The 221,825-nt window shown below is 65.8% G+C and carries 222 protein-coding genes and 2 tRNA genes (2 of these 224 cut by a window edge); 128 read left to right on the plus strand and 96 right to left on the minus strand.

Annotated features, from left to right (window positions below):
• The 12 genes in view from AC3WMA_RS13465 to AC3WMA_RS13520 are tightly spaced (at most 38 nt apart) and all read left to right on the plus strand, a layout consistent with a single transcriptional unit that may run on beyond the window.
• A protein-coding gene (locus AC3WMA_RS13465) for a hypothetical protein (RefSeq protein ID WP_492285857.1) crosses the window boundary here: on the plus strand, positions 1-278 show its 3' portion. The gene continues 115 nt to the left of window position 1, outside the view; the window shows 278 of its 393 coding nt (coding positions 116-393); the start codon falls outside the window, past its left edge; it ends in the stop codon at positions 276-278.
• Positions 279-281: 3 nt separating this feature from the next.
• Complete coding sequence (locus tag AC3WMA_RS13470; protein WP_492285858.1) at positions 282-452, plus strand: hypothetical protein; 171 nt, start codon at positions 282-284, stop codon at positions 450-452.
• Position 453: 1 nt separating this feature from the next.
• The gene (locus tag AC3WMA_RS13475; RefSeq protein ID WP_492285859.1) at positions 454-720 is read left to right on the plus strand and encodes a hypothetical protein; all 267 of its coding nucleotides are present in this window, start codon (positions 454-456) and stop codon (positions 718-720) included.
• A 3-nt stretch (positions 721-723) separates the two neighbouring features.
• On the plus strand, positions 724-1,098 hold the full coding sequence (locus AC3WMA_RS13480) for a hypothetical protein (RefSeq protein ID WP_492285860.1): 375 nt from the start codon (positions 724-726) through the stop codon (positions 1,096-1,098).
• Between the two features lie 3 nt (positions 1,099-1,101).
• Positions 1,102-1,338, plus strand: coding sequence for a hypothetical protein (locus AC3WMA_RS13485; RefSeq protein ID WP_492285861.1), 237 nt, complete (start codon positions 1,102-1,104; stop codon positions 1,336-1,338).
• 9 nt (positions 1,339-1,347) lie between these two features.
• On the plus strand, positions 1,348-1,575 hold the full coding sequence (locus AC3WMA_RS13490) for a hypothetical protein (RefSeq protein WP_492285862.1): 228 nt from the start codon (positions 1,348-1,350) through the stop codon (positions 1,573-1,575).
• Between the two features lie 35 nt (positions 1,576-1,610).
• Positions 1,611-2,033 (plus strand): hypothetical protein, encoded by a 423-nt coding sequence (locus AC3WMA_RS13495; protein WP_492285863.1) that lies wholly within the window; start codon positions 1,611-1,613, stop codon positions 2,031-2,033.
• 38 nt (positions 2,034-2,071) lie between these two features.
• Complete coding sequence (locus AC3WMA_RS13500) at positions 2,072-2,677, plus strand: hypothetical protein (protein WP_492285864.1); 606 nt, start codon at positions 2,072-2,074, stop codon at positions 2,675-2,677.
• Positions 2,674-2,847: a hypothetical protein gene (locus tag AC3WMA_RS13505; RefSeq protein WP_492285865.1), complete on the plus strand. Its 174-nt coding sequence runs from the start codon at positions 2,674-2,676 to the stop codon at positions 2,845-2,847. The genes AC3WMA_RS13500 and AC3WMA_RS13505 overlap by 4 nt, the downstream gene beginning before the upstream one ends.
• Positions 2,844-3,185 carry a hypothetical protein gene (locus AC3WMA_RS13510; protein ID WP_492285866.1) on the plus strand — a complete coding sequence of 114 codons (342 nt, stop codon included), beginning with the start codon at positions 2,844-2,846 and terminating at the stop codon, positions 3,183-3,185. The genes AC3WMA_RS13505 and AC3WMA_RS13510 overlap by 4 nt, the downstream gene beginning before the upstream one ends.
• Positions 3,182-3,661 carry a hypothetical protein gene (locus AC3WMA_RS13515; protein WP_492285867.1) on the plus strand — a complete coding sequence of 160 codons (480 nt, stop codon included), beginning with the start codon at positions 3,182-3,184 and terminating at the stop codon, positions 3,659-3,661. Before AC3WMA_RS13510 ends, AC3WMA_RS13515 begins: the two co-directional genes overlap by 4 nt.
• Positions 3,658-3,951 (plus strand): hypothetical protein, encoded by a 294-nt coding sequence (locus AC3WMA_RS13520; RefSeq protein ID WP_492285868.1) that lies wholly within the window; start codon positions 3,658-3,660, stop codon positions 3,949-3,951. Before AC3WMA_RS13515 ends, AC3WMA_RS13520 begins: the two co-directional genes overlap by 4 nt.
• 130 nt (positions 3,952-4,081) lie before the next feature.
• Here the strand turns inward: AC3WMA_RS13520 and AC3WMA_RS13525 are convergent.
• Positions 4,082-4,157: transfer RNA gene (locus AC3WMA_RS13525), tRNA-Ala, on the minus strand.
• A 119-nt stretch (positions 4,158-4,276) separates the two neighbouring features.
• Here AC3WMA_RS13525 and AC3WMA_RS13530 point away from each other — a divergent pair.
• Together AC3WMA_RS13530 and AC3WMA_RS13535 are read left to right on the plus strand one after the other, a co-directional pair.
• Entirely contained in the window at positions 4,277-4,567 is a 291-nt protein-coding gene (locus tag AC3WMA_RS13530; RefSeq protein WP_257733630.1) for a YggT family protein, read from the plus strand.
• Between the two features lie 109 nt (positions 4,568-4,676).
• Entirely contained in the window at positions 4,677-6,272 is a 1,596-nt protein-coding gene (locus AC3WMA_RS13535) for a gamma-glutamyltransferase (protein WP_492285869.1), read from the plus strand.
• Positions 6,273-6,389: 117 nt separating this feature from the next.
• Here AC3WMA_RS13535 and AC3WMA_RS13540 read toward each other — a convergent pair whose 3' ends face one another.
• Positions 6,390-7,973, minus strand: a complete 1,584-nt coding sequence (locus tag AC3WMA_RS13540) for an ABC transporter substrate-binding protein (RefSeq protein WP_492285870.1) — start codon at positions 7,971-7,973, stop codon at positions 6,390-6,392.
• A gap of 44 nt (positions 7,974-8,017) precedes the next feature.
• A complete protein-coding gene (locus tag AC3WMA_RS13545) occupies positions 8,018-9,511 on the minus strand; it encodes an amidase (protein ID WP_492285871.1) in 1,494 nt (497 codons plus the stop codon).
• Positions 9,512-9,761: 250 nt separating this feature from the next.
• Between AC3WMA_RS13545 and AC3WMA_RS13550 the strand changes: the two genes are divergently transcribed.
• Entirely contained in the window at positions 9,762-10,460 is a 699-nt protein-coding gene (locus tag AC3WMA_RS13550) for a carbonic anhydrase (protein ID WP_492285872.1), read from the plus strand.
• Between the two features lie 149 nt (positions 10,461-10,609).
• Here AC3WMA_RS13550 and AC3WMA_RS13555 read toward each other — a convergent pair whose 3' ends face one another.
• Together AC3WMA_RS13555 and AC3WMA_RS13560 are read right to left on the minus strand one after the other, a co-directional pair.
• On the minus strand, positions 10,610-11,539 hold the full coding sequence (locus AC3WMA_RS13555) for a site-specific tyrosine recombinase XerD (RefSeq protein WP_492285873.1): 930 nt from the start codon (positions 11,537-11,539) through the stop codon (positions 10,610-10,612).
• Between the two features lie 256 nt (positions 11,540-11,795).
• Positions 11,796-11,948 carry a histidine kinase gene (locus AC3WMA_RS13560; RefSeq protein WP_492285874.1) on the minus strand — a complete coding sequence of 51 codons (153 nt, stop codon included), beginning with the start codon at positions 11,946-11,948 and terminating at the stop codon, positions 11,796-11,798.
• A 176-nt stretch (positions 11,949-12,124) separates the two neighbouring features.
• On the opposite strand from AC3WMA_RS13560, the gene AC3WMA_RS13565 reads away from it, so the two are divergent.
• Positions 12,125-12,724, plus strand: a complete 600-nt coding sequence (locus AC3WMA_RS13565) for a shikimate kinase (protein WP_492285875.1) — start codon at positions 12,125-12,127, stop codon at positions 12,722-12,724.
• Positions 12,721-13,866, plus strand: coding sequence for a 3-dehydroquinate synthase (gene aroB, locus AC3WMA_RS13570; protein ID WP_492285876.1), 1,146 nt, complete (start codon positions 12,721-12,723; stop codon positions 13,864-13,866). Before AC3WMA_RS13565 ends, aroB begins: the two co-directional genes overlap by 4 nt.
• A gap of 6 nt (positions 13,867-13,872) precedes the next feature.
• Here aroB and AC3WMA_RS13575 read toward each other — a convergent pair whose 3' ends face one another.
• The 11 genes from AC3WMA_RS13575 to AC3WMA_RS13625 all read right to left on the minus strand — a co-directional run bounded on the left by AC3WMA_RS13575 (position 13,873) and on the right by AC3WMA_RS13625 (position 24,243).
• Positions 13,873-14,208, minus strand: coding sequence for a DUF1330 domain-containing protein (locus AC3WMA_RS13575; RefSeq protein ID WP_492285877.1), 336 nt, complete (start codon positions 14,206-14,208; stop codon positions 13,873-13,875).
• Between the two features lie 101 nt (positions 14,209-14,309).
• Entirely contained in the window at positions 14,310-15,419 is a 1,110-nt protein-coding gene (locus AC3WMA_RS13580; RefSeq protein ID WP_492285878.1) for a calcium:cation antiporter, read from the minus strand.
• Positions 15,420-15,541: 122 nt separating this feature from the next.
• The gene (locus AC3WMA_RS13585) at positions 15,542-17,353 is read right to left on the minus strand and encodes a glucan ABC transporter ATP-binding protein/ permease (RefSeq protein WP_492285879.1); all 1,812 of its coding nucleotides are present in this window, start codon (positions 17,351-17,353) and stop codon (positions 15,542-15,544) included.
• 86 nt (positions 17,354-17,439) lie between these two features.
• Complete coding sequence (locus tag AC3WMA_RS13590) at positions 17,440-17,727, minus strand: hypothetical protein (protein ID WP_492285880.1); 288 nt, start codon at positions 17,725-17,727, stop codon at positions 17,440-17,442.
• Between the two features lie 5 nt (positions 17,728-17,732).
• Positions 17,733-18,743: a WD40 repeat domain-containing protein gene (locus AC3WMA_RS13595; protein WP_492285881.1), complete on the minus strand. Its 1,011-nt coding sequence runs from the start codon at positions 18,741-18,743 to the stop codon at positions 17,733-17,735.
• 14 nt (positions 18,744-18,757) lie between these two features.
• On the minus strand, positions 18,758-19,720 hold the full coding sequence (locus tag AC3WMA_RS13600; protein ID WP_142114002.1) for a CobW family GTP-binding protein: 963 nt from the start codon (positions 19,718-19,720) through the stop codon (positions 18,758-18,760).
• Between the two features lie 43 nt (positions 19,721-19,763).
• Complete coding sequence (locus AC3WMA_RS13605) at positions 19,764-20,717, minus strand: metal ABC transporter substrate-binding protein (protein ID WP_492285882.1); 954 nt, start codon at positions 20,715-20,717, stop codon at positions 19,764-19,766.
• Positions 20,718-20,751: 34 nt separating this feature from the next.
• Entirely contained in the window at positions 20,752-21,627 is an 876-nt protein-coding gene (locus AC3WMA_RS13610) for a metal ABC transporter permease (RefSeq protein ID WP_492285883.1), read from the minus strand.
• A 22-nt stretch (positions 21,628-21,649) separates the two neighbouring features.
• The gene (gene aztA / locus AC3WMA_RS13615) at positions 21,650-22,384 is read right to left on the minus strand and encodes a zinc ABC transporter ATP-binding protein AztA (RefSeq protein WP_492285884.1); all 735 of its coding nucleotides are present in this window, start codon (positions 22,382-22,384) and stop codon (positions 21,650-21,652) included.
• Between the two features lie 10 nt (positions 22,385-22,394).
• Entirely contained in the window at positions 22,395-22,544 is a 150-nt protein-coding gene (locus AC3WMA_RS13620; RefSeq protein ID WP_492285885.1) for a hypothetical protein, read from the minus strand.
• 64 nt (positions 22,545-22,608) lie between these two features.
• A complete protein-coding gene (locus tag AC3WMA_RS13625) occupies positions 22,609-24,243 on the minus strand; it encodes an OpgD/OpgG family glucan biosynthesis protein (protein WP_492286105.1) in 1,635 nt (544 codons plus the stop codon).
• Positions 24,244-24,464: 221 nt separating this feature from the next.
• On the opposite strand from AC3WMA_RS13625, the gene AC3WMA_RS13630 reads away from it, so the two are divergent.
• The 3 genes from AC3WMA_RS13630 to AC3WMA_RS13640 all read left to right on the plus strand — a co-directional run bounded on the left by AC3WMA_RS13630 (position 24,465) and on the right by AC3WMA_RS13640 (position 28,209).
• A complete protein-coding gene (locus AC3WMA_RS13630) occupies positions 24,465-25,433 on the plus strand; it encodes a TAXI family TRAP transporter solute-binding subunit (protein WP_492285886.1) in 969 nt (322 codons plus the stop codon).
• Positions 25,434-25,531: 98 nt separating this feature from the next.
• Positions 25,532-27,844, plus strand: coding sequence for a TRAP transporter permease (locus AC3WMA_RS13635; RefSeq protein WP_492285887.1), 2,313 nt, complete (start codon positions 25,532-25,534; stop codon positions 27,842-27,844).
• Positions 27,841-28,209: a DUF1850 domain-containing protein gene (locus AC3WMA_RS13640; protein WP_492285888.1), complete on the plus strand. Its 369-nt coding sequence runs from the start codon at positions 27,841-27,843 to the stop codon at positions 28,207-28,209. Before AC3WMA_RS13635 ends, AC3WMA_RS13640 begins: the two co-directional genes overlap by 4 nt.
• 112 nt (positions 28,210-28,321) lie before the next feature.
• Here AC3WMA_RS13640 and AC3WMA_RS13645 read toward each other — a convergent pair whose 3' ends face one another.
• On the minus strand, positions 28,322-28,561 hold the full coding sequence (locus tag AC3WMA_RS13645) for a hypothetical protein (protein WP_377842721.1): 240 nt from the start codon (positions 28,559-28,561) through the stop codon (positions 28,322-28,324).
• Positions 28,562-28,694: 133 nt separating this feature from the next.
• Here AC3WMA_RS13645 and AC3WMA_RS13650 point away from each other — a divergent pair, with 133 nt between their 5' ends.
• Genes AC3WMA_RS13650 through AC3WMA_RS13670 form a run of 5 tightly spaced genes read left to right on the plus strand, consistent with a single transcriptional unit; the run spans position 28,695 to position 33,155 of the window.
• Positions 28,695-30,284, plus strand: coding sequence for a gamma-glutamyltransferase family protein (locus AC3WMA_RS13650; protein ID WP_492285889.1), 1,590 nt, complete (start codon positions 28,695-28,697; stop codon positions 30,282-30,284).
• A gap of 6 nt (positions 30,285-30,290) precedes the next feature.
• On the plus strand, positions 30,291-31,487 hold the full coding sequence (locus tag AC3WMA_RS13655) for an amidase (RefSeq protein WP_492285890.1): 1,197 nt from the start codon (positions 30,291-30,293) through the stop codon (positions 31,485-31,487).
• A gap of 12 nt (positions 31,488-31,499) precedes the next feature.
• A complete protein-coding gene (gene nthA, locus AC3WMA_RS13660; RefSeq protein ID WP_492285891.1) occupies positions 31,500-32,129 on the plus strand; it encodes a nitrile hydratase subunit alpha in 630 nt (209 codons plus the stop codon).
• A complete protein-coding gene (nthB, locus tag AC3WMA_RS13665; RefSeq protein WP_492285892.1) occupies positions 32,126-32,785 on the plus strand; it encodes a nitrile hydratase subunit beta in 660 nt (219 codons plus the stop codon). Before nthA ends, nthB begins: the two co-directional genes overlap by 4 nt.
• The gene (locus AC3WMA_RS13670; RefSeq protein ID WP_492285893.1) at positions 32,772-33,155 is read left to right on the plus strand and encodes a nitrile hydratase accessory protein; all 384 of its coding nucleotides are present in this window, start codon (positions 32,772-32,774) and stop codon (positions 33,153-33,155) included. The genes nthB and AC3WMA_RS13670 overlap by 14 nt, the downstream gene beginning before the upstream one ends.
• Positions 33,156-33,303: 148 nt before the next feature.
• On the opposite strand, the gene AC3WMA_RS13675 is transcribed toward AC3WMA_RS13670, so the two are convergent.
• Positions 33,304-34,326: a nickel/cobalt transporter gene (locus tag AC3WMA_RS13675; protein WP_492285894.1), complete on the minus strand. Its 1,023-nt coding sequence runs from the start codon at positions 34,324-34,326 to the stop codon at positions 33,304-33,306.
• Positions 34,317-34,961, minus strand: coding sequence for a DUF1007 family protein (locus AC3WMA_RS13680; RefSeq protein ID WP_492285895.1), 645 nt, complete (start codon positions 34,959-34,961; stop codon positions 34,317-34,319). Before AC3WMA_RS13680 ends, AC3WMA_RS13675 begins: the two co-directional genes overlap by 10 nt.
• Before the next feature lie 310 nt (positions 34,962-35,271).
• Between AC3WMA_RS13680 and AC3WMA_RS13685 the strand changes: the two genes are divergently transcribed.
• From AC3WMA_RS13685 to AC3WMA_RS13700, 4 genes are all read left to right on the plus strand, one after another.
• A complete protein-coding gene (locus tag AC3WMA_RS13685; protein ID WP_492285896.1) occupies positions 35,272-38,829 on the plus strand; it encodes an indolepyruvate ferredoxin oxidoreductase family protein in 3,558 nt (1,185 codons plus the stop codon).
• 166 nt (positions 38,830-38,995) lie between these two features.
• A complete protein-coding gene (locus AC3WMA_RS13690) occupies positions 38,996-39,670 on the plus strand; it encodes a Crp/Fnr family transcriptional regulator (protein ID WP_454654673.1) in 675 nt (224 codons plus the stop codon).
• A 78-nt stretch (positions 39,671-39,748) separates the two neighbouring features.
• Positions 39,749-39,955: a hypothetical protein gene (locus AC3WMA_RS13695; RefSeq protein WP_492285897.1), complete on the plus strand. Its 207-nt coding sequence runs from the start codon at positions 39,749-39,751 to the stop codon at positions 39,953-39,955.
• 81 nt (positions 39,956-40,036) lie between these two features.
• A complete protein-coding gene (locus AC3WMA_RS13700; protein ID WP_492285898.1) occupies positions 40,037-40,342 on the plus strand; it encodes a hypothetical protein in 306 nt (101 codons plus the stop codon).
• A gap of 91 nt (positions 40,343-40,433) precedes the next feature.
• Here AC3WMA_RS13700 and AC3WMA_RS13705 read toward each other — a convergent pair whose 3' ends face one another.
• Positions 40,434-40,832, minus strand: a complete 399-nt coding sequence (locus tag AC3WMA_RS13705) for a VOC family protein (RefSeq protein WP_492285899.1) — start codon at positions 40,830-40,832, stop codon at positions 40,434-40,436.
• A 271-nt stretch (positions 40,833-41,103) separates the two neighbouring features.
• Here AC3WMA_RS13705 and AC3WMA_RS13710 point away from each other — a divergent pair, with 271 nt between their 5' ends.
• From AC3WMA_RS13710 to AC3WMA_RS13740, 7 genes are all read left to right on the plus strand, one after another.
• Positions 41,104-43,086, plus strand: a complete 1,983-nt coding sequence (locus AC3WMA_RS13710) for an AMP-dependent synthetase/ligase (RefSeq protein ID WP_492286106.1) — start codon at positions 41,104-41,106, stop codon at positions 43,084-43,086.
• A gap of 11 nt (positions 43,087-43,097) precedes the next feature.
• Positions 43,098-43,898: an ABC transporter ATP-binding protein gene (locus AC3WMA_RS13715; protein WP_492286107.1), complete on the plus strand. Its 801-nt coding sequence runs from the start codon at positions 43,098-43,100 to the stop codon at positions 43,896-43,898.
• Positions 43,899-44,070: 172 nt separating this feature from the next.
• Complete coding sequence (locus AC3WMA_RS13720; protein ID WP_336810493.1) at positions 44,071-44,985, plus strand: branched-chain amino acid ABC transporter permease; 915 nt, start codon at positions 44,071-44,073, stop codon at positions 44,983-44,985.
• A gap of 13 nt (positions 44,986-44,998) precedes the next feature.
• Entirely contained in the window at positions 44,999-46,078 is a 1,080-nt protein-coding gene (locus AC3WMA_RS13725; RefSeq protein ID WP_492285900.1) for a branched-chain amino acid ABC transporter permease, read from the plus strand.
• 104 nt (positions 46,079-46,182) lie between these two features.
• Positions 46,183-47,511 carry an ABC transporter substrate-binding protein gene (locus tag AC3WMA_RS13730; protein ID WP_492285901.1) on the plus strand — a complete coding sequence of 443 codons (1,329 nt, stop codon included), beginning with the start codon at positions 46,183-46,185 and terminating at the stop codon, positions 47,509-47,511.
• 69 nt (positions 47,512-47,580) lie between these two features.
• Entirely contained in the window at positions 47,581-48,426 is an 846-nt protein-coding gene (locus AC3WMA_RS13735) for an ABC transporter ATP-binding protein (RefSeq protein ID WP_492285902.1), read from the plus strand.
• Positions 48,427-48,470: 44 nt separating this feature from the next.
• Entirely contained in the window at positions 48,471-49,703 is a 1,233-nt protein-coding gene (locus AC3WMA_RS13740; RefSeq protein WP_492285903.1) for a phenylacetate--CoA ligase family protein, read from the plus strand.
• Between the two features lie 115 nt (positions 49,704-49,818).
• Here the strand turns inward: AC3WMA_RS13740 and ung are convergent, their stop codons facing one another.
• Positions 49,819-50,517, minus strand: a complete 699-nt coding sequence (ung, locus tag AC3WMA_RS13745) for a uracil-DNA glycosylase (protein ID WP_492285904.1) — start codon at positions 50,515-50,517, stop codon at positions 49,819-49,821.
• The gene (locus AC3WMA_RS13750) at positions 50,514-52,034 is read right to left on the minus strand and encodes a bifunctional metallophosphatase/5'-nucleotidase (protein WP_492285905.1); all 1,521 of its coding nucleotides are present in this window, start codon (positions 52,032-52,034) and stop codon (positions 50,514-50,516) included. Before AC3WMA_RS13750 ends, ung begins: the two co-directional genes overlap by 4 nt.
• 182 nt (positions 52,035-52,216) lie before the next feature.
• Here AC3WMA_RS13750 and hemH point away from each other — a divergent pair, with 182 nt between their 5' ends.
• The gene (gene hemH / locus AC3WMA_RS13755; protein WP_492285906.1) at positions 52,217-53,281 is read left to right on the plus strand and encodes a ferrochelatase; all 1,065 of its coding nucleotides are present in this window, start codon (positions 52,217-52,219) and stop codon (positions 53,279-53,281) included.
• 1 nt (position 53,282) lies between these two features.
• On the opposite strand, the gene AC3WMA_RS13760 is transcribed toward hemH, so the two are convergent.
• Entirely contained in the window at positions 53,283-53,963 is a 681-nt protein-coding gene (locus AC3WMA_RS13760) for an alpha/beta fold hydrolase (protein ID WP_492285907.1), read from the minus strand.
• A 255-nt stretch (positions 53,964-54,218) separates the two neighbouring features.
• On the opposite strand from AC3WMA_RS13760, the gene AC3WMA_RS13765 reads away from it, so the two are divergent.
• Positions 54,219-54,713, plus strand: coding sequence for a MarR family winged helix-turn-helix transcriptional regulator (locus AC3WMA_RS13765; RefSeq protein ID WP_492285908.1), 495 nt, complete (start codon positions 54,219-54,221; stop codon positions 54,711-54,713).
• 80 nt (positions 54,714-54,793) lie between these two features.
• Here the strand turns inward: AC3WMA_RS13765 and AC3WMA_RS13770 are convergent, their stop codons facing one another.
• On the minus strand, positions 54,794-55,507 hold the full coding sequence (locus AC3WMA_RS13770; RefSeq protein WP_492285909.1) for an orotate phosphoribosyltransferase: 714 nt from the start codon (positions 55,505-55,507) through the stop codon (positions 54,794-54,796).
• A gap of 377 nt (positions 55,508-55,884) precedes the next feature.
• Here AC3WMA_RS13770 and AC3WMA_RS13775 point away from each other — a divergent pair, with 377 nt between their 5' ends.
• From AC3WMA_RS13775 to AC3WMA_RS13805, 7 genes are all read left to right on the plus strand, one after another.
• A complete protein-coding gene (locus AC3WMA_RS13775) occupies positions 55,885-57,120 on the plus strand; it encodes an MFS transporter (protein ID WP_492285910.1) in 1,236 nt (411 codons plus the stop codon).
• A gap of 372 nt (positions 57,121-57,492) precedes the next feature.
• On the plus strand, positions 57,493-57,912 hold the full coding sequence (locus tag AC3WMA_RS13780; RefSeq protein WP_492285911.1) for an SxtJ family membrane protein: 420 nt from the start codon (positions 57,493-57,495) through the stop codon (positions 57,910-57,912).
• Positions 57,913-57,929: 17 nt separating this feature from the next.
• Positions 57,930-58,079: a DUF5989 family protein gene (locus tag AC3WMA_RS13785; RefSeq protein ID WP_492285912.1), complete on the plus strand. Its 150-nt coding sequence runs from the start codon at positions 57,930-57,932 to the stop codon at positions 58,077-58,079.
• Between the two features lie 8 nt (positions 58,080-58,087).
• Positions 58,088-59,920: a carbamoyltransferase family protein gene (locus AC3WMA_RS13790; protein WP_492285913.1), complete on the plus strand. Its 1,833-nt coding sequence runs from the start codon at positions 58,088-58,090 to the stop codon at positions 59,918-59,920.
• 5 nt (positions 59,921-59,925) lie between these two features.
• Positions 59,926-61,041, plus strand: a complete 1,116-nt coding sequence (locus AC3WMA_RS13795) for an SGNH/GDSL hydrolase family protein (RefSeq protein WP_492285914.1) — start codon at positions 59,926-59,928, stop codon at positions 61,039-61,041.
• A 630-nt stretch (positions 61,042-61,671) separates the two neighbouring features.
• Positions 61,672-62,382 carry a hypothetical protein gene (locus tag AC3WMA_RS13800; RefSeq protein WP_492285915.1) on the plus strand — a complete coding sequence of 237 codons (711 nt, stop codon included), beginning with the start codon at positions 61,672-61,674 and terminating at the stop codon, positions 62,380-62,382.
• A 126-nt stretch (positions 62,383-62,508) separates the two neighbouring features.
• Positions 62,509-62,877: a hypothetical protein gene (locus AC3WMA_RS13805; protein ID WP_492285916.1), complete on the plus strand. Its 369-nt coding sequence runs from the start codon at positions 62,509-62,511 to the stop codon at positions 62,875-62,877.
• Positions 62,878-62,975: 98 nt separating this feature from the next.
• On the opposite strand, the gene AC3WMA_RS13810 is transcribed toward AC3WMA_RS13805, so the two are convergent.
• From AC3WMA_RS13810 to AC3WMA_RS13825, 4 genes are all read right to left on the minus strand, one after another.
• Positions 62,976-63,134: a hypothetical protein gene (locus AC3WMA_RS13810; protein WP_492285917.1), complete on the minus strand. Its 159-nt coding sequence runs from the start codon at positions 63,132-63,134 to the stop codon at positions 62,976-62,978.
• 26 nt (positions 63,135-63,160) lie between these two features.
• A complete protein-coding gene (locus AC3WMA_RS13815) occupies positions 63,161-63,460 on the minus strand; it encodes a DUF982 domain-containing protein (RefSeq protein ID WP_492285918.1) in 300 nt (99 codons plus the stop codon).
• Positions 63,461-63,479: 19 nt separating this feature from the next.
• Positions 63,480-64,016: a PAS domain-containing protein gene (locus AC3WMA_RS13820; protein ID WP_492285919.1), complete on the minus strand. Its 537-nt coding sequence runs from the start codon at positions 64,014-64,016 to the stop codon at positions 63,480-63,482.
• A 287-nt stretch (positions 64,017-64,303) separates the two neighbouring features.
• A complete protein-coding gene (locus AC3WMA_RS13825; RefSeq protein ID WP_492285920.1) occupies positions 64,304-65,770 on the minus strand; it encodes a GNAT family N-acetyltransferase in 1,467 nt (488 codons plus the stop codon).
• Between the two features lie 133 nt (positions 65,771-65,903).
• On the opposite strand from AC3WMA_RS13825, the gene AC3WMA_RS13830 reads away from it, so the two are divergent.
• Positions 65,904-66,893: a LysR family transcriptional regulator gene (locus AC3WMA_RS13830; protein ID WP_492285921.1), complete on the plus strand. Its 990-nt coding sequence runs from the start codon at positions 65,904-65,906 to the stop codon at positions 66,891-66,893.
• Positions 66,894-67,101: 208 nt separating this feature from the next.
• On the opposite strand, the gene AC3WMA_RS13835 is transcribed toward AC3WMA_RS13830, so the two are convergent.
• A complete protein-coding gene (locus AC3WMA_RS13835; RefSeq protein WP_492285922.1) occupies positions 67,102-67,521 on the minus strand; it encodes a helix-turn-helix domain-containing protein in 420 nt (139 codons plus the stop codon).
• 343 nt (positions 67,522-67,864) lie between these two features.
• On the opposite strand from AC3WMA_RS13835, the gene AC3WMA_RS13840 reads away from it, so the two are divergent.
• Positions 67,865-68,191 carry a hypothetical protein gene (locus AC3WMA_RS13840; protein ID WP_492285923.1) on the plus strand — a complete coding sequence of 109 codons (327 nt, stop codon included), beginning with the start codon at positions 67,865-67,867 and terminating at the stop codon, positions 68,189-68,191.
• Positions 68,192-68,209: 18 nt separating this feature from the next.
• Complete coding sequence (locus tag AC3WMA_RS13845) at positions 68,210-68,521, plus strand: hypothetical protein (RefSeq protein ID WP_492285924.1); 312 nt, start codon at positions 68,210-68,212, stop codon at positions 68,519-68,521.
• Positions 68,522-69,308: 787 nt separating this feature from the next.
• On the opposite strand, the gene AC3WMA_RS13850 is transcribed toward AC3WMA_RS13845, so the two are convergent.
• The 5 genes from AC3WMA_RS13850 to AC3WMA_RS13870 all read right to left on the minus strand — a co-directional run bounded on the left by AC3WMA_RS13850 (position 69,309) and on the right by AC3WMA_RS13870 (position 72,842).
• A complete protein-coding gene (locus AC3WMA_RS13850) occupies positions 69,309-70,289 on the minus strand; it encodes a PAS domain-containing protein (protein ID WP_492285925.1) in 981 nt (326 codons plus the stop codon).
• Between the two features lie 680 nt (positions 70,290-70,969).
• Positions 70,970-71,578 (minus strand): peptidase S14, encoded by a 609-nt coding sequence (locus tag AC3WMA_RS13855; protein WP_492285926.1) that lies wholly within the window; start codon positions 71,576-71,578, stop codon positions 70,970-70,972.
• A 72-nt stretch (positions 71,579-71,650) separates the two neighbouring features.
• On the minus strand, positions 71,651-71,866 hold the full coding sequence (locus AC3WMA_RS13860) for a hypothetical protein (RefSeq protein ID WP_492285927.1): 216 nt from the start codon (positions 71,864-71,866) through the stop codon (positions 71,651-71,653).
• A 105-nt stretch (positions 71,867-71,971) separates the two neighbouring features.
• Complete coding sequence (locus AC3WMA_RS13865) at positions 71,972-72,508, minus strand: hypothetical protein (protein WP_492285928.1); 537 nt, start codon at positions 72,506-72,508, stop codon at positions 71,972-71,974.
• Positions 72,509-72,542: 34 nt separating this feature from the next.
• Entirely contained in the window at positions 72,543-72,842 is a 300-nt protein-coding gene (locus tag AC3WMA_RS13870; protein ID WP_257735723.1) for a PepSY domain-containing protein, read from the minus strand.
• Positions 72,843-73,094: 252 nt separating this feature from the next.
• On the opposite strand from AC3WMA_RS13870, the gene ku (AC3WMA_RS13875) reads away from it, so the two are divergent.
• Positions 73,095-73,949, plus strand: a complete 855-nt coding sequence (ku, locus tag AC3WMA_RS13875) for a non-homologous end joining protein Ku (RefSeq protein ID WP_492285929.1) — start codon at positions 73,095-73,097, stop codon at positions 73,947-73,949.
• Here ku (AC3WMA_RS13875) and ku (AC3WMA_RS13880) read toward each other — a convergent pair whose 3' ends face one another.
• The 3 genes from ku (AC3WMA_RS13880) to AC3WMA_RS13890 all read right to left on the minus strand — a co-directional run bounded on the left by ku (AC3WMA_RS13880) (position 73,950) and on the right by AC3WMA_RS13890 (position 77,742).
• On the minus strand, positions 73,950-74,735 hold the full coding sequence (gene ku, locus AC3WMA_RS13880; protein ID WP_492285930.1) for a non-homologous end joining protein Ku: 786 nt from the start codon (positions 74,733-74,735) through the stop codon (positions 73,950-73,952). It abuts the gene before it with no gap.
• A gap of 67 nt (positions 74,736-74,802) precedes the next feature.
• Positions 74,803-77,421, minus strand: a complete 2,619-nt coding sequence (ligD, locus tag AC3WMA_RS13885) for a DNA ligase D (protein ID WP_492285931.1) — start codon at positions 77,419-77,421, stop codon at positions 74,803-74,805.
• Between the two features lie 45 nt (positions 77,422-77,466).
• Positions 77,467-77,742: a hypothetical protein gene (locus AC3WMA_RS13890; protein ID WP_492285932.1), complete on the minus strand. Its 276-nt coding sequence runs from the start codon at positions 77,740-77,742 to the stop codon at positions 77,467-77,469.
• A gap of 693 nt (positions 77,743-78,435) precedes the next feature.
• Between AC3WMA_RS13890 and AC3WMA_RS13895 the strand changes: the two genes are divergently transcribed.
• The 5 genes from AC3WMA_RS13895 (at position 78,436) to AC3WMA_RS13915 (ending at position 81,225) form a co-directional block, all read left to right on the plus strand.
• Positions 78,436-78,786, plus strand: a complete 351-nt coding sequence (locus AC3WMA_RS13895) for a hypothetical protein (protein WP_492285933.1) — start codon at positions 78,436-78,438, stop codon at positions 78,784-78,786.
• 67 nt (positions 78,787-78,853) lie between these two features.
• Positions 78,854-79,093, plus strand: coding sequence for a hypothetical protein (locus AC3WMA_RS13900; RefSeq protein WP_492285934.1), 240 nt, complete (start codon positions 78,854-78,856; stop codon positions 79,091-79,093).
• 417 nt (positions 79,094-79,510) lie between these two features.
• Complete coding sequence (locus AC3WMA_RS13905; protein WP_492285935.1) at positions 79,511-79,756, plus strand: hypothetical protein; 246 nt, start codon at positions 79,511-79,513, stop codon at positions 79,754-79,756.
• Between the two features lie 149 nt (positions 79,757-79,905).
• Positions 79,906-80,466: a type 1 glutamine amidotransferase domain-containing protein gene (locus AC3WMA_RS13910; protein WP_492285936.1), complete on the plus strand. Its 561-nt coding sequence runs from the start codon at positions 79,906-79,908 to the stop codon at positions 80,464-80,466.
• 216 nt (positions 80,467-80,682) lie between these two features.
• On the plus strand, positions 80,683-81,225 hold the full coding sequence (locus tag AC3WMA_RS13915; RefSeq protein WP_492285937.1) for a lipocalin family protein: 543 nt from the start codon (positions 80,683-80,685) through the stop codon (positions 81,223-81,225).
• A gap of 99 nt (positions 81,226-81,324) precedes the next feature.
• On the opposite strand, the gene AC3WMA_RS13920 is transcribed toward AC3WMA_RS13915, so the two are convergent.
• The gene (locus AC3WMA_RS13920; RefSeq protein WP_492285938.1) at positions 81,325-81,843 is read right to left on the minus strand and encodes a cupin domain-containing protein; all 519 of its coding nucleotides are present in this window, start codon (positions 81,841-81,843) and stop codon (positions 81,325-81,327) included.
• A 573-nt stretch (positions 81,844-82,416) separates the two neighbouring features.
• Here AC3WMA_RS13920 and AC3WMA_RS13925 point away from each other — a divergent pair.
• From AC3WMA_RS13925 to AC3WMA_RS13960, 8 genes are all read left to right on the plus strand, one after another.
• Complete coding sequence (locus AC3WMA_RS13925) at positions 82,417-83,364, plus strand: T6SS effector amidase Tae4 family protein (protein WP_492285939.1); 948 nt, start codon at positions 82,417-82,419, stop codon at positions 83,362-83,364.
• Between the two features lie 211 nt (positions 83,365-83,575).
• Positions 83,576-84,205 carry a hypothetical protein gene (locus AC3WMA_RS13930; RefSeq protein ID WP_492285940.1) on the plus strand — a complete coding sequence of 210 codons (630 nt, stop codon included), beginning with the start codon at positions 83,576-83,578 and terminating at the stop codon, positions 84,203-84,205.
• A 93-nt stretch (positions 84,206-84,298) separates the two neighbouring features.
• Positions 84,299-84,469: a helix-turn-helix transcriptional regulator gene (locus AC3WMA_RS13935; protein WP_492286108.1), complete on the plus strand. Its 171-nt coding sequence runs from the start codon at positions 84,299-84,301 to the stop codon at positions 84,467-84,469.
• A 198-nt stretch (positions 84,470-84,667) separates the two neighbouring features.
• Complete coding sequence (locus tag AC3WMA_RS13940) at positions 84,668-85,237, plus strand: DNA-primase RepB domain-containing protein (RefSeq protein WP_492285941.1); 570 nt, start codon at positions 84,668-84,670, stop codon at positions 85,235-85,237.
• A 3-nt stretch (positions 85,238-85,240) separates the two neighbouring features.
• Positions 85,241-86,854 (plus strand): virulence-associated E family protein, encoded by a 1,614-nt coding sequence (locus tag AC3WMA_RS13945; protein ID WP_492285942.1) that lies wholly within the window; start codon positions 85,241-85,243, stop codon positions 86,852-86,854.
• A gap of 337 nt (positions 86,855-87,191) precedes the next feature.
• Entirely contained in the window at positions 87,192-88,433 is a 1,242-nt protein-coding gene (locus AC3WMA_RS13950) for a site-specific integrase (protein ID WP_492285943.1), read from the plus strand.
• A gap of 221 nt (positions 88,434-88,654) precedes the next feature.
• Positions 88,655-88,834 carry a hypothetical protein gene (locus AC3WMA_RS13955; protein ID WP_492285944.1) on the plus strand — a complete coding sequence of 60 codons (180 nt, stop codon included), beginning with the start codon at positions 88,655-88,657 and terminating at the stop codon, positions 88,832-88,834.
• A complete protein-coding gene (locus tag AC3WMA_RS13960; protein ID WP_492285945.1) occupies positions 88,834-89,061 on the plus strand; it encodes a helix-turn-helix domain-containing protein in 228 nt (75 codons plus the stop codon). Before AC3WMA_RS13955 ends, AC3WMA_RS13960 begins: the two co-directional genes overlap by 1 nt.
• A gap of 257 nt (positions 89,062-89,318) precedes the next feature.
• Here the strand turns inward: AC3WMA_RS13960 and AC3WMA_RS13965 are convergent, their stop codons facing one another.
• Both AC3WMA_RS13965 and AC3WMA_RS13970 read right to left on the minus strand, forming a co-directional pair.
• Entirely contained in the window at positions 89,319-89,696 is a 378-nt protein-coding gene (locus tag AC3WMA_RS13965) for a hypothetical protein (RefSeq protein ID WP_492285946.1), read from the minus strand.
• Positions 89,697-89,750: 54 nt separating this feature from the next.
• Positions 89,751-90,503, minus strand: coding sequence for a hypothetical protein (locus AC3WMA_RS13970; RefSeq protein ID WP_492285947.1), 753 nt, complete (start codon positions 90,501-90,503; stop codon positions 89,751-89,753).
• Between the two features lie 77 nt (positions 90,504-90,580).
• On the opposite strand from AC3WMA_RS13970, the gene AC3WMA_RS13975 reads away from it, so the two are divergent.
• Positions 90,581-90,838: a helix-turn-helix domain-containing protein gene (locus AC3WMA_RS13975; protein ID WP_492285948.1), complete on the plus strand. Its 258-nt coding sequence runs from the start codon at positions 90,581-90,583 to the stop codon at positions 90,836-90,838.
• A gap of 77 nt (positions 90,839-90,915) precedes the next feature.
• Here the strand turns inward: AC3WMA_RS13975 and AC3WMA_RS13980 are convergent, their stop codons facing one another.
• The 5 genes from AC3WMA_RS13980 to AC3WMA_RS14000 form a co-directional block, all read right to left on the minus strand.
• Positions 90,916-91,539: a hypothetical protein gene (locus tag AC3WMA_RS13980; protein WP_492285949.1), complete on the minus strand. Its 624-nt coding sequence runs from the start codon at positions 91,537-91,539 to the stop codon at positions 90,916-90,918.
• Positions 91,540-91,584: 45 nt separating this feature from the next.
• On the minus strand, positions 91,585-91,818 hold the full coding sequence (locus AC3WMA_RS13985) for a hypothetical protein (protein WP_492285950.1): 234 nt from the start codon (positions 91,816-91,818) through the stop codon (positions 91,585-91,587).
• Positions 91,819-91,935: 117 nt separating this feature from the next.
• The gene (locus tag AC3WMA_RS13990) at positions 91,936-92,145 is read right to left on the minus strand and encodes a cold-shock protein (RefSeq protein WP_149134220.1); all 210 of its coding nucleotides are present in this window, start codon (positions 92,143-92,145) and stop codon (positions 91,936-91,938) included.
• 391 nt (positions 92,146-92,536) lie between these two features.
• A complete protein-coding gene (locus AC3WMA_RS13995; RefSeq protein WP_492285951.1) occupies positions 92,537-92,956 on the minus strand; it encodes a DUF982 domain-containing protein in 420 nt (139 codons plus the stop codon).
• Between the two features lie 48 nt (positions 92,957-93,004).
• Positions 93,005-93,274 (minus strand): usg protein, encoded by a 270-nt coding sequence (locus tag AC3WMA_RS14000; protein ID WP_492285952.1) that lies wholly within the window; start codon positions 93,272-93,274, stop codon positions 93,005-93,007.
• A 261-nt stretch (positions 93,275-93,535) separates the two neighbouring features.
• Here AC3WMA_RS14000 and groES point away from each other — a divergent pair, with 261 nt between their 5' ends.
• From groES to AC3WMA_RS14035, 7 genes are all read left to right on the plus strand, one after another.
• Positions 93,536-93,850 carry a co-chaperone GroES gene (gene groES / locus AC3WMA_RS14005; protein ID WP_492285953.1) on the plus strand — a complete coding sequence of 105 codons (315 nt, stop codon included), beginning with the start codon at positions 93,536-93,538 and terminating at the stop codon, positions 93,848-93,850.
• A gap of 58 nt (positions 93,851-93,908) precedes the next feature.
• Complete coding sequence (gene groL, locus AC3WMA_RS14010; protein ID WP_492285954.1) at positions 93,909-95,534, plus strand: chaperonin GroEL; 1,626 nt, start codon at positions 93,909-93,911, stop codon at positions 95,532-95,534.
• A gap of 88 nt (positions 95,535-95,622) precedes the next feature.
• Positions 95,623-95,823: a hypothetical protein gene (locus tag AC3WMA_RS14015; RefSeq protein ID WP_173044629.1), complete on the plus strand. Its 201-nt coding sequence runs from the start codon at positions 95,623-95,625 to the stop codon at positions 95,821-95,823.
• Between the two features lie 51 nt (positions 95,824-95,874).
• Complete coding sequence (locus AC3WMA_RS14020; RefSeq protein ID WP_492285955.1) at positions 95,875-96,141, plus strand: hypothetical protein; 267 nt, start codon at positions 95,875-95,877, stop codon at positions 96,139-96,141.
• Positions 96,142-96,256: 115 nt separating this feature from the next.
• A complete protein-coding gene (gene htpG / locus AC3WMA_RS14025) occupies positions 96,257-98,140 on the plus strand; it encodes a molecular chaperone HtpG (RefSeq protein ID WP_492285956.1) in 1,884 nt (627 codons plus the stop codon).
• Between the two features lie 506 nt (positions 98,141-98,646).
• A complete protein-coding gene (locus AC3WMA_RS14030; RefSeq protein WP_492285957.1) occupies positions 98,647-98,811 on the plus strand; it encodes a DUF2256 domain-containing protein in 165 nt (54 codons plus the stop codon).
• Positions 98,808-100,373: a cryptochrome/photolyase family protein gene (locus AC3WMA_RS14035; protein ID WP_492285958.1), complete on the plus strand. Its 1,566-nt coding sequence runs from the start codon at positions 98,808-98,810 to the stop codon at positions 100,371-100,373. The genes AC3WMA_RS14030 and AC3WMA_RS14035 overlap by 4 nt, the downstream gene beginning before the upstream one ends.
• Before the next feature lie 24 nt (positions 100,374-100,397).
• On the opposite strand, the gene AC3WMA_RS14040 is transcribed toward AC3WMA_RS14035, so the two are convergent.
• The 3 genes from AC3WMA_RS14040 to AC3WMA_RS14050 form a co-directional block, all read right to left on the minus strand.
• On the minus strand, positions 100,398-101,114 hold the full coding sequence (locus AC3WMA_RS14040) for an SDR family NAD(P)-dependent oxidoreductase (RefSeq protein WP_492285959.1): 717 nt from the start codon (positions 101,112-101,114) through the stop codon (positions 100,398-100,400).
• Between the two features lie 37 nt (positions 101,115-101,151).
• Positions 101,152-101,667 (minus strand): 2'-5' RNA ligase family protein, encoded by a 516-nt coding sequence (locus AC3WMA_RS14045; RefSeq protein ID WP_492285960.1) that lies wholly within the window; start codon positions 101,665-101,667, stop codon positions 101,152-101,154.
• A 528-nt stretch (positions 101,668-102,195) separates the two neighbouring features.
• Positions 102,196-102,270, minus strand: a tRNA-Gly gene (locus tag AC3WMA_RS14050).
• A gap of 235 nt (positions 102,271-102,505) precedes the next feature.
• Between AC3WMA_RS14050 and AC3WMA_RS14055 the strand changes: the two genes are divergently transcribed.
• The 4 genes from AC3WMA_RS14055 to AC3WMA_RS14070 all read left to right on the plus strand — a co-directional run bounded on the left by AC3WMA_RS14055 (position 102,506) and on the right by AC3WMA_RS14070 (position 106,096).
• Positions 102,506-103,030, plus strand: a complete 525-nt coding sequence (locus AC3WMA_RS14055; RefSeq protein ID WP_492285961.1) for a prolyl-tRNA synthetase associated domain-containing protein — start codon at positions 102,506-102,508, stop codon at positions 103,028-103,030.
• A gap of 81 nt (positions 103,031-103,111) precedes the next feature.
• A complete protein-coding gene (gene trxA / locus AC3WMA_RS14060; RefSeq protein ID WP_492285962.1) occupies positions 103,112-104,011 on the plus strand; it encodes a thioredoxin in 900 nt (299 codons plus the stop codon).
• Positions 104,012-104,033: 22 nt separating this feature from the next.
• On the plus strand, positions 104,034-104,705 hold the full coding sequence (locus AC3WMA_RS14065) for an LON peptidase substrate-binding domain-containing protein (RefSeq protein ID WP_492285963.1): 672 nt from the start codon (positions 104,034-104,036) through the stop codon (positions 104,703-104,705).
• Positions 104,702-106,096, plus strand: a complete 1,395-nt coding sequence (locus tag AC3WMA_RS14070; protein WP_492285964.1) for an MFS transporter — start codon at positions 104,702-104,704, stop codon at positions 106,094-106,096. The genes AC3WMA_RS14065 and AC3WMA_RS14070 overlap by 4 nt, the downstream gene beginning before the upstream one ends.
• Before the next feature lie 195 nt (positions 106,097-106,291).
• Here AC3WMA_RS14070 and AC3WMA_RS14075 read toward each other — a convergent pair whose 3' ends face one another.
• The 3 genes from AC3WMA_RS14075 to AC3WMA_RS14085 all read right to left on the minus strand — a co-directional run bounded on the left by AC3WMA_RS14075 (position 106,292) and on the right by AC3WMA_RS14085 (position 109,889).
• Positions 106,292-107,725, minus strand: coding sequence for a homospermidine synthase (locus AC3WMA_RS14075; protein ID WP_492285965.1), 1,434 nt, complete (start codon positions 107,723-107,725; stop codon positions 106,292-106,294).
• A 152-nt stretch (positions 107,726-107,877) separates the two neighbouring features.
• Entirely contained in the window at positions 107,878-108,414 is a 537-nt protein-coding gene (locus tag AC3WMA_RS14080) for a GNAT family N-acetyltransferase (protein ID WP_492285966.1), read from the minus strand.
• A gap of 329 nt (positions 108,415-108,743) precedes the next feature.
• Positions 108,744-109,889: a type III PLP-dependent enzyme gene (locus AC3WMA_RS14085; RefSeq protein WP_492285967.1), complete on the minus strand. Its 1,146-nt coding sequence runs from the start codon at positions 109,887-109,889 to the stop codon at positions 108,744-108,746.
• Between the two features lie 723 nt (positions 109,890-110,612).
• On the opposite strand from AC3WMA_RS14085, the gene AC3WMA_RS14090 reads away from it, so the two are divergent.
• Both AC3WMA_RS14090 and AC3WMA_RS14095 read left to right on the plus strand, forming a co-directional pair.
• On the plus strand, positions 110,613-112,232 hold the full coding sequence (locus AC3WMA_RS14090) for an OpgD/OpgG family glucan biosynthesis protein (protein ID WP_492285968.1): 1,620 nt from the start codon (positions 110,613-110,615) through the stop codon (positions 112,230-112,232).
• A gap of 18 nt (positions 112,233-112,250) precedes the next feature.
• Positions 112,251-112,523 (plus strand): GNAT family N-acetyltransferase, encoded by a 273-nt coding sequence (locus AC3WMA_RS14095; RefSeq protein WP_492285969.1) that lies wholly within the window; start codon positions 112,251-112,253, stop codon positions 112,521-112,523.
• A 9-nt stretch (positions 112,524-112,532) separates the two neighbouring features.
• On the opposite strand, the gene AC3WMA_RS14100 is transcribed toward AC3WMA_RS14095, so the two are convergent.
• Complete coding sequence (locus AC3WMA_RS14100; protein ID WP_257733573.1) at positions 112,533-112,988, minus strand: Fur family transcriptional regulator; 456 nt, start codon at positions 112,986-112,988, stop codon at positions 112,533-112,535.
• A gap of 154 nt (positions 112,989-113,142) precedes the next feature.
• Positions 113,143-114,135, minus strand: coding sequence for an LLM class flavin-dependent oxidoreductase (locus AC3WMA_RS14105; protein ID WP_492285970.1), 993 nt, complete (start codon positions 114,133-114,135; stop codon positions 113,143-113,145).
• A 190-nt stretch (positions 114,136-114,325) separates the two neighbouring features.
• Here AC3WMA_RS14105 and AC3WMA_RS14110 point away from each other — a divergent pair, with 190 nt between their 5' ends.
• On the plus strand, positions 114,326-114,511 hold the full coding sequence (locus tag AC3WMA_RS14110) for a hypothetical protein (protein WP_492285971.1): 186 nt from the start codon (positions 114,326-114,328) through the stop codon (positions 114,509-114,511).
• Positions 114,512-114,515: 4 nt separating this feature from the next.
• Here the strand turns inward: AC3WMA_RS14110 and serA are convergent, their stop codons facing one another.
• The 5 genes from serA to secA all read right to left on the minus strand — a co-directional run bounded on the left by serA (position 114,516) and on the right by secA (position 121,107).
• Complete coding sequence (gene serA, locus AC3WMA_RS14115) at positions 114,516-115,775, minus strand: phosphoglycerate dehydrogenase (protein WP_492285972.1); 1,260 nt, start codon at positions 115,773-115,775, stop codon at positions 114,516-114,518.
• A gap of 119 nt (positions 115,776-115,894) precedes the next feature.
• Complete coding sequence (locus AC3WMA_RS14120) at positions 115,895-116,341, minus strand: NfeD family protein (RefSeq protein ID WP_492285973.1); 447 nt, start codon at positions 116,339-116,341, stop codon at positions 115,895-115,897.
• A gap of 12 nt (positions 116,342-116,353) precedes the next feature.
• Positions 116,354-117,337: an SPFH domain-containing protein gene (locus tag AC3WMA_RS14125; protein WP_492285974.1), complete on the minus strand. Its 984-nt coding sequence runs from the start codon at positions 117,335-117,337 to the stop codon at positions 116,354-116,356.
• Between the two features lie 130 nt (positions 117,338-117,467).
• Positions 117,468-117,983, minus strand: coding sequence for an invasion associated locus B family protein (locus AC3WMA_RS14130; RefSeq protein WP_492285975.1), 516 nt, complete (start codon positions 117,981-117,983; stop codon positions 117,468-117,470).
• A gap of 349 nt (positions 117,984-118,332) precedes the next feature.
• On the minus strand, positions 118,333-121,107 hold the full coding sequence (gene secA / locus AC3WMA_RS14135; protein ID WP_492285976.1) for a preprotein translocase subunit SecA: 2,775 nt from the start codon (positions 121,105-121,107) through the stop codon (positions 118,333-118,335).
• Between the two features lie 360 nt (positions 121,108-121,467).
• On the opposite strand from secA, the gene AC3WMA_RS14140 reads away from it, so the two are divergent.
• The 5 genes from AC3WMA_RS14140 (at position 121,468) to mutT (ending at position 125,625) form a co-directional block, all read left to right on the plus strand.
• Positions 121,468-122,307, plus strand: coding sequence for a peptidylprolyl isomerase (locus AC3WMA_RS14140; protein ID WP_492285977.1), 840 nt, complete (start codon positions 121,468-121,470; stop codon positions 122,305-122,307).
• Positions 122,308-122,540: 233 nt separating this feature from the next.
• Complete coding sequence (argJ, locus tag AC3WMA_RS14145; RefSeq protein WP_492285978.1) at positions 122,541-123,791, plus strand: bifunctional glutamate N-acetyltransferase/amino-acid acetyltransferase ArgJ; 1,251 nt, start codon at positions 122,541-122,543, stop codon at positions 123,789-123,791.
• Positions 123,772-124,701, plus strand: a complete 930-nt coding sequence (locus tag AC3WMA_RS14150; protein ID WP_492285979.1) for a DMT family transporter — start codon at positions 123,772-123,774, stop codon at positions 124,699-124,701. The genes argJ and AC3WMA_RS14150 overlap by 20 nt, the downstream gene beginning before the upstream one ends.
• Positions 124,698-125,213: a carboxypeptidase regulatory-like domain-containing protein gene (locus AC3WMA_RS14155; protein WP_492285980.1), complete on the plus strand. Its 516-nt coding sequence runs from the start codon at positions 124,698-124,700 to the stop codon at positions 125,211-125,213. Before AC3WMA_RS14150 ends, AC3WMA_RS14155 begins: the two co-directional genes overlap by 4 nt.
• Before the next feature lie 7 nt (positions 125,214-125,220).
• A complete protein-coding gene (gene mutT, locus AC3WMA_RS14160; protein WP_377842824.1) occupies positions 125,221-125,625 on the plus strand; it encodes an 8-oxo-dGTP diphosphatase MutT in 405 nt (134 codons plus the stop codon).
• 2 nt (positions 125,626-125,627) lie between these two features.
• Here mutT and AC3WMA_RS14165 read toward each other — a convergent pair whose 3' ends face one another.
• The 6 genes from AC3WMA_RS14165 to AC3WMA_RS14190 all read right to left on the minus strand — a co-directional run bounded on the left by AC3WMA_RS14165 (position 125,628) and on the right by AC3WMA_RS14190 (position 133,514).
• Positions 125,628-126,338 (minus strand): DUF930 domain-containing protein, encoded by a 711-nt coding sequence (locus tag AC3WMA_RS14165; protein ID WP_492285981.1) that lies wholly within the window; start codon positions 126,336-126,338, stop codon positions 125,628-125,630.
• A 98-nt stretch (positions 126,339-126,436) separates the two neighbouring features.
• Complete coding sequence (locus AC3WMA_RS14170; RefSeq protein WP_492285982.1) at positions 126,437-127,636, minus strand: winged helix-turn-helix domain-containing protein; 1,200 nt, start codon at positions 127,634-127,636, stop codon at positions 126,437-126,439.
• Between the two features lie 113 nt (positions 127,637-127,749).
• Positions 127,750-128,898 carry a hypothetical protein gene (locus AC3WMA_RS14175; RefSeq protein ID WP_492285983.1) on the minus strand — a complete coding sequence of 383 codons (1,149 nt, stop codon included), beginning with the start codon at positions 128,896-128,898 and terminating at the stop codon, positions 127,750-127,752.
• 157 nt (positions 128,899-129,055) lie between these two features.
• A complete protein-coding gene (locus AC3WMA_RS14180) occupies positions 129,056-129,580 on the minus strand; it encodes a CAP domain-containing protein (protein ID WP_492285984.1) in 525 nt (174 codons plus the stop codon).
• 4 nt (positions 129,581-129,584) lie between these two features.
• The gene (locus AC3WMA_RS14185) at positions 129,585-132,206 is read right to left on the minus strand and encodes a DUF3772 domain-containing protein (RefSeq protein WP_492285985.1); all 2,622 of its coding nucleotides are present in this window, start codon (positions 132,204-132,206) and stop codon (positions 129,585-129,587) included.
• 213 nt (positions 132,207-132,419) lie between these two features.
• Entirely contained in the window at positions 132,420-133,514 is a 1,095-nt protein-coding gene (locus tag AC3WMA_RS14190; RefSeq protein WP_492285986.1) for an ROK family protein, read from the minus strand.
• A 158-nt stretch (positions 133,515-133,672) separates the two neighbouring features.
• On the opposite strand from AC3WMA_RS14190, the gene AC3WMA_RS14195 reads away from it, so the two are divergent.
• A complete protein-coding gene (locus tag AC3WMA_RS14195) occupies positions 133,673-134,170 on the plus strand; it encodes a DUF2938 domain-containing protein (protein WP_492285987.1) in 498 nt (165 codons plus the stop codon).
• 105 nt (positions 134,171-134,275) lie between these two features.
• Here the strand turns inward: AC3WMA_RS14195 and AC3WMA_RS14200 are convergent, their stop codons facing one another.
• Genes AC3WMA_RS14200 through gloB form a run of 3 tightly spaced genes read right to left on the minus strand, consistent with a single transcriptional unit; the run spans position 134,276 to position 136,264 of the window.
• Complete coding sequence (locus tag AC3WMA_RS14200) at positions 134,276-135,034, minus strand: GNAT family N-acetyltransferase (protein ID WP_492285988.1); 759 nt, start codon at positions 135,032-135,034, stop codon at positions 134,276-134,278.
• Between the two features lies 1 nt (position 135,035).
• A complete protein-coding gene (locus AC3WMA_RS14205) occupies positions 135,036-135,491 on the minus strand; it encodes a cupin domain-containing protein (RefSeq protein WP_492286109.1) in 456 nt (151 codons plus the stop codon).
• 8 nt (positions 135,492-135,499) lie between these two features.
• Positions 135,500-136,264: a hydroxyacylglutathione hydrolase gene (gene gloB / locus AC3WMA_RS14210; RefSeq protein WP_492286110.1), complete on the minus strand. Its 765-nt coding sequence runs from the start codon at positions 136,262-136,264 to the stop codon at positions 135,500-135,502.
• Positions 136,265-136,403: 139 nt separating this feature from the next.
• Between gloB and AC3WMA_RS14215 the strand changes: the two genes are divergently transcribed.
• From AC3WMA_RS14215 to AC3WMA_RS14230, 4 genes are all read left to right on the plus strand, one after another.
• Positions 136,404-137,171 carry a class I SAM-dependent methyltransferase gene (locus tag AC3WMA_RS14215; protein ID WP_336810257.1) on the plus strand — a complete coding sequence of 256 codons (768 nt, stop codon included), beginning with the start codon at positions 136,404-136,406 and terminating at the stop codon, positions 137,169-137,171.
• Between the two features lie 103 nt (positions 137,172-137,274).
• On the plus strand, positions 137,275-138,228 hold the full coding sequence (locus tag AC3WMA_RS14220; RefSeq protein ID WP_492285989.1) for an acetyl-CoA carboxylase carboxyltransferase subunit alpha: 954 nt from the start codon (positions 137,275-137,277) through the stop codon (positions 138,226-138,228).
• Positions 138,229-138,427: 199 nt separating this feature from the next.
• On the plus strand, positions 138,428-139,849 hold the full coding sequence (locus AC3WMA_RS14225; protein ID WP_492285990.1) for a L,D-transpeptidase family protein: 1,422 nt from the start codon (positions 138,428-138,430) through the stop codon (positions 139,847-139,849).
• Positions 139,850-140,062: 213 nt separating this feature from the next.
• Positions 140,063-140,968 carry a TorF family putative porin gene (locus AC3WMA_RS14230; protein WP_492285991.1) on the plus strand — a complete coding sequence of 302 codons (906 nt, stop codon included), beginning with the start codon at positions 140,063-140,065 and terminating at the stop codon, positions 140,966-140,968.
• 71 nt (positions 140,969-141,039) lie between these two features.
• Here the strand turns inward: AC3WMA_RS14230 and AC3WMA_RS14235 are convergent, their stop codons facing one another.
• The 4 genes from AC3WMA_RS14235 to AC3WMA_RS14250 are packed head-to-tail and all read right to left on the minus strand — an operon-like array spanning position 141,040 to position 148,143.
• Entirely contained in the window at positions 141,040-141,711 is a 672-nt protein-coding gene (locus AC3WMA_RS14235) for an AroM family protein (protein WP_492285992.1), read from the minus strand.
• A 59-nt stretch (positions 141,712-141,770) separates the two neighbouring features.
• Complete coding sequence (locus AC3WMA_RS14240) at positions 141,771-143,441, minus strand: OPT/YSL family transporter (RefSeq protein ID WP_492285993.1); 1,671 nt, start codon at positions 143,439-143,441, stop codon at positions 141,771-141,773.
• Positions 143,442-143,495: 54 nt separating this feature from the next.
• Positions 143,496-147,344, minus strand: coding sequence for a hydantoinase B/oxoprolinase family protein (locus AC3WMA_RS14245; protein ID WP_492285994.1), 3,849 nt, complete (start codon positions 147,342-147,344; stop codon positions 143,496-143,498).
• A gap of 25 nt (positions 147,345-147,369) precedes the next feature.
• Positions 147,370-148,143, minus strand: coding sequence for an IclR family transcriptional regulator (locus AC3WMA_RS14250; protein ID WP_492285995.1), 774 nt, complete (start codon positions 148,141-148,143; stop codon positions 147,370-147,372).
• A gap of 215 nt (positions 148,144-148,358) precedes the next feature.
• Here AC3WMA_RS14250 and AC3WMA_RS14255 point away from each other — a divergent pair, with 215 nt between their 5' ends.
• Positions 148,359-149,327, plus strand: coding sequence for a hypothetical protein (locus AC3WMA_RS14255; RefSeq protein WP_492285996.1), 969 nt, complete (start codon positions 148,359-148,361; stop codon positions 149,325-149,327).
• Between the two features lie 27 nt (positions 149,328-149,354).
• Positions 149,355-150,392, plus strand: a complete 1,038-nt coding sequence (locus AC3WMA_RS14260; RefSeq protein WP_492285997.1) for a DmpA family aminopeptidase — start codon at positions 149,355-149,357, stop codon at positions 150,390-150,392.
• Positions 150,393-150,407: 15 nt separating this feature from the next.
• Here the strand turns inward: AC3WMA_RS14260 and AC3WMA_RS14265 are convergent, their stop codons facing one another.
• Complete coding sequence (locus AC3WMA_RS14265) at positions 150,408-151,673, minus strand: aminopeptidase (protein ID WP_492285998.1); 1,266 nt, start codon at positions 151,671-151,673, stop codon at positions 150,408-150,410.
• A gap of 148 nt (positions 151,674-151,821) precedes the next feature.
• The gene (locus tag AC3WMA_RS14270) at positions 151,822-152,709 is read right to left on the minus strand and encodes a GntR family transcriptional regulator (protein WP_492285999.1); all 888 of its coding nucleotides are present in this window, start codon (positions 152,707-152,709) and stop codon (positions 151,822-151,824) included.
• 84 nt (positions 152,710-152,793) lie between these two features.
• On the opposite strand from AC3WMA_RS14270, the gene AC3WMA_RS14275 reads away from it, so the two are divergent.
• The 3 genes from AC3WMA_RS14275 (at position 152,794) to AC3WMA_RS14285 (ending at position 157,165) form a co-directional block, all read left to right on the plus strand.
• Positions 152,794-153,936: a C45 family autoproteolytic acyltransferase/hydrolase gene (locus AC3WMA_RS14275; protein WP_492286000.1), complete on the plus strand. Its 1,143-nt coding sequence runs from the start codon at positions 152,794-152,796 to the stop codon at positions 153,934-153,936.
• 45 nt (positions 153,937-153,981) lie between these two features.
• Positions 153,982-155,538 (plus strand): ABC transporter substrate-binding protein, encoded by a 1,557-nt coding sequence (locus tag AC3WMA_RS14280; protein WP_492286001.1) that lies wholly within the window; start codon positions 153,982-153,984, stop codon positions 155,536-155,538.
• Between the two features lie 85 nt (positions 155,539-155,623).
• Complete coding sequence (locus AC3WMA_RS14285; protein WP_492286002.1) at positions 155,624-157,165, plus strand: ABC transporter substrate-binding protein; 1,542 nt, start codon at positions 155,624-155,626, stop codon at positions 157,163-157,165.
• A gap of 12 nt (positions 157,166-157,177) precedes the next feature.
• On the opposite strand, the gene AC3WMA_RS14290 is transcribed toward AC3WMA_RS14285, so the two are convergent.
• The gene (locus tag AC3WMA_RS14290; RefSeq protein ID WP_492286003.1) at positions 157,178-157,843 is read right to left on the minus strand and encodes a GntR family transcriptional regulator; all 666 of its coding nucleotides are present in this window, start codon (positions 157,841-157,843) and stop codon (positions 157,178-157,180) included.
• 170 nt (positions 157,844-158,013) lie between these two features.
• On the opposite strand from AC3WMA_RS14290, the gene AC3WMA_RS14295 reads away from it, so the two are divergent.
• The 5 genes from AC3WMA_RS14295 (at position 158,014) to AC3WMA_RS14315 (ending at position 164,002) form a co-directional block, all read left to right on the plus strand.
• The gene (locus AC3WMA_RS14295; RefSeq protein ID WP_492286004.1) at positions 158,014-158,898 is read left to right on the plus strand and encodes an alpha/beta hydrolase family protein; all 885 of its coding nucleotides are present in this window, start codon (positions 158,014-158,016) and stop codon (positions 158,896-158,898) included.
• Between the two features lie 29 nt (positions 158,899-158,927).
• A complete protein-coding gene (locus AC3WMA_RS14300) occupies positions 158,928-160,469 on the plus strand; it encodes an ABC transporter substrate-binding protein (protein WP_492286005.1) in 1,542 nt (513 codons plus the stop codon).
• 64 nt (positions 160,470-160,533) lie between these two features.
• Positions 160,534-161,478, plus strand: coding sequence for an ABC transporter permease (locus AC3WMA_RS14305; RefSeq protein WP_492286006.1), 945 nt, complete (start codon positions 160,534-160,536; stop codon positions 161,476-161,478).
• A 50-nt stretch (positions 161,479-161,528) separates the two neighbouring features.
• Complete coding sequence (locus AC3WMA_RS14310) at positions 161,529-162,347, plus strand: ABC transporter permease (RefSeq protein WP_492286007.1); 819 nt, start codon at positions 161,529-161,531, stop codon at positions 162,345-162,347.
• The gene (locus AC3WMA_RS14315) at positions 162,344-164,002 is read left to right on the plus strand and encodes an ABC transporter ATP-binding protein (RefSeq protein WP_492286008.1); all 1,659 of its coding nucleotides are present in this window, start codon (positions 162,344-162,346) and stop codon (positions 164,000-164,002) included. The genes AC3WMA_RS14310 and AC3WMA_RS14315 overlap by 4 nt, the downstream gene beginning before the upstream one ends.
• A 110-nt stretch (positions 164,003-164,112) precedes the next feature.
• Here the strand turns inward: AC3WMA_RS14315 and AC3WMA_RS14320 are convergent, their stop codons facing one another.
• The 3 genes from AC3WMA_RS14320 to AC3WMA_RS14330 are packed head-to-tail and all read right to left on the minus strand — an operon-like array spanning position 164,113 to position 167,122.
• Positions 164,113-165,306 carry an extracellular solute-binding protein gene (locus AC3WMA_RS14320; protein ID WP_492286009.1) on the minus strand — a complete coding sequence of 398 codons (1,194 nt, stop codon included), beginning with the start codon at positions 165,304-165,306 and terminating at the stop codon, positions 164,113-164,115.
• 32 nt (positions 165,307-165,338) lie between these two features.
• On the minus strand, positions 165,339-166,373 hold the full coding sequence (locus tag AC3WMA_RS14325; RefSeq protein WP_492286010.1) for an N-acetylglucosamine-6-phosphate deacetylase: 1,035 nt from the start codon (positions 166,371-166,373) through the stop codon (positions 165,339-165,341).
• Between the two features lie 2 nt (positions 166,374-166,375).
• On the minus strand, positions 166,376-167,122 hold the full coding sequence (locus AC3WMA_RS14330) for a glucosamine-6-phosphate deaminase (RefSeq protein ID WP_492286011.1): 747 nt from the start codon (positions 167,120-167,122) through the stop codon (positions 166,376-166,378).
• A 116-nt stretch (positions 167,123-167,238) separates the two neighbouring features.
• On the opposite strand from AC3WMA_RS14330, the gene AC3WMA_RS14335 reads away from it, so the two are divergent.
• From AC3WMA_RS14335 to AC3WMA_RS14380, 10 genes are all read left to right on the plus strand, one after another.
• Positions 167,239-168,423 (plus strand): ROK family protein, encoded by a 1,185-nt coding sequence (locus AC3WMA_RS14335; RefSeq protein ID WP_492286012.1) that lies wholly within the window; start codon positions 167,239-167,241, stop codon positions 168,421-168,423.
• A gap of 150 nt (positions 168,424-168,573) precedes the next feature.
• Positions 168,574-169,746 carry an extracellular solute-binding protein gene (locus tag AC3WMA_RS14340; RefSeq protein WP_492286111.1) on the plus strand — a complete coding sequence of 391 codons (1,173 nt, stop codon included), beginning with the start codon at positions 168,574-168,576 and terminating at the stop codon, positions 169,744-169,746.
• Positions 169,747-169,748: 2 nt separating this feature from the next.
• Positions 169,749-170,771, plus strand: a complete 1,023-nt coding sequence (locus tag AC3WMA_RS14345; protein ID WP_492286013.1) for a Gfo/Idh/MocA family protein — start codon at positions 169,749-169,751, stop codon at positions 170,769-170,771.
• A gap of 13 nt (positions 170,772-170,784) precedes the next feature.
• Positions 170,785-171,795: a Gfo/Idh/MocA family protein gene (locus AC3WMA_RS14350; RefSeq protein ID WP_492286014.1), complete on the plus strand. Its 1,011-nt coding sequence runs from the start codon at positions 170,785-170,787 to the stop codon at positions 171,793-171,795.
• A 118-nt stretch (positions 171,796-171,913) separates the two neighbouring features.
• On the plus strand, positions 171,914-173,431 hold the full coding sequence (locus AC3WMA_RS14355; protein ID WP_492286015.1) for a xylulokinase: 1,518 nt from the start codon (positions 171,914-171,916) through the stop codon (positions 173,429-173,431).
• Between the two features lie 69 nt (positions 173,432-173,500).
• Positions 173,501-174,457 carry an ABC transporter permease gene (locus AC3WMA_RS14360; RefSeq protein WP_492286016.1) on the plus strand — a complete coding sequence of 319 codons (957 nt, stop codon included), beginning with the start codon at positions 173,501-173,503 and terminating at the stop codon, positions 174,455-174,457.
• Between the two features lie 38 nt (positions 174,458-174,495).
• Complete coding sequence (locus tag AC3WMA_RS14365) at positions 174,496-175,440, plus strand: sugar ABC transporter substrate-binding protein (RefSeq protein ID WP_492286017.1); 945 nt, start codon at positions 174,496-174,498, stop codon at positions 175,438-175,440.
• 140 nt (positions 175,441-175,580) lie between these two features.
• Positions 175,581-176,345: an ATP-binding cassette domain-containing protein gene (locus AC3WMA_RS14370; protein WP_492286018.1), complete on the plus strand. Its 765-nt coding sequence runs from the start codon at positions 175,581-175,583 to the stop codon at positions 176,343-176,345.
• A 1-nt stretch (position 176,346) separates the two neighbouring features.
• Positions 176,347-177,276, plus strand: a complete 930-nt coding sequence (locus tag AC3WMA_RS14375) for a nucleoside hydrolase (protein ID WP_492286019.1) — start codon at positions 176,347-176,349, stop codon at positions 177,274-177,276.
• Positions 177,277-177,287: 11 nt separating this feature from the next.
• The gene (locus AC3WMA_RS14380) at positions 177,288-177,809 is read left to right on the plus strand and encodes a hypothetical protein (RefSeq protein ID WP_492286020.1); all 522 of its coding nucleotides are present in this window, start codon (positions 177,288-177,290) and stop codon (positions 177,807-177,809) included.
• A gap of 4 nt (positions 177,810-177,813) precedes the next feature.
• Here the strand turns inward: AC3WMA_RS14380 and AC3WMA_RS14385 are convergent, their stop codons facing one another.
• Together AC3WMA_RS14385 and AC3WMA_RS14390 are read right to left on the minus strand one after the other, a co-directional pair.
• Positions 177,814-178,170 (minus strand): hypothetical protein, encoded by a 357-nt coding sequence (locus AC3WMA_RS14385; protein ID WP_492286021.1) that lies wholly within the window; start codon positions 178,168-178,170, stop codon positions 177,814-177,816.
• Positions 178,160-179,179 (minus strand): sugar-binding transcriptional regulator, encoded by a 1,020-nt coding sequence (locus AC3WMA_RS14390; RefSeq protein ID WP_492286022.1) that lies wholly within the window; start codon positions 179,177-179,179, stop codon positions 178,160-178,162. The genes AC3WMA_RS14385 and AC3WMA_RS14390 overlap by 11 nt, the downstream gene beginning before the upstream one ends.
• Before the next feature lie 156 nt (positions 179,180-179,335).
• Here AC3WMA_RS14390 and AC3WMA_RS14395 point away from each other — a divergent pair, with 156 nt between their 5' ends.
• The 9 genes from AC3WMA_RS14395 to surE all read left to right on the plus strand — a co-directional run bounded on the left by AC3WMA_RS14395 (position 179,336) and on the right by surE (position 189,891).
• Positions 179,336-180,697: an NAD(P)H-dependent oxidoreductase gene (locus AC3WMA_RS14395; protein WP_492286023.1), complete on the plus strand. Its 1,362-nt coding sequence runs from the start codon at positions 179,336-179,338 to the stop codon at positions 180,695-180,697.
• Positions 180,694-181,710 carry a thiamine pyrophosphate-dependent dehydrogenase E1 component subunit alpha gene (locus AC3WMA_RS14400; protein ID WP_492286024.1) on the plus strand — a complete coding sequence of 339 codons (1,017 nt, stop codon included), beginning with the start codon at positions 180,694-180,696 and terminating at the stop codon, positions 181,708-181,710. The genes AC3WMA_RS14395 and AC3WMA_RS14400 overlap by 4 nt, the downstream gene beginning before the upstream one ends.
• 13 nt (positions 181,711-181,723) lie before the next feature.
• On the plus strand, positions 181,724-182,722 hold the full coding sequence (locus AC3WMA_RS14405; protein ID WP_492286025.1) for an alpha-ketoacid dehydrogenase subunit beta: 999 nt from the start codon (positions 181,724-181,726) through the stop codon (positions 182,720-182,722).
• Positions 182,722-183,957, plus strand: a complete 1,236-nt coding sequence (locus AC3WMA_RS14410) for a dihydrolipoamide acetyltransferase family protein (protein WP_492286026.1) — start codon at positions 182,722-182,724, stop codon at positions 183,955-183,957. Before AC3WMA_RS14405 ends, AC3WMA_RS14410 begins: the two co-directional genes overlap by 1 nt.
• A 131-nt stretch (positions 183,958-184,088) precedes the next feature.
• Complete coding sequence (locus tag AC3WMA_RS14415) at positions 184,089-185,096, plus strand: ABC transporter substrate-binding protein (protein WP_492286027.1); 1,008 nt, start codon at positions 184,089-184,091, stop codon at positions 185,094-185,096.
• Between the two features lie 17 nt (positions 185,097-185,113).
• On the plus strand, positions 185,114-186,826 hold the full coding sequence (locus tag AC3WMA_RS14420; protein WP_492286028.1) for an ABC transporter permease: 1,713 nt from the start codon (positions 185,114-185,116) through the stop codon (positions 186,824-186,826).
• A complete protein-coding gene (locus tag AC3WMA_RS14425) occupies positions 186,814-187,905 on the plus strand; it encodes an ABC transporter ATP-binding protein (protein WP_492286029.1) in 1,092 nt (363 codons plus the stop codon). Before AC3WMA_RS14420 ends, AC3WMA_RS14425 begins: the two co-directional genes overlap by 13 nt.
• Positions 187,906-187,915: 10 nt before the next feature.
• Complete coding sequence (locus AC3WMA_RS14430) at positions 187,916-189,061, plus strand: MBL fold metallo-hydrolase (RefSeq protein WP_492286030.1); 1,146 nt, start codon at positions 187,916-187,918, stop codon at positions 189,059-189,061.
• A 65-nt stretch (positions 189,062-189,126) separates the two neighbouring features.
• Entirely contained in the window at positions 189,127-189,891 is a 765-nt protein-coding gene (gene surE / locus AC3WMA_RS14435) for a 5'/3'-nucleotidase SurE (RefSeq protein WP_492286031.1), read from the plus strand.
• A 140-nt stretch (positions 189,892-190,031) separates the two neighbouring features.
• On the opposite strand, the gene AC3WMA_RS14440 is transcribed toward surE, so the two are convergent.
• Complete coding sequence (locus tag AC3WMA_RS14440; protein WP_492286032.1) at positions 190,032-191,852, minus strand: ABC transporter ATP-binding protein; 1,821 nt, start codon at positions 191,850-191,852, stop codon at positions 190,032-190,034.
• Positions 191,853-191,972: 120 nt separating this feature from the next.
• Between AC3WMA_RS14440 and AC3WMA_RS14445 the strand changes: the two genes are divergently transcribed.
• On the plus strand, positions 191,973-193,109 hold the full coding sequence (locus tag AC3WMA_RS14445) for a DSD1 family PLP-dependent enzyme (RefSeq protein ID WP_492286033.1): 1,137 nt from the start codon (positions 191,973-191,975) through the stop codon (positions 193,107-193,109).
• A 219-nt stretch (positions 193,110-193,328) separates the two neighbouring features.
• Here AC3WMA_RS14445 and obgE read toward each other — a convergent pair whose 3' ends face one another.
• Positions 193,329-194,372 (minus strand): GTPase ObgE, encoded by a 1,044-nt coding sequence (gene obgE, locus AC3WMA_RS14450; protein WP_492286034.1) that lies wholly within the window; start codon positions 194,370-194,372, stop codon positions 193,329-193,331.
• A gap of 44 nt (positions 194,373-194,416) precedes the next feature.
• Positions 194,417-195,283 (minus strand): LysR family transcriptional regulator, encoded by an 867-nt coding sequence (locus tag AC3WMA_RS14455; protein WP_257733507.1) that lies wholly within the window; start codon positions 195,281-195,283, stop codon positions 194,417-194,419.
• Positions 195,284-195,449: 166 nt separating this feature from the next.
• Between AC3WMA_RS14455 and AC3WMA_RS14460 the strand changes: the two genes are divergently transcribed.
• Positions 195,450-196,352 (plus strand): DMT family transporter, encoded by a 903-nt coding sequence (locus AC3WMA_RS14460; RefSeq protein ID WP_492286035.1) that lies wholly within the window; start codon positions 195,450-195,452, stop codon positions 196,350-196,352.
• Positions 196,353-196,361: 9 nt separating this feature from the next.
• Here AC3WMA_RS14460 and AC3WMA_RS14465 read toward each other — a convergent pair whose 3' ends face one another.
• On the minus strand, positions 196,362-196,922 hold the full coding sequence (locus AC3WMA_RS14465) for a dihydrofolate reductase family protein (protein WP_492286036.1): 561 nt from the start codon (positions 196,920-196,922) through the stop codon (positions 196,362-196,364).
• Between the two features lie 100 nt (positions 196,923-197,022).
• Between AC3WMA_RS14465 and AC3WMA_RS14470 the strand changes: the two genes are divergently transcribed.
• From AC3WMA_RS14470 to AC3WMA_RS14480, 3 genes are all read left to right on the plus strand, one after another.
• Positions 197,023-197,526, plus strand: a complete 504-nt coding sequence (locus AC3WMA_RS14470; protein WP_492286037.1) for a winged helix-turn-helix transcriptional regulator — start codon at positions 197,023-197,025, stop codon at positions 197,524-197,526.
• 68 nt (positions 197,527-197,594) lie between these two features.
• On the plus strand, positions 197,595-198,728 hold the full coding sequence (locus tag AC3WMA_RS14475; RefSeq protein ID WP_492286038.1) for a hypothetical protein: 1,134 nt from the start codon (positions 197,595-197,597) through the stop codon (positions 198,726-198,728).
• Positions 198,725-199,396 (plus strand): hypothetical protein, encoded by a 672-nt coding sequence (locus AC3WMA_RS14480; RefSeq protein ID WP_492286039.1) that lies wholly within the window; start codon positions 198,725-198,727, stop codon positions 199,394-199,396. The genes AC3WMA_RS14475 and AC3WMA_RS14480 overlap by 4 nt, the downstream gene beginning before the upstream one ends.
• A 4-nt stretch (positions 199,397-199,400) precedes the next feature.
• Here AC3WMA_RS14480 and AC3WMA_RS14485 read toward each other — a convergent pair whose 3' ends face one another.
• The 3 genes from AC3WMA_RS14485 to AC3WMA_RS14495 all read right to left on the minus strand — a co-directional run bounded on the left by AC3WMA_RS14485 (position 199,401) and on the right by AC3WMA_RS14495 (position 204,520).
• The gene (locus tag AC3WMA_RS14485) at positions 199,401-202,622 is read right to left on the minus strand and encodes an efflux RND transporter permease subunit (RefSeq protein ID WP_492286040.1); all 3,222 of its coding nucleotides are present in this window, start codon (positions 202,620-202,622) and stop codon (positions 199,401-199,403) included.
• Positions 202,623-202,634: 12 nt separating this feature from the next.
• Positions 202,635-203,816, minus strand: a complete 1,182-nt coding sequence (locus tag AC3WMA_RS14490) for an efflux RND transporter periplasmic adaptor subunit (protein ID WP_492286041.1) — start codon at positions 203,814-203,816, stop codon at positions 202,635-202,637.
• A 65-nt stretch (positions 203,817-203,881) separates the two neighbouring features.
• Positions 203,882-204,520: a TetR/AcrR family transcriptional regulator gene (locus tag AC3WMA_RS14495; protein WP_492286042.1), complete on the minus strand. Its 639-nt coding sequence runs from the start codon at positions 204,518-204,520 to the stop codon at positions 203,882-203,884.
• Positions 204,521-204,767: 247 nt separating this feature from the next.
• On the opposite strand from AC3WMA_RS14495, the gene AC3WMA_RS14500 reads away from it, so the two are divergent.
• A complete protein-coding gene (locus AC3WMA_RS14500; RefSeq protein ID WP_492286043.1) occupies positions 204,768-205,571 on the plus strand; it encodes a glutamine amidotransferase in 804 nt (267 codons plus the stop codon).
• Entirely contained in the window at positions 205,568-206,809 is a 1,242-nt protein-coding gene (locus tag AC3WMA_RS14505) for an NAD(P)/FAD-dependent oxidoreductase (protein ID WP_492286044.1), read from the plus strand. Before AC3WMA_RS14500 ends, AC3WMA_RS14505 begins: the two co-directional genes overlap by 4 nt.
• A 190-nt stretch (positions 206,810-206,999) precedes the next feature.
• On the opposite strand, the gene AC3WMA_RS14510 is transcribed toward AC3WMA_RS14505, so the two are convergent.
• The 6 genes from AC3WMA_RS14510 to AC3WMA_RS14535 form a co-directional block, all read right to left on the minus strand.
• Positions 207,000-207,785 (minus strand): succinate dehydrogenase iron-sulfur subunit, encoded by a 786-nt coding sequence (locus AC3WMA_RS14510; protein ID WP_336810200.1) that lies wholly within the window; start codon positions 207,783-207,785, stop codon positions 207,000-207,002.
• 9 nt (positions 207,786-207,794) lie between these two features.
• Positions 207,795-209,627, minus strand: a complete 1,833-nt coding sequence (gene sdhA, locus AC3WMA_RS14515) for a succinate dehydrogenase flavoprotein subunit (RefSeq protein WP_492286045.1) — start codon at positions 209,625-209,627, stop codon at positions 207,795-207,797.
• A 4-nt stretch (positions 209,628-209,631) separates the two neighbouring features.
• The gene (sdhD, locus tag AC3WMA_RS14520; protein ID WP_492286046.1) at positions 209,632-210,024 is read right to left on the minus strand and encodes a succinate dehydrogenase, hydrophobic membrane anchor protein; all 393 of its coding nucleotides are present in this window, start codon (positions 210,022-210,024) and stop codon (positions 209,632-209,634) included.
• 11 nt (positions 210,025-210,035) lie between these two features.
• Positions 210,036-210,434 (minus strand): succinate dehydrogenase, cytochrome b556 subunit, encoded by a 399-nt coding sequence (gene sdhC, locus AC3WMA_RS14525; RefSeq protein WP_492286112.1) that lies wholly within the window; start codon positions 210,432-210,434, stop codon positions 210,036-210,038.
• Between the two features lie 154 nt (positions 210,435-210,588).
• Positions 210,589-211,650 carry a MaoC family dehydratase gene (locus AC3WMA_RS14530; protein WP_492286047.1) on the minus strand — a complete coding sequence of 354 codons (1,062 nt, stop codon included), beginning with the start codon at positions 211,648-211,650 and terminating at the stop codon, positions 210,589-210,591.
• Between the two features lie 165 nt (positions 211,651-211,815).
• A complete protein-coding gene (locus AC3WMA_RS14535; protein ID WP_492286048.1) occupies positions 211,816-213,528 on the minus strand; it encodes a serine/threonine dehydratase in 1,713 nt (570 codons plus the stop codon).
• A gap of 167 nt (positions 213,529-213,695) precedes the next feature.
• On the opposite strand from AC3WMA_RS14535, the gene AC3WMA_RS14540 reads away from it, so the two are divergent.
• Complete coding sequence (locus tag AC3WMA_RS14540) at positions 213,696-214,571, plus strand: HpcH/HpaI aldolase/citrate lyase family protein (protein ID WP_492286049.1); 876 nt, start codon at positions 213,696-213,698, stop codon at positions 214,569-214,571.
• 202 nt (positions 214,572-214,773) lie between these two features.
• On the opposite strand, the gene ppa is transcribed toward AC3WMA_RS14540, so the two are convergent.
• Entirely contained in the window at positions 214,774-215,313 is a 540-nt protein-coding gene (ppa, locus tag AC3WMA_RS14545) for an inorganic diphosphatase (protein ID WP_265056912.1), read from the minus strand.
• A gap of 152 nt (positions 215,314-215,465) precedes the next feature.
• Here ppa and AC3WMA_RS14550 point away from each other — a divergent pair, with 152 nt between their 5' ends.
• Complete coding sequence (locus tag AC3WMA_RS14550) at positions 215,466-216,188, plus strand: fused DSP-PTPase phosphatase/NAD kinase-like protein (RefSeq protein WP_492286050.1); 723 nt, start codon at positions 215,466-215,468, stop codon at positions 216,186-216,188.
• A 4-nt stretch (positions 216,189-216,192) separates the two neighbouring features.
• Here AC3WMA_RS14550 and AC3WMA_RS14555 read toward each other — a convergent pair whose 3' ends face one another.
• The 3 genes from AC3WMA_RS14555 to hmuQ form a co-directional block, all read right to left on the minus strand.
• A complete protein-coding gene (locus tag AC3WMA_RS14555; RefSeq protein WP_492286051.1) occupies positions 216,193-217,560 on the minus strand; it encodes a hypothetical protein in 1,368 nt (455 codons plus the stop codon).
• 232 nt (positions 217,561-217,792) lie between these two features.
• On the minus strand, positions 217,793-218,314 hold the full coding sequence (gene hutX, locus AC3WMA_RS14560) for a heme utilization cystosolic carrier protein HutX (RefSeq protein WP_492286052.1): 522 nt from the start codon (positions 218,312-218,314) through the stop codon (positions 217,793-217,795).
• Between the two features lie 12 nt (positions 218,315-218,326).
• Positions 218,327-218,674, minus strand: coding sequence for a heme-degrading protein HmuQ (gene hmuQ / locus AC3WMA_RS14565; protein WP_492286113.1), 348 nt, complete (start codon positions 218,672-218,674; stop codon positions 218,327-218,329).
• 366 nt (positions 218,675-219,040) lie between these two features.
• On the opposite strand from hmuQ, the gene AC3WMA_RS14570 reads away from it, so the two are divergent.
• The 3 genes in view from AC3WMA_RS14570 to AC3WMA_RS14580 are tightly spaced (at most 23 nt apart) and all read left to right on the plus strand, a layout consistent with a single transcriptional unit that may run on beyond the window.
• Positions 219,041-219,991: a heme/hemin ABC transporter substrate-binding protein gene (locus tag AC3WMA_RS14570; protein ID WP_492286053.1), complete on the plus strand. Its 951-nt coding sequence runs from the start codon at positions 219,041-219,043 to the stop codon at positions 219,989-219,991.
• Between the two features lie 23 nt (positions 219,992-220,014).
• Positions 220,015-221,094 carry a FecCD family ABC transporter permease gene (locus tag AC3WMA_RS14575; protein ID WP_492286054.1) on the plus strand — a complete coding sequence of 360 codons (1,080 nt, stop codon included), beginning with the start codon at positions 220,015-220,017 and terminating at the stop codon, positions 221,092-221,094.
• Positions 221,087-221,825, plus strand: the 5' portion of a protein-coding gene (locus tag AC3WMA_RS14580) for a heme ABC transporter ATP-binding protein (protein ID WP_492286055.1). 86 nt of this gene lie beyond the right edge of the window; 739 of the gene's 825 nt are visible here — the first part of the coding sequence; the start codon lies at positions 221,087-221,089; its stop codon lies beyond the right edge, outside the window. The genes AC3WMA_RS14575 and AC3WMA_RS14580 overlap by 8 nt, the downstream gene beginning before the upstream one ends.

Genomic DNA, 221,825 nt, shown 5'->3' on the forward strand with positions numbered 1-221,825 from the left:
CTGCTTCCGAGATCAACCGCACCTTGTCGCAGTCGCTGACGAAGGCTTGGGCCGAGGCGAAGCGCGAAGCCGCCATGCTGAGCGAAGCCGCCATCCGCGAGGTTGAGGCCCGCGCTGCCCTCGCCCAGCGCGCTCGCGAAGCTGCCGCCCTTGCCGCTCAATTCCACAACGACCCCGAGGCCATCCGCTTCGAGATCGAGCGCGAGCATTACCGCCAGCATTTCCAGCCCGCCCGCATCGACGCGCTTCGCGGCGCCCTTGCCAGCATCGGAGGTTGAGACATGAACCGCGATCAAGTCGCATGGGCCGCTCGTCATGACTGGTTCGTCTCTGCCAGCGCCAGCGGTGCCGTGACGGTCGTTGAGCGCGCCTCGCTCAATGGCCACCCGCTGCCCGATGAGTTCCTGACCTTCACCGACTTTCGCGAATTGCGCGCCTGGGCGGGGTACTGACATGGCCGAGCATCACGAGCTTTTGCCGCCGGCCTCGCTCCGCATTCGGACGCGCCTCGCGGACACCCGGTGCGGGTTCTGCGGCAGCCGGGAGCACCCCGACCAGACCGGCCGCGTCATCCCGATTGCGCACCCCAAGCGCGCCATCTGCGAACTGTGCATCGACTACGCCGACGAGCAGACCGAGGCCGCGCGCCTCGCGCGTCGCGCGCCGAAAGCCAAACGCGGCAAGTTCCGCCGCATTAATCGCCACCGCATCGGAGCCTGAGCCATGGCGGATACCCTCTCCCCCGCTTTCTCGGATGAGCACAGCCATCTTGCGGCAGTGCCCCATGAAGACCTGCGCCATCTCTTCAATGCGCTGCGCGTCGCCACTGCCGTCATCGACGGGTTGGCCTTTCAACCGTGGTTCATGGCTGGCGACGACCACACCCCGGCGGGCGAAGCGCTTTTCAAATATGCCCGCAGTATGGGCGTTCTCGGGGATCAGATTGCCCGCCATGTCAGGCTCTCGGCTCCGAAATCCGACGACGAGCGCCGCCAACGTCTGCACCTGCTTTTGCAGGATGAAGCGACCCTCTTCGAAACCGAGGACATGGACGCGGCGGAACAGGCTCTTGAACTGATCGACGCCGGAAAGGAATGAGCGATGAGCCCCCTTTCCGACTTCAACCGCTCCATCGGCCTCTCGCTCGACTTCCTGCGCTTCGCGCTCGATGACGAGCGCCGCCTTCCTGCCCCGAACGGATGGCTGGACCTGTCTGTCATCGAACTTTGCCGCGCCCTAGCCGCCGCCAACGCCATGGGCTGCCCCGCCCGCAAGCGCCTCTGCTTTCGCAACCTGTCCAAGCTCCGCGCGCGTCGCGCGCGAGGCATAGCCGCCTGAGAGGGAGCCATGACCGCAGAACCGAATGGCTATAGCCGAGACTGCGCCGATACCGATGCGAGCAATATCGTCCAACTGCTCGACATCGCATGCGAAGAAATCTCGGGTCTGACACGAGACGGCATGACTGCCGATCAGAAAACGGTGCTGGCCCGCATCGAAGCGGTTTCCTACGTCACCCGCGAACTGGCTGAGCGTCTTTCAGAAGGCGTCTTCGGCGCGACCAAGCCGGCCTGAGCCCGCCACCCTTTCAAATCATCGGAGAAGATCCAATGTCGAGCGCCACCGCTCAGGCAGCCGCCGAAGGCTTGCCCAAATTCGAAGCCGCCGAGGTCGCATCCTCTATCTTCAATGCCGTCCGGCTTGCGAAGCTTTCTATGAAAGACCTGCTTGAGCTTTCGAGAACGCTTGATGCGGCATGCGAGCTTGTCTCGCTCAGCCACGTCTCGCATCCCGAACGCCTCAACCCAGCCTGTTCCATGCTTGAGGATTTGGGCGGCATTCTTGTTTGCGCGCTCCATGACATTCGCGAGGCCGCCCAAGCGCGCCGCCCCGAAGGTCACCACGATACGATATGGCAGGCCCTTATCGCTTTGCGGCACGCCGCGCTCGTTTCTGACGACCTTGCCGATATCGCGGCCCTGAGCGCCCAGGCAGCCGCCGCTGAACGCGAGTTCCTGACCACCCGCCGCTGAACCCGCAACCCCTCCCTTTCTAGAGGAGTGCCCTAGCTATGCCCGAAAAACCTGTTCTCCCGCCCGCCGCGCCTCGCGATGACATGCTCGTCATGGCCTCGGGTTGGGTCTGCCGCCTCGCCAACGAACACGCCGAACGGGCGAGGGGCGATGACGGCAAAGCCGCGTTGAACTCCGAACTGGAGGCGGAGGCCGTCGACTTCCTGGCCCGCACCCGCGCCACCACATTGGCAGGGCTGGCGGCAAAGGCCGTCGCAGCGACCCGCCGCAACGATCCGCTGACGGGCAACCTTTCGCCTGACGAACGGATTGTGTTCTCCCTGCTTCGCGACCTGCTGGCGCTGGGCAAGCAGCCCACGACATCAGACGACCCCGCCCTAGCCTGCGCCCGCGACTACTTTGAAGCGTGGGACCGCGTAAACGCCAACGCCCCCGAGCCCGGCACGCCCGAGCATGACGCGCTGGTAGCGGCATGGGATGAGGCCTCCGGCCGCTGCTATCGAACCAAGCCCGGCACTATCGCCGGATGCCTCGCGCTGGTCGAAGTTCTCATCAGCCGCGAAGCCGGATGCGCCCTCAACGAAGAAACACGCGTGGCAGTGGATACGCTGCGCGACGGGCTGGCGGGGCTCGTAAGCGCATGAGCCCGATCCGCATCAACAGCCGGCGCGGCAAGGGGAAGCCCGCACGCTCCTACAGCGTCAAGCCCGTCTCCCTTCCGACGTTCTCATTCTATGGCCATCTGCCGGTCGTCTATGTCGATGGCGAGCTGGTCATAGGGCGCCGCGTCATTCCGCTGGAGCCGCGCCGATGACGACGCAGCCCGATCCCGTCTTCGCGGCAATCGAAGACTTCCGGCCATATGGCGAAGCGCTCAAGGCGGCATGTAACCCGCCCAATGACGAGGCTTATGACGTAGCCGCCCGTCCCGCCTATGACCGATTGCGAGCCATCTACGAGATGCAGCCGCAAACCCCGGCCGGATTGCTCGCCATCATGAAATTGATGGTCGAATGGGATGGCGACCATCTCCGCCTCACCGAGGAGGCTAGGCGCTCGCGCAGCGGGCCGGACAACGAACTGGACGATGCGGAGTGGGGCCTGATCGCCGTCTTCCGCCATGCCCAGGCGATGCTGGAGACGATGACATGAGCATGATCGACTTTCAGGCGCACGCCGCAGCGATAGCCAGCCGGGATATTGGCCCGCTCATTCATGGCGAGCTGGACGGGTTGCTGGCCAACCTTTCGCAGGACGAGCGGCGGGACGTTCGCGACATGCTCGACCTGATCGCGCATAAGCTCGCGGGCAGCTCCAGTACCGGACGAGGGATGCGGCGCCGGCTAGATGCCATCGTGGCCAATCTCATCGCCGTGGCTGATTCCCTCGATGGGGAATGCGATGAGGAGCCCAGCCTGGGCGCTTCTGAATGCGGGCGCTATGCGGACGGCATGACGAACTGGAGTGGCCATGAGCGCGGGCACTCTGATGAGTGCGAGGCCGTGTCCGAGGATGAGGGCGCCCAATGCGACGACGAAGGCCAGCCGGACGATAACGGTATTGCTGACGCGGACGGACGGGCCGAGCAATACAGCGGCTCTTATCGCTGGACAGAGAGATGCGAATGAAAGCCCGCGACATCACAGACGCTATCGCGAACGATGACCGCCAGACGATGCGCCAAGGCTTCCGGGCTCTGGTCGATCCGAGCGAAGACATGGTTGAAGCCTCATCGCCTGGATTGCTGGTCGTCGCCCTCAATCGGCTCTGCGCTGCGCTGGCGGAGGATGACGCCACGATGCCGAACGAGACTTGCGCCGCGCTCGACCTGCCTGCCGGCGCTTCATACAGTGAGGGAGCCGCCCAGGCGAAGCGAGACGGCGCGAGGTTGGCGCGGCATCTCATGGCGGCCGGCTAGGTGCGACAAATTATCGTGTCAGCCTGTTTCAGCCTGAACCGATATTCGCCATAAGTTGGGGAAAGAGTTGGGGAAAGCCCCTATCGCCTTGGGAGAAAGGCAACGATTTCAACGCGGTAGCGTCGGGCCTTGGTGGAGCTGAGGGGATTCGAACCCCTGACCTCTGCAGTGCGATTGCAGCGCTCTCCCATCTGAGCTACAGCCCCAAGGCGCTGGCCTTCTAGGCTGTGCGTCGCGTGGATGTCAATCACTTCCGCCATCTGTTTTTGGCAAGTGCGAGGGATATTCCGCGTCACCTTTCCGGACAGGCGCTAAAGGAAGATCGATGCGTGCCGTTCTCGACGTGGTTCTGCTCGCGCTGCAGATCTATGTATGGATTCTGATCGCCTCAGCGGTGCTGAGCTGGCTGATCGCCTTCAATGTCATCAACACGCGCAACCAGTTCGTCTCCACCGTCTGGGATGCGCTCTATCGCGTCACCGAACCCGTGCTGCGGCCGATTCGCGAACGCCTGCCCAATCTCGGCGGCCTCGACATCTCGCCGATCATCCTGCTGCTGATCATCTATTTCATCCAGAGCGTGATCGTCCGCTACATCTACCCGAACGTATTTTAGCGATCCCGCGCCCTGCACAGGGCGCGGCCCGCGCACCGCCACGACGCATTCGACGCCGTGGCGGACGGCATGCAGTATGGCCGCCTCGCCAACGCCTAGAGGTTTCCGCATGGCCGCTGCCGCCCTTCCCTATCGCAGCCAGAACTGGGCTCTGACCAAACCTGCCGCGCGCGGGAAGCACGGCATCGTCGTCTCGCAGAGCCGCGAGGCGGCGGAAGCCGGAACGGCGATCCTCGAACAGGGCGGCAATGCCGCCGACGCTGCAGTCGCTGCCTGCTTCGCGCTCGCCGCGGTCGAGCCCTGGAACAGTGGGCTCGGCGGCATCGGCTTCGCGGTGGTGCTGAAGGCCGGCGAGACTCGCGCGCAGGTCGTCGATTTCGGGCCCGTCGCGCCGCGCCGCGCCGACCCCGCCGATTATCCCCTGACCGGCGAGATGAAGAAGGATCTCTTCACCTGGCCGGAGGTGGTCGACGACCGCAACATCCATGGCCCCCTTTCCTTCGTCACGCCCTCCTCCGTCGCGGGCTATGCCAAGCTCAAGGAAGCCTTCGGCTCGAAGCTGCCCTTGGCCGATATCCTTGCGCCGGCCATTGCGCTTGCCCGGCGAGGCCTCCCGGCCGACTGGTACACGACGCTGAAGGTCGCCTCCTCGGCCTCGGTCCTGCGTCTTTATGCCGAAAGCGCGCGGATATACCTGCCAGGCGGGCTGCCGCCGGTGCCGCCCTATCAGGGCATTCCGGGCTTCATGAAGCTCGGCCAGCTCGGCGATACGATCGAACGGCTGGCCAAAGCCGGGCTCGACGATTTCTACCGCGGCGACGTCGCGAACCGAATCGTGGCGGATATCGCTGCATCCGGCGGCGTGGTCGACGCTCAAGACCTCGCCGGCTGCAAAGCTGAACTCCGCGATGCGCCCACTATCGACTGGCGCGGCAGCCATCTCATCCACACGGCCGGCGGGCTCACGGCCGCACCGACGCTGGAACGCGTCGTCGCCGGCATGGCCGATGCACCGCTCGACGGCGGCGGCCCCTCGGCCGCCTGGTTCGCGCAGCTGTCGCGCGTGATGCGCGAGGCTTACAAGGAGAGGCTAGACGGCCTCGGCGCCGCCATCACGGCCAAGGAACCGGGCGATACATGCACGACCCACCTCACCGTGGTCGATGGCGAGGGCAATCTCGTCACCGTCACCACGACGCTGCTCTCCTCGATGGGCAGCCGCGTCGTGCTGCCTTCGACCGGCGTGCTGATGAACAACGGCATGATGTGGTTCGATCCGCGCCCCGGCAGCGCCAATGCGATCGCGCCCGGCGCCCGTCCGCTGTGCAACATGTGCCCGGTCGTGGTCACGCCCAGGGATGGCGGCTGGCCGCGCCAGGCGATGGGCTCCTCCGGCGGACGCCGCATCCTCGCCAGCATCTACCAGACGTTGGCCTGGCAGCTCGATTTCGGCATGGGCACGGAGGCGACCGCGCATCAGCCGCGCATCGACGTCTCCGGCCCGGATTCGGCCAGCGCCGACCTGCGCCTGCCGGCCGAAACGCTTGCCGCGCTGGAAGCGGCGGGGCCGACCGCGATCGTCGAGCACAGCGTGCTGCCGATCAACTTCGCCTGCCCGAACTTCGTCCGCGTCGACAAGAGCGGCGCGGAAGGGTCGAGCGACGCCGCCTCGCCCTGGTCGGCGGCCGTGGCTGCGACGCGCTGATCAAACGCGAACGGCCCGGCTTGCGGCCGGGCCGTCATTCTCGGGCGAAGCGTAGCGCAGACCCGAGAATCTCTGGCAGGAGATGCTCGGGTCAAGCCCGAGCATGACGCCCGGTGATCAACCCCGCTTGAGACCCCACGGATAAGGCGCCGAGCCGGCGAGCATCCCGGTCATATCCTTGCGATAGGCGGTGCGGCTGACGAACTGGCCGAGCGGGATGGTCGCGACCTCCTCCAGCGCCAGCCGGGCCAGTGCCTTGGCGCTCTTGCGCTGGGCGGCCTCGTCGGGAGCGTAGAGCCATTCCTCGGCCAGGCCCTCGGCGGCATCGCTCTTCCACCAGCCGAACCAGCCCTTGTCGCCCTGCCCGCGCACGAGCGTCGACATAGCCGGGTTGCCCCAGCTCGTCGCCGAACCGGTGGTGTGGAAGATGCTCCAGCCGCCCTTCTCTGTCGCTTCGCGGCTGCCGCGGCGCTGCACGACGGTGCCCCAGTCGCTCGCCGCCATCTCGACATTCATGCCGAGCTGCTTGAGCAGTTCGAAAGTCACCTCGCCGAGCGGGCCGATATCGGGGAAGTCGGTCGGGTTGATGATGACGACCTTCTCGCCATTGTAGCCGGATGCTTTGAGGGCCGCCTTCGCCTTCTCCAGGCTCTGCGGCATCAGGTCCTCCTGCTCGCCGTCGTAATAGGGCGTGCCGCGCCACCACAGGCTGCGGCAGGTCTGCCAGAGCGTGGTGTCGTCGCCCTGGGCGGCGCGCATATAGTCTTCCTGCTTCACCGCCATGCGCACCGCCGCGCGCACCTTCGGATTGTTGAACGGCGCCTGCAGGTGGTTGAGGCGGATGATCGCGCCGCGCCCGGCCTTGTCGATGACCTCCTGCTTGATGTCCTTGTTGCTGGCCAGCATCGGCTGCAGGTCGGTGAGCGGGCGCTCCCACCAGTCGACCTCGCCACGCGTCAGCGCTGCCGCGGCCGTCGCCGGATCGGGCAGGACGTTCCATTCGATCCGCTGGAAATGCGCGACCTTGCCGCCGGCATTGCGGCTGGGCGGCTCGGCGCGCGGCTTGTAGCCCTCGAACTTCTCGTAGACGACCTTGCTGCCGGAGACATAGCCCGACGCCACGAACTTGTAGGGGCCCGAGCCGATCATCTCGGTCACCTGCGTGTTGGCGTCGGTCTTGGCCAGGCGCTCCGGCATGATGACCGGCGGCTGGTCGGATTTCGCCAGGCAGTCCAGCATCATCGGGAAGGGACGCTTGAGCTTGATCTCCACCGTGCGGTCGTCCGGCGCAGCCCATTCCTCGACCGCCCGGCCGAGCAGCTGGCCATAGGGGTCTCGCTGCGTCCAGCGCTTCAGGCTCGCCGCGCAATCGACCGCCTTGACCGGCGTACCGTCATGGAAACTCAGGCCCTCGCGCAGCCTGATGCGCCAGGTCTTGCCGTCGGCCGAGACCTCGTGCCCCTCTGCCATCTGCGGCTGCGGCTTCAGGTTCTCGTCCGCCCCGTAGAGCATGTCGAAGACGTAGTAACCGTGGTTGTTGGTGACGGTTGCCGTGGTCCAGACCGGGTCCAGCGAGGACAGATTGGCCTGCGGCACGAACTTCATCAGCGTTGTGCTGGCTTGCGCCGCGGCCAGCCGCGGCAGGGCCGGACCAGCCAGGCCGAGCGCGGCCGTCCCCATCAGAAAATCACGACGCTTCATCTGGACTCTCCCCATTATGATTGATTTGGAATGCGCGTCCGGGCTCAGGCGAAGCCCATGAAGTTCGGGCTCTCGCTGAGCGGTCGCGCCTTGGCGAGCCGGGCGAGGTCCGGCACCGGGCGCGCCGTCAGCGGATCGCCCGCGAGCGCCGCTTCAAGCGCCGCCGCCACCGCCAGCACCTTGGCGTCGCCGCCACGCGGCCCGACGATCTGCAAGCCGAAGGGCATGCCGTTGCGGTCGAGTCCGACCGGCAGCGAGATCGCGGGATGGCCGACGATGGTGACGGCATAGGCGGCCGCCAGCCAGTGGAAATAGGTCCGGGTCGGCTTGCCGTCGATCTCGGACGGGAACAGCTCGGTCCAGGGCCGCGGGCTCAGCGTCACCGCCGGCGAGAGGATGACGTCGTAATCCCCGAAAAAACGCTGCCAGTTCTGGTAGATCACCGTCTGCTGCTTCATCGCGCGGGTGACGTCGAGCGCGGAATAGCCCAGCCCCTCCTCGACATTGGCGCGCACATTCGGCCCGACCATGTCCGGCGTGTCGCGGACCTTGTCGAGATGGGCGGCGAGGAAGTTGCTCGCGCGCAGTATCTCGAAGACCTCGTCCGTGCCCTCGCAATCCGGCGTCGTCTCCTCGGCGGCGTGGAAGAGATGGCTGAAGGCCTTGGTCTTGTCGAAGAACGTGTCACGGATCAGGCGCTCGGTCGGCGCGAAGCCGAAATCAGGCGTCAGCGCGACCTTGAGCGAGGCGAGATCGATGGCATCCGGGCGGGCGAAATCCTCCGGCCGCCGCACGGTCTTGCAATGGATCGTCGTCGCGAGCGGGTCGGAGCCGGCATCGGAGACCATGGTCGAGAGCAGCAGGCAGAGATCCGGCAGGTTGCGCGCCATCGGGCCGAGCACCGGCAGCGGCGACCAGCCGAGCTGGCGCTTCTCGCTCGGCACCAGTCCGGGCGTCGGGCGGAAGCCGACGATACCGTTGAAGGCGGCCGGGTTGCGCAGGGAGCCGCCGGTATCGGAGCCGGTCGCCAGCGGCACCATGTTGGTCGCCAGCACCACGCCCGAGCCGCCCGACGAGCCGGCCGCGCTCTTCGAGGGATCGAACGGATTGCCGGTCGCGCCATACACGGCATTGCGGGTATTGGCGCCAGCGCCCCATTCCGGCGTGTTGGTCTTGCCGGCGATGATCGCGCCGGCCTTGCGCACGCAGGAGACGATGAGTTGGTCCTCTTTCGGCACGAAATCGCGATAGAGCGCGCTGCCATAGGTGGTGCGCAGGCCGGCCGTGTTCTCGAGGTCCTTGATGCCGATCGGCAGGCCGTGCAGGGCGCCCAGCGCATCGCCGCGCGCCGTCGCCTCGTCAGCCGCAAGCGCATCCTGGCGCGCCTTGTCGTCGTCGCGCGCGACCATCGCGTTCACCGCCGGGTCGATCGCATCCATGCGGCGGATGCAGCTGTCGAGCAATTCGCGGGCGGACAGCTTCTTGGCGCCGATGAGGGCGCGCGCAGCAACGGCGCTGAGATCGCAAGGTTCGGTCAAGGCAGGTCACTCCGGTGCGCTCAGCCCCGCGCAAGCGCCATGCCGCGCGGGGCAACCCTCGCAGACTAGGCGACGAGTCCGAGATGTCCATGACCCAACGGCGCATGCGGCCCCTTCCCCCCGCGCGGGTTCGTGAACGCTCCGCCGGCCCTTCAAAAGGCGCCTGGGCGAAGGCCGGCAGACGGGCTGAGCGATACCGCACCGCAACATCGACTTGACGAAGCCGCCGGTTTCCTGTTCGAGAGAGGCCATGGACAAGCCTGCTGAGCCATTCCCGCAGCGCCTGACGGAAGGCTATCGCTCCTTCCTCGACGATCGTTTCATCCGAGAGCAGAGCCGCTACGAAGAGCTCGGCGAGCACGGCCAGACGCCGCAGATCATGCTGATCGGCTGCTGCGACTCGCGTGTTTCGCCGGAAGTGATCTTCGATGCGAGGCCCGGCGAGATGTTCGTCGCGCGCAACATCGCCAATCTCGTGCCGCCCTTCCAGCCGGACGACCAGCTCCACGGCACCTCGGCGGCGCTCGAATACGCCATCCAGGCGCTGAAGGTGAAGCATATCGTCGTGCTCGGCCATGGCCGCTGCGGCGGCATCCGCGCCTTCGCCGACGACAGCCAGCAGGCGCTCTCGCCGGGCGACTTCATCGGCAAGTGGATCACCCTGATCTCGCCCGCCGCCGAGCGCACCGGCGGACGCGGCCGCAACGAGAGCTTCGAGGACTATCTGCAGCGTCTGGAACTGGCCTCGATCCAGCAGTCGCTTGCGAACCTGCGCACCTTCCCTTGCGTGCAGATTCTCGAGAGCAAGGGCCGCCTGCACCTGCACGGCGCCTATTTCGCCGTCGCCACCGGCGTGCTGATGATCCTCGACAACGCGACCGGCCAGTTCATCCCCGCCGTCGGCGAGATGCCCAAGCGCGTCCAGCAGATCCGCTGCTCCGAGGCGTGATCTCCGCACGTCATCCCGTGCGCGCTGCGGCGTGAAGCGCTGCGGCGCAGACACGGGATCGTCTCCCGGAAAAGCACCTTCTCGTTATGCGATCCCGCATCTGCGCAGCAGCACTGCGTGCCGCGGCGCGTGCGGGATGACATCCCGCCTCACTCCCCGTCCGCGAGGGGGTGAAGATCGCGCACCATGCTCTTCAGGCGCTCGTCGAGGACATGAGTGTAGATCTGCGTCGTCGCGATATCGGCATGGCCCAGCAGTTCCTGCACCACCCTGAGGTCGGCGCCGTTCTGCAGCAAATGGCTGGCAAAGGCATGGCGCAGGACGTGCGGACTCAAGGCCGCCGCCGAAAGCCCGGCCGCCCCGGCCAGTGACTTGAGGTCCCTGGCGAAGACCTGCCGCGTCAGGTGCCCGCTCTCGCCCTCCGACGGGAAGAGCCAGCGCCCATCCGCCGCTTCGGCTTCCTTCAGCGCCTCCAGCCAATCCCGCGCCGCGCCGCGTGCCGCATCGTTCAGCGGCACCAGCCGCTCCTTTTCGCCCTTGCCGCGCACGATCAGGAAGCGCTCGCGCGTCGTCGCCGCCGATAAGGGCAGCGCGATCAGCTCGGACACACGCAGGCCCGTGGCATAGAGCATCTCGACGAGGCAGCGCATGCGCAGGGCCTTGAGGCGGGCTGCCTTCGATATCCCCTCCTGCTCGCAGGCGGACCGCGCCGTCTCGAGCAGGCGGTCGACATCCCCGACCGTCACCACCTTGGGCAAGGGTCGTCCGAGCCTTGGCCCTGAAATCGCAGCCGAAGGATCGGTACCCGCCAGCCCCTCCGTATAGAGGAAGCGGTGGAACTGGCGCACGGCCGAAAGCCGCCGCGCCGCCGAAGACGCCTTGAGCCCGCGCGCCGCCAGATCGGCGAGCCATCCCCGGATATTCTCCGCCGTGGCATCGCCCGGCGCCTTGCCGCCGAGGAATTCGATGTAATCCGCGATGTCGCGTTCATAGGCGTCGAGCGTGTTGCGCGCCGCGCCGCGCTCGGCCGCCAGCATGTCGAGAAAGGCGTTGAGCCGCTGGCGCCCCAGCCGGCTCATTGAGGGCCTCTAACAAAACTGGGAGAGGTCTCGACGCCGGCAATTCGTCCGCTCCGCCAGGAGCGGGGTGAAGCCGATACCGTTGGTATCGGCAAGCGCCGCGACGCCGCGGGCGGTCGAATTCCCGGCGCCGAAGGTGGGCTTTGGAGGGCCGCCTGCGGCGTCGGAGCGACTTGCCGATATCCAAGGATATCGGCTGCGCGCTCCTCCTGGCATGCGGCTCCTCCAAAGCCCATCGAGACCCCTCCCAGTTTTGTTAGAGGCCCTTAGGCTGCAATTTTGAAGGGGGAACGATCTCGATCATCTCGCGCTGGACCGGCTGGACGAAGGTGACGAGCGCGATCATGCCCCCGAAGATCAGCCCGGCGATGATCCCTATGAAAGCCAGGAAACGGAACAGCGTCGGCACGTCGGGCGGACTCTCGCAATCGCTTGGGTGCGCACGATCCCGGCACCGGGCTTGACTATCCCTGATCGCAACCGGCTCGCGCAAGGGCAGGCGAGCCACAGCCTCGTGCAAACCGCGTGACAGGGGCATGACGCAGCTGCCGGCCGGTGCTACAGCCGTGCCGAGGACACATTACCATGACCGCCGCCGCTTCCGTCGCCACGCCCGATATGACCGATCTCCGCGCCGCCCTCGGCCAGCGTGCGATCGTGCTTGTCGGCATGATGGGCTCCGGCAAGAGCTCGGTCGGCCGCCGGCTGGCCGGGCGCCTCGGCCTGCCCTTCGTCGATGCCGATACCGAGATCGAGACGGCCGCGCATATGACGATCCCCGAGATCTTCGCGCAGCGCGGCGAGGCCGAGTTCCGCGAGGGCGAGCGCCGGGTCATCAGCCGCGTGCTGACCACGCGCGCCCCGCTGGTGTTGGCGACCGGCGGCGGCGCCTTCATGAATGCCGAGACGCGCGAGCGCGTGAAGGAACTCGGCATCGCGGTCTGGCTCAAAGCCGAACCTGACGTTCTCATGCGCCGCGTCCGCAAGCGCTCGAACCGGCCGCTGCTCCAGACCGCCGATCCCGAAGCGACCTTGCGCCGGATGCTGACCGAGCGCGAGCCGGTCTATGCACTGGCCGACATCACCATCCTGTCGAGCGACGAGCCTCATGAAGTCGTGGTCGGCGAAACCATCGCCGCATTGGACGACTATCTGCGGCTGGCAGCCGGAGCGACAGCATCATGACCGCCGCCACGCCCGAGAAGACCGGCGCCCGCATCGTCGTCCCCGTGGCGCTCGAAGGCCGCGGCTACGACATCCATATCGGCCGCCACCAGCTCTGCGAGGCCGCGGCCCTGATCGCCGCCTTCGCGCCGGGCGCCAAGGCGGCTCTCGTCACCGACGAGAGCGTGGCTGCCCTGCATGGTGCCGCCTTCGAGACCTGCCTGCAGCAGGAAGGCATCACGGCGACCCGCATCACCATCCCGCCGGGCGAGGCCTCGAAGTCCTATGCCCAGTTCGTCACGCTCTGCGATGCGCTGCTGGCCGCCAGGATCGAGCGCAATGACCTCGTGATCGCCTTCGGCGGCGGCGTCGTCGGCGACCTCACCGGCTTCGCGGCGGCCGTCCTGCGGCGCGGCGTGCGCTTCGTGCAGGTGCCGACCACCTTGCTCGCCCAGGTCGATTCCTCCGTCGGCGGCAAGACCGGCATCAACTCGCCTCATGGCAAGAACCTGATCGGGGCCTTCCACCAGCCGGCTTTGGTCATCGCCGATACCGCGCTCTTGGACACGCTGAGCGAGCGCGAGTTCAAGGCCGGCTATGCCGAGGTCGTGAAGTACGGGCTGATCGACGACCCCGATTTCTTCGACTGGTGCGAGGCGAACTGGAGCCGCGTCATCGCCGGCGGGCCGGAGCGCGACCATGCCGTCGCCGTCTCCTGCCGCGCCAAGGCCGCGATCGTCGCCCGCGACGAACGCGAGGAAGGCGACCGCGCCCTGCTCAATCTCGGCCATACCTTCGCCCATGCGCTGGAACGGCTGACGAATTACGAGTCCGCCCGCCTCGTCCATGGCGAGGCCGTGGCGATTGGCCTGGCACTCGCTTTCCGCTTCTCGCAGCGCCTCGGGCTATGCTCGGGCCAGGATGCCGGCCGCGTATCGCGCCATCTCGACCATGTCGGCTTGCCCAGCCGCTTGCGGCAGGTGCCGGGCGGTGCCGGCAGCGCCGAGGAGATCGTCAACGCCATGGCGCAGGACAAGAAGGTCAAGCGTGGCGTGCTGACCTTCATCCTCGCCCGCGGCATCGGCAAGAGCTTCATCGCGCAGGGCGTCGCGGCCGATGAAGTGCGCGCCTTCATCGAGGCGGAACTCGCCTCGAAGGACTGAAGCCGGTCAGACGAGCCCGGCCTTCGCCAGGAAATCGGTCGCGCGGTAGCCCGGCTCGACGCCGTGGACCAGCATCGCCGTGCCGCGCGAATTCTCGGTCCTGAGCGGCAGGATCGCGCGGTATTCCGGCGAATCGTACCAGGCGCGAGCCCGGTCCATGTCCGGAAAGGCGATGAGCACGAGATCGCCCGGCCACGGCCCCTCGACGATCTCCGGCGTCATGCCATGGATCAGGAAGCGGCCGCCATGGGGGTCGAGCGTCGCGTCGATGCGGGCGATGTAGTCGACGATCTCCGGCCCGAGCCGGACATCCTGCAGATGGGCGATGGCATAGGCGGTCATGGTTCTCTCCTGCAGATCGCGGCCGGAAGGCCGTTCGTTGCGGAGGACCATGACGCGTGAAGCGAATGGGGTCGATTACCACAGGGGTAATCGCGCTGCGATTACGGACTGAAGACCAGCACGAGGAAGACGAAGAACACGGCGAGATGCACCGCCCCTTCCAGCATGGTCGTGCGCGTGCCGGTGAAGGTCAGGGTCGAGAGCAGCAGCGTCATCGCCGCGATCACCATATTGGTCGCCGACAGGCCGAGCACGACCGGCTGGCCGGTGAAGACGCCGATCAGCAGCACGGCCGGCACGGTCATGCCCAGCGTCGAGGTCGCCGCGCCCAGGCAGAGATTCACGGCGCGCTGCAGCTGGTTCGAGGTGATCGCCCGGAGCGCCGCGATGCATTCCGGCGTGAAGACGACCATCGCGATCAGGATGCCGCCGAGCGCGGCCGGCGCACCGAGCTTGGCGATGCCGAAATCGAGCACCGCCGCCAGGCTCTTCGAGAGGATGACGATCGGCAGGATATTGGCGAGCAAGAGCCCGATACGCGGCAGCACCTCGCCCGCCGCCGAAGGTGAAACCGGCTCGCCATCCGCGTCGACGGCAATGACCGGCTTACCGTCCTCGTCCGGCTCGCGAAAGAACATGCTGTGCCGACCGGTCTGCAGCGCGAGGAAAGCGCCGTAGAGCGCCACCGTGAAGATCGAGAAGGCGATGGCCTGGAACGAGGTCAGCGTGCCGTCCGGCGTCGATGTCGTGAAATTGGGCAGGAAGAGTGGGATCACCGTCAGCGGAATGATCACGGCCAGATAGGACGACGCGCCCTTGAGGTTGTAGCGCTGCTGGAAATGCCGGAGGCCCCCGATCAGCAGGCCGATGCCGACGACGCCGTTGAGCACGATCATCAACACAGCGAACATCGTGTCGCGGCCGAGCGTCGGTGCGCCCTTCGCACCAAGCATGACGGCGCCGACCAGCGCCACCTCGATGATGACGATCGAGAGCGTCAGGATCAGCGTGCCATAGGGCTCGCCCAGCCTTTCGGCCAGCTCCTCGGCTTCATGCACCACGCCGAAGGACGACCAGATGATGACGCCGAGCAGCCAGAGGAAGACGAAAAGCGACGGCAATGGCGCGCCGAGCTGGCCGAGCAAGGTGTCGCCGAACAGAAGGAAGGCGGCAACCGAGGCCCAGGCACAGGCAAGGCGGAGGATCATCATCGTTCGTCGTCACTCGGGATCGCGGGCGGGAAAGGCTCCAGTCCAATAAGCGGGAAAGGCGACATCGGCGCAACGCCTGATCGCGCCTGCGACCCCCGAAACGGCTCGAAAAACGCCGCTCGTCAGCCCGGCAGGATCTTTTGCGCGAGCGGGCTCGGCGTGTCCTCGGCGTGGGCCGACTTGTCGCTGACGAGATACTGCGCCCGCGCCAGCGCCGCGAAGCGTCCGCCCTTGGCGACGAGCTCATCGAAAGTGCCCATTTCCTCGACCTGCCCCTGCTCGAAGACCAGGATGCGGTCGGCATTGCGGATCGTCGCGAGACGGTGCGCGATGACGAAGGTGGTGCGGCCCTTCATCACCTCTTCCAGCGCCTTCTGCAGCTTGACCTCGGTCGCGGCGTCGAGCGCGGATGTCGCCTCGTCGAGGATCAGCACCGGCGGGTTCTTGAGCAGCGCGCGGGCGATCGAGAAGCGCTGGCGCTCGCCGCCGGAGAGCGTGCGGCCGCGCTCGCCGACCAGCGTGTCGAGACCGTCGGCCTGGCGCGCCATCACCTCGGCGGCCTGGGCGCGTTCCAGCGCCTGCATCATCTCGGCATCGGTGGCGTCCGGCTTGCCGACCAGCAGGTTCTCGCGGATCGAGCGGGCGAACAGCATCGGCTCCTGGAAGACGACGCCGATATTGCGCCGGAGCGAGAGCAGCGAGATCTCGCGGATATCCATGCCATCGACGGTGATCCGGCCCGATTGCGGATCGAAGGCGCGGTGCAGCAGCCCCAGCGTCGTCGACTTGCCCGAACCGGTCGAGCCGACGACGGCGATCGTCTCTCCGGGCTTCACCGCGAAGGAAACGTCGCGCACCGCCGCGCGCTTGCCGTCATAGGAGAAGGAGACGTCCTCGAAGGCGACCGCGCCTTCGAGCCGGCCGGGGTCCTTGGCGCCGGGCTGGTCGCGCACGCTCGGCAGCGTGTCGAGCACCTCGAAGAACTCCCGCATCTTCGGCGCCTGCATGAAGATGAAGTTCACGAAGCCGACGATCTGCTCGAGGCGCCCGACCAGCATGGTGGCGAAGCCCATGAAGGTGACGATTTCGCCGACCGTGGTCTGGCCATGCATCAGCAGCCAGGTGCCGACGATGAAGATCAGCAGCACGGTCAGCGTCGCAGAGGCGCGCGTCGCGACATTGGCCACCGCCCACCAGGACAGGACCGGCAATTGCGCCGCCAGCACATTGGCGATGGTGGTGCGCAGGCCGCGCACCTCGGCCTCGATGCGGGTGAAGCTCTGGATCACCGGCACGTTGCCGAGCGCGTCCGAGGCCCGCTCCGCCAGGTTGGAGTGATAGGCCTCGACATTGCTCTGCAAGCGGTCGGTCTTGCGCAGCACATAGGCCGTCAGCGAGCCGAACAGCACCACCAGCGCGACCAGCAACAACCCGAGCTGCCAGTTCTTCCAGATCGTGAAGGGCAGGAGCACGAACAGCGCCACGGCAGAGGCGCAATGCTCGCGGAAGAAGGACAGCCACAGCCCCCACATCGCATTGGTGCCGTCGAGCATCACCTTGAGCACACGGCCGGAATGGGTCTGCGTGTGATAGGCCAGCGGCAAGGTGAGCGCATGTTCGAAATAGCGCGCCATCACCATCAGGCGCGCGCGATGGGCCAGTCGGTCGGCATGCAGCGCGACGAAGACGCCGAGCGCGATATTGGTCAGGCCGAAGCCGACCCAGGCGACGATCAGCAGGTTGATGCTGGCCCAGGTCAGCGCGCCGCCCGAGGCCTGGATCGTGGTCAGACGGTCGATTAGCGCGCCGAACAGCATCGGCTCGGCAAAGGCGACCGCCGCCAGCACGATATTGGCCAGCGCCAGGATGACGCCCAGCCGCCTTTCCGGACCGAGTTCGCCGAGGACGCGGGCATAGAGCGAGAGCAGAGACATCGCGTGGAGCTTTAGCGAAACCGGCGCTGGCGGCAAGCGGTCATCCAACTCGTCGCTCAGGCGTCCCTGCCGAACGGTATGAAGCCCTAAGTGCGGAGCGCCTCCGCCAAGGCGTCCGCCGTCACCTCGGCCATCGCCATCTGCAATTTGTAAGCGCGGGTCTTCTCGCCCGGCTTCATCACCAGGATCACCGTCTCATTGCCCGGGCAGGCAGGGTCCGCACAGATGATCTCGTTGACGGCGATCGCCGCCGTCTCGGGCAGGCCGAGCAATTCCCGGACCTCCCCCTTCAGTCGTTCGGCCAGCGCCTTGGCTTCGGCCTTCGCATCGCCGCCCTTGCGGGTCTCAGGCTTGCCGAAGAGACCGAAGCGCATGCCGCTCAGCTCGGCAGGACGAGCACGCCGGCCGCGCCGTCCTCGGCGCCGAAGGCGAGCCGCTTGCCGGCCTTGTCCCAGGCGAAGGCGCTGATCCCGCTGTCGCGCAGAGCCGGCCGCACCAGCAGTTCGGAGCCGTCGGTCAGCCGGACCATCAGGATGCAGCCATCGTCATAGCCGATCGCCAGCACCAGCGCGCCCGGATGGAAGGCGACGCGAGTGACGCGAGCATGGCGCACGCCGCACTCGCGCGGCGCCTTGCCTTGGGGCCCATCACCCTGGAACGGCCAGACGATCGCGCCGTCCGCCCCGCTCGACGCCAGCCAGAGCCCATCATGCGACCAGGACAGCGAGCGCGGCTTGGCTGGATAGCCGGTCATCCGCATATGGCCGGGCTTGTCGCCGAGTTTCCAGCCATGCAGCGCGTTCTCCTGCATGGATGAGACGACGAAGCGCCCATCCGGCGACCAAGCGACATCGATATGCGAGCCCTTCCACTCCAGGAATTCCGGCTTCGCCTCGGTGTTCGGATACCAGAGCGAGACGCCGTTCATCTGGGCGATGGCCACGCGGTAGCCCTTCGGCGCGAAGACGAGGCCCTGCGGCGTGCTCGCCGCCTCCAGCGTGCGGATGCGGCCCTTCTCGTCGCGGGCCTGCACGGTCTTGCCGGTGTTCCAGGCGAGATTCCCTGATGGAGACAACGTGATCGCGTCGATCCAGCGGCGCCTCTGGTCCTTCGCGATCTCTTCAGGCTCGCCCTCGAACCGCGTTGCGACGACGCGTCCGTCATCGCCGCCGGAGATCAGGCGCTCACCGTCGCCGGTGGCGCAGAGAATGCCGCCGGCATGGGCCTCGACGCTGTCGACGAGGGCGCCGTCGCGCCAGCGCAGCACGCGCCCGTCGGCCAGCGCGAGTACGAGCCCCTGCTTCAGCCAGTGGGCCGCGACGACATGCGTCTCCGCAGCGATCGGGGTGACATGCTCGCGCAGCGAGACGGGTGGGGTCATCGTCGTCATGACGCGGCTTTAACTCAGGCCGCGCAGGCTTCAAACCCCTTGCGCAATTCGTTCTCGTTGAGATCGCGCCCGATGAAGACGAGGCGGCTCTCGCGGGTCTCGCCATCCTTCCAGTCGCGCTGCAGGTCGCCGTCCAGGATCATGTGCACGCCCTGGAAGACGAAGCGGCGCGGCTCGTTCTTGAAGGCCAGGATGCCCTTGGAGCGCAGGATGTTCGGCCCCTGGATCTGGGTGAGGTCATTGATCCACGGCATGAACTTCTCGGGATCGACGTCGCCCGGCACGGTCAGCGAGATCGAGCGCACATCCTCGGCATGGTGATGGTGATGCCCGGCTTCGAGGAAATCGGGCTCGATATCGAGAATACGGTCGAGATCGAAGGCGTTGCGGTCGAGCAGGGCTGCAATATCGACATTGGCGCGCTCGGCCTTGTGCAGCTTGGCATAGGGGTTGATCGCGCGGATCGCAGCCTCGACATCGGCGAGCTCTTCCGCCGTCACGAGATCGGTCTTGTTGAGCACGATGACATCGGCGAAGGCGATCTGGTTCTTGGCCTCCGGCGCATCCTTCAAACGATCCTTCAGCCACTTGGCGTCGGTCACGGTGACGACCGCATCGAGGCGGGTGGCGTCGCCGACATCCTGATCGACGAAGAAGGTCTGCGCGACCGGCGCGGGATCGGCGAGACCGGTGGTCTCGACGATGATCGCGTCGAACTTGCCCTTGCGCTTCATCAGCCCGTCGAGGATGCGGATCAGGTCGCCGCGCACGGTGCAGCAGATGCAGCCGTTATTCATCTCGAAGATTTCCTCGTCGGCACCGACGATGAGGTCGCCATCGATACCGGCCTCGCCGAACTCGTTGACGATCACGGCGAATTTCTTGCCGTGGTCCTCGGTCAGGATGCGGTTGAGGAGCGTGGTCTTGCCGGCGCCCAGATAGCCGGTGAGCACCGTGACGGGGATTTTCTCGGACATGGCTTGACCTGAATGACTGCGACGCGAGGAGGACACCGCCCGGTCAGGCCGGGCCGGCAGTCAGCGCCTTTTCGATCTCGCTTATATTGTGCTTCATCATCCGGATGTAAGTCCCCGCCGGCCCGCTCTCGGCCGAGAGCGCATCCGAATAGAGCCGGCCCCCGACCTTGGCGCCGCTTTCGCGCGCGATCTGCTCGACGAGGCGCGGATTGGTGACGTTCTCGAGGAAGACGGCCGGGATTTTCTGCGTCTTCACCTGCCGGATGATGCGGGCGACATCCCTGGCGGAGGCCTCGGCCTCGGTCGAGACGCCCTGCGGCGCCACGAATGCGATGCCATAGGCCTTCACGAAATAGCCGAAGGCGTCATGGGTGGTGATGGCCTTGCGTCGTTCTGCAGGAATACGCGCGATGGCGGCCTTCACCTCGCCTTCGAGCTTGTCGAGCTCGGCGAGATAGGCCGTGGCATTGGCCTCGTAACTCGCCTTGCCGGCCGGGTCGGCCGCGCTGAGCGCATCCCTGATATTCGCGACATAGAGCTTCGCATTGGCGACGCTCTGCCAGGCATGCGGATCGTCATGGCCATGGGCATGCGCATGGCCGCCCTTGCTCTTGTCGTCATGGTCGTCATCGGCTTCGAGCGGGGTGATGCCCTTCGTCGCCTCGGCCATCGTCGCCTTGGTACCCGAGGATTTCATGAGACGCGGCAGCCAGCCCTCGAAATGCAGGCCGTTGACGAGGACGAGCTTCGCCGCGGCCATCGCCTTCGCATCGGCCGGCGTCGGCGAATAGACATGAGCGTCGCCGTCAGGACCGACCAACGTAGTGACACTGACGCGGTCGCCGCCGACCTGCCGGGCGAAATCGCCAAGGATCGAGAAGCTCGCCACGACCGGCAGTTTCGCTTGTGCGCTGTCTTGGGCAAAGGCACCGAACGGCGCGGCGACTGCGGCAAGCCCGAGAGCGAGGCCGACGACGAGGGCGCGACGGTTGGGCATGGGCGACTCCAAGAAATGAAACGATATAACGTTTCTATCTCTGGAGATGGGCGCGAGGCAAGAGGCGGCGCGCAAGCCCGTCCTGCGAGCCGAACAGGAGCGAGCCGATATAGATCGCTCCTGCGGCGAGAATAATCGACGGCCCTGCCGGCAGGCTCGACCCCGCCGCATAGGACACGACCAGCCCGGCATAGCCGGAAACCATGCCGAAACCGGCCGCGAGAAGCAGCAGCCGCGTGATATCCGCCGTCCAGAAGCGCGCGGCGGCAGCCGGCAGCATCATCATGCCGACGGCGAGCAACGTCCCCAGCGCATGGAACCCGGCCACCAGATTGAGCACGACCAGCGCGAGGAAAGTGAGGTGAACGAACCCGCCGGAGCGGCTGACCGAGCGCAGGAAGCCGGGATCGACGCATTCCAGCACCAAAGGCCGGTAGAGCGCCGCCAGCGACAGCAGCGATACGGTCGCCACGCCGGCGAGCAGGACCAGGACCTGATCGTCGAGTGCCAGCACATTGCCGAAAAGCACGTGCAGGAGGTCGATCGCCGAGCCCCTGAGCGAGACGATGGTCACGCCAAGCGCCAGCGAGATCAGGTAGAAGGCGGCCAGCGAAGCGTCCTCCTTGAGCACGGTCGCCCGCGCCACGGCGCCGGCCGCCAGCGCCACCGCGAAGCCGGCCGCGAGACCGCCGATGGTCATCGCCGGCAGCGAGAAGCCGGCGACGAGATAACCCAGCGCCGCGCCGGGCAGGATCGCATGCGCCATGGCGTCGCCGGTCAGGCTCATCCGCCGGAGCATCAGGAAGACGCCGATCGGCGCGCCCGAAACGGACAGCGCCACAACGCCGACAAGCGCGCGCCGCATGAAGTCGAATTCGGCGAAGGGGCCGATGAGGAGGTCGTACAGCATCGGCTTGGCCTGCTTGGACGGATCAGGCGGCGTCGCGCTGGCAGGGAACGGCGTGGCTGTCGAAAGCCTCGACCATGCGCCGCGCCTTCAGCAGGTTCTCGGGCGTCAGCACGGCCGCGGTCTCGCCCCAGGCCACGGCCTCGCGCGCCAGCAGCAAAGTCTGCGGGAAAGCCTGCCGCACCGTCTCGATATCGTGCAGCACGGCGACCACGGTACGGCTCTCGCCATGCCAGCGTCGGACCAGGTCGAGCAGGTCCGCCGTCGTGCGCGCATCGATCGCGGTGAAGGGCTCGTCGAGCAGGATCACGTCGGCATCCTGCAGGAGCAGCCGCGCGAACAGCGCTCGCTGCATCTGTCCCCCGGACAACGTGCCGATCGGCCGGCTCTCGAAACCGGTGAGGCCCACGGCCGCGATGGCATGCTCGATCTTGTGGGCAGCGCCCGCACCGATGCGGCCGAAGATGCCGGCCCGGTTCCACAGCCCCATGGCGACGAGATCGTAGACATGGATCGGGAAGGAGCGGTCGAGATCGGCCGATTGCGGGAGATAGGCGAGCCGCTTGCCCTTGGCGAGCGCAACGCCACCGGACAGCGGCGCCAGCGCCCCGGCGATACCCTTGAGGAGGGTCGACTTGCCGGCGCCGTTCGGCCCGACGATGGCCGTCAGGCTCCCGGCCGCGATATCGCCGGAGAGGTGATGGACCGCCGGATGGCGATCATATCCCAGCGTCAGGTCGGTCAGGCGGATGGCGGACATCAACGCAAACTCACAGGATCACAGCCAGCGTCGCCAGCCAGAGCAGCGCGACGACGGCAGCGGCCAATCCCACGCGCGTCCCCGCCGACAGACGCAGCAGCGACCACCCCGGAGCTTCCGAGGCAGCGCGATGCGTAGGGTGGGCGTGCGCGTGAGCCATGGGAAATGATATAATATTACGTGCACGCTGGAGCAAGCATGATTCCGCGCCGCGCCCCCAGCCCTCAGAACGGCTGGTATTGATAGAGCCAGGTCTCGGTCAGCACGGTATCGCCCGCCTTGAGATAGCAGCGCATCTCCACTGGCTCGCTGCCACCCACGGAGAGGTCGAACTGCGCGCGCCAATGGCCGGGCACGTCGTCCGGCACCGCTTCCGTCAGGATATAGGAAAAGCTGCCGCGCGAGGTCGAGAGCACGACCTCCGGTTTCACGCCGAAAGGGATCGCCTCCAGCGCAGGCCCCAGGAACTCGACCATGAACTTGCGCACGCCCCGCGGCCGCGCCGTCCCCGGCTGGCCGCCATTGCCCAGGCGCGTCGCGACGACACGTCCAAGCTTCGTCGGGAAGGGCTCGTCGGCGAGCCAGTGCAGCGTGTAGCGGAACTGATAGGCATTGCCGGCCTTGGCAGGGCCTTCGGGCACCCACATCGCGACGATATTGTCGTGGATCTCATCATCGGTCGGGATTTCGATGAGCTGCACCGCCCCCCGGCCCCATTGCCCGTCGGTCTCGACCCAGAGGCTCGGACGGCGCTCGTAATGCACGCCGTCGAGATAATGCCCGGCCTCGCGATCCCGCTGCATCAGGCCGAAGCCGCGTGGATCGCTGTCGACGAAAGACGAGGCCATGGTGTGCGGGGGATTGTTGAGGGGGCGCCAGGCGCGCTCGCCCGGCCCGGTCCAGAGCGCGAGCCCGTCGGAATCATGCACCTCCGGACGCCAGTCGATCGCCGTCTGCTTCGCGGTCTCGGAATACCAGAACATCGAGGTCAGCGGCGCGATGCCGAGCCGCGAGACATCCTTGCGCAGATGCAGCGCGGTCTCGATCTCCATCGTGACGCCCTTGCCGCGATGCATGCGGAAGCGATAGGCGCCGGCCAGGCTCGGCCCCGACAGCAGGGCATAGATCACGACATATTCGGCGCCCGCCTGTGGCGTTTCCAGCCAGATATGGGTGAAGTCGGGGAATTCCTCGGTCTTGCCGGAGACCGCCGGGTCGATCGCGACGCCGCGCGCCGACAGGCCGTACTGGTAGAGTTCGCCGATGGCGCGGAAATAGGAGGCGCCGAGGAAGGCGACCCAGTCGTTCGTCTTCCAGTCGAGCGCCTCGCCATCGCGGCCGGGATGGCCGCTGCGGCTTTCCTGCAGGCGGAAGCCGGCGAAGCCCGCCCCGGCCGGCAGGTCGCGCGCCGGCGAATTCGCCGGCATCTCGAAATAGTCGGCATCGTAGACGATCTCGCGGGCCTTCCCGCCCTCGACGACATGCATCCTGACCGGCTTCTGGAAGAAGCGGCCGAGATGGAAGAACGTCACCGGCCAGGGCGAGGGTCCCTCCGCCCAGAGCGCTGCGTCCGGCTTGAACCGGATCCTGCCATGGGCGTCGTAGTCGATCCGCTGTATCACGTCGGGTCGCGGGCTCGGCGGGGCCTCATAGGGCTTGGCCGCCATCTCCTTCGCCCGCGCCTTCAGCGCCTCGAAGGTGAAATCCCTGCTATCGCCAAGCTTGAGCCCCTGTTGCGCCAGCGCCTCCGGCGCGAAGCCGAGCGCCGCCAGCGTGGCTGTCGCACCCGCACCTGCGAGAAGAGTCCGTCGGTCGAGGCGAAGCCCCTGGCTGCTACCCTGCTCGGCGCGGTCCTGCATGTCGTTCCTGGTCACTCGTTGCTCGGAGGCACGGCCGCCCGCCATGACGAGGCGCCCGCGCGAAACCGGAGATAGGCAGCCAATCATGGCGAAACCAGTCCGGCCCTTCGGCTAAAGGCGGACTGCCACCTGTTGTCGAACGCTTCCCCTTTGCGGTTCAGCATGCTCTAAAAAACGCGACAACTGGCCGCATGAGCCGGAGCGACCTTCAGGGAGATGACATGAAAACACTGTTCCGCAACCGCCGCCTCGCCGGCCTTGCCGCCGCAGCCCTTATCGCCACGGCCCCCGCCACGGCTCGGGCCCAGGAGTTCGTCAACGTCCTCACCGGCGGCACGTCGGGCGTCTATTATCCGCTCGGCGTCGCGCTCTCGAAGATCTATGGCGAGAAGATTCCGAATGTTCGCCCGACCGTGCAGGCCACCAAGGCCTCGGTCGAGAACCTCCAGCTCCTGCAGCAGGGCAAGGGCGAGATAGCCTTCACGCTCGGCGATTCGCTCGACGCAGCCTGGAAGGGCGACGAGGAAGCCGGTTTCAAGGCGCCGCTGAAGAAGCTGCGCGGCATCACCGCGATCTATCCGAACTACATCCAGATCGTCGCCTCGAAGGATAGCGGCATCAAGACGCTGGCGGACCTGAAGGGCAAGCGCCTATCGGTCGGCGCGCCGAAATCCGGCACCGAACTCAATGCGCGCGCCATCCTCGCCGCCGCCGGCATGTCCTACAAGGATCTCGGCAAGATCGAGTATCTGCCCTTCGCCGAGTCGGTCGAATTGATGAAGAACCGCCAGCTCGACGCGACCCTGCAATCGGCGGGTCTCGGCGTCGCCTCGCTGCGCGACCTCGCGACCTCCGTCGAGATCACCGTGGTCGAGGTGCCCGCCGCCGTCGTCGACAAGGCCGGCCCGCCCTTCGTCAAGGTCTCGATCCCCGCCAATACCTATACCGGGCAGACCGCCGCCGTGCCGGCCGCCGCCGTGGTCAACTATCTCGTGACCCATGAGGGCATGAAGGAGGAGACCGTCTACCAGATGACCAAGGCGGTCTATGACAACCTGGCCGATCTCGGCGCCGCCCACGCTGCCGCCCGCTCGATCAAGCTGGAAAACGCGCTGGAAGGCATGCCCCTGCCGCTGCATCCGGGCGCCGCGCGCTACTTCAAGGAAAAGGGCCTGAAGGTCGGTTCCTGAACCGCACCTTCCCACCGCAATGACGGGCGAGGCCGGCCTGACCGGTCTCGCCCTTTTCCATGCCGGGGGCGCCGGCATGAGCCCAGGGGCACAGCAGCATGAGCCGCGACGAAACCAGACCGCTTGCAGAGCAGGATCTCACGGGAGCGCCCGCGCCGGCGGCTGCGCCCTATGATCCCGAGCACGGCCTGCCGGCCACCTTCGGAACCGGCTGGAAGGGCCGGCTGCTGTTCTGGCTGGCTGTCACCTTCTCGGCCTTCCAGGTCGTCACCGCCTTCGGCATCCCGCTCGATTTCCGGCTGATCGGCTCCGTCGCCTGGCTGACGCCGATCACGCTGATCCGCGTCGCCTTCGTGCTCTGGCTCGCCTGGATCGTGCTCGGGCTCGTGCGCGGGCGTCCGATGCTCGAAGCCGCCATCGCCTTTCTTGCGCTTCTCGGCGCCTTCGAGCTGGTCTCGCTCTATACCGGCACGCTGCCCAACCAGGTGTTGCGCACCGTCCATGTCGGCTTCCTCGCGCTGATCGCCTGCGGGCTGCTCGCCAATGCCGACGAGACGGCGCCGCCGGCCCGCGCCTTCTGGTGGGCGGTCGGCATCATCGGCTTCGCCGTCGGTCTCTACCACTGGTGGAACTACATGGAGCTCGTGAACCGCGCCGGCGAACTCACCGACGCCGACATGGTCGTCGGCATCGCCGCGCTCGCGGTCCTGTTCCTGCTGGTCTGGCGCGCCATGGGCATCGCCCTGCCGCTCGTCGCCGGCACCTTCCTGGCCTATTGCCTGTTCGGCCGTTACCTCCCGGCACCGTTCGACCACCGCGGCTACAGCCTCGAACAGGTCATCGAGCAAATGGCCTTCGGCACCGAGGGCCTCTACGCCACGCCGACGGCGGTCTCGGCCACCTTCATCTTCCTTTTCATCCTGTTCGGCGCCTTCATGGAGCGTGCCGGCGTCATCGATTTCTTCAACGATATCTCGATGGCGGTGTTCGGCGGCAAGCAGGGCGGACCGGGCAAGGTCTGCGTCGCTTCGTCGGCGCTGATGGGAACGGTCTCGGGGTCCGGCGTCGCCAATGTCGTGGCCTCCGGCCAGTTCACGATTCCCCTGATGAAGCGCTCGGGCTTCAACGGCGCCTTCGCCGGCGGCGTCGAGGCGACCTCCTCGATGGGCGGCCAGATCATGCCGCCGGTCATGGGCGCCGTCGCCTTCATCATGGCCGAGACCATCGACGTGCCCTATTCCAAGATCGTCGAGGCCGCGATCATCCCAGCCTTCCTCTATTTCGCCGCCTGCTACTGGGCGGTGCATCTGGAGGCCGGCAAGCTCGGGCTCACCGGCATGCCGAAATCGGAACTGCCGAGCGCCCGCGCCGAACTGCGCAAGAGCTGGTACCTGATCGCGCCGCTCCTGGTGCTGGTCTATCTCCTGTTCGCAGGCTTCACGCCGCTCTTCGCCGGCGCGATCGGCCTAGCCCTCACCGTCGCCCTCATCCTCGCGCTGGCGATTTCGGCCGGCCTTGCCACGCCCGCGCTGCGCGTCGTCTTCTGGGTCGGTTTCGCGCTGATCTCGGCCGCGTCGATGGCGATCAGCGTCGCGACCGTGCTCGGCGTCGTCCTGCTGCTCGTCATCTGGAACGTGCTCCGCGGCCGCTCTGGGCGCGAGGTTCTGACCGCCTGCATCGAAGCGCTCGCCGACGGCGCGCGCCAGGCCCTGCCGGTCGGCCTCGCCTGCGCGCTGGTCGGCATCGTCATCGGCACCATGACGCTGACCGGGATCGGAACGATCTTCGGCTCCTGGCTGATCGGCATCGGCAAGGAGAGCATGTTCCTCGCACTCGTCCTGACGATGATCTTCAGCCTGATCCTCGGCATGGGCATCCCGACCATCCCGAACTACATCATCACCTCCTCGCTCGCCGCGCCGATTCTGCTGCAGCTCGACGTGCCGCTGATCGTCAGCCACATGTTCGTCTTCTATTTCGGCATCATGGCCGACCTGACCCCGCCGGTGGCGCTGGCCGCCTTCGCGGCGGCGCCGATGGCCAAGGTCTCCGGCATGAAGATCGGCGTGCAGGCGGTGAAGATCGCGCTGCCCGGTTTCGTCGTGCCCTATATGGCGGTCTACGATCCCACGCTGATGCTGCAGCCAGTCGCGGGCCTGACCGGTGCCGGCTACTGGCTCGCCGTCGTCTACATCGTCGTCAAGGCGACGCTCGCCATGCTGCTCTGGGGCATGGCCTTCGTCGGCCAGTTCATGCGCGCCCTGTCGATGTGGGAGCGGATTCTGGCGGCGGTCGGTGCCGGCTTCCTCGTCGCCGCCGTTCCGCTGACCGACGAGATCGGCTTCGCCATCGCGGCCGTGATGATCGGCCAGCATCTCTGGCGCATCCGCACGGCGAAGATCGCCGCATGAGCCTGTGCCTCGCGGCCGGCGCGCTCGTGGTAGTGCTCGGCCGGGGCGAGATCACGCTGGGCTGGCGCCATTCGGTGCAGAAGACGCTCTGGGAAGAGGTCTGGCGAGAGACGCCCGCCGGGCTCGAAATCGTCGAGGCGCGGATCGAAGGCTCGGGCGCCGGCATGGACCCGCCTGACGGCGCGAAGCTCGTCGACGGCTTCTGGCGCTGGCGCCCGGCTCTGCCGCTGCTGAAGGAAGTAGTGATGCGCCGCTCCGGCGCGACGGCCGACTGGCGCATCTGCACGGCATCGGGCTGCCGCGCGATGGGAGACTATCTCCCGGCGGATGCCGACCCGGTCACGTTGAAGATCTGCGGTAAGTAGCGCCGTCATTCTCGGGCGGAGCGAAGCGCAGACCCGAGAATCTCTTGAAAGCGAGGCGCGGGAGCCTCTTTCGGCATGAGATGGCCGGGTCAAGCCCGACCATGACGCTTGATCAATCGACCTCGGTCAGGTGCTCGATCTTGAGCATGCGGCGCATCAGGTTGACCAGGCCGTACCCGGCAAAGACCGAGAAGATCGCCATCATGATGTATTCGAAGATGGTGCCGAGTTCGAACAAGCCGGCCAAGGCCCAGCCGGCCGCCAGCGCCACGCCGAACAGCTCGACGGCGATCAGGATCCCGAACGAGGAGACCATGATCAGGTTGCGCCAGTTCATATGCCGTCCGGCCATGCTGTCCTTCCTTCACGCGCGGGCCGCCTTGCGCGGCCATGCGCCCCACGCACCTAGCGGAGCTTGCCGCCCCATGCAACAAATTCGCGCCCATCGCGCAGATGGGCACGATCTCCGCGCTTGAAAAGTCCTGATGCTCGATACGCCCGTCTTCGCTTCCGCCGCCGTCGCGGCCCCTCATCGCCTCGCCTCCGAGGCGGGCCGCGCCATCCTTGCCGAAGGCGGCAACGCCATCGAGGCGATGGTCGCGATGGCCGCGACGATCGCCGTGGTCTATCCGCATATGAACGGCATCGGCGGCGACGGCTTCTGGCTGGTGCATGAGCCCGGTGGAAAGATGCACGGCATCGAGGCTTGCGGCCCGGCCGGCGCGCTCGCGACGATCGAGCGCTATCGCGGCAAGGGCTATGACGCCCTCCCTTCGCGCGGGCCGGAAGCGGCGCTGACCGTCGCCGGTGCCGTCGGTGGCTGGCAGCTCGCCCTCGATCTCGCGCGCTCGCTCGGCGGGCGCATGCCGCTCGATGAATTGCTGCTGGACGCGATCGGCCATTGCCGCGAGGGCTATGCGGTCTCGGATTCCGAGCTCGGCAACAAGCCGAACGAGCTGGAGGCGCTGAAGGCTGCGCCCGGCTTCCTCTCCAGCTTCTGGATCGACGGCGCACCGCCCAAGCCGGGCGCACGCCGCAGGCCGGAGGCGCTCGGCGCCGCCCTGCAGCAGCTCGCCGATGCCGGGCTCGACGATTTCTACCGCGGCGATGTCGCCCGCGAGATCGCCGCCGATCTCGAGCGCATCGGCGCCCCCGTCACCCGCACCGACCTCGAACGCTATCACGCGCGATCCGTCGCGCCGCTCACGCTGAAGCTTCCCGGCCTCAGCGTCGCCAACCTGCCGCCGCCGACGCAAGGGCTGGCCTCGCTGCTGATCCTCGGCATCTTCGAGCGGTTGGGCGAGGCGAGGCTCGACTCGTTCGAACACCATCACGGGTTGATCGAGGCGACGAAGCGCGCCTTTGCCATCCGCGACCGCTATGTCACCGACCCCGCCGAGCTCGATCACCCGCCTGCCGATTTCCTGACCGACGCCGCCCTGATGCGCGAGGCGGCGGCCATCGATATGAAGCGGGCTGCGAAGCTGCCTCTGCGCCATGGCGACGGCGACACGATCTGGATGGGTGCGATCGACGGCAAAGGCCTCGCGGTCTCCTATATCCAGTCGATCTACTGGGAATACGGCTCCGGCTGCGTGTTGCCCGCCACCGGCATCCACTGGCAGAACCGCGGCGTCTCGTTCTCGCTCGACAAGAACGCGGCCAACCCGCTGAGGCCCGGCCGCAAGCCCTTCCACACGCTGAACCCGGCCTTGGCCCGCTTCAATGACGGGCGCGTCCTGCCCTATGGCTCGATGGGCGGCGACGGCCAGCCCCAGTTCCAGGCACAGATCCTGACACGCTACCGCGCCGGCCAGAATCTCGCCACGGCGGTCGATGCGCCGCGCTGGCTCTTCGGCAAGACCTGGGGCGCGGGCTCGATCAGCCTCAAGTTCGAAAGCCGCTTCGACCCGTCGCTGCTGGAGCGGCTCGATGCCGCCGGCCACCCGGTCGAGGAAAGCGGCATCGCCTATTCCGAGGGCTTCGGCCATGCCGGCATGCTGGTGAAGCACGCGAAAGGCCATGTCGAGGCCGTGCACGATCCGCGTTCCGACGGCGATTCCAGGGGGATCTGACGCCAGATGACTTTCGACGATCCGTTCCGCTGCTTCCTTCCCTATCCCGACGCGTTCGTGAAACATGCGGTCGCCGGCCCGCTCGCCGGTTTGACGCTGGCGGTGAAGGACCTCTTCGATATCAAGGGCTACCCGACCGGGGCGGGCTCGCCGCTGGTGCTGGCGCAATCCGGCATCAAGACCAAGACCGCGCCGATCGTGAAGGATCTGCTCCAGGCCGGCGCCCGCTTCGTCGGAAAGACCCATACCGATGAGCTCGCCTTCTCGCTCAACGGCCAGAACGCGCATTTCGGCTCGCCGATCAATCCGGCTGCGCCCGAGCGTATCACCGGCGGTTCCTCCTGCGGCTCGATGGCCGCAGTCGCCGGTCGCCTCGCCGATATCGCATTGGGCTCCGACACCGGCGGCTCGGTGCGCGCGCCGGCAAGCTATGGCGGCCTCTTCGGCATCCGGCCGAGCCATGGCCGCCTCTCCCTGAAGCGTGCCTGGCCGCTGGCGGAAAGCCTGGACACGCCCGGCTGGTTCGCCCGCGACGGCGACATCTTCGCCCGCGTCGCCAATGTCCTGTTCGGCCCGGACAAGACGGAGCTGCCGGAAGCGCCGCGCCTCCTAATGGCCGACGTCATGTTCGCCCAGGCCGTGCCCGAGGCGGAGACGATCCTGCGCAATGTCGTGCAGCGCACGGTCCCCACGCTCGGCCAGCCCGAAGGTGTCAAGCTCGTCCGCGATCTCGATGCGCTCTACTGGGCCTTCCGCTGGATCCAGGGCCGCGAGGCCTGGCTGTCGGACGGCCCGATGATCGAGCGCTTCAACCCGCCGCTCGGTCCGGGCGTGAAGGAGCGCTTCGCCTTCTCGAAGGCCGTGACCGACGCAGAGTACGCGAAGGGCGAAACCACCCGCAAATCCTTCCGCACCCAGCTTTCGCGCCTGCTCGGCCAGAACGGGGTGCTGATCCTGCCGACCATGCCGGACGTCGCCCCGCTGATCGCGGCCAAGGAATCCGAGCTGGAGGATTTCCGCAACCGGGCGCTGCGCCTGCTCTGCCTCGCCGGCCTGTCGGGCTTCCCGCAGGTCACGATTCCCGTCGCGCAGCGCGAGGGCGCCCCGCTCGGCCTGTCGCTGATCGGCCCGAAGGGCTCCGACCGCTCGCTCGTCGCCTTCGCGGTGCGTTACGAGCGCGCCGCCCGCATCCAGATCGCCTGAGAGGAGACCGCCATGAGCGGACATCACCACCCCGATCAAGATCATCATCACGACAACCATTTCACCGCGATCGAGGCGCGGGTGAAGGCGCTGGAAACGCTGATGGTCGAGAAGGGCTATGTCGATCCGGCCGCGCTCGACGCGATCATCGACACCTACGAGACCAGGATCGGCCCGCGCGACGGCGCCCGCATCGTCGCCAAGGCCTGGACCGATCCGGCCTTCGCCGAACGGCTCAAGGCGGACGGTACGGCGGCGGCGGCCGAGCTCGGCTATGGCGGCCGCGGCGGCGAGCATATCGTCGCCTGCTTCAACACGCCCGAGCAGCACAACCTCATCGTCTGCACGCTGTGCTCCTGCTATCCGTGGCCGGTGCTGGGGCTGCCGCCGGTCTGGTACAAATCCCCGCCCTATCGCGCCAAGGCGGTGATCGACCCGCGCGGCACCATCGCGGATTTCGGCGTGACGCTGCCGGAGAGCCAGCGCGTCCGTGTCTGGGATTCGACCGCCGAGACCCGCTTCATCGTCATCCCGATGCGGCCCGCCGGCACCGAGGGCTGGAGCGAGGAGAAGCTCGCCAGCATCGTCTCACGCGATTCGATGATCGGCACCGGTCTGCCCCGCGCGGAGGACGCGGCATGAACAGCGCCCACGATCTCGGCGGCCAGATGGCCTTCGGCCCGGTCGTTCCCGAGCCGAACGAGCCGGTCTTCCATGGCGACTGGGAGAAACGCGTGCTCGCGATCAATGTCGCGGCCGGCGCCATGGGCGCCTGGAGCATCGACGAGATCCGCCATGCCCGCGAGAGCCTGCCGCCGGCGCAATATCTCTCCTCGACCTATTACGAGATCTGGCTCGCTGCGCTCGACAAGGTGCTGGTCAAGCACGGCTTCCTAAGCGCCGATGAACTCGCCAGCGGCAAACCGGCACCCGAACGCCGCGAGCCCAAGCGCGTGCTCAAGGGCGAAGAGGTCGCGGGCATCCTGCGCCGCGGCTTCCCCTATGAGCGCGAGGCCAAGGCCCCGGCCCGCTTTGCCGTCGGCGACAAGGTCCGCACCATCGTGATGCACCCGCAGCACCACACCCGCCTGCCGCGCTATGCCCGCGGCAAGGCCGGCGTGGTCGAGCGCATCGTCGGCTGCCATGTCTTCCCGGATACGGGCGCGCAAGGGCAACCGGAGACAGCGCAATGGCTCTACACGGTGGTCTTCGACGGACGTGAGCTCTGGGGCCGCGACGCCGATCCGACCTCCACGGTTAGCATCGAGGCCTGGGAGAGCTATCTTGAGCCGGCCTGAGACCGATCTCGCGGCAGCGCTCGCCGCCGACACGCCGATTCCGCGCGATGCCGAGGGGCCGATCTTCGCCGAGCCCTGGCAGGCTCAGGCCTTCGCTTTGGTCGTCGAGCTCCAGAACAAGGGCGTCTTCACCGCCGATGAATGGGCGCAGGCACTCGGCGCTGAAATCCGCGAGGCGCTGGCGGCCGGCGGCTGCCGCGACGGCTCGGATTATTACGAGCGCTGGTGCGAGGCGCTGGAGCACCTGTTGATCGCGAAGGGGCTGACCTCCCATGACGGCGTCGACGCGCTGGCCGCCTCCTGGGCCCGCGCCGCCGAGGCGACGCCGCATGGCAAGCCGATCCTGCTGGAGAACGATCCGCTGCGTTAGCAGGCAGGAGCGCCAGAACCTCCGCCGTCATCCCGGGCTTGCCCCGGGATCCATCGTAAGGCTCCACGCTCTACGATGGATCCCGGATCTACGCGACTACGTCGCTTGTCCGGGATGACGGCGAGGCTCTGTACCGAACCGAACCGCTTCAGCTCCCCATCCCGCCGATCCAGAGGCCGGTGAACAGTGCCGCGCCCAGCACGGCGACGAAGGCGGCGGCCAGCAATTCGAGCCCAGCGATCAATCGCGCCGAGCGCAGGCTGCCGCCACCGGCGAATTTCAGCGCCGCGAACTTGAAGAACACCGCGAAGGCCGCCAGCGCCCCTGTCGTGAGCGCCGTGCCGAGCGCCATGGCGAAGGTCGCGGCGATGCCGGCCCAGAACAGCCCCTGCGCATTGGCGAAGACGAGGATGATCAGCGCCCCCGCGCAGGGCCGCGCGCCGGCCGCAACGACGACGCCGGCCATGTCGCGCCAGCCGGAAAGCCGCGAGACCTGCTCGGCATCGGGCATATGGACATGGTCGCAAGCGGCGGGATCATGCGCCCCGCCCGCTCCCAGCCTGATCAGTGCGCCCGCCTTCCGCCAGAGCATCAGCAACCCGACCAGCGCGACCAGCAGGAAGCTGCCCTGCTCGATCGCGGTGGTCGCCGCATTCATCTGCATCGCGGTCACCCGCAGGAGCAGCGTCGCCACCGTCACGATCGCGATCGCGACCAGCGCCTGCAGGAGCGCTGCCGCGAAGCTCAGGCCCAGTCCACGCTTCAGGCTGCGGTTGTCGGCGACGATATAGCCGGAGATCACCGCCTTGCCATGGCCGGGCCCGGCCGCATGGAAGACGCCATAGCCGAAAGAAAGCCCAAGCAGACCCCAGAGCGCACCGGGCGCAGTCGCAATCGCCTTCAATGTCGCCGTCAACTCACGATAGAAGCTCGACTGCCAGGCAAGCAGAACCGCGCCGAAGCCGGTCGTGGACGGCAGAGCCTCGCGCGGCAGCGCCGTGCCGAAAGGATTGCGCGGCGGTGGCGGAGGCGGCGGGCTCACGCTCGCGATCAGTATGGCCAGCAGCGCAACCACGCCCCCGACCAGCAGCAGCGCCAGCGCGCAAGCAATCAGGCGCCGCGATAGCGCGGCTTCGGCCGGACGTGCTGTCTCGGCGGATGTCACGGACATGCCACCAGCGCCCGCGTCACGATCTCGAGCCCGCTGACATCGGGCGTCGCGGTGATATCGGCCTCGGCGAGCCGCTTCTGCGTGGCATCATCGAGCTTTGGTGGGCGGTTGACCCGCACGACGCAGCCCTGCGGCGCGCCCCTGGTCACCACCGCATCGGGCTCGTCCACGATGGAGAAGGCGACGAAATAGGTGGGGTCGCCGATCTCGATGCCGAAGGAGCGCGCCTTGGCCGGTGTCTTCAGCGGCAGCGTGAAGACCAGCGTCAGCACCTTGTTGTCATAGGACATGACCTGCTCGCCCGGCGTACCGAATTCCTGCTTGCGGCCGTTCAGCTTGGCCGCCGTGAAGAACTCGACATCCGGCAGCGATTCGACATTGATCTTGGCGAGCTCGGCAAGCTCGTCCGAGGTCAGCTTGCCGTCGCCGTTCTTGTCGAGGCCTTGCGTGATATAGGCCGAATAGGCCTCGTCGAAGCTCCAGCGGTTGCGGATCGCCTGCACCGAGCCGTCGGCCGCGAAGACGATCTCGGCCTTGGCCGCGACGAAGACATGCGGATGCGCGGCGGCCGGCACAGCCGCGATGGCCGCCAGCAGGAGCCCCGACAGGGCCGTGAGATGCGCGCGTCGCGTCAAAGGCGAACCCTCCGTGGTCCCGCTTGCGTGGATCATGGTTAAGCGATCGTCAACGGGCGCTTCGCGGCGCCGGATCGCCGTGACAGACTTCCCCGGCAAACAGGGCCAAATCGCGGCGCCTCCCGCGTAGCGCGCACCGGCCGTTCCCGCAAATCTCTGGACCCGGCCCCGAAAATTGGAATGATACCAGATCAATTGACCGCCTCCGGTCGATATGTCAGCCTTACTGACATATTCGCCGCGAAGACGGCAGAACATGAGGCCGGGATTACCGGCCCGTCGGCGGGAACGATGATCCGGGAGGCCGAACATGGCCGAGACACCACGGAAATCCGGCACCGAGGCGGGAGCGCTGCCGCAGATCGGATTGCGCGAGGTCGCGCTCGACGACAAATACGATCTCGAGAAGCGCGAAGTCTTCCTCACCGGCACGCAAGCCGTGGCCCGCATGCTGCTGATGCAGCGCGAGCGTGACCGGCAGGCCGGGCTCGACACCGCCGGCTTCGTCTCCGGCTATCGCGGCTCCCCGCTCGGCGGGCTCGACCAGCAGTTGATGCGGGCCGCGAAGCCCCTCAGGGCCGCGAACATCGTTTTCCAGCCGGGCCTGAACGAGGACCTCGCCGCCACCGCGATCTGGGGCACGCAGCAAGCGGGGCTCAGCGGCGAAGGCAAGCATGATGGTGTCTTCGCGCTCTGGTACGGCAAGGGGCCCGGCGTCGACCGCTCCGGCGACGTCTTCCGCCACGGCAACATGGCTGGCACCGATCCGAAGGGCGGCGTGATCTGCCTGATGGGCGACGATCACACGGCGGAATCCTCGACCAACGCCCATCAGACCGAGTTCGTGCTGGTCGACCGGATGATGCCGATCCTCAACCCGGCCGGCGTGCAGGAGATCATCGATTACGGCCTGCACGGTATCGCGCTGTCGCGCTTCGCCTCGGTCTGGGTCGGCATCAAATGCGTCAAGGATAACATCGAATCGACGGCCTCCATCGACGGTTCGCTCGACCGCGTCACCATCGTCGCTCCGACCGATTACACCCCGCCGCCCGGCGGCCTCGCCATCCGCCGCGAGCTCGATTTCGTCGAGCAGGAACGCCGGATGCATCTCTACAAGCGCGATGCGATGCTGGCCTATCTGCGCGCCAACAGGCTGAACCGCATCGTCACCCAGGGCGGCAAGAAGCCGCGCATCGGCATCGCCACCGTCGGCAAATCCTATCTCGACGTGCAGCAGGCGCTCGCCGATCTCGGCATCGACGAGGTCCGCGCCAATGACCTCGGCATCCGCCTGTTCAAGCTCGCCTGCCCCTGGCCGATCGACCCGGCCGAGCTGAAGGCCTTCGCCAAAGGCCTGGACCTCGTCATGGTGGTCGAGGAGAAGCGTTCGCTGATTGAGGTGCAGGTCCGCGAGGAGCTCTACGGCGCCAAGCACCAGCCGATGGTCATCGGCAAGAAGGACGAGAACGGCGACTGGCTCTTCCCCGTTCATGGCGCGCTCGACCCCAACGATATCGCGATCGCGCTGGGTGGCCGCCTGCTGCAATACCGCGACGATCCCGCGCTGCGCGCTCGGCTGGAGGAGATCGCCGCGGCGCAGGGCCGGCTCGCCGAAGCGCAGGAGATTGCCAGGCGCACGCCCTATTTCTGTTCGGGCTGCCCGCATAATTCCTCCACCGTCGTGCCCGAGGGCTCACGCGCTTATGCCGGCATCGGCTGCCATTACATGGTGCAGTGGATGGACCGCGACACCGCCGGCTTCACCCAGATGGGCGGCGAAGGCGCCAACTGGGTCGGCGAGGCGCCGTTCTCGAAGCGCGGCCATGTCTTCCAGAATCTCGGCGACGGCACCTATACCCATTCCGGCTCGCTCGCGATCCGCTGGGCCGTCGCGAGCGGCGTCACCCTCACCTACAAGCTGCTCTATAACGACGCTGTCGCGATGACCGGCGGCCAGCAGGCCGAGGGCCATCTCACGCCCGACCAGATGGCCCGGCAGGTCGCAGCCGAGGGCGTGCAGCGCATCGCCGTCGTCAGCGACGATCCCGGCAAATATCCGCCGGGCACGCAATGGCCGGCCGGCACGACGCTGCACCATCGCGACGAGCTCGACGCCGTCCAGCGCGAATTGGCCGCGACCTCCGGCGTCTCGCTCCTGCTCTACGACCAGACCTGCGCCACCGAGAAGCGCAGGCGGCGCAAGCGCGGCGCCTATCCCGACCCGGACAAGCGCGTGATCGTCAACGAGCTGGTCTGCGAGGGCTGCGGCGATTGCGGCGTGCAGTCGAACTGCGTCTCGGTCCAGCCGCTGGAGACCGAATTCGGCCGCAAGCGCCAGATCGACCAGTCGAACTGCAACAAGGACTTTTCCTGCGTGAAGGGCTTCTGCCCGTCCTTCGTCACGGTCCATGGCGCAAAGCCCAAGAAAGCCGACCCGCTCCGGCTCGATGCCTCGGCGCTCGGCGAAGCCGAACTGCCCGAACCGATCGTGCCGGCGCTGGACCGCAGCTTCGCGGTGATCGTCACTGGCGTCGGCGGCACCGGCGTCGTCACCATCGGCGCCATCCTCGGCATGGCCGCGCATCTCGAAGGCAAGGGCTGCGGCATGATCGACATGGCCGGCCTCGCCCAGAAGGGTGGCGCAGTCTTCAGCCATGTGAAGCTCGCGCCCCATCCGGACGATATCCACGCCATCCGCGTCACCGCCGGTCAAGCCGATCTTGTGCTCGGCTGCGACCTCACCGTCACCGGCTCGAAGAAGGTGCTCGGCGCGATCCGGCCCGAGCGCGCCGCCGTCATCGTCAACACCGCCGAGAGCCTGCCGGGCGACTTCACCCGCAATGCCGATTTTTTCTTGCCGACCGAGCGCCTGAAGCGCGCCATCCTCTCGGCCGCCGGCCGCGAGCAGACGCATTTCATCGATGCGACCGCCGCTGCCGTCGCCTTTCTCGGCAATGCCATCGCCGCCAACATGTTCATGCTCGGCCATGCCTGGCAGCTCGGCGCGGTGCCGTTGTCACGCGAGGCCCTGCTCAAGGCGATCGAGCTCAATGGCGAGGCCGTCGCCATGAACAAGCAAGCCTTCGATCTCGGCCGCCGCGCCGCGCATGATCCCGAAGCCCTCGCCGGCCTCCTCTCGCAAAGCAAGGCCGCGACGCCCGCCCGCCAGCTCTCGCAGACGCTGGAAGAGATCATCGAGCGCCGCGTCGCCTTCCTCACCGCCTATCAGAATGCCGCCTATGCGGCGCGCTATCGCCATCTCGTCGCCCGCGCCCAGACGCGGGAAGCGGCGGTGATGCCCGGCCAGACGGCGCTCAGCGAGGCCGTTGCCCGCAACCTCTTCAAGCTGATGGCCTATAAGGACGAATACGAGGTCGCCCGGCTCTACAGCGACGGCGCCTTCCGCAAGCAGGTCGCCGCGACCTTCGAGGCGGAAGCCGGCGACGGCAAGCCCTTGCGCTACGAGTTCCACCTCGCCCCGCCACTGCTGGCACGGCGCGATCCGAATACAGGTCTACCGCGCAAGATGAGCTTCGGTCCCTGGATGATGGGCGCCTTCTCCGTGCTGGCGAAGCTCAAGGGCCTGCGCGGCACCGCCTTCGACATTTTCGGATACACCGAGGAGCGCCGCACCGAGCGCCGGCTGATCGCGGATTACGAGGCGCTGTTGAATGAGCTGCTGACCCGTCTCGCGCCGGAGAACCACGCGCTCTGCGTGGCGCTGGCCGCGCTCCCGGAAAAGATCCGCGGCTTCGGCCATGTCAAGGAGCGGCATCTGAAAGCGGCAAAGGCCGAGGAGGCGATGCTGCTGGCGCAGTTGCGCGAGGGGCCGCCTGCCAGCGCTTTGCCGCAGGCTGCGGAATAGCCGGCAGCGCTCCGCACCGTCATGCTCGGGCTTGACCCGAGCATCTCGTGAGAAGAAGGCTCAGGAGCCTCTTCCTGAAGGAGATTCTCGGGTCTACGCTCCGCTTCGCCCGAGAATGACGCCACGCCTCCCGAAGCCTGCTTCTGCAACCCGGACAACCGCCACCTTGATCACCCCCGAGGAACTGCGCGCCATCGCCTCCTGGTCCCACGACCTGTCCGAGGCCGAGTTCGAGGAGGCGCGGCGTGGTATCTCCTTCAAGAGCTACGGCAAGGGTGCCTCGATCTGCCATGTCGGCGACCGGCTCGAGGCTTGGACCGGCGTGGCCGAGGGGCTGGTCAAGATGGCGACGACCTCGAAGACCGGGAAATCCGCGACCCTCGCCGGCCTGCGCGCCGGCGCCTGGTTCGGCGAGGGCACGGTGATCAAGGCCGAGGCGCGCCGCTACGAGCTGGTAGCGCTGCGCGAGTCGCGGATTGCCCTGATGCGGCGCTCGACTTTCCTCTGGCTGTTCGAGCATTCGGCGGCCTTCAACCGCTTCCTCGTGCACCAGTTCAACGAGCGCCTCGCGCAGTTCATCTCGCTGGCCGAGACCGAGCGCACGCTCGATTCCACCGGCCGCCTCGCCCGTAACCTCGCCTGGCTGTTCAACCCGATCCTCTATCCCGATCTCGGCCGCACGCTGGCGATCTCGCAGGAGGAGCTTGGCATGCTCGCCGGCATCTCCCGCCAGATGGCCAATCAGGGCCTTGCGAAGCTCGCCGATCTCGGCCTGATCGAGCTCGGCCATGGCAGCGTCACTATCCGCGACCTCGACCGGCTCGCCCGCTACGAAGGTTGAAAATTGTTGCAGGGCACCAAATCGCGTTTCGCGCGTTCCTTCTCCCGAACAGCCACGGCTGAGAAAGGAACCGCCCCTATGTTTGGCCTCCTCGACCTCATGACGAAACGGGTCAACGACCAGATCGCCGAATACGCTGCAGCCCAGTCCGACATCGCCCGCCGCCTCTGGGGCAATTGGCTCGATCCGTTCCACGCCTGCAAGCCTGTGAAAGTCCGCGCCACCCGCGGGAATCCCGGCTGGGCGTCGGAGCATTCGCCCGCGCAGCAGCGCCGTCATATCTGAACGGCAGCCAACACCGGCATTCAGGTAACATTGCGCCGGGACTTGCTTTGATGAAGCACGTCGAAAGAGAAGGAGACGACCATGCGTGGAATTCTTGTAGCCGCTGGCCTTGCTCTCGCTGCGATCGCCGCAACACCCGCCGCAGCCGCGCCCGTGACGCTCCCGCAGGCCGACGCTCTCGATCGCCTGCCCGCCGAATACACCCGCCACAACCGCGAACACCGCATGTGGGAAATCGAGCGCAACATGGAGCGGCAGGACCGGTATGGCCGTCATCGCTACGGCCGCGACTATGACCGTGGCTACGGTTATGGCCGTCGCCACGGTGGCCCGCCGCCCTGGGCACCGGCTCATGGCTATCGGCGCCATCACTACGAGCGCTTCTGACGAGCGCCCGCCACGGTTCAGCGGCCCATCATCCCCCGGATGGTGGGCCGTTCTACCTCTCCGATGGAGATTTCAGTCACGGCAGCGACGGCTAAACCGGCTCGTTGAACACCGCCTCGATCGCATAGCCGTCCGGATCGACCACGAAGGCCGCGTAGTAATGCGGCCCGTAATGCGCGCGCAGGCCAGGCGCGCCGTTGTCGCGCCCGCCATGTCGAAGCGCAGCCTCGTGGAAGCGATCGACCGCCCCGCTATCCGGCGCGGCAAAGGCGAGATGGAAGCCCGGCCCCGGCGGCGTCTGCCCCTCAGGCCTGTGCTTCAGCGCGAGCTTGTCGCCCCCGCCCGGCACACCGTAGCCGACCGCCTGCCCGGCTTCGCCCGGTCGCAGATCCTGCCAGACCCTGACATAACCGAGCGGCGCCAGCACCGCGTCGTAGAAGGCGCAGGCACGCGCGATATCGGCAACACCGAAAGACAGATGATGAAGCATGAGTCGGTCCGCCATCGCCGCGGACACGGCTCCGCCCGCCGATTCATTCTGCCGAATTCGTGAGGAAGATCAGGACTGAAGCAGAAAAGCCGCGCAACACAACTGCGTGAAAAGCAAACTTCGGCGGGACAATAGTCACCAAAAGGCGAATTGTCTGTCAAGCGGGTCCTTGCAAGGATGATGGCCGCCTGCAAGTCTTGCATGAGAACGAGGCCGGAAACCGGCCCGCGGAAGTCGCCACGACGCATGGCGGCTCGACAGGGAGAACGCAATCGTGGCAAGCGGCACCGCCGGCCAGGCGGATACCTTTCCGAAATTGCTGTTGCGCAACGCGAAGGAGCGCGCCTCGCGCGTCGCCTTCCGCCACAAGGATCTCGGCATCTGGCAGTCCTGGAACTGGGCGGAGGTCGCGGAGCATGTCCGCAACTTCGCCAAGGGCTTGGCAGATCTCGGCCTGAAGCGTGGCGAGAAGGTCGCGATCATCGGCCAGAACCGTCCGCGGCTCTACTGGTCGATGTGCGCGGCGCAATGGATCGGCGCGATTCCGGTCCCGGTCTATGCCGATGGCGTCGCCGAGGAGATGGCCTATGTCCTCGACCATGCCGAGGCGGTTTTCGCAGTGGTGCAGGACCAGGAGCAGGTCGACAAGCTGCTCTCGATCACTGAGCGCCTGCCCCACCTCCGGCACATGCTCTATGACGAGCCGCGCGGCCTGCGTGACTACGACCACGGCAAGCTCCACGCCATCGAGACCGTGATCGCTGACGGCGCCAAGGCGCTGAAGGACCCGCAGGCGCAAGCCGCGCTTGCCCGCGAGATGGAACAGGGCCAGGGCTCCGATCTCGGCATCATCCTCTACACCTCCGGCACCACCGGGCGGCCCAAGGGCGTGATGCTCAGCCATTACAACGTGCTGATCGCCGCCGAGATCGGCTGCGGCTTCGACGGCCTCAACGAGACCGACGAGGTCATCGCCTATCTGCCGATCGCCTGGGTCGGCGACCACGTCTTTTCCTACGCGCAGGCGATGCTGGCCGGCTTCTGCGTCAACTGCCCGGAAAGCCCGGACACGGTGATCGACGATCGCCGCGAGGTCGGCACGACCTACGCCTTCGCCCCGCCGCGCGTCTTCGAGAACATGCTGACCGTGACCATGGTGCGCATGGAGGATGCAGGCCGCCTGAAGCGGAAGATGTTCCACTACTTCCTGGATGTCGCGAAGCGCTATGGCGAGCAGATCCTGAACGGCGAGAGCGTGCCGCTGAAGGGCCGCCTGCTCTACAAGCTCGGCGATTGGCTGGTCTATGGCCCGCTGCGCAACCGCTTCGGCCTGACCAATATCAAGGTCGGCTACACCGCCGGCGAGGCGATCGGCCCCGAGCTTTTCCGCTTCTATCGCTCGATCGGCGTCAACCTGAAGCAGCTCTACGGCCAGACCGAGGCCGGCGTCTACATCACCATGCAGCCCAACGGCGAGATCAAGGCCGACACGGTCGGCAAGCCGGCGCCGATGGTCGAGATCCGCATCGACGACAATGGCGAGGTGCTCTACCGCTCGCCCTCGATCTTCGGTGGCTATTACAAGGACCCGGACAAGACCGCCGAGACCATGACCGCCGACGGCTATGTCCGCTCCGGCGATGCCGGCTTCTTCGACGAAGGCGGCCATCTCAAGATCATCGACCGCGCCAAGGATGTCGGCAAGCTCGCGAATGGCGAGCTGTTCCCGCCGAAATACATCGAGAACAAACTCAAGTTCTATCCGAACATCAAGGAAGCCGTCGCCTTCGGCCAGGGCCGCGACCATGCCACCGTCGCGCTCAATATCGACCTCATCGCCGTCGGCAACTGGGCCGAGCGCAACAACGTGGTCTACGCGTCCTATCAGGAGCTCGCCGGCCACGATCTCGTCTACGACATGATCGCGAAGCATGTCGACGAGGTGAACCGCTCGCTCGCCTCCGAACCGATGATGGGCGGCGCCCAGATCAAGCGCTTCCTGATCCTGCACAAGGAACTCGACGCCGACGACGGCGAGCTCACCCGCACCCAGAAGGTCCGGCGCGGCTTCATCGCCGAGCGCTACGCCCCGCTGGTCACCGCGCTCTATGACGGCTCGGACGCTGCCGACATCTCGACCGAAGTGACTTTCGAGGACGGCCGCAAGGGCGTGATCTCGGCCCGCGTCAAGGTGCGCGACGCCAAGATCTACCCGACCGGGCAGGAGGCGCCGTCGCCGGCGAAGGCGGCATGAACGCGGAGCCGATGAACGTGACGGGCACTCCCATCCGCGCCAAGGGCGAGGTTCTGCTCTCGGTCGAGAACATCTCGCTGCGCTTCGGCGGCGTGAAGGCGATCACCGATGTCTCCTTCGACATCCGCAAGGGCGAGATTCGCGCCATCATCGGGCCGAACGGCGCCGGCAAGACCTCGATGCTCAACTGCATCAACGGTTTCTACCAGCCGCAGGAAGGCCAGATCGTCTTCAAGGGTGAGCGCCGCGCCAAGATGCGCCCGCACCGCGCCGCTGCCGGCGGCATCGCCCGCACCTTCCAGAACGTCGCGCTGTTCAAGGGCATGTCGACGCTCGACAACATCATGACCGGCCGCACGCTCAAGATGAAGAAGGGCTTCTTCTGGCAGGCGCTGCGCCATGGCCCGGCGATGCAGGAGGAGATCGCGCATCGCCGCGTCGTCGAGGACATCATCGACTTCCTGCAGATCGAGCACATCCGCAAACTGCCGGTCGGCAAATTGCCCTACGGCCTGCAGAAGCGCGTCGAGCTTGGCCGCGCGCTCGCCATGGAGCCGGAGCTGCTCCTGCTCGACGAGCCGATGGCCGGCATGAACCTCGAGGAGAAGGAGGACATGTGCCGCTTCATCCTCGACGTGAACAACCAGTTCGGCACGACGATCGCCCTGATCGAGCACGACATGGGCGTGGTCATGGACCTGTCCGATCGCGTCGTCGTGCTCGAATACGGCCGCAAGATCGCCGACGGCACGCCTGAAGAGGTCAAGGCCGACCAGCGCGTCATCGATGCCTATCTCGGCGTGGCGCATTGAGGAGCGTGGAGACATGAGCGACATCGCCACCCGCCCCGCCCCGAACCTTCTGGCCAACCCGTTGGTCAAGGCCGGGCTGATCCTCGCGGCCATCGTCGCCGCGCTTGCGATCGGCGTCCGGCTCGACACCTCCAACACGCTCTATGCGATCTTCGTCGACCCGTTCCAGCAGATGGTGCAGGCGCCCGACCTGCTGGTGCAGACGGTCTGGGAAGGGCTCGTCTCCGGCGTGCTCTATGCCCTGATCGCGCTTGGCTTCGTGCTGATCTTCAAGGCCTCGGGCGTGTTCAATTTCGCCCAGGGCATCATGGTGGTGTTCGCGGCGCTGACGCTGGTCGGCCTCTATGAGAAGGGCGTCCCGGCCTTCCTCGCGGTCATCCTGACGCTCGGCGTGATGTTCGCGCTCGCCGTCACCATCGAGCGCGTGGTGCTGCGCCCGCTGGTGAACCAGCCCGACATCATCCTGTTCATGGCGACCTTCGGCATCACCTATTTCCTGATCGGGTTCGGTGAATCGCTCTTCGGCGGCAATCCCAAGCAGATGATCGCCGAGCAGCTCTATCTGCCCAAGGGCGCGGTCGACCTGCAGATTCTCGGCGGGCTGGTCTCGCTGCAGAAGATCGACATCGCCGCCGCCCTCATCGCCTCGCTGATGATCGCCGCGCTCGCCGCCTTCTTCCAGTACACCCGCATCGGAAGGGCTCTGCGAGCAGTGGCCGACAGCCACAAGGCGGCGCTCTCGGTCGGCATCTCGCTGAACCAGATCTGGGTCATCGTCTGGTTCACCGCCGGCATCGTCGCCCTGATCACCGGCATCATGTGGGGCGCCCGCTCGGACGTCTCCTTCGCGCTGGAGATCGTGGCGCTCAAGGCCCTGCCGGTGCTGATCCTCGGCGGCTTCACCTCGATCCCCGGCGCCATTGTCGGCGGCCTGATCATCGGCATCGGCGAGAAGCTCGGCGAGTTCTACTGGGGCCCGCTGATCGGTGGCGGCATCGAGAGCTGGCTCGCCTATTTCATCGCGCTGGGCTTCCTGCTGTTCCGGCCGCAGGGCCTGTTCGGCGACAAGATCATCGAACGTATCTGAGGAGCCGGACGACATGCTCTACCGCGAGGCCGGTCAATACAAATCCACCTATTCAGCCGACATGGCGGTCTTCCCCCTGAAGGAGGACCGGATCGGCATCGCCGTGATCCTGGCGATCGCTCTCGTCGCCATCCCCTTCCTGGGCAGCGACTTCTTCATCGCCTCGGTGATGATCCCCTTCCTGGTCTTCTCGCTGGCGGCGATCGGGCTCAATATCCTCACCGGCTATACCGGGTTGATCTCGCTCGGCACCGCCGCTTTCATGGGGGTCGGCGCCTATAGCTGCTACAAGCTGACCACCTTCTTTCCGGGCGTGAACATCATCGTCCTGATCCTCGTCTCGGGGCTGTTCTCGGCCGGCATCGGCGTGCTTTTCGGCCTGCCCTCTTTGCGCATCAAGGGCTTCTACCTTGCGGTCGCCACGCTCGCCGCGCAGTTCTTCCTGCAATGGGCCTTCGTGCGCGTGCCGTGGTTGTTCAATTACAACGCCTCCGGCGCGATCGAGGTGCCGCAGCGCACGCTGTTCAACATCCCGCTGACGGGCGCGGCCGCGACGCCGGAGACGCGCTATTTCGTCTGCCTCGGTCTCGTCGTGGTGCTGACCTGGTTCGCCTCCAACATCGTCCACGGCAAGCTCGGCCGCTCCTGGATGGCGGTGCGCGACATGGACATCGCCGCCGAGCTGATGGGCATCAAGCTGCTCAACGCCAAGCTCGCCGCTTTCGCCGTCTCCTCCTATTTCTGCGGCGTTGCCGGCGCGATGATGATCTTCCTCTGGTACGGCGGCGGCGAGGCGGCCGACGTGTTCTCGATCCGCCTGTCCTTCAACATCCTGTTCATGGTCATCATCGGCGGCCTCGGCTCCCTGATCGGCTCCTTCTTCGGCGCGGCCTTCCTCTCGATCCTGCCGACGGCGCTGAAATTCGGCCTGCCGGCGCTCGGCGTCCCGATTGCCGGCGCCGCTGCCGAGCACGTCACCTTCATGCTGGTCGGCGCGCTGATCATCACCTTCCTGATCGTCGAGCCGCACGGCCTTGCCAGGCTCTGGCAGATCGGGAAGCAGAAATTGCGGACGTGGCCCTTCCCCTATTGAGGCTGGGGGAGAGACCCAAGAAACGACCGGCGACAATGAAGCGCCGGCGGATAAAGACCGATCCGACAGCAGTCTGGTCGGGAGGAAACGAACGGAGGAAGTCCATGAAGACCAGCAATCTGTTGAAGGGTGCCGCGCTCGGAGCCCTGTTCGCCGCCGGCGCGCTCGCCCCGGCGATGGCGCAGGACAGCGTCTACTTCGCCAACAATGCCTATCGCACCGGCCCGTTCTCGGGCTCGGGCATCCCGATCGGCGACGGCATGCGCGACTACATCACGATGATCAACGAGCGCGACGGCGGCGTGAACGGCGTCAAGGTCATCTACGAGGAATGCGAGACCGGCTACGACACCAAGAAGTCGATCGAGTGCTACGAGCAGGCCAAGTCGAAGAACACCATCGTCTACTCGCCCTGGTCGACGGGCGCGACGCTCGCCGCGATCCCGCGCGCCCATGTCGACAAGATCCCGATCCTGTCGATGGCCTACGGCCTGTCTTCCTCGGCCGACGGCACGAACTTCCCCTGGGTCTTCATCCCGCCCTTCACTTACTGGGACGGCGCCTCCGTCATGGTGAAGCACATGGCGGCCGAGCTCGGCGGCATGGACAAGCTCAAGGGCAAGAAGCTCGGCCTGATCCATCTCGACGCGCCCTTCGGCAAGGAGCCGATCCCGGTTCTCGAGAACCTCGCCAAGAAATACGGCTTCGAGCTGAAGCTCTATCCGGTGGCCGCCGCCGACATGCAGAACCAGGGCTCGCTCTGGCTCTCGATCCGCCGTGACCGGCCGGACTATCTCTACAACCAGGGCTGGGGCGCGATGAACCCGACCGCGGTCAAGGAAGCGGCCAAGAACAACTTCCCGATGAACAAGTTGGTCGGCGTCTGGTGGGCCGGCGGCGATGACGATGCCCGCGCCGGTGGCGAGCAGGCCAAGGGCTACAAGTCGCTGAGCTGGACGCTCGCCGGCACCGAGGCGCCCGCGATGCAGGACATCCTCAAGCACGTCGTCGACAAGGGCAAGAGCACGACGCCGAAGGAGAAGGTCGGCGAAGCGCTCTACAACCGCGGCGTCTACAACGCGATGCTCGTCGTCGAGGGCATCCGCAACGCGCAGAAGCTCACCGGCAAGAAGGTGATCAATTCCGAGGACATGCGCCGCGGCCTCGAATCGCTCAACCTGACCGAGGCTCGCCTCAAGGAGATCGGCCTCGGCGGCTTCGTCACGCCGACCACGATCTCCTGCACCGACCATTCCGGCCACAGCAAGATGTTCGTCTCCGAGTGGGACGGCACCAAGTGGACCAAGAAGGGCGACTGGGTCGAGCCTCTGAAGGACGAGGTCCGGCCGCTGATCGAGTCCAACGCCAAGGACTATGTCGAGAAGGCCGGCAATTGGCCGAAGCGCACCGAGTCCTGCGAGAAGTCGTCCTGATCTGACGGCAGCCGGCGGCGGATACCCGCCGCCGGCACCCCTTCGATACCGATTGTCCGGGAGAGGCCGATGTCGACCGCCACCCTCGAAAAGCCAGCCGCAACGACCGCGAGCGACACCATCCTGTCGCTCAACAATATCGAGGTCATCTACGACCATGTCGTGCTGGTGCTGAAGGGCGTCTCGCTCACCGTGCCGCGCGCGGGCATCGTCGCGATCCTCGGCGCCAACGGCGCCGGCAAGACCACGACGCTGAAGGCGATCTCCAACCTGCTCAAGGCCGAGCGCGGCGAGGTCACCAAGGGCTCGATCGTCTTCGACGGCGAGCGCGTCGACAAGATGTCCCCGAACGAGCTGGTGCGGCGCGGCTGCATCCAGGTCATGGAAGGCCGGCACTGCTTCGGCCATCTCTCGATCGAGGAGAACCTGCTGACCGGCGCCTTCACCCGCCGCGACGGCAATGCCGCGATCAAGCGCGACCTCGAGAAGATCTACACGCTGTTCCCGCGCCTGAAGCAGCGTCGCTCGTCGCAGGCCGGCTACACCTCCGGCGGCGAGCAGCAGATGTGCGCCATCGGCAGGGCGATGATGTCGAACCCCAAGATGATCCTGCTCGACGAACCCTCGATGGGCCTCGCCCCGCAGATCGTCGAGGAGATCTTCGAGATCGTCCGCCAGCTCAATGCCGACGAGGGCGTCTCCTTCCTCGTCGCCGAGCAGAACACCAACATGGCGCTGCGCTACGCGACCTACGGCTACATCATGGAGACCGGCCGCGTCGTCATGGACGGCGAGGCCAGGATGCTGCGCGAGAACGAGGACGTGAAGGAATTCTATCTCGGCGTCGCCGAGGGCAACAAGAAGTCCTTCCGCGAGGTGAAGAGCTACAAGCGCCGCAAGCGCTGGCTGTCGTGACCCCAAGCGATCCGACACCGCACCCCGACAGACGAGACCCCGCCATGACAGAGCACCACGACGCGCTCGAAACCCGCTCGCCTGCCGCGCGCGAGGCCGATCTCTTCGCCCGCCTGCCGGCGGTGCTGGCAGCAGCCGTAAGGGCACCGGCCTATGCCGAGCGGCTCGCCGGCATCGACCCCACCACGATCACCGACCGCAAGGCGCTGGCCAGCCTGCCGATCCTGCGCAAGGCGGAACTGCCTGCGTTGCAGAAAGCCGCCCTGCCCTTCGGTGGCTTCGTCGCGGAACCGCCCGGCTCCTTCGGCCGGCTCTTCACCTCTCCGGGCCCGATCTTCGAACCCGAGGGCACCGCGATCGACAGCTGGGGCGCCGCGCGCGGCCTCTTTGCCGCCGGTTTCCGGCCGGGCGATATCGTCCTGAACACGCTGAGCTATCACCTGACGCCCGGCGGCTTCATCATGGATTCGGCCGCCCGCGCGCTCGGCTGCGCCGTGATCCCGGCCGGCCCCGGCAATACCGAGCAGCAGATGGAGGTGATCTCCGCCTATCGCCCGAGCGCCTATGCCGGCACGCCCGATTTCCTGAAGATACTGATCGAGGCGGCCGAGACGCGCGGCGTCGACATCTCCTCGCTCAAGCGCGCGGTGGTTTCCGGCGCCGCCTTCCCGCCCTCGCTTCAGGCCTGGGTCCGAGAGCGCGGCATCGACGCCTACCAGCTCTATGCCACCGCCGATGTCGGCGTCATCGCCTATGAGACCCCGGCCCACGAAGGCATGGTGCTGAACGAAAATCTAATCGTCGAGATCGTTCGGCCGGGCACCGGCGATCCCGTCCCGGAGGGTGAGGTCGGCGAGGTCGTGATCACCAATCTCGACCCGCATCATCCCCAGATCAGGCTCGCGGTCGGCGATCTCACCGCCGTGCTGCCGGGCGCGAGCGCCTGCGGGCGCAGCAACACCCGTATCAAGGGCTGGATGGGCCGCGCCGACCAGACCGCCAAGATCAAGGGCATGTTCGTGCGCCCCGAGCAAGTCGCCGAAATCGCCAAGCGCCATGCCGAGATCGCCAAGCTCCGCCTCGTCGTCGGCCGCGCCAACGAGACCGATACGATGACGCTGAAGGCGGAGATTTATGCCGAGCCTGCAGGCTTCGTCGACGCGGTCTCCTCGACCTTGCAGCAGGTGACGAAGCTGAAGGGGGCCGTGGAAATCCTGCCGCTCGGCGCGCTGCCGAACGACGGCAAGGTCATCGCGGACGAGCGGCCGGTCGGGTGAACCTGGCCGTCATTCTCGGGCGAAGCAGAGCTTCGACCCGAGAATCTCTTGCCGGGTAAGGCGCCTTTCCTGCACGAGATGCTCGGGTCAAGCCCGAGCATGACGCTAGTGCGCTTCACCACGCAACCGGCTTCTCCCCCTGCCCTTTCAGCCAGGCATTGGCACGGCTGAACGGTTTCGAGCCGAAAAAGCCCCGCCTTGCCGACAGGGGCGAGGGATGCGCGCTGGCGATGACCAGATGGCGGCTCTCGTCGATCAGGGGGCGCTTCGCCTGAGCCGGCGCGCCCCAAAGCAGGAAGGCGACATGCGGCCGCTCGCGCGAGACCGCCGCGATCACCGCATCCGTCACCGCGCCCCAGCCGAGCGACAGGTGCGAACCTGCCTTGCTCGCGCCTTCCCGCACCGTCAGTGCCGTGTTGAGCAGGAGAACGCCCTGCTTCGCCCAACGCGTCAGGTCTCCATCGGCAGGAGCCGGCTCATCCAGATCGGCTACCCGCTCCTTGTAGATATTCACCAGCGAGCGCGGCAGCGGCGGCGGCCCGACATAGGAAAAGGCGAGCCCGTTGGCATGGCCCGGCGTCGGATAGGGGTCCTGCCCAAGGATGACCGCCCTGACCGTATCGAGCTGCGTCAGCGCCAGCGCGGCGAAGACGCGCTCGGGAGCCGGCGCCACCACCTCGCCGACCGCCCGCTCGGCATCGACGGCGGCGCAAGCGCGCCCGGCAGCCCCATCGGCAGCGAAGACCGGCAAATCCCGCCAGCCCTCCGAAGCCGCGCTCGCCAGAAAGGCCGCGAGCGCCTCGCTGCAATTCACTTCAGGACCGCCCGACCCTCGACCTTGGCATCGACCGTGCCGAGCTTGCGAACATAGACCATCACCTCGTTCGCCATCAGCTTGCCGTCGGTGAGGCCGAGCAGCGTCTTGCCACGGCCGAGCGCCGTATAGCCGTCGCCGCCTTCCAGCATGAAGTTGTTGGACGCGACGGTGTACTTGGCCGCGGGATCGATCGGCTTGCCGTCGACCGTGACCGCCGTGACGCGCGAACCCTGCGGCTGCTTGAGATCGGCCTCGAACTTGAGCCCGGAGACGACGGGGAAGCGGCCGGCACCCTGCGGCGCGTCGCGCAACCCGTTCTCGATCGCGTCCTTCACGTCCTTGCCGGTGATCTCCACCATCACGGTGGCATTGCCGAAAGGCAGTTCGCTCAGCACGTCGCGGCGCGTCAGCTTGTGCCCGGCGGCATATTGCTTGTTGGCGCGGATGCCGCCGGCATTGGTGATGGCGAGCTGGGCGCCGGTCGCTGAGCGGATCGCGTCGGCGATCAGGTTGCCGATCGCGGTTTCCTGCGTGCGGATCACGCCGGTGCGGGAATCGAGCGGCGCGGCGAGCGTCGCGATATCGATGTCGAGCTCTTTCGAGAGCTCCGCCTCGTAGCCCTTCACGATGGCGGCGACATCCGGATCCGGCGTCGCCGAGCGGGAATCGTTGACGCGGAAGGTCGGCGTCCATGAAACCTGCCGCGCCGCGCCCTCGCCCCGGACGCTGACCGCGATGTCGATGGCGGTGACGTAATTGCCCTCCTCGTTCGACTCGACCATCACCACCTTGCCGTCATAGGCGATGGCAAGGTCGTGATCGTGGCCGGTGAGCACGATATCGACCACGCGCGAGCGTACGATCTCGTAATCCATGGCGCGGTCGGCATGGACCACGGCGACGAGGATGTCGGCGCCCTGCCCCTTCAGCGCCTTGGCCTCGCGGCGCAGCGCCTCCATCGTCGAGGAGAATTGCAGGTCGCCGGGATTGGAGAGCTGCGGCGTCGGGTCATAGGTCGTGCCGATGACGCCGACCTTGATGCCGCCGAGCTCGAAGACCTGTGAATCCTTGTGCTGCGGCAGCGTGTTGCCGGCGGCATCGCGCAGGTTCGCGGCGAATGTCGGGTAATTCTGCGCCGCCGTCAGCTTGAGATAGTTGTCCTTGCCGAAATCGAACTCGTGATTGCCGGGCACGAAGACGTCGATGCCCATCTTGTTCTGCATCGCGACGATATGCGCGCCCTGGTCGAAGCCCGACATCAGCGAGGGCGAGTAGCAATCGCCGGCATGGCAGAACAACACCGGCACGCCCTTGGCCCGTTCGGCCTTGGCGATGCCGGAAGCGCGGGCGAAGCCGCCACGGCCCTTGTCGTCGCTCATCTTGTAGATGTCGTTGAGCAGCAGCAGCGTGAAGCTCGGTGCCGGCTGCTGCGCCATCGCCACGGGGGCGGTCGCGGCAAGCGTGGCAGGCGCCGCCAGGACGCCGAGAGCCTTGCGGCGGGTGAGCTTCGTCATCGGGGCGCCCTTATGTCTTGAGAACGGCTCCAGACTAGCAAGACTGTGGCCAGGCTGGCCAGAGGCAGCTGCACCGGAAGAAGCCGGGGGCGGCAGTGTCGCACCTCGACTTTCGGAGGGTTTCGAGGCTGGACGAAAGCGCGAACTCGTCTAAATCACGGGGGCAAGGAGAGCATGCGCTCATGACTGCTGACATCGCCGCCGCGCCAAGCCGCGAAGCCGCTTCCCTGCCGCCGGATCATCCCAAGGTGCGCTACGGGCGCATCGGCGTGCTCCTGATGAATCTCGGCACGCCCGAGGGCACCGGCTACTGGCCGATGCGCGCCTATCTCAAGGAGTTCCTCTCGGACCGCCGCGTCATCGAGGAGCCCCGCTGGAAATGGTGGCCGATCCTCAACCTGATCATCCTGTCGACCCGGCCGGGCCGAAAAGGCAAGGACTACGCCTCGATCTGGAACAACGAGCGCGACGAGGGCCCACTCAAGACCATCACCCGCTCGCAGACCGAGCAGCTCACGGAGCGCCTGAAGCCGCTGGCAGGCGACCGCGTCGTCTTTGACTGGGCGATGCGGTACGGCTTTCCCGATGTGAAGAGCCGGCTGAAAGCCCTGCTCGACCAGGGTTGCGACCGCATCCTCTTGGTGCCGCTCTATCCGCAATATGCCGCGCCGACCTCGGCGACCGCCTGCGACCAGGCCTTTCGCGCACTGATGCAGATGCGCTGGCAGCCTTCGGTGCGCGTCGCGCCGCCCTATCACGACGACCCCGTCTATATCGGCGCGCTCGCCCGCTCGATGCGCGCCTCGCTGGCGAAGCTCGATTTCGCGCCCGAGGTCATCCTCTGCTCCTTCCACGGCATGCCCAAGGAATACCTGCTGAAGGGCGACCCTTATTACTGCCAGTGCGTGAAAACCTGGCGCCTGCTGCGCGCCGAGCTCGGCCTCTCCGAGGAGCAGTTCCCGCTGACCTTCCAGTCGCGCTTCGGCCCGGACGAATGGCTCCAGCCCTATACCGACGAGACGGTGAAGGCGCTGGCGCAAGCCGGCAAGAAATCCATGGCCATCGTCGCGCCCGGCTTCTCGGCCGACTGCCTGGAGACGCTGGAAGAGCTCGACGGCGAGAACCGCGAGATCTTCCTGCACAATGGCGGCGAGAAATTCGCCTATCTGCCCTGCCTGAACGATTCCCGCGAAGGCATCGACGTCATCGCCGAGGTCGTCCAGCGCGAATTGATGGGCTGGCTCTAAGCTAGCCCGCGCCGACCACGAAGCGGGCCACGCTCTCGGCCACCGGCCGCGCCTTCAGGATGCGGCGGTGGCCGAGCCCCTCCGTCACCTCCAACCTGACGAACGGGCCGCTCTCGGCCAGCGCTTCGGCATGCTGGAAGCCGAGTTCGCGATCCTGCCGGTCATGGATCACCAGCGTCGGCAAACCGATCGCCTTGAGCTGAAGCGGCCCCTCGAAAGCCTCGACCGGATTGCCCGCGACGACATGGATGCGCCGCTCCAGCGCCGCCTGCCCGCGCCGGCCGAGGCCAAGGGCATCGCCGAACTGCCGGGTGATCCGGGTGACCGATGACGGCGCGGCGATCAATACCAGCCTGTCAGCGCTGACCACAGGCTGCCCCCTGACCGAGCCCGCCAGCGCCGCAAGCGTGATCGCCCCGCCGAAGGAATGCGTGACGATCGCGTGGAACGGCCCGAACACCCGCGACACCGCGGCAAGGCTCGCGACGCCGAGCGGAATATTGAGCTCGCGCCCGGTCGAGGCGCCATGACCGGGCAGGTCGAAGGCGACGACCCGAAAGCCCACCGCCAGCAGCGGCTCGACGAAATCTGTCATCGACGCCGCATCGCCGGTCCAGCCATGGACCAGCAGCACCGTCCGGGTCGGCGCATGATCCTCGGGCTCGAAGACATAGGCCTGCACGCTCCCGCAGGGGAAGGGAATCGCGCGCGGACTCGCTTGCCGCAATCGCGCCGGCAACACCTGCCCCCCCGTGCCGCCGTTTCCGTTTCGCTTTGCCGGCCTCGGCGGGGTACAGAAGAGGCGGAAGGCGAGGCGGCCGGCCGTGCGTGGAGCTATAAGGCTCGCCGCGCGGACCAGCGGGCGCATGTAACGGAGGGCGGAAGCGCTCATGGCGAATATCCGATTTTGTTCAACGCTGAACTATTATGTTCAGCCATGAACAAAAAGCAAGAGCTTTCCGAGACGCAGACCCTGCCCTGGGACCTGCCGCGCTTCCGCAACTGGGTCTCCATCGCCCGCGCCCATAACATGTGGGAGAAGGTGCTCACCGAGTCGTTGGCGCCACTCGGGATCCAGCTCGCGCATTACGACGTGCTCGCCAACATCTTCCACGTTCCCGGCCTCTCGCAGCAGGCCTTGGCCGAGAAGCTTCTGGTCGGCCGCAGCGCCATGAGCATGTTGCTGCCTGTGCTGGAGAAGCGCGGCCTGATCGAACGCCGCAATGACGAGGCTGACCGGCGCCTGCGCCGCCTCTGGCTGACGCCCGCCGGCGAGGCGATCACCCGAAAGGCGATGGCGATCCATGTCGCCGAGATCGAGGCGATGATGCAGGTCCTCACCGACGAGGAATGCAATGCCGCGGGCGAGGCGATGCGCCGCGTCGGCAAGGCGCTCGAGGCGCGCAGCGCAGCGGCGAAGGGCACTATTTGAAGGGCGTCATCCCGTGTCTGCGCAGCAGCACTCGCGTGCCGCAGCGCGCACGGGAAGACACCCAGGCGCGAAGCTAACCCTCAGGCCGGCTTCTTTTCCTCGCCGAAGGCCGAGATACCGCCATGCTTGGCCGACCAGGTCGCGGGGTCGTTGAGGAAGCTCTCCACCTCGGCCAGGATCTTCGGCTCGAAATGGCCGCTGTCCTTGGCAACGGCGAGCACGTCCCACCACGTCGTGAGATAGTGCAGGTTGATGCCGATCTCGGTCATCAGCTCGCGGCTCTTCGGGAAGATGTCGTAGTAGAACAGCACGAAGCAGTGCTGCACATCGGCGCCGGCCGTGCGCAGCGCCTCGGCGAAATTGACCTTGCTGCGCCCGTCGGTGGCGAGGTCCTCGACCAGCAACGTGCGCGCGCCCTCGACGACCGAGCCCTCGATCTGGGCGTTGCGGCCAAAACCCTTCGGCTTCTTGCGGACATACTGCATCGGCAGCGAGAGACGGTCCGAGATCCAGGCGGCGAAGGGAATGCCCGCCGTCTCGCCGCCGGCGATGATGTCGAGCGACTCGTAGCCGATATCGCGCACGATCGTCGTCGCCGCGAAATCGATCAGGGTCGAGCGCAGGCGCGGGTAGGAGATGATCTTGCGGCAGTCGATATAGACCGGGCTCGCCCAGCCGGAGGTGAAGAAGAAGGGCTTGTCGCTGTAGAAGTGCACGGCCTTGATTTCGAGCAGCATCTTGGCCGCTTCGCGCGCGATCTCGGTCCTGTCGGTGGGGGTGAACAGGTTGGACATGGGCGCGGTCTCTCCGGGCTGAGCGACGCCGCTCGCCGGGGACGGCAAGGGCGCTGGGACTGGTCGAATTGGCAAACGGCCCCTTCTGATCGCCCTTGCCCGGCAGGTCAATCCCTCCGCGCGGCGATTTTCACGATGGCCTGCGGGCCAATTCCGCCGCTCACACCGCTTCTGGCGCCGGCCAGAGGGCAACAGGGCGGCTGCGTTGCCCAAAAACGACCATTGCAGCGTTTCCCACGGCATCCACAAGCTGGCCCGCGAGGGATCATTGCGCCGGCTCAGATCGCATGAGATGGCAAAATCATTCGAATTTGGGCGGTGCCGTGCCGGCATCGTCGCTCCGCGCTTGGCCGGAGCAGCAGCATGGGGCTTGAATCATGAGTGAACTGCGAATGGCTGCCGCGCCATCGGCACCGACTGAGGTGGACAGCAAGGCTCGCAAGGCCCTGTGGGGCGCCGCGATCGGCTACGCCATGGACGGGTTCGACCTCTTGATCCTCGGCTTCATGCTGCGTGCGATCTCGGCCGATCTCCAGCTCAGCCAGGCGCAGGCCGCCTCGCTCGTCACCGCGACCCTGGTCGGCGCGGTGCTCGGCGGCATCGGCTTCGGCATGCTCTCCGACCGCCTCGGCCGGGTCCGCGTCCTGACCTGGACGATCGTCCTCTTCGCCGTCTTCACCGGCATGTGCGCGCTCGCCCAGGGCTACTGGGACCTGCTGTTCTACCGCACCATCGCGGGCCTTGGCCTCGGCGGCGAGTTCGGCATCGGCATGGCGTTGGTCGCCGAAGCCTGGCCGGCCTCGAAGCGGGCGCGCGCCTCCTCCTATGTCGGTCTAGGCTGGCAGGTCGGCGTGCTGGCAGCGGCGCTCGCGACCCCGCTGCTGCTGCCCTCGATCGGCTGGCGCGGCATGTTCGCCATCGGCATCCTGCCGGCGGTCGTCGCCTATTTCATCCGCCACTCCCTGCACGAGCCCGAGGTCTTCGTCGCCCGCTCCAAGGACCGGCCGAAGGAATCGGCGCTGCGCCTGCTGGTCAAGGACCGCGAGACCGCCAAGCTCAGCCTCGGCATGATCATCCTCTGCTCGGTCCAGAATTTCGGCTATTACGGCGTGATGATCTGGCTGCCGAACTACCTCGCCACGCGGTTCGGCTTCCAGCTCACCCAATCGGCCTTGTGGACCGCGGTGACCATCGCCGGCATGGCGCTCGGCATCTTCGCCTTCGGCCATATCGCCGACCGGATCGGCCGCCGCCCGGCCTTCTTCGGCTACATGATCGGCGCCGCCGTGATGGTCATGGTCTATTCGCGCCTGACCGATCCCATGCAGTTGCTGGTCGGCGGCGCGGTCATGGGCTTCTTCGTCAACGGCATGCTCGGCGGCTATGGCGCGCTGATCAGCGAGCTCTTCCCGACGGCGGCGCGGGCCACCGCGCAGAACGTGCTGTTCAATATCGGCCGCGGCGTCGGCGGCTTCGGCCCGGTCGTCGTCGGTGCGATCGCCGCGACGCATGGCTTCCAGACCGCCATCGCGCTGCTCGCCGCCCTCTACGTCCTTGACCTGATCGCGATGTGGCTCCTCATTCCCGAGAAGCGCGGCGCCGAGCTGGAATGAGCCTATAGGGCGAAAATTGCGGATGCGAACGCAGGGGGCGCCAAGGGGCGCCCTCTTGCGTTTGAAGATTGATGTCTTCCGAAAATGGGAGCGGCCCGCCCGAAAAGCGGCAAGCGCCGAACCAACCGTGCCCGAGCCAGACCCGCATCCGGGTGGCGAAACCATAGACAGCCTTCCTCCCGGCATGCTGAAAAAGCCTGCACCTGGCGTGCGTCCGTCAGAGGCAAAATGGCGATCCGGCCATTCTTCCGTCCCGGATGTCCGGAGAGGCGGGATTCCACTTTTTCGTCCGATCCTCTAAGGAGCACCCGCTGTCCGCAGCGATGCGGCGCCGGCCGAACGAAATCCAAAGGGTCACGAGCGGAGTAGGCGATGTCCGATTTTCAACGACGCGGGCCGGAAGAGACCATCAACAAGTCCAGCGAACGGCAGTTCGGACTGGTCATGGCCGGTTTCTTCGCCATCCTCGCGCTGCTCGCACTCTGGCGCGGCCACCCTGGTTTCGTACTCGGCTGGAGCAGCGCCTCGGCGGCGTTCGCTGGCGCGGCGCTGCTGGTTCCGGCGTTGCTGAAACCGTTGAACGCACTCTGGTTCCGCTTCGGCCTTCTGCTACACAAGATCATGACACCCCTGATCATGGGGGCCATGTTCTTCCTTGTCTTCACACCGATCGCGCTGATGATGCGCCTGCTCGGCAAGCGTCCGATTCCGACGAGCTTCGACCGCGGCGCACAAAGCTACTGGATCGCGCGCGATCCCGCCGGGCCCGGCCCGATGACCAAACAGTATTGAGAGCAGGAGCCGCGCCCTTGTCCTTCCTCCGCGAAATCACCGAGTTTCTGCTCGCTCGCAAGAAATACTGGCTCATCCCGATCGTGATGATGATGGTGGTAATGGGTGGGCTCGTCGTGCTCACCAAGGGCTCGGCCGTCGCTCCCTTCATCTACACGCTGTTCTGACGGGCGCGATGCGCATCCTCGGCATTTCCGCATATTATCACGACTCAGCAGCTGCGCTGGTCATCGACGGCGTGCCGGTCGCGGCCGCACAGGAGGAGCGCTTCACGCGCATCAAACATGACGCGGGTTTCCCCGTGCACGCGATCGGTTATTGCCTGACGCAAGCCGGACTGAAGCTCTCGCAGCTCGATGCGGTGGTCTTCTACGAGAAGCCCTTCGTCAAATTCGAGCGGCTACTCGAGACCTATCTCTCGGTGGCGCCCCGCGGGTTCCGGCAGTTTCTCACGGCGATGCCGCTCTGGCTGCGTGAGAAACTGTTCCAGAAGAGCCTCCTGAGCGACGAGCTGAAGGCGCTCGATGCCGAATTCGATCCGGCGAAACTCCTCTTCAGCGAGCACCATCTCAGCCACGCCGCCAGCGCGTTCTACCCGTCCCCCTTCGAGCGAGCCCTGGTGCTGACGCTCGACGGCGTCGGCGAATGGCCGACGACCTCGGTCGCGCTTGGCAACGGGGCCGCGCTCGACATCGTCAAGGAGCTGCACTTCCCGCATTCGCTCGGGCTGCTCTATTCGGCCTTCACCCACTATGCTGGCTTCAAGGTCAATTCCGGCGAGTACAAGCTGATGGGGCTTGCCCCGTACGGCCGGCCCGTGCATGCGCAGACCATCCTCGACCATCTTGTGGATCTCAAGCCGGACGGCAGCTTCCGGCTCGACCAGCGCTATTTCGATTATATGGGCGGGTTCACCATGACCAATGCCCGGTTCGAGGCGCTGTTCGGCGAGGCGGCGCGGGCGGGCGAGGCGCAGCTGACGCCGTTCCACATGGAGATCGCCGCCTCGATCCAGGCCGTCACCGAGGAGATCGTCCTGCGCATGACGCGCTCGCTCGCGGCCGAAACCGGGGAGCGCAATCTCTGCCTGGCCGGCGGCGTCGCGCTGAACTGCGTCGCCAACGGCAAGATCCTGCGCGACGGCAGCTTCGCCGAGATCTGGGTGCAGCCCGCTTCGGGCGATGCCGGCGGAGCGCTCGGGGCGGCGCTCGCCGCCCATCACAGACAATTCACGCAGCCGCGAACCGTCGCCGCGGGCCTCGATGGTATGGCGGGCTCCTATCTGGGGCCGGCCTTCGCGCCGGAGGAGATCGCCGGACGTCTGCGTGCCGTCGGCGCCGTCTTCGAGGAGCACGACGAAGCCGGCATGCAGGCGCAGACGGTCGAGGGGCTCGTCGCCGGCAAGGCGGTCGGCTGGTTCCAGGGCCGGATGGAGTTCGGCCCGCGCGCCCTGGGCGGCCGCTCGATCCTCGGCGACCCGCGCAGCCCGAGCATGCAGAAGACCCTCAATCTGCGTGTGAAGTTCCGCGAATCCTTCCGCCCCTTCGCGCCGGCCGTACTGGCAGAGGATGTCGGCGACTGGTTCGAGCACGAGGGTGTCTCGCCCTACATGCTGATGGTCGCGGAGGTCCGGCGGGAACGCCGCCGCACCATGACCGCCGCGGAGGAGGCGCTGTTCGGCATCGACAAGCTCAACGTTGCCCGCTCCGAGATTCCGGCCGTGACCCATGTCGACTATTCGGCACGACTCCAGACGGTGCATGTCGAGACCAACCCGCGCTTCCACGCCCTGCTGAGCGGCTTCAAGGCGGCGACGGGCTGCCCCGTGCTGGTCAATACCAGCTTCAACGTCCGCGGCGAGCCGATCGTCTGCACGCCGGAGGATGCCTTCCGCTGCTTCATGGGCTCGGATATCGAGATGCTGGTGGTCGGCACCTGCGTCCTGCGCAAGGAAACGCAGGACCCGGCGCTGGCGCTCGACTACACCTCGCGCTTCGAGCTGGATTGACGTCGATGGCCGCTCGTCCCCGCTCACGCCTGCGCGGTCTGCTCGTCAATCTCGCGGTGATGGCGGGAAGCGTCGTCATATTCCTCGCTGTCTGCGAATTCGTGGTCTTTCGCTTCGTGCTGCCGGGCTCGGACGTGCCACGCAACGCGTTCATCAACGAGCTGGTGCGCTACGCTCCCGGTCAGAGCGGGCATTGGCGGGTGCGCGACGACGTCGATGCGCCGTTCTCGATCAATGGAGAGGGCTGGAATTCGCCGCTGCCGACCTATCCGCGCGAGCGCCGGCCGGGCGTGCGGCGCATCGCCTTCGTCGGCGACAGCTTCGTCGAGGCGCTGCAGGTCCCCTTCGACCGCAGCTTCGCCGAGGTCACGGCGGAGGCGCTTGGCTCCACCGGCCCGGCCGAAGCCTACCGCTACGGCATCGCCGGAGCGCCGATGAGCCAATATGTCCAGATGATCCAGCAGGAAGTCGGGCAGGCGCAGCCGGATACGATCGTGGTCCTGTTGGTCCACAATGATTTCGACGAGAGCTTCGTCTTCAGGCCGGGCCGCTATACGTCGAGCTTCCGCAAGCTCGACGTCCAGAACGGCAAAGTCATCGGCGAACTGCCGCCGACGCCCTGGCGTCCGGGGCCGGTCGAGTTCCTGAGACGGACGGCGACGAGCAGCTTCTTCCTCTATCGCTGGCAGGTGCGTCCGCAGGCGATCGTCGACGCCATCCTCGGCCCGGCCCGCGCTGCGGAAGGCAACTATGCGGCCAATGTCGAGATCGGCGCGGTGCTGGTTCGGGAGGCTGATGTAAAGGCGGCGACCGACCACGTCGTTGGCCGCCTCAAGGCGCTTGCACAAGCGGCCGGCGCCCGCCTGCAACTGGTGATGGATGGCGACCGCGCCGCGATCGAGGCCGGCCGCGGCGATAGCCCGGCCCTCCGGCTGAATGCAATCGCCGCCGCGGCCGCCGCGAGATATGGCGTGCCTTTCCTCGACCTGCATCCGGTCTTCGCGGCTGAATGGGCAGCCAAACGCAAGCCCTTCGCCTTCACCTCGGACGCCCACTGGAACGCCTATGGCCATGCCGTAGCGGGCCGGGCGATCGCTGCGGCGTTGGCCGCGCAGCACTGAGGTTTCGAAAGCCTCCCCGATAATCGAACGCGTCCGCGACTTGGGGACACCAGGGCGCAGCGCAGGCAGGAGGCAGGTCGAGCGCTCTTGCTCAACATGCGGACCGGTCGAATAGGACCGCTGCTGCGAGCCCGCGATCGTCCGCATTTACGTTGCCGACGGTGGGACCGGGAGAGTTGCTTCGATGAGAAGGTGCCTGTGACCCACGGCCAGAGCAAACTCGAAACCAGCAGATAACCAGAGGCTTTCGAGGCATCTCGAAAAGGGCGCCGAATCATCCGCGCCCAAAAAGCAAAAAGCGCCGGAAGATCCAACGCTTGCATGCTTCTCAAGTCCTGAGATTGTCTGGAGCGGGCGAAGGGATTCGAACCCTCGACCCCAACCTTGGCAAGCGATTTACTGTGCTGTTCTTATATTACACTGCGGTTCTCTCCTGTCAATTGGAATGCGAGCGCGTCGCTGCGGTACAAATTACGTTAGATGAACTAGCGTGGAGCCACCGAACGGCCATCGAATAGCGTGGACCCGCGAGACTGCAACCGCGCGGTAACCGCGGAGTTTTCCGGTCTCGCGAAAGTCCGATTGAGGCGGCAAGCTGGCAGCAATCGTCTGCCGTCATTCGGTGCACTCATGCCTTCTCACCTGACGCGCCGCCAGCTCTACGATCTAGTCTGGTCACACGAGATGCCGCAGGTTGCCGCGCATCTCGGTGTCCCTGAATGGCAGATTCGGCAAATCTGCGAGAATCACCGCGTTCCGCTGCCGACGGCCGCATTCTGGCGAGACAAGGTAACCGGCTGGAAGGCGAAACAGGCGATCTTCACGTCGACCGCCGACGCACTGCTGGAGCTCATCTCACTCAACCCGACGAAAACACCCGTGCCGCTCGCCGCTGTCGAACGGCCACCCGTCGCCATTGCCAAACCGGCATCGCCTAGGCGAGCGCCAGCGATCAAGATCAAGGTCGAACCGGTGGAATGGCAAAGGGTGGCGAATCCTCACTCGCTATTGCTGCCCCTCGCGAAGGCTTTGCGCTCGACCAAGCCGAACCGAAACGGCGTTATCGAGGTTGCTGGCGAATTGGTTCCGTCTATGTCGATCGCCGAGGGCTCAGTGGAGCGCGCAATTTTCGTGCTCGACGACCTGATCAAGCGCCTTATCGCCCAAGATATCGCATGCACGCTTTCCCGCCGCCATTTCACAATCGCGCGGGAGCAGGACAAGGTCGAATTCAAGTTCACTGAGAAGATCGCGCGGCAGCCGCACGAACCGAGCTTGCAGGAACTGCAAGCCGAAGCTCTCCGGATTCGCAGAGGCGGCAGCACACACGACTATTACTAGAACAAGGCCTTTCCGGAATTCGACTTCGTTCCGACCGGCGTCCTTCGATTATCGATTGAGACATATGGGCGCGAGGGACGGCGGCGAAATTGGCAAGATAGTTCGCGTGCGTCCTTCGAAACTCAGGTGGCTGACATTGCTCTTATCTTATCAGATTGGATCGACGACGAGCGGAAGTGGCGCTTGGAGCGAGAACGTCAATCGCGGGTATGGGCTCGGTCTGCTGAAAATCGACGATTGGCCGAGCAGCGCCGCAAGCGCGAGGACGAACGCGACGCTCTCATCGCCGAAATAGTCCTGCTTCAGGCGAAGGCGCGCGACCTCAGTGCTTGGATCAAATGGGCCGCGCCGATCGACGATCCTGAAACGAGGCGCATGTTGGATTGGGCTCGCAGGCGCCTGGCCTCCATCGAGCGCGCCGTAAACCCGGGCAGATTTGGCGATTGGTTGCGGGAGAAGAAGCTTTTTCCCGAGGTCGATCCCATGACGCGCTGAGTTGCTCTTTCATAGTCGTCGACGCACCTGACAATTGCGCGCTTGGGATTCGCTTCGATCGAGCGGCGTGGCGACAGGAATGAAAACATGTGCGCCTCCTATGCTTCCGCTGGCGTAGCGACACTCGCCTCGTAGGCGACCATGGCCGCCGAAAGGTCCAAGAAAACTGTTTCATCCCGTTCTTGGTCCGGAACGCCTGCAAGCGCCGTCAATAGAGCTACGGCCTGCTGGTACTGATCCTCTGTCTCGATCATCATGAAGCACGCCTCGTCCGATTGGCGGATTATCTCAAGAGCATCCCGCTAGATTGGGCCGCGGTCTCGAATGCTGACCGGGCATCTGCCGTTGACCCTTGCCCCCTCATCGCGGCCATGCACGAGACCACGGCGCTGCGCCAGGCCTGATCTCCACCTTGATCTTTCCACCCCAGCAGGAACTCCGCGGCGCGTTCAACATTCGAAACGGCGTAGGGCTCGCCCGTCTTAGCGAGGGCTACGTAGACCGGAGGGTTGAACCAATGCAGAGGCATGAAGCCTTTACGCGAGCCAGCGCTAAACGTTCCGCTAGATGCGCGCTGAATCATGCCGCCGCGGCGTCAGCTCTCAGCTTACGACAGCGATGCAAGGCCTTGGCTTCTGTAGCGATAGCTCAAGCGCAGCAAGCCGCGATCCGACCTCCATCAGGGCCATGTTGATGAAGTGGGACAGGTCCCTCTCGCCCGCTGCTCTCGCGGTCTCCGCTGAAGCCAGCAAATGGTCTGCGACGATCGAAAGCGGATGCTCGGCGTGTCCACTGTAGATATGCGCGGCTCCAAGATACTCTGCGGGCCGACCGCCCGCCTTGGCGCGCACGCAGGTTCCCGTAATTTCGATGCGCCGGTACTCGTTCTCGACCATCAGCCGATTGCTAGAGCCGATATCGCCGCCGAAGAAGGACGCGCGCTGGATAGCCTCAAAGAAGCTCGCCTGATCATCTGGGTGAATGGATTGAGCTAGGCGGCTCATCTTCACCCCTGAGCGGCCCGCGGCAGGGTCGATTCCGAATAGAACCGCAACCTCTTCGCCAATGAAGATCAGGTCTTTCGACACCAGCCAACGCCAGGCCCCCAGAAAACGTGCCACATCATGATGAAGTTGCATCGTGCCCTCCGTTGTCCATTGGATTGAGGAGAAATGCTCCCCTGCGGGAATGCAGGGGAGCGGAGGCGCGTTACCGGCCGTGGGGTGAGAAGGACCCCTGCGGCGGCGGAGAGGGGAAGGCGCTAACCGCCCCGTCCTCGATCGCTTTGCGTGTTGTAAGCTCGGTTTTGACCAGGCCGAGCAAAGCGGCGCTCACAGGGTCGACCTTAGAGACATCTCTGATCAGATCATTGACCAGGTTGATCAGGGTCGGAATGTCCCTTGGAGGGCGCGTCCATTGCCAAGCATCAATCATGGTCGTTCAACCCCTTTATCTTGCCGTAGATGAGCGGCGGCCACGAATTGGCGTTGCAGTTCGGTGCCTCGCCGTAGAACGGATTCATGCAGCCGGGAATGTCGCGATCCGGATACATGGTGGTGGGGCTGACGCCGGGCACCCATTTGCCGTCCACTAGTCCCTTGCTGTCGACTTGCTGGGCAGCAGGTTTGGCAGGCTCGGGCGCGAGAGTGCTCCGCTCGGCCGGGTCGGCGCCGAGCGCCTTGTTCGGGATGAGCTCCGAACCCGATTCCTCTTCCAGCGGGCCAGGTCGATCCCACTGCCCCTCGGGGCGGATCAGAACAGCCGCACCGGAGAGGTGGGTCAGTGGCGCAGACTTCGGATTCGGCTCCGTCTCGAGGTCCATCTCGTAGTAGACCTCGTCGGTGAGGTAACTGAGCCCCGGTCCTGGCCGCTGGACGAAGCCGAAATGCTTCCAGAGCTTGAGGAGAGGCTGAGCTGCCTGGCCATAGAAGCGGCGATAGCCCTTGTCCTGCCCGAAAGCGATTGCCGCTCGCACGAGGTCGAGAGCAAGTCCGCCCCGGCATCTGGGCAGCACGGCTAACCGCTCGATCTTGATGAAGTCGGCCCAGTAGCGCAGGCGGATGCAGCCGGCCGGCTCATCGCCGAAGTAGCCGAGCAGATGGGTGGCGGTGAAGTCATTTCCGTCTACGTCTTCCTGGTACGGAATGCTCCGATCCTCGACATAGGCGGCGCCGCGGATGGCGATGCACTTCAGGACGTCGTCGAGCGAGTGAACGACGGTGACGGAGTTCTTCTTGGTGCCGACATTCTCGCCCGGAAGATAGTTGTCATACGGCTTCCTGCCACGCGCCAGATCCGGCATGGCACAGCTCATGAGCGTGCTCGAATGGAGCATCTCGTAGGTTGCGCCCATCACGAAGCCCATGTTCTCGAAGAAGTAGCGGGCTTGCACGTTGGCAGGCTTGCAGAAGATCGGCAGGTCGCGGTTTTTCGCGCTGGTCATTCGCTCCATGACCAGCGACATGCCCCCGCCTTGTCCGCCGGGCAGATAGATGAACCAGAAATAGAGAGCGGCTGCCCGCTCATGCGGGCGGCATATGAACTTCAGATCGGGATTGCCCGTGTCGAGTTCACCCGTGAACAGCGCGCGAGCTCCCTCCTGATTGAGCGGCAGGTGCGCCAGAATGCCGATCGGGTCGCGGCCGGGCGCCTCGAACCACTGATGCGCGAATGCGGAGATGGTGTCCGGGTTGTGCCGGTACACCTTCATCACCGTATCGAGCGTTGCCAGCCCCGGTACATCGCGTCTTGCCATTTGCATGGAATGATCGATGATCTTTTCGGTAGGGCTGAATGTGGTGTAACCGCGCCCGTAGCGCATGTAGTTCAGCGTCCGAAAATTGCGCTCGCTTCGCGCAATTCTGAAGCTCTCCTGTGAGTAGTTGATTCCCATAACGCAAATCCTTCTGGATACGTGGAACTAGGTACGCAACAAGGAAAGGTTAACCTAGATTTGTGGGGGCGGGGATAGAATGAAAATGACGCACGTGGGGTCAGTTGGTGCTCACTCAGACGCGAGAGGAGCCATGAATCTCAACTGGGATGACATACGAATCTTTCTCAAGCTGGCTCAGCTGGGTAGTATTCGCGCGGTCTCCTCGGAAACAGGACACTCCCCTGCGGCCGTGCGGAATCGAATCAGCGATCTGGAAGCCCAGACCAGCGCGGTTCTCTTCCACCGGACGAAAAAGGGCATGATCCTGACGGATACCGGCGGGCGCCTCGTGGCCGTCGCTGAAAACATCCAACGGCAAACTCACGTTTTCGCGACGATACCAAGCCGTGAGAAGGCCGCTTTGCGCTCAACCGTTCGCGTCGGGATAACCGAAGGGCTGGGAGTTTTCTGGCTGGCACCAATGTTAGGAGAGCTGCGCAGCGGTCACCCTGACATTCAATTCGATCTGAAATGCTCGATGACGCCGCCCAAGATATCGGAGTTGGAGGTCGATCTGGCGATACAGCTCGATAAGCCCACGGATCCCAATCTAATGGTCCGCAAGATCGGCAACCTGCATGTCGTTCTTTACGCAGCAGAAAGCTACATCGCCGCGCACGGCGCCCCGAAGAGCAAGTCCGATATCGAGAAACATCAGTTCATCGACATCGTTGCGCCGCAGATACGCAGTGAAAAAGTTGAAGAGGAGATGACGCAGGAGGACAAACGAGGCTTTGTAAATATCCGCGTCAACACCAGCTCAGCCCAATTCGTTTCTGTGATCAGTGGGCTCGGCGTTACCGCGCTGCCAACATATGCTCCCGTCGTTTCGAGAGGGCTCGTACATGTTGCAAAGGATTTTGTACTGCCGCGCGATATTTGGTTAGCCTACCACCCTCAGGCCGCCGAGCTAAGTCATGTTAGACGGACAATTGACTGGATCATTTCGTCATTCAATCCAGCGATCTATCCCTGGTTCCGTGAGAAATATATCGCGCCGGCCGAGATCGAAGCCTTCATGGCCACGCAGGATCGCAAAAGTTTGTTTACTCCGTCATGCGCTCTTAGCCTTGCTTCCTGACCCTACTGGAGGGCCGGGCAAAAAGCTGGGTGACAAATGCTCGGCGGCGATGAGAATGAACTGGCAGGCTTGATTGGCCGAGTTCGCAAGCTGGCGTTGGACGCTGAGCACCTCAATAGTGCACTCGTCAACGAACTGTTGGCGAGTGCTGAGCGCGAGCTTCGGGGTCTGCTGGAGGGCGGTCGGGGCGATCACACGGCGCCACCGGCTACTTCGGCTCCGAACGATCAGCCTCTTCGGCAAGAGCTTCGACTACGTCGATGATCCGGCGGCGCACGCGGCCGCTCTTGATCCGCGTGAACGCCTTGGTGAGCTGCACGCCTTCGCTCGTCGCGAGGAATTCGGAGATGTAGGTCGTCGCGGCGGAATCTACGAAATTGTCGCCCAAAGTATCCCCGGCTGGGGCGCCGTCGAAGAAAAACGCAACAGGCACGTCGAGCATCTTGGCGATCTGCTGCAGGCGGCTCGCGCTGATGCGGTTCGCTCCCTTCTCGTATTTCTGGACCTGCTGGAAGGTCAGCCCCAGCGCGTCACCCAGCTTTTCCTGGCTGATACCCGCCAGCATCCGTCGCATGCGGACGCGGCTACCGACATGCTTATCGATCGGGTTTGGGATCTTGGTGACCACGAATACCTCCGTTCGCTGGCAAGAGTTGGTAGATACCTATGCCAAGCGCAACGGGCTCAAAGGCGTAGGAGTTTGGTATCGCAAGGCAAGCGCATACGCCGCAACCGATACGAGAGTACGGAAACTATCTTTAGAGCTGATAATCGAAGGGCGATTGCCGAGTTAACATATTATTTGCGGCTTGAAAGCCCGGCGCAGGGACTTTCTCGCGCTAGGCGCCACAAATTCGGCGCTTCAGAGATTGCAATTTATGGTTGCATGCCTCATGATTCGAGCGCCAATTCCTCTCGCGTGCAGGCGTCGCCCGAGGAGGAGAATGGAACAGCGATCTGGAGGCGAGCGATTGGACGAAGTCGAGCCCGACGATCCCGCCTTATCGCTACGCCCGTTCGAAGCCGCGCTTGATGATCCAACGCGTCTCCTCCAAGGGCTTGAGAATGCCCTGTCCGATTCTTCGGAATTCGCGCAGAAGCTGGAAGCTGCAATAGAGGCACTTGGGTCGAAACTTGGCCGCCAAGTTGCAGCCGATGCGCTTCTTGCCATCAACTACTTGGATCGCTCGCTAGCCGAATTGGCAAAGACGAGCGGGTTGGCCGAGAGCGACAGGCTCAAGCTGGCCCGAACTATGGGCGTTGCCCGCAAGGTGGCGATCAAGATGGGTTCCACATAGTAGGTAGGAGAGGTGGCCATGGCATCTCAGTTCAGCGCTGTCGATCGCTACCAACTGGCCTCAGACGCATGGTCATTGGTCGAGACTGCGTATCGCCAGCAACAAGCGAGCGGAGCCAGCAATGAGGCCGTCATTGACGCGCTAAGTGAAGGTGCTCACCACGTTTTCTTTGATGCTCTGCCTGTCGTGCCAGGCTCACTGGAGGAACTAAGGAGCTATCTCGCGATGCTTGAAAAGCGCGACATCGCGGAGAATCCCGAAGCTGTCGCGGCTGCTCTAAAAACAATCGGTCGGGCAGTCGCAGATCTTATAGAAGGCTCGCGTCTCTGACCTCTTCGGAGCTGGCAAGACGCTCATCGTTTTCCTATTTGAGAGCCGCGCTGCGCCTAGAATAGATTGCCTTGCACGGGCGTTGTTGGCTGCTCCATAGCAGCATCAGCTTTGTCTGCTAACGGCTGCGCTGTAGCAGGATCGTCGTCGCCAACACCGGTCTTATTCATCCCCCGGTCGACGACCCACTCCTGAAGCTCCGGCGGCGAAGAGCAAAGCTGGCTCGGTTGATCTGAACAGTTTTGGCGCTGCCGCTAAGTGGGTTTCAGCCTTGGCAAAACTGGGCTCGTGGGGTTTCACAAGGGTGCTTGGTTGTGATTCAAGCTTTGGATGGATCGTTTTGTACTGACGGATGCCCAATGGGCGAAGATGGAACCGCATTGTCTGGGGAAGGCGACGGACCCGGGACGCAGCGGTAGGAACAACCGGCTCGCCACGACGCGTCAGCCTCAGACCTTTGGCGGCAGGCCCGCTCTGTCGAACACTGGTATCGACTCCGTAGAGCCCTCGGGCCTCTGCCCCAGTGGCACATCCTCCGCTGCCTGCCGCACCGCCTCTTCCGACTCCGTCAGGCCATCTGGAGTGTTACTCGCGTCACTCCCTTCATCATGGACGTTTGTCCTGTCGCTTACTCGGCGCCCGGTCTGGATAGGATCAGCGGCGAGAGGGCTTTCTGCTGGCGTGGCGGGCTCGCGCTCGTCTTCCAAAATCGCCGGATTTTCACGTTGCTTTGGCATGGTTGACTCCTTTGAAGAGCAAGCCATGCAGCTCATGTTTGTTCCGACCTTTAGGCCTTGAGCCTTGATTTGGTCATCTCGATCTCGACGACCAAGCCGGAGGGAAGCCAGGCGAAGAGCATGCGTGCGCCCAACTGTGATTTGACCGCTCGATCGACAAGAAGGCTGCCAAAGCCTCGCCTTTGAGGCTCGCCGTCGACCATGGGACCGCCGAACTCGCCCCAGCGCAACCGGACATCTTCACCCGATGCCTGGACTTTGATCTCCACCGTTCCTGCGGGAACAGAGAGGGAGCCGTGCTTCACAGCGTTCGTCGCCAGTTCGTGAAGCACCAGTGCGATTGCCGTAGACGCGGACTGGCCAACCCTCACCTCGTCGCCATTCATCGTGATCAAAGGGGTTGCGCCCGCGTTGTAGGGTGCAATCAGTCGCCCGATGAGTTCCAGAAGGGTGTCGGGTGCTCGATCACTGCTTTTCAGGACTATGCCGTGCGCCCTGTTCAGCGATGCAATTCGTTCAACGATGCCTTCTGCGAACTTTGCAGAAGCAGGCTCTGTCCGAGCGGCCATTGAAATGAGGCTGCCGACAACGGCAAAGATATTGCCGATGCGATGCTGCAACTCGCGGGCGATGAGTTCCCGCTGCTCTTCGGCAGTTCGCCTGGCCGTGATGTCGATATGCGCCCCGATGAGCTTGACCGGCTTGCCCAACTCATCCCGCTGGATTTCAGCTTTGGCTAGGATCCAGCGCACAGCACCGTCCGACGGGCGAACGATGCGATACTCGGCCTCATACTCGACATCGGTGCCAAACACGCTCCGATGGAAATGGCTGACGACCCGGTCGCGGTCTTCCGGATGGATGCGAGCAACCCACGCCTCGTGGGTTTCGTTCTCTGACTCCGGGGGGAGTCCGTGGACTGCGAGATACTCGGGAGAGCGCTTGTTCCGAAAGGCGCCTTCACGGAGGTCGACTTCTAGGCCACCGATCTGGCCAATGCGCTGGACGCGGGCAAGTTCTTCCTCCCGCAATCGTAGCCTTTTTAGAGCCTCGTCTAACGGCAACTCTATGCCCCCCGGCAATGTCGAAAGCCGCGATCCTCCGCCGCGTCTCAGAACATCGATACTTGCTCAAGGCGATCTGGTTCCAAGGCTCGCATCGCTTTTTTTGTTTAGTGGCCATCACACCTCAGCGCGCAGTATCAAGCGGCTTTTTGCGCACAACGGAACGATCGGATTGAACCGCGGTTGAGCCTGCATGGCCCACGGGCAGTTCGTTCGACATCCTGCCAGGCTACACATCGGCGATAGCAAGCTCATAGAACACGAGATCCTGAACGCCCAATCCCGCTGAGCCCGCGGGTATATCGCAGCTGAACCTTCCTTCGGCGCACGCGTTGTTCGTTGTGTCCGTCGCATCGGGAGGGTTCCAATGTTTCACTCAGTACCCGATCATGGCGTATTGGTCCGGCAATGGCGCTCTCGTCCTCCCACCGGGCGGCAGATGAGCGTGGCGTTGTGCAGTTTCATGTTGCCCGGGGATGTGGAAGCTCACCTCGCCAGCGCAGCCAATCGATCCGTGACTTATGTGAGATGGTGCTTGGACAGCGACGCCATCGTCCCGGCGAGCTTACTGGCTGCAGCCCTTCGGATTGGCGCCGATCTTCTGCCGCCATTGGAAAGCTACGAGCCTGCTTCGAAGCGAAGTGAGATTAGATCACACCCTCGATGAGGCCTAGATTTTTGGCTTCGTTGGCTTCGATATACCAGTTCTCTGGTGCGAGTTTGAGGACCTGCTCCATCGTCACCGACGATCCAGCGATGAGGTTCTGAAACCCCTCGTTCTGAATCTGAATGGAGTGTTCGATCTCGTTCAGCTTCGCCTTGAGATTAGCGATGCACATCGTCAACGGGCCATCCAGAATGATGTTCGCCTGGATTTTGCGCTCATGCACCATCAGCCTCGTGCCGCGCGTGAGATAGCGGTTCGGGCGGGCAAAGAAGCTCATGAAGGTGGCGCCAGCGGAGTAGATTGCAGTCTTGCCCAGAAAGACGAACCGTCGTGCCGGCTCTTGTTCGCTATGGAAGCGAATATCCTCTCCCATCATGCGCGCGACCTCGGGATCACCCCCAAGTGTGCTCAGTTCGATGACGACGATTCCGTCGCGGGGGGCCGTCATGAGCCTATCCCGGAAAAACGCATACATCAGATTGTCGACGACCCCCGCCAGCAGAATCGGGGGGTTCAGGAAATCGATGGCTTGCAGGGGACGAAACAGGTCGTTCGGGGCGTCATTGGCCGCGAGTGAGTGCGAGTTCATGCTTGGTCCAGAGGTGGTGGTGATACTCGCGGCTGAACGCGTGCTGGACGCCGTAGTTCCCCGCAGATCGGGTTAATCGCGCGCCCGATATTGTCGCAGCGTGTGGTCGACCAGATCATTCTCGTTCAGCGCCAGCATCACAAAAGACGCCAGAATGTAAGCAAGCCGCGTGCGTCCCGGTTCGCGTTCTCCAGCCTCGATCAGCGGTTTGACGTGACGCCAGGCCTCATCGCGTGCGGACCTGGGCGCGAGCAAGATCGACCGGGTTCTGGAGCGATGAGAAGGCATGGAGCTAAGCCTAGAGGTTGCTCCCATAACTCTGTCCCGCTCAAGACAATGGCCCCGCCAGCCAAGCTGACGGGGCCTCCATCATGGCGTTCTGTGTTGGAGCGATCACACGACAGGCGGGCGATAGGGGCCCGCGGTCTCGTCGAAGCGCTCCCAGCCGCTGGCGCGATACTCGGCTTCGCGCGTCGCCCGATCGATCGGCGTCGCCCCGTCGAGGATGGCCTGAACCGCGGCTTCATGCTCCGGCTCGGTGCGGACCGAAACGACAGAACCGCCGCGGCGGACCGTCTCCGCGTAGTAATCCGCTTCGTCCTTGTCGTGACCTTCCTTCACGAAGGAGCCGACGAGGCCGCCGGCCGCGGCGCCCGCGACGGCGCCGGCTGCGGTCGATGCGAGCCAGCCGGCCGCGACGACTGGGCCGACGCCGGGGATCGCGAGCATGCCAATGCCGGCAAGGAGGCCGGCAGCGCCGCCGATGCCGGCGCCGATGCTGGCGCCCTCCGTGGCATTCGTCTCGTCCGACGTACCGGCGCTGCCGACAACACTGATGTCGTTGCTGGAAACGCCTGCGGCCTCTAGCTGCTCGACCACCGAGCGGGCCGTTTCGTAATTGTCATAGGTGCGGGTCAGGGTGCGGGTCATGTTTGGCTCCAAGAGTTGGGCTTAAGGGTCGAGATCAGTTGCGGGTGATGTTGCCGCGATAGTCGACGGAGACATTGACCTGCGCGCCGGCATGCGTGGCCGTACCCTTCCAAACGCCGTTGTCGTCCTTCTTCAGAGCGCCAACGCTGGAATAGCCGTTGGCTTCGAGGCGGCTCTTGGCCTGGCCCTCAGTGAAGCTGTTGGCGCCCGGCAGCGGGGCGTTCTTGTCGGCATCTGCCTTCGGTGCCGGCATGGGAGACGTGGTGCTCGTCTGAGCGATCGCACCGAACGAAATCGTAGCCGCGACGAGCGAAACGAGGATTGTTGTTTTCATTGTCCGACACTCCTGATGGGGAGCGGCTCGAGGCCGCTGAATGTGGATCGAACGGCCCGCAGTGTGATTCTGTTCCACGCTCGCTGGCGCTTCCCGAACCTGCCGGCGAAGAAATTGATGTGGCTGGATTGTTGAAGACATGAAGGCTGAGACTGGTCGGTGAAGCGGCTCAGATGCCGGCGGAACATCCGAAGCTCGACGCTGTTCACGGAGTCTGCTGTTGGGGCCGCGAACACATATTGAGAGGCGACCATGGCGCCGCGGGCAATCTGGAAGGGCGTCCTCAAGGTCGCTGAAGTCACTTGCCCGGTGGCGCTCTACACCGCTGCCTCGACCAGTGAGCGCATCTCCTTTCATACGCTGAACCGCAAGACCGGCAATCGCGTCCATCGCCAGTTCATCGACGAGGTCACGGGCAAGCCGGTCGAGAAGGACGACCAGGTCAAGGGCTACGATCGCGGCGATGGCGACTACATCGTGCTGGAGCCCGATGAGATCGCCGAGGCCGTTCCCGAGAGCGACAAGACCCTCGATGTCGCCACCTTCCTGCCTTGCGACGAGATCGATGATCTCTTCTTCGACCGGCCCTATTATGTGACGCCGAGCACGCCGGTCGCGGCCGAGGCCTTCGCTCTGATCCGCGACGTCATGGCGAGTCGCGAGGCTGCGGCCCTGGCGCGCACCGTGATCTTCCGGCGGATGCGCTCGATCCTGATCCGGCCGCACGATGCCGGGATGATCGCGACGACGCTCAATTTCGACTACGAGGTGCGTCCGGTGGAGAGCGCCTTCGACGATATCCCGAAGCTGAAGATCGAGGGCGAGATGCTGGAACTCGCCGAGCACATCATCCGCACCAAGGCCGGCCGATTCGACCCCAAGGCCTTCGAAGACCGCTACGAGAACGTGCTGGCCGAGCTGGTCAAGGCGAAGATCGAAGGCCGCAAGATCAAGCCGGTGAAACGGCCGGAGCCGGCGAAGGTCGTCAATCTGCTCGACGCTCTCCGGCAGAGCGCCAAGACGGGCCAAAGCGGCACATCGGCCGACAAACCGGCGGCGAAGCGCAAATCCGTCCGCAAGGCCGAACCGCGACAAAAGGCGGGTTGATCACTTCCGCGGTTCGAGGCTGCGCTTGAGCGCATCCATGATGCTGATGACATTGTCCTCGCTGGCGGCTGGCTTGGCTTTCCTGGCCAGCTTGCGGCCTTTCTGCTTGGCCTTGATGAGGTCTAGCAACTCGTCCTGGACGGGATCTTGCGCGAGCTCCGGCGACCAGTCCTTGGTACGCGAGGTGATCAACTTCTCCATGAGCGCGCGCATGTCGGGCTCGGGTTTCGCCTTCTTGATATCGGAGAAGTAGTCATTCTCGTCGCGGACCTCGTCCCCATAGCGCAAAGTCCATAGCACGATGCCTCTGTCGCGCGGCTCCAGCAGCACGGCCCGTTCGCGCCGGTAGAGGACGACGCGGGAGATGCCGACCGTCTTGGTCGCCTTCATCGCCTCGCGAATAACCGAAAAAGCCTCGTCGCCGATCTTGCCGTCCGGCACGAGATAATGCGGCGTGTCGTACCAGATCCAGCCGACGGAGGAGCGCGGCGCGAACAGCTCGATATCGATGGTCCGCGTGCTCTCCAGCGCGACGGCGTCGAGCTCGTCATCCTCCAGCATGACGTAGTCGTCATCGTCCTTGGGATAGCCCTTGACCTCGTCGGCATCGGCGACCGGCTTCCCGGTGACGGCATCGACGAAGCGGCTCTGGATGCGGTGGCCGGTCTTGCGATTGAGCGTATGGAAGCGGACCTTCTCGCTCTCGGAGCGCGCCGGCATCATCGCGACCGGGCAGGTCACGAGCGAGAGCTTGAGATAGCCTTTCCAGAATGTCCGCTGGGCCATGGGCGCTTCTCCGATCGGACGCGAAACGCATCGGCCGCCGATCCGTTCCGATACCGCGGGGCGCCGATCAGGACCGGTCGAGCTTTGTGATCGCATCCGCCAAAGGCCGCTCGGCTTCGTCATAATCCGCCCAGGCCTTGCTTGCCGCCAGCAGCTTCGGAACCGTGCGGATGGTGTAGCGGGCGGGATCGAGCCCCGCCTTCACCTGCGACCAGGTGAGCGGCATCGAAGCATGCGCGCCGGACCTCGCGCGTGGCGACAACGGTGCGACCGCCGTGGCCATGCGGTCGTTGCGGAGATAGTCGAGGAAGATCCGGCCCTGGCGCAGGCGCTTCGCCATGTTGACGACATAGCGCTCCGGCTCGTTGGCCGCGATCTCTGCGCAGACGCGGCGCGCGAAGTCCTTGGCTGCCGGCCAGTCCGGGCTGCTACGGCGGGGTTTCGCCAGCGGCGTCACGACATGCAGCCCCTTGCCGCCGGTGGTTTTGCAGAAGCTGACGAGACCCAGCGCATCGAGCCGCTCCTTCATCGTCCGGGCTGCCGCGATCACGGCATCGAAGGACACATCCGGCCCAGGGTCGAGATCGAAGACCAGCCGGCCGGGAACCTCCGGCTCGCCGGGCCGGCAGTTCCACGGATGCAGTTCGATCCCGCCGATCTGGGCAGCGGCGATCAAGGCTTCGATCCGGTCGACCTGAAGATAGGATTTCTTGTCGCCGGAGATCTTAACCAGCTCGAACAGGCTGGAGGTGCCGAGGCCGGCATGGCGCTGGAAAAAGATTTCGCCCTCGATCCCGTCGGGCGCCCTGAGCAGCGAGCAGGGCCGGCCCTTAATATGCGGCAGCAGCCATTGGCCCACGGTCTCGAAATAATGCGCGAGGTCGAGCTTGGTGGCGGGCTTGCCGTCCTCGGCATCGGGCCAGAGCGGCTTGTCGGGCTTTGACAAGGGCACGCCGAGCACCTCGACACGCCCGCTGCGCGCCGGCGCCGGCTTTGGGGGGGCGGTTTCCGCAGGCTGCGCCGGCAATTCGGTCTCGACCTCCGCCGCCGGCTTGTCCTCGCGCAAGCCCTTGAAGGCGGCCTGCCGGACCATGCCGTCGCCGGTCCAGCCCGCGAATTCGATCTCGGCGACGAGAGCCGGCTCAACCCAATGCACACCCGGGGCTCGTCGTGGCGCGCCCTTGCCGGTGAAGGGCGAGGTCTTGGCTTCATGTTCTTTCAGGCGCGGCAGCAGCTTTTCGACCTTCGCCGCGCCATAGCCGGTGCCGACCCGGCCGACATAGATGAATTGCGGACCACGATGGACGCCGACGAGCAGCGAGCGGAATTTGCCGGCCGTGGTCGCCCAGCCGCCGATGACGACCTCATGGCCGGCGCGGCATTTCGCCTTGGTCCAGCTATCGCTGCGGCCGGAGACATAGGGCGCATCGCCGCGCTTCGAAACGATGCCCTCCAGGGACAGGCGACAGGCGGATTTCAGCACCGCATCGCCGCCTGTCTCGAAATGCTCGACATAGCGCAGGGTGACACCATCGGCCGCGTCCCGCAGCAGCGCCTCAAGCCTTTGCTTGCGCGCAAGGAGCGGCTGCTCGCGCCAATCCTCGCCGTCGAGGAACAGCAAATCGAAGGCGAAGAAGACGAGATTTTCGGTCTTTTCTTCCGATAGCGCAGCCTGCAACGCGGCGAAATCCGGCGCACCATGGTCGTCGAGCGCGACGATCTCGCCATCGACGATGCAGCCCGGCAGGCCCTTTAAGGCCTTGGCTACGGCCCCGAACCGCTTCGTCCAGTCCAGCCCCTTGCGCGTCTTCAGCGTGACCCTGCCGCACGCGACACGCGCCTGGATGCGATAACCGTCGAACTTGATTTCATGGAGCCAGCCGCTGCCTGTCGGTGGCCGCTCGACGCTCCGGCAAAGCTGAGGCGGTACGAACGCCGGGAGACCGGCCGCAGCGGCGGGGCCTGCTTTCGAGGCCCGGCCTGTCGTCTGTTTCGGCGCAGGCTTTTCGGCCCGTGCTTCGGCTGCCAAGCCCTCTTTGCTGTCCCAGACCGCATCGGCGTCGACAGCCTGCTCAGCCAGCAGGAAGGGCTCGGGCGAGCGACCGCGCCCAGCCGCGATAGCTTTCATTGTCCGGCCCGAGGCCACAGAGGTGTCAGCCTCCAATACAGCATCGCCATCGGAAGCGACCGCATGATCATCGCGATGCTTGATCAGCAGCCAGTTGGTGCGCTTGCCGCCATCGCGGTCATGCTTCATACGCACCAAGACGAAGCTGCCCTGCAGCCGCTTGCCGTCGAGCGTGAACTTGAGGTCGCCCTTTTCGAGCTGCCGCTGCGGACTGAGTTTGCCCTCCGGCTCCCAATAGCCCCGGTCCCAGAGCTGGACGGTGCCGCCGCCATATTGGCCCTTCGGGATCGTGCCCTCGAAATCGCCATAGGCGAGCGGATGGTCTTCTACCTCGACGGCGAGGCGTTTGTCGCCGGGGTCGAGCGACGGCCCCCTGGTCACGGCCCAGGACTTGAAGACGCCATCCAATTCCAGACGCAGGTCGTAATGCAGCCGTGTCGCATCGTGCTTCTGAATGACGAAGCGCAGGCGGTTCGATCGAGCGACCGCGCTCGCGTCGTTCGGCTCCTTCGTCTTCCGGAAATCGCGCTTGGCGCGATAGGTCTTCAGCTTTTCCACGGAACACCTTCCAATGCGACTTCGCGGAGAGAAGGTGGATGAAGGTCAGCCAGTACCGGGGTCGATATGACGAACGGGCTTGGTCGGGGGCAGCGCGCCGGAACCCGGCGTTGCCTCCTTGTTCGTCTGCGACTCCTTCGCATGCGGGCCGGCCGGAGGCGTGTCCCGGCCTTTCGCCCGCTGCTTCTGATTGCCCTCGGAGATGATCTTCGGGCCCTTCATCGCATCATCAGCAGCGTCTTCGCGCTTTTCGGGCGGGCGCTGGTTCGGCTCGGTCGGGCCGTTGGTGCTGCCATTTCGTTCGTGGTTCCGGTCGATCATCGCTTGCCCTTTCTGAAAGTGCTGCCGGAGCAACGCTGCGGCGATCCGATCGTTTCGACAGATCGCAAAAAAGCCCGGCCCCATGGGAGCCGGGCTTGTACAGGCGCGATCATTCAGAGCGTCGGGTCGACCAACAGATTCTTGTCGCGATGCTTGCCGCCGAGCGTTCGCGCTGGGTGTACGGCCGGCCATGGTGAGACATCATCGCAATTCCTCTTTGCGAGATATTACGGCCGACAGGCGCTATTGGCTCATATCTAAGGTCGGGGCGATGCCATCCGCTTGGAACAGATGAAGGAGAGACCTGTTCCTGCTATGAGAACGGGCGGCTTCAATGGCGCAAACTCTTACCGTCTATCAGAGCGGAAACGAATGGGTTGCGCGAGACGTTACAGGCTCGAATTATGGACAGTCATCCAACTTATTCGAGACCATTGAAGCGGCCGAAAGGCTGGCAAAACGCTTAGGCGCATCCGTGCGCCTAAGCCGTGAAGCGCAGAACTATCTCCTGACCGAAGGCGCCAAAAAGTCCCCTCTCTCGTGAAATGCCGACGGAGAGGCGTCGTTGTTGCCTGTCATTTGACATTGACGAAGGCATTGGCGGCGCGCGTCATAGGTGAGAGCCGACTACCCCCGCTATCGGGCGGTTAGCATCCTCAGTTCCCGCGTCGCACGCGGAGAATCGGCAAAACCGTGAAACCAACAGTTGAGGCATATACGGTCGCGCTGCCGTGGTATGAACGCGAGGATTTTCACCAGCTCTGGGAATTGGCACACGACCGCGTGGAGATGCCGTCGGATTATGACGCATGGCATCGAAACGCGCTGGAGGTGATGAATGCCTGGCTCGCCCGTGGCCGAGCCCTTCAGATCGTGACGGTGAGGCCAAGTGAATTTCTCGCTTGGCTGCGAGTGAAAGGCCTGCCGAACACAGCAAAGACACGGCTTCAGTATGTCGAGCAAAAGGCCAGCCGAGCCGGTAGCGAGCTGGGCGGGATCGGCATTGCCGCAGACCCTAAGGTTATATCCAGCGCAGCCGCCTAATATCCGGGGAACACTGCGGCAGAGCCTCTCGTTGAGACGTTATAGATGCGTCGCATAAGGTGGACCAATGGTCGCGTTTCAAACTCCTGTCGAGACGTCCCGCCGCCAACAGAGCACACGTCGCGAGTTCTATCGTGAACTGTGCCAGGACGACGAGGGCAATCGCTTCACCGTTATCGTCTGGCAGAACAAGCCTGGCCTCTCGACGGTCTCCTATTCGCTCGAAGACGGGACGCCTGTTCACTACGAAGACGAGTGTTATTTCGCACTGCCGTCCGGCAAGATGCTGACGCGGTGCGAGGACTGAGGCCGCAGCTCCGCTAGCGCTCCTGTTGAAGCAGTTCCGGTTGCCTGGAACGGCAGCCCTGATCGCCGCGTTGCTTGATCTCACGACAACATGGGCACCGAGGGCCGGAAATGATCAGAGCAATTTTCTCAGGCCTTGCGGGCGCTTGGGTCGCACGGAACGTTGAGCGGGGCGAAATTCCGGAGAGGTTTGCCGTACCGCTGACATTGCTGGCGACACGTATCCCCACGCCGGCCCTTCTGGCGGCAGTTGCTGGCTATGGGTGCTATCGCTGGAACCAGGAAATACGGGCATATGCGGCCCAGGACATTACTCCGGAAAGGCCAGCGTACTCCGCTTGTAAGACGAAGCCTGCAGCTCGCCGCGCAAGGCCAACTCCTAAGACCTCCAAGTCAACGGCCGCCAGAGACCGAGCTGATGTTTAAGCTCTTTGTCGAGATGTCGATGCTGGCACTCGAAGCGCAGCAGGCAATCTGGTTAAGGGGCATGAAGCTGGCGGCAGGCGGTCCTGCGGCTGAACGGGAAGCGAATCTGATGGTGAAGGAGAAGGTCTCCGCGGGACAGAATGCGATTCTCAAGGCTGCAACAGGGAGCGCCCCAGTCGGTATTGTTCGCGGTTATCGCCGGAAGGTCCGCGCAAATGTCAGGCGGCTGTCGAAATAGCAGGTAGGACAGGCTGGTTGACGGCGACGACGATGCAACGCCGGTCCACGAGAAAGACTGAATCGTCCGGCGAAGGAGTGCGCAGCGGGGAACGCATCCCCTGCTGCTCTGTTGGTCTAGGGACATCCATTCCAACCAGGAGAGCACCCATGAGCGCCCTTAACGGCAAACGCATCCTCATTCTCGCGACGCACGGTTTCGAGCAGTCGGAGCTCGACGTACCGCATGCTGCCTTGCAGAAGGCGGGCGCAACGGTGGACATCGTTTCGCCAGAAGCTGGCGAGATCAAGGGCTGGCAGAACAAGGACTGGGGCCGATCCGTCGCCGTCGATCGCACACTCGATCAGGCGCGGGCCGAGGATTACGACGCGATTGTACTACCCGGCGGGCAAATGAACCCCGACACCCTGCGCGGTAATGACAAGGCGCTCGGCCTGATCAAGAGCTTCTTCGACCAGGGCAAGGTCGTTGCCGCCGTCTGCCATGGACCGTGGCTGCTGATCGACACCGGAATCGCCAAGGGCCGGAAGGTCACCTCCTACAAGACGATCAAGCAGGATTTGATCAATGCCGGCGCAAGTTGGCAGGACGCAGAGGTCGTAACTGACAAGGGTATCGTGACATCACGCAAGCCCGATGATCTGCCGGCGTTTGTCGCCAAAATCATCGAGGAAGTGAAGGAGGGGCGGCACGATCGGAAAGCGGCCTGATCGCTGAACTTCTCCATCATCGACGACGACCAAGCCCGGCCATTGCGCCGGGCTTTCATTTGCGGCCGTGCATTCGCGCCTGCCGAATTTCGGGGAGGAAACCATATCGCCGGTTCGGCGGAGCAGGGGAAACCGTATTCAGGATTGCTCGTACATGCGCGATGGGAACCGCGGTCGCGGGCTCACGTTATCGGGCAGCCCAAAGCGAGGATGACAATGAAAACCCTGATGAGCGCGCTCGTGATCGGATCGAGCTTGGCACTGGCGGCCTGCAATCCGCTGGAGACCCAGCCAGTTGGCAACTCCAATGTCCCGCAGCCAGCGAAGCCTGTGGAGCTGAATCGCTATCTCGGCAAGTGGTACGAGCAAGCCCGTTATGAGGCTAGCTTTCAGAAGGGCTGTGAGGCGGTCACAGCGGAATACTCGCAGAAGCCGAACGGTGCGGTTGCTGTTGTCAATTCCTGCCATCAAGGCGGTGTGACGGGGCCATTGAAGACGGCAGACGCGACAGCCCGCGTCGTTGAAGGCTCTAACGGTTCGAAACTCAAGGTCACTTTCTTCTGGCCGATCGAGGGCGACTATTGGGTGCTGGATCGCGCGCCAAACTATTCGTGGTCCATCGTAGGCGAGCCCTCGGGTCGATATCTGTGGATTCTGACCCGAAAGCAGGCTGTCAGTCCGCGTCAGTATGCGGCGCTGGTGGAGCGGGCGAAGGCCCTCGGCTACGACGTCAATATGCTGAGGCGTACCCAGCAATAGGCATTCTTCGAAGATATTTCGCCTATGCCATCAGGCGTCGCGCTAGGGAGCGCCTCCCGTTCGCATCGCGTGGTGCTCACGCCGCCGCTCTATGAACTCCTAGGCGACGCTCAACGCCCAGAGCCTGATCATCGGACCATCGTCACCGAAGACCGGATCACGAGGAGGAAAGCTCAAATGGGTGATCCGCTGCAGCATCGTCGCAGATGCTTCCTCTCGGACGATGTCACCTGATTGCCCGGGCGGATAGGCGCCGACAACGAGGAAGTTATCGGACCGCGAAATGCGGCGGTGGCCAGTCCCAGCGGGCAGCAATAGGACATCCCCTGCCTTCACTTCTAACTCGCGTCCTCCGTCCCCGCCCAACACCAGCTTGGCGGAGCCGGCCGCTATGCCCAGAATCTCGTGACCTTGGCTATGGTAGTGATCGAAATCATAAACCCCATTTCGCCACTGGGGCGGCCAACCGTTCTCCTGAAAGCGCTTCTCCATCAGCGCCGCGCAATCGGCTTCGCTCTCTGTGAACGCGCCCTCGTAGATGAGCGCAGGGAGGCGGGGATTGTTGGGCACGAAGCCACGAGGCTCGAAGTGCAGGGCAGTCACGGTCGTCTGCGTCATCGCGCCATCTCCATCGAGAACGCTCAACGCTGCTGTGTTTCGGAGCGTTCCAACTACGCGCTGTGGCGCTGCCTGAAATCGATCACCCAAGGCAGCAGGCCCTAATTAGCTGAGCCAAGAAATCGGATGGACTGCGATAGCCATCAGGCCAAGGCAAAGCCCCACCCCCATCCAAAGCCAGAAATCCAGCGTATCGAGGTTTCGCATCGGATCGCCCTCCATGATGATGGAGAAATGCGGACGGCTTCGCCAGCGTTCCGCCGTTCGATAAAATGCCGACAAATATGCAGAACGATTGCTTAGCGACCCAGCTGCACAACCAATAAGCGCGCCGCTTGGGAAGCGACGGGCCTCCGACTTCTGTCAGTACTAGGCAGTTCGCCGGGAAACTGGCTTTACCCGCATATCAGCTGCGTCCGGTCATCCGCGGCAACGCATCTAACTGGGTAGTGGCCAGGCCTCCGTAGATGACCTGGCCATTTGGAACGACGCGCCAACGATCCGTCGTATGGATGACGCCATTTGAAGAGGCGCGCAACAACCTGCCCGAAAGCCAGGAACGAGGCATTCGGCATGGGAAACGAACTCGACGGTAAGATACGGCTGGACGTCAAGAAGCTCATCTCCGCATACCCTCCCTATACCAAGTTGCCGGAAGTGATGAAAACTCACTTCGACCGCCTCAATGCGCCGATCAAGAAAGAGAACGAAAAAATCGAAGCCGAGAATAAGGCTCGCGCGGCAAGGGTCGAGCCGCCTCTCAAGAAGAAGGGCCTCAACACAAGCTGTGTCTTTCAAGTGAGCTGGGCCCTGAATGCCGTTGGAGGTGGGCACGAAATACCAGCCATGAGCCCACGTCCACGCTCCAATGCATTGCTGAGCGGAAAATTTCATATGGGCGCGGTCGATGAGCTGGAGAATTACTTTCTGGGAAGATATGGAAAGCCCGAGATCGTCAAGACCTCCAACCGTCACTCGATCGGCGAGATGAAAAAATACATGGCAGGAAGACCTGGCATCATCGCTTTTCGCGATAAAGGCTTAGGAATGCACACCGAGATCTGGAATGGATCTCGTATCCTACAAAACGGCGCCCCCATTCCCAATAATACAAATGGCGCCGCGGTGATGAGCGAGACCGGCATATTTGGAGCTGATCGCGTATTATTCTGGGAAATTCTATCGGAAAATCAGGTAAACTTGTCAGCGCCTTGGCTATTTGGGTGGTGGACGGTCTCCGATATTCCTTCTCCCTATTATTATTACTTCTATCCCAACGGAACGGTTGTTTATACGCGAACTGAGCCAAGAACCAACATCTGCCCCGTCGCCCGGCCGGAGTTTACCGGGAGTTGGAATCTCACCGCACCAGTGGGTGTCCGCATCAAATGGTCCATCGAGAAGTATCCGGTTGAGATCCTGTATTACCCGCCCGTCGCCTCAATCACGATGATGGCTGGCGTCTACGAGTCGAAGGCGATGCCACCTTTCACGGCGACGAAGAAGGTTTTCTATCGATAAGCTCCGAATGAGCCGGCAGGGGATGTTGAAGGCGTACCGCCGTCATATGCCCGTGACGCCCCAGGCGCACGTACCAGGATACTCCCTGCGCGGCAGCTACGCGGGCGCGTACACGCGGAAGCTGCTGCCCTTCCTTGTCACTTGCTCCGCCGGTAGCGTCATAAAAATAGCTGCGAGAGCAGCGATGACGCCCCACGGCACGGAGTGCAACATGGCTAACAGAAAGCCCAGAAGACCAAAAATCCTGCCGCAGCGGCCGATGTTAGCTGGCAATTTGGATCACACCGATACGATTTGGGGTGGGATCAGGAAGCCTGAAGCAACTGAGCCAGCGGTAAGTGTTGAGGTCGTGCTTGCCCAGCATGGCTTCGAATATGAATCCCCGCTTGAACAACTGTTGTTGCGCCTGATCGACGCTCAACAACCTTCGGTCGAAGAACGGGGAGAGCGCCTGCGGCGGGCAGTGGCGGCGATAACGGGAAAACGGCTGAAAAAGCGTATCGATCTACGAGAACGCAAAATTCTCGTTGCCATAGCGAGAGAATACCATCGCGAGTATTTCGAGACGCGCCACGAGCCGGAGTTGAAGCCGCTTATCCGCGATATTATCCGACGGCCGGCGTGGCAAGGGTTTAGAGCAGGAACCGAGAAGTCGGTTATCACCGATCTGGCTCGAAAGTTCACCGCATCGTTAGACATCATTCTCGTTCGCGCAACGACAGGACCTGAGTGGGATCCACTGGATCGCTCTAACCAACTCCAACGCGTCGCCCGCGATCTGTCGGCACTTACAGTGCCGATTGATACTGGCCCGTCTCGTCCCTTAGCAAACGACATTTGACCGGCGAATTTTGTTCTTCGCCAACTCGCCGGGAATGCGATTTCTAGTGGGCTTCTCTAACTGAGGAGTCCCGCCGTGAACCCCGAGAAATTTGTGACGCTGAAGGAGGTTGCCGATACGCTCGGCCTTCCGACATTCAAACTCTACCGTGCCGTGAAGCGCGGTGCTCTGCCAACATATCGCATCGGTACCGGGCGTCAGTTGGTCCGCCTATCCGAAGTCGTCGCCGTAATCGAGGCCTCTCGCGCTGGGGGGCAATCGTGAACAAAAATGACATCCCGATCACGATCCTGGATGAGAGCGAGACCTGGCTGCGTCCGCCCGGCCATCCAGGTTCGCTCATGGATCGCCTCGTTGCGGCTGGTACGCACAAAATCGTCCGGCCTCGACCGGGCGTAGTCATGGTCGTGCCCATTACCATTCCTGCCAGAGAAGCGATCAACGTTATCAAGAGGCGGCGCAATGACACTTAGTCTTCGTGCCGATACGTCTGCGGCCACTGCATTCCTAGGGGCCGTCCATCCGGACGGCCTTTGGGCCTTAACGGCGATTATGCCGGAGCGGGGTAGGCCACTGAGCGGGCAAATTTTCCTGCCGCACGAGCGCGAGCAGGCGGCCGGTTGGATTGATGCTCACCAAGGCGTTGCGGGCCTCTACTACAGCGTAAATGAAGTCCGTCCCGATTTTCGTGGAGTTAAGGCAACGAAGGCCGATATTGTCGCAGCGCGCTACGCGCATGTCGACATCGATGACCTCGGCGGTCTCGAACGCCTGCAGGCCTACAAACTTGCGCCCTCGTTCATCGTCTTCTCGGGCGGCGGCTACCAGGCCTTCTGGAAGCTCGCAGAGCCGACGACCGACCTCGATCGTGTCGAACGTATCAATCGCCAGCTCGCCGCCGATCTCGGTGGCGACAACTGCCACAACATCGACCGCATCATGCGGCTGCCGGGCACCATCAACATGCCTAACGCGAAAAAGCGCGCCGCGGGGCGTAGGCCGACGTTGGCCTATGTCGTCGAGGGAATCTGAGCCATGAAAACCTACCAGCTCGACGATTTCCTCGAGTTCAAGGAAGTGCTGAGGCTGCCGGCGAGCGCTGCCGGGAGAAACGTCGACCCTGGCGAGGTCGCGCCCATCGACATCGACCAGCTCAGTATATCGCTGCCGGAGGGCATCCGCGAACTGATCATTAACGGCGACGACCTCAGTCAGCCGATGGGCAAGTCGGGCGCGCGCTTCCCGTCACGCAGTGAGGCCGTCTTCCGTGTGGCCTGCGCGCTGGCACAAGCAAGTTGTGACGAGGCAACGATTGCAGGGACGCTAGTGAATTCCGCTTACGGCATCTCCGAGTCGATACTCGAAAAATCCGGCCCGAAGAAGTATGCCTTGAAGCAGGCTCGCGCGGCGCTCGCAGCCGTCAGCAACGGCTGGCCGGACGTGACGCAGAAGGGTAAGCCGCGACCGACGCTGCACAATGCGATTGTCGCATTCCAGCGTCTCGGCGTTCAGGCATCATACGACCAGTTCCGCCGCCGCAAGATGGTACAGGGTCTCAAGATCGAAGCCTTTCAGGGCGAGATGACCGATGACCTTTCGGCGATTTTGCGCAAGGCTGTGCTCGACGAGTATGGGTTCGATCCCGGTCGTGAGCATGTGCGCGACGCCCTGCACATGATGGCGCTGGAGAACAGCTTTCACCCGATTCGCGACTATCTGTCGGGGCTCGAATGGGATCGCACGCCGCGGCTCGACACCCTCCTCATCGACTATTTCGGCGCCGAGGACACCCCGCTCAACCGGGCGGTTGGCCAGATCGTCATGATCGCTGCTGTCCGCCGCATCAGGCAGCCGGGCTGTAAGTTCGACGAGATTCTTGTCCTCGAGGGCAAGCAGGGCACCGGCAAGTCGACGGCGCTTGCGATCCTCGCGGGACCCGAGAACCACTCCGACCAGGAGATCCTGACGCTCGACGCCAAAGGGCAGATGGAGGCGCTGGTAGGAAAGTGGATTTATGAGCTCAGCGAGCTCGAAGGTATCCGCAAGGCCGATACCGGCAAGGTTAAGGCGTTCGCGTCGCGCGGCAGTGATCGCGCTCGGATGGCGTACGGGTATTTCCCCGAGGAACGTCCTCGTGAATGCATCTTCGTCGGCACGACCAACGACGACCACTACCTCAGTGATCCGACGGGAAACCGTCGCTTCTGGCCCGTCCGAACGGGGCATATCGACCTGGCCTCGCTAAAACGCGATCGTGACCAGCTTTGGGCCGAGGCAGCGGCGCGCGAGACGGAAGGGGAGGCAATCCGTCTTCCCGCAGAGCTTTGGCAAGCCGCAGCGGCGGAGCAAGCGACGCGGGTCGCGCGCGACCCGTGGTTGGACACCCTCGAAAAAGTACGGGGGCAGGAAGGCAATGGCGAGATCGTCAGAGCTTCGAGCAGTTACCTACTCACCAACACCTTACGGATCGAAGCCGGTCGTCAAAAGCCCTTCGAGGCCACCCGCCTAGGCGCCTGCATGCGAGAGCTTGGCTGGGTCGGCCCGAAAAACATACGCATCCACGGCGCCATCGTACGCGGCTACGAACGTGCGCAGCCCGAAGGATGGCGGCCGGACGTCGAGGAAACAATCTCCGGGCCGCCAAAATAAACCAGCCGTAGCGGTGTAGCGGTGTGTGGCGGTTCCCTGGGGCGGCCCAGCGCAGTGGGCAGCCCGCGTAGCCGCCACCAGTGGGCTAGCCTGCCACCTGGGTAGCAGGCCCCCACGCACCGCCACACCGCTACGCGGCTGCGATTTCACCCTCGGCGAGGCAATAATGCGATGTATCGCGATCCTCGTCGAGACGGCATCTGAGCGTATTCCTGAATTCCGTGGTTACGCTCGTGGTTTCAATGCGAATGCTCTGAAGATATCCGGCGCCCAGTGATTAATTGTGCGGGTTCCTCTGCCGTGATTTTCTGAGCATTTTTTCTTCTCAGGGGTCGCTATGACATTCCGAACCAATATCACCAAGCGGGTTCGACGCCGCAAACTCAAGTCCGGCGAGGTCGTGAAGCAGCTGCGTTATGTGCTGAACTATCGCGAGCCGATCTCGGGCGACCGGCGCCAGGAATTCTACGAGACGCTTAAGGCTGCCGAGGCCCGCCGCAACGATCTCACCGCCAAAGTGATGTCGGACAGCTATGCCGATGAGCGCAAGGCTCCAACGGTCGGTCAGGCGGTCGACCATTGGCTTGCCGATCGCAATGGCAAGGTGAAGGCGAATACGCTTGCGGGCTATAAGGTCGTCGTCGAGCATATTCGCGGGCCGTATTTCGACGGCTCGGCCAAGGATAAGCTGGCCTGGAAGGAATCCGGGAAGCTGCCCAAGGGCTGCCGCCTCGTACCGATGCTTGGCGAGATCAAGACGGGCGAGCTGACCACGGCGCGCATTCGCGCTTGGCATCGAGAGCTGACCGCGCTGTCGGGCCAGTACACGGCCAACCGGGCGAAGTCGCATCTGATCTCGATCCTCGCCTTGAACGAGGAAGATTTCCGGGTGCGAGCCCCGTCGATGCCGCGCGGCCTCGGACGGAACCGGGTGAAGACGAAGAAGGTCATCCTCACGCCCGCCGAGATCGGCAAGCTGGTCGAGGCGGCCCGCAACGACCCCGAGCACGGACTGTATTACGCCTTCCCGTTCCTCGCCGGCACGCGGCCGTCCGAGCAGCTCGGGTTGCTTTGGGAGGATGTCGACTTCGACGCCAACCTTATCCGCATTCGCCGCATCCAGGAGCGCGACGGCTCGCTGACGAACATGACTAAGACCGAGGCCGGCACGCGCGACATTCCGATGAGCGCCGCGCTGCGCGCGCTGTTGCTGGAGTGGCGGGTGCGGTGCCCGCGTCTTGGAAAGGCCTTGCACCGGGTCTTCCCCGGCCCTGGCCGGCTACAGCCCTGGCCGAAGGTCGCACGGATCGGCGGTGGCGGGCCGCTGCTCTATCAGAACTTCCGTCAGCGCTATTGGGAGCCGGAGTTCGCGAAGCTGGGCCTGCCCTATGTCACGCCGCATTCGGCGCGGCATTCCTTCATCTCGACGCTTCAGGCCGAGGGTATTGAGGTCGGTCTTGTCGCCAAGCTCGCTGGCCACGCCAACGCGACCGTGACGCTCGGCCATTACACCCAGGCGGTTCGCGGCGGCGAGGCAGCGGTGGCGGCGCTCGACCGGGCCTATGTGGTGGGCCGGTAGAACGCGCGAAGATCCAGGTAGAACGCGCTCGCGCATGCGGGCGCCTATGAACGGGGAGGATGGTACGGAACCGCCCTCCCCGTCGTCATCTGCGGGCTGGAGGACCTCATTTCCGGTCGCTGTGATCCTGCGTCCGACGCAATATCAACCTGTCTCCCGAAAAATTATGCGCGGCGTCTCGGCGTGTTTCGATCGTTCCAGAACACGACGGAGACGACGCCATGGACCAGTACCGCCTGATCGATCTGCGCAGCCAGGCACTGACCATCGTCACGTTGGATCAGGCCGCCGAACTCGCCGAGATCGACGCCGACGAAATCCTCTGGGCGATCGAGGCCGAGGGCATCTGCGAGACCGACCTGCACGTCATCGCGGCCGCGGACGAGCCCGCCACGCTCTGATGCGCGGCGTCCTTCATGATCGCATCGTCGCCCGCCTCGTCGCGGAGCGGCGATCGCGGCGTCTGACCCAGGTTCAGCTTGCCCAGCGTCTCGGCCGCTCGACCAGCTTTGTGTTCCGCTACGAGGTCGGCGCGCGCTATCTCGATGTTGCCGAGTTCATCGTCATCGCTCGCGCGCTCGACATCGACCCGGTCGAGCTGCTGCGGCAGGCCGAAGCGGAAGGCTGACGGGCGGCCACGGCGCGCAGCGGCTATAGCTATAGCGGCCAGCCCGCCTGCAGCCGCGCGGATACGTACCCCGGCCCGCGGCGCCCTGTACTGGGCCGCAGGCTGCGCCGGCCGGTCGCCGTAGAACCATGCCCGGCTCTCCCGGGGGCAGATGCTTCGCAACTCCCCCATCTTTCTATGGTGAGCGTGATAGCCGGAGGGACCCGTGCGACAATCGCAAACCCCTCCGAACCTGTACTATGGCACACCCGCCGCCGTCAGAATGACAGGCAGTTCACCACGCCGTTGTTGTTGGTGCAGCGGGTTAGGCTGGGCGACGACGCGGCCTGACGGCGATTGAACTCGCTGTTGCCGCGCTCCAGCTCGATCGCGAGCCGCGCCTTCGCTTCAGCGTCACTCATTTGGCCGGAGCGGACGCTTTGCGCCAACAGGTCGCCCACAGCGAGGTAGCGCACGCCAAGGTCGTTGTTCATCTGACCGGCGGTCCCGGCTGCGACGCGGCCGCGAATGCAGTCCCACATGGTCAGATATGAAGCGGACTGCGTAGAGCATTTCGACTGTGCGTCGAGGAGACCGACGCAGCCGGACAAAGCGATGCCGGAGATCAGTGCAGCGGCAAGAGTGGCGAGTTTCATTCAGGGGCTCCTAGACAAAAATGGCACCGAAACACGCCGAAAATCCGCGCACAATCATGGGCTTGCAGGCGCAATCAGCGCCGCGTCCAGGAAGCTCGGATCGGCGGTTTCGCGGACATGGTGCGCTGCCGCCGACAAAGCGGCGCGGTGCCGTGGCTGGATCGCCAGCATGAACACGACATGCGAAGTCCGGACCGCCCAGATCTCGGCATCGACAGCGACGCGCCGGAGATCGTTGGCGACATCGCGAATGAAGCTCCCCCGCTCCTTGCGCTGGAAATGCTGATAGACCAGCAGCGAGTGACCGGTGCGGTAGGCCGCAGCCAATTCGTCGCGATAGACATATTTCGAAGAGTTCCGCCGGCCCTTGGCGACCGAGCCGACCTCGATGCCGTTGTCGGGATCGAAGAAGATCAGATCGCCCTCGGCTAGCGCCGTGCTTGCCCGTTTGAACCAGAGCTGCCGCTCGAACAGCGTCTCGGGAACGATGGCGTTGACGAAGACTGCTTCTGAAAGGGTGCCGCTGTCTTCAATCAGGATCAGCCGGCGGGTATCGGACTCATCCCGCACGCGGCGCAGCAGCGCGAACAGCTCGGGATCGTGGCGCTCCTGTTTAGGCTGGTCGAGGTAGCCGAGCTTGTTGCCGTCGCTGCGACTGTCGTTCGGCGTCAGCATCCAACAGACGCCAAGCCTCAGGCCTGACTGGCCGAGCAGCCGCAGCAGCGCATACTTTCGGTAGTCGTTGACGTCGCCGACATACTGCTCCTTCACGCCCGTCCCCCGAATCATCGCCTCGGGGCGCAGCATGCCGAAATACTCCGTTTTGGGGTATTCGAAATTCGGGTTGAATTGAAAGGCCGGTTTCACCGCTTCAGGCGCCGGCTTTGGCTTCAACCCAACCCGATCTCTACAAGGCCCTTCTCCAAGCGCTCATCCAGACGCGCAAGGATGCCGGCATCACGCAGGTCGAGCTGGCCGCGCGCATCGGCCGGCGGCAGACGTTCGTGTCGAAATATGAGACGGAGGAACGGCGGCTTGATGTGGCCGAGTACGTCGCAATCGCGAGGGCGATTGGCGCGGAGCCATTCGAACTGATGCAGGTGGCGGAGCGAGCAGTTTCCCGCCCGAACGATACGGCCTAATTTGGCCCTTAGGAGAAGTTCGGAGCGTCCGGTTTTGGGCAGTCGGCTTTGGCGGGCAGTGGAGCGGCCGAAGTTGCTCAGGTCGGCTGCGATGGGGCTGCCGCCAGATGCCTACTCGACAACCACACGTGGATGATTGAAACATCACCAGGCCGTTCGATATCCGGATCGCGGTCGACATAGTCGAACGGTCTTGGATGCGGGGATCGATGGTGCATCCTTGAAAACGCGGTGAACGGTACGAGAGTTGAGCCAATAACGCTGGCAAGCGCGGTGCCCGCTTCAGATGCGTCGCGAACGTAAGCCACCATGATGCCTTCCGAGTTGGCCCAACCGTAGTCACCTTTCTCGAAGCGCTCGATGCCGTTTTCCCTGTACTTCTTCAAATCCTTGCCATTGGACAGATCGATGATTTTGCACTCGCCGACGTGTGGAAACTGACGGTCCCGTCCCGTGAGATAGAAGTTCAGGTCCGGTCGGCTCTCGAACTTCGAGCCGTCAAAGCTGTGCTGCTCGATTCCCCGATCCACGCTGCTGACGAGTGTGGAAAAGGGCGTTCTCGTACTCAAGGCCCGCTTCAGATGCGTGACCAGCGCCGCGTTGACAACCCGCTCGGGCTCGCCGGCCGCCGTGCCGGGCCAGTCGGCAGTGATGCTGTCCCAAGCCTGGCAAATTGCATCGAGGATGATCGCAAGATGCACCGGGTGAATGGGAGGCTGGGGTAGCCTTAGTCCCAGAATCCGGTGCTACTTAAAGCCCGGGCGCCGGCGTCCTTTCATGCTGACCTGTGCAGTGAGTGCTGCCTGCCTGTCGGAAGCCTCCTTGGCCATCCGCAGCCCGCGCTGCCTGAGCATGTTGTCTGCACGCTGCTGGATCAGCCTCTCCGTTTCGGAGGCAATCCCGGCGTGGGAACTCGCTCTGGTTTGGATCTTCAAGAACTGGTTGTCAGCGACCAAGCGCTGCTTCGAAAGTTCGATCACGATGGTTTCCGTTCGCATCTGGGTGGAATGCAAAAAGGCCGAGCGAATGCCCGGCCTTTAGAGTGGCTAAAGTCGCTGGTGCCAGTACATCCGTGGTCAACGGTGACGATTGCCAAATCACGCAGTCTGGAGCTGCTCCGCGGCCATCTTGCCCGACTTGTTGTCGCGCGCGACCTCAAATCCAAGCTTCTGGCCTTCCCGCAGGTCGCGCATTCCAGCGCGTTCGACGGCCGAGATGTGTACGAACACGTCCTGGCTGCCGTCATCGGGCTGAATGAAGCCGAAACCCTTGGTGGAATTGAACCATTTAACTGTGCCGGTGGTCATGAGAAACCCTCCTTTGGCTAAACCTGTCGCTCACCGACAAAATGCACGGCGAGTTCAGAACGATTTCGAAAGGGGGATTATCAGAGCCGCGCCAAAGCGCGAAAATAACAACGGCCATCCAAGCAATCTCGATAAAAATATATCTATACGCTATTGCCGTTCTGTTCAAGTAATTTTTTAGATATTCCATTTTTTATTTTGATATCGACCGTTCGACTATCAATTTCGGGGCATTTTCCTAAGAAAATGGGTCAATCCTCAACCGCATCAGCGCGTTGGCTGGGGCGCTTGGTTGGGCAACGCGATCTGGCTCTCCAGAAGTCAAGCACGAAGCCGTGTCCCGCCTCGGCCAATGGCCCGGGGCCGCGAGGCAGCTCCGGGCATCTCTTCATCAGGCACGACCCCGGGAGCCTTCTCTTCGGCTTCCCATGAGCGCAGCGACGTCGGGCGCGAGAAGGTCATGCTTTTCCGCCCAGGACGCGAACAAGCCGCGCGCCGTGTTTGGTTCTATCTCGCCGCGGATCGCCGCCAGGCAGGCCTTCAGCGCGAAGCCGTGGACCGGATCGCGCCTGCTCGCCGGCCAGTCGGCCAGGAACATGTAGGCCTCCATGGCTGACGCGATCGCCGCCGGGTGCCCGAGCCCGGTCAGGATCACGACCGGCCTCTCGAAGTCGTCGGATGTCATCATGCAGTCCTCCCGCGGCGGGGAGCCATTGCCAACGTTGCCATAGCCATATCCTCCTGGAAGCAACATGGATCCGGTTTGATTGATCGCCGCATCGAGCGCGCTGTCGCTGCCGGCGGCTGCCATGATTTTGGGATGTGTTCTCTTCGGATCAAGCCCTCCGAAGCATCGACGTCACTGGAGCCGGAACTCGCCGCTGACCGCGCTGAGGTCAGCCGGGCCGATCAGGTCCTTGTGAGCGACGGTGATGCGGAACAGCCTGCCGTCGAGCTTGGCCTGCCAAAAGGCGAGGAACTTGTTGAGCTCGGGAAAGCGCGGAGCGAGATCGTAATCCTGCCAGATATATTCCTGCAGGATCGAAGGGTGGTCGGGCAATCGGTAGAGGATGCCGGCTGTGGTCAATCCATAGCCGGCGATCTGGCGGGCGAAGTCTGTCGAAGCCATTCCTTTCAGCTCCCTGGTTTCACTGCGGCGATGGCAGCGGATTTTCAACGCTTTGGCAAGCCGAAAGGTTGCGTTTGTGCTGCCTTTTCAGCCTGTTAGCACTCGATCAAAAAAAGTGCTGCCGACCTCTTGAAGGCAAAAATCGGGCAACCCAAATCTTCGCGCGGGCACGGCGCCTCAGGGCGCGCGGAACCTCGCCGCGAGACCTGAACAGGGCCGGCCCGCTTTGACATGTGACCGACATGGAAACTGGAGGAACTCATGAAGTTTCGGCCACTGCATGACCGCGTCGTCGTGAAGCGCATCGACGCCGAGGAGAAGACCAAGGGCGGGATCATCATCCCCGACACAGCCAAGGAAAAGCCGCAGGAGGGCGAGGTCGTCGCCGTTGGCGCTGGCGCGCGCGACGAGACCGGCAAGCTTGTGCCGCCCGACGTCAAGGTCGGCGACCGCGTGCTCTTCGGCAAATGGAGCGGCACCGAGGTCAAGATCGATGACCAGGATCTCCTGATCATGAAGGAGTCCGACATCATGGGCGTCGTCGAGACGACGGCCGCCCTTAAGAAGGCCGCCTGACGGGGCCTTCATCCCACATCATCAACCTGAAACCTCAAGTCTGAAGGAGTGAGGAATCATGGCTGCGAAGGACGTGAAGTTTTCGCAGGACGCGCGCGAGCGGATGCTGCGCGGCGTCGACACGCTTGCCAATGCCGTGAAGGTCACGCTGGGTCCGAAGGGCCGCAACGTCGTGATCGAGAAGTCGTTCGGTGCGCCCCGCATCACCAAGGACGGCGTCACCGTCGCCAAGGAGATCGAACTTTCCGACAAGTTCGAGAATATGGGCGCCCAGATGGTCCGCGAGGTGGCCTCGAAGCAGAACGATGCGGCCGGTGACGGCACCACGACCGCGACGGTGCTCGCCCAGGCCATCGTCCGCGAGGGCGCCAAGGCCGTCGCCGCCGGCATCAATCCGATGGACCTCAAGCGCGGCATCGATCTCGCCGTCGAGGCCGTGACGAAGTCGCTCGGCGAGCATTCCAAGACCACCACCGGCTCGGAGGAGGTAGCGCAGGTCGGCACCATCTCGGCCAATGGCGACCGCACGATCGGCGAGATGATCGCCGAGGCGATGAAAAAGGTCGGCAACGAGGGCGTCATCACCGTCGAAGAAGCCAAGACGGCCGAGACGGAGCTCGACGTCGTCGAGGGCATGCAGTTCGACCGCGGCTACCTCTCGCCCTATTTCGTGACCAACACCGAGAAGATGGTCGCGGAGCTCGAAGACCCCTACATCCTGATCCACGAGAAGAAGCTCTCGGGCCTCCAGGCGATGCTGCCGCTGCTAGAAGCGGTCGTCCAGACTGGAAAACCGCTGCTGATCGTGGCGGAGGATGTCGAGGGCGAGGCTCTCGCCACGCTCGTCGTCAACAAGCTCCGGGGCGGCCTGAAGATCGCGGCTGTCAAGGCTCCTGGCTTCGGCGACCGCCGCAAGGCGATGCTCGAGGATATCGCCATCCTGACCGGGGGCACCGCGATCAGCGAGGATCTCGGCATCAAGCTGGAAACCGTCACGCTCGACATGCTCGGCCGGGCCAAGAAGGTCCGGATCGAGAAGGAGAACACCACCATTGTCGATGGTGCCGGCAAGAAGTCCGAGATCGACGCCCGCGTCGCCCAGATCAAGGCGCAGATCGAGGAAACTTCCTCGGATTACGACCGTGAGAAGCTCCAGGAACGCCTGGCCAAGCTCGCCGGCGGCGTCGCGGTCATCCGCGTCGGCGGCGCGACCGAGGTCGAGGTCAAGGAGAAGAAGGACCGCGTCGACGATGCCCTGAACGCCACCCGCGCTGCGGTCGAGGAAGGCATCCTGCCGGGCGGCGGCGTGGCCTTGCTGCGCGCGGTCAAGGCGCTCGAAGGGCTCGTGCCAGGCAATGACGATCAGCGCACCGGCGTTGAGATCGTCCGCAAGGCGATCACGGCCCCGGCCCGCCAGATCGTCGAGAATGCCGGCGGCGATGGCGCGGTCGTGGTCGGCAAGCTGCTGGAGTCTTCCGATTACGCCTGGGGCTATGATGCCCAGACCGGCGAGTACGGCGATCTGGTCAAGGCCGGCATCATCGACCCGACCAAGGTCGTGCGTACGGCAATCCAGGACGCGGCGTCGGTCGCGGGCCTGCTGATCACCACCGAGGCGATGATCGCCGAGGCGCCGAAGAAGGACCCGGCACCGGCCATGCCCGCCGGCGGCATGGACTATTGAGTATCGAGGGCGCCGCGATTGCCGCGGCGCCCTCTCTCAACGCGGTGACCTCCTAGGCATACCGAGGGAATCCATGCCCTTCTCATCATTGACCGATCCCATCGATCTGGCCCGTGCCGAAGCTGCTCTTGAAAAGGCATGGGCGGAACTCAAGCCGTCGCTTCCGGCTGAATCCGACGAACTGGAGCGAAACAACCTCGCCTATATCGTGGCTTCGCTGGTTCCGCTGGCGCTCGACGAGGATGATCTCGCACAGCGTGCGATCGACCGGTTTCGCGAGAAGGCCTAGGCGAAAGGCTCCGTGAAAGCCCCTGCAGTCTCTCAATCTCATCAGAACGACATGACCGACGGCACACAGGAACCTACGGACATCTCACCGTCCGACCGCTTCAAAGCCCTCATCACCAACGCCGAGAGCGCAACGTATGGCCTCAAGGATAATCTCCTGGCCGTCATGACGCGGGATGGATCGGCAACGTGGCAGACCGTCGCGGCTCACATCGAGGCTCGGTTGCCTGACGCCGGCGAGTTCGCGACCGCGCGCCTGAACGCCATACTTGCTCTGGTCAGGACGTTATCTAACCGACAAGCGTCGGGGAGCGGGTGAACGGCGCTCTCTACAGTCCCCTCCGCTGTTAGCAAACAGGCTGGCTCGCCGCGGTTCCGCGCGATATCGCTCTCTGCGGGGTCTGCCCGCTGTCCCATCCTTTTGAGAAATCCGAATGACGACGACCGCCACGCCCGAGCATCGCAGCTTCGAAGCCGACGTCTCCCGCCTGCTCCACATGATGGTGCATTCGGTCTATTCCGACCGGGACGTTTTCCTGCGCGAGCTGATATCGAACGCAGCTGATGCCTGCGAGAAGCTGCGCTACGACGCGATCGGCACCCCCGCGCTTCTGGGGGACGACCCGAAGCTCACGATCACCATCTCGGCCGATCCGGAGGCCGGCAGGCTGACCATTGCCGACAACGGCATCGGTATGAGCCATGACGAGATGATCGAAGCTCTCGGCACGATCGCCCGCTCCGGCACGCGCAGCTTCATGGAGCGGGTCGCAGCCGCCGATGGCAAGGAGGGCGCGCAACTCATCGGCCAGTTCGGCGTCGGCTTCTATTCCGCCTTCATGGTGGCCGAGAAGGTCGAGGTTGTCAGCCGCCGTGCTGGCAGCGCCGAAGCCTGGACCTGGTCCTCCGACGGCAAGGGCGAATTCACGGTGGCGCCTGCGGTGCCCGAAGAGGCTCCAGCACGCGGGACGCGCGTGACGCTCCACTTGATGGAGGAGGCCAAGTCCTATGCCGAGCGCTGGACGCTGGAGCGCATCGTCAAGGAACAGTCCGGCCATGTCCCCGTCCCGATTTCGCTGATCACGGAGCCGGGCGCCGATGCGGTCGCACTCTCTGACGGGGCCGCGCTCTGGACGAAGCCGAAGAGCGAAATCACGAAGGACGAATACGCCGATTTCTACCGCAGCGTTGCGGGACAATATGACGAGCCGGCGGCCACGATCCATTTTCGCGCGGAAGGCCTGCACGAATATACCGCGCTCGCCTTCGTCCCGGGCGCTCGCCCATTCGATCTCTTCGACGCCGATCGCAAGGGTCGGATCAAGCTCTATGTGAAGCGTGTCTTCATCACCGATGAAGCCGAATTGCTGCCGCGCTATCTCCGCTTCATCCGGGGCATCGTCGATACTGCGGACCTGCCGCTCAACGTCTCCCGCGAGATGATCCAGGACAGCCCGCTTCTGGCGGCGATCAAGAAGGGTGTCACCAACCGTATCCTGGCCGATTTTGCGAAACTGGCCGAACAGGATCCGGACACGTTCCGACTGATCTGGGACAATTTCGGCGTCGTCATCAAGGAAGGGCTTTACGAGGATTTCGCGCGCCGGGAGCAATTGCTCGGCCTCGCTCGCTTCCGGACCACAGCCTCCGGCGACGGATCGCGCAGCCTCAAGGACTATGTCGGCGCGCTCAAGGACAACCAGACCGCGATCTACTACATCGCCGGCGACGATGCCTCCCGGATCTCCAACTCCCCGCAGCTCGAAGGTTTTCGGGCGCGCGGCATCGAGGTGCTGCTGCTGTCGGATCCGATCGACAGCTTCTGGGCCTCGGCAGCCCCGTATTTCGAAGGCAAGCCGTTCAAGTCGGTGACGCAAGGTGCGGCCGATCTCGGCCTCATCCCGCTGCTCGACGGCGTAGCGCCTCCTGCCGCTGAAACGAGTGAGAAGGTCAGCGCTCTGCTCGCGTCGATGAAGGAGATTTTGGCCGACGAGGTCGCGGATGTCCGATCCTCCGATCGGCTGACCGAGAGCGCGGTCTGCCTTGTTGCGTCCGACAAGGGACCGGATCGCCAGTTCGAGCGCCTGCTCAGCGCCGCCGGGCGCGTCGAAAGTGCTGCCAAGCCGATCCTCGAGGTCAACCCTCGCCATGCAATGGTCTCAGCCCTCGCGTCTATCGAGGATGGCGCGCTACGTAGCGACGTCACCCATCTCCTCCTGGATACCGCCCGCGTCTTGGACGGCGAACGCCCGACAGACGTAAATGTATTCGCCGAAAGGCTGAACCGGCTGGTGACGCGAAGCTTCGGCGATGGCTGATAGTCGAAGCAGGGAACGCATTGTTGGCGCGGGCTGGCTATCCAGTTTGCCGCGCATAACACGGTTCTGAATGTCCGGTTCTAGACGGCTTCTGAATGTCCGATTGTGGCGCATTTCGCTTGCCGCTTGCGGAGCACCGCGAGCTTCCTGGGCGAAATGCTCAGTGCAGTGCGGCTCTCGCTGCGCCGCCCGAAGCGAGTCGGCTCTGGCCACGCCTGTCCAGTTAGTGGGCCTCTAGCTCACACGGGAACCCGGCAAGTCCGCCGCAGTTGGAGGCCGAGTGAACCTAAGAGGTGACAACATGATCAGGCTTATTCTCGCAGGCGCGGCGGGCTACATGCTGTGGACTAGGCCGGAGCTGCGAGAGCGCGTATTCGGATTCACGCGCGGTGTTCTTGATCGTCTGACGGCGTCTGCTCCACGCAGGTGAAGCCGGGAGAAATCGCTCAGGGCAGACACGGAAGATCTGATATTATCCGTGCGCGACGATGGGAACGAGTGCGCACATGCCCAAGATGCGACGGAAGGCCGATCTGCCTACAAAAGTCTGCATATCTTGTGGCCGGCCGTTCGCCTGGCGCAAGAGGTGGGAGCGCGTCTGGGAGACGATCGCGACATGCTCCGACCGCTGCCGCGACGCGGCGCGACGTGACCGGCGAGCCGCGGGTTGAACCTCGTTTACGTCCTGGGTGATCAGCTCACCCGCGATCTGTCGGCGCTGGATGGGCTGTCGCCTGCCGACATCGTGTTGATGGTCGAGGTCGCCGATGAGACGACCTATGTCCGTCACCACAAGCAGAAGATCGCGCTCGTCCTATCGGCCATGCGCCACTTTGCGGCGGAGTTGCGAGCCGAGGGCATCACGGTTGACTATGTCGAGCTGGACGCCGCAGGGAATACGGGTGCGTTCGGGCCTGAACTCGTCCGGGCCGTGGCACGGCATAGGCCCGACGGCATCATCGTCACCGAACCCGGCGAATGGCGCGTTCGCCGCATGATGGATGATTGGCCGGCGATGACCGGCCGACCCGTCGAGATCCGAGACGACGATCGCTTTCTCTGCTCCCGGGCCGCGTTTCGCGCGTGGGCTGGCGACCGGCGCAGCTACCGGATGGAATACTTTTATCGCGCGATGCGTCGCCGCACCGGCCTGCTCATGGATCGCGATGAACCCGTCGAAGGTCGCTGGAACTTCGATTCGGAGAATCGGAAGGCGTTGCCGAAGGGGATGCGCTCGCCAGTGCGGCCCGTGTTCGCGCGCGATGCGACAACGAGCCAGGTGCTCGCCATGGTGGCGTCGCGCTTCGCGGATCATTTCGGCGATCTCGACGCATTCGACTGGGCGGTTACGCGCGCGGAGGCTTTGAGCGCGCTCGACTGGTTCATCAAGCAGGCGCTTCCGTGCTTCGGCGACTATCAGGACGCCATGTCGGAAGACGATCCGCGTCTCTTTCACGCGCTCGTGTCACCTTATCTCAATCTCGGCCTGCTGACGGCGCGTGAGGTGTGCATCGCCGCAGAGCAAGCCTATCGCAGAGGCGATGCGCCCCTGAATGCGGCCGAGGGCTTCATCCGGCAGATCCTCGGCTGGCGCGAATATGTTCGCGGCGTCTACTGGCTGGAGATGCCTTCCTATGCCGAAACCAACGCGCTTTCGGCGGAGCGGCCATTACCGTGGTTCTACTGGTCCGGCGAGACGGAGATGAACTGCCTAGCCCAAGCCATCTCACACACTCGACGCTATGCCTATTCCCACCATATCCAGCGGCTTATGGTGACGGGCAATTTCGCCTTGCTCGCTGGTATCAGGCCGGCCGAGCTCGAGGAATGGTATTTGATCGTCTATGCCGACGCCTTCGACTGGGTCGAGCTGCCGAACGTGCACGGCATGGTCGCCTTTGCGGATGGCGGCATGCTGGCCTCCAAGCCCTACGCCGCCTCTGGCGCCTATATCGATCGCATGTCCGATTACTGCGGCCGCTGTGTCTACAGCCCGCAAATCAAGATCGGCAAGGGCGCGTGCCCGTTCAATCTACTGTACTGGGATTTCCTGATGAGGAACCGGCGAAAGCTGGAACAGCTGCCGAGAATGGCGATGCCCTACCGCACACTCGATCGCATGGCCTCGTCCCGACGCGAGGCGATCCGAAGCGAGGCAAAAGCTTTTCTAGAAAGCTTGGCTGATGCTGGCCGGGAGATGCCCGCTGCAGCTCAGGCCGATCTGTTCGGTTAAAGGCAGTCATCTGCGCGCCAGGCATCAATAGGGAATTCGCGCGCTATCCCAGGCCAGCAATGCGCCGGATTGCTCCTGTGTTGCCTGATCCAGCACTTTGAGCAGGTTCGCCGCCGCATCGTCAGGTGAGAACAGCCCTGCATGGGTCTCTTCGCTCCGGAAGGGCTTCGAAAGGTCCGTCGCGACCGTCCCAGGATGCAATGCAAGGGCTATAGCCTCAGGGCGCGTTCGCTTGAGTTCGATCGCGAGCGTGCGGATGACCTGATTGAGGGCGGCCTTTGAGGCACGATAGGAATACCAACCGCCGAGCCGATTGTCCTCGATCGATCCCACGCGTGCGGACAATGCGGCGAAGATCGATCGGCCCTGTCGCGGCAGAAGCGGAACGAAGTACTTGGCGACGATGGCGGGGCCAATGGCGTTGACCGCAAAGAGCCGCGCCATCGCGGTCGAGTCGATCATCTTCAGCGCCTTCTCTGGCTGGATATCCGTGTCATGAAGAACCCCGCTCGCGACGATGAGGAGGCCGATGGGCTCGGCCGTGCCGATGTTTGCGGCAGCCCGTTCGACGCTAGCCTCGTCCGTGATATCCGCGACGTGAAACCGGATCACCTTCTCATCGGCGCGTGAACTCCGTGAGATCCCATGGACAGTCGAATACCGCCCTGACGCGGCGATGGCTCTGGCGAATGCGCCACCGATCCCGCCAGAAGCCCCGATGATCACAGCTGCCTGTCGCATGGACGGATTCCTTCTGGCTTGATCTGCCGCGACGACATCATCCTTCGAACGCGAATTCGCCGACCGCCTCCCAAGGACCTCCGCGATAGCGCCAGAGCTCCAGTCCGATCCCTGCAACGTCGAACGGCTCGAATGTTTCCGACAAACGCTGGTAGAGCGCCTTGGCCGCCTCGGCGGGCACCTTGTTCTGGATCGTCACATGCGGACGAAAGGCCTGCGCATCCTGTGGTGTCAGATGAGCCGACCAGCGCCGGGCGATCGTCTCTCTCATATCGGTAAGTTCGCTGCTGGGCACATCGTACGCCACGCCATTTCCCATGAACTGCAGCGAAGGCACCAAGAGCTTCAGAGGGCTGGTCCTGGCCGCGAGGGATGCCAAAGTGTCAGCGATCTCGTGATAGTGAGATCCGGGCAAATGATGAAACATCGTCAGATGTGCTGGAACGAGATTGCGGCTCAGCGGAAAATGACGCTCGCGCTCGGAATTGAAACGCACAAAGCTCTGCCGATCCAGATGCAGCGTCACGATGAGTGGCGCATGGTCCTTCACCATCCAGGCCTCTCTTCCGCACGCATCCACCGCATCCAACCTATAAGCGAAACGCAATCGGCATTTTCGGATGCAAACGCCAAGGCTTCCGCAGCTTGAGCTGCAATGGCCTCGATTCCAAGAACAGACATGCACGCCCATTGAGGACGGCAAGGCGTCTGCTAACCGGCAGGACGCCATGGTCAGGAAGCTGCTCAAAGTGGATTATTGCAGACGTCCGCTTTCGGGCAGATCGCTAAGGTCAGGTATTGGCGCACTGCTGATGGCATACGCAGCTTCATCAACAAGACGGGTCGAGCACTACCGGCGCCGCGAGCCCACGACCGCCCGCATCCGCATTTCCTGCGGTGGCACCGGGAGAATTGCTTCAAACAGTGAGCTGGGCGGATTGGCGCCGAAGCGTACTTGTAACCGCGAGGTAACCGCGGGCTTCCGGGGCATCTCGAAAATGGCTCCAAACGACGCAGGGCCAAAAAGCAAAAAGCGCCGGGAAACCCGACGCTTGCATGCTTCTCAAGTCCTGAGATTGTCTGGAGCGGGCGAAGGGATTCGAACCCTCGACCCCAACCTTGGCAAGGTTGTGCTCTACCCCTGAGCTACACCCGCATCCGAGACAGTCGCGCCGTGTTGGCGGCGCGGTCGGGTTATTGCCCCAAAGCACCGCGAAGCGCAAGCACCCCGGCGAAAGTTTTTTGCCGCCTTCCACAAAAGCCCGGATTCACCGGCTCTCTCTTGCTGCCAGCGCCACACGGGGCTAGGCATTTTCAGTCTGCTCTGCCGTTCCGGCAGGGCGTTTTCAGAATTGTCTCGAAGTCCGCTCTCCCCTGCCGATCGCCTAGCCATGACCGCGCCCGTCACGCCCGACCAGCTCTGTGCCTATCTCTCGGAGAAGGGCATCGCCTTCCATCGCACCGATCATCCGGCCGTTTTCACCGTTGCCGAGACCGCGCCGCATCGCGACGAGATGGTCGGCCATCACACCAAGAACCTGTTCCTGAAGGACAAGAAGGGGCGGATCTTCCTGGTCTCGGCCGAGGCTCACGCGCGAATCGATCTGAAGCGTCTGCATGAGCGGATCGGCGCCAGCGGCCGGCTCTCCTTCGGCTCGGCCGAGCTGCTGATGGAGAAGCTCGGCGTCACGCCGGGCTCGGTCACTGCCTTCGCCGTGATCAACGACCGTGCTGGAGACGTCACCATGGTGCTGGATGCGACGCTCGCGACCGGCGAGGACGTCAATTTCCACCCCCTGATCAACACGGCGACACTGCGGGTCAGCCGCGACGATCTGCTGGCCTTCTTCCGGAGCACGGGGCATGAGCCGCTGATCGTCGATTTGCCCGTCCCGCCCGATGGACAGAACGGCTGAAGCACCCCATCTATGGCGCAACTGCGCGGGCGGCCGTAAGGGCACGCCTTCGGCTCCAGAACAGATCACGAAGGACGACCCATGCTGGTCAATGGCGAGGCAGCCGGGCAACCCGGCCTGATCAAGGACACCACGACCCAGGGCTTCCGCGAGGACGTCATTGCCGAATCGATGAAGCAGCCGGTGCTGATCGATTTCTGGGCGCCCTGGTGCGGCCCCTGCAAGCAGCTCACCCCCGTCATCGAGAAGGTGGTCAAGGCCGCCGGCGGCAAGGTCAAGCTCGTCAAGATGAATATCGACGAGCACCCGCAGATCCCCGGCCAGCTCGGCATCCAGTCGATTCCCGCCGTCATCGCCTTCAAGCAGGGCCAGCCGATCGACGGCTTCATGGGCGCCCAGCCCGAAGGCCAGATCAAGGCCTTCATCGAGCGCCTTGTCGGGCCGATGGGGCCGGACGAGACGGCCGAGCTGATCGAGGCCGCCGCCGCTGCCATCGCTTCCGGCGACCCCGCCGGAGCGAGCGAGCTCTATGCTGGCGTGCTCGAGATCGAGCCGGACAACCTCGCCGCCATCGCGGGGTTGGCACGGCTGCATCTCGACACTGGCGACATCGAGGGCGCCAAGGGCATTCTCGGCATGGCCCCGCCGGACAAGGCCAACGACCCGGCGATCACCGCCATCCGCGCCGCGATCGAGCTCGCGGAGCAGGCTGCCTCGCTCGGCGACACGGCCGAGCTGGAGGCGAAGGTCGCCGCCGACCCGAAGGACCATCAGGCCCGTTTCGATCTGGCGCTGGCGCTGAACGCCCGCGACAGGCGCGAGGAGGCGGTCGATCATCTCGTCGCCATCATCAAGGCCGATAGGAAGTGGAACGACGACGGCGCGCGCAAGCAGCTGCTGCAGTTCTTCGAGGCCTGGGGCCCGATGGACGAGGCAAGCGTCAGCGGGCGCCGCAAGCTCTCGACCCTGCTGTTCTCCTGACCGGAACAAGGACTAGGCGCGCATGGGCATGAACGCCGTCTACGAGGGAGCCAAGGATTGCCCGGCGGCGATCCCGCTCTTTCCCTTGGGCGGCGCCCTGCTCCTGCCCCGCGGCCAGATGCCGCTCAACATCTTCGAGCCGCGCTATCTCGCAATGATCGATGACGCTCTCAAGGGCGAGCGCGTCATCGGTATCATCCAGCCCGAGCCGGAAAACGGCCGGCAGCCCGAAATCCCGCCGCTGCTCAAGGTGGGTTGCCTCGGCCGCATCACCCAGTTCTCCGAGACCGGCGACGGCCGCTACATCATCACCTTGACCGGGATCAGCCGCTTCCGGCTGCTCGACGAATTGGCGGTGACGACGCCCTATCGCCAGGGCCGCGTCAGCTATGACGCCTTCGCCGCCGATTTCGTCGCCCGCACCGGCGAGGAGGAGGTCGACCGCAAGGGCCTGCTCAAGGCGCTCCGCGACTTCGCCAAGGCCAACGACCTCAAGATCGACTGGAAGGGCGTCAACGAGGCGCCGAACGAGGCGCTGGTCAACGCGCTCTCGATGATGTGTCCGTTCGGGCCGCGCGAGAAGCAGGCGCTGCTGGAAGCATCGACGCTGAAGGATCGCGCCGAGGTCCTGGTCGCGATCACCGAGATCGAGCTCGCCCGCGGCGGCGGTGATCCGGACACGACCCTGCAGTGACGCCAACGACGCCGCCTGCCGAAGCGCCACCCGCCGTCTGGCCGCCGCGCCGCGCGGTCACCGCCTGGCTGTTCTTCGACTGGTCGGCACAGCCCTTCTTCACGCTGATCACCACCTTCGTCTTCGCGCCCTTCTTCGCCTCTGCGCTGGCGAAGGACGCCGCCGACGGCCAGGCGCTCTGGGGCTATGCCACGGGCTTCGCCGGGCTCTGCATCGCGCTGCTTTCGCCCCTGCTCGGCGGCATCGCCGACCGGACGGGTCCGCGCAAGCCCTGGATCGCCGCCTTCGGCGCGCTCTTGGTCATTGGCTCCGCGATGCTCTGGTTCGCCGTGCCGGGCGCTTCATCGGCGGTCCCGATCGCGCTCGCTGGCTTCATCATCGCGACGATCGGCGCTGAATTCGCGACGACCTTCAACAATGCGATGATGACGCGGCTGGTGCCGCCGGAGCGGCTCGGCTGGCTCTCCGGCACCGGCTGGGCGATCGGCTATCTCGGCGGCCTGCTCTCGCTGGCGATCACGCTCGGCCTGCTTGCGGCCGATCCGCAGACCGGCAAGACGCTCATCGGCATCCCACCGATCCTCGGGCTCGACGCTGCCGCACGCGAGGGCGATCGCTTCTCCGGGCCGCTGACCGCACTCTGGTTCATCGTCTTCGTCACGCCGATGTTCCTGCTCACCCCGGATTCCAGCAAGACCGGCCTGAGCCTTGCCGAGGCGGCCAAGGGCGGCGTCGGGCGCCTGAAGGACACGCTGGCTGAGCTGCCGAAGCTGCCTTCGCTCGGCCGTTTCCTGCTCGCAAACATGATCTATCAGGATGCGCTGGTCGCGCTCTTCGCCTTCGGCGGCATCTACGCAGCCGGCGTCTTCGGCTGGCAGACGATCGAGCTCGGCATTTTCGGCATCCTGCTGACCGTCACCGGCACGCTCGGCGCCTGGCTCGGCGGCAAGCTCGATGATCGCATCGGCGGCAAGCCGGTCGTGCTCGGCGCGATCGCCTGCCTGCTCTTCGCCTGTATCGGTATCCTCTCGCTCAGTGCCGACCACATCCTGTTCGTGATCCCGGCCGCTTCGCCCGTGGCTGGAGACGGCCTCTTCGCCTCGCTGCCGGAGCGGGTCTATCTGGGCCTCGGCCTGCTGATCGGCTTCGTCGCCGGGCCGATGCAGGCGGCCTCGCGCAGCCTGATGGCGCGGCTGGCGCCTGAGGGACGCATCGGCGAGTTCTTCGGGCTGTTTGCGCTCTCGGGGAAGGTCACGTCCTTCATGGGGCCGACGCTGGTCGCACTGGCGACGACGATCTTCGCCAGCCAGCGCGCGGGGCTCGCCGTGCTGATCGTATTCTTCCTGGCGGGCGCGGCGCTGCTAGCGGGCGTGAAAGTCCGCCGGTCATAGAGTGTCTTCCCGTGCGCGCTGCGGCACGCAGTGCTGCTGCGCAGACACGGGACCGCGCGACCAGAAGGCTCCCTTCAAGCGAAAGGGCGCCTCCCTGCATCGGAGAGCGCCCTTATCGGAAGACGGTCCCCGTGTCTGCGCAGCGGCATTTCATGCCGCAGCGCGCACGGGATGACACCCTTCAAATGACAGCTGTCACCGAACCAGGATGTTCCGGAACTGCCAGGGATCGCTGGTGTCGATATCCTCCGGGAACAGGCCCGGGCGGCCATCGAGCGGCGTCCAGTCGGTGTAGTAGCCCTTCACCGGACCGAGATAGGGCATCTGGATCGCAAGGCAGCGGTCGAGATCCATCTCCTCGACCTCGACGATGCCGGCTTTCGGGTTCTCCAGCGCCCAGACCATGCCGGCGAGCACGGCCGAGGTGACCTGCAGGCCGGTCGCCGTCTGGTAGGGGGCGAGCTTGCGGGCTTCCTCCGTCGAGAGCTGCGAGCCGAACCAATAGGCGCCCTTGTCGTGGCCGTAGAGCAGCACGCCGAGCTCGTCGATGCCGTCGACCACCTCGTTCTCCTCGAGGATATGGTGCTCCTCCTGCGGGCGGCCGCTGCCGAACATTTCGTGCAGCGAAAGCACCGCGTCGTTCGCGGGGTGGTAGGCGTAATGGCAGGTCGGCCGGTAGATCGCCTTGCCGGTCTCGTCGCGCACCGTGAAATAGTCGGCGAGCGAGATCGACTCGTTATGCGTCACCAAGAAGCCGTATTGCGGACCCGGCGTCGGGCACCAGCTCCTGACCTTGGTCTCGGCGCCGGCCTGCATCAGGTAGATCGCGGCCTGCGAGCCCGTCTCATGGGTGCGGGCGTTATCCGGCATCCACTTCTCATGGGTGCCCCAGCCCAGCTCGGCCGGCTGCACGCCCTCGGAGATGAAGCCCTCGACCGACCAGGTGTTGACGAAGACGCCCGGCGGCTTGGGGTTCTTCGAGCGCTGCGTATCGCGCTCCGCGATATGGATGCCCTTGACGCCGACCTGCTTCATCAGCCCGGCCCATTCCTCGCGGGTCTTCGGCTGCGGCACGTTGAGGCGCATGTCGGAGGCAATGTTCAGCAGTGCCTTCTTGGCGAGCCAGGAGGCCATGCCGGGATTGGCGCCGCAGCAGGAGACGGCCGTCGTCGAGCCCGGCTTGCGGGCACGCTTGGCGGCCAGCGTCATCTCGCGCAAAGCATAGTTCGAGCGCTCGCCCGGCCCCTTGCTCTCGTCGAAATAGAAGCCGAGCCAGGGCTCGTTGACCGTGTCGATATAGAGCGCGCCGAGGCTGGAGCAGAGCTCCATGATGTCGCGCGAGCCGGTATCGCAGGAGAGGTTGACGCAGAAGCCCTGCCCGCCGCCGGCGGTCAGCAGCGGCTCCAGCATCTCCCGGTAGTTCTCGATGGTGACGGCTTCCTGGATGAAGCGGATGCCGCGCTCGTCGAGCAGGTGGCGGTTGGAATCATCGGGAGCAATGACGACGAAGCGGCTCTTGTCGAACTTGAAGTGCCGTTCGAGCAGCGGCAGCGTACCGCGGCCGATCGAGCCGAAACCGATCATCACGATCGGGCCGGTGATCTCGCCGTAGACGGGCCAATTCGTCATTCTCTGTAACTCCTGGGTTCTGGGGGTAAAAAAGGTCGAAAGGGTCGTATGAGCGCAAAATCGCGCCGTCAATCACCGGGAACGCCTTCCACGCGGGTGAACGCATGGAAAGCGCCGGGCGATGACGGCGCGATGACGATGGATCGGGAGCGTCAGGCGGCCTGCGCCACCTCATCCGCTTCGAAGGCCGCAGGGACTGCTACACCGCTGGCAACCAGCACACCGCGCGCGCCATCGAGTGCCCCGTCACGGAGCTCGATCGCGAGGAAGCGCTCGCGCTCCACCGGGCCGGGCATGGCGAGATCGCGCGTCAGCGCCGGATCGAAGCCGAACCGCGCGTAATAGGGCGCGTCGCCGACGAGGATGACGGCGCCATGGCCACGGCAGGCCGCGCGCCAGAGCGCCTCGCGCATCATCGCCTTGCCGAGGCCCTCGCCCTGCAATTCGGGCTTCACCGCGAGCGGGCCGAGCAGCAGCGCCGGCACGCCATTGGCTTCCACATGCCAAAGACGGACGGTCGCGAGCAGTTCGCCGTCGCGCTCGGCGGTCAAGGCCAGGCCCTGCGCCGGCAGACGGCCTTCGCGCAGGCGCTCGCTCGATTTGGCGGTGCGGCGCTCGCCCAGGCAACGGTCGAGCAGCGCCTCGCGGGCGGGAATGTCGTTGGCGATCTCGTCGCGGATCGTGATCATGACGCACCTCCTGCCGGAGCGCCTGCATTCACGCAGACCTTCCCGGCGCCGCGCGGACGCGGCCACCGCATCGGACCGAAAAGTGGAACCCACTTTTCGGAATAATCCGATGCGATACCAATAGGTTAGATCATCTTTACCGCGTCCGTTAGGACGCGGGATGATCTAGCGGATGGGTTGTGTGGAAGGGGGTCCGGCGGGAGCCACGCCCGCATCTCCGTTCTGGAGATACGACCGCTCCACCCGTTTGACCGGGCAGCCTGCCGTCTCAGACAGGGCGCTTCGCCGGACCCGATGGGATCAGGAGGGAACTCGCGTTCCCTCCGACGTCAGATGACGTACTGCCTCAGCGGCGGGAAGCCGTTGAAGGCGACGGCCGAATAGGTCGTCGTATAGGCGCCCGTGCCCTCGATCAGCACCTTGTCGCCGATCTCCAGCGAGAAGGGCAGCATGTACGGGGTCTTCTCGTACATGACGTCGACCGAGTCGCAGGTCGGGCCGGCGAGCACGCACGGGACGGTCGCGTCGCCATCGCGCACGGTGCGGATGGGGTAGCGGATCGCCTCGTCCATGGTCTCGGCGAGACCGTTGAACTTGCCGATATCGAGATAGACCCAGCGGACCTCGTCCGTTTCGGCCTTCTTCGAGATCAGCACGACCTCGGCCTCGATCAGGCCGGCTTCGCCGACCATGCCGCGGCCCGGCTCGATGATCGTCTCGGGCAGCTGGTTGCCGAAATGCTTCGACAGCGCCCGGAAGATCGCGTCGCCATAGGACGGCACGCCCGGAATCGGCTTCAGGTAGCGCGCCGGGAAGCCGCCGCCGAGGTTGACCATCGACAGCGAGATGCCGCGGGTGGCGCATTCCTTGAAGATCGCCGAGGCCGAAGCCAGGGCCGAATCCCAAGCGTTCACGTTGGCCTGCTGCGAGCCGACATGGAACGAGATGCCATAGGCCAGGAGGCCCATGCGATGGCCGTGCTCAAGCACGTCCGCGGCCATTTCGGGCACGCAGCCGAACTTGCGCGAGAGCGGCCAGTCGGCGCCGGCACCGTCGCAGAGGATGCGGCAGAAGATGCGCGCGTCGGTCGTGCCGGTCTTCTCGGCGGAACGGGCGACCTTCTCGACCTCGGCCGTGCAGTCGACGGCGAACAGGCGCACGCCGAGCTCCATGGCGCGGACGACGTCGCGCTCCTTCTTAATGGTGTTGCCGAAGGAGATGCGATCGGCCGTGGCGCCGGCCGCGAGCGCGAGCTCGATTTCGACGACCGAGGCGCAATCGAAGCAGGAGCCGAGCTTGGCGAGCAGAGCGAGCACCTCCGGCGCCGGGTTGGCCTTCACCGCGTAGAAGACGCGGGTGTCGGGCAACGCACGGGCGAAGGCATGATAGTTGGCGCGCACGACTTCGGTGTCGATGACGACGCAGGGCCCGTCCTCGCGGCGGGTACGAAGAAACTCACGGATGCGGTCGGTCATGAGACGCGACTCCCCTACGACGCAAGCGGCGTCGATGCGATGTATCGCCGGAGTGAATCGTCGCTGTCGCGCGGCGCTGTGGAGACGCCTGCTACAACGGACGAGCCGTCCGGACCCGAAACACCGTTCGATTGGGGAAGACCCCGCACGGCCGGCAATGAAGGACAAGCCTCTTCGGTGCCGGCCTGTGGAAAGCCGGCGAGACCAAAAAAGCCCGCTCCGTCGTTGCTTTAAGCTGCGTCCCCCGTGGAGATTCGGGGTTCGCCGGTTTTGCCTCCGGCTGCCGGTCTGTGTCGGGGAACGGCCTCCTTGCGGAAACCGGGAGGCGTGATTTGAGGGATGTCCATCCCCTCCATCCGTCCTCCAACCCCTGGCGGCTGTCCGGCCTCTTGTCCGGATGCCCACCGACCAGCACGCGGCCACAGGCACGTGCGAATTGGGTGAACGCGATATACGGATGCTCGCCCCCGATCACAAGTGTTTTGTGCACCCGCAGCCGCATTTTTTTGCAGGGCCGATCCGCGTCCATTCGGGAACGGGCTCATCGCGGAAAGCGCTTTGCCGGCTACGACTTAACTGTGGTCGATGCGGTAGCTGCGGAACCTTGCGATATGTTCATCTGCCGTCAATGCCGGATGCCCTAGACCGGCCCCATTCGATGGCCTTAACTCTCGCTAGCCGCCTATCTTGAAAAGCCCGGACAACGGGGAAGACGGAACACGCATGACCACGACAGATCGCCGCCGCGTCCTGGGCGGACTTTCAGCCGCGCTTTGCCTCTCAGTGGCGCCTTCCGTCCTGCTCGCGCAACAGCCGCGCCCCCAGCCTCAGCCGCAGGGTCAGCCGCAGACGCCGCCCCCCCAGAACGCCGCGCCGCAGCCGCGCTTCGGCTTCGAGGACGTGCAGCGTCGCGCCCGCGAGATCGCCGCCGTTCCCTATGAGCCGATCGCGCCGCTGCCGGAGGCTTTGGCCAAGCTAGACTACGATTCCTGGCGCGACATCCGCTTCCGCCCCGACCGGGCCCTGCTGCAGCAGAACGGCTCGCCCTTCCGCATGCAGATGTTCCATCCGGGCTTCCTCTTCACCCGCCCGGTCACGGTGAACGTCGTGCGCGACGGCGTGCCCATGCCCGTGCCCTATGCCGCGAACCTGTTCGATTACGGCAAGGTCAAGTTCGAGAAACCACTGCCGGTCAATCTCGGCTTCGCCGGCTTCCGTCTGCACTACCCACTCAACGACCCCCGTGTTTACGACGAGCTGATCTCTTTTATCGGCGCGAGCTATTTCCGGGTGCTCGGCCGCGGCCAGCGCTACGGCCTGTCAGCTCGCGGCCTGTCCATCGGTGCGGGCACGGCGGCCGAGGAATTCCCGGTCTTCCGCGAATTCTGGATCGAGCAGCCGGCAGCCAATGCCGAGCGCGTCATCATCCATACCCTGCTCGATTCGCCGGTGGTGACCGGCGCCTACCGCTTCACCATCTATCCCGACCTGGACACGGTGGTGGAGGTGGCGGCGACGCTCTATCCGCGCACGACCATCGAGAAGCTCGGCCTTGCGCCGCTGACCTCGATGTTCTTCACCGGCGAGAACGACCGCCGCTTCTTCGACGATTTCCGCAGCGAATTGCACGATTCGGATGGGCTGATGATCCATTCCGGCAGCGGCGAGTGGATCTGGCGCCCACTGCGCAATCCCAAGCAGCAGGCCGTCTCCTCCTTCGTCGAGCGCAGCATCCGCGGCTTCGGCCTGATGCAGCGCGACCGCACCTTCGAGCACTATCAGGATCTCGACCTCAATTATGAGCTGCGGCCGTCCTACTGGATCGAGCCGCAGGGCGACTGGGGCGAGGGCGTGGTCGAATTGATCGAGATGCCGACGACCGACGAGACCAACGACAACATCGTCGCGCTCTGGGCACCGAAGACGCCGCTGGAGCCGGGCAAGGAGTTCTCCTTCGGCTACAAGCTGATCTCGATGCTCGATTCCGGGGACCTCCACCCGGGCGGGCGCGTGGTCAACACCTACCAGGCCAAGCCCAAGGCGCTGGGCTCGGGCGAGCCAGTCACCGAGGGCTCGCGCCGCTTCATCATCGACTTCGCCGGCGGCGATCTCGACTACTATCTGAAGCAGCCGGAGAAGGTCGAGATCGTGCCCTCGATCGCCTATGGCCGGATCGACCGCGCCTTCATCGTGCCGAACCGCAAGACCGAGGGCTTCCGGGCCTTCGTCGATGTCGTGGTCGAGCCGGGCCAGCTCGCCGAGATGCGCGCCTTCCTCCGCAGCGGCGGCAAGACGCTGACCGAAACCTGGAGCTATCCCTGGCGCGCCGAAGCGCAGGGGTGATCTGAAGGAGCCTCAATCATGGACGTCGTCGAGAACCCCGGGCAGAACCGCTTCGAACTCACGCTCGACGGCGGCACCGCGCTCGTCGCGTATCGCCGCGATGGCGAGCGTCTGGTGCTTGTCCATACCGAAGTGCCCGAGCAATTCGCCGGCCAGGGCATAGGCTCAAGACTGGCGAAGGGCGTCTTCGAAGTGTTGCGCGCGAGCGGGCGCAAGGCCGTGGTGCGCTGCGAGTTCCTCAAGGGCTGGATCGCGAAGCACCCCGAGTACAACGACGTCGTCGACGGCTGAGCCGCGACCTCACGAGGTCTTGCGGCCGCCCCGGCGCGCCGGCTGCTTCTTGCGACCGTAGAGCTCGAGGCGATGGCGGACGAGCTCATAGCCGAGCTCCGCCGCGATCCGGCGCTGCAACTCCTCGATCGCGTCCGAGGAGAACTCGATCACCTCGCCCGAATCGACGTCGATCAGGTGGTCGTGATGCTCCTGGTCGGCATGCTCGTAGCGCGAGATGCCGTCCTCGAAGGCGTGGCGCTCGATCGCACCTTGCGATTCCAGCACCTTCATCGTCCGGTAGACGGTCGAGAGCGACAGCGTCGGATCATGCGCGAAGGCGCGGGTGAAAATCCCCTTCGCATCGGGATGGTCGTCGGCTTCGGCCAGCACGCGCAGGATCAGCCGCCGCTGCTGCGTCATGCGCAGCCCGGCCCCCTTCAACTGGCTCTCGAAAACGGCAATACGCCGGTCGGTCTCGGTCATGCCTTGCCATAGCAATGCCGTCAGCTAATTGCAAAAGCGGCTAAAAGAAAATCATTCTCATTTGCAATATAAATGCAAATGACTTTTAGTATTATTAAAGCTGCGATGGCACTGCTGCCCGCTGGCAGCAGCCGGCTTCATCAGGGCGAAAGCCTCATCGCCCGAGTTCGCTCGCGATCCCGGCCAAGAGCTCGAACGAGCGCTTGCGCTTCTCATGGTCGAAGATCGGCGCCGTGATCATGATCTCGTCCGCGCCGGTCTCGCGCACGAAGGCGCCGAGCCTACGCTTCAGCGTCTCCGGCGAGCCGATGAAGGCGTAGCGCAGCATCCCCGAGACATGCGCCTTCTCGGCCGGCGACCAGTACTGCTCGATATCGTCGATCGGCGGCTGGAGCTTGCCCCGCGCGCCACGGACCATGCCGACGAAGCGCTGCTGCAGCGAGGTCGCGAGATAGCGCGCCTCTTCGTCGGTATCGGCCGCCACGACATTGATGCCCGGCATCGCATGCGGCGCCGCCAGTTGCTCGGACGGCTTGAACCGTTCGCGATAGACAGCGAGCGCCTGCATCAACGCATCCGGCGCGAAATGCGAGGCGAAGCTGTAGGGCAGCCCAAGCTCGGCTGCGAGCTGCGCGCCGAACAGGCTCGACCCGAGAATCCAGAGCGGGACGTTCAGCCCCTCGCCCGGCACAGCGCGGATCGCCTGGTTCGGCCCGGCCGGCGCGAACAGCGCCTGCAATTCGAGCACGTCCTGCGGGAAGCTGTCGGAAGACATCGGGCTGCGGCGCAGCGCCCGGAGCGTCAGCTGGTCGGTCCCCGGCGCGCGGCCGAGGCCGAGATCGATACGCCCCGGAAACAGCGCCTCCAGCGTGCCGAACTGCTCGGCGATGACGAGCGGCGCATGGTTCGGCAGCATGATGCCACCGGCGCCGACGCGGATCGTGCTGGTCGCGGCGGCGAGCTGCCCGATCACCACCGAGGTCGCCGCGCTGGCGATGCCGACCATGTTGTGATGCTCGGCCACCCAGTAGCGGGTGTAGCCGAGCCGCTCGGCATGGCGGATCAGATCCGTGGATTTCAGCAGCGCCTCGCGCGGCCCCTCCCCTTCGACGACGGGAACGAGATCGAGGACGGAGATCGCGACCATGACGGCCCCTGCTGGCTGGCGTCGGGATAGGCCCGGCGGAACGACGTAGCTTCACCAGATGGGAAGGCTGGCCGGCCCGGTCCAGAGGGCGGCCCGCTTCGTCATGGCGCGCCTGCGCTGGCGTTCTGGCGGAACGGCCGTGCCCCTGCCGCGTTCCCTCTCCGAGATAGCCACACCGAAGGGAGTGACCATGACCGCCACCGCCAATCCCGCCAAGGAAAGCCTGCGCCAGGAGCAGAAGGAACAGCGCAAGGCCGCGCGCGAGCACGGCAAGGATGCCGAGCTCAACCGGGCCCTGAAGGACACCTTCCCCGCCAGCGACCCCGTGGCGACGCAGACGCCGATCAAGCCCGGCGCCAAGGCCAAGAAGGCCTGACCGCTCAGTCGCGCTGGTAGAGCAGGCGCGCGCGGATCGTGCCGTCGAGGACACGGATTTCGCGCAGGATGTCGCGCGCCTCGTTGCTCGACACGCCGTCCGCTTCCATCACGACGTAACCGACCTCGCCGTCGGTCTGGTAGTTCTGCGCGGCGATATTGACCTGCCGGCTGGCGAAGACATCGTTCAGCCGCCGCAGCATGCCCGGCACGTTGCGCTGGACATGGATGAAGCGCGTGCCGATCGGGCGCGCCGGCAATTGCACCTGCGGAAAATTGACCGCGCCGACGGTCGAGCCGACATCGGAATAATCGACCAGCTTGCGTGCGACCTCGGCGCCGATGCGCTCCTGTGCCTCCTCGGTCGAGCCACCGATATGCGGTGTCAGGATCACGTTGGAGAGGCCCTGCAGCGGCGTGACGAAGCGCTCGGCATTGGAGGCCGGCTCGATCGGAAAGACGTCGACCGCCGCGCCCGCCAGATGGCCGCTCTTCAGTGCGGCCGCGACCGCGTCGAGATCGACGACGGTGCCGCGCGAATTGTTGATGAGATAGGCGCCCTTCTTCATCGCCGCGATCTGCGCCGCGCCGATCATCCCCGCCGTCTGCGCCGTCTCCGGCACATGCAGCGAGACGATATCGGCGGCGCCCAGCAGGGCGTTGAGGCTGATGGTCGGCTCGGTATTGCCGTGGCGCAGGCGGTCGGTGTGATCGTAATAGATCACGCGCATGCCCATCGCCTCGGCCAGCGTCGAAAGCTGGCTGCCGATATTGCCATAGCCGACGATGCCGAGCGTCTTGCCGCGCACCTCGAAGGAGCCGTTGGCCGACTTGTCCCAGCCGCCCTGATGGGCATCGCGCGAGCGGTCCGGAATGCGCCGGAGCAGCATGACGATCTCGCCGATGGTGAGCTCCGCGACGCTGCGCGTATTCGAGAACGGCGCGTTGAACACCGGCACGCCGCGCAGGCGCGCGGCCTCCAGATCGACCTGATTGGTGCCCACCGAGAAGCAGCCGACGGCGAAGAGCCGGTCGGCCCCGGCGAAGATCTCCGGCGTCAGCTGGGTGCGCGAGCGGATGCCGAGCACGTGCACGCCCTGGATCGCCTTGAGCAGCGCCTCGCGATCGAGCGCCTTCGGCAGTCTTTCGAGATTGCTGTAGCCGGCCTGCTCCAGGAGCTCGACGGCGGAATCGTTGATACCTTCCAGCAGCAGGACCTTGATGCGGTCCTTCGGAAGGGAAAGGCGTTCGCTGGCGGTGGTCATGGAGGTCACGCTCATGGAGGAGCGGTTGCTATAGTCCTCGCAACGCAGGAGGCCAACGTCCTGAACGCAACGCTGCTACGAAAAACCGCGCAGCCGATGCAAAAACCTCATGACGGGCTTCAGGCCTTCTCGACGACCAGCGTCGAGCCCTCGACCTTGACGACCTTGACCTCGGCTCCGGCCAGCAATTCCGGGCCGACGATGCGCCAGGACGAATCGCCGACGCGCACGCGGCCCTCGCCGCCCGCCATCGTCGTCTCCAGCCGGAAGACCTTGCCGATCAGCTGCCGGCCGCGATCATTGAGCCCCGTCGCGGCATCCGGCTCCTCGGCCTTGCGGCGGGTGAGCAGCCGTCCTGCGGCGACGCATGCGATGGCGAGAATCGCAAAGACGATACAGGCCGCCTGCCAGCCGAGCCCGAAGAGACCGACGACCGCACCCGTGACGAGCGCCGCCAACCCGAGCCAGATCAGAAAGACACCCGGCGCCAGCATCTCGCCGCCGATCAGTACGAGACCGAGAATGGCCCAGCTCCAGCCGCCCAAATTCGCAAGTCCTTCGAGCACGTCGGCCTCCGCTCACGCGCCCGGACGGCCGGAGGTCGGAACCGAGCCGGTCCCGCCACGACGCTGCGCCATCGCATCTTCGCCGAAGACGGCCTTGGTGAGCTGCGCGATGCCGCCGACCGTGCCGGCGAGCGAGGCAGCCTCGATCGGCACGATCACGACCTTGCTGTTTTGGCTCGAGGCGATCGCTTTCAGCGCATCGGTATAGCGCTCCGCGATCAGGAAGTTGGCGGCCTGGATGTCGCCCTTGCTGATCGCCTCCGAAACCATGGCCGTCGCCGCCGCTTCGGCCTGCGCCAGCCGCTCGCGCGCCTCGGCATCACGCAAAGCCGCTTCCTTGCGGCCTTCGGCGGCAAGGATCTGCGACTGCTTCTGACCCTCGGCCTTCAGGATCTCCGCCTGTCGCAGGCCCTCGGCTTCGAGAACGGCGGCGCGCTTCTCGCGCTCGGCCTTCATCTGCCGGTTCATCGCGCCGGCGATATCGGCCGGCGGCAGGATATCCCTGATCTCGATGCGCGTGACCTTGACGCCCCAGGGCGAGGCGGCGGCATCCATCACGCGCAGCAGACGTTCGTTGATCTCGTCGCGATGCGACAGGAGCTGGTCGAGGTCCATCGAGCCGACGACGGTGCGGATATTGGTCATGGTCAGGACCATCAGCGCATCGTTCAGCGAGGCGACCTCGTAGCAGGCCTTGGCCGCGTCGAGCACCTGGAAGAAGGCGGCGGCGTCGATGCGCACGCCGGCATTGTCCTTGGTGATCGCCTCCTGCGAGGGAATGTCGAGCACCTGCTCCATGACATTCACCTTGTGCCCGATGCGGTCGATCCAGGGCCAGATCAGGCCGAGACCGGCACCCAGCGTGCGCGAATAGCGGCCGAAGCGCTCGACGGTGTAATTATAGCCCTGCGGGACGGTGCGGACGCCGAGGCCGATCGCCATGACGATCACCACGACGATGACGATCACGGAGATATTGAAGCCCGACAAGTCCATCGCGTCCCCCAGCGGCGCGGTGCGCCGTCCTGCTCATCCAGTTCTCAAACTGGCGTTTGCGAGGGCCGTATGCAAGCGCGGGTAGCGCAGGGCGAGCCATCCGCAACGACGGCTCGCCCCGAAACCGACGTCAGCTCTGCGTCGCGTTGGTATCGCAGCGGGCCAGCATGCGCGACGCAGCGGTCACGCCCGCGAGCGAGAACTGATAGGTGGTGACGTTGCCGCGCAGCGAGCGCGCTTCGAGCGTCATGGTGCTGCCCGCGCGCATCGCGGCCAGCAGCGCCGGCTCCCGCTCCAGCCGCTCGAGCCAGGCATTGCTGCCCTCGGTCAGCATGCGGAAGCTGTCATCGCCGATCGTGACGGTGACCACCGAGTCCCGGGCGAAGTCATAGCCCGTCTGGAAGCTCGATTCCGTATCCGATGCCTTATCGCCGGTCTGGACAAAGAAAAAGACTTCGCCATGACGCAAATTCGACGGCTCCTCCGACGAGGGTTTGCTCATGATGAAGCAACGCGCCAGATCACCCTTTGCGTAAGTGGCAGCATTCCAGTTGCCGAACTGACCCAATGACTGGGGGCTCGCCGCCTGTACGCCCGTGCCCGCCAGGATGGTGAGGCAGGCGGCCGAAAGCGCTGTCTTGAACATGGTCTCATCTCCTTTCATCGCGGCCAACTTGGAAAGGAGAGTGTTACCGAGGCGTAAATAGGGCCCGGATAATTGATGCGTCGATCCAGCGCAGGACGAGCCGGGCAGACCGCGAGGGCGGAATCGCTCGCGGTCAGAACCACCCTTGTCATTCCGGGGCTTCGCGGAGCGAAGAACCCGGAACCCACGACCGGGGGCGACATTCAATGCCGCGCTGCAAGCCTCTCACCCGGTCGTGGGTTCCGGGTTCACGCCTCCGGCGCGCCCCGGAATGACAAAAGTGGTTCGTCCCAAAACGACGATGCCCGGCACAGGGCCGGGCATCGAACGCATTCAGGACGGCAGTGCCTCAGGCGAACTGGCCGTGGCAGTGCTTGAACTTCTTGCCGGAGCCGCAGGGACAAGGCTCGTTGCGGCCGACCTTGCCCCAGCTCTCCGGATCCTCGGGATTCCGGTCCAGCACGGCGGTATCGGCATCGGTCGCGGCGTACTGCACGCCGGTCGCGCCATAATCGCCGAAGCCCGAGCCCGCGCCGTCCTGCGCCTGCGTCGGCGCCTGGTCCTCGGGCTGGTCGAAGCGCACCTCGATACGCGAGAGATGGCCGGTGACCTGCTGGCGCAGATGGCCGATCAGTCCGTCGAACAGCTCGAAGGCCTCCTGCTTGTACTCCTGCAGAGGGTCGCGCTGGGCAAGCCCACGCCAGCCGATCACCTGACGGAGATGGTCGAGCGTGACCAGATGCTCGCGCCAGAGATGGTCGAGCGACTGCAGCAGCACCTGCTTCTCGACATAGGTCATGACCTCGTCGGTATTGCGCTCGATCCGGCCGGCATAGTCCTCGTCGGCGAGCTTGCGGATGCGCTCGCGGATCTCGCTGTCGGCGATGCCTTCTTCCTTGGCCCAGTCCTCGATCGGCAGATCGAGATTGAGATGCTGGATCACCTCCTGCTTGAGGCCGGCGCTGTCCCACTGCTCGGGATAGGCCTCCTCGGGGATGTGACGGGCGACGACATCCTCGACCACGCCATGGCGCATGTCGTCGATGGTCTCGCGCACGCTCGCCTGCTTCATGAAATCGCGGCGCTGCTCGAACACGACCTTGCGCTGATCGTTCATGACGTCGTCGTATTTCAGGATGTTCTTGCGGATGTCGAAATTGCGCGCCTCGACCTTGCCCTGCGCCTTCTCGACCGCCTTGTTGATCCAGGGATGGACGATGGCCTCGTCCTCCTTGAGGCCGAGCTTGGTCAGCATGCCGTCCATCCGGTCGGAACCGAAGATGCGCATCAGGTCGTCCTGCAGCGACAGGAAGAACTTCGAGCGGCCGGGATCGCCCTGGCGGCCGGCGCGGCCGCGCAGCTGGTTGTCGATGCGCCGGCTCTCGTGGCGCTCGGTGCCGACGATGTAGAGGCCGCCGGACTTAAGCACGCGCTGCTTGAAATCGGCGACCTCGGCGCGGATGGCTGCCGCCTTCGCGTCGCGCTCCGGGCCCTCTTCCATGCCGGCGAGGTCGTGGGAGATCCGCATGTCGGCATTGCCGCCAAGCTGGATGTCGGTGCCGCGGCCGGCCATGTTGGTGGCGATGGTGATCGCGCCGGGCACGCCGGCCTGCGCGACGATATAGGCTTCCTGCTCGTGGAAGCGGGCGTTCAGCACGGCGAAGGCCTTGATCGTCCTGCCCTCGCGCGCCGCCTGGTAGATCGGCTCCAGCGCCTTGGGATCGGTGAAGTCGAGGAGCTTGTAACCCTCCTTCTCCAGCATTTCGGCGATCAGCTCGGAACGCTCGATCGAGGTGGTGCCGACCAGCAGCGGCTGGCCGTTGGCCTGCGCCGCCTGAATCTCGCGGATGACGCCGCGCACCTTCTCCTCGAAGGTGCGGTAGACCTCGTCATCCTCGTCCCTGCGGGCGATCGGAACATTGGTCGGGATCTCGACGACCTCGAGCTTGTAGATCTGGAAGAACTCGTCCGCCTCGGTCGCCGCCGTGCCGGTCATGCCGGCGAGCTTCTTGTAGAGGCGGAAATAGTTCTGGAAGGTGATCGAGGCCAGCGTCGCGTTCTCGGGCTGGACGGTGACGTGCTCCTTCGCTTCCAGCGCCTGGTGCAGGCCTTCCGAATAACGCCGGCCCGGCATCATGCGGCCGGTGAACTCGTCAATGATCACGACCTCGTCGCCGCGGACGATATAGTCCTTGTCGCGGGTGAACAGCGAATGCGCGCGCAGCGCCTGGTTGACGTGGTGGACCAGCGTGACGTTGTGGGCGTCATAGAGGTCGCCCTCCTTCAGGAGTCCGGCCTCGCGCAGCAATTCCTCGATATGGTCGTTGCCGGCCTCGGTCAGCGCCACCGTGCGCTGCTTCTCGTCGACCTCGTAATCGGCGGGGACGAGACCTGGCAGCACCTTGTCGATCGAGACATAGAGCTCCGACTTGTCGTCGAGTGGGCCGGAGATGATCAGCGGCGTGCGGGCTTCGTCGACCAGGATCGAGTCGACCTCGTCGACGATCGCGAAATGGTGGCCGCGCTGGCTCATCTGCGCGACGTCGTATTTCATGTTGTCGCGGAGATAGTCGAAGCCGAACTCGTTGTTCGTGCCGTAGGTGATGTCGCAGGCATAGGCGCGCTGGCGCTCCTCGTCGTCGAGGCCGTGCACGATGATGCCGACGGTCAGGCCGAGGAAGTTGTAGAGCTTCGCCATCCACTCGGCGTCGCGCCGGGCGAGATAGTCGTTGACGGTGACGACATGGACGCCCTTGCCTTCGAGGGCATTCAGATAAGTCGGCAGGGTCGCGACCAGCGTCTTGCCTTCACCGGTCTTCATTTCGGCGATGGCGCCCTCGTGCAGCACCATGCCGCCGACGAGCTGGACATCGTAGGGCCGCTGGCCGAGCACGCGCTTGGCCGCCTCGCGCACCGTGGCGAAGGCCGGCACGAGCAGGTCGTCGAGCTTCTTGCCCTCCGTGATCTGCTTCTTGAATTCCTCGGTGCGCGCCTTCAGGGCCTCGTCGCTCAACGCGGCGATCTCTTTCTCCAGCGCGTTGATCGCGGCGACGCGGGGCTGATAGCCCTTGACGCGGCGGTCATTCGACGAGCCGAAGAGTTTCTTTGCGAGCGCGCCAAGCATGTTGGGCCTTTCAGGTGATGCGTTGAGCCCTCGGCCGGCGCGTATCGTCAAAGTCGCGCGCGAACCGGAGGTTCGGTATTCTCGAAATGCGACCGCGTGTTTAGACGCGAGCGCGGGCAGGGTCCAGCGTGCGTTTCGACCAATAGGCAGCGAAACGGCAAGTGAATTCGGCTCCGGATGTGGGGTTTTTCCGCCCCGCTTCCAAGAGCCCCGGCCAAGATCGTCGGACGCTGCGGCATCCGGGCCGGTGCAAAGCGGCGTGATCGCCGGCCGCAATCGCCTGAACCGCCTTGCCTTTGCCGCGTTCATCGGGCAGTGCAGCCGTCAAATCGCCTCGGTTTCCGCGAAAGGCCGTCATTCATGAACTCAGCCCGTTTCATTGCCGTCCTCGGCTTCGCGCTGCTCGCGGGCCCGGCCTTCGCCCAGGCCGATAAGGTCGTCGCCAAGGTCGACGGCATCGCCATCACCGAGAAGGACATCCAGCTCGCGAGCGAGGACCTCGGCGAGCGCCTTGCCCAGCTCCCCGAGGAGCGCAAGCGCGACGAAGTCATCAACTATCTCGTCGACCTCAAGCTCGGCGCCAAGGCCGCGGCCGAGGCCAAGATCGGCGATACTCCCGATTTCGCCGCCCGCCTCGCCTATTACCGCGAGAAGGTGCTGCTCGACGAATACCTGACCCGCGAGGGCAAGAAGGCCGTCACCGCTGAGGCCGCCAAGAAGCTCTTCGACGACACGACCAAGGCGATGACCCCCGAGGAAGAGGCCCATGCCCGCCACATCCTCGTCGAGGACGAGGCGCAGGCCAAGGCTGCGGTCGAGCGGCTGAAGAAGGGCGAGGACTTCGCCAAGGTCGCGGCCGAACTCTCCAAGGACCCGGGCTCGGGCAAGGAAGGTGGCGATCTCGGCTGGTTCACCAAGGACCGCATGGTGCCGGAATTCGCCGAAGCCGCCTTCAAGCTGAAGAAGGGCGAGGTTTCCGAGCCGGTGAAGAGCCAGTTCGGCTGGCATATCATCAAGCTCGAGGACAAGCGCTCGAAGCCGCTGCCGGACTTCGCCGCGGTGAAGCCGCAGATCGACCAGTATCTCGAGCGCAAGGCCCAGCAGGACCTCGTCCTGGCCATGCGCGAGAAGGCCAAGGTCGAGCGCCTCGACAAGCCGGCTGCGGACGCCGCCAAGCCGGCCGAGCCGAAGAAGAACTGATTTAGGGCCGTCATTCTCGGGCTAAGCGCAGCGCAGACCCGAGAATCTCTACCCGGAGATGCTCGGGTCGAGCCCGAGCATGACGGAGAACTTCATTTTATAGGGCGGCCCTTGCGGCCGCCCTTCTTGTTTTCGTCATCGGCCTGCGGCAGAGGGGCTCTCGAACGAGACGCGCTGCCCGGCGAACGGACGATTCGCCGGTCCTTCAGCAGCGCTCCGCAGGAGGAAGCCCGATGGCCGGCAAGGATGTCCCCGTTTCCCCGCTCGCGCCGAAGCGCCAGCCCAAGGTTCCGCCGATCCCGGGCGTGCGCTTTGCCACCGCCGAGGCCGGCATCCGCTACAAGGGCCGCCAGGACGTCTGGTTCGCGCTGCTCGACGAGGGCACGCAGGTCGCCGGCGTCTTCACCCGCTCGAAATGCCCCTCCGCCCCGGTCGACTGGTGCCGCGAGAACCTGAAGCAGGGTTCGGCCCGCGCCGTCGTCGTCAATTCCGGCAATGCCAACGCCTTCACCGGCCTCAAAGGTCGTGACGCGGTCAAGCTCACCGCCGAGATCGCCGCCAAGGCGGCGGCTTGCAAGCCCCATGAGGTCTTCATCGCCTCGACCGGCGTGATCGGCGAGCCGCTCGACGCGACCAAGTTCAAGGGCGTGCTCGACGAATGCGCCAAGCGCGCCGCCGACGGTCCCTGGATCGACGCCGCTCGCGCGATCATGACCACCGACACCTTCCCGAAGGCCCTGACCCGCAAGGCCAAGATCGACGGCAAGGAGGTCGTCATCGCCGGCATCGCCAAGGGCGCCGGCATGATCGCGCCGGACATGGCGACGATGCTCTCCTTCGTCTTCACCGACGCCCCGATCGCGGCCCCCGTGCTCCAGGCCCTGCTCTCCAAGGGCGTGAAGGGCTCGTTCAACGCGGTCACCGTCGACAGCGACACCTCGACCTCGGACACGCTGATGCTGTTCGCCACCGGCAAGGCAGCCGAGCGCGGCGTGCCGGCCATCACCGAGATCAACGACAACAGGCTTTCGGGCTTCAAGCGCGCGCTGAACTCGATCCTGCTCGAGCTCTCCCATCTCGTCTGCAAGGACGGCGAAGGCGCCCGCAAATTCGTCGAAGTGCGCGTCAGCGGCGCGACGTCCGCCCGCTCGGCCAAGCGCGTCGCGCTCTCCATCGCCAATTCGCCATTGGTCAAGACCGCCATCGCCGGCGAGGACGCCAATTGGGGCCGCGTCGTCATGGCCGTCGGCAAGGCCGGCGAGCCGGCCGATCGCGACAGGCTCGATATCGGCTTCGGCGACATCGTCGTGGCCAAGCAGGGCGCGCGCGCACCGTCCTATGACGAGCAGGCCGTGTCGGACTACATGAAGGGCGACTCGATCGTCATCACCGCCGATCTCGGGCTGGGACGCGGCAAGGCCACGGTCTGGACCTGCGACCTGACCAAGGCCTATGTCGAGATCAATGGCGACTATCGCTCCTGAGGCTCCGGCCGCGCCCGAGCCGAGCCGCGGCTTCATCGCCACCCATCTGCTCGTCACGGCCTTCTTCTGGGGCTCCAGCTTCCTGTTCATCAAGCTGATGGCCGGACAGGTCTCGCCCTTCGCCATCGCGGCGGGGCGCGGTCTGCTCGGCGCGGTCTCGCTTTCGCTCTGGCTGCTTTGGCTCGGCCAGAGCCCATTGCCGCGCCGCCACGAGATCCGCCACTGGCTGATCCTGGGCGCGACCAATGGCTGGATTCCCAATATCCTGATCGCCTACGCCCTGATCCAGCTCGCCAGCGGCCCGGCCGCGATGATCCAAGCGGCGGGGCCGCTGATCACCGCCATCGTCGCGCACCTGATCTTCGCCGAAGAGCGTCTGAGCGGGCGCCGCCTCATCGGCATCCTGATCGGTCTCGCCGGCGTCGCCTTGCTGATCGGCCCGCGCCTGTTTGAGGGTGGCGGCACGGCGCTCAGCGTGCTGGCCATGGTCGCGACCATGCTGAGTTATGCAACCGGCAACATCTATGTCCGCGCGGTCCCCGCCCCGGCTGGCGACCCGATGCGCCTCGCGCTCGGCCAACAGGTCGTCTCCGGGCTCAGCGCCTCGCTTCTGGCACTGGTTTTCGCCGGGCCGGCTGCCTTCCTGCCCCTACGCGACCACTGGCTCCCCCTGCTCGCGCTTGGCATCCTCTGCACGGCCATCCCGATGACGGTGTTCATGCGCCTGATCCGGGCCGCCGGCCCGACGCGCGCGGCGATGACCGGCTATCTCGTGCCGACCGTCGCCGCGACCATGGGCGTGCTCGTCCTCGGCGAAACGCTGGAGTTGCGGCAGATCGCCGCCGGTTGCATCATCCTGATCGGCGTCTTCCTGGTGACGATGGCGCCGCGTCGGGTGGGGGCTGCATGAGGATCGGGGTTGTCGCGGCAGCCATATTGGCCGCCGTCATCATGACGGGCTGCGTCGAGCGCAAACCCGCGACCGTCGCCTTCTCCACGGAGGAAGCCGCCTTCATCAAGAAGACCGGCACGGGCGTCATCACCGGCCATGCCTTCCGCACCAAGCCGAGCGGCGTGGTCGTCAACGCCGCCGGGCAGGTCGTACGCCTTATCCCCGATACGGCGTTCGCGCGCGAGCGCTTCGCCAACTTCTACGGCAAGGCCAAATACGTGCCCCACAGCGCCTATCCGCGCGACGACAGCGTCGATCCCGCCTATTCCGAATACACCCGCACGACCAAGGCCGAGGCCAACGGCCGCTTCGCCTTCGACAAGGTCGCGCCCGGCAGCTATTTCCTGACCACGCAGGTGATCTGGGGCGAGGAAACCGCCTTCACCCGCGAGGGCGGCTCGGTCTATGACAGCGTCACGCTGACGGGCAAGGAAACCGAGCCCGTCCAGGTCATCCTCTCCGGCAACTGAGTTCCCCGTGAAACTGCTTCTCGTCGTCGCCTGCGCCCTGATCGATGCCGACAACCGCGTCCTCGTCACCCAGCGCCCGGAAGGCAAGGCGCTGGCGGGCCTGTGGGAATTCCCGGGCGGCAAGCTGGAGCCCGGCGAGCGGCCGGAGCCCGCGCTGATCCGCGAGCTCTCGGAGGAACTCGGCATCACCGTGAAGGAGGACTGCCTCGCGCCGCTGACTTTCGCCAGCTATGCCTATCCCGAATTCCACCTGCTGATGCCGCTCTATATCTGCCGGCGCTGGCAGGGCACGGCCATGTCGCGTGAGGGCCAGGCGCTGAAATGGGTCCGCCCCGGCAAGCTACGCGATCTCGCCATGCCGCCCGCCGACGAACCGCTGATCCCGCCCTTGATCGACCTGCTCGGCGCCTGAGTTCAATGCACCGCTGGGAGGCCGAGAGCCTCCCAGCGCTCCCTCGGGATCGGCTCGCCGACATGGAAGGCGAAGGCCGTGACGCGTTTCAGATCGGGCGAGACGGTGCAGGCGAAGCGCAGGCCATACCAGCGCCGGCGGCTGCGGAAGGCGGCGCCCTCCGCCGTCAGGACCCGCCCTGATAGCTTCGTGCCGGCCAGCGCATAGGCCGTGACGCGATCCGGCTCGAAATCGCGCTGCCAGTCATGGATCTGGCCCATCGCCTCCAGGCCGCAGATTTGTTCGACACGTTCTTCCGGCGCGAGCCTCGGCAGCATGGCCACGGTCTCCCGGCTGCGCGGATCGGCGAGCACGCGTTGCGACAGCATGCGCGGCGGATGGATCATGCCGTCCGCCTCGACAGGGGCCGGTTGAGGACGCGGCACCGGAGGCTGTGGCGAGGGCGCTGGCTCGTCCGGCTTTGGAGGAGCCTCAGGCAAGGCTGGGGCTGCGGGGGTGGGAGCGATGGCCGGCGGCGGCTTCGGCCGGGTCAACGCCTCGAATTCCTCGGGCGTCTGCAATTCGACCTCGACGCTCTGCTCGGTGATGGGAGCCGTCTCGAAAGTCTGGATCGCGACCGAGGCCAGCCAGGCGAGCAGCACAGCATGCAGGATCGCGGCGATCGGCAGGCCCGGAGCAGGCATCGAGAACCGTGCCGAGACCGCCATTGCCATAGCTTAGGCTGCAATCCTGCCGCGGGCACAGGGCGCCGATCGCGCAATCTTGGTCATTCGGCCTTCCGCCCTGCTCCCCGAGCGGGCAACAGCGACGATCAAGCCGGCATTTTTGTGATCTCGGGCAATGGCTCCACCACCTCGTCGAGCGCGAGCTGGAAACGCTCGAAGCGCTGCAGCTCCTCCTCGATCGCCACCTTCAGCGCCGGCGTCTCACAGCCCTCCAGCCAGGTCCATTGCTGCATCAGGAGCTTGCCGGCCGCCCGGTCAGTCTTGAGGTCGAGCACCGCCACGACGCGCTCGCCCGCCAGCACCGGCAGGCCGAAATAGCCGTAGACCCGCTTCTCCTTCGGCAGATAGGCCTCGAAGACATGGGCGTAGTCGAGGAGGAGCTTCGCCCGCTTGCGCTGGATCATCAGCGGATCGAAGGGTGAGAGGAGGTGGATCAGCGTCTCCTCCGGCGCGGGGAGAGGTTCCAGCACGGCCGGGCGAGCCCAGTGCTGCGTCTTGCCGGCGCCCTCTACCGCAACGGAGACAAGCTCCTTGCGCTTGACGCGGGCCGCGATCAGCTCGGCTACCGCCTTCTTCGAGGGCGCGTCGAGATGACAGATCGAATCGAGGCTGACCAGCCCCTGTGCCGTCAGCGCCCTGTCGAGCAGATAGGCCGTGATCTGCCGCTCGCTCGCTGGCGTCGGCTTCTTCTCCCACTGGAAATGCCGGTCGAACAACTCATAGGTCTTGACCATGCCCGCGCGCGCCGAGATCGCGAGCTCGCCGTCGTAGAAGGCCCGTTCCAGCAGGCCCTTGGACGGCTTCTTGCTGGCCCAGAGATGGGCCTTCTCGATCAGTTCCTCCTCGATATCGCGGATCGACAGCGCCCCGTCCTTGCGGATGCGGCGCAGAAGCTTGCGCGTCTCCTCGCGGGCCCCGACCGCCGACCAGCGCTTCGGCTCCTCGCGATGCGCCTTCATCGCCGGCAGGAAATAGCGGATGTCGCGAGACGGCACGTAGGCCAGCGCATGCGTCCAGTATTCGAAGACGCTCTTCCCGGCCGATTGCAGATGGGCGAGGTCGGCCCGGCGATAGGCGGGGATGCGGGCATAGAGGATATGATGGTGGCAGCGCTCGATCACGTTGATCGTGTCGATCTGGACATAGCCGAGATGCTCGATCGCGGCACGCGCCGCTTCCGGCCCCGCTCCGAAGGGGTCGCGCCGGTCCAGGCGCTGGGCCTGGAGCCAGATGCGGCGGGCCTGTTCGGCGGTGACGGAGATCGGCTTGCGTGGACGCGGAGGCATGAGCGCAAGCTAACGGCACGGACGGCTTCGGTTAAGAGGCCGGAGGCGCCACCGCTGACAGGATCTGGCGGGAGCCTTCCGGTCGTCGACTGAGGGTCTCGAGCGCCCCGCCTTCAGAACTCGCCGCTCACGCCGAAACGGGCACCGCCGAAGCTGTTGCTGGCCAGGCTGATGCCGGCATTGATCGCGACGGGAAAGGGCACATCGAGCCGATGCGCCACGGCGAAACCGGCCGCCCATTCGCCTTTGTAGGTCGCGGTATTGCCGCTCCAGCTCGTCTTGCCGGGCTGGGATGGCATCGCCGCCCCCGTCATCGCCATCGCCGCCGCGACGCCCTGCCGCGCCTCGCGCCGCCCCTCACGCGCATAGGCCGCGACATCGTCGATGCGCTGGTCGAGCGCGGTGAGCGCCGCCCCGACATTCGAATAGATGCCGCTGCGCAAGACATAGCGCGGCCCGGTGAAATTGCCGTTCGCATCGAAGCCTGCCCCACCCCCCAACGCCGAGGCCGAGCTGTTGGCGACGGAGCGGAGCTGGCGCAGGTTGACCGCGTCGGTGTCCTGCGTGCCACCGGCGACATGGGTGATCTGGCGCTCGTTCCCGGCCGCGCCGATCGAAAGCGCGCCTTGCGTCGAAGCGACCGCCGTCCCGCTGAAGGCCTCCCTCGACCCGGCCAGCCCGCCCCGCAACGCAACCGAACCCGCGCCCAACGCGATGCCGCCCGCGGCCGAGACCGCGCTGTCACGCCCGATCGCGACGCCATCCGCCGCAGTCACGGCGCCGCGCAGGCCGATCGCGATCGCGCCCGTCGCGGCGCCGGAGGTCATGGCGCCATGGCCGAAGGCGATGGCGTTCGGGTCCGCCGCGCTGGCCTTGGGGCTCGCCGTGCTGCCGAGCCCGCTGACCTCGCCACCGCCGATGGCGATGCCGCCCGGCCCCTCGACCGTGACGCTGTCCGCCTTGAGCTTGCAGCTCCCCGGCAAGGTGACGAGATTGCCATTCTGGTCGCGGATACTGAGGCCGATATTCCGGCCGCTCAGCGTGTCCCGCAGGTTGAGGTTCACCTCGCCGATGAGACCGTTCAATACGGGATCGAGCAGGCCACCGAGCAGCCCGGAGGCTGCGTTGGTGACCGGCTGGAGCACCGGGAGATCGACTCCGAGCCCGGTGCAGACATCGATCAGACCGCCCGACTGGGCGCTGGCCATGCCGGGAGACAAGGCGGCAACCAGAACGACGAGCGCAAGCGGACGGCGTGACATCGGCACCCCTCCAGGACAATCCCGTTGCGGGAATTATCGGATGGGCACAAGAATAGGTTGCATATGGTTGCGAAAGCGTAAATACGCAACCTATGGTTGATGAATCGGCAGGCGAAGTCGATCCGCGCAACCGATCGCGCGATCTTGCCCGCTCCCGTCAGGGCGCGACGATCAGCGCCCAGTAGACCTGATATTTGGAGCCCGGCGCATAGGCTGTGGCGATCCCCATGCGCTTTGCTTTCGCATCTTTCATGACGCGATCGTGCTGCGGCGAATCCCGCCAGCCCGAGAAGGCTTCGGCGAGACGGCGATAGCCGGCCGAGAGATTGGCTTCCGCCCCCGGCTGCCCCTCGCGGGCGAGGCGCGCCTTGACCGCATCGGCCTGGGCGGGCTTGTCGGAGCCGGCCATGGCTGTGGCTTCGCGCTTGGCCGCCTCGACCAGCTCGGGATCGAGCACGAGGGGCCCGAGCCCGGCATTGAGCCGATAGGCCGAGATCATCGCCCGTGCCTGCTCCGTGTCGACCTGCGCCGAGGCCGAGCCGAGATCGCGATAGAAGGCGGGCTGGCCCTGCCGCTGCGGCTCGGCGCAACCGGCAACGCCAAGGATCGCAAGGGCGCCGGCAAGCGCGGCCGGGCAGGTCATCGCGCGCGAAATTGCGGCGCGGCGGAAAAGGCTGGGCATCCGATCATTCCTTGCTGTCGTCCTTGGCAGGCTCGGGCGCTGGGGCGGGAGCGGGCTTGTTGGCCTCCGCTTCCTCTTCCTCGGTCTCCTCCACCGCAACCGGCTTGCGCGTACGGCGGGCCGAGCTGGCCGGGGCCGGCTTCGGCGCCTCCCGCTTCACGCGGCTGCGCGCGCCATCTCCCCGCCCGACGGCCTCGGCGATGCTCCCGAGCGAGTGCTCCACGCCTTCCAGCCCGCGCACCATCAGCTCGGGCACGGCGGCGGCCGGCTCCATCTCGGCGAGGCGCTTGTGGATCGCGAAATTCAGGTCGCTGTTGACGCGGCCCGTGATCTCGACATCGCCGACCACGCAGACCAGCTCGAAATCCATCGTCGTGGTGCCGAGCTTCTTGAACATCACGGCCGGCGGCGGCTTCTGCATGACGTCGCCGTGGTTCGAGGCGACTTCGGACAGCATCGCCCGCACCTGGCCGGCATCCAGCGTCCGCGGCACGGTGAGCGCGATCAGCACGCGCCCGGTCCGGTCGTTGCGGACGCGGTTGCGCACCACGCCGGAGATCAGGTTCGAGTTCGGGACGATCACGGTCGCCCGGTCGAAGGTCGCGATCTCCGTCGAGCGCACATTGATGCGCTTCACGATGCCCTCGATGTCGCCGACCAGTACCTGGTCGCCGACCCGGATCGGCCGCTCCCAGAGCAGGATCAGGCCCGAGACGAAGTTCGACACCACCGATTGCAGGCCGAAACCGATACCGACCGACAGCGCCGAGGCGACCAGCGTCAGGCGCTCCAGGCTCAGGCCCACCGCCGAGACCGTGATGGCGGCCGCGGCGATATAGCCGACATAACCGGCCGCCGTGGTGATCGAGTTGCGCAGGCCGGGATCGAGCGCCGTCGTCGGCAGGAACTGGTTCTCGAGCCAACGCTGCATCGCCCGCGTCGCGCCGATGCCCATCGCGAAGACGATCGCGCCGACGACGATGGTCGAGAGCGAGATCGTGACGCCGCCGACCTGGAAGCCGAAGAAGGCGGCCCGAAGCGAAACTAGGAAATCGCTCGATTCCAGCCCCCAGGGCGCCAGCACGAGCAGCACGGTCACCGCGATCAGCAGAAGCTTCAGCACGCCGACGCCGATGACCGAGATCTTGTCGAGCGTGGCCGCGCGCAGGCCCATGCCCGCCTTCAGCGTCAGCGCGAAGCGGCCCTTGCCGCCGAAGAGCCGGGGAATGCCGAGATCGATGAACTGGAACACCAGCAGGAACAGGCAGGCGACGATGCCGACCCAGAGCGCCTGCTCGGCCAGGAAGGCGGCGAAGATGACATAGCCGGTGAGCGTGGCCGTGATGATGCCGAAGCCGATGACCCAGCCGAAGATGCGCACCGGACCGAGGCTCGCGCCGTCCACCGGGACATAGGGGCCGAGACAGGCCTCCTGCTCGACCTCCTCGTCATCGCGGATCTGGTAGAGCCCGGCAATCAGGGCGAGCGCGAACAGGATGGCGAAGAAAGCCTTCACGATGATCGAGATGGCGAGGCCGGCAGCGATCGCCTGGAGCCAGGCCTCGAAGACCTTGCCGACCGACATCACCGCCGCGAGCGAGCTTGCGATCCAGACGACGCTGCGCGCCGTCGTATCCATCACCTTGACGAGGCGGCGCTGCGGGCTCGACGGCGCGAACAGAGCATCTGCGAGCGCCTGCACGAAGGCGAAGAAGGCGAGACCGACGACGACCGCCCAGATCACCGGCTGGATGCGCGGTGGCAGCAGGCCGGTGGTGTTCAGCGCCTTGTAGATCAGCCAGCTCGCCAGCACGGGTGGCGCCGCACCGGCGACGATATGGGCGAGTGCGATATAGAGGCAGTGCAGGTTGCCGGTGTCCTGCGTATTGCTGAAGCGCGCCTTGAAGCGCGGCAGATAGCGCGCGCGCGCCCAATAGAGCAGGATCGCCCCCATCAGGGCGAAGGCGACGACCGTGCCGCGCGTGCCGAAGAAGGCGTCCCTGACCCCTTCCAGCCAGCCGCCGAAGATATAGCCGGAGGCGCGCAGATCCTCCGGCGCAGTCGCGACTGCATTGCTCCAGACTTCCGGATTCGCCACGGAAGGCCCGGCCGCGAACAGCTGCTTGGCGAAGATGTCCCGGCGCTTGTCGCCGATGCTGCTTTGCAGGTGCTCGGCCTGGAGCAGCGAGGCCTTGGCGAGCTTCAGCGTCTCGTCGGCATCGGCGAAGGCCTTGGCCCGCGCCTCCCGGTCGCGGACGATCTCGGCGCTTTCGGCCGGGGCGTTGGCCTCCGGCTTGGGGCCGAGCTGGTCGACCCGGAGCTTGGCCTGGTCGACGCGTGGCGTCTGCTCGTCGATGATCAGGCGCAGCTGGTCGAGCGAGGGCTGCAGGCGCAGGCGCTGCCGCTGCAATTCGGCGTCGGTCGGATCGGGCGAGGCCAGCGTCGTCTCGATCTGGGCGAGATCGGCGCGGACATTGTCCAGCCGGGCGCGCAGGCTGCCCGGATCGGGCGCCGTCTGGGCCAGGGCCGAGCCTGCCACCGCGAAGGCCATGGCCACGAGGAGCAGGCAAGCCGCCAGGAAGCCTCGCAGGCTCGAAAACGACGCTTGCGTCCTGCGCGCTGCCATGGGGATGCGGCCCTGCCCGTCCAGATGATTCGGCTCCGGCTCGACCCTCGGCACAGCCCTGCGCGCAAGGCAAGATGAAGAGCGGAATTCAACCGGCACGAAGGGCTCCCGGGCTCGCGGATCGGAACAGGGCGGGGAGACGGGCCCCGCCGCCTCATCCCTGCAAAACACGACCTGAAGATGGCAGAGGCGCCAGTTTCGCCCGCGCGCCGCTCAATCGCGCCGCTTGCCCCCGGCCTTGGCGCGGTTGCGATAGCTCGCATTGCCGAGGCCGGTGCCGATCGTCAGCACGGCCCAGTTCTCGACATCCTGAATCGCCGGCATCTCGCTCAGGCCCTGGATCACGGCATCGTTGTGCATCACGACCTCGGTCTCATGCTCGCCGATCTCCGGCACGAGCGCGCGGATGCTGTCAACGAGGTTGAAACGGCTGCTTTCCCAGTTGCCGGGCAGGTTCTGCGCGCCACGATCGATCGCCCCATCAGGCTCGATCAATCCGGGACAGCCGACGCCGATGAAGGGCGCGACCCGCAAGCCCTCCTTCTCGGCGTTGCCGATCTGCTCGCGCAGCATCCCGCCCAATCGCTTGATCGCCTCGTCGCGGCTCGGCTCTTCATCCGCATGGCGCCAGAGCTCGGATTTCCAGACACGCGCCTTGCTCAGGTCCGGCGCCTTCTTCTGCCGGAGTTCGACGATACCGGCGCGGATGTTCGAGCCGCCGATATCGACGGCGACGAGGCTGTCATAGGCCTCGAAAATCCATTTCGGCGCGAGATGGGCGCTGCCGACGAGCCCGGCCTCATCCGGATGGTGGCTGACCGGTACGAGATCGAGGTCGCGCCCATCCGTCCGCAGGATGATCGCGGCGCGCGCGATGGCGAGCTCGCCGACCCGGCTCTCGCGAAAGCCGCCGCCCACGACGATGCGCTCGATCTCGGCCCAGCTCTTGAGCCGCGTGAAGCGGCGGATAACGAAGGCGAGCGACTGGGCGAAACCCTCGATGGCGCTGAGCACAAGCGCGGCCGCTCGCGCATCGCCGCCCTGCAGCAGCGCATCGAGCTCCTTCTTGCTGATCTCGGCGGTCTTTCCCGTCAGCGGATCGTCGCCATTGCGCTTGAGATGGCTGCGCAGCGCGTCGAGATGCTCGATAAAGGCGCCGCGGCTCGCCTTGTCGCCGACGAAGCCGTCATCGTCGCGGACTTCCAGATTATAGCTGGTGACCACGACCGAAGGCAGCTCGGCGGCGCCATGCGGCCCGGTCGCAGCCTTGGCCGCACTGCGTGACGTCTCGGCGGTTGCCGTGGCCATGATCTTCCCCCTCGCATGCCTATGGATCAGCGGAGGCAACCCGCCGGCTACCGCCACGGTTCCCCGAACGGGGCGATGCGCCGCATGCAGCCCGCTCGCGCACTGTCGCAGTTGACCGCTGCCGCGATCGCCGCTCCAACAGGAGGCGCGCTGCATCGATGCGGCCTGGGGGATGGAACGTGTCGGATCTGATCTTGCGGACGGTGATCATCGGCGTCGGCGCGACCGCGCTCACCGATATCTGGGCTCAGTTCCTGCGCTTGTTCGGCTTCCCCAAGCCGAACTGGGCGATGCCCGGCCGCTGGTTCGCCCATCTGCCGCGCGGCCGCGTCTGGCATGACGATATCGCGAAGTCAGAGCCCGTCCCCGGCGAGCTCGCGATCGGCTGGATCTGCCATTATCTCGTCGGCATCGCCTTCGCCGGGATCGTGCTGGCGATCGCGGGCGCCAGCTGGGCCCGCAATCCGACCTTCCTGCCGGCGCTCATCGTCGGCTGGGCGACGATCGGCTGCGGCTGGTTCCTCCTGCAGCCCGGCATGGGCATGGGCATCGCCGCCTCGAAGAAGCCAAACGCGAACCAGATCCGGCTGCTCAACTTCGTCAGCCACACCCTCTTCGCCATCGGCCTCTACGGGACGGCGCTGCTGACGCGGTAATTCACACCCGTCATGCCCGGGCGTGACCCGGGCATCTCAGGACGCGGAGGCTCCATTGCCTTTTCCGGCAAGAGATTCTCGGGTCAAGCCCGAGAATGACGGCTCCTAGTCGAGGATGCGCGTCTCGTAGGCGTAGAGCTGCCGAAAGCCCAGGCTGCCATAGAGATTGATCGCGACCGCGTTGCTCTGTTCGACCTGCAGATAGGCGTTGTCGCAGCCCATCGCGGCGGCCCAGCCCATAAGCCCCCGCACGATCTTGCGGCCATAGCCGTGGCCGCGATGATCGGGGTGGACGCAGATCAGACCGATCTCCGCCATGCCGCGCTCGGCCACGCTCATGCCGAAGGCGACAGCCTCGCCCTCGACCAGCCAGGTCGCGAAACCGGCCGGCAACCTGACCTTCTCGATGATGGCAGCGAGATTGGCGACATGGGTCTTGTTGCCGCTCTGGAGCGCGGCGACGCCGGCTGTCCATTCCTGACTTGGCCGCGCCTCGATCTGCAGTTCCGCCTCTTCGGACGCCGTGAAACCGGCAAGCGGTGCGATCTGGCCGAAGGACTTGTCCTTGACCCGGTAGCCGCGCTCCAGCACCGCCGCACGCGTCGCCTCCGCCACCAGTGGCGTCAGCCGGATAGCCGGCACGAGCCCATCGGCGCGATAGAGCTCCTCGATCAGGTCGAGCATGGTGGCGTCGAGCTCGGCGCCATAGCTCAACGGCGTCGCCGAATTGGCCCGGCCGGAATAGCCATTGGCGAAGCGCAGCACCCAGTCGCCGACAACGAGCGTCGACAGCGCCGGCCAGGCATTGATGATGCGCCGCTCGCAGCCGAGCACGAGTTCACTGTCTTCCGTCTTCGTCAGCATCCTATCCCCCGGACGGCTTGCGCGGTGTCGGCCGCCAACCCGGCGGCGCCATCTCGAAGCCCTTGAATTCGAAACCCGGCGCGACCGTGCAGCCGACCAGCGTCCATGCGCCGAGCGAGGTCGCACTCTGCCACCAGCCGGCCGGCACCACGAATTGCGGGCGCTGGCCGGCAGCAAGCTCGGTGCCAAGGTGATGGGCCGACGCGTCATGCCCGTTCGGCGAGACCGTGATCACCAGCGGCGCCCCGGCATAATGGTGCCAGATCTCGGCGGCATCGACACGGTGCCATTCTGAAGTCTCGCCCGTGTCGAGCAGATAATAGATCGCGGTCGAGAAGCCCCTGCCCTCCGGCCCGGCTCCATCGCGAAACGTCTCGCGATAATGGCCGCCCTCCGGATGGGGCTTGAGGTCGAGCAGGCGGATCACCTCCGCCGCCGTCAGCCCGTCGAGCTGCATCGCCATGCTCAGAACCGGTTCTTGGCTTCGCGAAGCGCCGCGAAAACCTCGCCCGGCGTAGCGCCTGCCAGCCCGACCGCCTTCGCCAGCGCCGGCTCGGCCGCCCGGAAGAAGGGATTGGTCGCCTTTTCCTCGGCGACCGTCGTCAGCGCCCAGAACCGGCCCTCGGCCTTGGCCTTTTCGGCCTCCGTGAAGCGCGCCTTGAGCGCATCGTTCGCGGAATCGACCGAACGGGCGAAGCGGGCATTGGAGAGGGTGTAGTCATGGCCGCCGAGCAGGCGGGTATCGCCGGGCAGCGCCATCAGGCGCGAGAGCGAGGTCCACATCCGCTCCATCTGGCCGGGCTGGACCCGCCCGCAGCCCATCACGAAGACGACGTCACCGACCAGCGCGAGCTTGGCGCCGCGCCCGACGAAGCTGAGATGCCCGTCGGAATGGCCGGGCGTATGCCAGATCTCGAAGCTCTCGCCGCCGAAAGCCACGGCATCGCCCTCGCCCACCACCCGGTCGAGCGGCGCGCTCGTCCGCGCATCGGCCGGGCCGACGACGTTCGCCCCGGTCGCCTGCTTCACCTCGGCCACCCCTTGGGTGTGATCGTGATGGGCATGGGTGATGAAGATGTCGCTGATCGTCCAGCCCTTCGCCTTGGCGGCAGCGAGCGTTTCGCCGGCATCGGGCACATCGATCGCCGCGCAGGCACCGCTGGCGGGATCGTGGAGCAAGGCGCCCGCATTGTCGTTGAGCGTGCGGAAGACGTGAAGGTCGAGCGGCATGGCTTCCTCCGGCAGGGCTGGCCCACCGGAACGGCGAGCGGTCATGCCTCTGCATGGGCCATGCCCGGCCCCCGATCAACCCGGCATCGTCGCAGGGCAGCCCTTGCGTTCGGGCCGCGCGCGTTCCATCTCAGGCGCCATGCCTCTCGACGTCGTCGACCTGCGCGCCTTCTATGCGAGTCCGCTCGGCCATGTGGCCCGGCGCTTCATCGGCCGGGCGATGCTGCGCTTCTGGCCGGATTGCGCCCGCCAGCGCCTGCTGGGCTTAGGCTATGCGACACCCTATCTCTCCGTGCTCGGCATGCAGGCCGAGCGGACCATCGCCTTCATGCCGGCCGCGCAGGGCGTGGTGAACTGGCCCTCGCCCGGCCTTTCCGCCTCCGCCTTGGTCGAGCCGACGCTCCTGCCCTTGCCCACCGCCTCGATCGACCGGGTCGTGCTGGTCCATGCGCTGGAGGAGACGGAGAGCCCCGACGATCTGCTGGAGGAGGTCTCGCGCGTGCTCAATCCCGGCGGGCGCATGATCCTGGTCGTGCCGAACCGGCGCGGCCTCTGGGCCCGGATGGACGGCACGCCCTTCGGCCAGGGCCGTCCTTTCAGCCGCCGCCAGCTCTCCGCCCTGATGCGCGGCGCCGAATTCTCGCCCGAGCACTGGACCGAGGCACTCTATGTTCCGCCCCTGCAAAGGCGGCTGCTGATGCGCTCGGCGCTGGCCTGGGAGCAGATCGGCGCGGGGCTCTCCCTGCCCTTCGCCGGTGTCCATATCATCGACGCCACCAAGCAATTTTACCGGCGCGCGCCCTTGCGCGCGACGCGGCGCAGCTTTGCGCTGAGGCCCGTCCTGCTGCCGCAACCGTCACCCACGCCACGTGCGGCAAACCCACCCGCAGAAGCAGGAACGGGTTGACAATTTCGCCGGGGCGCGGCCAAGGTCCGCCGCTTTTCAAGCCCGGTTTCGCTGTAAACCGCCGCTCCGCCCGCTCATGGCGCGGAATCTGAACTGGATCACGATGCGTAGCTATCTGGATTTCGAGAAACCGGTCGCCGAGCTGGAGGCGAAGGCGGACGAGCTGCGAGCCTTAGAGGCACGCGGCGACGGCATCTCCCTGTCGGAGGAGATCGGCAAGCTCGACGCCCGCGCCAGCCAGGCGCTGAAGGAGCTCTATGCCGCGCTGACGCCCTGGCAGAAGACGCTGGTGGCGCGCCATCCGCAGCGCCCACATTTCAAGGATTACTGCGCCGGGCTGATCACGGAATTCACCCCGCTCGCCGGCGACCGCGCCTTCGGCGAGGACGAGGCCATCGTCGGCGGCTTCGGCCGCTTCCGCGGCGAGCCCGTCTGCGTCATCGGCCAGGAGAAGGGCGACTCGACCGAGACCCGGATCCGGCACAATTTCGGCATGCCCAAGCCCGAGGGCTATCGCAAGGCCGTGCGCCTGACCGAGCTCGCCGACCGCTTCGGCCTGCCGGTGCTGAGCTTCGTCGACACCGCCGGCGCCTATCCCGGCATCGAGGCGGAGGAGCGCGGCCAGGCCGAAGCCATCGCCCGCTCGACCGAGGCCTGGCTCGGCTTGCGCACGCCGAGCGTCGCGCTCGTCATCGGTGAAGGCGGCTCGGGCGGGGCGATCGCCATCGCCGCCGCCAGCCGCGTCATGATGATGGAACACGCGATCTATTCGGTGATCTCGCCGGAAGGCGCGGCCTCGATCCTCTGGCGTGACACGGCGCGCGCGCAGGACGCCGCAACCGGCATGAAGATCACGGCGCAGGACCTTTTGAAGTTCGGCATCATCGACAAGATCGTGCAGGAGCCGACCGGTGGCGCCCATCGCGACGGACAGGCCGCGATCAACCGCGCGGGCGATGCGATCTCCGCCGCGCTCGCCGATCTCGCCGGCCTCAGCGCCGATGACATCGTCAACAAGCGCGCGGACAAGTTCCTCGCGATCGGCCGCAATCTCTGAGCAATCTCCGGGGGCGAGTATCTCGCACCCGCGAAGGCAAGGTTTCTTTACCCCGCGTTGACCATGTGGCCAGACTCGGGAAGCCTATGGTAAGGAACCCTCAAGGCTAACGCATCTACAACGAGTCGACGGGCACAATTTGGCCGTCTTGCGAAGTCACAGGTCGCGCCCCGGCCTGCCGTTCGATGGGATTGACGACGTGGCATTCAAGCAACTCGCGCTCGTGGCTTTTGTTGCATTGACGCTGGCTGCCTGCGAGGAAGACCGTTATCGCGGCTCTGCCCGCCACAACATCCCGATTCCGAGCGCGACCTATGCCCTCATGTCCGAAAAGGGCATGAGCAAGGACCAGCCGATCATCATCCGCTCCTTCAAGAAGGAGTCGGAGCTCGAGGTCTGGAAGCGCAAGGCCGACGGTCAGTACGCGCTGCTGAAGACCTATCCGATGTGCCGCTGGTCCGGCCAGCTCGGCCCGAAGGTCCGCGAGGGCGATCGCATGGCGCCGGAAGGCTTCTATGCCATCGCGCCCCAGCAGATGAACCCGAACTCGTCCTATTACGTCTCGTTCAACATGGGCTATCCCAACGCCTATGATCGCTCCTATGGCCGCACCGGCGCGCATCTGATGGTGCATGGCGCCTGCTCCTCGGCCGGCTGCTATTCGATGACGGACGACCAGATCGGCGAGATCTACGCCCTGGTGCGCGAGGCCCAGAATGCCGGCCAGCGCGCCGTGCAGATGCAGGCCTATCCCTTCCGGATGACCGCGCAGAACCTCGCCAAGCACCGGCTCGACCCCAACATCGCCTTCTGGAAGAACCTGAAGGAGGGCTCGGACTATTTCGAGGTCGTGAAGGACGAGCCGGCCGTGTCCGTCGCCGGCGGCCGCTATGTCTTCAACGGCGGCCAGGCTCCCGCCGCCGTCGCCGAGAAGCGCCGCGAGGACGAGGTTCAGGTCGCCTCGCTCGTCGCCAAGGGCACGCCCGCGATCAAGCTGATCTATGACGACGGCGACCAGCACGCCTCCTTCAAGCGCGCTCTCGCCTCCAACGGCTCCGACGCGCTGAACCGCTCCGCCTCCTGGGCGTCGAAGGATGTCGGCATCAGCCGCGAGGATGCGCTCGCCTCCGGCCCGCGCGTCGTCGTGCTCGATAACGCCGGCAAGACCAAAGCGACCGTGCGCGCCGCCTCCGCCGACAACGACGCCGTTCTCGCCGCGGTCGCTGCTGCGCCGGTCGAAGAGCCCGCCAAGCCGGTGGAAGCCAAGCCTGCCGTCGCACCGCGTCCGGCAGCCGCGCCTGCCGCCACGCAGCTTGCCAAGGTCACTCCGGGCAACGCCCAGCAGGCGCCGGTTCTGGCGAGCGCTTCCTCCACCCCGGTCGCCCCCGCCGCCCCGGCCGAGGACAAGCCGTTCCTGCAGCGCGCGCTCAGCTTCATGCCGACCTTCGGCGGCACGGCCGACCAGGGCATGACCACCGCCTCGGCTCCGGTCGTGTCGGTCGTCCCGGCTCAGCCGACCAGCACCAGCGCTCCGCTGCCGCCGCGTCGCGCCACCGGCCTCAGGACCTCCAGCCTCGACCAGTCGACGGCGGCCTATGCGAGCCAACCGGTCCAGCGCTGAAGCATCCGGATGACGCCTGTTTGGCCGTGACAAAATTGTCGCAGGCGACCAGATAATCCCGACTGCCTTTTTTGCAGGCGCGAAGGCCCTCGTTTCGGGGGCCTTTGCTTTTTCGGTGTGCGACCAGCCCAAAAGCTCGCCTTGCCGGACATCCGGCCTCACCCGCTTGATGGCGTGACAGCGCGATCACTGCGCGGCGAGGGGTTTTTGCAGATGCCTGATCTCTTCCGTTCCTCGATTCTGGGCCTGACCCTGGCGGCTGCGATCAGCGGCGCCCAGGCCTCCGACCTGCCGAGCAAGAAGGGCGCACCGCCGGTCCCGGTCGTCCCGGCGATCACCTGGTTCGATATCGCCGTCAACGTGAAGGCCCAGACCGACTACAATTTCCGCGGCATCTCGCAGACTGACCGCAAGCCCGGCATCGGCGGCGGCGCCGAGCTGCAGATCTACAACAACCTGTTCTATGTCGGCGTCTACGGCGCCAGCGTCGACCTCGCCACGCGGCCCGATGCGGAAATCGATTTCTACGGCGGCATCCGCCCGAAATTCGGCGACCTCGCCTTCGACCTCGGCGTCATGCAGTACTATTACCCGAGCGAGAAGCAGCTGATCGACGCCACCGGCGTGTTCTGGACGCCGAAGAACACCGACTACACCGAGGTCTACGGCAAGGTCTCCTATACCTTCGCGGAGAGCCTGACGCTCGGCGCCAATGCCTATTACGCCTGGGACTGGCTCGGCACCGGCGCGAGCGGCACCTACGCCTCGGTGACCGCCAAGTACAACCTGCCCTTCCTTGAGGGCCTCTCGGTCTCCGGCGAACTCGGCCATTACTGGCTCGGCACCACCAATCTCGCGATCTGGTCGACGGTGCCGGCCACAAACCTGCCGGACTACACCTACTGGAACGCCGGCGTGTCCTATAACTGGAAGAACCTCACCGCCGACCTGCGCTACCACGACACCACGCTGTCGAAGACCGAGTGCTTCCTGCTGACGGCAGACCCGCGCGGCATCACGACGGGCAGCGGCCGCTCGAAATGGTGCGGCGCGGCCGTGGTCGCGACGCTCTCCTTCGACATCACCGCGAGCAGCGTCGGCGTCTTCGCGCCGAAATGAGCTGATCGACGCCACGACGAATGCGAAAGGCCGCCCGAAAGGCGGCCTTCTCTTTTGAGACGGCTCCGCCGTCAGGCGATCTCGGAAACCAGCTTGGCGATCAGGCTGTTGGAAAGAATGACAGGCAAGCCGGCGACTGCCGCCTCGCGGCGATGCCGCTCGACGAAGCCCATGCAATCCATCAGCAGGACCTGCGCGCCACGCCCGGCGAGATCGCGGGCTGCCTCCGATACGGAAACCCCATCCCCGCCATAGGGCGAGGCTGCGGCATAGAGCGGCGTGCGCCCGAGCGGCGCCCATTTCCCGGCCTCGGACGCTATCTGCTCGGCCAGCGGCACGATGATGCCGAGCTCGGCGCCCTGCACCAACGCCGCCACGGTCGGCGGCAGGATGCGGTCCGGCTCGATCAATCGCGCTGTCTGCGTCCTCAGGCTCTCGAAATGCCCGGTGCAGAGCATCAGGATCGTCGTGCAGCCCTCGACTTCCAGCATGGCCAGCTTGGCTTGCGCCGCAGTTTCGGTCCGGGCCCGATCGATGACAACCGCGCTGCCGTCGAGCAGCTTGGTGATCAGCACGGGCTTTCCGGCCTCGGCCGCGAAGCCGCGCTCGATCTCGGCACGGCTCAAGCCGTCCAGCACCCCGGCATGGCGCCGTGCCAGGCGCGCATCCAGCACGTCGTCGAGGATCGGCGTGATGTCGTTGCGCGGCGCCTGGCCGATGGTCAGCGTGCCCAGCTTGCTCATGGCGGTCCTCTCTTCCGAAATGAAGAGGCCCCGGGACTATCGCCCGGGGCCTGTCTCGTTCAGCGCTTCCAAAAATTCTTCGAGACGGAGTCGAAGAAGGAGAAGATCGCATCGCCCGCGATGACGCCCGCGGCGAAGACCTCCATGTCGCCCTCGCCGCCCGCGCCGCGCAGCTTCTCCCAGATGACCCGGCAGAGGATACCCGCCAGCACCGCCCAGCCCGCCATCGGGAAGTTGATCAAGAGGCCGGTGGCGAAGAGCACGCCGATCTGCCGCTTCGGACCGCCGATGAACTGCAGGATCGCGCCGGGAATCGCCCAGATGAAGAGCTGCCAGGCCACACCCGGCGCCACGCCCGCCTTGATCGTCGCGGCATAGACCTTGTTCACGGGGGCGACGAGGTTCTGGTCGAAGAAGGACTGGTAGGAGACCAGAACCACCGCGCCCGCCACGACGAAGGCGAACATCGCGGCGAAGAGCTGCTGGCGGCGGCCCTCAAGCTCGAAGGCCGGGTTGGCGCCGTTGCCGCGCAGCAGGTAGCCGGCCTTCAGGTCGTAGCCCATGTCGGCGAAGGCAGGCCCGGTCGCGGCCGAGAAGCCGACGAGGAGCGCCAGAGCCGGCATCGGGAAGCCCAGGAGCATGCCGATGATCAGCGTGATCAGCGCCACCGCGAAGGCCGGGAACCAGCCGGAATGCATCGCGGCGAGGCCCACGATCAATTCATGCACATAGGCCGCGAAGGCCGCATAGAGCACGAACAGGATCAGCATGCCCACCGACATGTCGCTCATCAGCCCGCCGACGACGGCGATGAACACGGCGATCACAAGATAGCCGACAGTGCCGAGCCCGAGCGCGCGCTTCACCTCGGCATCGCTGACACCGGCCTTCGCCTCATCCGCCTTGGCCTCGCCGCGACGGAACAGCAGCAGCGCGACCTGCAGCAGCGCCACCAGCCCCGCGCCGATCATGAAGCCATGAGGGATATAGGCGGCCATCAGGTCGCCCTTCGGGATGATGCTGGCGAAGGTCGGGCCGCTGAAGATCTGGCCGGAATAGCCGCGCAGCAGCAAGCCGATGCCGAACATCAGCAACGCCCAGATATTGCCGATGAAGGCGACGCCGAAAGCCGACATCGGGATGCCCGACACCGCGGTCGAGCCGGCGAAGCCGATCCAGGCCAGCGGGATCTTGATGAAGGAGGCGACGATGCCGGTGCCGAAGCCGATGCCCATCAGCACCGCCTTGCGGCCGCCCTCGTCGCCGGCCTTGATCGCCTCGGCGGCAGCCACGCCCGGCGGCCAGGCGCCCGTCGCCGGGAAGACGCGGGAATCGAACATCCGGTAGAGCAGGTAGGCGTCGAGCAGCATCGCGAAGAAGGCGCCCGCCAGCATCGGCAGGACGAGGTCCGGCCGGCCGAGCAGCCAGGGAATGCCGACCGGCAGGAGCAGGCTGTTTGCCGCGCCGAACGTGGCCGAGGAGATCGCGCTCTGGGCCAGGTTCTGCACATGGATCGAGCGGTAGCGCGCGAAGATCGCGAGCGGCACCCGCGCCAGCGCCATGGCGGCAAGCGCGCCGATCAGCGAGGTGTTGGCGGTGATGCCGAGCGACACCAGAAGCTGCATGCCGATGATCGCGCCGAAGACGCAGAGCACGGCGATGAGCAGCAGCGTCGCCGGCTCGAACAGGCTGGGGTGCTTCTGAGGCACCCCCTCGTTTGGATTGGTCATGCCTCAGTCCCCTCGATGGCCCTTGCCGGGCGTTTGCGTTGTGATCCCTGCCGCTCAGGCAACCAGGATGCCGGCCTTGGCCTCGCCGACATCCTGCGTGGCATGCGCTCCCTGCACGCCGTAATCGCGCTTGGCCGCGTCCGGTGAGACCAGCCCGAGCGCGATGTCGCGGGCGATCGCCTCCCGCGAACGCTCGGAGGCCGGGCCGTAGCCGGCGCCGCCGGCGAGCACGAGCTCGACGATCTCGTGCGGCTGCCGGACCTGGACGAGCTCGCCGGTGCCGACGTCCTTCAGGACATGGCCCTGCTCGTCGATCACCCGGCCCGACGCGCCGCCGCCGGACTTGCCGCCGAACAGGCCCGGGATCGGATTGTTGACCCCCTCCGGATAAAGCGAGACCAGCGTCGGCAACCCGTCATCGGCGAGCTTGCGCAGGCGCACGCGCTGGCCGAGACCGCCGCGATGCTGGCCGGCGCCGCCGGAATCCGTGAGATAGGTCTTCTCGACCACCAGCACCGGCACCCGCGATTCGAAGGTCTCGATCGAGGTGTTCGCGGCGGAAGTCGGGTAGAGCAGGCCCGACTTGCCGTCGCCCTGGGCCGAGCCGCCCTGGCCGCCGCCGACGAAGAGCATGTCGGAATAGGTATCGCCGGCCTGGTCGCGGCCATAGACGCTCGCCGCGACGGGCAGGCCGGTGAAGGCCTGAACCTGCTTCGGCGCCGCCTTGGAGAGGGCGCGGAAGATGTTCGGCGCGAGATACCAGCCGGTGCGGGTGCGCAGGTTCACCGCCAGCGGCTTGTCGCAGTTCAGGATCGAGCCCTTGGGCGCATCGATCGAGAAGGCGCGGTAGCAGCCGGCATTGCCGCGCACGCCCGGCGTCAGCATGCATTTCAGCGGATAGGTCGCATGCGCCATCGTGTAGTTGAGCGTGCAGTTCAGCCCGCCCTGCGCCAGCTGCGGGGGAGCGCCGGCGAAATCGAGATGGATCGTGTCGTCCTTCACCGTCAGCGCCAGCGGATAGGTCATCGGCGTGCCCAGCGGGTTGTTCGAGACCGTGCCGTGATAGACGCCGTCCGGCAGGGCGCGGATGGCCTCGCGCATCGCCTTCTCCGAGCGGCTCTGCACGACATGGGCGAGCGCCCTGAGGTCCTGCATGCCGTAATCGGTGAGGAAGGATTGCAGGCGCTCCGCGCCGATCGCATTCGCCGCGACGAAGGAGTGGAGATCGCCGAGCACCTGCTCGGAATTGCGCACGTTCTCGCCGAGCAGGCGGACCAACGTCTCGTTGATCCGGCCGGCCTCGTAGAGCTTCATCGGCGGGATCTGGAAGCCTTCCTCATAGATCTCGCGGGCCCGCAAGCTGTCCTTCGTGCCGCCGATATCGGAGACATGGCCAACCGTGCCCATCAGGCCGACGACGCGGTTGCCGAGGAAGACCGGCGTCACCACCGCGATATCGAAGAGATGGCCGGCACAGAGCCAGGGATCGTTGGTGATGAGGACATCGCCGGGCTTCAGCGTCTCGGCCGGATAGCGCTCCAGGAGCGCCTTGACCGCGCGCGGCAGCGTCAGGTTGAACACCGGCATGGCGCGAGGCGAATGCGCCAGCGTCTCGCCTTCGGGGTCGAGCAGTTCGCAGGCGAAATCCTGAGCTTCCGAGATCACCAGCGAGAAGGCGGTGCGGCAGACCGTCAGCCACATCTCCTCGACGACGTTGATCATCCGGCTCCACATGATCTCCAGCGAGATCGGATCGGCCTCGATCCGGCGCGCGGCCTCGGCCAGCGGCATGTCGGCGGTGATCGTCGTCTCGGCCGCGTTGGCCTGGCCGACATGAACGATCAGGTTCAGGACATCATCGATGGCGACGCTGTCGCCGGGCGGCACGATCGTGGTCGACTCGCGCTCCTCGATGATCGCCGGCCCCTTGACGGTGTCGCCGGAGCGCAAGGCGTAGCGGTCATAGACCGAAGCCTCGCTCCAGCCGCCCTCGAACCAGGCCTTGCGGGTGCCCTTGATCTTGTTGGTGGCGTCGCCGCCGCCGGCAGCGCCGGAAAGCGAGAGCGTCGGCACCGGGCCGGCGCAGCGGACGCGGAAGTTGATCGCCTCCAGCCGGGCGCCCTCGTAGACCGAGGTATAGCGGGCGGAATAGGCCTTGCTGAACGCCGCGCGGATGGCCTCCAGGCTCGACGCATCGATGGTCCCGGCCGGCAGCGGCACGGAGATGTCGTGCATCTGGCCGACGAGGCGCATGTCGGCCGTGCGCTCGACCGTGACGTCGGCGGGCTTCACACCGGCCTCGGTCAGGTGCTTGCGGCCTTCGACTTCGAGATCGCGCAGCACCGCATTGACGGCGGCCGCATCGAAGCCCTCGGAGAACTCGACCGGCAGCGAGCGCACCATGTCGAAGGAGAGCGGCGCGGCGAGGAAGCCGAGTGCGGACGCGGCGCCGGAAGCCGGCGGGATGATGACCTGCTTGACGCCGAGCACGCGGGCGACGTCGACGGCATGGGCCGGGCCGGCACCGCCGAAGCCGACCATGGCGTAATGGCGGGGGTCCTTGCCCTTCTCGACGAGATGGACCCGAGCGGCAGCGCCCATGCTTTCGACCACGACCTTGTGGATGCCCCAGGCGGCTTCCTCGATCGAGAGGCCGAGCGGCGCGGCGACGGTCGAGACGGCCTTGCGCGCCGCTTCCAGGTCGAGCGCCATGCGCCCGCCCAGGAAGAAGGTCGGATCGTAATAGCCGAGCACGAGATTGGCGTCGGTCACGGTCGGCTTCACGCCGCCCATGCCGTAGCAGGCCGGGCCCGGATCGGAGCCGGCCGAATGCGGGCCGACCTTGAGCAGGCCGACCTCGTCGATCGCCGCGATCGAGCCGCCGCCGGCGCCGATCTCGATCATGTCGATGACGGGCGCCTTGATCGGCAGGCCGGAACCCTTGGCGAAGCGGTTGACGCGGCCGGCTTCCAGCATCGGCGCGATCTCGGCGCGGCCATCCTCGATCATGCAGGCCTTGGCGGTGGTGCCGCCCATGTCGAAGGAGATTACGTCCTTATGGCCGGCGAGTTCGCCGAACAGGGCCGTGGCGAGGCCGCCGCCGGCCGGGCCGCTTTCGAGCAGGCGGATCGGGAAGGTGCGTGCCGTCTCGGGCGAGACGAGGCCACCGGCCGAATGCATCAGCGTCAGCGATCCCGTGAAGGCGCGCGCCGCAAGCTCGCGCTCCAGGCGCTGGAGATAGCGGCGCATCAGCGGCTGGACATAGGCATTGGCCGCCGTGGTGACGAAGCGCTGGTACTCCCAGATCTCGGCGACGACCTCGCTCGACAGCGAGACGGTCAGCTCCGGGCAGGTCTCGCGAACGATCTTGCCGGCGTCCTGCTCATGGGCCGGGTTGCGGTAGCTGTTGAGGAAGCAGACCGCGATCGCCTCGCAGCCGGCGGCTTCGAGCTCACGGGCGGCCTTGCGCACGGCGTCCGCATCGAGCGCGGTGACGACCTGGCCGTCGCGGTCGATGCGCTCGGCCACTTCGAGGCGATGTTCGCGCGAGACCAGCGGGTCCGGGAAGGTCAGGAACAGGTCGTAGATGTCGTAGCGCTGCTCCGTCCCCATTTCGAGGATGTCGCGGAAACCCCTGGTGGTGATCAGGCCGAGCTTCGAGCCCTTGCGCTCGATCACCGCATTGGTGACCAGCGTCGTGCCGTGGACGATGTCGCCGACATCGGCCAGCGTGATCCCGGCCATCTCGGTGAGTTCGCCGAGACCGATCAGCGCCGCTTCCGAGGGATCATGCGGCGTGGTCAGGCGCTTGTGCAGCCGGACCGAACGCTCCTGCGAATCGTACAGGATGAAATCGGTGAAGGTGCCGCCGATATCGAAGCCGATACGCCAACGATTGCTCATGGAGCGGTCTCCGCGATTGAAAGGTTCAAGGAATTGAGATGTTCAAGGGGTAGAAGCGGTTGTCATGGGTGAGGGCCGCAATCTCGGCGGCGCCCTCTCCCAACGAACGGATGATGGCGATGCGCTCGGCCGGCTCGACCGTCGCGGCCGGGAATGACAGGCAGAGCGCGACCTCGTCGCCGGTCGCGGGATCGCCGACGGCGACCGAAAGCGCGCGCACGCCGCGCACCGCCTCGTCGCGGGATTCGGCGAAGCCCTCCTCACGCACCCGCGCCAGGCGATCGAGCAGCTCGCTCATGTCGCGCGGCGCGGTCTCGGACGGCGAGGTGAAGCCCGCCGGATAGAGCGTGCGGATCTGGTCGTCGGGCAGGCGCGCGAGCAGGGCGCGGCCAGTGCTGGAGGCGAAAGCGGGGATGCGATCGCCGATCGAGGTGACGACGCGCAGCGCATGGCGGCCGGGATGGGCTGTGACCGCGACGATCTCGGTGCCGCGCCGGACGCTGACATAGCCGGTATGGCCGATCCGGTCCGAGATCGTCCCGACCACGGCATCGGCGCGGTCGATCAGCGAAGCGGCGAAGCGATAGAGATGGCCGACCTGATTGAGCAGGAGCGAAGGCCGATAGCGCTTGCTCTCGCCAACCGTCTCGAGCAGCCCCTCGTCGCGCATCGCCCGGAGCAACCGCGAGGCGTTGCTCTTCGGCATGCCCAGCAACGTCACCAGATCCGTCACCGTCACATCATGGCGTGTGCTGGAGAAGCAGCGCAGCACATCCACGGCCGACGACAGGATCGACATTGCGGCTTACCTTTAAAGTTCCATTTAATGGAACCATAGTTGCAATAAAAGGGAAAATACGCGAGTTAAGAAAGATGTCAATCCTGTGACCGCGTTTTTGCTTCCCTAAGGTGAGCCTCGCGATCGAGACCGAGTGCCTCGACGCCGCTCCGGCCAGGCTGTATCCCCGCTTCCATGCCGCTTCGGGCCTTAGCCCGCGTCATGGAGAATCCCGGATGAGCGACAGCCTGCTGTATCTTTCGCGCGACGACGTCCGGGCGCTGGCGATCTCGCCTGACGAGGCGCGCGAGGCTGTGCTGCAGGGCTTTCGCGACCACGCCGCTGGGCTGAACCGGAGCATTCCGAAGACGGCGCTGACGCTCGGTCCGGGCCATGGCTTCCAGGCGATGACCGCGGCATCTTCCGCCCAGCAGATCGCCACGGTGAAATGGGTGGCAATGGCCCCGGTCGCAGCGGGCTCGTCCCTGCCGGCCGTCAGCGCGCTGATCTGCGTCAACGACTATGCGACCGGGCTGCCGCGCGCGATCCTCGACGGCGACGAGATCACCCTGATCCGCACCGCCGCGATCACCGCTGCTGCCGCCTCGCGCCTCGCGCCGCCTGCGCCCCGCACCATCGGCTTCGTCGGCTGCGGCTTGCAGGCCCATGCCCATCTCGCCGCCTTCCGCGCGCTCTATCCCGGCCTGACGACGGCGCTGGCCATGAGCCGCAGCCGCGCCTCGGCCGAGCGTCTCGCCGAAGCGGCACGCACGGCCGGACTTTCGGCGCAGGTGCTTGACGATGCCAACGCCCTGCTCGCCGAGAGCGATATCGTGATCTCGATGGTGCCGGGCGGCCCCGGCATGGCGCCTTTCCTCGACGCGCGGCGCCTAAAACCGGTCGCCTTCGCCGCCGCGGTCGATACCGGCCGGAGCTGGCTGCCCGAGACGCTGCCCGCCTTCGACGTCCTCGCTACCGACAGCTTGGAACAGTCGCACGCGCCCTATGACGCCGCCGGCAACCCGGTCACGACCGTCGCCTTCGGCCATGACATGACGGCGTTGGCAGCCGCGCCCCATCCGACGGCCCCGGCTGGCCGCTCCTTCTTCTGCTTCCGCGGCGTCGCGCTGGCCGATCTCGCACTCGCCCATCTCGCCGTCGAGAAGGCCCGTACGCAGGGGCTCGGCACGAGCCTGCCGCGCTGACCTAGCCCAGCTTCACCGGACTCCACCATGACCCAGCGCCTTCGCGATTTCGGCCTCATCTGCGGCATCCTGCAGCCCGGCCCGCTCAACGCGATCACCGACGTGCCCGGCATCAGGCTCGGCCATCTCACTCTGAACGAGGGCGATCTCCGCACTGGCTTCACGGCCCTGCTGCCGCATGACGGCAATCTGTTTCGCCGGAAGGTCCGCGCCGCGGTCGATGTCATCAATGGCTTCGGCAAGAGCGCCGGGCTGATGCAGCTCGCCGAGCTCGGCCAGATCGAGACCCCGCTTCTGCTCGGTAACACGCTCGCCGTCGGCACCGGCTTCGACGCGCTGGTGACCCGCGCGCTCGCCGCCAATCCCGACATCGGCCGGCAGACCGGCACGGTCAATCCGGTCGTGCTCGAATGCAATGACGGCTATCTCTCCGACATCCGCGCCCGCGCGCTGACGCAGGATCACGCCTTCGCGGCGCTCGATGCCGCCGCTTCCGGATCTGTCACGGAAGGCGCGATCGGCGCCGGCACCGGCATGAGCGCCTTCGGCTTCAAGGGCGGCATCGGAACGGCCTCGCGCCGCTTCGAGCTCGACGGTGTCGAGCACACGCTCGGCCTGCTCGCGCTCGCCAATTTCGGCAATGCCGGCGACCTCGTCCTGCCCGATGGCCGCCGTCCGTTTCCGCCGGAAGCGAAGCCGCAAGCCGAGCGCGGCTCGGTCATCCTGGTCATCGCCACCGACATACCGCTGGAATCGCGGCAGCTGCACCGGATCGCGCGGCGCGGCGGCGCCGGTCTCGCCCGGCTCGGCGCCTTCTGGGGCAATGGCAGCGGTGATATCGCCGTTGCCTTCACCACAGCCGACCCGATCGATCACGACCAGCCTGATGATCTCGTGCCATTGCGCGCGCTCAACGAGAACCGCATCGACACGCTCTTCCGCGCCGCCACTGAAGCGACGCAGGAGGCCGTGCTCAACGCGATGGTCGCCGCCCCCGCCACGACCGGACGCGACGGACATCACCGCCCGTCGCTGGGGGATTGGCTCCGGGCGAACGCCAGCTGAGACGGTCGGAGCCGCTCAGGCCCACTCGCCCTTGCGGAACACCGGCACGCGGCGGCCATCCGCGTGGACGCCGTCGATATCGACCGCGCCCGAGCCGATCATCCAGTCGATATGGATCAGGCTCTTGTTGCCGCCCTGCGCCGCGATCTGCTCCGGCTTGAGGTTCGCGCCATCGACGAAGCACTTCGAATAGCACTGCCCGAGCGCGATATGGCACGAAGCGTTCTCGTCGAAGAGCGTGTTGTAGAACAGGATGCCGCTCTTCGAGATCGGCGAGGAATGCGGCACCAGCGCAACTTCGCCGAGCCGGCGTGCGCCCTCATCCGTGTCAAGCACCTTGTTCAGCACCGCCTCGCCGCGTGAGGCCTTGGCCTCGACGATCCGCCCGCCCTCGAAGCGCACCTGGATCTCGTCGATCAACGAGCCCTGATAGGAGAGCGGCTTGGTGCTGGAGACATGGCCCTCGACCCGGCGCGCATGCGGGGTGGTGAAGACCTCCTCGGTCGGGATGTTCGGGTTGCAGACGATGCCGTTCTTGGCCGGCGAGGCGCCGCCCTGCCAGTCATGGCCATCGGCGAGGCCGACCGTCAGATCGGTTCCCGGCCCGGTGAAATGCAGCGAGGCGAAGCGCTGGCCGTTCAGCCAGTCGCGCCGGGTGCGCAGCGCCGCGTTATGCGCAGCCCAGGCCGCGACCGGGTCGGCCTGATCGATACGCGAGGCCGAGAAGATCGCCTCCGCCAGCTTGCCGACCGCAACCTCCTCGGCATCATCCGGAAAGACTTGGCGAGCCCAGGCCGCGCTCGGATAGGCCAGGATGTTCCAGTTGATGTCGAAGCCGGCGATCTTCTCCAACGCCGGCTGATAGGCCAGCGAATTGGCCTTGCTGGCGCGCCCGACCTTGGCCGGATCCTCGTTCGCCAGCAGCATCGGGTTGTCGCCGACGATGGCGAGCCGCGCGGTATTGGCGGCAAAAGCCTCGGCGACGCCCTTGTAGAGCCAGGTCGGGGCCTTGTCGAAGCTCGCATCCGGCGCATGGCGATAACGCGCCAGCGTCACCTCCTCGTCGGCGAGCATCGGCGTGACGATGCCGGCGCCGGCCTTGTAGGCGTGCTCGGCGATGCGCCGGACCAGCGGCAGCGCCGCGACCGGCGCGGTCAGGAACAGGTCCTGCCCCGGCTGGAGATTGAGGCCGACGCGGATGGCGACCTCGGCCAGCTTGTCGAGTTTGGCGGGATCGATGGCAGAGGGGCGCTGATCTTGCGGGCGCTGGTGAACAGTCATGGCATTGGACCTGTCGGATTCGGGATTGCCGCCATTGCTGGCCCAAATCGCCGCCGGGTCAACCACCGCGACGGCAGGACGGCCATCCCGCGACAGCGAGCGAGGAACAGCGCCGTCATTCCGGCGCAGCTCGCTACAAGCCGTTTGCCTACTCCGTCCCCTCCGCCTTGCTCATCCGCTTGAGCTTGCTCGCCCGCAGCAGATGGCTGCGCATCAATGCCGAGGCGACCTCGTTCTCGCCTGCCTCCAGATGGTCGAGCATGGCCATATGCTCGGCGCAGTTCACCCGCACGCGCTCCATGCCCTGGTCCCAGTCGTAGTTCGACAGGCGCCGGAGCTGGTTCTGGCGCCGCATCGCCGAATGGAAGAAGCGGTTTCCGGTGGCGGCGGCCAGCCCCTCGTGGAAATCCGCGTTCATCTCGTAGAAGGCGATGCTCGACGCTTCCCGCCAGGGCCGATTGAGCGACTCGACATGCCGCGCCCGCATCTCGGCGATCCAGCCGGGTTCGAGCTGGAAGCCGGGTTCGAGCATGACCATCGGTTCGATCAGCAGGCGGAAGCGGTAGCTCTCGTCGCGCAGGCGCTGGTCGCGCGGCTCGTGCAGGAAGCGCCAGCCATAGCCCGGCTTGCGCTCGACCATGTCGAGATCGGCGAGGCGCGCGAGCAGCTTCTGCGCCTCGGGCCGGCCGAGCTCGTAGCGCCGCATCACCTCCAGCTCCGAAACCTCGTCCGGCAGCAGGCCGTTCTCGCGCTCGCGCGCCAGCCTGACCATGGCGAGATCGACCGTCTCCGGCGGGCGGGCGCTCTCGTTCGCCGCCGGCAGCTGGATCAGCTCGATGCCCTTGTTGAGATGCCGGCGCACCACGCCCTGCTCGGCCAGATGATCCAGCGCGGCGCGCACGGGCGTGCGCGACACGCCGAGCCGCTTCGCCGTCGCGTTCTCGTTGAGCCACGCACCGGCCGCCAGCGCATCATCGCGCACGAGCTGCAGGATGCGTTCGGCGATCTCCTGTTGCAGCCGTGTCGGCGCCGCCATTGGGAAAGGCCCTTGATTGTTTTAGTTGATGATGAAATACACTACAGCACGATCTCCTGTCAGCATACCGGAAAGATATGCGCCATGGTCCAGCCCTGCCCCTTCGTCGATGTGTCCGGCACCCCCTATGAGCGTGGCCGCCAGCACGGCGCCGCCGTGCCCGGCCGCGTGAAGCGCTCGATCGAGCTCTATGGCGGCCAGCTCGGCGAGCTCGGCTACGATGCCAAGGCCAAGTCGGCGCTGATCGCCGAATTCGCCAAGGAGATCGAGGCCTTCGGCGCGCATTACATCGAGGAGATGCGCGGCATCGCCGACGGCGCCGGCGTCGCGCTCGAAGACATCGTCATGGTCAATGCCCGCACCGAGGTCATCGCCAAGGCACGCCTCGTCAAGAACAAGCCGATCGAGGCCCAGGAGGAACTCGACGACGGCTGCACCGGCGCGATCATCCTGCCCGAGCGCAGCGCCTCGGGCGAATTGATCCACGGCCAGAACTGGGACTGGAAGGCCGAATGCGCGGAGACCGCGATCGTGCTGCGCGTGCGCCGCACCGACGGCCCGGATTTCCTGACCTTCGTCGAGGCCGGCGGCCTTGCCCGCTGCGGCATGAACGCGGCCGGCATCTCGATCACCGCCAACTATCTCGAATCCGAGCGTGATTTCACGCAAGCCGGCGTGCCGCTCGCCCTGATCCGCCGCAAGGTGCTGGAGCAGGAGCATCTCGCCTTCGCGATCAAGGCCGTGGCGACGACGCCCAAGGCCTGCTCGAACAACATGATGCTCTCGACCGTGAAGGGCTTCGGCATCGATTTCGAATGCGCTCCGGACGAGGCTTTCCCGCTTTATCCGCAGGACGGCATGATCGTTCACGCCAACCACTGGGTCGGGCAGATCGCGCTGACCAAGATCAAGGATACCGGCATCCCGCGCGTGCCGGAGAGCTTCTATCGCGACTGGCGCGTCCGCAAGCTGCTCGACGAGGCCGGCCGCAAGCTGACCGTCGACGATCTCAAGCAGGCCTTCTTCGACGATTTCCTCTCGCCCTACTCGGTCTGCCGCCCGGCCCGCCCGAACGAACAGGGCAATCTCTCGGCCACGGTCGCCATGGTGATCATGCAGCCGGCGAAGGGGATCATGGAGGTCGCGCCGCTGCCGGCCCAGAACCGCGTCTTCACCCGCTACAGCCTGACCGAGGATCCCGTGCTGCTCGCCGAAGCGGCTGAGTAAATCGCCAGCACCGCGTCACAACCGAAAAAACAACAGGGGAACATGATGCGCCGAACAACAACCACCACCGCCCTCGCCGCCGCGCTGCTGTGCGGCGGCCTCGTCCAGGTCGCCGGGGCGAGCGCGCTCAAGATCCAGCTGCGCGCCGACATCCGTTCGATCAATCCGGGCGTCAATCGCGATGCCAATACCGACGGCGTCGTCGTGCAGATCGTCGAGGGTCTCGTCGCCTATGGCGAGGACGCCCTGCCGAAGCCGCTTCTGGCCGAGAAGGTCGATATCTCCCCGGACGGCAAGAGCTACACCTTCACGCTCCGCCAGGGCGTGAAATTCCATAACGGCGCAGCCCTGACCGCGGCCGACGTACTCTGGAGCTGGAACCGCTACATGGACCCGAAGACCGACTGGCGCTGCCTTTCGGAATTCGACGGCCGCGGCCAGGTCAAGGTCGAGAAGATCTCGGCGCCTGATGACAAGACCGTCGTCTTCGAGCTGGACAAGCCGAGCGCGCTCTTCCTCTCGGCGCTCGCCCGCACCGATTGCGCCATGACCGGCATCCTCCACAAGGACTCGGTCAAGGCCGACGGTTCCTTCGACAAGCCGATCGGCACCGGCCCGTTCAAGTTCGCGGAATGGAAGCGCGGCGAATACATCAAGCTGGACCGCTTCGCCGACTACGCCTCGCTGCCCGGCAAGATCGATGGCCTGACCGGCGCCAAGAAGCCGCTGGTCGACGAGGTCCGCTTCCTCGTCATTCCCGACAACTCGACCGCCAAGGCCGCCCTGCTGAAGGGCGACATCGACATCGTCCCGGATATCGCCAATACCGACATCGCCGAGCTCAAGAAGAACGACAAGGTCAAGACCTCGGTCGTCACCAGCATGGGCCTCGTCGGCCTGATCATCCAGACGCGCGACCCGCTGCTGCAGAACGTCAAGCTGCGCCAGGCGATCGCCGCCGCGATCGATTCCAAGGAGCTGGTCGGCGCCGTGACCGACGGCATCGGCTCGCCCAACAACTCGATCGTGCCGGCGCTCTCCGCCTATTACGGCCCGGTCCAGAAGCAGGGCTGGAAACACGATCCCGCCGCCGCCAAGAAGCTTCTCGCGGAGGCCGGCTACAAGGGCGAGAAGATCGTGATGCTCGCCAACAAGCGCTATCCCGAGAGCTTCGACGCCGCCGTCGTCGCCCAGCAGATGCTGCAGGCGATCGGCCTCAATGTCGAGATCGAGGTGCTGGAATGGGCGACGCAGCTCGACCGCTACAGCAAGGGCAACTACCAGATGCAGGCCTTCCCCTATTCCGGCCGCATGGACCCCGCCCTGAGCTACGAGTCGATGACCGGCCCGAAGGACAAGCAGCCGCGCAAGCTCTGGGACAATCCGGAGGTGCAGGCCCTGCTCGACAAGTCCATGGTCGTGAACGACAAGGCCGAGCGTCAGAAGATCTTCGACGAATTGCACAAGCGCTTCATCGCCGATGTCCCGATGGTGATGCTCTATAACGGCATCGTCGGCGGCGCCATGGGCGCCAAGACCAAGGGCTATGTCTCGACGCTGAGCTCGCTGCCCCGCGCCTGGGAAGTCAGCACCGGCCCGTAAGGCCACCACCTCACCTTCGCGACCTCCGACAACGCGGCATGCCCCATGGGGCATGCCCGGACGACACGATAACGAGGGAACGGGAATGATCCGCTTTTCGGCCTCTGCCCTGGCGCTCGCGCTCTTCTGTGGTGCGGCGCAGGCTCAGACCATCAATGTCGCGCTCAATGCCGACATCCGCTCGACCAATCCGGGCGTCAACCGCGACGACAACACCGATGCCGTGGTGCTGCACATGGTCGAGGGCCTTGTCGGCTATCGCGAGAACGGCGCCGTCGCCCCCCTCCTCGCCGAGGCCATCGACGTCTCGCCGGACGGGCTGACCTATACCTTCCGCCTCAGGAAGGGCGTGAAGTTCCACAACGGCGCCGAGATGACCTCGGCCGACGTGCTGTGGAGCTGGAACCGCTACATGGACGCGAAGACCGACTGGCGCTGCAAGCCGGAATTCGACGGCCGCATCGGCCTCAAGGTCACGGAAGCGACCGCGCCCGACGCCGCGACCTTCGTGATGAAGCTGGAAAAGCCGAGCGCGCTCTTCCTGGACACCATGGCCCGCACCGACTGCGCGATGGTCGCGATCCTGCACAAGGACTCGGTCAAGGTCGATGGCAGCTGGGACAAGCCGGTCGGCACCGGCCCGTTCCAGCTCGCGGACTGGCGCCGCGGCGAATTCGTCCTGCTGAAGCGCTTCGACGCTTATACCTCGCCGGTCGGCGACAAGCGCGACGGCTATGTCGGCTCCAAGCGCCCGCTCGCGACGGAAGTGAAGTTCCTCGCCATCGCCGATGGCGCGACGGTCAAGGCCGGCCTGATGTCGGGCGCGCTCGACGTCGCCGACGTGCCGGACGAGGACGTGCCGGAGATGAAGAAGAGCGGTCTGCAGGTGCTGACCGCGCCAAGCGCCACCAAACACGGCATCCTGCTCCAGAGCCGCGACCCGTTGCTCGGCGATGCCCGCATGCGCCAGGCGATCATGGCGGCCCTCGATCAGGACGAGATCGTCGGCGCCGTCTCGAACGGGCTCGGCAAGGTCAACCACTCGGCGGTTTATGTCACCTCGCCCTACTATGACGAGGTCCAGAAGAAGCGCTACACGCACGATCCCGCGCGCGTGAAAAAGCTATTGGCCGAGGCCGGCTACAAGGGCGAGACGATCAAGCTGATCGCCAACAAGCGCTCGACCGTGCCGAGCTATCCGATCGCGATCATGGCGCAGGCCATGCTGCAGGCCGCCGGCATCAAGGCCGATATCGAGATCCTGGAATGGGCGACCCAGCTCGACCGCTTCTCGAAGGGCAACTACCAGATGATGTCCTTCAGCTACTCCGCCCGCATCGACCCGGCCCAGAGCTACAACCAGTTCTCCGGCCCGAAGGACAAATTGCCCTCCAAGGTCTGGGACAATCGCGAGGCCGATGCGCTGATCGAGAAGGCGACGCTGGTCAATGACGAGGGCGAGCGCCGCAAGATCTTCGACCAGCTCCATGTGATGATGCTGGCCGATGCGCCGCTGATCTTCCTCTACAACCAGGTCGACACGGCCGTCGTCTCGAAGCGCCTGCAGGGTTTCGCGCCCTGGGTCGCCTCGAAGCCACGCCTCTGGGAGGTCTCCGTCGCCAAGTGAGGCGGTGGCCGCTCAGTCCGGCTCGACCGGAGCCGGGCCGACGGGCGCGCCCTTGATGATATGGGTCGCGATCAGGGTCGCCAGCCGCCCTGCATCGCGAGCCTTCAGGGCCGCCATCATCTCGTAATGCTCGCGGTCGCTCTTCTGGAGCAGTTCATGCGAGCTCCACACCGTGATCTGCGAACCGCGTCCGCGGTCTCGCAGGCCCCAGATCATCTCCTCCAGCACGGCATTGCCGCAAAAGGAGTACATGAATTGATGGAAGGCGCGGTTGATCTCGCTCTGCTCGGTCCGGCTTCCGGTCGTGACCGCAGCGGAGAACTGCGCCGCCAGCGCGTCCAGCCGCGCGATCGCGGCGTCGTCGATCTGCGCGACGATGCCTTCGGCCGTGGCCCGCTCCAGGATGATGCGCGTCGCGAGGATCTCCTCATAGGTCTTCAGGTCGACCTCGGCGACGCGATAGCCCCGGTTCGGGACATGCTCGATCGTCTTGCGCACGGCGAGTTCGTCGAGAGCGCTGCGCACGTCGAAACGCGTCGCCTGGAAGCGCTCCTCGAGGTCGATCTGGCGCAGCCACTCGCCCGGCCTGAACGCGCGCAGACGGATCGCCTGCGCGATCTCGTTGGCGAGCATGGCGCGCCGCGTGCTGGTGTTCTTGCGTTTCCGCTCGGACGTCATGGCAGGCTCTCTAAAGCATTTTCGAGCGGGGTGGACACCGGTTCGCGTGAAGAAACTGCGACGGAACAATGCTCTAGCAGGATTCGCGCGACACGGAAGAAGTTGGTTGCGAAGACAACCATATCATGCAACATAATTGGCGCCAATAATTTCGCCATAGGAGAGAGCCCGTGAACGCCGTGGCAGAACAGACCGCCAAGCCCGACACTGAGGCGGCCGCCCGCGCCAAGGCGCTCTACGAATACGGTCCGACCTCGATCTACTCCTCGAAGCACGATGCGCGCTTCCCCTATTGCCTCTATGTCCCGCCGAGCCTGGGCGAGGGCGGCGAGAAGCCGGAGCTGATCGTCGCGATGCACGGCACCGGCCGCGGCTTCACCGGCTATCGCGACGCCTTCTCGTCCTTCGCCCGCTGGAACAACTGCATCATCCTGGCACCGCTCTTCCCGATCGGGGTGATGGGCGACGGCTATCGCGACGGCTTCAAGTACATGCGCGAGGGCAACCTCCGTTACGACCACATCCTGCTCGCCATCGTCGAGGAGGTTTCCGAGCGTTACGGCATCGCCTTCGATCGCTTCGGCCTGTTCGGCTATTCCGGCGGCGGCCATTTCGCCCATCGCTTCCTGATGCTGCAGCCGAACAAGCTCTGGGGCGTCTCGATCGGCGCGCCGGGCTCGGTCACCCTGCTCGACCCCAGCCGCGACTGGTGGGTCGGCACCCGCAACTTCGCCGAGCTCTTCGGCCAGGAGCTCGACATTCCCGCGATGAAGCAGGTCGCGGTGCAGATGGTCGTCGGCGCCGCCGATCTCGAGACCTGGGAGATCACCCACAAGCCGGGCGGCCGCAACTGGATGCCGGACGCCAACCATGCCGGCACCAACCGGCCGGAACGGCTGGCGAGCCTGCGCGACAATTTCGCCGCGCACGGCATCGCGGCCCGCTTCGACCTCGTGCCGAATACGCCGCATGACGGCGTCAAGGTCGTGCCGGTCGTCGAGGATTTCTTCGCCGGCGAGCTCGCCCGCATCCGCGCCGCCCGCAAGGCCGCCTGAACAATCATAACGACAACAGGGGAACCATCATGAAGCGCCTCCTTGTCTCTGTCGCCGCGCTCTCCCTCTCGGCCGGCGCCCTCCAGGCCCAGACGCTGACGGCCGTGCTCAACGCCGATATCCGCTCGACCAATCCGGGCGTGAATCGCGACGGCAACACCGACGCCGTCGTGCTGCACATGGTCGAGGGCCTCGTCGGCTATGCCGAGGACGGCTCGATCGGCCCGTTGCTCGCCGAGAAGGTCGAGATCTCGCCCGACGGCAAGACCTATACCTTCCGCCTGCGCAAGGGCGTGAAGTTCCATAACGGCGCGACCATGACCTCGGCCGACGTGCTGTGGAGCTGGAACCGCTACATGGATGCGAAGACGGACTGGCGCTGCATCTCCGATTTCGACGGGCGCAACGGCCTCAAGGTCGAGAAGATCTCGGCCCCGGATGCCGACACCGTCGTGATGGAGATCAACGAGCCGAACGGGCTCTTCCTCGACTCGCTCGCCCGCGCCGATTGCGGCGGCACCGCCGTGATCCACAAGGACTCGGTCAAGGCCGATGGCAGCTGGGACAAGCCGATCGGCACCGGCCCCTTCATGCTCGGCGAATGGAAGCGCGCCCAGTCGGTCCAGCTTCTCGCCTTCGACCAGTATGTCTCGCCCAAGGGCGACAAGCGCGACGGCTATATCGGCTCGAAGCGCCCGCTGGTGAAGGAAGCGCGCTTCATGGTCATTCCCGACGCGGCGACGGTGAAGGCAGGCCTGCTGGCGGGCTCGCTCGACATGGCGCTGATGCCGGAATCGGACGTGCCCGACCTCAAGAAGGCCGCGAACCTGACGCTCGCCATCGCGCCGAACCCGGTCCGGCACAGCCTGATCATCCAGACGCGCGATCCGGTGATGAAGAACCAGGCCCTGCGCCAGGCGGTCGCCGCCGCGATCGATTTCCCCGAGCTCGTCGCCAATGTCACCAACGGCCTCGGCAAGCCCAACAACTCGCCGGTCTACCTGACCTCGAAGTACTTCGGCGACGTCCAGAAGCAGGGCTTCAAATACGATCCGGCCGCGGCCAAGGCCCTGCTCCAGAAGGCCGGCTACAAGGGCGAGAAGATCGTGATCCTCGCCAACAAGCGCTCCTCGGTGCCGAGCTTCAACACCGCCGTCATCGCCCAGGCGATGATGCAGGCGGTGGGCATCAATGCCGAGATCGAGGTGCTGGAATGGGCGACGCAGCTGGATCGCTACAACAAGGGCAACTACCAGATGCAGTCCTTCTCCTATTCGAGCCGCTTCGACCCCGCGCTCGGATTCGAGCAGATCGCCGGCCCGAAGGACAAGCAACCGCGCAAGATCTGGGAGGAGCCGGAAGCGCTCGCCCTGATCCAGAAGTCGATGGTGGTGACCGATACGGCCGAGCGCCAGAAGATCTTCGACGACCTGCACAAGCGCTTCATCAACGAGGTCCCGACCATCTTCACCCATAACGACCTCGACATCATCGCCCATTCCAAGAAGGTCAGCGGGGTGACGCCCTGGGCGTCCCAGCTGCGCCTCTGGGAGGTCAGCGTCACGAAGTGATGCGTGCTCCGGCTCCGCCGTGAGGCGGGGTCGGGTTTTGTCCTGAGGCTTGGGAGGGCCTTTGATGTTTCGGTTTGCGCTGACGCGGATCGCGATGGCCTTGCCGACGCTGCTGATTGTCGCGGTGTCGGTTTTTGTCCTGATCCGTCTGATTCCGGGTGACCCGGCCCAGTTGATGCTGGGGGACCTGGCGACGCCGGCGAGCCTGGCGGATCTGCGGGCCCGGCTCGGGCTCGACCAGTCTCTGCCGGCCCAGTTCGGCATCTGGATCGGCAACGTCGTGAGCGGCGATTTCGGCCAGTCGATCTCGTCGCAGCAGGCGGTGCTGCCGCTGATCCTGCAGCGCTTCTGGGTCTCGGCCCAGATCGTGCTGGTCGCGGTCTTGCTGGCGAGCTGCGTCGCGGTGCCGGCCGGCGTCATCGCCGCCTGGAAGCAGGATTCGGCCCTCGATCTCGGCCTCGTCGCGACCGCGACGCTGCTGCTCTCGATCCCGACCTTCTGGCTCGGCCTGCTGCTGCTGCTGTTCTTCGGGCTCAAGCTCGAATGGCTGCCGGTCGTCGGCTATGTCTCGATCGCCGAGAACCCCTGGGCCGGCATCCTCTATCTGGTCATGCCGATCCTGACGCTGTTCCTGCACGAGATCGGCGTGATCCTGCGCATGGCCCGCGCCTCGACGCTCGAAGTGCTCCGGCTCGACTACATCACCCATGCCCGCGCCAAGGGCCTGTCGGAAGGCGCGGTGCTCTGGCGCCATGCCTTCAAGAACGCCTTCGGCCCGACCTGGACCCTGATCGGCCTCGTGCTCGGCAACCTGCTCGGCGGCATCGCGGTGGTCGAGACGGTCTTCACAATCCCGGGCCTCGGCCGCCTGCTCGTCGATGCGATCTTCGCCCGCGACTATCCGGTGATCCAGGGCTGCATGCTCTTCGTCGCCTTCACCTATGTCCTGGTGAACCTCGTCATCGACCTCTGCTACCCGGTCTTCGATCCAAGGGTGACGGCGCAATGAGCACCGACAGCACAACGACGGGTGGCGGCACCGTCAGGAAGCCCAGCCGCATGAAGCTCCCCGCCCCCAATGCGATCGTCGGCGGCACGCTGATCGGCATCCTGCTCGTGACGGCCTGCACCGGCGCGCTCTGGACGCCCTATGATCCGCTCAAGCTCTCCTTCCGCGAGAAGCTCGCCGCGCCCTCGGCGCTGCACTGGCTCGGCACCGACGAGTTCGGCCGCGACGTGCTCTCGCGCCTGATGGCGGGCGCCGCGACCTCGGTCTGGATCTCGATCCTCACCGTCACGCTCGCCGTTGTGATGGGCACGCTGATCGGCCTGTTCTCCGGCTATATGCGCGGCTGGACCGATCGCATCATCATGGCCTTCAACGATGCGCTGCTCGCCTTTCCCGGCATCCTGCTGGCGCTCGGCCTGCTCGCGGTGGTCGGCGCCAACAAATACGGCATCATCGTAGCCCTCGGCATCGCCTATACGCCCTCGGTCGCCCGCGTCGTGCGCGGCACGGTCTTGTCCCTGCGCGAGCGCGAGTTCATCGCGGCCTCGCGGGTGATGGGCAACTCGGAGGGCTTCACCATGGCCCGCCACATCCTGCCGAACTGCATCGCGCCACTCACCGTGCTGGCGACCTCGATGTTCGGCTATGTCCTGCTGGCCGAGAGCGCGCTCTCCTTCCTCGGCCTCGGCGTGCCGCCGCCGGCCCCGACCTGGGGCAACATGCTGGCGGGCTCCAGGCCCTATATCGGTCAGGCCGTCTGGCTCGGCATCTTCCCGGGTCTGTGCATCTCGCTGACGCTGCTCGGCATCAACCTGCTCGGCGACGCCGTGCGCGACCGGCTCGACCCGCGGATGAGGGGCTCGCGATGACCACCAAACCGCTTCTCGACGTCGCCCATCTCACGCTCAAGATCGGCGGCTCCGGCCGCACCGTGGTCAACGACGTCTCCTTCCAGGTCTTCCCGGGCGAGATCGTCGGCATCGTCGGCGAATCCGGCTCAGGCAAGACGCTGGCGGCGCGGGCCGTGATGGGCTTCATCCCGCCGGCGGTGCGGCTGGAGGGCGGCACGATCCGCTTCGACGGCCAGGACGTCATGGCGATGTCCGCCAAGGATCTGCGCACCATGCGCGGCGCCAAGGTCGGCATGGTCTTCCAGGAGCCGATGACCTCGCTCAACCCCTCGATGCTGATCGGGCGCCAGCTCGACGAGGGGCTGGCGCTGCATCGCAAGCTCGATGCAAGCCAGCGTCGCGCCCTGATCCTCGACATGCTCAGGAGCGTGGGCCTGCGCGATCCGGAAGGGGCGCTCAGCGCCTATCCGCACCAGTTCTCCGGCGGCATGCGCCAGCGCATCATGCTGGCCTCGGTGATGCTGCTGAAGCCCGCCCTGCTGCTGGCGGACGAGCCGACCACCGCGCTCGACGCCGTCGTCCAGCGCGACGTCATGGAGCTGATGGTCGAGCTGACCAAGGCCAACGACACCGCCGTGCTGCTGATCTCGCATGATCTCGGCATGGTCGCGCGCTATTGCAGCCGCATCGTCGTGATGTGCCAGGGCGACGTGGTCGAGCAGGGCCCAAGCGAGGACATCCTCGCCCGGCCGCAGCACCCCTATACCCGCAAGCTGCTCTCGGCGATGCCGCATCGCCTGCCGGCCCGCCTCCTGCCGGAGGCGAAGACGCCGATCGTCGCGGTGCGCGATCTCGTCGTCGAGTATCCCGGCCGCCAGGGCTTCTTCCGCAAGGGTGAGGCCAAGCGCGCCCTGCACGGCATCAGCATCGACGTGCAGCCCGGCGAGGTCGTCGCGGTGGTCGGCGGCTCGGGCTCGGGCAAGACCACGCTCGGCCAGTCGATCGCCGGCCTCGTCAAGCCGGCCGGCGGCGAGATCCGCTTCAACGGCAAGCCGATCACCAAGAGCGAGACGGCCTATTGGGACTACCGGCTGAACTGCCAGATGGTGTTCCAGGACCCCTATTCCTCGCTCGACCCGCGCATGACGATCCAGCAGCTCGTGGCGGAACCGCTACGCCTCGTCCCCGACATGAGCCCGGCCGATCGCAAGGCCCGCGTCGCCGAGGTGCTGGCCGAGGTGGGCCTGGGCGACGGCTTCGCCGAGCGTTATCCGCACGAGCTCTCGGGCGGCCAGCGCCAGCGCATCGCGATCGCGCGGGCCATCGTGCGCCGGCCGAGCTTCGTCATCGCCGACGAGCCGGTCTCGGCCCTCGACGTCACGGTCAGGGCGCAGGTGCTCGAGCTCTTCGACGAGCTCCAGAAGAAGCACGGCTTCTCCTGCCTGTTCATCAGCCACGATCTCGGCGTGGTCGAGCAGGTCGCCGACCGCGTCATCGTCATGCAGGACGGCAAGATCGTCGAGGAAGGCCCCAGAGACGACATCTTCGACAATCCGCAGCACCCCTACACGCAAAAGCTCCTCGCCGCCGTCCCAGGCTTGGAGAGCACCCCCGAGGGAGGGGTGAGGCTCTTCTGGAGACGCGCCGAGAACGACGCTTCGATCGTCGGTTGAGCCTGAAACGAAATCGGCCCGGAACCATCGGCGGTGGCGGCACCGCGTGATGGTTTCCGGGCCTTTCTGTCGCTCCGCCTCAGGGCGGAGCGAAGAGATGGTGGTATCGGTCAGCGCTTGCGCTTGGCGCCGACCAACTCGTCCCATTTGCGGAAGGCGACGACCATCTTGTCGGGCTTCAGCGGCAGTTCGATCGGGTTCTTGGCGATGAGGTCGGCATATTCCGGCCGGCCGAACTCCGCTATCACGTCCTGGCTGCGCTTCGGCGCCAGCGACAGCGGCACGTCCTTCACCGCCGGGCCCGGATAGAGATAGCCCTCGTCATAGGAATAGGCCTGCATCTTCGGCGTCAGCACATGCGCCATGATGTCGAGCACGACGGCGAGGCGATCGTTCGGGATGCCCTTCGGCACGCACATGAAGAAGGCGTCCGAGACCCAGTGGAAGCCCTTCAGCGTCTGGATCCTGGCTTCCTTGGGCACGATGCCGAGCGCGCGCGGGTTGATGTCCCAGCCCGTGGTCGAGATGATGATGTCGCGCGAACCGTCGCCGAACTCCTTCATCGTCGCGCCGGTGCCGGCCGGGTAGTACTCGATATACTCGCCGATCGCCTGCAGATAAGCCCAGGTCTTGTCCCAGCCATTGACCGGATCCTGCGGGTCCTTGTCGCCGAGGATATAGGGCAGGCCCATCATGAAGGTGCGCCCCGGGCCGGAATTGGTCGGGCGCGCATACATGAACTTGTTCGGGTTGGCCTTGGCCCAGGCGAGTAGCTCCTCCGCCGTGGTCGGCACCTGCTTGACGCGGTCCGGCATGTATTCGAGCAGCGGGCCGGACGGGTAGTAGTTCACCACCGTGCCGAAGCCCGCGCCCTGCACCTTGTGCAGGTTGAGCGCCGCCGGCTCGTAGTTCTGCTCGATATTGGGGAATTTCTCGGCGAAATCCGGGAAGATCTTGAGCCAGAGATTCTGCTCCAGTCCGGCGGCGAGGCCGTCCGAGCCGGTCAGGACGAGGTCGAGATCGGCGCGGCCGGCATCCTGCTGCGCCTTGATCTTGCTCGCCAGCTCCGGCGCCGGCGCCTTCACATAGGTGATGCGCGAGACGAGCTTGGGATTGTTGGCGCGGTAGTCGTCGAAGGCCTGCTGCATCAGGGCGAGCGCACCGCCGACATCGATGATGTTGATGCCGACCGGCGCTGACGGCAGCGCCGGCACGGCCGCACGCGCTCCGGTGCCGCCAAGCGTCAGTGCACCAAGCCCGCCCAGAACGGTGCGGCGATCCACGCCTTTTGAAAATTCGCTCATGCTTCTCCCCTTTTCATTGGTTGATGACGTCTTCAGGCTGCCGCCTCAGTGGCGAAGTCACGGCGCTCGTTGCCGACGCGCACGCTGCGAACCCGGAGATCCGGCGACCACTCGATCGCGCTCTCCGGCAAGGTGATTCCGGCGCCGGCCAGTGCATTGGCGATGCAGGCCAGCGCATGGGTCGAGGCCATCGCGACCGCCTCCTCAGGCGTCGCGATGCCCCAGGCGACGACATTGCGGACGGCATCGTCGAGCTTGAGCGCCGAACCCGCCAGCGAATCGCCGTTGACCTGATAGACCGAGCCGTCGGGCCGGAGTTCGACCGGCATCCCGGCGAAGCTGTAGCGGCCGGGCACGGCGCCCGCCGCGACCACGGCATCGGTAACCAGGATCGAGCGCTCGAAGCCCTTGGCCCGAATCAGGCTTTTCAGCGCCTTCGGCGGAAGGTGGATACCGTCGGCGATGAAGCCGGCCATCAGGCGGTCCTCGCCGAGCTGCGCGAACAGCGAATTCGACAGCTTGGGCAAGTCCTGCGGCAGGCCGTTGCCGAGATGGGTCGAGAGCGTCACCCCGACATCGGCCGCCGCCGCGACGATCTCGAAATCGACGGCGGAATGGCCGATGGCGACGACCTTGCCCATGCGGGCGAGCTGGCCGGCGAGCGCGATCCCCCCCGCGATCTCCGGCGCCAGCGTCACCATTAGGATCGGCCGGGACAGCAACGCTTCGAGACGCGCGATCAGGTGCGCGGTGGCCGCCGTCATCGCCTCCGGCGGATGGCAGCCGCAATAGCCGGCAGCCGGGTTCAGGAACGGGCCTTCGAGGTGGTAGCCCGGGCACATCAACGGCCCGAGCCGGCTGCCCGTCACCGCCGCATCGAGCGCGCGGAAGCGCTCCTCCAGCTCATGCGGATGGGCGGTGATGATGGTCGGCAGGCAGGTGGTGACACCCGTCGCCAGCATCGCCTCCAGCGCCCGGTCGAGCTCGGCCGCTGTGACCGTGCCGGAGTTGAAATCCAACCCGGCAAAGCCGTTCACCTGAAGATCGACGAGACCGGGCGTGTGCATGGTCAGCTCTTCCGGCTCAGCAGGGAGGCGGCCGGCGGATCGATGAACAGCACGGTCCGCTTGTGCGTCTGCAGGATCGAGGCGGGCGCCAGGTTGCTGACCGGCCCTTCCAGCGCCGCCTTCGTCGCCGCGGCCTTGCGGGTGTCGGAGACGGAGAGGACGATCAGTTCGCTCTTCAGGATCTGGCGGATGCTCATCGAGATCGCCTGCTGCGGCACGTCAGCGAAGCTCGGGAACCAGCCCTCGCCGAATTGCTGTTGCCGGCAGGCATCGTCGAGAGTGACGACGAGATAGGGTTCCTCGGTGTCGAAATCGGCCGGCGGATCATTGAAGGCGAGATGGCAGTTCTCGCCGAACCCGGCAAAGCAGACCGCGATGCGCTTGCCGGCGATCTGCTGGTTCAGCTGCTTCACGGCCGCGGCGGGATCGCCCTCGCCATCGACCGGAATGAAGGTCGGCGCATTCTTGAGCGGCGCCATGAAGCGCTCGCGCAGATAGCGCCGGAAGCTCGCCGGGTGGCTCTCGGGCAGGCCGACATATTCGTCGAGATGGAAGGCCGTGACCTTCGACCAGTCGATGCCCTCGGCCGCGACGAGATGGTTCAGCATCTCGAACTGGCTGGCGCCGGTCGCCACGATGATGGTCGCCGTGCCGTGACGGGCGAGTTCGTCGCGGATGGCCTGCGCGCCCAGCGCCGCCGCCTGCCGGCCGAGCTCGTCCTTGTCGGCGGCGAGATGCATCTCGATCATCGAATTTTGAACCTTTTATGCCAGTAATTTTCCGATATTCTGAGAACGAGCTTATGAAGCTTCGTCCGAAACGCAACGATTAATTTTGAACGCAACCGTTCCGAATAGAGCCTGCCTTGTCCCTGCTGACGCTCGACGAAACCCGCCTCGCACTTGCCCATGACCGGGACTGCGCCCGGATCTACCGGCTGATCCTCAATGGCGAGGCGCATTCGCGCGCCGATATCGGCCGCATCCTGCAATTGCGCTCGACCAGCGTCTCGCGCGTCGTCGGTGATCTCATCGCGCGCCGGCTGGTCATCGAGGCGGTCGGAGAAGCGAGCGGGCGCGGACGCCCCCCGGCGATCCTCGTCGCGCATACCCGCCGCATCGGCGCTTCCGTGATCTATGTCTCCAGCCAGTCGCTCTCCGGCGCACTGGTCGATCTCAACGGCCACCTCGTCGCCGAGCGCCGGCGCCCCATCGCGGGCGATGCCGACAATGCCGCGATCGCCGCCGTGATGGCGGAGCTTGCGCGCGATCTTCTCGACGCGATGCCGCCGGGCATGAGCCATGCCGGCACCGCCGTTTCGCTCTCCGGCCTGATCGACCTGAAACGGGGCCAGTGGCTGCTGGCCTCGCGCTGGCCGCGCATGCGCGGGCTCGACATCGCCTCGGTGCTCGAGCCTGTGGCCGGGCCGGTCACGATCTGCCGCAATCTGGACGCCGAATTGCGCGCCCGCGCGGCCCGCGAGCCCGAGAACTTCGCGGGCGGCACGATCCTGCTGCATTGGGGCTGGGGCGTCGGGCTTGCCTATGCGGTCGATGGCGAGCCGTTCGCCCCGACCGGCTCCTTCGGCGAGATCGGCCATTGGCGGCTCGCCGCGCTCGGCGGGCGCCGCTGCGGCTGCGGCAATACCGCCTGCCTCGAAACCGGCGCCGCGCTCTGGTCGCTCCTCCCCGCCTTGCGTCGGCACTGGCCCGATCTCGACCAGGACGAGGTGCGCCTGGCGCGTCAGCTCGCCGGTCTCGACCTGCTGTCATTGCCCGAGATGGAGATGGCGACGGAGCTGCTCGCCCGCGCGCTCGCCAATGCCTGCCGGATGCTCTTCCCCGCCCGGATCGCGGTGAGCGGCCCCTTTTCCGCCAATCCGCAGCTCTGGGCCCGGTTCAACAGGCTGTTCCGGGCGGAAGGCACCATGGACGGCTTCGCCGTGCCCGATCTCACCGGCGCGCCCGCCAGCCATCTCTACGAAATCCATGGCGCCGCCGCGCCTTTGCTCAGCCGCGCGACCGAAGCTCTCCTCCTCGAACACGCCTGATCGGCCCCGCTTGCCATGTCCCGGCGCGGTGCCCGCCATGCCGTTGAATCCGCTGGCGCGTCGTGGGGTGGTGCACTAGTATCCCAGTCAAATGCTCCGGATGCCGCTCACGGCATCGCAAAAGAGAGCTCAACCCAGGGAGAGATCATGATCCACCCGACACGTCGCACCGTCATGGCCGGAGCGGCCGGCCTCGCCGCGTTGAAAGCCGGCGGAGCACTGGCGCAAAGCGCCCCCGTCGCCCTCAACATCATCGATGTCGCCGGCAATCTTCAGCTGACGCAGATCGCCATCGAGAAATTCGCCAAGGACAATCCGAAGCTGATCTCGCGCCTGAATTTCTCACGCGCGCCCTCGCCGGAGCTGCCGGCCAAGCTCAAGGCCCAGCAGCAGGCCAACCGCGTCGATATCGACCTCGTGCTCACCGGCCCCGGCGCCATGTCGGACGGCATCCAGCAAGGGCTCTGGGTCGATGTCTGGAAGTCCCATGCCAAGGACCTGCCGAAGCCCGAAGAAATTTATCACGAGCAGGCGCTGATGATGCAGCGCAATTTCGGCCAGAACGAAGGCGTCGCGGTCGTCTATTCGCCCTCCGGCCCGCTCTTCGAATATGCGCCCGAGCGGCTCAAGACCGTACCGAAGACCGCCGCGGACCTGCTCGCCTATGTCAAGCAGAACCCGAAGCGCTTCACCTATGCCCGCCCCGTCAATTCCGGCCCCGGCTGGACCTGGCTGCAGGGCCTGCCCTACATCCTCGGCGATGCCGACCCGACCGACCCGATGAAGGGCTGGGACAAGACCTGGGTCTATCTCAAGGAGCTCGGCACCGGCGTCGACTACTATCCGGGCGGCACCGCCGCGACGATGAAGGAGCTCGGCGAAGGCACCCGCGACGTCATCGTCTCGACGCTCGGCTGGGACATCAACCCGCGCGTGCTCGGCATCGTGCCGAAGGAAGCCAAGGTCTTCGTCCTCGCCAACACGCACTGGATTCCCGACACCCAGTTCATGTGCATCCCCAAGGGCGTTCCGGCCGAGAAGATGGCGGCGCTGGTCGCGCTCATGGCCCATATGCTGAAGCCGGAAGCCCAGGCCGTGACCTATGACAAGGGCTATTTCTATCCGGGCCCGGCGATCAAGGGCGTGACGCTCGCCATGGCGCCGCAGGAAAGCCGCGATATCCTCGCCGAATATGGCCGGCCGGAATATGACGGACTGATCACCAGCCTGCCGACCCGCCCGCCGCTGACGCCCGAGCGTCTCGTCGCCGCCTTCCGGCGCTGGGACCAGGAAATCGGCGTCGGCCACAACGCGCCGCAATAACCATGCGCTTCGCCGCCATCGGCCTCGACCACCGCCATATCTACCATATGGTCGGCGGTCTCCTCGAAGCCGGCGCGACCTGCGTCGGCTTCGATCCCGCGACCAGCGATGAGCGCGTCCTCGCCGGCTTCCGCGAGCGCTTCCCGGATCTGCCGGAAAGCACGGCCGACCGGCTGATCGACGACCCGTCGATCGACCTGATCGCCTGCGCCGCCATCCCCGCGGAGCGCGCCGCGCTGGCGGTCCGCGCCATGCGGGCCGGCAAGGATGTCATGGTCGACAAGCCCGGCGTCACCGATTTCAATCAGCTCGCCGCCGTCGAGAAGGTGGTCGCCGAGACCGGGCGCATCTTCTCTATCTGCTTCTCCGAGCGCTTCACCGTTCCGGCGACGATCATAGCCGGCAAATTGATCGCGGACGGTGCGATTGGTCGCGTCGTTCAGACGCTCGGCATGGGCCCGCATCGGCTCAACCGCACGATCCGGCCGGGCTGGTTCTTCGACAAGCGCCATTATGGCGGCATCCTCACCGATATCGCCTCGCACCAGATCGACCAGTTCCTGCATTTCACCGGCTCTGATGATGCGGAAATCGTGGCCTCCGGCATCGGCCATTTCGGCACGCCGGCCCTGCCCGATTTCGAGGATTTCGGCGAGGTCTTGCTGCGCAGCGACCGGGCCGGCGGCTATATCCGGGTCGACTGGTTCACGGCCGACGGCCTGCCGACCTGGGGCGACGGCCGCCTCACCATCCTCGGCACCGAAGGCACCATCGAATTGCGCAAATATGTCGATATCGCCGGCCGCCCTGGCACCGACCATGTCTTCCTCGTCGACAAGGGCGGCACCCGCCATATCAATGCGTTCGGCGAACCGCTGACCTATTTTCGCAACCTCGTCGCCGATATCGGCGCCCGCAGCGAAACCGCGATGAGCCAGCGCCACGCCTTCACCGTCTGCCGGCTCGCGCTGGAGGCGCAGGCCAAGGCAGCCTGGCTGCCGGCGAAACCAGTCACTCGCGCTTGAGGAACGACCCGTCATGACACGCAAGCTCGGCATCGCCGTGATCGGGCTTGGCCCCGCTTCCCTGCCGCATTCGAAAAGCCTGCTCGACCTCACTGAGCGCGCCGAGACGCGCTGGGCCGTGAGCCGCACGCCGGACCGTGCCAAGGCCTATGCCGCGCAATTCCCCTTCCCGACCACGACCGATCTCGACGCCGTGCTGGCCGACCCGGCTGTCGATGCCTGCATCGTGCTGACGCCGCCGTCGAGCCATCTCGACGTCTCCGCGCTTTGCCTTGAAGCCGGCAAACATGTTCTGGTCGAGAAGCCGCTGGAACTGACCAGCGAGCGCGGCCAGCGCCTCGTCGATACCGCCCGCCGGACGGCTAAGACCTTCGGCGTGACGCTCCAGCACCGCTTCCGCCCGGCGAGCTTGCGCCTCAAAGCTGCCCTCGATTCCGGCGAGCTCGGCACGATCGAGGCCGCCTTCCTCTCCGTGCCCTGGTGGCGTCCGCAGAGCTACTATGACGAGCCGGGCCGCGGCACGCTCGCCCGCGATGGCGGCGGCGTTCTCCTGACCCAGGCAATCCACTCGCTCGACCTGTTCCGCTCGCTTGTCGGCGTCTCCCGCGTTGTGGCGGCGCAGGCCCGCACCACCGCCCTCCATCGCATGGAAACCGAGGATTACGTCTCGGCTCTGCTGGAGACCGGCAACGGCGCCCCCGCCACGCTGGTGACAACTACAGCCGCCTATCCCGGCTATCCCGAGCGCATCGAGATCACCGGCACCAAGGGCTTTGCCGCGTTGATCGGCGGGCGCCTGCGCCTCGCCTTTCTCGACGGGCGCGAGGAGATCGTCGAGGCCGAGGGCTCAACCGGCAGCGGCGCCAACATCATGGATTTCCCGCATGACGCCCATCGCGCCGTCATCGCCGATTTCCTCGATGCGATCGCGCAGGGCCGCGACCCCGTCGTCACCGGCGAGGAGGCACTGGCCTCGCAAAGGCTGGTCGACGACATCCTCAAGGCGGCCAAGCGTGGCGCCTGAACGAGGCATCCTTGACTCGCAGGCGATTTATGACGCTCCAAGGGTCGATGCCTGAAGGTAGCTTCGTGAAACCCGCTGTCCCGTCCGCTCGCCGTCTCGTCCTGGTCAGGGCCGGACGATGAGTGTCGTCCTCGCCTGCGATCTTGGCGGCAGCAGCTTCCGCGCCGCGCTGATCGACGATCGCGGAACGACATTGGTCGAGTATGCGGTGCCCGGCCCAGCCTTGCACGATCATCTCGACTGCTCGGAAGTCGCCGCGCACGCCTGGTGGACACAGCTGCTCGAAGCCGCTGCCAGGCTCGCCGAACAAGCGCCGGAGCTGTTCGCGGCAGTCCGGGCCATCGCGATCTGCGGCGTGACCCGGACGCAGGTCTTCCTCGGCCATGACGGTCATGAACTGCGCCCGGCCATGACCTGGAAGGATGCGCGCTCGGACAGCATCGCCGCCCGATTGCGGGAGACGCTGGCCGATCATCCCGAGGCCGCCCGCATCAACGCCTTCCACCCGCTCGCGCGCCTCGCCTGGCTGGCCGAGAACGAGCCTGAGAACGCCCGCGCGCGCGCTTGCGTGCTGGAGCCCAAGGACTACCTGAACTTTTGCCTGACAGGCCGGCGCGCGAGCGATCCCGTTTCGCTCGCACGATTGATCGCGTGCACCGAAAACGTCGATGGCCGCTCGGCATTTGACACAATCGGCCTCTCGCCGAGCCTGATCCCGACCATTCTCGAACCGACCGAGATCGCCGCCCCCGTCCGCGCCGGCCTGCCCGCGCCCTTAGACAAGCTCGCCGGCATCCCCGTCTTCTGCGGCTGCAACGATACCTGGGCCGCCGTCGCGGGTCTCGGCGCGCTGCGTCCGGGCTATGCCTACAACATCTCCGGCACCACCGAGGTGCTCGGCGTGCTCGGCCCCGATCAGGCCGAAGCCGAAGGGCTGATCTCCGTCGATTGGCGCGGCCTTTGGCATCTCGGCGGCCCCAGCCAGAACGGCGCCGACACCATCGCCTGGCTCAACGGCCTGCTCGGTGGCACCGGCCCTGTCGGCGAGACGATCGAGCGCCTTCTCGCTGGCCAGCGCCATCCGCAACCGCTGCTCTTCCTGCCCTATCTGCAAGGCGAGCGCGTGCCCTATTGGGACCCGAATCTGCGCGGCGCCTTCATCGGGCTCGGCCGCCGGCATGGCCCGACCGATCTCGCCTATGCCGTGCTCGAAGGCGTTGCCTGCCAGAACCGCCTCGTGCTGGAGCGGGCGGAGGGCGCGCTCGGCACCCGCGTCGACGAGATCCGCTTCGGCGGCGGCGCTGCCGCCAATCCGGTCTGGGCACAGGTCAAGGCCGATATTTGCGGACGCCCGATCGTCGTCGGCACGGCCAAAGAACCCGGCCTGCTCGGCGCGGCGATCATCGCCTGGACGGGACTTGGCCGCTTCGCATCGCTGGAAGCCGCGCAGGATGCCCTCGTCAGCATTGCCCGCCGCTATGAGCCCGACCCGGCGCGGCGCCCGACCTATAACGCGCTCTATGCCCTCTATCGGCAGAGCGAAGCGGCACTGGCACCGATCTCGGCCGATCTCGTGGCGCTGGCGCAGGACACCGCCGCGCTGCCCGGTCTCGCCAACCCGGAAAGCGCGACGTAAAGGACTGATCATGCCGACGATTCGAAACCGGGCGCCGGCGCGCAGGATCGCGAAGAAGGGAAGCTGAGCTTGGGCCGCATCGACCCGCGCGAACTGATCGGACGCTACGGCACGGCGATCGCCGGTCTGACCCTGATCCTGTTCTTCCTGATCTTCGCGCCGAACTTCGCCAGCACGATGAACGTCATCAATGTGCTGAAGGATACGAGCTTCCTCGCCATCCTCGCGCTCGGCTTCGCGCTCGCCTTCACGGTGGCCGAGCTCGATCTCTCCGTCGCGGAGATGGCGAGCCTCGCGGCGGTCGTCTGTGGCTGGCTCGTCCATGCACAATATCCGCCGGCCGTCGCGGTATCGGCTGCCATCGGCGTCGGCCTCGTGCTGGGCACGCTGAACGGCTACGGCGTCACCCTGCTGCGCATCCCCTCGCTGATCATGACGCTCGGCACCGCGGCGATCGCCAAGGGCTTTGCCTTCATGATCACGCAGGGCGTCGCCTTCGTCGGGCGCTGGCCGGTCGGTTTCACCGGGCTCGCCCGCGGCTACTCCTTCGGCATCCCCAATCTCGTGCTCTGGATGGCGGGCGCCACGCTCTTCGCCTATGGACTCGTCAAATGGACCCGGACCGGCGCCCATATGGTCGCGACCGGCGAGGCGGACGAGGCCGCGCGGCTCGCCGGCATCGCCACGGCCCGGATGAAGCGCATCGGCCTGTTGCTCTCCGGCGTCTTCGCCGGCCTGATGGCCATGCTGCTCGCCGCCAACCTCTCTTCGGCCGCGCCCAACATGGCGGGCGACTACCTGCTCTATGCCATCGCCGCCGTGCTGCTCGGCATGACCATGTTCGAGCCCGGCAAGCCCAATATCCCCGGCACGGTCTTTGCCGCGCTGGTGCTCAAGGTGCTCGGCAACGGCTTGGTGCTGATGGGCGCGCCCTATTACATCCAGGACATCGTGCTCGGCGCGATCATCATCGGCTCGGTCGCCTTCTCGGCCAGCGCGATGAAGAAGGCGGCGTTCAAGGTTTGATCTCGACGACAACAAACAGAATGAGGGGAGTGGGTTTCATGTTCGGTTTCAGGAAGATGCTGGTCGCCGCCGCGGCGCTCGTAGCGTTCGGTCAATCCGCGAGCGCCTTCGAGCTCGGCATCATCGGCTTCCAGTTTACATCGGAAACGCATGCGCGCGTCGCCAATGCCGCGGCAGCCGCCGCCAAGGCGAGGGGCTGGAACGTCACGCTGCTGAATTCGGAAGGCGCGCTGCCGAAGCACGCCGAGCAGTTCGACGCGCTGATCGCCAAGAAGGTCGATGCCATCATCATCGCCATGGGCAAGCCGGTCGAGGCCGACGCCCAGTTCAAGGCGGCGAAGGATGCCAAGATCCCGGTCATCACCGTGCAGTCGGGTTCGAGCCCGCATGCGCTCTTCGACATCCAGACCAACGAGTACAAGGTCGGTGCCGATGCCGCGCTCTACCTGCTCGGCCAGCTCGGCTACCAGGGCAACATCGTCTCGGCCCGCTTCGACCTCAACGTCGCCTCGCGCATCCGTGGCCGCCTGCTCGACGCCGTCCTCGCCGAGAACCAGGCGGTAAAGGAGCTCGGCAAGTTCTCGATGGCCCGCACCCAGAGCTGGCGCGACGATGTCCGCGCCGGCATGCAGGCGCTGCTCCTGCAGAACCAGGGCAAGATCAACGGCATCTGGGCTTCCTTCGACGGCCAGGCCTATATCATCGACGACCTCTTGCAGGCCCAAGGCGTGAAGAAGGGCCAGATCCCGCTGATCTCGGTCGATGGCGGCAAGGAGAGCTACGAGCGCATCGCCGATCCGAACTCGACCTTCATGGCGACCGTCGCCGTGCCCTTCGAGGAGATGGGCAAGCAGGCGGTCGACGCCATCCAGGCGATCGTCGTCGACAAGAAGCCGAAGGAGAGCATCACATCGGGCCCCTATCTCTTCACGGACGCCGTGCTGGTCGACAAGAACAACGTCCAGCAGTTCCTGAAGAAGTGACGGCGCCGCCGTCATTGCGAGGAGCAGAGCGACGAAGCAATCCAGGGGCGGCAGGGCTCAACGGCGACACCCCGTCCCCCTTGGATTGCTTCGCTTCGCTCGCAATGACGACGGAGCGCGAGCAGGCAGGCGATGCAACAATGACCAACCCCACCCCTCTCCTCTCGCTGCGCGGCATCGGCAAGGCCTATGGCCCGGTCGTAGCCGTGCGTGATGTCGATCTCGACATCTTCAAGGGCGAGGTCGTGGCGCTTTGCGGCGACAACGGCGCCGGCAAGTCGAGCCTGATCAAGGTGATCTCCGGCGCCGAGGAGGCGACGAGCGGCACGATCAGCCTGCGCGGTAAGCCGGTCACCTTCGCCTCGCCGCATGACGCGCTGGAGAACGGCGTCGCGACGATCTACCAGGATCTCGCGCTCGCCCCGCGCCTCTCCATCGCCCAGAACGTCTTCATGGGCTCGGAATTGACTAAGCCCATGCTGCTGCCCTTCCTGCGCATCCTCGACAAGAAGAAGATGATCGCGGAATCGCAGCGCTATCTCTCGCAGCTCTCCGCCGCCGTCACTGACATGACCCGGCCGGTCGAGCGGCTTTCGGGCGGCCAGCGCCAGGCGGTCGCGATCTCCCGCGCGCTGCGCTGGAATGCCGAGATCATCATCATGGACGAGCCGACCGCCGCGCTCGGCGTCAAGGAAAGCGCCCTCGTCCTTGACCTCATCCGCAAGCTCAAGGCGGACGGGCGCACTGTCATCCTGATCAGCCATAACATGCGCGATGTGGTCACGCTGGCCGATCGCGTTGTGATCATGGGCGCGGGCCGCAAATACGTCGACCGTCCGCTCGGCGACCTCGGCGCCGACGACATCGCCCATCTGATCATGGCCGGCAACGCGAGGGCAGCCTGAGATGCGCGAAGCCATCATCATCGACACCGATCCCGGCCAGGACGATGCCGTCGCCCTGCTGCTCGCCTTCGCCAGCGCCGATCGGATCGATCTCCGAGCGATCACCACCGTCGCCGGCAATGTCCCGGTCGCGCAGACGACAGTGAATGCGCTGCGTATCCGCGATCTCTGCCAACGCGAGGACACTCCGGTCTATCGCGGCGCCGAAGGCCCGTTGGTCTTCGAGTTGGAAACCGCTGAATTCGTCTGCGGCCCGGACGGGCTGGATGGCGCCGATCTGCCCGAGCCGAGCAGCAAGGCGGCGCCCGGCCATGCCGTGCAGGCGATCATCGACATCTGCCGCGCGGCTCCTGCGGACAGCATTACGCTCTGCCCGCTTGGGCCGCTGACCAATCTGGCGCTGGCCTTCCGGCTGGCGCCGGACATCCTGCCGAAGGTCAGGCGCATCGTGCTGATGGGCGGCGCCATCGGGCTCGGCAACATCACGCCCGCGGCCGAGTTCAACACCTATGTCGACCCGCATGCAGCAGCGATCCTCTTCGCTTGCGGCCGGCCGATCGTGATGTTCGGCCTCGGCGTCACGCTCCAGGCCATCGCCAGCCATGACCAGATCGCCCGCATCGGCGCGCTCGGCACCGCCACCGGCAAGGCCGTTCACGGCATGCTGACACGCCCGCGCCCCGGCTGTCTCGGCTCGAACGGCCACCCGATGCACGACCCCTGCGTCATCGCCTTCCTGCTCTGGCCTGAGCTGTTTGACGGTCGCGACTGCTTTGTCGCGGTCGAGACCGGCGACGGCCCCTTGCGCGGTCGCACCACGATCGACTGGAACGGCCGCCTCAAGCGCGAGCCCAACGCCCATGTCGTCGCGGCCGTGCAGGCCCATGAGCTGTTCGAGCGGATGATCGAACGCCTCGCCACGTTGCCCTGAGAGACCAAGCCATGCCGCATTTCGTCGAAGCGCTGCAGCAGGAAGCGGCGGAAGCCATCGCGCAGATGCAGGAGGCGGCCCTGCGCGCCCGCCACGCCCATGCCCGTGCCGAGCTGATGCGCCACATGTTGACCACCGCCCGCAAGGTCAAGGACAAGCCGAAGGTCGAAGCCGTCGAGACGGTTGTACGCGAATGGATGGACGCCTGGAATCTCGGCCGCAGCGACTGGCCGCATATCGGCCGCGAGATGGAGAGCTTCACCGAGGCCTTCCACGACTACGCCAATGATCCGAGCGACGCCCACGACACGCATCTGCGCGAGAGCTGTGCCGCGCTCGACGCCGTCCTGGAGCAGGAGGCCACCTCGATCTCCGACCAGATGGCCTTCCGCTCGCAATGCGCCCATGGCTGGTGGGAGCAGGTGAAGCCCGTGCCGGCCGACCTGCCCGGCCGCAAGCCGCGCCCATCCGTGCCGGGGCTTGAATCCGGCAAAGCATTCTGGGAAGCCGGCTGCGCGGCGTTCTGCCGCTGACGCGTTACGGTAGCTGCTGGTTCTCGAAGAACCCGTCCAGCGGGATCTGGGTCGTCTTCTCGAAATCGTCCATCGCGTCGAGCAGGCGCTGGCGGTAGTTCAAGAGCGCCAGCAGCAACTGCGCCGCGTCGCGCGACAATCCGTAGCGCGCCCAGCTCTCCGATGTCCGCCGCTCCAGCCCGATCTGGTCGCCGAAGACCTCGACCGTCGAAAAGCCCAGGCCCTGCACCACCTCCAGCAATTCCTCGGCCGACATGCGCGGCTTCACAACATGGGAGTGCACCCGCTCCAGCATCAAGCGGATGTCGGACGGCCGGAACTGCAGGGAGTTGCGCGCGAACTGCTCGAAATTATTGGCCATCTCGTCTCTCCCGTTCGGCTGCCTTTGGCGCCGGCTCCGCGCTGCCGGCCAGCAAGGCCTCGGCAGCGCCTTCATCCGTGATCAGCACCTTCGCGGCGCTCGCCCGCAAGGCCGCGCGGATCGCATGTTCCTTGTGGGCGCCGCCGGCCGCGATCGCGACGAGGCCGATGCCTCTGAGATCGGCCGGGCTCACCGCCATGATACGCCGGTTGACTGGATGGTCCACCAGTTCGCCCGCGGCATCGATGAAATGGCAGACGAGGTCGCCGACCGCCCCAGCCTTCTTCAGGCCCGCCAGATCGGATTGCGGCAGCAGCCCCTCACGGAAAAGCGTCGAATCCGGGACGAGGTCGCCGACGCTGACCAGCGCGATATCGGCAGCGCGGGCCCGGTCGAGCAGGTCCCGCAGGGTTGGCTCGCGCCAGAGCGCGTCGCGGATTTCGGCATTCGAGACGAAGACCGGCGCGGTCAACTGGAAGCAGTCGGCCCCGAACATATCGGCGACGCGACGCGCCACGGCCGAGGGGTTGATGCTGCGCGAATGCGTGAGCCCGCCCAGCAGCGAGACCACCGACATCGCCTCGACCTGGCGCGGCTGCATGCCCCGGAGCGCCAGATGCAGGGTCTGCCCCCAGCCGACGGCCAATGACATGTTGTCGGTCAGGTTGTCGGAGAGCCAGAGCCCTGCGGCATAGCCGACCAGCGCCGAAACGCTGGCCGCATCGCGCGCCGCCGGCACCACCACCGCTTCCTTCAGGCCAAAGGCCGTGACGAGCCCGCGCTCCAGACCCGCCTGCCGGGCCGAGCGCGCATCGATCCTGATCTTGACCAAACCTTCGGAGCGCGCGGCCGCCAGCATGCGGATCACCTTGATCCGGCTCAGGCCCAGCGCCTCGGCGATCTGCTCCTGGGTCAGGCCCTCGACATAGTAGAGCCAGGCGGCGCGGACCTTCGCCTCCGCCACCGGCATCTCGCCCTGGATCAGTCCTGCTCCGAATGCGTCTTCCACGAGCGCTCCCTGCCGCACCGCCTCGGGTACCTGCGCCACCATCACCGCATCACGCGGCTCAGGCAACCTGTTTGAACATCTGTACGCTTGACAGGACGAATGACATGTTCTTTTGTTCCTAAATAAGAACATATGTCCTAGGGAGTGATATCAACGATGGCCGCGATCCAGCCGCAGCCGCCTTTGGGCGCGCCCGTCGTCGGCCTGTCCCTGGCCGAGGCTCTCGAATTGCGTGCCAAGGCCGGCAAGCCGGTCCGCGTCGGCCTGATCGGCGCCGGCCAGATGGGCACCGATATCGTCGTCCAGATCTCCCAGATGACCGGCATCGAGATCGCAGCCGTCGCCGATATCGCGCCGGATCGCGTCGCCGAGGCCGCCACGCTCGCCGGGCGCAAGGGCGATGTCGACAATGTCACCGACGAGGCCGGGCTCGACGCCAGCAGGCGCAAGGGCCGCATCGCCGCCACGACCTCGCTCGACCTGATCTGCCGCTCGCCTCATGTCGACGTGATCATCGACGCCACCGGGAACCCGGAAGCCGGCTCGCGGGTCGCGCTGACCGCCATCGCCGCGCGCAAGCATATCGTGATGATGAATGTCGAGGCCGACATCACCATCGGCTCCTATCTCGCGGTCGAGGCGGCAAAGGCGGGCGTGGTTTACACGTTGGGCGCCGGCGACGAGCCTGCCGCCGCGATGGAGCTGATCAATTTCGTCCGTGCCATGGGCTATCCCGTCGTCGCCGCCGGCAAGGGCAAGAACAACCCGTTCCGCATCGACGCCGTACCCGCCGACTATGTCGAGGAAGCGACGCGCCGGAACATGAACCCGCGCATGCTCGTCGAGTTCGTCGACGGCTCGAAGACGATGGTCGAGATGGTCGCCATCGCCAATGCCTGCGGCTTCGTGCCGGATATCCCCGGCATGCACGGCCCGGCCGCACCGAAAGACGAATTGCAGAATTATTTCTGCCCGAAGGAAGAGGGCGGTCTGCTTTCGCAGAAGGGCGTCGTCGATTTCTCGGTGGCCAAGGGCGTGGCGCCCGGCGTCTTCGCCGTCGCCGAGATGCGCCATCCCCGCGTTCGCGAGCGGATGAGCGACCTGCATCTCGGCCCCGGCCCGTATTATTCCTTCTTCCGGCCCTATCACCTGACCAGCCTGGAAGTGCCACTCTCGGCCGCCGCCGCCGTCATCTTCAACCAGAGCCATATGCGCCCGCTGCCGGTGCCGACCTCCGAGGTCGGCTGCGTCGCCAAGCGCGATCTCGCCGCCGGCGAGACGCTCGATGCCATCGGCGAATACGGCTATCGCGGCTTCGCCCTCTCCCGCGCCGATGCCCAGGCCCGCAAGGCGCTGCCGATCGGCCTCGCCCAGGGCGCGACCATGACCCGGCCCGTCCGCAAGGGCGAACTGATCACGCTGGCCGACGCCACCCCCGACGAACGGCTGAAAATCGTCGAGGTGCGCCGCGCCCAGGATGCGATGATCGCCGCGCTGACCTCCGGAGCCCAAGAATGAGCGCTGAACCCATGAGCGCTGACCAGAAGCCGAACCAGCGGCCGGAACTCGCCGCGCTCGACGATGCCACGGTGGCGCAGGCGCTGACCCGCATGCACCTGATCCGCAAGTTCGAGGAGGCGGCCGAGGCGAGCTATATGCGCGGGCTGATCCACGGCACGATGCATCTCTCGATCGGGCAGGAAGCCAGCGCCGTCGGCACGACGCTGCCGCTCGAAGCCCATGACTACATCCTCTCGACCCATCGCGGCCACGGCCACTGCATCGCGCGCGGTGCCGAGCCGAAGCTGATGTTCGCCGAGTTCTTCGGCAAGGAGACCGGCTACTGCAAGGGCCGCGGCGGCTCGATGCATATCGCCGATGTCGAGGGCGGCAATCTCGGCGCCAACGGCATCGTCGGTGGCGGCCTGCCGATCGCGGTCGGTGTCGGCATGAGTATCAAGGCGCAGAAGAACGGCCGGGTCTGCATGGTCTTCTTCGGCGATGGCGCCTCGAACGAGGGCGCCTTCCACGAGGCGCTGAACATGGCCTCGATCTGGAAGCTGCCGGTCGTCTTCGTCTGCGAGAACAACAAATACGGCATGTCGATGGATATCGGCCGCGCCATGGCGGTGCCGAACGTCGCCGACCGCGCGGCCGCCTACGGCATGCCCGGCCACTGCCTCGACGGCAACGACCTCGCCGGCGTCGCGAAGGTCGCGAAGGTCGCGATCGCGCGCGCCCGCTCCGGCGAGGGCCCCTCGCTGATCGAGTGCAAGACGTATCGCTGGCGCGGCCATTCCAAGAGCGACCGCAACCTCTACCGCTCCAAGGAAGAGATCGAGGAATGGCGCAACCAGGACCCGATCCGGCGGCTCGAGGACGAGCTCAAGGCGCATGACCGCTTCGACGCGGCCACGCTGATGAAGCTCGAAGAGGACGCCCAGCGCGACATCGACGCCGCCGTCGAATTCGCCCGCGCCTGCCCGGACCCCGATCCGAAAGACCTGACCCGTGACGTCTATGCCCTCTGACACGCTTGAAGCCGTGAGCGAGATCCGCGAACTCTCCTATGCCGAAGCCGTGCGCGAGGCGCTCGGCCAGGCGATGGAGGCCGACGAGCGCGTCTTCCTCTTCGGCGAGGATGTCGGCGTCTATGGCGGCGCCTTCGGCGTCTCCGGCGATCTCGTCCATCGCTTCGGCAAGGACCGCGTGATCGACACTCCGATCAGCGAGCTCGGCATCGCCGGCGCGGCGGTCGGCGCGGCGATCACCGGCATGCGCCCGGTGCTGGAGATCCAGTTCTCGGACTTCGTCACGCTGGCCATGGAGCAGCTCGTCAATCAGGCGGCCAAGATTCGCTTCATGTTCGGCGGCAAGGCGAGCGTGCCGATGGTCGTGCGCCTGCCCGGTGGCTCCGGCACCGGCGCCGCCGCCCAGCACAGCCAGAGCCTCGAAGCCTGGTTCGCTCATGTGCCCGGGCTGAAAGTCCTGCAACCGAGCACGCCGCATGACGCCAAGGGCATGCTGCTCGCGGCGATCGACGACCCCAACCCCGTCCTGATCTTCGAGCACAAGCTGCTCTACAAGACCAAGGGCCATGTCCCGGCAGAGGCCTATCGCGTCCCGATCGGCAAGGCCGCGATCCGCCGCGAGGGCACGGATGTGACCATCGTCGGCTCCTCGATCATGGCCCGCAAGGCGGAAGCCGCGGCCGAACGCCTGGCAAGCGACGGCATCTCGGCCGAGGTGATCGACCTGCGCTCGATCCGCCCGATCGACTTCACCACGATCGCCGAGAGCGTGCGCAAGACGCATCGCCTGCTGGTCGTCTACGAGGGTGTGAAGACGATGGGTATCGGCGCCGAGATCTCGGCCATGATCGCCGAGAGCGAAGTCTTCGATTTCCTGGATGCGCCGATCATCCGGCTCGGCGGCGCCGATGCGCCGATCCCCTACAATCCGGTGCTGGAGAAGGCGGCCGTCCCGCAGGAGGACGACATCGTCACTGCAGCCACCAATCTCGTCCGCCGCGGGGAAGCCTGATGCCCATCGAGGTCATCCTTCCCAAGGTCGACATGGACATGGAGACGGGCACGATCGAGGCTTGGCATGTCAAGGAAGGCGACCGGGTCCGCCAGGGCGACACGATCTTCGAGATCGGCACCAACAAGGCCGTGATGGAGGTCGAGGCCCCCGCCAGCGGCGCGATCCGAAACATCAAGGCCGAGACCGGCGTGCCGATCTCGGTCGGAACACCCGTTGCGTGGATCTACCTCGACGGTGAGGCCGCCACCACACCGTCCGAGCCGGCAGCCGCTGCGGCTACCGTGGCGGCTGCCACACCCCTTTCGAAGGCCGAGGCGCCGGCCGCTCCGGTGATTGCGGTCACACCGGCCTCGTCAGGCCTGCGCGCGACCCCGCTCGCCCGCCGCATCGCCCGCCAGAACGCCCTCGACCTCAAGACCGTGACCGGCACCGGTCCGCGCGGCCGCATCGGCGAATCCGACGTGAAGCGCCATCTGGAGCAGCGGCCGCGCTGCGCTTCGGCGCCGGAAGCACGCCCCGCGCCGACCTCCTCGGCGAATGCTTCCGAGGGCCGCCTGCAACCCTTCTCCGCCATCCGCCGCATCGTCGCGAACCGGCTCTCCGAGAGCATGCGCACCGCCCCGCATTTCTATCTGACATCCGAGATCGAGATGAGCGCCGCGCGCGACCTGCTCGGCCGCCTCGCCAAGAGGCACGAGCGCATCGGCGCGCCCAAGCCCAGCCTGACCGTGCTGATCGCCCGCGTCACTGCGCGCATCCTGCGCGATCACCCGGTCATCAATGCCTCTGTCGAGGGCGAGGCGACCCGCTTCCACGAACGCGTCGATATCGGCATCGCGATGGAGCGTGACGGCGACCTCGTCGTGCCCGTGCTGCGCGATGCCGGCGCCATGGACATGCCTGCGATGACCCGCGAATTCGCCCGGCTCCGCGAGGGCATGGCGAAGCGAACGCTGACCCCGGCAGAGCTCGGCGGCGGCACCTTCACCATCTCCAATCTCGGCATGTACGGTGTCGACTCGTTCACCGCGATCATCAATCCGCCGCAGGGCGCGATCCTCGCGGTCGGCCGCACCATCGACAAGCCGGTCGGGCGCGAGGGCCAGATCGTGCTCCGGCCGATGGCGAACTTCACGCTGTCCTCGGATCACCGCATCGTCGACGGCGTCGCGGCGGCCCGTTTCATGGCCGATCTGCGCGAGGCCCTTGAAAACCCCGAGCTGCTTCTGTGAAGGAAGATGGTAGCCGGTCGCCGCATCGCGGATGACCCGCATGAGACGGCCTGACATGACGATCTGACACGAAGATCGACCGGCGCATTTGGCGTAAAGGTCGGCATCGCGACCCCGGAGGAGACAAGACCATGACCCTGACACGACGCCGCTTCACGCGACACGGCCTGATGATGACGGCCGCCGCCGCTCTGCTTGCCGCCGCGCCCGCCTTCGCGCAGGCGCCCTCGGGCAAGCTCGTACTCTACACCTCGCAGCCGGAGAAGGACGCGACCCAGACCGTCGCCGCCTTCAAGAAGGCCTATCCCAATGTCGAGGTCGACATCTTCCGCTCCGGCACGACCGAGGTGATGGGCAAGCTCGCCGCCGAGATCTCCGCCGGCCAGCCCGGCGCCGACGTCCTCCTGATCGCGGATGCCGCGAGCATGGAGATCCTGAAGGCCCAGAAGCAACTCCTCGCCTATCCCGGCGCCAAGACCGACGGCTTCCAGGCAGGCTCCTTCGACGCCGATAAGACCTATTTCGGCTCGAAGCTGATCACCACCGGCATCGCCTACAACACCGCCGCGAAGGAGAAGCCGACCTCCTGGACCGATCTGGACAAGCCCGCCTACAAGGGCCAGATCTCGATGCCGAGCCCGCTCTATTCGGGCGCTGCCGCGATCATGCTCTCGACCATGACGGCCCGGCCCGATCTCGGCTGGAAGCTGTTCGAGGGATTGAAGGCCAACGAGGCCGTCGCCGTGCGCGGCAACGGTGCGGTCCTGAAAGCCGTCGCCAGCGGCGAGAAGTCCTACGGCGTGCTCGTCGACTTCATGGCCTATAATGCCAAGAAGCAGGGCTCGCCGATCGATTTCGTCTTCCCGAAGGAAGGCGCGCCGGCCGTGACCGAACCCGTCGCCATCATCAAGTCGACCAAGAACGAGGCCGCCGCCAAGGCCTTCGTCGACTTCATCCTCTCCGATGCCGGGCAGAAGCTCGCGCTCTGGATGGGCTATATCCCGGCCAAGCCCAGCATCGGCTCGCCGTCCTGGCTGCCGGAAGGCACCAAGATCAACGTCATGGCCTCCGACATCGCGGCCGTGGTCAAGGCGACCGAGGCAGACAAGGCTCGTTTCGCCACCATGTTCGGCAACTGAGCCCGGACGCGGTGCGCATGTCCCTCGCCGATCCCGCGACGCTGCGCACGCGCGTCGAGGAGACGGGCCTCCTCTGGGGGCTCGTCGGCCTCGTCGCGCTCCTGTCGCTCTTGCCGATCGGGCGCCTGATCATCGAGGGCCTCGCTCCCGGCGGCCAGCTCTCGGCGACGGCGCTCGGCAAGGTCATGGCCAGCCCCGCGACCTGGACCGCGACCTGGAACAGCCTCACCACGGCGATCGCCGGCACGATCCTCGCCACGCTAATCGGCGGCACGGTCGCGCTGCTGGCGACGCTGACCGATATCCGCGCCCGCAACGCCTTCACCTTCTGCTTCGTCCTGCCGCTGATGATCGCGCCGCAGGTCACGGCGCTGGCCTGGCTCCAGCTCTTCGGCCCGTCGAGCACGCTGCTCAAGCTCATCGGGATGGCGCCGCCGCTCGGCAGCCGCAACCCGCTCTATTCGCGCGAAGGCATCATCCTGCTGCTCGGCCTGCAATATGCGCCATTGGTCTTCCTGACCCTGCGCGCCGGCCTGCGTGCCCTGCCCAAGGAGCTGATCGAGGCGGGCCTCGCCGCCGGCGCGAGCCCGCTGACCGTGCTGCGCACCGTCGTCCTGCCGCTGATGACGCCACCGCTCGTCGCCGGTATCGCGCTCTGCTTCGTCTCCAGCCTCGGCAATTTCGGCATCCCCGCCTTCCTCGGTATTCCCGGCAATTTCCTCGTCCTGCCGACGCTGATCTATCAGCGCCTTGCAGGCCTCGGCCCCGGCGTGCTCTCCGAGGTCGCGATCCTCTCCCTGCTGATCGGCGTGATCGCGATGATTGGCATCCTCCTGCAGGATGTCATGCTGCGCCGGCGCGATTTCCGGATCACCACGACCTCAAGCGCCGCGCGTCCCTTCGAACTCGGCCGCTGGCGCCGCCCGGTCGAGATCGGCTTATGGGCCTTCGCGATCCTCGTGCTCGCCATGCCTTTCCTCGGCTTGCTCTCGACCTCGCTGATCCCCGCCTTCGGCGTGCCGCTCAACGCGAAGACCGCGACGCTCGCCAACTACGCCTATGTCCTGTTCGAGCACGCCGCCTCGAAGCGCGCCTTCGTCAATTCCTTCCTGATGTCGGCGGGCGCGGCCACCCTGATCGTGCTGATCTGCGTGCCGCTCGGCTATTTCATCGTCTGGAAGAAGTCCCGCGCCCTGCGCCTGCTCAATCTCGCGGCCGAACTGCCCTATGCGATGCCTGGCGTGGTGCTCGCCATCGCCGCGATCCTGCTCTTCCTCAAGCCGCTGCCGGTGCTGAACGTCTCGCTCTACAACACGATCTGGATCATCGTCTTCGCCTATCTCGCCCGCTTCCTGGTGCTGGGCCTGCGCCCCGTCATCAGCGGCTATCTCCAGATCGACCGCACGCTGGAGGAGGCCGCCCAGATCGCAGGCGCCGGCCTGCCCCGCCGCCTCGTCACCATCATCTTTCCGCTGGTCGCGCCGGCGGCCGTCGCGGGCGCGCTGCTGGTCTTCCTCACCGCCTTCAACGAGCTTACCGTCTCGGCCCTGCTCTGGTCGTCGGGCGCCGAGACGCTCGGCGTCGTCGTCTTCTCCTTCGAGCAGGGCGGCGATTCCACCTATGCCTCGGCGCTGGCGGCCATCACCGTCGTCGTCACGGTCGGCCTGATGGCCTCGACCACCCTCTTCGCCCAGAAACTGCCCCAGGGAGTCCTGCCGTGGCGCGACTGACCATCGACCGCGCGCAGAAGCGCTTCGGCACCTATCTCGCGCTCGACGACGTCTCGATCGCGGTCGAGGATGGCGAGTTCCTGGCCGTGCTCGGCCCCTCCGGCTGCGGCAAGACCACGCTGCTGCGCCAGATAGCCGGCTTCGACAAGCTCGATGGCGGCCAGATCCGCATCGGCGACCGGCTCGTCTCCTCGGCGGAAACCCATATCCCGCCGGAGCATCGCAAACTCGGCATCGTCTTCCAGTCCTACGCGCTCTGGCCGCATATGACGGTCGCCGAGAACGTCGCCTATGGCCTCACCGTCGCCGGCGTGCGCGACCCGGAACGGTCGAAGCGCGTCGCGGCAGCGCTCGATCTCGTCGGGCTGAACGGCTTCGCCGAACGCCGGCCCGGCCTGCTCTCCGGCGGCCAGCGCCAGCGCGTCGCGCTCGCCCGCTGCCTCGTCACAGAGCCCTCGCTGGTGCTGCTCGACGAGCCGCTCGCCAATCTCGACGTCCACCTGCGGGCCTCGATGGAGGAAGAGTTCTCGCGCTTCCACGAGCGCACCGGCACCACCATGGTCTACATCACCCATGACCAGGCCGAGGCCATGGCGCTGGCCGACCGCATCGCGGTGATGGATCGCGGCCGCCTGCTCCAGCTCGCCACGCCCTCGCTGCTCTATCGCGAACCGGCCAACGTGACCGTCGCCGGCTTCATCGGCGAAGGCATGGTGCTGCCGGCGACCATCCTCTCCGCGCCGCAGGCCGGCCATTGCAAGGTCAGCGTGCTCGGTGTCGAGGCCGTCGTGCGCTGCCGGTCGGATCAGGCGGTCACCAATCAGGCAAAACTCTGCCTGCGCGCCCGCGATATCGGCATCACGACAGCAGGAGAAAGCGGCCTCCCGGCCACGGTCGAACGCCTGTCCTATCAGGGTGGCTTCTTCCGTATGGAAGCGCGCCCCGCCGGCAATCAGGACATCGTCCTGCATCTCGACGCGGCCGAGCCCGCCCCGGCCCAGGCCGGCGAGCCCATCCGCATCGCCATCACCGATGGCTGGGTCATCCCGGAGAGCGCCTCCCTGGACAAGGCGGCGTGAGATCGACGGCATGAAACTGACGATTCACGGCGGGATCGGCGAGAAGGGCCGGACCTGTATCGGTGTCGAGCATGGCGGCACACGGCTCCTGCTCGATGTCGGTGTCGACACTAGCGCACGCGGGGCGGCCATTTATCCGGCAATCACGCCGGCCGAGCTCGAACGCATCGACGCGATCATCGTCACCCACGCGCATGAGGACCATGTCGCGGCGCTCGGCTGGTGCCTCGCCAACGGCTTTGCCGGCCGTATCCTGATGACCGCCGAATCCGCGGCAGAGACGGACGCGACGCTGGCCGCATACGCCACACCGCAAGAACGTTCGCTCGCCAAGGCGGCCACCGTCGAGATCGTCACCCACGGCGCGGATTTCGTCATCGGCCCGATCGCGATCCGCACCGGCCGCAGCGGCCATGTCGTCGGCGGCATTTGGTGCCACCTGAGCGCAGGCGGCCGCAGGCTCGGCTATTGCGGTGATGTCGTGCCGGAAAGCCCGGTCTTCGCGATGGACGCACTCCCACCCTGCGACTTGCTGCTGGTCGATGCCTCCTATGGCGCCGATCGCATCCCCGCCGCCGAGCGTGGCGCCGCGATCAAGCGCTGGCTCGCGGCCCATCCACAGGGCGCCGTGCTGCCGACGCCGCTCTCAGGCCGTTCGATCGAGCTGATCGGACTGATCGAGACGCCGATCGCGATCCACCCCTCGATGCGTGAGCCCCTGGCCCAGCAGATCGCGGCTTCAGCCTGGCTGAAGCCCGGTGCCGCAGACATCCTGTCGGCACGTTTCGCCGAAGCGCTGCTCTGGGAGGAAGGGGAGGCTCTGCCGGCCGCCGCCCTGCTCGTCGATGACGGCATGGGGCTCGCCGGCCCTTCCAAGGCCGCACTCGCGCAAGCCCGCCGCGAGCGGCATCCGGTCCTGCTGACCGGCGGCATTCCAAAGGGCAGCCCGGCCGATCTGATGCTCGCAGCTGGCGAGGCCGAGTGGCTGCGCTTCCCGACCCATCCGACGCTGCCGGAGAACATCGCGCTCGCAGCGGCCAGCGGCGCGGGCCGCATTCTCGCTCATTCCTGCGACGCCGCGACCGCAGCCTTGCTGGCCACCGACATTCCCAAGCTCGTCACCGGCCTCAAGCCTGGCGATACCATCGAGATCTGAAGCATTTTCAAGCGAAGTGGATACCGGTTCGCGTGAAGAAAATGCAGTAAAGCAGAAGTCTGATCATGCGCATCCTCATCGCCAACGACGACGGCATCGACGCTCCCGGCATCGCCCTTCTGCGCAAGGCTGCTGCCCGCGTCGCCTCCGACGTCTGGGTTGTCGCGCCCGAGCGGAAATGGACGGCCGCCAGCCATCATCTCTCCTTCGACAAGGAGCTGACGCTCGTTCGACGCGAGCAGCGGGTCTACGCATTGAACGGCACGCCGGCCGATTGCGTGGTGGCGGCGATGACGGTGCTATTCCGCGACGGCGGTACGCCCGACCTCGTGCTCTCCGGCGTCAATGACGGGCGCAATGCCGCCGAGGACGCCGCCTATTCCGGCACGCTCTCGATCGCCCGCGAGGCGAGCTTCTGGAACCTCCCTGCCATCGGCTTCTCCCGTACCAAGGGCGGCACTTCGGAGGAGCGCGATGTCACCGCGCTTGCCGCCCTGATCGAGAACCTGTGGCGGACGCGCGCGCAATGGACCCGCGAGGGCACGTTCCTGAGCGTCAACCTGCCGAAGGAGCTGCCGGCCGAAATCGGCCTCGCCACGATCGGCCGCGACAAGATCGCGGGCGCGGCCGATATCGTCTCGGAAGAAGGAGAGAAGATCGTCTGGCGCATCCGGCGCGGCCGTCCGCATACCAGCCGGCCCGGCGACGAGAACAGCCTGATCGATTCAGGCCGCATCGCCATCGTCCGCCATTGCTGGAGCGATGGGGCGCCGCTCGATGCGGGGTTCGCGGGGGAGTTGAACGCAACGCTGAAGCTGCCGGTGGGCTGAACACGAGCCTCTTCGCCGTCATGCTCGGGCTTGACCCGAGCATCTCAGGTAGAAAGAGGCTCCAGTGCCTCACTTTGAGGAGATTCTCGGGTCAAGCCCGAGAATGACGCCCTGTCATAGGCCCGAAAGGCTCCGCAGGCTCACCCCTCCAGAAACTGCATCCGGTGCAGCCGCGCATAGGCGCCGTCGCGCGCCAAGAGTTCGTCATGGCTGCCGGTCTCGACGACCTTGCCCTCGTCCATGACCACGATCAGGTCGGCCTCGCGGATGGTCGAGAGCCGGTGCGCGATGACGATGGTCGTGCGCCCCTTCATCAGCGTCGCCAGCGCCTGCTGGACCAATCGCTCTGACTCGGTGTCGAGCGCGCTCGTCGCTTCGTCGAGCAACAGGATCGGCGCGTTCTTCAGGATGGCACGCGCGATGGCAATGCGCTGGCGCTCGCCGCCCGAAAGCTTGTGGCCGCGCTCGCCGACGGGCGCATCATAGCCGCCCGGCATCGCCATGATGAAGTCATGCGCGGCGGCCGCCTTCGCCGCCGCGACAATCTCCTCCTGCGAGGCCTCCGGCCGCCCGAAGGCGATGTTGGCCTGCACGCTGTCGTCGAACAGCACGACATCCTGGCTGACGACGCCGACCTGCCGGCGCAGGCTCCTGAGTGTGGCGTTGCGCAAATCCTGCCCGTCGATCTCGATCCGGCCTTCGCTGGGGTCGTAGAGACGCGGCACCAGCGCGAGCAGCGTCGATTTGCCCGAGCCTGAACGCCCGACCAGCGCCATCGTCTTGCCACCCTGCGCGACGAGATCGATCCCCTCCAGCGCGCGCTGGTCCTCGCGATAGCGGAAGCGCAGATGGCGGAAGGCGACCTCGCCGGCCCCGACCGCAAGCGGCTTCGCGTCGGGCCTGTCGAGCACTTGCGGCTTCTCGTCCATCAGCGCGTAATAGCGCTTCAGCGAGGCTCCCGCCTCCTGGACGATGGCGTTGAGATTGCCGAGCGAGCGCATCGGCTGGGCGGCGAGCAGCAGCGCCGAGACATAGCCGGTGAAATCGCCGACCGTCGAATTGCCGGCGGTGATGCGCACGCCGATGGCGGCGAGCACGCCCGCCACCGCAAGGCCGCCGCCGACCTCGAGCAGCGGATCGAGCCGCCCGCGCGCATTGGCCGCCTTCATCTTGAGCGCCCGGATCGTCTCGAAGGCGTTGGCCGCCCGCGTCTTCAGATAGGGCTCGAGCCGATCGGTCTTGGCAACGCGAGCGCCCTGCAGGCTCTCGGTGACGAGATTGGCCATCAGGCCTGTCTGCTCCTGCTGGGAATTGGCCATGCGCCGAAGCTTGCGGCCGATCTTGCCGATCGGATGAGCGATCACCGGCGCGATCAGCAGCACGACCAGCGTCATCTGCCAGTCGATCCAGATCAGCGCACCGACCAGCGCGATCGCGGTGACCACGTCGCGGATCGCGATGTTGACGATGCGCGTCAGCGCTTCCTTGACGAAGGTGAAATCGGTGGTGAAGCGCTGGGTCAGCGAGGCCGGGTTCTCGCGCTGAAGCTGCGCAAGATCGGCATCGATCAGGTGGCCGTAGAGCGCCGTCTGCATGTTCGCCTCGATGCGGCTGACGACATTGTTGGTCATCACCGTCTGGGCGAGCAGGGAGAAACCCTTGATCGCGGTCACGATCACGACGACGGTCGCGACCGCGTTGATGACGCCGATCTCGAAGCCGATCGATTTCGAGACCAGCCGTTCCATGCGCCGGACGAAGCCGGTCGATTCGGCGGTTAGCGGGTCGGCAAAGGCGTCGAACGCCGCCTTGATCAAGAGCGGATAGAAGCTCGTCGTTACCGCGATGACCACGACGAGGCCGAGAATCATCAGCATCTGCGGGAGATAGGAGCTGATCTGCTCGCGCCAGACACGGGCAAAGAGCGCGAGGGTATCGTCGGTGACGCGGCCGATCTTCATGCCGGGGGCCTATCATGGCGGCTCGGCAAGCGCCACTGGCGCATGCCGGAACGCGAATGAGGGGCCTTGCTACCGACACGAAGCTGTCTTCCCATGGCCACAACCGACTCAGGAGACTTCATGCCGCTTTCCCCGCCGGCCCAGCCCGGCCAGAGCTTCGCCGAGATCGAAACCCCCGCCCTCGTGCTCGATCTCGACGCGTTCGAGCGTAATCTCGTCGCCATGGCGGCCTTCACGCAGGCTCATGGCATCCGGCTCCGGCCCCACGCCAAGTCGCACAAGAGCCCCGAGATCGCGCTGCGCCAGATCGCCCATGGCGCGGTCGGGCAATGTTGCCAGAAGGTCGGTGAGGCGGAAGTTCTGGTCGCCGGCGGCGTCGGTGATGTGCTGGTGACCAACGAGATCGTCGGCGCGGCCAAGCTCGATCGTCTTGCTCGCCTTGCCCGCAGCGCGAAGATCGGCCTTTGCGTCGACCATCCCGACGGCGTGCGCGAGGCGGCGGAAGCGGCCGCTCGCAACGACGTAACGCTCGATGTCTATGTCGAGATCGATGTCGGCGGCCGGCGCTGCGGCGTCGCGCCCGGCGAGGGCGCCGTTCGGCTGGCCGAGGCCATCGCGCGTTCCAACACGCTGCGCTTTGCCGGCATCCACGCCTATCACGGCTCGGCCCAGCATATGCGCTCGATCGACGAGCGGCGCGAGGCGATCGAGCGGTCAGGCCTCGCCGCCCGCAACACGGTCGAACGTCTCGCCCATGCCGGCTTGAAATGCGAAATCGTCACCGGCGCCGGCACCGGCACTCATGAGCTGGAGACGCAGTCCGGGATCTGGAACGAGATCCAGCCCGGCTCCTACATCTTCATGGACGCCGATTATGCCCGCAACCGCCAGGCCGACGGCACGCCCTTCCGCAGCTTTGAGCACGCGCTCTTCGTCCTAGCCGGCGTGATGAGCAAGCCGGTGCCGGACCGCGCCATCGTCGATGCCGGCCACAAGTCCGCGGCGGTCGATTCCGGCATGCCCGTGCCCTTCCGCCGCGAGGGCGTGATCTATACCAAGCCCTCCGACGAACACGGCGTGCTAACCGGTGACCCGGTTGCGGTGCCCCATCGCGGCGATCGCCTGCTCTTGATCCCCGGCCATTGCGACCCGACGGTCAATCTGCACGACTGGTATGTCTGCGTCCGTGGCCTGCACGGGCCGGACGCCCATGTCGAGGCGCTCTGGCCTGTCGCCGCCCGTGGTGCCCTGATCTGAGCGGGCGATGCTCGCTGCGCTTATCCAGCGCCTGACAGGATTCCCGCTGAGCGGCACTGCAAACAAGCGCTTGATAAATATCCTCGGAAACGCGCCGTCATCCCGGGCTTGACCCGGGATCCATCATAAAGCGCAACGCCCTTCGATGGATCCCGGAACGGCGCCGCTGACGCGGCTTGTCCGGGATGACGAAGAGGTTCCGAACAGAAACTGGAAGCCTCAGGGCCGCCAGCCGGTCTCCTCGACCGGGGCGCTCTCGCGCTCTTCCGCCCGGCGCGCTTCCTCGACGATGGCGAAGAGCGCACGCAGCGACGCATCGACGCCCTCGCCCGAAGCGGACGAGAGGATGATCGGCATACGCTTGGCCGCGCGCTTCAGCCGCGCGACCTGCTCCTTGAGCACTTCCGGTGTCAGCGCATCGACCTTGGAAAGCGCGACGATCTCCGGCTTCTCGGCCAGCCCCTCGCCATAGGCCTCCAGCTCCTCCCGCACCGTCTTGTAGGCCTTGCCGGCATGCTCGCTGGTGCCTTCGACCAGATGCAGCAGCACGCGGCAGCGCTCGATATGGCCGAGGAAGCGGTCCCCAAGGCCATGGCCCTCATGCGCGCCCTCGATCAGGCCGGGAATATCGGCCAGCACCATCTCGCGCCCGTCGACGCGCACGACGCCGAGGCCAGGATGCAGCGTCGTGAAGGGATAATCGGCGATCTTGGGCTTCGCCGCCGTAACGGTGGCGAGGAAGGTCGACTTGCCGGCATTGGGCAGGCCGACGAGCCCGGCATCGGCGATCAGCTTCAGCCTGAGCCAGACCCAGCGCTCCTCGCCCGGCAGGCCGGGATTGGCATGGCGCGGCGCCTGGTTGGTCGCCGTCTTGAAATAGGCGTTGCCGAAGCCGCCATTGCCGCCCTTGCACAAAACGAAGCGCTGGCCGGGCTCGGTCAGATCGGCGACCTTGGTCTCGCCATCCTCCTCGAGGATCTCGGTGCCCGGCGGGACCTTCAGCACGATCGCCTGCGAATTCGCGCCATGGCGGTCCTTGCCCATGCCGTGCTCGCCGGTCTTGGCCTTGAAATGCTGCTGGAAGCGGAAATCGATCAGCGTGTTCAGGCCCTGCACGCATTCGACAACGATATCGCCGCCGCGCCCGCCGTCGCCGCCATTGGGCCCACCGAACTCGATGAATTTTTCGCGGCGGAAGGAGACGCAGCCGGCGCCGCCGTCACCCGCCTTCACATAGATCTTGGCTTGGTCGAGGAATTTCATGTTGTTTCACTAGTGATGAGCGGAGGAAAGGGCAATGGACCGGATCACGCCGCCTGCCGGAAAGCGCTCATCTCTTCGCGCAGCGCATCGGCGAAGCGCTGCGCCGCTAGCCCGGGACGCGGCGCCATGATCAGCCCCACCGTCAGTTCGAACAGCGGCGGCAACCCCTCGGCCGCGCCGAGGCGGCGCAGCGAGGGCGGCACGGCGCTTTCGGTGATCGCGGTGACGCAGAAGCCGCCCTCGACCGCCGAGAGCACGCCGGAGGTGTGTGAGCAGGAGAAGACGAGCCGATGCGCCTTGCCGGCGCTGTTCAGCGCCCCGAGGATGCGCGAGCGCGCCCGGCAACCCTCGGAGAACAGGGCGAGCGGCAGCGTCTCCTGCAATTCCGGCCGGTGGCCGCGCGCCGCGACCCAGATCATCGGCTCGCGCCGAAGCACCTCGCCCATCGGCCGGCTCGGGTCCTGCGAGACCACCGCGAGATCGAGCTCGCCGGCCTTAAGCGCCGGCTCGATCCGCTTCGAGAGGTCGCAATGGACCTCCAGCTCGACCTTTGGATGCTCCACCGCGAAGCGCGCGATCAGCGGCCTCAGATAGGCGTCCATGTAATCATCGGGCACGCCGATGCGCAGGCGCCCCGTCGGCGTCTCGCCGGCCAGATCGGCCAGCGCCTCGCGCTCGACCGCGAGCAGGCGCCGCGCATGGGCGATCAGGCGCTCGCCCGCATCCGTCGGCGTGACGCCGCGGCGCGAACGCTCCAGCAGCTTGTGGCCGAGTTGGCTCTCCAGATCCTGGATACGCACCGAGATCGCCGATTGCGTCCGGCCGAGCCGGGCGCTCGCAGCGGTGAAACCACCGGTCTCTGCCACGGCCACCAGCATGCCCAGCGCGGCGAGGTCGAAATGAGCAGTCATGACGTGCCTCCTTGGGACGCGCGAGATCGATCGGTTTTAAGAATGGTTAAATCAGAATAATCCGTTTTTCCGATTGAAGGAAGCGGCCTATATCATCGACCGAACGAAGCCGAGCAGGCCGCGCCGTCGCGGCCGAAGCTGGCTTCACCAATCGTCAGAAGACGCCATGTCCGCCCCTGCCATTCCCGTCCGGCCCGCATCGCCTGCGCTGGCCATGTTCATCGCGCTGCTCACCGGCGCCACCTGCATCGGCTTTTCCGGCATCTTCGTGCGCCTTGCCGATGTCGGCCCGGCCGCGGCCGGCTTCTGGCGCATGCTCTTCGCGCTGCCGGTGCTGGTCGCCTGGACCGCGCTGGAGCAGCGCAGGCCGGCGGGCGAAAAGATCGGCCGCGGCGCCTTCATCGCGGTCGCGCTGGCCGGCCTCACCTTCGGCATCGACGTCACGCTCTACAATGCCGCGCTCGGCCATACGACGATCGCCAATGCCTCGCTGCTCGGCAATCTCTCGCCGGTCGGCGTCGTGCTCGGCGGCTGGCTTCTGCTCGGCGACAAGCCGTCACGACGCATCCTCGGCGCGCTGATGCTTGCGGTTGCCGGCGCGATCCTGCTGGTGCTGCCGAAATTCACCGGCGCCGAGCAGGTCACCGGCAATCTCTTCGGCGACGGCCTCGCTGTCGGTGCCGCCCTGTCCTATGCCGCTTATATCCTGGCGGTGCGCCGCGCCCGCGACGGTGCCGGAGCCGGCTATGTCAGCCTCGTCTCCAGCATCATCTGCGCCGTGTTCTGCCTCGCCGCCGCGCTGATGCTGGGTGAGCAGGTCATTCCGGCGACCTTGCAGGGCTGGCTCGCGGTGGCCGCGCTCGGCCTCGTCTCGCATGCGCTCGGCCAGGGCCTGATCACGCTCTCGCTCGGCAGCTATGGTGCCGGTGCCGCCTCGCTCGTCATGGTCTGGCCGGCTCTGGTCAGCGTGCTCGCGGCTTGGGCGCTGTTCGGCGAGCAGCCGACCCCGGTCCAGGCCTTCGGCGGCGTCGCCATTCTCGCCGCCGTGCTGTTGGTCCGGCGCGGCTGAGCCGCCCTGTCAGGCCGCAGGCTTCACGCCGTAATGCAGGATCACGGTCCCGTTCTTGAGAGGACGGGCCGCGATCAGCGCGTAGTGACGCTTCTCCGCGTTCGGCTTGAACAGGGGCGTGCCCTGGCCGATCGTGACCGGCGCGACCGCGATCATGATCTCGTCGACGAGCCCCGCCGCCAGCAGCGACTCCGTCAGCTCGGCGCTGCCGAAGACATAGATATCCTTGCCCGGCTGAGCTTTGCGACGCGTGATCTCGCCGGCGATATCCGCCGTCACCGTGGTGTTGTTCCAGTTGGAGCCAGTCAGCTTGCGTGACGCCACGAGCTTCGGCAGGGCGTTCATGAAGGCCTTGGTCTCGCCCTCTTCCTGGGTCGAGGTCCAATAGGCCTTCATCCCCTCATAGGTAACGCGGCCGAAGACCAGCAGCCCCGCCTTGCGCCCGAAATCGCTGCTCAGCTCGGAAAGCTCCTCGCCCCAGGCGTCCTCATGGAAGCCGAGATCCCACTTCTCCTTGCCCTCGAAGAATCCTTCCAGCGTCATCAGATTCCAGACGATCACCTTGGCCATCGCATCCTCCTGATAGGTCCGGTCAAAACCAGTTTCGATTTGCAACTGGTTGATGGATAGCGAAACCGATCCTATATTGCAAGCGGTTTTGGAGACGAGCATGCGCGAGACCGGCCGTTCGGGCTGTCCAATCAATCTGACGCTGGAAATCCTGGGGGATCGCTGGAGCCTGATCGTGCTCCGCGACATCATGTTCGGAAACCGCCGGCATTTCCGCGAGATGCTGGCGAAATCGGACGAGGGCATCGCCTCGAACATCCTCGCCGACCGCCTGAAGCGCCTCGTCGAGAAGGGCCTGCTCTCGCGCCGCGACGACGCCACGCACAAGCAGAAGGCGATCTACAGCCTGACCGAGATGGGCATCGCGCTCGTCCCCGTCTTCGCCGCGATGGGGGAGTGGGGCAGAAACTTCCTGCCAGTGACCGAGGAACTCTCGATCCGCGCCGAACTCCTCAGCGAAGGCGGCCCGGCGCTCTGGGAGCGCTTCATGCAGGAGCTTCGGCATCTCCATCTCGACGCAGCCCGGCCCGAGCGATCCGTGCTCGACGAGCTGACCAAGGCCTATCGCGACGCGCTGGCGCGACGGCAGGAGCTGACTGGGTGAGGCCCGCCCGAACTTATCCCCGCCTGCCGTAGCGGCATGACAATGGGGCTCCCGTCCAGGAGCCTCTCATGCCGATCCTCCATCGTCCTTATGCGGATCGCGAACTGCGCGCCGCGCGGCTTCGCCTGTTGCGGCTGCGCGACGAGCTTTGCCTGATTCGGCGCGATCACTGGCGCCGCAAGTACAACCCGAACCAGCCGCGCGTCCCCTCCGGCAATGCCGGCGGCGGACAATGGACCAGCGGCGCGGGCGGAGGTGGCAGCTCCAGCCCGACGGATCCCCTTTCTCCCGATGGCAGCTCGCTGGGTGCCGATACCGGTTGGTCCTCGCTCGGCGAGGGCTGGAACGAGGATGGCTCGATCTTCGAGCAGACCGTCACGGACGGCGAGGGCACGACGATCCAGTCGGAATACGCCGCCTCGCGCGCCGCCGGCTTCGACGAACGCCAGACCGTCATCGACCGCGATGGCAACAAGACCAGCTTCGAAACGGCCGGCAACGTCCAGTCGATCTATGCCGGCGGCCCCGACGGCGATCTCGTCGCCCGCACGATCTGGACGCCGTCTGGGCCTGAGCCCGATGCGACGGTGCAGCCGGCCTTTGCACCGCTGGTCGCCTCGCCAGCCATCATCACCGGCGGGGCCATCCTGTTCAACTGGATGTCGCCGCTCAACGGCATCGACGGCCGGCAGGCCGTCATAGGCTTCAACGTCCGTGAGTACCAGCCGGGAGACGCCACGAACGGCAAGCTCGACCTCAGCTATTCCGGGCGCGTCAGCAATGAGGAAGCCGAGCTGGCCTGCCAGCGCTGGCCGGACGTCCGGGAACTGACGGATCGCGCGGCCAATGCCGCCGGCTCTCCGGATCTCTATCCATCGCGAGCCATTTACGGAACCGCAGTCCACTCACGTTTCAAGAACTATATGGACGAGCGCTACGAGCCTTATTTCAAGGCGGAGCAATCATTCCTCAAGGAAGTCAGTGAGGGAGCGGGAGAAAGCTCGGCACGCTATGGGTATCCGGGATCAATCCGTGTGGACGCCTATGAGTATCGCCAGGATGGAACCCTTTGTGTCTATGATCTGAAAACCGGCAAAGCTGGTCTGTCCGACCGACGGGCTGAGCTTCTCGCCAATGCAGCAAAATTGGGCTTCGGGCCGATCCGACGTGTGCTTGTCATTGAGGTGAGGCCGAAGCAATGACGACGAAGAGGCAGATCAAGAAAGTTCTGGAGGCCGTCGCGTCACGTCATGACGACCTGATCGTAAGAGGCCCCTTCATCGTTCTGGCACCGCTACGGCATGTGCTTCGCTCGATATCCATCGACCGAAGCTGGAATGCTGACTATCCACGCTTCTATTGGCATATCGGCCACGCTTTCAATCCTTTCGGATCGCTTCAAGGTCTGTGTGCCGATATTTTCTGGCTGCCCAAGGAAGGCCCACGCTTCTGGTCGGAACCCGGCTTTACCGAGGCTGTCATCGAGACATTCGAGCATCGTATCCTGCCGATGCTGCGCCGGGTGCAATCGATCGAGGATATGTTCCACGTCGAAGGCGAGCCGCGTTCTTATGAGTACGACAACTGGTTGAACCACTACGAACCCTATCAAATCCATATGCATGCTGCATTTGGACGCTTCGATGAAGCTGCTGCCGTCTACGAAAAGATCAAGGACTGGCACCTCATGATGAAGAACTGGCGGCAGCCGGAGTTCAGATATGCAAGCCAGCTCGGCGCCCTCGTCGCCGCAAAGGACCGCGAGGGGGTCATAGCCTTACTCCACGACTGGGAAGAGGAGTTTGCCCGCAGGAAAGACCTCCTCCCCATCTACGAACGCACGCCCTTCCCGCTCGAACTCCAGCCCTGACGCCTCATTCCGCCGCCAGCCGCGGCGGAGCCGGCTTCGACATCGCTTCCGCCGTCGCGATCGCGGGCGCCGCGTGCTCGTCGATCGGCTCCCACTGGCTTTCGTCCTCGGCCTTGCCCAGGAAGCGGCCGAAGAGCCAGCCCGTCGCCCGCGAGAGATCGTCCATCACCATGTAGAAGGACGGCACGAAGACGAGCGAGAGCACGGTCGAGACGATCAGGCCGCCGATCACCGCGATCGCCATCGGCGCGCGGAACTCGCCGCCATCGCCGACGCCATAAGCCGAGGGCAGCATGCCCGCCGCCATCGCGATCGTGGTCATCAGGATCGGCCTTGCCCGCTTGCGGCCGGCCTCGATCAGCGCCGTGAAGCGGTCCTTGCCGCGCCCGACCTCTTCCACCGCGAAATCGACCAGCATGATCGCGTTCTTGGTGACGATGCCCATCAGCATCAGCAGGCCGATATAGACCGGCATCGAGACGGCGTTCTGCGTCGCGAGCAGCGCGATCACCACGCCCCCGAAGGACAACGGCAGCGAAAGCAGGATCGTGATCGGCTGGAAGACCGAGCCGAACAGCAGGATCAGCACCGCCAGGACCAGCATCAGGCCGGTCGTCATCGCGGTGATGAAACCCTGCACGACCTCGCCCTGGATCTCGGCATCGCCGGTCGCGGCGATCCAGACGCCGTCAGGCAGGCCGACTTCCTTGACGATCTCCTGGAACTTGTCCTGGGCGGTTCCGAGTTCGAAGCCGCGCTTCAGGTCCGCGCCGATCTGAGCGCGGCGGACGCGGTCATAGCGGTCGATCGAGCTCGGTCCCTCGCCGAAGCCGATATCGGCCACCGCCGTCATCGGGATCGAGACGCCTGTCGCGTTGGTCACGCGCAGCGCCGCGATGTTGCGCATGTCGGTGCGGGCGGCCTCGTCGAGCTGCACGCGGATCGGCACCAGCCGGTCGCCCGCATTGAACTTGGCGAGGTTCGGCCCGACATCGCCGATCGTCGCGACGCGCACGGCTTCCGAGATCGCCTCCGGCGTGACACCGAGATTGGCGGCCTCCTCCAGCTTCGGCGTGACGCGCAGCTCCGGCCGGCTCAGCGAGCCCGCCGTCGCGACATTGAGATAGCCGTCGACCTGGCGCATCCGCGCCTCGATCTTGGCGACCGCGGCATCCAGCGCCTCGCCGTCCTTCGACAGGATCGAGAAGGCCATCTCGCGCTCGCCGCGCTCGTTGACATACCAGGCGCGCACATCCGGCACGCTGGCGAGCTTCTCGGCGATCGTGACCTTGAGTTCCTTCTGGGCGATGTCGCGCTCGGCCTTGGGCTTGAGCAGGATGAAGACGGAGGCGCGGCGCACCTCGCGCTGGCCGGTCGGCGAGGCCCCGCCGAGCACGAAGACGTCGCGCACCTCGGGGATCGTCTTCAGCACATCGACGAGCTTGTCGGTGGTGACGCGGGTGTCTTCCAGCATCGAGCCCGGCGGCAATTCAACCGAGGCCACGACGCGCGAGGTGTCCTCGTCCGGGATGAAGCCGGTCGGCAACATCTGCGTCGCCTGGATCGAGCCGACCAGGAACATGAAGCCGACCACCAGCGTCGCATAGGCCGTGTTGAACGGCATGGTGCGCCAGCGCCCGGTACCGTCGAAGCGCGGGAAGAACGGCATGCGCCGCTTCTTCAGCGTGTTCTTGAGCAGGCCGACATAGGCGCCCATGACCCAGCCGTCCTTCGGATCGGCATGGTCGACCGGCCGCATCAGATAGGCCGCCATCATGGGCGTGATCAGGCGCGCGACAAGCAACGAGAACAGCACCGCGACCGCGACCGTCAGGCCGAACTGCCGGAAATACTGGCCGGCGACGCCGCCCATGAAGGAGACAGGCGCGAAGATCGCGACGATGGTCAGCGTGATCGCGATGACCGCGAGCCCGATCTCGTCGGCCGCTTCCATCGCTGCGCGATAGGGCGATTTGCCCATCTTCATATGCCGGACGATGTTCTCGATCTCGACGATGGCGTCGTCGACGAGAATGCCGGTCACCAGCGTGATGCCGAGCAGGCTGACGAGATTCAGCGAGAAGCCCATCAGCTCCATCGCCCAGAAGGTCGGAATGGCCGAAAGCGGCAGCGCGACCGCCGTGATCAGCGTCGCCCGCCAGTTGCGCAGGAACAGGAAGACGACGAGGACGGCAAGCCCTGCGCCCTCCAGCAGCGTCTCCATCGCCGCCTTGTAGTTGCCGTAGGTATAGGCGACGGCGTCGTCGATCGGCGTGATCTTGATGTCGGGGAAGCGCTTGTTCAGTTCCTCGACGCGCTGCGCCACCACATCCTTGACCGACAATTCGCTCGACCCCTTCGAGCGGAACACCGCGAAGGTCACGACCGGGCTCTTGTTCAGACGGCCGAAGGCGCGCGGTTCGGAATTCGAATCCTCGACGCGGCCAAGCTCCTTCAGGCGGACCTCGCGCCCGCCGGAGAGCGTGATCTTGGTCTCGGCCAGCTCGGCGACGGTCCGCGCACCGGCGAGCGTACGGATCGCCTGCTCCTGCCCGCCGACCTCGCCGCGCCCGCCGGCCAGATCGACATTGGTCGCGCGGATCTGGCGGTTGACCTCACCGGCGGTGATGCCGAGCGCGAGCAGCCGGTCGGGATCGAGCGAGATGCGGATTTCGCGGTCGACGCCGCCATAGCGCTCGACCCGGCCGACGCCCTTCAAACCCTGCAATTCGCGCGCGACGACATCGTCGACATGCCAGGAGAGCTGCTCCAGCGTCATGCCGGCCGAGGCCGCGCCATAGGTCAGGATCGACTGGCCCTCGACATCGATGCGCTGGATGATCGGCTCGTCGATCGTACGCGGCAGGTCCGCCCGGATCTTGGCGATGGCGTCCTTGACGTCGTTGACGGCCCGGTCGGTATTGGTTTCCAGCCGGAACTCGATCAGCGTCAGCGACTGGCCGTCGGTCAATGTCGAGGTGACGTGCTTGACGCCGGTGATGTTGGCGACCGTGTCCTCGACGCGCTTGCTGACCTGGCTTTCGAGTTCGGCCGGCGCAGCGCCGGACTGCGTCACGGTAACCGAGACCAGCGGCACGTCGATATTCGGGAAGCGCGTGACCGGCAGCTTCGAGAAGGCGAGCAGCCCGAGCACGCAGAGCACGACGAAGAGCAGGATCGCCGGAACCGGCTTCCGGATCGACCAGGCTGAGAAATTGACGTTCATGGAATGTGTCCGTCAGTTCGTCGCGACGGGCGTGATCATGTCGCCGTCGCGCACGAAGGTGCCCGCGCGTGCCACGACCGTCTCGCCCTCGATGATGCCGCTCGCGATCTCGGCGCGGCCATGGCCGACGAGCCCGAGCGTCACCGGCTTGGTCGTGACCTTGCCGTCCTTCACGGACTGCACGGTCGCACCGGCGCGGTTATAGGTGATGGCCGAAAGCGGCAGGGTCACGGCACGCTTGCGGCCGGTCTCGATGACCCCGCGCGCGAAGGAGCCGATCGCGACCGGCGGGTTGCCGTCGAGCGCGACGAGGACGCGGCCGAGCCGCGAGGCCTTGTCGACCTCCGGCATGATCAGGCGGATCGTGCCCGCCAGCGCGTCGTTGGCACCGGCCGGGGTCACCGCGACGCCCTGCCCGAGCTTGAGCTTGGGAAGCTCGACCTCGGCGACCTGCGCCTCCAGCTCCACCGCGCCGTCGGCGATGATCCGGAACAGCGGGTCGGTCTGCGGCAGCATGCTCGCCATCGCGCCGAGCCGCGCCGTGCGCCGGCTGACGATGCCGGCCCGCGGCGCCTTGATCTCGGTGCGCGCGAGCTTGACGGTGATGTCCTTGCCCTGCGCCTGCGCCAAAGCGAGGTCGGCGCTGGCGATCGCCAGGGCCTGCCGGGCCGAATTGGCCCGGGCCTCGCCCGAGCGCGCCGCCGCGGCGCGCTGGTCGAACATCTCGATGCTGGCATTGCCGCTCTCGCGCAGCGACTTGGTGCGGTCGAAGGCATTATTGGCCTGAACGAGATTGGCATCGGCCTCGGCGATCTGGGCCTTGGCCTGGGCGATCAGCGCCTCGGCACGCGCGATCTGGGCGTCATTCTGAACCTTCTGCACCTCGAGTGTCGTCCGGCTCAGCCGGGCCAGCACTTGCCCGCGCGCAACCTTGTCGCCCTCCTCCGCCAGCAATTCGACGATCGACAACCCGTCGACCTCCGGCGCGACCAGGATCTCGTCACGCGCGACGATCGAGCCGGAGACGACCACGCTCTGGACGATCTCGGTCGTCTGCGCCTGCGTCACCGTGACGGAGGGCCCGGCGGCCGCAGGCGCGGCCGGAGCGGCGGTCTGGGCCTGCAGCGGCAGCGGCGCGGCCAGCAGGGCCAGCGCGACCATCGCCTTGAGCGGAACGATCGAACGAAGGGACATCGGAGGGAATCCTGTTGCGGCCATCAGGCCGGACGGAAGCGGGGAAAGCCCGGTGGAAGCAGAGATCACGACTGCGTCTCCGTTTCGGGCAGGAGCATGGTCTGGGAAAGCTGGCGCATGCCGTCGAAGAGCGTGTCGGCCGCTGCCACGACATCGAAATTCGGGTCCATCGCCCGCCGGCAGAAGAAGCCATCCGCCATCATCGAGATCGCCATCAGGAAGCGGCCCTCGTCGAGCAGCGGCGACAACTCGCCATTGGACTTGGCTTCGCGGATCGCAGCCGCGAGACCGTCGATCACGGTGCTCTCGATGTCCGCGCACATCCGCGCCATGCCGGGATTGCGCGCGGCCTCGGCCCAGATCTGCACGGCGATCACCGCCTTCTCGCGCGGCTGGTCCACGAGATGCTTGCGGCCGAGCGCCTCCAGCTGGTCGAGCAGCGAGCCGTTATTCGGACAGAGCTTGCCGAAATCCTCCGCGATCAGGCTGCGATCGCGCTCGGTCATGCCCTCGATGATCGCGTCCTTCGAGGAAAAATAACGGTAGAGATTGCCCGGGCTCATGCCGGCTTCAGCCGCGACATCCTGCATCGTCGCCGCATGGAAACCGGCGCGCGCGAAGACGCGCTCGGCCGCGTCGAGGATGCGGATATGCCGTTCCGACAGGACGGACTCGGGCGACGAGGCGGGAACCACGGGTGACATGCGAACTCGAAACGATGAGAATGAATGTTCATTCTCATCTCAGATAAGGCGGCGAACGTCAAGCTGAGCGCCCTCGCGACCCCTGTCGCGGCGATAAGCAAGCCGAAGATTGCCGGACGGTTGCCGCATTCCGGCGCATAAATTGCTTGCTTCGTCCCGTCTGGAACCGCATGCTCGGGAGCGATCTGGCATGGCTTCGCGCGCCGTCCCTCCCCGACGTTCCGCGCGAGCGACCTTGAAGTCCGTGATGAACGACCACGCCTTCCCCCTGCGTCCGGCTCGCCGCACCCGCTCCCCCCTCACCACCCGCAGGCCAAGGCCCGCACCGAAGCCGGTGCTGGTCGTGCTGCATCAGGAGCATTCGACGCCCGGCCGCGTCGGCCGTCTGCTGCAGGCGCGCGGTCATGCGCTCGACATCCGCAAGCCGCGCTTCGGCGATCCGCTGCCGCAGACCATGCGCGAGCATGCCGGCGCGGTGATCTTCGGCGGGCCGATGGGCGCGAACGATCCCGAGGATTTCATCAAGGCCGAGATCGACTGGATCGGCACCTGCCTGAAGGAGGATGCCGCCTTCCTCGGCATCTGCCTGGGTGCGCAGATGCTGGCGAAGCACATGGGCGCGCGCGTCTATACCCATGGCGAGGGCCGTGCCGAGGTCGGCTATTACCCGCTCGCCGTTACCGATGCCGGCCATTCCCATGCCGCGACGGCCGGCTTCGCCTGGCCCGGCACGGTCTATCAATGGCATCGCGACGGCTTCGACTGCCCGAACGGGGCGGAATGCCTCGCGACCGGAGGCGATTTCCCGGTCCAGGCCATCCGCGCCGGCTCGAAGGCCTATGGCATCCAGTTCCACCCCGAGGTGACGCCGGCGATGATGTATCGCTGGTCGGTGCGCGGCTATGAGCGCACGCTGATGCCCGGCGCCCAGCTCGGCCACACCCATGTGCCCGGCTGGTTCCAGCACGACCCGGCGATCCGGCTCTGGCTCGACGCCTTCCTCGACCATTGGCTGAAGGAGCCGGCGGAAGCCGGAGCGACATCGCCTTGACCCGTACAGCTCTCGTTCTCGGCGCCGGCATGGTCGGCGTCTCCTGCGCGCTTGCGCTCCAGAAGCGTGGCATCGCGGTCACGCTGATCGACCGCAAGGCGCCGGGCCGCGAAACCTCCTACGGCAATGCCGGCGTGCTCGCGGCCTCCTCGATCGTGCCGCTCAACAATCCCTCGCTCTACGCCAATATCACCGGCTATCTCGGCAACCGCCATCCGGCGCTCAACCTGAGCTGGACCCGCGCCTTCAGCCGGCCGGCTTGGCTGCTCCGCTTCCTCTGGGAAGCCCGGCCCTCGCAGGCCAAGGCCCGCATCACCGCCTTGCAGGCGCTGACGGAGAGTACCGTCGAGCGCCACCGCACCCTGATGGCCGAGGCCGGCGTGTCGCACCGCCTGCGCGAGACCGGCACGCTCAAGCTCTGGCGCAGCGAGGGCGGACATGAGGCCGCGCGAGCCGAACATGATTTCCTGAAGAGCCACGGCATCGAGTCGCAGGTTCTCGACCGGCAGGGTATTTCCGGCATCGAGCCAGGCCTGAATCCGATCTTCCCGGCCGGGCTGCTGATCCCCTGCGTCGGTTCTGTCGATTCCCCCGGCGCCGTCACCGAAGCTTATGCGGCGCTCTTCGCCCAGCGCGGCGGCCGGATCGAGCAGGCCGCGATCACCGGCCTCGCACGCAATGGCAATGGCTGGCGCGCGAGCACCGCTTCGGGCTCGTTCGAGGCCGATCTCGCGGTCGTCGCTCTCGGCCCCTGGAGTGGCGACCTGCTGAAGCCGCTCGGCATCGATCCGAAGCTCGATGTCGAGCGCGGCTATCACCGCCATCTCAAGCCGGAAGCCGGCACCGGCCTGTCGCGGCCGATCTACGATGTTGACGGCGCCTATTACATGGCGCCGATGGAGCAGGGTTTTCGCGTCACCAGCGGCGTCGACCTGTCCTTCCGCGACGCGCCCGACGAGCACCGCCAGATCGACGGCGCGACCGCCGCGGCGCGCGAGGCCTTCCCGCTCGGCGAGGTCGTCGGCGAAACCTGGCGCGGCGCCCGGCCGACCCTGCCGGACTCCCTGCCGATGATCGGCGAGGCGCCCCGCAATCCCGGCCTCTGGCTCGCCTTCGGCAACCAGCATATCGGCTTCTCGACCGGCCCGATCACCGGCGAATTGATCGCCGCGATGGTCTGCGGCGAGAAGCCGCCGATCGACCCGACGCCGTTCCGGCCGGGGCGCTATATCCGCTGATGAAGCGTGTCTTCCCGCACGCGCTGCGGCACGCAGTGCTGCTGCGCAGATGCGGGACCGTCCTCAGGAGAGGGCGCCTCTTTCAATGAAAAAGCGCGCCCTCGTGAGAGAACGCGCTCTTATCGGAGAACGGTCCCGTGTCTGCGCTGCGGCATTCCATGCCGCAGCGCGCACGGGATGACACCCTGCATCAAACCTGGCGGGCGACCATCATCTTCTTGACCTCCGCGATCGCCTTGGCCGGGTTCAGGCCCTTCGGGCAGGCATTCGCGCAGTTCATGATGGTGTGGCAGCGATAGAGCCGGAAGGGGTCTTCCAGATTGTCGAGCCGCTCGCCTGTCGCCTCGTCGCGCGAGTCGATCAGCCAGCGATAGGCCTGCAGCAGCGCGGCCGGGCCGAGATAGCGGTCGCCGTTCCACCAGTAGCTCGGGCAGGAGGTCGAGCAGCAGGCGCAGAGGATGCACTCGTAGAGCCCGTCGAGCTTCTCGCGGTCGTCCTTGGCCTGGCGCCATTCCTTCTCGGGGGCTGGCGTCGTGGTCTGCAGCCAAGGCTCGATCGAGGCGTGCTGGGCATAGAAGCGCGTCAGGTCCGGCACGAGGTCCTTGACCACGGGCATGTGCGGCAGCGGGTAGATCGCGACCTTGCCCTTGGCGCCGCACTCGTCGATGCCGGTGGTGCAGGCGAGACCGTTCTTGCCGTCCATGTTCATGGCGCAGGAGCCGCAGATGCCCTCGCGGCAGGAGCGGCGGAAGGTCAGCGTCGGGTCGACCTTGTTCTTGATCCAGATCAGCGCGTCGAGAACCATCGGCCCGCAATCGTCGCGGTCGACATAATAGGTGTCGGTGCGCGGGTTCTCGGTGTCGTCCGGGCTCCAGCGATAGACCTTGAACTCGGTCAGCTTCTTGGCGCCGGCCGGCTTCGGCCAGGCCTTGCCCTCGACGAGGCGGGAGTTCTTCGGGAGATTGAATTCAGCCATCGGAGTCCCTCAGTACACCCGTGCCTTGGGCTTGATGTACTCGATGTCGTTGGACATCGTGTAAGTGTGCACCGGCCGGTCATCGAGCGTGATCGTGCGCTTCTCGTCGTCGATCCAGGCGAGCGTGTGCTTCATCCAGTCCTTGTCGTCGCGGTTCGGATAGTCCTCGCGGGCATGCGCGCCGCGGCTTTCCGGACGGTTCAGCGCCGAATCCATGGTCACGACCGCCTGGGTGATCAGGTTGTCGAATTCCAGGGTCTCGATCAGGTCGGAGTTCCAGATCAGCGAGCGGTCCTTGGTGCCGACATCGGTAATGCCGTTCCAGACCTCGTGGATGAGCTTGTGGCCCTCTTCCAGCGTGTCGCCCTCACGATAAACGGCGCAGTTGTTCTGCATCGTCCGCTGCATCCGGTCGCGCAGCACCGCGGTCGGCGTGCCGCCGGAGGCGTTGCGGTACTTGTCGAGGCGGGTCAGCGCGAGGTCCGAGGAGCCCTTCGGCAGCTCCGGCTGCTTCTCGCCCGCCGTCACCGTGTCGGCGCAGCGCAGGCCGGCCGCGCGGCCGAAGACGACGAGGTCGATCAGCGAGTTGGAGCCGAGGCGGTTGGCGCCGTGGACCGAGACGCAAGCGGCTTCGCCGATCGCCATCAGGCCGGGCACCACGGTGTCCGGATCGCCCCCGACCTTGGTCAGCACTTCCCCGTGATAGTTCGTCGGGATGCCGCCCATGTTGTAATGCACGGTCGGCAGCACCGGAATCGGCTCGCGGGTGACATCGACGCCGGCGAAGATCTTGGCGCTCTCCGAGATGCCCGGCAGGCGCTCGTGCAGGATCTTCGGATCCAGATGATCCAGATGCAGGTAGATGTGGTCCTTTTCCTTGCCGACACCGCGGCCGGCCCGGATCTCCATCGTCATCGAACGCGAGACGACGTCGCGCGAGGCGAGATCCTTGGCCGAGGGGGCATAGCGCTCCATGAAGCGCTCGCCCTCGGAATTGGTGAGGTAGCCGCCCTCGCCGCGCGCACCTTCCGTGATCAGGCAGCCCGAACCGTAGATGCCGGTCGGGTGGAACTGCACGAACTCCATATCCTGCATCGGCAGGCCGGCGCGCAGCACCATGCCGCCGCCGTCGCCGGTGCAGGTATGCGCCGAGGTCGCGGAGAAATAGGCGCGGCCATAGCCGCCAGTCGCCAGGATGGTCTGCTGCGAACGGAAGCGGTGCAGCGTGCCGTCATCGAGCTTGAGCGCGATCACGCCGCGGCAATGGCCGTCCTCGTCCATGATCAGGTCGATGGCGAAATACTCGATGAAGAACTCGGTATTGTAGCGCAGCGCCTGGCCGTAGAGCGTGTGCAGCATGGCGTGGCCGGTGCGGTCGGCCGCGGCGCAGGTGCGCTGGGCCGGCGGGCCCTCGCCGAATTCGGTGGTCATGCCGCCGAAGGGGCGCTGGTAGATGCGGCCGTCCTCGGTGCGCGAGAACGGCACGCCCCAATGCTCGAGCTCGTAGACGGCGGCCGGCGCGTTGCGCACGAGATACTCGATGGCGTCCTGGTCGCCGAGCCAGTCCGACCCCTTCACGGTGTCGTACATGTGCCACTGCCAGGTATCCTTGCCCATGTTGCCGAGCGAGGCGGCGACACCGCCCTGCGCCGCGACGGTGTGCGAGCGGGTCGGGAACACCTTGGTGATGCAGGCGGTGCGCAGGCCCGCCTGCGAGCAGCCGACCGTGGCGCGAAGGCCCGCGCCGCCGGCGCCGACGACGACGACGTCGAAGGTATGGTCGGTGATCGGATAGGCGGTGCCGGTATAGGCCGGAACCGGGCGGGACTTGGTGATCGCCATCGGATCAGCCTCCAAAAGACAGCTTCAGCACCGCGTAGACGCTGGCGGCGCCGACGGCGATGGCGAAGAAGGTGTTGCCCATCACGGCGAGGATCTTGAGACCCTCGTTGGTCACGTAGTCCTCGATGACGACCTGCATGCCCAGACGCATGTGGACGCAGGCCGAGAGGATAAAGAGCAGCATCAGGATCGCGACGAGCGGATGCGACAGAAGCGCGATCGCGCCCGGATAGGGCCGGCCGACCAGCGCGATGACGATGCCGATGAAGATGATCGTCAGGATCAGGTTCGAGACGGCGGTGACGCGCTGCAGCCAGAAATGGCCGGTGCCGGACTTTGCGGAGCCGAGGCCGCGAACGCGGCCGAGCGGGGTGCGCATCGAGGAATTGGACAGCATAACGCGGCTCCTCAGCGCAGGACCAGGGCGACGATCCAGACCAGGATCGTCAGGCTCACCGAGGCGACGAGCGTGAACTTCGCCATGTTCATGCGCGTCTGCGGCTCATAGCCCTTGCCCATGTCCCAGACGAAATGGCGCAAGCCCCCGACCATGTGGTGGATCAGCGAGAAGCTGTAGAGGAAGAGCACGAGCCGGCCGATGAAGGAGCCGGCGATGGCCTGCGCGGTATCGAAGGCGGCCGGGCCGGAGGCGGCGGCGACCAGCCACGCGGCGATCAGCACCGTGCCGAGATAAAGCCCCGTGCCGGTGACGCGATGGGCGACGGACATCGCCATCGTCCAGGACCAGCGATAAATCTGCAGGTGGGGCGAAAGCGGGCGCGCCGCGGGCTTGACCTCGGCCAATATTCTTCTCCGGTCAGGCGGTCCGTCGACGGCGGCGGACCCATTTGGGATCATTCTAGAGTGACTGGTTGTCTAACGAAACCGTCCCGGCGCTGCAATGCGGCATGGCCAGAACGAAGTTACAGATTCTGAAAATCGTCATTTTGTTACGAAAACGTTAGCGCGGCAGCAGCGCCCAGTAGTCGAAATCGAGAATCACGCTCGGATCGTACTGATCTCCGGCCTTCAGCGGGAAATCTGCGCAAGCGCGGTTCTTGGTCGCGATCAGCCGGAGCCGGAGCGCGCCGACATCGCCGCGCTCGGGAATCTCCGCGCTGCCCAGCACCTCGCTCCAGGCATAGACGGTGTCGCCAGCGAAGAGCGGCGCGACATGGCGCCCGCCATTGATCGCGGCGATGTGGAAGGCATTGCCGAGCCCGTTGAAGGAGAGCGCCCGCGCCAGGCTGATGACATGGCCGCCATAGATCAGGCGCTTACCGAAACGGGTGCCTTGCGCCGCATGGGCATCGAAATGCACCCGCGCCGTGTTCTGGTAGAGCCGGGTCGCGAGCTGGTGCTCGGCCTCCTCGACGGTCATGCCGTCGACATGGTCGATCCGCTCGCCGACGGCATAGTCGCCCCAACGGAAGCGCGAGCCGGCGAGCGCATCGTCGTAAGCAGCGAGCTCGATCCGGGGGCAGCCCTCGCCGAGCTGTTCCGGCAGCACGGCCTTCGTCAGTTCCGGCACCTGCTCGGCATGGGCCGGCGTGCCGGGCTCGCGCTTGCGCACCAGCACCCAACGCGCATAGCTCAGCACGATCGCGTTGTGCTGGTTACGGCCGATCGAGCGAACATAGACGATGCCGGCATCGCCCGCCGAGGTCTGCTTCAGCCCGATCACCTCCGACGTGGTCGAGAGCGTATCGCCGGGATAGACCGGCTTGAGGAAGCGCCCATCGGCATAGCCGAGATTGGCGACGGCATTGAGCGAGATATCCGGCACCGTCTTGCCAAAGACGATGTGGAACACGAGCAGGTCGTCGATCGGCGCCGTGGGATAGCCGATCGCGCCAGCGAAGGCGTCCGAGGATTGCACCGCAAAGCGCGAGCCGTAGAGCGCCGAATAGAGCGCTGCATCGCCGGCCCGCACCGTGCGCGGCGTCGCATGGACGATGCTGTCGCCGAGGTGGAAATCCTCGAAGAAACGTCCGGAACTGGTCTTAGGGCTAGAGCCGGGCATGCATCGTCTCCTGATCGAAGGCGAGTTTGCGTTGCAACCAAGGGCGGCGGCAAGCCCTGCTGATGACGACAGCCGTCATGCTCGGGCTTGACCCGAGCATCTCAGGACGGAAAGGCGCCTCCTCCTGAATGAGATTCTCGGGTCAAGCCCGAGAATGACGCCCCTTCACCCTACGATCGCGGCGAGCTTCGCCAGGTCGACATTCGCGCCGCAGACGAGAACGCCGAGCCGCTCGCCCTTCGCCGGCTTGTAGGCCCCGCAGAGCAGCGCGCCCAAAGCCGCCGCGCCGCCCGGCTCCACAGCAAGGCGGAAATCGCGCCAGAGCACGCCCTGCGCCTCCGTGATCGCCGCATCCGGCACCAGAGCGATGTGATCGACGCTATCCCGGGTCACGTCATAGACAAGCTGACCGACATTGCGGGCGCCCAGCGAATCCGCCGCCACCGACGCGACCTTGACCTCGACCGGCCCCTTGGCGTCGAACGCGGCCTGCAAGGCGCGCGAGCCTTCCGGCTCGACGCCGACGACCTTGATCTTGCTGCCGGCGAACCAGCTCGCGATGCCCGAAATCAGGCCGCCACCGCCGACCGCGACGAGTACCGTATCGAGATCGGGCTCCTGGCTGTCCCATTCGCGGCCGAGCGTACCCTGCCCGGCAATGGTCTCCACCGCCGCAAAGGGATGGATCTTGAGCGCCCCGGTCTCGGCGACGAAGCGGTCGCAGGCCGCCTGCGCGTCGTCATACTGCGCGCCGCCGACCACGACATCGGCACCGAAGCGCTTGATCGCCTCGATCTTGGCCGCCGGCGAAATCTCCGGCACGAAGATCGTCGCCTTCACGCCGCGCCTCGATGCGGCATAGGCCACCGCCGCGCCATGATTGCCGCCCGACGCGGCCGAGACGCCGGCCGCCGGCACCGGCAGCGAGAGCAGGTTGTTGAAGGCGCCGCGCGTCTTGAACGAGCCGGCATGCTGCAGGCATTCGAGCTTGAGCGAGATATCCGCCGCGGCTCCGAAAGCGCCCGTGCCCAGCCGCATCACCGGCGTGACGCGGGCATGGCCGGCAATACGCGCCGCCGCTTCCTCGATCATCGGACGGGTGACGGGGCGTGCGCTCATGACGATATCCTGATCAGGCTCGGAGGCTGGACGATAGGTCCAGATCGCAATCGGAAGCCCGTGGCTATCGCGTCCCGGCGGATCGGGGAAGGGCCGCCCACGCCCGGCGGCAATGTGCCGGGCGACGACCAGCGCCGCTAATGCGTCGAGCAGGTCATCGGCAGCAGCTCCGCGCGGCGGGCGGGCGTCGGCCACGTCTGCCGGGATGCCGGCTGCGGTCAGCAAGCTCCGGCGCTCCGCCAGCCCCTCCGGATTGACCACGCCCTTGATCTTCTTGGGGTGGAGCAGCGGCGCGCCCCGCATCGTGCGGAAAGCGAGCTCGGGATGAATCTCGAAGACGCGCTCGTGCAAACCGGGTTCGGATCGCAGCAGGCCGTCGATCTCACGAATCTTCGGAAACAGGTGAAAGCCCTGCTTGGAAACCTTCCGCGGCGGATCGGACGCCGCGAGCGCCAGCGCGCAAGCCTCCCAATAGTCGGTCGCCTCGACCGCCCAGCGCGCAGGGATGGAGAAGACAGAGGATTGCCGGTCGCCGAGCAGCGCCCGCACCGCCTGCTCCGGCCCGCGTCCAGAGCCCTGTACCCGATCCGGCAGGCCGATCGGCATGTCGACCGCGACGAGATCAGGCACGACCTCGCCTGTGAACAGATCGGCGAAGCACTGCACCACGCGGATCACCGGCGCCTCCGACCCGTCATCGGAAACAATGGCGGCGATCCAGCCGCCCTTGCAGCCATCGACGCCGGCGAGCCGTACCATCCCGTTCCCTCCGCCTTTCGCAGCGCTGGTATTGCAGCTGCGTTGCTCTACTGTGCAGTGCAGCACCAAAGCATTTTCAAGCGAAGTGGACACCGGTTCGCGTGAAGAACCAATGGTCCGCGCAGCGAATATGCGAGAGCTACAGCCGGCCCGTGTCAGGAGAGACCATGAGCACGATACGCCCCCGCCGCAGTGCCCTTTATATGCCGGGCTCGAATGCCCGCGCGCTCGAAAAGGCCCGCGAAATCGCGGCCGACGTCCTGATCCTCGACCTGGAGGACGCCGTCGCTCCCGACGCCAAGGCAACCGCTCGCGAGCAGGTCTGCGCTGCCGTGAAGGCCGGCGGCTATGGCCGGCGCGAGCTGGTGATCCGCGTCAACGGCGTCGGCACGCCCTGGTTCGCTGACGATCTCGCCGCCGCCGCCGAGGCGAAGCCGCAGGCGATCCTGATCCCGAAAGTCTCGGCGCCGGAGACGTTGCACGAAGTCGGCCACCAGCTGAACGGCCTCTGGGCCGATCCCGCCATTACCGTCTGGGCGATGATCGAGACCCCGCTCGCCATCCTCGATGTCGAGCGCATCGCCCGCGCCGCCCGCGATCCGGTGGCGCGGCTCGCCTGCTTTGTGATGGGCACCAACGACCTCGCCAAGGAAACCCGCGCCCGCTTCGTGCCCGGCCGCGCGCCGATGCTGCCCTGGCTGACGAGCGCCCTGCTCGCCGCCCGTGCACACGGCATCGACATCCTCGACGGCGTCTATAACGACATCAAGGACGAAGCTGGCTTCCTGGCCGAATGCGAGCAGGGCCGCGATCTCGGCTTCGACGGCCGTACCCTGATCCATCCTTCGCAGGTCGCGGTGGCCAATGCGGTCTTCGCGCCCGACGAGGCCGAGTTGACCAAGGCCCGCGCCGTCATCGCGGCCTTCAACCTCCCGGAAAATGCCGGCAAGGGCGCAATCCAGCTCGACGGCCGCATGGTCGAGTTGCTGCATGCCGATATGGCAAAGCGCACGGTCGCGCTGGCGGAAGCGATCGCTGCGTAAGGGCTACGTTCGCCACCGGCGAGCCGGCGTCATCCCGTGCGCGCTGCGGCACGCGAGTGCTGCTGCGCAGACACGGGACCGCGCGACGAGAAGGCGCCTCTTAAATAAAAAGGCGCCCCTTGCACGAGAGGGCGCCCTTTCCTGAAAACGGTCCCGCATCTGCGCAGCAGCACTTCGTGCCGCAGCGCGTGCGGGATGACACTCAGCCCTTCTTCGCGGCCTTCGCGCGCTCGATCGCCTCGACGATCAGCTTCCGGGCCATGGCGGCGTCGCCCCAGCCCTTGAGCTTGACCCATTTGCCGGGCTCCAGGTCCTTGTAATGCTCGAAGAAGTGCTGGATCTGGTCGAGCGTGATCTGCGGCAGATCGGTGTAGTTATGGACGTTCTCGTAGCGCTTGGTCAGCTTCGGCACGGGCACGGCGATGATCTTCTCGTCGCCGCCGCCCTCGTCCTCCATCAGCATCACGCCGATGGGCCTGACCGCGATATAGGAGCCCGGCACCAGCGGGCGCGTATTGGCGACGAGGACGTCGCAAGGGTCGCCGTCTTCCGAGAGCGTGTGCGGGATGAAGCCATAGTTTCCGGGATAGCGCATCGGCGTATAGAGGAAGCGATCGACGAAGAGCGTGCCCGCTTCCTTGTCCATCTCGTACTTGATCGGCTCGCCGCCGATCGCCACCTCGATCAGGACATTGACTTCTTCGGGCGGGTTCTTGCCGATGGAGATGGCGTCGATGCGCATGCTGGAACCTGTCGCTTGGGAATTTCGCCGGGCCTTATGCAAGTTCGCGGCGAAAACGCCAAGCCCTTCCGTCGCGCTTGGTCACCAGACGATTTGCGTAGGCGCGCCCGCGCTGCTATCGGGCGCCCCATGAAAAGCTGCGAGATCAGGCCGTGCTGAGCCGCCTGCGCCCCGACGAAGAGCGCTATGCCCGCCGCATGGCCCGCATCGCCCGCTGGGACCGGCCGATCGAAGGCCGCGGCCAGCGCCTGCGTGCCTGGGCCAACATGCTGCTGGTCGACCACGGCATCTTCCGGCTCGCCTATCTCAACGCGCACCGCGTCACGCCGCGGCTCTGGCGCTCGGCCCAGCCGGCGCCGGGCCAGATCGCGGCCTTTGCCCGCAAGGGCGTCAAGACCATCGTCAACCTGCGCGGCGGGCGCGAGCACGGCTCCTGGCCGCTCCAGAAGGAAGCCTGCGAGCGCCACGGCATCAAGCTCGTCGATTTCGTGCTGCGCTCGCGCGGCGCGCCGGATCGCGAGACCATCCTCGGTGCCAAGGCGTTCTTCGAGAGCCTCGACGAGCCCGCCCTGGTGCATTGCAAGTCCGGCGCCGACCGGGCCGGCTTCTTCTCGGCGCTCTATCTGCTGGTCCACGAGGGGCGACCGCTCGACGAAGCCATGCGCCAGCTCTCGCTGCGCTACGGCCATTTCCGCTTCGCCAAGACCGGCATCCTCGACGCCTTCTTCGAGACCTATCGCCACGAGGGCGACGCGAAGGGCATCGCCTTCCTGGATTGGGTCGCCACGATCTACGATCCCGAGCGGCTGGAGCGCGAGTTCAAGCCGGGGCTCTTCTCCTCGCTGGTCGCCGACAGGCTGATCCGGCGGGAATAGCACTTTATCGAGCGGCGCCCGGAGCGGCGAGACCGTCGGCCGACGCCTCGACGGGATCGTCGAGATGCAGCCAGATGAAGACGGCATGCGTCAGCGTTCGCAGGATCGATATGGCGCCGATCGTCAGCAGCAGCTCCGGCGACAACGCAGCGAACCACAGCATGGCCGCGACCATCGCGAAAAGCGCGACGGCATTGATCCCGACCTGCCAGAAGGGCTGACGCGACAGCGTCGCCACTTCCTGCAGCGGCGCAAGCACGGCGATGCCGATATAGAACGCCGCCAGCAGTGCGACGACCTCGCCCAGGTCGTGCCACTGCGTCCCGACCAGCCAGTTATCGGCCACCAGTGCCACGACGGCGATGGCGCTGAACAGCACGACCGCGCCGCCGATCAGGCCGAGCGTCAGGACCCGTGCCCAGAAGCGTCGGCGCGGTCCGGCTTGGGCGCGCATACGGTTCAGCACCAGCGGGATCGACACCGTCCCGAACATCTGCGCCGGCATGTCCAGCAGCCGCATCGACAGGGCGATCTGCGCCGCGAGCACGGTGTTGCTGGCATAAGGCAGGGCAAGGAGGGGAGCGACAGCGAAACCATAGGCGAGCAGGGCCGCGGGGAGCAGGGCGCGCGGCGCATCGCGCCAGCGGATCGCCGCTTCCGCGAGGCTGCGCCACGACCACAGCGCCGGCTGGACCAGCGCGATCACGGATGCCTGCCTGCGCCGCAGCAGATAGGCCGCCGCCAGGACGTGCCCGAGCGCATCGGCCATGAACAAGGTCAGCGCCTTCGGCCCGAAGATCGCGATCAGGGCGAGCATGATCGCAGGCTGGACCATCGCCTGGACGACATTGCTGTTGCCGATGGCGCGGAAATCGCCCTCCGCCGTGGCCTCGGACCAGAGCAGGCGCAGCAGCGAGCGCGCGGCAAGCGACACCAGGAAGAAGAAGGCGACCGCCGGCGCGACCCAGCCGGTCACGGCAAGTCCGATCAGGACGAGGGCGGCGACGGCCATGAAGGCCACCCCGACCGCAGCCGCGAGCCGGAAGGCGAGGCCGAGCCGGGCGCGGTCGCTGTTCTGGAAGAACACCGCCTCCAGGCGCAGCAGCGAGGCGATCGAGACGAAGTTCGCAGCCGAGGAAAAGACCGCGAAGGCGGCGAAGACGAAGGGTGGGCAGAGGGCGGCTGCGATGATCAGGCCCCAGACCGAGATCAGCCTCGCCTGGACGAAGCGCAAGCCGAGCAGGATCGCGGAGCCCAGATTCGAGCGCAGGGCCGGAACCCGCCTCGCCACGAACCTGCGGCCGGCCGCCAGGGTGAGTGCCGGGCGTCCATGCGGCAGGTGGGCCCGCTCCATGGTGACGTGCGCGGCCATGTCGACTCCCATTGCGGAACCGTCGGGCAGCCTGTCGTGAGCCATTTCCGCCTTGCCGCCCTGGAGGTCCGGGTCGCGAGGCGCGTTCATGGCTGACAGGCCTTCAGCCGCGAAGGCTGCGCCCGTATGGTTAACGAATGGTGAATCCCGCTCATGGCCCGTGTTCAATACCCGCATCGCGCGGCTTGCGCCACGCGATGCATGAGCCGCACCATCTCGTTTTTTTTGGGGCTCAGGCGAAGGTCGTCTTGAGCGCCTCGAACCGCGCCAGCTGATCGGCCAGCAATTCGCGCGCGGCATCGCGCCGCACGAAGACCTTGAACATCACCTCGCCGGAGCCGTTGAAGAACTGCACCGAGCAGGCGCGCCGGCCCTGCGCCGTCGAGCGATCGACCAGATAGATCGCCCGGCAGTTCTCCGCCTTGATATGCCCGCCGATCGGGCTGTCGCCATGGATGTTGTAATAGCCATGGCCGAAGCTGCCGACCGGCAGCGATCCCTCGCATTCCAGCACGATGTCGGGCGTGTGCATCAGGAAGAGCACGGTGCCCCAGGTCGCGAGCTCCTTCCAGATGTCCTCGAAGCGCTCGGGTGCCACGTGCTGGCGCTGCGCCTCGGGGAGAAGCTCGAGCACGGCGCGCGTCGAGACCTTCGCCTCGCGCGCGATCGCTTCGATCAGGCCGTCCGGCTTGGCGGCAAGCAGGGAGCGCGCATGCTCGATCGGAGCCTGCGCGAGGGTGTCGGCGGTCGTCATCGGCTTAAGGCCTCACTCGGCGGCTTGACGGGGCAGATGCGGATTGGTCTCGCTGAGCACGGTCTCGAAGCCCTCGAACTCGGGATGGCCGAGATAGATCGGCTTCGGGCGCGGCTGGCCGGCACTGCGATGCGACTCGCGGAACTGCTCGGATTTGGTCCAGGCCGTGAAATCCTCCTTCGAGGCCCAGCTCGTATGCGAGGAGTAGAGGGTATGATCCTCCTTTTCCGGCCCCTTCAGCAGGTGGAAGGAGAGGAAGCCCGGCATCTCGTCGAGCCGGCTCTTGCGCGAGGACCAGACCGTCTCGAAGGCGGCTTCCTCGCCCTTGACGACCTTGAAGCGATTCATGGCGATGAACATCGAAAAACCCTGCATCTGACGCGCCGGATAACGGCGGAAACGAACGACACCGCCGGAGCGGACGGACAATCGCAATCCCGGTCAAACGTCTCTTCAGGAAGAGGGCTCGGCCGGAACATGCGCAGGATCGACAACCGGCCGCCCGGCGGGATCGCAGCCGAGGAGCCCGGCGACGCGCTGCGTTGCCCTTGACCCCTTGTAGTAAAGGCTAATATCAGCGTCAATAATACCGCAAAGAGATCTTTGTTTTGAATAATTAAAAACAAGGATCTACTTTGAATGGAATCATTTTAAACTGACTGCAGCCTTCTTGCTTGAGCACTCGCAGCGTGAAAGCGCCCGTCTGCGTCTGAATGGAGTTGCGATATGTCTGGCTCGCGCATCACCGAAGCGCATCGCGGCCTCCGGCAGCCGAACCGCCGCACGTTCACCTCGGCTCTCGCCTTGAGCGCGCTTGGCCTCGGTCTCTCCCCCGCCCTCCCGATGGCCGCGCTGGCCCAGACGCCGGATCGCATCGTCGTCGCCGGCGGCGTCATCACCGAGGTGATCTACGCGCTCGGCCTGCAGGATCGCGTCGTCGGCGTCGACTCGACCAGCCAGTTTCCGCCGGAAGCCCTGAAGCAGAAGGCCAATGTCGGCTATGTCCGCGCGCTCTCGGCCGAAGGCGTCCTCTCGCTGAAGCCCACGCTGATCATGTTGATCGACGGCGCCGGCCCGCCGGATGCCGTCTCGCTGCTCACCGAATCCGGCGTGAAGATCGCCCGCATCAATGACGGGCTGACCCCGGAGGGCGTCACCGCGAAGATCGCCGCGATCGGCGCGGCGATCGGCGCGGGCGTCCCGGCCGAGCGGCTGGCGGCCCAGACCAAGGCCCGCTTCGACGAGCTCGCGACGCTGCGCGCCGGCATCGCGAAAAAGAAGCGCATCCTCTTCCTGCTCTCCCTGCAGAACGGCCGCGCCATGGTCGGCGGCCGCAACAGCTCGGCCGACGGCATCATCGCGCTGGCTGGCGGCATCAATGTCGCCGACGCCATCGAGGGCTACAAGCCGATGACCGACGAGGCCATCGCCGCCGCGGCGCCCGACATGGTGCTGATGATGCGCAACAGCAGCGCCCATAACACCACGCCGGACGAACTCTTCGCGATGCCCGCCTTCTCCCAGATTCCGGCCGCGGCCGGCAAGCGGCTGGTCCATATGGACGGGCTCTACCTGCTCGGCTTCGGCCCGCGCACACCGATGGCGGCGCGCGACCTGATGGCCGCGATCTATCCGGAAGCCGCCATCCCGCCACTCAAGACCGCCGCCGCCCCGTGACCCTCGCGGCACCGTCCCCGACCGTGGCCACGACATCCCTGACGACGCTGATCGCGGGCCGGCGCCGTACCGGCCTGCTCGCCGTCGCCGGGCTCACCCTGGCCTGCCTGCTCCTGACCATCGTCGCCATCGGCCAGGGGGCGATCCCGATCGCCCCAGGCCGCGTCGCCGAAATCCTGATGGCACGCCTGACGGGCGACACGAGCCTGCTCGAAGGGCGCGACGTGCTCGTGGTCCTGAATATCCGCCTGCCGCGCGTGCTTCTCGGCCTGCTCGTCGGCGCCGGCCTCGCCGTGTCCGGCGCGCTGATGCAGGGCCTGTTCCGTAATCCGCTCGCCGATCCCGGCCTTGTCGGCGTGTCCAGCGGCGCCGGCCTCGCGGCGGCAGCCACCATCGTCCTCGGCGACCGCTTCCTTGCGGGCACCATGATGAAACTGCCCTTCGCCGCCCTTCCTTTCGGCGCCTTCTGCGGCGGTCTGATCACCACGCTCGCGCTCTATCTGATCTCGACACGCGGCGGCCGGACCTCGGTCGCGACGATGCTCCTTGCCGGTGTCGCGCTTGGCGCCATGGCAGGCGCCCTCACCGGCCTGCTCTCCTTCATCTCGGACGACCGGCAGTTGCGCGACCTGACCTTCTGGTCCCTGGGCAGCCTCGGCGGCGCGAGCTGGACGAAGCTCTCCGTGGTCGCGCCGATCATCCTGCCGCTGCTCCTGCTGATGCCTTTGCTGGCGCGCGGCCTGAACGGTCTGATGCTCGGAGAGGCCGAGGCCTATCATCTCGGCATCCCCGTCCAGCGCATCAAGGCGCTGGCGATCCTGCTGGTCGCGCTCGCCGTCGGCGCCAGCGTCGCCTCGGCCGGCATGGTCGGTTTCGTCGGCATCGTCGTGCCCCACCTGATCCGGCTCTCGGTCGGCCCGGATCACCGCCTGCTGCTGCCGCTCTCGGCTCTGGGCGGCGCGATGCTGCTGGTCGGCGCCGATATCGTCGCCCGGCTGATCGTCGTCCCGGCCGAGCTGCCGATCGGCATCGTCACCGCCACGATCGGTGCGCCCTTCTTCCTCTGGCTGCTCTTGCGCCGCACGAGCCTGATCGATGTCTGAAGCGAATCCGATCCTCTCCGGCCATGGCGTCAGCTTCCTCGCGGGCGGGCGCAAGCTCGTCGCCGATGCCAGCCTTGAACTTGCCGGCGGCACGACGACGATCCTGATCGGCCCCAACGGCGCCGGCAAATCGACCCTGCTCAAGCTCCTCACCGGCGAGATCAAGCCGGCCGGCGGCGAGATCCGTATCACCGGCGAGGCGCTCCCGACGGTGCCGGCCTGGCGTCTCGCCTGCCTGCGCGCGGTCATGGCCCAGCACGCCCGCCTCGCCTTCCCCTTCAGCGTCTACGAGGTCGCGAGCCTCGGCGTCGACGGCATCGGCCGGGCGCTGACGCGCCAGCGGCGCGAAACCATCGTCGCCGAAAGCCTGGCCGCAGCCGGGGTGATCGATCTCGCCGGCCGGCGCTACCAGACGCTCTCCGGCGGCGAGCAGCAGCGCGTCCAGTTCGCCCGCGTGCTCTGCCAGCTCGAGGCCGGCCGCAGCATCGCCGAGCGGCAGGTGCTCTTCTTGGACGAGCCGATCGCCAGCCTCGACCTCTGCCATCAGCTGGCGCTGCTCGACATGTCCCGCAGCATCGCCGCGCGCGGCGTCGCCGTTCTGATCGTGCTGCACGATCTCAACCTAGCCGTGACCTATGCCGACCATCTCGTCGTGATGGATCAGGGCCAGATCATCGCGCAGGGCCCGCCGGCGAAGACGCTGGACGACGCCCTGCTGCGCCAGGTCTTCA

This window comes from Allobosea sp. FW305-C-101 (assembly GCF_058783685.1).

What these genes read in the sequence shown, in the direction of transcription:
- AC3WMA_RS14000 (WP_492285952.1), bottom strand. Translation starts at nt 93,274, where the DNA reads ATGGCTTCGACAGACTTCGCCCGCCAGATCGCCGGCTATGGATTGACC.
- AC3WMA_RS13620 (WP_492285885.1), bottom strand. Translation starts at nt 22,544, where the DNA reads ATGGCTCACGCGCACGCCCACCCTACGCATCGCGCTGCCTCGGAAGCT.
- AC3WMA_RS14275 (WP_492286000.1), top strand. Translation starts at nt 152,794, where the DNA reads ATGGTCCAGCCCTGCCCCTTCGTCGATGTGTCCGGCACCCCCTATGAG.
- nthB (WP_492285892.1), top strand. Translation starts at nt 32,126, where the DNA reads ATGAACAGCGCCCACGATCTCGGCGGCCAGATGGCCTTCGGCCCGGTC.
- groES (WP_492285953.1), top strand. Translation starts at nt 93,536, where the DNA reads ATGAAGTTTCGGCCACTGCATGACCGCGTCGTCGTGAAGCGCATCGAC.
- ku (WP_492285930.1), bottom strand. Translation starts at nt 74,735, where the DNA reads ATGGCCCAGCGGACATTCTGGAAAGGCTATCTCAAGCTCTCGCTCGTG.
- AC3WMA_RS13595 (WP_492285881.1), bottom strand. Translation starts at nt 18,743, where the DNA reads ATGACGACGATGACCCCACCCGTCTCGCTGCGCGAGCATGTCACCCCG.
- AC3WMA_RS13995 (WP_492285951.1), bottom strand. Translation starts at nt 92,956, where the DNA reads ATGGCAGCCGCCGGCAGCGACAGCGCGCTCGATGCGGCGATCAATCAA.
- AC3WMA_RS13720 (WP_336810493.1), top strand. Translation starts at nt 44,071, where the DNA reads ATGGTGCAGGCGCCCGACCTGCTGGTGCAGACGGTCTGGGAAGGGCTC.
- AC3WMA_RS13970 (WP_492285947.1), bottom strand. Translation starts at nt 90,503, where the DNA reads ATGCTGCGCCCCGAGGCGATGATTCGGGGGACGGGCGTGAAGGAGCAG.
- AC3WMA_RS14110 (WP_492285971.1), top strand. Translation starts at nt 114,326, where the DNA reads ATGACCGCCACCGCCAATCCCGCCAAGGAAAGCCTGCGCCAGGAGCAG.
- AC3WMA_RS13565 (WP_492285875.1), top strand. Translation starts at nt 12,125, where the DNA reads ATGACCGCCGCCGCTTCCGTCGCCACGCCCGATATGACCGATCTCCGC.
- AC3WMA_RS13640 (WP_492285888.1), top strand. Translation starts at nt 27,841, where the DNA reads ATGAGCCTGTGCCTCGCGGCCGGCGCGCTCGTGGTAGTGCTCGGCCGG.
- AC3WMA_RS14165 (WP_492285981.1), bottom strand. Translation starts at nt 126,338, where the DNA reads ATGGCAATGGCGGTCTCGGCACGGTTCTCGATGCCTGCTCCGGGCCTG.
- AC3WMA_RS13695 (WP_492285897.1), top strand. Translation starts at nt 39,749, where the DNA reads ATGTTTGGCCTCCTCGACCTCATGACGAAACGGGTCAACGACCAGATC.
- AC3WMA_RS13905 (WP_492285935.1), top strand. Translation starts at nt 79,511, where the DNA reads ATGTTTAAGCTCTTTGTCGAGATGTCGATGCTGGCACTCGAAGCGCAG.
- AC3WMA_RS13700 (WP_492285898.1), top strand. Translation starts at nt 40,037, where the DNA reads ATGCGTGGAATTCTTGTAGCCGCTGGCCTTGCTCTCGCTGCGATCGCC.
- AC3WMA_RS13480 (WP_492285860.1), top strand. Translation starts at nt 724, where the DNA reads ATGGCGGATACCCTCTCCCCCGCTTTCTCGGATGAGCACAGCCATCTT.
- AC3WMA_RS13550 (WP_492285872.1), top strand. Translation starts at nt 9,762, where the DNA reads ATGGACAAGCCTGCTGAGCCATTCCCGCAGCGCCTGACGGAAGGCTAT.
- AC3WMA_RS14370 (WP_492286018.1), top strand. Translation starts at nt 175,581, where the DNA reads ATGACCAACCCCACCCCTCTCCTCTCGCTGCGCGGCATCGGCAAGGCC.
- AC3WMA_RS14310 (WP_492286007.1), top strand. Translation starts at nt 161,529, where the DNA reads ATGAAGCTCCCCGCCCCCAATGCGATCGTCGGCGGCACGCTGATCGGC.
- AC3WMA_RS13990 (WP_149134220.1), bottom strand. Translation starts at nt 92,145, where the DNA reads ATGACCACCGGCACAGTTAAATGGTTCAATTCCACCAAGGGTTTCGGC.
- AC3WMA_RS14095 (WP_492285969.1), top strand. Translation starts at nt 112,251, where the DNA reads ATGGACGTCGTCGAGAACCCCGGGCAGAACCGCTTCGAACTCACGCTC.
- AC3WMA_RS13655 (WP_492285890.1), top strand. Translation starts at nt 30,291, where the DNA reads ATGACTTTCGACGATCCGTTCCGCTGCTTCCTTCCCTATCCCGACGCG.
- ppa (WP_265056912.1), bottom strand. Translation starts at nt 215,313, where the DNA reads ATGCGCATCGACGCCATCTCCATCGGCAAGAACCCGCCCGAAGAAGTC.
- nthA (WP_492285891.1), top strand. Translation starts at nt 31,500, where the DNA reads ATGAGCGGACATCACCACCCCGATCAAGATCATCATCACGACAACCAT.
- AC3WMA_RS14300 (WP_492286005.1), top strand. Translation starts at nt 158,928, where the DNA reads ATGAAGCGCCTCCTTGTCTCTGTCGCCGCGCTCTCCCTCTCGGCCGGC.
- AC3WMA_RS14080 (WP_492285966.1), bottom strand. Translation starts at nt 108,414, where the DNA reads ATGATCACGATCCGCGACGAGATCGCCAACGACATTCCCGCCCGCGAG.
- AC3WMA_RS14480 (WP_492286039.1), top strand. Translation starts at nt 198,725, where the DNA reads ATGACGACGAAGAGGCAGATCAAGAAAGTTCTGGAGGCCGTCGCGTCA.
- AC3WMA_RS14240 (WP_492285993.1), bottom strand. Translation starts at nt 143,441, where the DNA reads ATGACCAATCCAAACGAGGGGGTGCCTCAGAAGCACCCCAGCCTGTTC.
- sdhA (WP_492286045.1), bottom strand. Translation starts at nt 209,627, where the DNA reads ATGGCGATCACCAAGTCCCGCCCGGTTCCGGCCTATACCGGCACCGCC.
- ku (WP_492285929.1), top strand. Translation starts at nt 73,095, where the DNA reads ATGGCGCCGCGGGCAATCTGGAAGGGCGTCCTCAAGGTCGCTGAAGTC.
- AC3WMA_RS14280 (WP_492286001.1), top strand. Translation starts at nt 153,982, where the DNA reads ATGCGCCGAACAACAACCACCACCGCCCTCGCCGCCGCGCTGCTGTGC.
- AC3WMA_RS13900 (WP_492285934.1), top strand. Translation starts at nt 78,854, where the DNA reads ATGGTCGCGTTTCAAACTCCTGTCGAGACGTCCCGCCGCCAACAGAGC.
- AC3WMA_RS14255 (WP_492285996.1), top strand. Translation starts at nt 148,359, where the DNA reads ATGAGCGACAGCCTGCTGTATCTTTCGCGCGACGACGTCCGGGCGCTG.
- AC3WMA_RS14180 (WP_492285984.1), bottom strand. Translation starts at nt 129,580, where the DNA reads ATGCCCAGCCTTTTCCGCCGCGCCGCAATTTCGCGCGCGATGACCTGC.
- AC3WMA_RS14150 (WP_492285979.1), top strand. Translation starts at nt 123,772, where the DNA reads ATGGCGACTATCGCTCCTGAGGCTCCGGCCGCGCCCGAGCCGAGCCGC.
- AC3WMA_RS14100 (WP_257733573.1), bottom strand. Translation starts at nt 112,988, where the DNA reads ATGACCGAGACCGACCGGCGTATTGCCGTTTTCGAGAGCCAGTTGAAG.
- AC3WMA_RS14260 (WP_492285997.1), top strand. Translation starts at nt 149,355, where the DNA reads ATGACCCAGCGCCTTCGCGATTTCGGCCTCATCTGCGGCATCCTGCAG.
- AC3WMA_RS14305 (WP_492286006.1), top strand. Translation starts at nt 160,534, where the DNA reads ATGTTTCGGTTTGCGCTGACGCGGATCGCGATGGCCTTGCCGACGCTG.
- secA (WP_492285976.1), bottom strand. Translation starts at nt 121,107, where the DNA reads ATGCTTGGCGCGCTCGCAAAGAAACTCTTCGGCTCGTCGAATGACCGC.
- AC3WMA_RS14020 (WP_492285955.1), top strand. Translation starts at nt 95,875, where the DNA reads ATGACCGACGGCACACAGGAACCTACGGACATCTCACCGTCCGACCGC.
- AC3WMA_RS14410 (WP_492286026.1), top strand. Translation starts at nt 182,722, where the DNA reads ATGCCCATCGAGGTCATCCTTCCCAAGGTCGACATGGACATGGAGACG.
- AC3WMA_RS13740 (WP_492285903.1), top strand. Translation starts at nt 48,471, where the DNA reads ATGACAGAGCACCACGACGCGCTCGAAACCCGCTCGCCTGCCGCGCGC.
- AC3WMA_RS14460 (WP_492286035.1), top strand. Translation starts at nt 195,450, where the DNA reads ATGTCCGCCCCTGCCATTCCCGTCCGGCCCGCATCGCCTGCGCTGGCC.
- AC3WMA_RS14040 (WP_492285959.1), bottom strand. Translation starts at nt 101,114, where the DNA reads ATGCGACAGGCAGCTGTGATCATCGGGGCTTCTGGCGGGATCGGTGGC.
- AC3WMA_RS14230 (WP_492285991.1), top strand. Translation starts at nt 140,063, where the DNA reads ATGCCTGATCTCTTCCGTTCCTCGATTCTGGGCCTGACCCTGGCGGCT.
- AC3WMA_RS14140 (WP_492285977.1), top strand. Translation starts at nt 121,468, where the DNA reads ATGAACTCAGCCCGTTTCATTGCCGTCCTCGGCTTCGCGCTGCTCGCG.
- AC3WMA_RS13910 (WP_492285936.1), top strand. Translation starts at nt 79,906, where the DNA reads ATGAGCGCCCTTAACGGCAAACGCATCCTCATTCTCGCGACGCACGGT.
- AC3WMA_RS14530 (WP_492286047.1), bottom strand. Translation starts at nt 211,650, where the DNA reads ATGCCCGGCTCTAGCCCTAAGACCAGTTCCGGACGTTTCTTCGAGGAT.
- AC3WMA_RS14455 (WP_257733507.1), bottom strand. Translation starts at nt 195,283, where the DNA reads ATGACTGCTCATTTCGACCTCGCCGCGCTGGGCATGCTGGTGGCCGTG.
- AC3WMA_RS13530 (WP_257733630.1), top strand. Translation starts at nt 4,277, where the DNA reads ATGCGTGCCGTTCTCGACGTGGTTCTGCTCGCGCTGCAGATCTATGTA.
- groL (WP_492285954.1), top strand. Translation starts at nt 93,909, where the DNA reads ATGGCTGCGAAGGACGTGAAGTTTTCGCAGGACGCGCGCGAGCGGATG.
- AC3WMA_RS14495 (WP_492286042.1), bottom strand. Translation starts at nt 204,520, where the DNA reads ATGTCACCCGTGGTTCCCGCCTCGTCGCCCGAGTCCGTCCTGTCGGAA.
- AC3WMA_RS14345 (WP_492286013.1), top strand. Translation starts at nt 169,749, where the DNA reads ATGCGCTTCGCCGCCATCGGCCTCGACCACCGCCATATCTACCATATG.
- AC3WMA_RS13580 (WP_492285878.1), bottom strand. Translation starts at nt 15,419, where the DNA reads ATGATGATCCTCCGCCTTGCCTGTGCCTGGGCCTCGGTTGCCGCCTTC.
- AC3WMA_RS13505 (WP_492285865.1), top strand. Translation starts at nt 2,674, where the DNA reads ATGAGCCCGATCCGCATCAACAGCCGGCGCGGCAAGGGGAAGCCCGCA.
- AC3WMA_RS13475 (WP_492285859.1), top strand. Translation starts at nt 454, where the DNA reads ATGGCCGAGCATCACGAGCTTTTGCCGCCGGCCTCGCTCCGCATTCGG.
- AC3WMA_RS13815 (WP_492285918.1), bottom strand. Translation starts at nt 63,460, where the DNA reads ATGATTCAGCGCGCATCTAGCGGAACGTTTAGCGCTGGCTCGCGTAAA.
- AC3WMA_RS13725 (WP_492285900.1), top strand. Translation starts at nt 44,999, where the DNA reads ATGCTCTACCGCGAGGCCGGTCAATACAAATCCACCTATTCAGCCGAC.
- AC3WMA_RS14445 (WP_492286033.1), top strand. Translation starts at nt 191,973, where the DNA reads ATGCCGCTTTCCCCGCCGGCCCAGCCCGGCCAGAGCTTCGCCGAGATC.
- gloB (WP_492286110.1), bottom strand. Translation starts at nt 136,264, where the DNA reads ATGCCGCTCGACCTTCACGTCTTCCGCACGCTCAACGACAATGCGGGC.
- AC3WMA_RS14365 (WP_492286017.1), top strand. Translation starts at nt 174,496, where the DNA reads ATGTTCGGTTTCAGGAAGATGCTGGTCGCCGCCGCGGCGCTCGTAGCG.
- AC3WMA_RS14395 (WP_492286023.1), top strand. Translation starts at nt 179,336, where the DNA reads ATGGCCGCGATCCAGCCGCAGCCGCCTTTGGGCGCGCCCGTCGTCGGC.
- AC3WMA_RS13540 (WP_492285870.1), bottom strand. Translation starts at nt 7,973, where the DNA reads ATGAAGCGTCGTGATTTTCTGATGGGGACGGCCGCGCTCGGCCTGGCT.
- AC3WMA_RS13520 (WP_492285868.1), top strand. Translation starts at nt 3,658, where the DNA reads ATGAAAGCCCGCGACATCACAGACGCTATCGCGAACGATGACCGCCAG.
- AC3WMA_RS13780 (WP_492285911.1), top strand. Translation starts at nt 57,493, where the DNA reads ATGTCCGATTTTCAACGACGCGGGCCGGAAGAGACCATCAACAAGTCC.
- AC3WMA_RS13820 (WP_492285919.1), bottom strand. Translation starts at nt 64,016, where the DNA reads ATGCAACTTCATCATGATGTGGCACGTTTTCTGGGGGCCTGGCGTTGG.
- AC3WMA_RS13650 (WP_492285889.1), top strand. Translation starts at nt 28,695, where the DNA reads ATGCTCGATACGCCCGTCTTCGCTTCCGCCGCCGTCGCGGCCCCTCAT.
- AC3WMA_RS14490 (WP_492286041.1), bottom strand. Translation starts at nt 203,816, where the DNA reads ATGTCCCTTCGTTCGATCGTTCCGCTCAAGGCGATGGTCGCGCTGGCC.
- AC3WMA_RS13765 (WP_492285908.1), top strand. Translation starts at nt 54,219, where the DNA reads ATGAACAAAAAGCAAGAGCTTTCCGAGACGCAGACCCTGCCCTGGGAC.
- AC3WMA_RS13590 (WP_492285880.1), bottom strand. Translation starts at nt 17,727, where the DNA reads ATGCGCTTCGGTCTCTTCGGCAAGCCTGAGACCCGCAAGGGCGGCGAT.
- AC3WMA_RS14330 (WP_492286011.1), bottom strand. Translation starts at nt 167,122, where the DNA reads ATGATCGAGATGCATCTCGCCGCCGACAAGGACGAGCTCGGCCGGCAG.
- AC3WMA_RS13585 (WP_492285879.1), bottom strand. Translation starts at nt 17,353, where the DNA reads ATGTCTCTGCTCTCGCTCTATGCCCGCGTCCTCGGCGAACTCGGTCCG.
- AC3WMA_RS13870 (WP_257735723.1), bottom strand. Translation starts at nt 72,842, where the DNA reads ATGAAAACAACAATCCTCGTTTCGCTCGTCGCGGCTACGATTTCGTTC.
- AC3WMA_RS14510 (WP_336810200.1), bottom strand. Translation starts at nt 207,785, where the DNA reads ATGGCTGAATTCAATCTCCCGAAGAACTCCCGCCTCGTCGAGGGCAAG.
- AC3WMA_RS13715 (WP_492286107.1), top strand. Translation starts at nt 43,098, where the DNA reads ATGAACGTGACGGGCACTCCCATCCGCGCCAAGGGCGAGGTTCTGCTC.
- AC3WMA_RS14540 (WP_492286049.1), top strand. Translation starts at nt 213,696, where the DNA reads ATGAGCACGATACGCCCCCGCCGCAGTGCCCTTTATATGCCGGGCTCG.
- AC3WMA_RS13605 (WP_492285882.1), bottom strand. Translation starts at nt 20,717, where the DNA reads ATGCCCAACCGTCGCGCCCTCGTCGTCGGCCTCGCTCTCGGGCTTGCC.
- AC3WMA_RS14465 (WP_492286036.1), bottom strand. Translation starts at nt 196,922, where the DNA reads ATGGCCAAGGTGATCGTCTGGAATCTGATGACGCTGGAAGGATTCTTC.
- hmuQ (WP_492286113.1), bottom strand. Translation starts at nt 218,674, where the DNA reads ATGTTCATCGCCATGAATCGCTTCAAGGTCGTCAAGGGCGAGGAAGCC.
- AC3WMA_RS13775 (WP_492285910.1), top strand. Translation starts at nt 55,885, where the DNA reads ATGAGTGAACTGCGAATGGCTGCCGCGCCATCGGCACCGACTGAGGTG.
- AC3WMA_RS13675 (WP_492285894.1), bottom strand. Translation starts at nt 34,326, where the DNA reads ATGTCCGTGACATCCGCCGAGACAGCACGTCCGGCCGAAGCCGCGCTA.
- AC3WMA_RS13950 (WP_492285943.1), top strand. Translation starts at nt 87,192, where the DNA reads ATGACATTCCGAACCAATATCACCAAGCGGGTTCGACGCCGCAAACTC.
- AC3WMA_RS14215 (WP_336810257.1), top strand. Translation starts at nt 136,404, where the DNA reads ATGCCTCTCGACGTCGTCGACCTGCGCGCCTTCTATGCGAGTCCGCTC.
- AC3WMA_RS13825 (WP_492285920.1), bottom strand. Translation starts at nt 65,770, where the DNA reads ATGGGAATCAACTACTCACAGGAGAGCTTCAGAATTGCGCGAAGCGAG.
- AC3WMA_RS13515 (WP_492285867.1), top strand. Translation starts at nt 3,182, where the DNA reads ATGAGCATGATCGACTTTCAGGCGCACGCCGCAGCGATAGCCAGCCGG.
- AC3WMA_RS14555 (WP_492286051.1), bottom strand. Translation starts at nt 217,560, where the DNA reads ATGGCCGCGCACGTCACCATGGAGCGGGCCCACCTGCCGCATGGACGC.
- AC3WMA_RS14125 (WP_492285974.1), bottom strand. Translation starts at nt 117,337, where the DNA reads ATGGACTTGTCGGGCTTCAATATCTCCGTGATCGTCATCGTCGTGGTG.
- AC3WMA_RS14535 (WP_492286048.1), bottom strand. Translation starts at nt 213,528, where the DNA reads ATGGTACGGCTCGCCGGCGTCGATGGCTGCAAGGGCGGCTGGATCGCC.
- AC3WMA_RS14175 (WP_492285983.1), bottom strand. Translation starts at nt 128,898, where the DNA reads ATGTCACGCCGTCCGCTTGCGCTCGTCGTTCTGGTTGCCGCCTTGTCT.
- AC3WMA_RS13485 (WP_492285861.1), top strand. Translation starts at nt 1,102, where the DNA reads ATGAGCCCCCTTTCCGACTTCAACCGCTCCATCGGCCTCTCGCTCGAC.
- AC3WMA_RS14030 (WP_492285957.1), top strand. Translation starts at nt 98,647, where the DNA reads ATGCCCAAGATGCGACGGAAGGCCGATCTGCCTACAAAAGTCTGCATA.
- AC3WMA_RS14205 (WP_492286109.1), bottom strand. Translation starts at nt 135,491, where the DNA reads ATGCAGCTCGACGGGCTGACGGCGGCGGAGGTGATCCGCCTGCTCGAC.
- AC3WMA_RS13490 (WP_492285862.1), top strand. Translation starts at nt 1,348, where the DNA reads ATGACCGCAGAACCGAATGGCTATAGCCGAGACTGCGCCGATACCGAT.
- AC3WMA_RS14355 (WP_492286015.1), top strand. Translation starts at nt 171,914, where the DNA reads ATGAGTGTCGTCCTCGCCTGCGATCTTGGCGGCAGCAGCTTCCGCGCC.
- AC3WMA_RS13705 (WP_492285899.1), bottom strand. Translation starts at nt 40,832, where the DNA reads ATGCTTCATCATCTGTCTTTCGGTGTTGCCGATATCGCGCGTGCCTGC.
- AC3WMA_RS13925 (WP_492285939.1), top strand. Translation starts at nt 82,417, where the DNA reads ATGGGAAACGAACTCGACGGTAAGATACGGCTGGACGTCAAGAAGCTC.
- AC3WMA_RS14380 (WP_492286020.1), top strand. Translation starts at nt 177,288, where the DNA reads ATGCCGCATTTCGTCGAAGCGCTGCAGCAGGAAGCGGCGGAAGCCATC.
- AC3WMA_RS14190 (WP_492285986.1), bottom strand. Translation starts at nt 133,514, where the DNA reads ATGGCCACGGCAACCGCCGAGACGTCACGCAGTGCGGCCAAGGCTGCG.
- AC3WMA_RS14285 (WP_492286002.1), top strand. Translation starts at nt 155,624, where the DNA reads ATGATCCGCTTTTCGGCCTCTGCCCTGGCGCTCGCGCTCTTCTGTGGT.
- AC3WMA_RS14415 (WP_492286027.1), top strand. Translation starts at nt 184,089, where the DNA reads ATGACCCTGACACGACGCCGCTTCACGCGACACGGCCTGATGATGACG.
- AC3WMA_RS14200 (WP_492285988.1), bottom strand. Translation starts at nt 135,034, where the DNA reads ATGCTGACGAAGACGGAAGACAGTGAACTCGTGCTCGGCTGCGAGCGG.
- AC3WMA_RS13625 (WP_492286105.1), bottom strand. Translation starts at nt 24,243, where the DNA reads ATGCAGGACCGCGCCGAGCAGGGTAGCAGCCAGGGGCTTCGCCTCGAC.
- AC3WMA_RS13940 (WP_492285941.1), top strand. Translation starts at nt 84,668, where the DNA reads ATGACACTTAGTCTTCGTGCCGATACGTCTGCGGCCACTGCATTCCTA.
- AC3WMA_RS14185 (WP_492285985.1), bottom strand. Translation starts at nt 132,206, where the DNA reads ATGGCAGCGCGCAGGACGCAAGCGTCGTTTTCGAGCCTGCGAGGCTTC.
- AC3WMA_RS13635 (WP_492285887.1), top strand. Translation starts at nt 25,532, where the DNA reads ATGAGCCGCGACGAAACCAGACCGCTTGCAGAGCAGGATCTCACGGGA.
- AC3WMA_RS13600 (WP_142114002.1), bottom strand. Translation starts at nt 19,720, where the DNA reads ATGTCCGAGAAAATCCCCGTCACGGTGCTCACCGGCTATCTGGGCGCC.
- AC3WMA_RS14195 (WP_492285987.1), top strand. Translation starts at nt 133,673, where the DNA reads ATGCGGCCTGGGGGATGGAACGTGTCGGATCTGATCTTGCGGACGGTG.
- htpG (WP_492285956.1), top strand. Translation starts at nt 96,257, where the DNA reads ATGACGACGACCGCCACGCCCGAGCATCGCAGCTTCGAAGCCGACGTC.
- AC3WMA_RS13610 (WP_492285883.1), bottom strand. Translation starts at nt 21,627, where the DNA reads ATGCTGTACGACCTCCTCATCGGCCCCTTCGCCGAATTCGACTTCATG.
- AC3WMA_RS13955 (WP_492285944.1), top strand. Translation starts at nt 88,655, where the DNA reads ATGGACCAGTACCGCCTGATCGATCTGCGCAGCCAGGCACTGACCATC.
- AC3WMA_RS13965 (WP_492285946.1), bottom strand. Translation starts at nt 89,696, where the DNA reads ATGAAACTCGCCACTCTTGCCGCTGCACTGATCTCCGGCATCGCTTTG.
- AC3WMA_RS14290 (WP_492286003.1), bottom strand. Translation starts at nt 157,843, where the DNA reads ATGACGTCCGAGCGGAAACGCAAGAACACCAGCACGCGGCGCGCCATG.
- AC3WMA_RS14065 (WP_492285963.1), top strand. Translation starts at nt 104,034, where the DNA reads ATGGGCATGAACGCCGTCTACGAGGGAGCCAAGGATTGCCCGGCGGCG.
- AC3WMA_RS14400 (WP_492286024.1), top strand. Translation starts at nt 180,694, where the DNA reads ATGAGCGCTGAACCCATGAGCGCTGACCAGAAGCCGAACCAGCGGCCG.
- AC3WMA_RS13945 (WP_492285942.1), top strand. Translation starts at nt 85,241, where the DNA reads ATGAAAACCTACCAGCTCGACGATTTCCTCGAGTTCAAGGAAGTGCTG.
- AC3WMA_RS13645 (WP_377842721.1), bottom strand. Translation starts at nt 28,561, where the DNA reads ATGGCCGGACGGCATATGAACTGGCGCAACCTGATCATGGTCTCCTCG.
- AC3WMA_RS14130 (WP_492285975.1), bottom strand. Translation starts at nt 117,983, where the DNA reads ATGTTCAAGACAGCGCTTTCGGCCGCCTGCCTCACCATCCTGGCGGGC.
- AC3WMA_RS13630 (WP_492285886.1), top strand. Translation starts at nt 24,465, where the DNA reads ATGAAAACACTGTTCCGCAACCGCCGCCTCGCCGGCCTTGCCGCCGCA.
- AC3WMA_RS13495 (WP_492285863.1), top strand. Translation starts at nt 1,611, where the DNA reads ATGTCGAGCGCCACCGCTCAGGCAGCCGCCGAAGGCTTGCCCAAATTC.
- AC3WMA_RS13510 (WP_492285866.1), top strand. Translation starts at nt 2,844, where the DNA reads ATGACGACGCAGCCCGATCCCGTCTTCGCGGCAATCGAAGACTTCCGG.
- AC3WMA_RS14320 (WP_492286009.1), bottom strand. Translation starts at nt 165,306, where the DNA reads ATGAGCGAATTTTCAAAAGGCGTGGATCGCCGCACCGTTCTGGGCGGG.
- AC3WMA_RS13960 (WP_492285945.1), top strand. Translation starts at nt 88,834, where the DNA reads ATGCGCGGCGTCCTTCATGATCGCATCGTCGCCCGCCTCGTCGCGGAG.
- AC3WMA_RS13535 (WP_492285869.1), top strand. Translation starts at nt 4,677, where the DNA reads ATGGCCGCTGCCGCCCTTCCCTATCGCAGCCAGAACTGGGCTCTGACC.
- AC3WMA_RS14170 (WP_492285982.1), bottom strand. Translation starts at nt 127,636, where the DNA reads ATGCCTCCGCGTCCACGCAAGCCGATCTCCGTCACCGCCGAACAGGCC.
- AC3WMA_RS14265 (WP_492285998.1), bottom strand. Translation starts at nt 151,673, where the DNA reads ATGACTGTTCACCAGCGCCCGCAAGATCAGCGCCCCTCTGCCATCGAT.
- AC3WMA_RS13795 (WP_492285914.1), top strand. Translation starts at nt 59,926, where the DNA reads ATGGCCGCTCGTCCCCGCTCACGCCTGCGCGGTCTGCTCGTCAATCTC.
- AC3WMA_RS14085 (WP_492285967.1), bottom strand. Translation starts at nt 109,889, where the DNA reads ATGACCGACCGCATCCGTGAGTTTCTTCGTACCCGCCGCGAGGACGGG.
- serA (WP_492285972.1), bottom strand. Translation starts at nt 115,775, where the DNA reads ATGACCACCGCCAGCGAACGCCTTTCCCTTCCGAAGGACCGCATCAAG.
- AC3WMA_RS13855 (WP_492285926.1), bottom strand. Translation starts at nt 71,578, where the DNA reads ATGAACTCGCACTCACTCGCGGCCAATGACGCCCCGAACGACCTGTTT.
- AC3WMA_RS14155 (WP_492285980.1), top strand. Translation starts at nt 124,698, where the DNA reads ATGAGGATCGGGGTTGTCGCGGCAGCCATATTGGCCGCCGTCATCATG.
- AC3WMA_RS13500 (WP_492285864.1), top strand. Translation starts at nt 2,072, where the DNA reads ATGCCCGAAAAACCTGTTCTCCCGCCCGCCGCGCCTCGCGATGACATG.
- hutX (WP_492286052.1), bottom strand. Translation starts at nt 218,314, where the DNA reads ATGACGACCGCCGACACCCTCGCGCAGGCTCCGATCGAGCATGCGCGC.
- AC3WMA_RS14270 (WP_492285999.1), bottom strand. Translation starts at nt 152,709, where the DNA reads ATGGCGGCGCCGACACGGCTGCAACAGGAGATCGCCGAACGCATCCTG.
- AC3WMA_RS14075 (WP_492285965.1), bottom strand. Translation starts at nt 107,725, where the DNA reads ATGACGAATTGGCCCGTCTACGGCGAGATCACCGGCCCGATCGTGATG.
- AC3WMA_RS14500 (WP_492286043.1), top strand. Translation starts at nt 204,768, where the DNA reads ATGAACGACCACGCCTTCCCCCTGCGTCCGGCTCGCCGCACCCGCTCC.
- trxA (WP_492285962.1), top strand. Translation starts at nt 103,112, where the DNA reads ATGCTGGTCAATGGCGAGGCAGCCGGGCAACCCGGCCTGATCAAGGAC.
- AC3WMA_RS14105 (WP_492285970.1), bottom strand. Translation starts at nt 114,135, where the DNA reads ATGGTCGCGATCTCCGTCCTCGATCTCGTTCCCGTCGTCGAAGGGGAG.
- AC3WMA_RS14235 (WP_492285992.1), bottom strand. Translation starts at nt 141,711, where the DNA reads ATGAGCAAGCTGGGCACGCTGACCATCGGCCAGGCGCCGCGCAACGAC.
- AC3WMA_RS14385 (WP_492286021.1), bottom strand. Translation starts at nt 178,170, where the DNA reads ATGGCCAATAATTTCGAGCAGTTCGCGCGCAACTCCCTGCAGTTCCGG.
- AC3WMA_RS14420 (WP_492286028.1), top strand. Translation starts at nt 185,114, where the DNA reads ATGTCCCTCGCCGATCCCGCGACGCTGCGCACGCGCGTCGAGGAGACG.
- aztA (WP_492285884.1), bottom strand. Translation starts at nt 22,384, where the DNA reads ATGTCCGCCATCCGCCTGACCGACCTGACGCTGGGATATGATCGCCAT.
- AC3WMA_RS13830 (WP_492285921.1), top strand. Translation starts at nt 65,904, where the DNA reads ATGAATCTCAACTGGGATGACATACGAATCTTTCTCAAGCTGGCTCAG.
- AC3WMA_RS14045 (WP_492285960.1), bottom strand. Translation starts at nt 101,667, where the DNA reads ATGGTGAAGGACCATGCGCCACTCATCGTGACGCTGCATCTGGATCGG.
- AC3WMA_RS14475 (WP_492286038.1), top strand. Translation starts at nt 197,595, where the DNA reads ATGCCGATCCTCCATCGTCCTTATGCGGATCGCGAACTGCGCGCCGCG.
- hemH (WP_492285906.1), top strand. Translation starts at nt 52,217, where the DNA reads ATGACTGCTGACATCGCCGCCGCGCCAAGCCGCGAAGCCGCTTCCCTG.
- AC3WMA_RS14220 (WP_492285989.1), top strand. Translation starts at nt 137,275, where the DNA reads ATGCGTAGCTATCTGGATTTCGAGAAACCGGTCGCCGAGCTGGAGGCG.
- AC3WMA_RS13930 (WP_492285940.1), top strand. Translation starts at nt 83,576, where the DNA reads ATGGCTAACAGAAAGCCCAGAAGACCAAAAATCCTGCCGCAGCGGCCG.
- surE (WP_492286031.1), top strand. Translation starts at nt 189,127, where the DNA reads ATGCGCATCCTCATCGCCAACGACGACGGCATCGACGCTCCCGGCATC.
- obgE (WP_492286034.1), bottom strand. Translation starts at nt 194,372, where the DNA reads ATGAAATTCCTCGACCAAGCCAAGATCTATGTGAAGGCGGGTGACGGC.
- AC3WMA_RS13865 (WP_492285928.1), bottom strand. Translation starts at nt 72,508, where the DNA reads ATGACCCGCACCCTGACCCGCACCTATGACAATTACGAAACGGCCCGC.
- AC3WMA_RS13790 (WP_492285913.1), top strand. Translation starts at nt 58,088, where the DNA reads ATGCGCATCCTCGGCATTTCCGCATATTATCACGACTCAGCAGCTGCG.
- AC3WMA_RS14485 (WP_492286040.1), bottom strand. Translation starts at nt 202,622, where the DNA reads ATGAACGTCAATTTCTCAGCCTGGTCGATCCGGAAGCCGGTTCCGGCG.
- AC3WMA_RS14250 (WP_492285995.1), bottom strand. Translation starts at nt 148,143, where the DNA reads ATGTCGATCCTGTCGTCGGCCGTGGATGTGCTGCGCTGCTTCTCCAGC.
- AC3WMA_RS14245 (WP_492285994.1), bottom strand. Translation starts at nt 147,344, where the DNA reads ATGAGCAATCGTTGGCGTATCGGCTTCGATATCGGCGGCACCTTCACC.
- AC3WMA_RS14375 (WP_492286019.1), top strand. Translation starts at nt 176,347, where the DNA reads ATGCGCGAAGCCATCATCATCGACACCGATCCCGGCCAGGACGATGCC.
- AC3WMA_RS13810 (WP_492285917.1), bottom strand. Translation starts at nt 63,134, where the DNA reads ATGATGATCGAGACAGAGGATCAGTACCAGCAGGCCGTAGCTCTATTG.
- AC3WMA_RS13555 (WP_492285873.1), bottom strand. Translation starts at nt 11,539, where the DNA reads ATGAGCCGGCTGGGGCGCCAGCGGCTCAACGCCTTTCTCGACATGCTG.
- AC3WMA_RS14470 (WP_492286037.1), top strand. Translation starts at nt 197,023, where the DNA reads ATGCGCGAGACCGGCCGTTCGGGCTGTCCAATCAATCTGACGCTGGAA.
- AC3WMA_RS13575 (WP_492285877.1), bottom strand. Translation starts at nt 14,208, where the DNA reads ATGACCGCCTATGCCATCGCCCATCTGCAGGATGTCCGGCTCGGGCCG.
- argJ (WP_492285978.1), top strand. Translation starts at nt 122,541, where the DNA reads ATGGCCGGCAAGGATGTCCCCGTTTCCCCGCTCGCGCCGAAGCGCCAG.
- AC3WMA_RS13750 (WP_492285905.1), bottom strand. Translation starts at nt 52,034, where the DNA reads ATGACGAAGCTCACCCGCCGCAAGGCTCTCGGCGTCCTGGCGGCGCCT.
- AC3WMA_RS14350 (WP_492286014.1), top strand. Translation starts at nt 170,785, where the DNA reads ATGACACGCAAGCTCGGCATCGCCGTGATCGGGCTTGGCCCCGCTTCC.
- AC3WMA_RS13730 (WP_492285901.1), top strand. Translation starts at nt 46,183, where the DNA reads ATGAAGACCAGCAATCTGTTGAAGGGTGCCGCGCTCGGAGCCCTGTTC.
- AC3WMA_RS13685 (WP_492285896.1), top strand. Translation starts at nt 35,272, where the DNA reads ATGGCCGAGACACCACGGAAATCCGGCACCGAGGCGGGAGCGCTGCCG.
- AC3WMA_RS14090 (WP_492285968.1), top strand. Translation starts at nt 110,613, where the DNA reads ATGACCACGACAGATCGCCGCCGCGTCCTGGGCGGACTTTCAGCCGCG.
- aroB (WP_492285876.1), top strand. Translation starts at nt 12,721, where the DNA reads ATGACCGCCGCCACGCCCGAGAAGACCGGCGCCCGCATCGTCGTCCCC.
- AC3WMA_RS13915 (WP_492285937.1), top strand. Translation starts at nt 80,683, where the DNA reads ATGAAAACCCTGATGAGCGCGCTCGTGATCGGATCGAGCTTGGCACTG.
- AC3WMA_RS14315 (WP_492286008.1), top strand. Translation starts at nt 162,344, where the DNA reads ATGACCACCAAACCGCTTCTCGACGTCGCCCATCTCACGCTCAAGATC.
- AC3WMA_RS14325 (WP_492286010.1), bottom strand. Translation starts at nt 166,373, where the DNA reads ATGCACACGCCCGGTCTCGTCGATCTTCAGGTGAACGGCTTTGCCGGG.
- AC3WMA_RS14440 (WP_492286032.1), bottom strand. Translation starts at nt 191,852, where the DNA reads ATGAAGATCGGCCGCGTCACCGACGATACCCTCGCGCTCTTTGCCCGT.
- AC3WMA_RS14055 (WP_492285961.1), top strand. Translation starts at nt 102,506, where the DNA reads ATGACCGCGCCCGTCACGCCCGACCAGCTCTGTGCCTATCTCTCGGAG.
- AC3WMA_RS14430 (WP_492286030.1), top strand. Translation starts at nt 187,916, where the DNA reads ATGAAACTGACGATTCACGGCGGGATCGGCGAGAAGGGCCGGACCTGT.
- sdhD (WP_492286046.1), bottom strand. Translation starts at nt 210,024, where the DNA reads ATGCTGTCCAATTCCTCGATGCGCACCCCGCTCGGCCGCGTTCGCGGC.
- AC3WMA_RS13860 (WP_492285927.1), bottom strand. Translation starts at nt 71,866, where the DNA reads ATGCCTTCTCATCGCTCCAGAACCCGGTCGATCTTGCTCGCGCCCAGG.
- AC3WMA_RS13735 (WP_492285902.1), top strand. Translation starts at nt 47,581, where the DNA reads ATGTCGACCGCCACCCTCGAAAAGCCAGCCGCAACGACCGCGAGCGAC.
- AC3WMA_RS13890 (WP_492285932.1), bottom strand. Translation starts at nt 77,742, where the DNA reads ATGATCGACCGGAACCACGAACGAAATGGCAGCACCAACGGCCCGACC.
- AC3WMA_RS13800 (WP_492285915.1), top strand. Translation starts at nt 61,672, where the DNA reads ATGCCTTCTCACCTGACGCGCCGCCAGCTCTACGATCTAGTCTGGTCA.
- AC3WMA_RS13470 (WP_492285858.1), top strand. Translation starts at nt 282, where the DNA reads ATGAACCGCGATCAAGTCGCATGGGCCGCTCGTCATGACTGGTTCGTC.
- AC3WMA_RS13920 (WP_492285938.1), bottom strand. Translation starts at nt 81,843, where the DNA reads ATGACGCAGACGACCGTGACTGCCCTGCACTTCGAGCCTCGTGGCTTC.
- AC3WMA_RS13770 (WP_492285909.1), bottom strand. Translation starts at nt 55,507, where the DNA reads ATGTCCAACCTGTTCACCCCCACCGACAGGACCGAGATCGCGCGCGAA.
- AC3WMA_RS13845 (WP_492285924.1), top strand. Translation starts at nt 68,210, where the DNA reads ATGGCATCTCAGTTCAGCGCTGTCGATCGCTACCAACTGGCCTCAGAC.
- AC3WMA_RS14570 (WP_492286053.1), top strand. Translation starts at nt 219,041, where the DNA reads ATGTCTGGCTCGCGCATCACCGAAGCGCATCGCGGCCTCCGGCAGCCG.